The sequence below is a fragment of the [Actinomadura] parvosata subsp. kistnae genome (assembly GCF_900323885.1).
GTDB lineage: Bacteria > Actinomycetota > Actinomycetes > Streptosporangiales > Streptosporangiaceae > Nonomuraea > Nonomuraea composti.
In genome coordinates, this window is the sequence record NZ_OOHJ01000015.1 from 794,805 (window position 1) to 1,022,834 (window position 228,030).

General features: G+C 71.8%; 222 protein-coding genes and 1 riboswitch (1 of these 223 cut by a window edge). Of the genes, 114 read left to right on the forward strand and 108 right to left on the reverse strand.

The features are described 5' to 3' along the window. The 7 genes in view from KIS93_RS18310 to KIS93_RS18340 are tightly spaced (at most 46 nt apart) and all read left to right on the forward strand, a layout consistent with a single transcriptional unit that may run on beyond the window. A protein-coding gene (locus KIS93_RS18310; protein WP_155126372.1) for an alpha/beta fold hydrolase crosses the window boundary here: on the forward strand, positions 1-659 show its end. 1,051 nt of this gene lie to the left of the window's left edge; the window shows 659 of its 1,710 coding nt (coding positions 1,052-1,710); its start codon lies off the left edge, out of view; its stop codon occupies positions 657-659. Then, on the forward strand, positions 635-1,606 hold the full coding sequence (locus KIS93_RS18315; RefSeq protein ID WP_080036450.1) for a DUF418 domain-containing protein: 972 nt from the start codon (positions 635-637) through the stop codon (positions 1,604-1,606). The genes KIS93_RS18310 and KIS93_RS18315 overlap by 25 nt, the downstream gene beginning before the upstream one ends. Then, entirely contained in the window at positions 1,566-2,342 is a 777-nt protein-coding gene (locus tag KIS93_RS18320) for a carbon-nitrogen hydrolase family protein (protein WP_080036449.1), read from the forward strand. Before KIS93_RS18315 ends, KIS93_RS18320 begins: the two co-directional genes overlap by 41 nt. Before the next feature lie 46 nt (positions 2,343-2,388). Then, positions 2,389-2,835: a hypothetical protein gene (locus tag KIS93_RS18325; RefSeq protein WP_230465947.1), complete on the forward strand. Its 447-nt coding sequence runs from the start codon at positions 2,389-2,391 to the stop codon at positions 2,833-2,835. Next, positions 2,832-3,227, forward strand: coding sequence for a hypothetical protein (locus tag KIS93_RS18330; RefSeq protein ID WP_080036447.1), 396 nt, complete (start codon positions 2,832-2,834; stop codon positions 3,225-3,227). The genes KIS93_RS18325 and KIS93_RS18330 overlap by 4 nt, the downstream gene beginning before the upstream one ends. Before the next feature lie 35 nt (positions 3,228-3,262). Further along, positions 3,263-3,760 (forward strand): sigma-70 family RNA polymerase sigma factor, encoded by a 498-nt coding sequence (locus KIS93_RS18335; RefSeq protein WP_230465946.1) that lies wholly within the window; start codon positions 3,263-3,265, stop codon positions 3,758-3,760. After that, positions 3,757-5,691: a hypothetical protein gene (locus KIS93_RS18340; RefSeq protein ID WP_080036445.1), complete on the forward strand. Its 1,935-nt coding sequence runs from the start codon at positions 3,757-3,759 to the stop codon at positions 5,689-5,691. The genes KIS93_RS18335 and KIS93_RS18340 overlap by 4 nt, the downstream gene beginning before the upstream one ends. Here the strand turns inward: KIS93_RS18340 and KIS93_RS18345 are convergent. Then, on the reverse strand, positions 5,688-7,172 hold the full coding sequence (locus tag KIS93_RS18345) for a carboxyl transferase domain-containing protein (protein WP_080036444.1): 1,485 nt from the start codon (positions 7,170-7,172) through the stop codon (positions 5,688-5,690). The two genes, KIS93_RS18340 and KIS93_RS18345, sit on opposite strands and share 4 nt — an antisense overlap. A 209-nt stretch (positions 7,173-7,381) precedes the next feature. Between KIS93_RS18345 and KIS93_RS18350 the strand changes: the two genes are divergently transcribed. Next, complete coding sequence (locus KIS93_RS18350; protein WP_080036443.1) at positions 7,382-7,912, forward strand: uridine kinase family protein; 531 nt, start codon at positions 7,382-7,384, stop codon at positions 7,910-7,912. Positions 7,913-7,982: 70 nt separating this feature from the next. Here KIS93_RS18350 and KIS93_RS18355 read toward each other — a convergent pair whose 3' ends face one another. Further along, on the reverse strand, positions 7,983-8,651 hold the full coding sequence (locus KIS93_RS18355; protein WP_080036442.1) for a histidine phosphatase family protein: 669 nt from the start codon (positions 8,649-8,651) through the stop codon (positions 7,983-7,985). A 39-nt stretch (positions 8,652-8,690) separates the two neighbouring features. On the opposite strand from KIS93_RS18355, the gene KIS93_RS18360 reads away from it, so the two are divergent. Next, positions 8,691-9,551: an NAD(P)-dependent oxidoreductase gene (locus KIS93_RS18360; protein WP_080036441.1), complete on the forward strand. Its 861-nt coding sequence runs from the start codon at positions 8,691-8,693 to the stop codon at positions 9,549-9,551. Positions 9,552-9,761: 210 nt separating this feature from the next. On the opposite strand, the gene KIS93_RS18365 is transcribed toward KIS93_RS18360, so the two are convergent. From KIS93_RS18365 to KIS93_RS18380, 4 genes are read right to left on the reverse strand one after another with little or no spacing between them, the layout of a single operon-like run. After that, positions 9,762-10,331, reverse strand: coding sequence for a hypothetical protein (locus KIS93_RS18365; RefSeq protein WP_080036440.1), 570 nt, complete (start codon positions 10,329-10,331; stop codon positions 9,762-9,764). 45 nt (positions 10,332-10,376) lie between these two features. Then, positions 10,377-12,185, reverse strand: a complete 1,809-nt coding sequence (locus KIS93_RS18370) for a hydantoinase B/oxoprolinase family protein (protein WP_080036439.1) — start codon at positions 12,183-12,185, stop codon at positions 10,377-10,379. Further along, positions 12,178-14,178, reverse strand: coding sequence for a hydantoinase/oxoprolinase family protein (locus KIS93_RS18375; protein WP_080036438.1), 2,001 nt, complete (start codon positions 14,176-14,178; stop codon positions 12,178-12,180). The genes KIS93_RS18370 and KIS93_RS18375 overlap by 8 nt, the downstream gene beginning before the upstream one ends. Before the next feature lie 6 nt (positions 14,179-14,184). Further along, on the reverse strand, positions 14,185-14,568 hold the full coding sequence (locus KIS93_RS18380) for a hypothetical protein (RefSeq protein WP_080036437.1): 384 nt from the start codon (positions 14,566-14,568) through the stop codon (positions 14,185-14,187). 78 nt (positions 14,569-14,646) lie between these two features. Between KIS93_RS18380 and KIS93_RS18385 the strand changes: the two genes are divergently transcribed. Next, on the forward strand, positions 14,647-15,312 hold the full coding sequence (locus KIS93_RS18385; protein ID WP_222107513.1) for a thymidine kinase: 666 nt from the start codon (positions 14,647-14,649) through the stop codon (positions 15,310-15,312). 63 nt (positions 15,313-15,375) lie between these two features. On the opposite strand, the gene KIS93_RS18390 is transcribed toward KIS93_RS18385, so the two are convergent. Genes KIS93_RS18390 through KIS93_RS18405 form a run of 4 tightly spaced genes read right to left on the reverse strand, consistent with a single transcriptional unit; the run spans position 15,376 to position 18,161 of the window. Further along, entirely contained in the window at positions 15,376-15,798 is a 423-nt protein-coding gene (locus KIS93_RS18390; protein ID WP_222107514.1) for a MarR family winged helix-turn-helix transcriptional regulator, read from the reverse strand. Positions 15,799-15,825: 27 nt separating this feature from the next. Further along, a complete protein-coding gene (locus KIS93_RS18395; protein WP_080036436.1) occupies positions 15,826-16,494 on the reverse strand; it encodes a DsbA family oxidoreductase in 669 nt (222 codons plus the stop codon). Positions 16,495-16,536: 42 nt separating this feature from the next. Then, entirely contained in the window at positions 16,537-17,433 is an 897-nt protein-coding gene (locus KIS93_RS18400; protein ID WP_080036435.1) for a hypothetical protein, read from the reverse strand. 56 nt (positions 17,434-17,489) lie between these two features. Continuing rightward, the gene (locus tag KIS93_RS18405; RefSeq protein WP_080036434.1) at positions 17,490-18,161 is read right to left on the reverse strand and encodes an SRPBCC family protein; all 672 of its coding nucleotides are present in this window, start codon (positions 18,159-18,161) and stop codon (positions 17,490-17,492) included. Positions 18,162-18,233: 72 nt separating this feature from the next. Between KIS93_RS18405 and KIS93_RS18410 the strand changes: the two genes are divergently transcribed. The 3 genes from KIS93_RS18410 to cydB all read left to right on the forward strand — a co-directional run bounded on the left by KIS93_RS18410 (position 18,234) and on the right by cydB (position 21,549). After that, complete coding sequence (locus tag KIS93_RS18410) at positions 18,234-19,076, forward strand: polysaccharide deacetylase family protein (protein WP_080036433.1); 843 nt, start codon at positions 18,234-18,236, stop codon at positions 19,074-19,076. 231 nt (positions 19,077-19,307) lie between these two features. Continuing rightward, complete coding sequence (locus KIS93_RS18415) at positions 19,308-20,654, forward strand: cytochrome ubiquinol oxidase subunit I (protein ID WP_080036432.1); 1,347 nt, start codon at positions 19,308-19,310, stop codon at positions 20,652-20,654. A 10-nt stretch (positions 20,655-20,664) separates the two neighbouring features. Continuing rightward, positions 20,665-21,549, forward strand: coding sequence for a cytochrome d ubiquinol oxidase subunit II (gene cydB, locus KIS93_RS18420; protein WP_080036431.1), 885 nt, complete (start codon positions 20,665-20,667; stop codon positions 21,547-21,549). On the opposite strand, the gene KIS93_RS18425 is transcribed toward cydB, so the two are convergent. Genes KIS93_RS18425 through KIS93_RS18445 form a run of 5 tightly spaced genes read right to left on the reverse strand, consistent with a single transcriptional unit; the run spans position 21,542 to position 26,068 of the window. Beyond that, positions 21,542-22,273 (reverse strand): ABC transporter ATP-binding protein, encoded by a 732-nt coding sequence (locus tag KIS93_RS18425; protein ID WP_222107515.1) that lies wholly within the window; start codon positions 22,271-22,273, stop codon positions 21,542-21,544. The two genes, cydB and KIS93_RS18425, sit on opposite strands and share 8 nt — an antisense overlap. Continuing rightward, positions 22,266-22,994, reverse strand: coding sequence for an ABC transporter ATP-binding protein (locus KIS93_RS18430; protein WP_080036430.1), 729 nt, complete (start codon positions 22,992-22,994; stop codon positions 22,266-22,268). The genes KIS93_RS18425 and KIS93_RS18430 overlap by 8 nt, the downstream gene beginning before the upstream one ends. Next, positions 22,991-23,980 (reverse strand): branched-chain amino acid ABC transporter permease, encoded by a 990-nt coding sequence (locus KIS93_RS18435; protein WP_186404301.1) that lies wholly within the window; start codon positions 23,978-23,980, stop codon positions 22,991-22,993. The genes KIS93_RS18430 and KIS93_RS18435 overlap by 4 nt, the downstream gene beginning before the upstream one ends. Beyond that, a complete protein-coding gene (locus tag KIS93_RS18440; protein WP_222107516.1) occupies positions 23,964-24,842 on the reverse strand; it encodes a branched-chain amino acid ABC transporter permease in 879 nt (292 codons plus the stop codon). The genes KIS93_RS18435 and KIS93_RS18440 overlap by 17 nt, the downstream gene beginning before the upstream one ends. Then, positions 24,839-26,068, reverse strand: a complete 1,230-nt coding sequence (locus KIS93_RS18445) for an amino acid ABC transporter substrate-binding protein (RefSeq protein WP_080036429.1) — start codon at positions 26,066-26,068, stop codon at positions 24,839-24,841. The genes KIS93_RS18440 and KIS93_RS18445 overlap by 4 nt, the downstream gene beginning before the upstream one ends. Before the next feature lie 102 nt (positions 26,069-26,170). On the opposite strand from KIS93_RS18445, the gene KIS93_RS18450 reads away from it, so the two are divergent. Together KIS93_RS18450 and KIS93_RS65375 are read left to right on the forward strand one after the other, a co-directional pair. Continuing rightward, on the forward strand, positions 26,171-27,211 hold the full coding sequence (locus tag KIS93_RS18450) for a LacI family DNA-binding transcriptional regulator (RefSeq protein ID WP_080036428.1): 1,041 nt from the start codon (positions 26,171-26,173) through the stop codon (positions 27,209-27,211). A gap of 450 nt (positions 27,212-27,661) precedes the next feature. Further along, positions 27,662-29,911, forward strand: coding sequence for a PQQ-dependent sugar dehydrogenase (locus KIS93_RS65375; protein ID WP_186404302.1), 2,250 nt, complete (start codon positions 27,662-27,664; stop codon positions 29,909-29,911). 94 nt (positions 29,912-30,005) lie between these two features. Here the strand turns inward: KIS93_RS65375 and KIS93_RS18460 are convergent, their stop codons facing one another. The 10 genes from KIS93_RS18460 to KIS93_RS18500 form a co-directional block, all read right to left on the reverse strand. Then, the gene (locus KIS93_RS18460; RefSeq protein WP_080036426.1) at positions 30,006-30,425 is read right to left on the reverse strand and encodes a hypothetical protein; all 420 of its coding nucleotides are present in this window, start codon (positions 30,423-30,425) and stop codon (positions 30,006-30,008) included. Between the two features lie 43 nt (positions 30,426-30,468). Continuing rightward, complete coding sequence (locus tag KIS93_RS18465) at positions 30,469-30,858, reverse strand: hypothetical protein (RefSeq protein ID WP_230465944.1); 390 nt, start codon at positions 30,856-30,858, stop codon at positions 30,469-30,471. Between the two features lie 132 nt (positions 30,859-30,990). Then, a complete protein-coding gene (locus KIS93_RS18470) occupies positions 30,991-32,010 on the reverse strand; it encodes a leucine-rich repeat domain-containing protein (RefSeq protein WP_080036424.1) in 1,020 nt (339 codons plus the stop codon). An 8-nt stretch (positions 32,011-32,018) separates the two neighbouring features. Beyond that, positions 32,019-34,370 carry an aerobic carbon-monoxide dehydrogenase large subunit gene (gene cutA / locus KIS93_RS18475; RefSeq protein WP_080036423.1) on the reverse strand — a complete coding sequence of 784 codons (2,352 nt, stop codon included), beginning with the start codon at positions 34,368-34,370 and terminating at the stop codon, positions 32,019-32,021. After that, entirely contained in the window at positions 34,367-34,846 is a 480-nt protein-coding gene (locus tag KIS93_RS18480) for a (2Fe-2S)-binding protein (protein ID WP_222107517.1), read from the reverse strand. The genes cutA and KIS93_RS18480 overlap by 4 nt, the downstream gene beginning before the upstream one ends. Next, a complete protein-coding gene (locus KIS93_RS63420; protein ID WP_080036421.1) occupies positions 34,836-35,660 on the reverse strand; it encodes an FAD binding domain-containing protein in 825 nt (274 codons plus the stop codon). Before KIS93_RS63420 ends, KIS93_RS18480 begins: the two co-directional genes overlap by 11 nt. After that, complete coding sequence (locus KIS93_RS18485; protein ID WP_080036420.1) at positions 35,657-37,072, reverse strand: uracil-xanthine permease family protein; 1,416 nt, start codon at positions 37,070-37,072, stop codon at positions 35,657-35,659. Before KIS93_RS18485 ends, KIS93_RS63420 begins: the two co-directional genes overlap by 4 nt. A gap of 150 nt (positions 37,073-37,222) precedes the next feature. After that, on the reverse strand, positions 37,223-38,530 hold the full coding sequence (locus KIS93_RS18490) for a uracil-xanthine permease family protein (protein WP_222107518.1): 1,308 nt from the start codon (positions 38,528-38,530) through the stop codon (positions 37,223-37,225). A gap of 95 nt (positions 38,531-38,625) precedes the next feature. Further along, positions 38,626-38,838 carry an RNA-binding S4 domain-containing protein gene (locus KIS93_RS18495; protein WP_080036419.1) on the reverse strand — a complete coding sequence of 71 codons (213 nt, stop codon included), beginning with the start codon at positions 38,836-38,838 and terminating at the stop codon, positions 38,626-38,628. A gap of 11 nt (positions 38,839-38,849) precedes the next feature. Then, positions 38,850-40,460: a PucR family transcriptional regulator gene (locus tag KIS93_RS18500; protein WP_080036418.1), complete on the reverse strand. Its 1,611-nt coding sequence runs from the start codon at positions 40,458-40,460 to the stop codon at positions 38,850-38,852. A 130-nt stretch (positions 40,461-40,590) separates the two neighbouring features. On the opposite strand from KIS93_RS18500, the gene KIS93_RS65380 reads away from it, so the two are divergent. From KIS93_RS65380 to KIS93_RS18540, 10 genes are all read left to right on the forward strand, one after another. Then, entirely contained in the window at positions 40,591-41,052 is a 462-nt protein-coding gene (locus KIS93_RS65380) for a hypothetical protein (RefSeq protein WP_246005312.1), read from the forward strand. Continuing rightward, a complete protein-coding gene (locus KIS93_RS65385) occupies positions 41,007-41,516 on the forward strand; it encodes an oxamate carbamoyltransferase subunit AllH family protein (protein ID WP_246005313.1) in 510 nt (169 codons plus the stop codon). The genes KIS93_RS65380 and KIS93_RS65385 overlap by 46 nt, the downstream gene beginning before the upstream one ends. Then, a complete protein-coding gene (locus KIS93_RS18510) occupies positions 41,513-42,493 on the forward strand; it encodes an FdrA family protein (protein ID WP_246005314.1) in 981 nt (326 codons plus the stop codon). Before KIS93_RS65385 ends, KIS93_RS18510 begins: the two co-directional genes overlap by 4 nt. Positions 42,494-42,531: 38 nt before the next feature. Further along, positions 42,532-42,855 (forward strand): hypothetical protein, encoded by a 324-nt coding sequence (locus tag KIS93_RS65390; protein ID WP_246005315.1) that lies wholly within the window; start codon positions 42,532-42,534, stop codon positions 42,853-42,855. Positions 42,856-42,924: 69 nt separating this feature from the next. Further along, positions 42,925-44,304, forward strand: a complete 1,380-nt coding sequence (locus KIS93_RS18515; RefSeq protein WP_186404303.1) for a YlbE family protein — start codon at positions 42,925-42,927, stop codon at positions 44,302-44,304. 285 nt (positions 44,305-44,589) lie between these two features. Beyond that, positions 44,590-46,623 (forward strand): serine/threonine-protein kinase, encoded by a 2,034-nt coding sequence (locus tag KIS93_RS63425; RefSeq protein WP_246005316.1) that lies wholly within the window; start codon positions 44,590-44,592, stop codon positions 46,621-46,623. Positions 46,624-46,666: 43 nt separating this feature from the next. Further along, entirely contained in the window at positions 46,667-47,239 is a 573-nt protein-coding gene (locus tag KIS93_RS18525; RefSeq protein ID WP_080046420.1) for a TetR/AcrR family transcriptional regulator, read from the forward strand. 55 nt (positions 47,240-47,294) lie between these two features. Then, entirely contained in the window at positions 47,295-48,494 is a 1,200-nt protein-coding gene (locus tag KIS93_RS18530) for a Cmx/CmrA family chloramphenicol efflux MFS transporter (RefSeq protein ID WP_080036415.1), read from the forward strand. Beyond that, the gene (locus KIS93_RS18535) at positions 48,491-49,315 is read left to right on the forward strand and encodes an MOSC domain-containing protein (RefSeq protein ID WP_080036414.1); all 825 of its coding nucleotides are present in this window, start codon (positions 48,491-48,493) and stop codon (positions 49,313-49,315) included. The genes KIS93_RS18530 and KIS93_RS18535 overlap by 4 nt, the downstream gene beginning before the upstream one ends. Before the next feature lie 87 nt (positions 49,316-49,402). Continuing rightward, positions 49,403-50,662, forward strand: a complete 1,260-nt coding sequence (locus KIS93_RS18540) for an MFS transporter (RefSeq protein WP_080036413.1) — start codon at positions 49,403-49,405, stop codon at positions 50,660-50,662. A 21-nt stretch (positions 50,663-50,683) separates the two neighbouring features. Here KIS93_RS18540 and KIS93_RS18545 read toward each other — a convergent pair whose 3' ends face one another. Together KIS93_RS18545 and KIS93_RS18550 are read right to left on the reverse strand one after the other, a co-directional pair. Further along, positions 50,684-52,252: a bifunctional 3'-5' exonuclease/DNA polymerase gene (locus tag KIS93_RS18545; RefSeq protein ID WP_080036412.1), complete on the reverse strand. Its 1,569-nt coding sequence runs from the start codon at positions 52,250-52,252 to the stop codon at positions 50,684-50,686. A gap of 58 nt (positions 52,253-52,310) precedes the next feature. Further along, positions 52,311-53,684 (reverse strand): metallophosphoesterase family protein, encoded by a 1,374-nt coding sequence (locus KIS93_RS18550; protein ID WP_246005317.1) that lies wholly within the window; start codon positions 53,682-53,684, stop codon positions 52,311-52,313. 257 nt (positions 53,685-53,941) lie between these two features. On the opposite strand from KIS93_RS18550, the gene KIS93_RS18555 reads away from it, so the two are divergent. Further along, entirely contained in the window at positions 53,942-54,358 is a 417-nt protein-coding gene (locus KIS93_RS18555) for a hypothetical protein (RefSeq protein ID WP_080036411.1), read from the forward strand. Between the two features lie 137 nt (positions 54,359-54,495). Here the strand turns inward: KIS93_RS18555 and KIS93_RS18560 are convergent, their stop codons facing one another. Beyond that, complete coding sequence (locus KIS93_RS18560; RefSeq protein WP_080036410.1) at positions 54,496-56,184, reverse strand: FAD-binding oxidoreductase; 1,689 nt, start codon at positions 56,182-56,184, stop codon at positions 54,496-54,498. 31 nt (positions 56,185-56,215) lie between these two features. Here KIS93_RS18560 and KIS93_RS18565 point away from each other — a divergent pair, with 31 nt between their 5' ends. The 6 genes from KIS93_RS18565 to KIS93_RS18590 all read left to right on the forward strand — a co-directional run bounded on the left by KIS93_RS18565 (position 56,216) and on the right by KIS93_RS18590 (position 62,233). Further along, positions 56,216-56,755, forward strand: coding sequence for a TetR/AcrR family transcriptional regulator (locus KIS93_RS18565; RefSeq protein ID WP_080036409.1), 540 nt, complete (start codon positions 56,216-56,218; stop codon positions 56,753-56,755). Then, positions 56,718-58,214, forward strand: a complete 1,497-nt coding sequence (locus KIS93_RS18570) for a glycerol-3-phosphate dehydrogenase/oxidase (RefSeq protein ID WP_080036408.1) — start codon at positions 56,718-56,720, stop codon at positions 58,212-58,214. The genes KIS93_RS18565 and KIS93_RS18570 overlap by 38 nt, the downstream gene beginning before the upstream one ends. Positions 58,215-58,246: 32 nt before the next feature. Continuing rightward, on the forward strand, positions 58,247-59,200 hold the full coding sequence (locus tag KIS93_RS18575) for a sucrase ferredoxin (RefSeq protein ID WP_230465940.1): 954 nt from the start codon (positions 58,247-58,249) through the stop codon (positions 59,198-59,200). A gap of 100 nt (positions 59,201-59,300) precedes the next feature. Further along, positions 59,301-59,612: a WhiB family transcriptional regulator gene (locus KIS93_RS18580; RefSeq protein ID WP_080036407.1), complete on the forward strand. Its 312-nt coding sequence runs from the start codon at positions 59,301-59,303 to the stop codon at positions 59,610-59,612. A gap of 371 nt (positions 59,613-59,983) precedes the next feature. Then, positions 59,984-61,195, forward strand: coding sequence for an esterase-like activity of phytase family protein (locus KIS93_RS18585; RefSeq protein ID WP_080036406.1), 1,212 nt, complete (start codon positions 59,984-59,986; stop codon positions 61,193-61,195). A 339-nt stretch (positions 61,196-61,534) separates the two neighbouring features. Then, positions 61,535-62,233: a hypothetical protein gene (locus KIS93_RS18590; RefSeq protein ID WP_222107520.1), complete on the forward strand. Its 699-nt coding sequence runs from the start codon at positions 61,535-61,537 to the stop codon at positions 62,231-62,233. 117 nt (positions 62,234-62,350) lie between these two features. Here the strand turns inward: KIS93_RS18590 and KIS93_RS18595 are convergent, their stop codons facing one another. Beyond that, the gene (locus tag KIS93_RS18595) at positions 62,351-62,584 is read right to left on the reverse strand and encodes a DUF397 domain-containing protein (protein WP_080036405.1); all 234 of its coding nucleotides are present in this window, start codon (positions 62,582-62,584) and stop codon (positions 62,351-62,353) included. Between the two features lie 135 nt (positions 62,585-62,719). After that, entirely contained in the window at positions 62,720-63,544 is an 825-nt protein-coding gene (locus tag KIS93_RS18600) for a helix-turn-helix domain-containing protein (RefSeq protein ID WP_186404341.1), read from the reverse strand. Positions 63,545-63,832: 288 nt separating this feature from the next. Here KIS93_RS18600 and KIS93_RS18605 point away from each other — a divergent pair, with 288 nt between their 5' ends. Further along, a complete protein-coding gene (locus KIS93_RS18605; RefSeq protein WP_222107521.1) occupies positions 63,833-64,204 on the forward strand; it encodes an ATP-binding protein in 372 nt (123 codons plus the stop codon). Positions 64,205-64,290: 86 nt separating this feature from the next. Here the strand turns inward: KIS93_RS18605 and KIS93_RS18610 are convergent, their stop codons facing one another. After that, a complete protein-coding gene (locus KIS93_RS18610; protein WP_080036402.1) occupies positions 64,291-64,920 on the reverse strand; it encodes a phosphoribosyltransferase in 630 nt (209 codons plus the stop codon). A 322-nt stretch (positions 64,921-65,242) separates the two neighbouring features. Then, positions 65,243-66,340: a ribosome small subunit-dependent GTPase A gene (gene rsgA / locus KIS93_RS18615; protein WP_080036401.1), complete on the reverse strand. Its 1,098-nt coding sequence runs from the start codon at positions 66,338-66,340 to the stop codon at positions 65,243-65,245. A gap of 301 nt (positions 66,341-66,641) precedes the next feature. Here rsgA and KIS93_RS18620 point away from each other — a divergent pair, with 301 nt between their 5' ends. The 3 genes from KIS93_RS18620 (at position 66,642) to KIS93_RS18630 (ending at position 69,419) form a co-directional block, all read left to right on the forward strand. After that, the gene (locus tag KIS93_RS18620) at positions 66,642-67,190 is read left to right on the forward strand and encodes a sigma-70 family RNA polymerase sigma factor (RefSeq protein WP_186404304.1); all 549 of its coding nucleotides are present in this window, start codon (positions 66,642-66,644) and stop codon (positions 67,188-67,190) included. Continuing rightward, positions 67,187-67,918 (forward strand): anti-sigma factor family protein, encoded by a 732-nt coding sequence (locus tag KIS93_RS18625; RefSeq protein WP_080036400.1) that lies wholly within the window; start codon positions 67,187-67,189, stop codon positions 67,916-67,918. The genes KIS93_RS18620 and KIS93_RS18625 overlap by 4 nt, the downstream gene beginning before the upstream one ends. A gap of 250 nt (positions 67,919-68,168) precedes the next feature. Then, positions 68,169-69,419 (forward strand): CHRD domain-containing protein, encoded by a 1,251-nt coding sequence (locus KIS93_RS18630; protein ID WP_186404305.1) that lies wholly within the window; start codon positions 68,169-68,171, stop codon positions 69,417-69,419. An 828-nt stretch (positions 69,420-70,247) separates the two neighbouring features. On the opposite strand, the gene glyA is transcribed toward KIS93_RS18630, so the two are convergent. The 5 genes from glyA to KIS93_RS18655 all read right to left on the reverse strand — a co-directional run bounded on the left by glyA (position 70,248) and on the right by KIS93_RS18655 (position 75,285). Beyond that, on the reverse strand, positions 70,248-71,498 hold the full coding sequence (glyA, locus tag KIS93_RS18635; protein ID WP_080036398.1) for a serine hydroxymethyltransferase: 1,251 nt from the start codon (positions 71,496-71,498) through the stop codon (positions 70,248-70,250). 26 nt (positions 71,499-71,524) lie between these two features. Next, a riboswitch (ZMP/ZTP riboswitch) is annotated at positions 71,525-71,607 on the reverse strand. Positions 71,608-71,687: 80 nt separating this feature from the next. Further along, complete coding sequence (locus KIS93_RS18640; RefSeq protein ID WP_186404306.1) at positions 71,688-73,061, reverse strand: serine/threonine-protein kinase; 1,374 nt, start codon at positions 73,059-73,061, stop codon at positions 71,688-71,690. Positions 73,062-73,100: 39 nt separating this feature from the next. Next, entirely contained in the window at positions 73,101-74,033 is a 933-nt protein-coding gene (locus tag KIS93_RS18645) for a YihY/virulence factor BrkB family protein (RefSeq protein ID WP_230465939.1), read from the reverse strand. Positions 74,034-74,091: 58 nt separating this feature from the next. Further along, positions 74,092-74,466: a YccF domain-containing protein gene (locus KIS93_RS18650; RefSeq protein WP_080046414.1), complete on the reverse strand. Its 375-nt coding sequence runs from the start codon at positions 74,464-74,466 to the stop codon at positions 74,092-74,094. Between the two features lie 33 nt (positions 74,467-74,499). After that, positions 74,500-75,285 carry a TIGR03084 family metal-binding protein gene (locus KIS93_RS18655; RefSeq protein ID WP_080036396.1) on the reverse strand — a complete coding sequence of 262 codons (786 nt, stop codon included), beginning with the start codon at positions 75,283-75,285 and terminating at the stop codon, positions 74,500-74,502. A 47-nt stretch (positions 75,286-75,332) separates the two neighbouring features. Between KIS93_RS18655 and KIS93_RS67535 the strand changes: the two genes are divergently transcribed. From KIS93_RS67535 to KIS93_RS18670, 5 genes are all read left to right on the forward strand, one after another. Next, entirely contained in the window at positions 75,333-75,467 is a 135-nt protein-coding gene (locus KIS93_RS67535) for a hypothetical protein (RefSeq protein WP_262379453.1), read from the forward strand. Positions 75,468-75,546: 79 nt separating this feature from the next. Next, on the forward strand, positions 75,547-75,630 hold the full coding sequence (locus KIS93_RS68980; protein WP_311132608.1) for a putative leader peptide: 84 nt from the start codon (positions 75,547-75,549) through the stop codon (positions 75,628-75,630). Between the two features lie 112 nt (positions 75,631-75,742). Continuing rightward, positions 75,743-77,431: a nitrite/sulfite reductase gene (locus KIS93_RS18660; protein ID WP_080036395.1), complete on the forward strand. Its 1,689-nt coding sequence runs from the start codon at positions 75,743-75,745 to the stop codon at positions 77,429-77,431. 136 nt (positions 77,432-77,567) lie between these two features. Then, entirely contained in the window at positions 77,568-78,296 is a 729-nt protein-coding gene (locus KIS93_RS18665) for a phosphoadenylyl-sulfate reductase (RefSeq protein ID WP_080036393.1), read from the forward strand. A gap of 59 nt (positions 78,297-78,355) precedes the next feature. Next, positions 78,356-79,057, forward strand: a complete 702-nt coding sequence (locus tag KIS93_RS18670) for a sirohydrochlorin chelatase (protein WP_230466434.1) — start codon at positions 78,356-78,358, stop codon at positions 79,055-79,057. Positions 79,058-79,088: 31 nt separating this feature from the next. Here the strand turns inward: KIS93_RS18670 and KIS93_RS18675 are convergent, their stop codons facing one another. Continuing rightward, positions 79,089-79,814 (reverse strand): DUF1707 SHOCT-like domain-containing protein, encoded by a 726-nt coding sequence (locus KIS93_RS18675; protein WP_080036391.1) that lies wholly within the window; start codon positions 79,812-79,814, stop codon positions 79,089-79,091. Between the two features lie 184 nt (positions 79,815-79,998). On the opposite strand from KIS93_RS18675, the gene KIS93_RS18680 reads away from it, so the two are divergent. Further along, a complete protein-coding gene (locus tag KIS93_RS18680) occupies positions 79,999-81,339 on the forward strand; it encodes an ankyrin repeat domain-containing protein (protein ID WP_230465938.1) in 1,341 nt (446 codons plus the stop codon). 12 nt (positions 81,340-81,351) lie between these two features. On the opposite strand, the gene KIS93_RS18685 is transcribed toward KIS93_RS18680, so the two are convergent. The 3 genes from KIS93_RS18685 to KIS93_RS18695 all read right to left on the reverse strand — a co-directional run bounded on the left by KIS93_RS18685 (position 81,352) and on the right by KIS93_RS18695 (position 83,619). After that, positions 81,352-81,927, reverse strand: a complete 576-nt coding sequence (locus KIS93_RS18685; protein ID WP_080036390.1) for an HD domain-containing protein — start codon at positions 81,925-81,927, stop codon at positions 81,352-81,354. Positions 81,928-82,070: 143 nt separating this feature from the next. Beyond that, positions 82,071-82,961 carry a maleylpyruvate isomerase family mycothiol-dependent enzyme gene (locus KIS93_RS18690; RefSeq protein WP_080036389.1) on the reverse strand — a complete coding sequence of 297 codons (891 nt, stop codon included), beginning with the start codon at positions 82,959-82,961 and terminating at the stop codon, positions 82,071-82,073. Positions 82,962-83,061: 100 nt separating this feature from the next. Beyond that, positions 83,062-83,619, reverse strand: coding sequence for a sigma-70 family RNA polymerase sigma factor (locus tag KIS93_RS18695; RefSeq protein WP_080046412.1), 558 nt, complete (start codon positions 83,617-83,619; stop codon positions 83,062-83,064). A gap of 151 nt (positions 83,620-83,770) precedes the next feature. Between KIS93_RS18695 and KIS93_RS18700 the strand changes: the two genes are divergently transcribed. Then, positions 83,771-84,196, forward strand: a complete 426-nt coding sequence (locus tag KIS93_RS18700) for an OsmC family protein (RefSeq protein ID WP_080036388.1) — start codon at positions 83,771-83,773, stop codon at positions 84,194-84,196. A 138-nt stretch (positions 84,197-84,334) separates the two neighbouring features. Then, a complete protein-coding gene (gene glgX / locus KIS93_RS18705; protein ID WP_080036387.1) occupies positions 84,335-86,461 on the forward strand; it encodes a glycogen debranching protein GlgX in 2,127 nt (708 codons plus the stop codon). A gap of 13 nt (positions 86,462-86,474) precedes the next feature. On the opposite strand, the gene KIS93_RS18710 is transcribed toward glgX, so the two are convergent. Then, positions 86,475-86,870: a hypothetical protein gene (locus KIS93_RS18710; RefSeq protein WP_080036386.1), complete on the reverse strand. Its 396-nt coding sequence runs from the start codon at positions 86,868-86,870 to the stop codon at positions 86,475-86,477. 178 nt (positions 86,871-87,048) lie between these two features. Between KIS93_RS18710 and KIS93_RS18715 the strand changes: the two genes are divergently transcribed. Genes KIS93_RS18715 through KIS93_RS18725 form a run of 3 tightly spaced genes read left to right on the forward strand, consistent with a single transcriptional unit; the run spans position 87,049 to position 89,356 of the window. Then, positions 87,049-87,792 (forward strand): pyrimidine reductase family protein, encoded by a 744-nt coding sequence (locus KIS93_RS18715; RefSeq protein ID WP_186404307.1) that lies wholly within the window; start codon positions 87,049-87,051, stop codon positions 87,790-87,792. Then, complete coding sequence (locus tag KIS93_RS18720; RefSeq protein ID WP_080036384.1) at positions 87,789-88,982, forward strand: ATP-dependent DNA ligase; 1,194 nt, start codon at positions 87,789-87,791, stop codon at positions 88,980-88,982. Before KIS93_RS18715 ends, KIS93_RS18720 begins: the two co-directional genes overlap by 4 nt. A gap of 56 nt (positions 88,983-89,038) precedes the next feature. After that, positions 89,039-89,356, forward strand: a complete 318-nt coding sequence (locus tag KIS93_RS18725) for a hypothetical protein (protein WP_230465937.1) — start codon at positions 89,039-89,041, stop codon at positions 89,354-89,356. Here KIS93_RS18725 and pgeF read toward each other — a convergent pair. Further along, the gene (gene pgeF, locus KIS93_RS18730) at positions 89,353-90,060 is read right to left on the reverse strand and encodes a peptidoglycan editing factor PgeF (RefSeq protein ID WP_080036382.1); all 708 of its coding nucleotides are present in this window, start codon (positions 90,058-90,060) and stop codon (positions 89,353-89,355) included. The two genes, KIS93_RS18725 and pgeF, sit on opposite strands and share 4 nt — an antisense overlap. 146 nt (positions 90,061-90,206) lie before the next feature. Between pgeF and KIS93_RS18735 the strand changes: the two genes are divergently transcribed. The 3 genes from KIS93_RS18735 (at position 90,207) to KIS93_RS18745 (ending at position 93,607) form a co-directional block, all read left to right on the forward strand. Beyond that, positions 90,207-91,130 carry a U32 family peptidase gene (locus tag KIS93_RS18735; RefSeq protein WP_080036381.1) on the forward strand — a complete coding sequence of 308 codons (924 nt, stop codon included), beginning with the start codon at positions 90,207-90,209 and terminating at the stop codon, positions 91,128-91,130. A 149-nt stretch (positions 91,131-91,279) separates the two neighbouring features. Continuing rightward, positions 91,280-92,713 carry an aldehyde dehydrogenase family protein gene (locus KIS93_RS18740; RefSeq protein ID WP_186404308.1) on the forward strand — a complete coding sequence of 478 codons (1,434 nt, stop codon included), beginning with the start codon at positions 91,280-91,282 and terminating at the stop codon, positions 92,711-92,713. Between the two features lie 18 nt (positions 92,714-92,731). Continuing rightward, positions 92,732-93,607 (forward strand): tetratricopeptide repeat protein, encoded by an 876-nt coding sequence (locus tag KIS93_RS18745; protein WP_080036379.1) that lies wholly within the window; start codon positions 92,732-92,734, stop codon positions 93,605-93,607. An 89-nt stretch (positions 93,608-93,696) separates the two neighbouring features. On the opposite strand, the gene KIS93_RS18750 is transcribed toward KIS93_RS18745, so the two are convergent. Beyond that, on the reverse strand, positions 93,697-94,509 hold the full coding sequence (locus KIS93_RS18750; protein WP_080036378.1) for an MBL fold metallo-hydrolase: 813 nt from the start codon (positions 94,507-94,509) through the stop codon (positions 93,697-93,699). A gap of 365 nt (positions 94,510-94,874) precedes the next feature. On the opposite strand from KIS93_RS18750, the gene KIS93_RS18755 reads away from it, so the two are divergent. Beyond that, on the forward strand, positions 94,875-95,426 hold the full coding sequence (locus KIS93_RS18755; RefSeq protein WP_155126363.1) for a hypothetical protein: 552 nt from the start codon (positions 94,875-94,877) through the stop codon (positions 95,424-95,426). Positions 95,427-95,825: 399 nt separating this feature from the next. Continuing rightward, entirely contained in the window at positions 95,826-96,113 is a 288-nt protein-coding gene (locus tag KIS93_RS65395) for a sortase domain-containing protein (RefSeq protein WP_420895873.1), read from the forward strand. Here the strand turns inward: KIS93_RS65395 and KIS93_RS18765 are convergent, their stop codons facing one another. Continuing rightward, positions 96,114-97,007 (reverse strand): acyl-CoA dehydrogenase family protein, encoded by an 894-nt coding sequence (locus KIS93_RS18765; protein WP_329607689.1) that lies wholly within the window; start codon positions 97,005-97,007, stop codon positions 96,114-96,116. Between the two features lie 288 nt (positions 97,008-97,295). On the opposite strand from KIS93_RS18765, the gene KIS93_RS18770 reads away from it, so the two are divergent. Both KIS93_RS18770 and KIS93_RS18775 read left to right on the forward strand, forming a co-directional pair. After that, positions 97,296-97,643: an RNHCP domain-containing protein gene (locus KIS93_RS18770; protein ID WP_080036374.1), complete on the forward strand. Its 348-nt coding sequence runs from the start codon at positions 97,296-97,298 to the stop codon at positions 97,641-97,643. A 1-nt stretch (position 97,644) separates the two neighbouring features. Further along, entirely contained in the window at positions 97,645-98,046 is a 402-nt protein-coding gene (locus KIS93_RS18775) for an RNHCP domain-containing protein (protein ID WP_080036373.1), read from the forward strand. Positions 98,047-98,119: 73 nt separating this feature from the next. Here KIS93_RS18775 and KIS93_RS18780 read toward each other — a convergent pair whose 3' ends face one another. Continuing rightward, positions 98,120-98,791 carry a response regulator transcription factor gene (locus KIS93_RS18780; RefSeq protein WP_080036372.1) on the reverse strand — a complete coding sequence of 224 codons (672 nt, stop codon included), beginning with the start codon at positions 98,789-98,791 and terminating at the stop codon, positions 98,120-98,122. After that, complete coding sequence (locus tag KIS93_RS18785) at positions 98,788-99,963, reverse strand: sensor histidine kinase (protein WP_080036371.1); 1,176 nt, start codon at positions 99,961-99,963, stop codon at positions 98,788-98,790. The genes KIS93_RS18780 and KIS93_RS18785 overlap by 4 nt, the downstream gene beginning before the upstream one ends. Before the next feature lie 351 nt (positions 99,964-100,314). Here KIS93_RS18785 and KIS93_RS18790 point away from each other — a divergent pair, with 351 nt between their 5' ends. After that, entirely contained in the window at positions 100,315-101,667 is a 1,353-nt protein-coding gene (locus KIS93_RS18790) for an alpha/beta hydrolase (protein WP_222107522.1), read from the forward strand. On the opposite strand, the gene ligD is transcribed toward KIS93_RS18790, so the two are convergent. Further along, positions 101,664-102,665, reverse strand: coding sequence for a non-homologous end-joining DNA ligase (gene ligD / locus KIS93_RS18795; RefSeq protein WP_080036369.1), 1,002 nt, complete (start codon positions 102,663-102,665; stop codon positions 101,664-101,666). The two genes, KIS93_RS18790 and ligD, sit on opposite strands and share 4 nt — an antisense overlap. 311 nt (positions 102,666-102,976) lie before the next feature. Between ligD and msrB the strand changes: the two genes are divergently transcribed. Next, positions 102,977-103,378, forward strand: a complete 402-nt coding sequence (msrB, locus tag KIS93_RS18800; protein ID WP_080036368.1) for a peptide-methionine (R)-S-oxide reductase MsrB — start codon at positions 102,977-102,979, stop codon at positions 103,376-103,378. A 188-nt stretch (positions 103,379-103,566) separates the two neighbouring features. Here msrB and KIS93_RS18805 read toward each other — a convergent pair whose 3' ends face one another. Then, the gene (locus tag KIS93_RS18805) at positions 103,567-104,328 is read right to left on the reverse strand and encodes a hypothetical protein (RefSeq protein WP_155126357.1); all 762 of its coding nucleotides are present in this window, start codon (positions 104,326-104,328) and stop codon (positions 103,567-103,569) included. A gap of 480 nt (positions 104,329-104,808) precedes the next feature. On the opposite strand from KIS93_RS18805, the gene KIS93_RS18810 reads away from it, so the two are divergent. From KIS93_RS18810 to KIS93_RS18820, 3 genes are read left to right on the forward strand one after another with little or no spacing between them, the layout of a single operon-like run. Beyond that, the gene (locus KIS93_RS18810; protein ID WP_230465936.1) at positions 104,809-105,750 is read left to right on the forward strand and encodes an ABC transporter ATP-binding protein; all 942 of its coding nucleotides are present in this window, start codon (positions 104,809-104,811) and stop codon (positions 105,748-105,750) included. A 1-nt stretch (position 105,751) separates the two neighbouring features. After that, on the forward strand, positions 105,752-106,897 hold the full coding sequence (locus KIS93_RS18815; RefSeq protein WP_080036365.1) for an ABC transporter permease: 1,146 nt from the start codon (positions 105,752-105,754) through the stop codon (positions 106,895-106,897). Between the two features lie 31 nt (positions 106,898-106,928). Continuing rightward, entirely contained in the window at positions 106,929-108,065 is a 1,137-nt protein-coding gene (locus KIS93_RS18820) for an ABC transporter permease (protein WP_080036364.1), read from the forward strand. Positions 108,066-108,072: 7 nt separating this feature from the next. Here the strand turns inward: KIS93_RS18820 and hemQ are convergent, their stop codons facing one another. Both hemQ and hemG read right to left on the reverse strand, forming a co-directional pair. After that, the gene (gene hemQ / locus KIS93_RS18825; protein WP_080036363.1) at positions 108,073-108,774 is read right to left on the reverse strand and encodes a hydrogen peroxide-dependent heme synthase; all 702 of its coding nucleotides are present in this window, start codon (positions 108,772-108,774) and stop codon (positions 108,073-108,075) included. A gap of 5 nt (positions 108,775-108,779) precedes the next feature. Beyond that, the gene (gene hemG / locus KIS93_RS18830; RefSeq protein ID WP_230465935.1) at positions 108,780-110,183 is read right to left on the reverse strand and encodes a protoporphyrinogen oxidase; all 1,404 of its coding nucleotides are present in this window, start codon (positions 110,181-110,183) and stop codon (positions 108,780-108,782) included. 107 nt (positions 110,184-110,290) lie between these two features. Between hemG and KIS93_RS18835 the strand changes: the two genes are divergently transcribed. Further along, a complete protein-coding gene (locus tag KIS93_RS18835; RefSeq protein WP_080036362.1) occupies positions 110,291-111,241 on the forward strand; it encodes a DUF4349 domain-containing protein in 951 nt (316 codons plus the stop codon). A 205-nt stretch (positions 111,242-111,446) separates the two neighbouring features. On the opposite strand, the gene hemE is transcribed toward KIS93_RS18835, so the two are convergent. Further along, entirely contained in the window at positions 111,447-112,439 is a 993-nt protein-coding gene (gene hemE, locus KIS93_RS18840) for a uroporphyrinogen decarboxylase (RefSeq protein ID WP_268967003.1), read from the reverse strand. 687 nt (positions 112,440-113,126) lie between these two features. Between hemE and KIS93_RS18845 the strand changes: the two genes are divergently transcribed. From KIS93_RS18845 to KIS93_RS18865, 5 genes are all read left to right on the forward strand, one after another. Further along, positions 113,127-113,723, forward strand: coding sequence for a DUF3000 domain-containing protein (locus KIS93_RS18845; protein WP_080036359.1), 597 nt, complete (start codon positions 113,127-113,129; stop codon positions 113,721-113,723). A gap of 45 nt (positions 113,724-113,768) precedes the next feature. Then, positions 113,769-114,995 carry a ribonuclease D gene (locus tag KIS93_RS18850; RefSeq protein WP_080036358.1) on the forward strand — a complete coding sequence of 409 codons (1,227 nt, stop codon included), beginning with the start codon at positions 113,769-113,771 and terminating at the stop codon, positions 114,993-114,995. 127 nt (positions 114,996-115,122) lie between these two features. Then, positions 115,123-116,268: a Gfo/Idh/MocA family protein gene (locus KIS93_RS18855; RefSeq protein ID WP_080036357.1), complete on the forward strand. Its 1,146-nt coding sequence runs from the start codon at positions 115,123-115,125 to the stop codon at positions 116,266-116,268. Further along, on the forward strand, positions 116,265-117,416 hold the full coding sequence (locus tag KIS93_RS18860) for a dihydrodipicolinate synthase family protein (protein ID WP_080036356.1): 1,152 nt from the start codon (positions 116,265-116,267) through the stop codon (positions 117,414-117,416). Before KIS93_RS18855 ends, KIS93_RS18860 begins: the two co-directional genes overlap by 4 nt. Next, on the forward strand, positions 117,413-118,279 hold the full coding sequence (locus tag KIS93_RS18865) for a sugar phosphate isomerase/epimerase family protein (protein WP_080036355.1): 867 nt from the start codon (positions 117,413-117,415) through the stop codon (positions 118,277-118,279). Before KIS93_RS18860 ends, KIS93_RS18865 begins: the two co-directional genes overlap by 4 nt. A 47-nt stretch (positions 118,280-118,326) precedes the next feature. On the opposite strand, the gene KIS93_RS18870 is transcribed toward KIS93_RS18865, so the two are convergent. From KIS93_RS18870 to KIS93_RS18905, 8 genes are all read right to left on the reverse strand, one after another. Beyond that, positions 118,327-118,956, reverse strand: a complete 630-nt coding sequence (locus KIS93_RS18870) for a response regulator (protein ID WP_230465934.1) — start codon at positions 118,954-118,956, stop codon at positions 118,327-118,329. Then, positions 118,932-120,023 (reverse strand): sensor histidine kinase, encoded by a 1,092-nt coding sequence (locus KIS93_RS18875; protein WP_080036354.1) that lies wholly within the window; start codon positions 120,021-120,023, stop codon positions 118,932-118,934. The genes KIS93_RS18870 and KIS93_RS18875 overlap by 25 nt, the downstream gene beginning before the upstream one ends. A gap of 7 nt (positions 120,024-120,030) precedes the next feature. After that, positions 120,031-120,729, reverse strand: a complete 699-nt coding sequence (locus KIS93_RS18880; protein WP_080036353.1) for an ABC transporter permease — start codon at positions 120,727-120,729, stop codon at positions 120,031-120,033. A 37-nt stretch (positions 120,730-120,766) separates the two neighbouring features. After that, positions 120,767-121,480 carry an ABC transporter ATP-binding protein gene (locus KIS93_RS18885; RefSeq protein ID WP_080036352.1) on the reverse strand — a complete coding sequence of 238 codons (714 nt, stop codon included), beginning with the start codon at positions 121,478-121,480 and terminating at the stop codon, positions 120,767-120,769. 99 nt (positions 121,481-121,579) lie between these two features. After that, positions 121,580-122,194 carry a class I SAM-dependent methyltransferase gene (locus KIS93_RS18890; protein WP_186404309.1) on the reverse strand — a complete coding sequence of 205 codons (615 nt, stop codon included), beginning with the start codon at positions 122,192-122,194 and terminating at the stop codon, positions 121,580-121,582. Positions 122,195-122,246: 52 nt separating this feature from the next. Next, positions 122,247-124,823 (reverse strand): PEP/pyruvate-binding domain-containing protein, encoded by a 2,577-nt coding sequence (locus KIS93_RS67540; RefSeq protein WP_080036351.1) that lies wholly within the window; start codon positions 124,821-124,823, stop codon positions 122,247-122,249. Between the two features lie 76 nt (positions 124,824-124,899). Continuing rightward, positions 124,900-125,820 carry an alkaline phosphatase family protein gene (locus KIS93_RS18900; RefSeq protein ID WP_080036350.1) on the reverse strand — a complete coding sequence of 307 codons (921 nt, stop codon included), beginning with the start codon at positions 125,818-125,820 and terminating at the stop codon, positions 124,900-124,902. A 27-nt stretch (positions 125,821-125,847) separates the two neighbouring features. Beyond that, the gene (locus tag KIS93_RS18905) at positions 125,848-126,726 is read right to left on the reverse strand and encodes a helix-turn-helix transcriptional regulator (RefSeq protein WP_222107523.1); all 879 of its coding nucleotides are present in this window, start codon (positions 126,724-126,726) and stop codon (positions 125,848-125,850) included. An 85-nt stretch (positions 126,727-126,811) separates the two neighbouring features. On the opposite strand from KIS93_RS18905, the gene KIS93_RS18910 reads away from it, so the two are divergent. After that, the gene (locus KIS93_RS18910) at positions 126,812-127,651 is read left to right on the forward strand and encodes an alpha/beta fold hydrolase (RefSeq protein WP_080036348.1); all 840 of its coding nucleotides are present in this window, start codon (positions 126,812-126,814) and stop codon (positions 127,649-127,651) included. Here KIS93_RS18910 and KIS93_RS18915 read toward each other — a convergent pair. The 4 genes from KIS93_RS18915 to KIS93_RS18930 form a co-directional block, all read right to left on the reverse strand. Beyond that, positions 127,641-128,414, reverse strand: coding sequence for a sugar phosphate isomerase/epimerase family protein (locus tag KIS93_RS18915; RefSeq protein WP_155126354.1), 774 nt, complete (start codon positions 128,412-128,414; stop codon positions 127,641-127,643). The genes KIS93_RS18910 and KIS93_RS18915 overlap by 11 nt on opposite strands. A 47-nt stretch (positions 128,415-128,461) precedes the next feature. Further along, complete coding sequence (locus KIS93_RS18920) at positions 128,462-129,454, reverse strand: LacI family DNA-binding transcriptional regulator (RefSeq protein ID WP_080036347.1); 993 nt, start codon at positions 129,452-129,454, stop codon at positions 128,462-128,464. Between the two features lie 188 nt (positions 129,455-129,642). Next, positions 129,643-130,899, reverse strand: a complete 1,257-nt coding sequence (locus tag KIS93_RS18925) for a hypothetical protein (RefSeq protein ID WP_155126351.1) — start codon at positions 130,897-130,899, stop codon at positions 129,643-129,645. A 196-nt stretch (positions 130,900-131,095) separates the two neighbouring features. Further along, positions 131,096-132,619, reverse strand: coding sequence for an LCP family protein (locus KIS93_RS18930; RefSeq protein ID WP_230465933.1), 1,524 nt, complete (start codon positions 132,617-132,619; stop codon positions 131,096-131,098). 206 nt (positions 132,620-132,825) lie between these two features. Between KIS93_RS18930 and KIS93_RS18935 the strand changes: the two genes are divergently transcribed. The 4 genes from KIS93_RS18935 to KIS93_RS18950 all read left to right on the forward strand — a co-directional run bounded on the left by KIS93_RS18935 (position 132,826) and on the right by KIS93_RS18950 (position 137,413). Continuing rightward, entirely contained in the window at positions 132,826-133,554 is a 729-nt protein-coding gene (locus tag KIS93_RS18935) for a hypothetical protein (protein WP_186404310.1), read from the forward strand. A gap of 61 nt (positions 133,555-133,615) precedes the next feature. Further along, complete coding sequence (locus tag KIS93_RS18940; RefSeq protein WP_222107546.1) at positions 133,616-134,779, forward strand: thiolase family protein; 1,164 nt, start codon at positions 133,616-133,618, stop codon at positions 134,777-134,779. 74 nt (positions 134,780-134,853) lie between these two features. Further along, a complete protein-coding gene (locus KIS93_RS18945; RefSeq protein ID WP_080036343.1) occupies positions 134,854-136,932 on the forward strand; it encodes a 3-hydroxyacyl-CoA dehydrogenase NAD-binding domain-containing protein in 2,079 nt (692 codons plus the stop codon). A 97-nt stretch (positions 136,933-137,029) separates the two neighbouring features. Beyond that, the gene (locus KIS93_RS18950) at positions 137,030-137,413 is read left to right on the forward strand and encodes an SSI family serine proteinase inhibitor (RefSeq protein WP_080036342.1); all 384 of its coding nucleotides are present in this window, start codon (positions 137,030-137,032) and stop codon (positions 137,411-137,413) included. 14 nt (positions 137,414-137,427) lie between these two features. Here KIS93_RS18950 and KIS93_RS18955 read toward each other — a convergent pair whose 3' ends face one another. Next, entirely contained in the window at positions 137,428-138,903 is a 1,476-nt protein-coding gene (locus tag KIS93_RS18955) for an amino acid permease (protein WP_080036341.1), read from the reverse strand. A 102-nt stretch (positions 138,904-139,005) separates the two neighbouring features. Between KIS93_RS18955 and KIS93_RS18960 the strand changes: the two genes are divergently transcribed. Beyond that, on the forward strand, positions 139,006-139,596 hold the full coding sequence (locus KIS93_RS18960) for a DedA family protein (protein WP_080036340.1): 591 nt from the start codon (positions 139,006-139,008) through the stop codon (positions 139,594-139,596). An 88-nt stretch (positions 139,597-139,684) separates the two neighbouring features. Here KIS93_RS18960 and dxs read toward each other — a convergent pair whose 3' ends face one another. Further along, entirely contained in the window at positions 139,685-141,565 is a 1,881-nt protein-coding gene (gene dxs / locus KIS93_RS18965) for a 1-deoxy-D-xylulose-5-phosphate synthase (RefSeq protein WP_080036339.1), read from the reverse strand. Positions 141,566-141,698: 133 nt separating this feature from the next. On the opposite strand from dxs, the gene KIS93_RS18970 reads away from it, so the two are divergent. The 3 genes from KIS93_RS18970 (at position 141,699) to KIS93_RS18980 (ending at position 144,236) form a co-directional block, all read left to right on the forward strand. Further along, entirely contained in the window at positions 141,699-142,586 is an 888-nt protein-coding gene (locus tag KIS93_RS18970; RefSeq protein WP_230465932.1) for a neutral zinc metallopeptidase, read from the forward strand. Between the two features lie 78 nt (positions 142,587-142,664). Then, a complete protein-coding gene (locus KIS93_RS18975; RefSeq protein WP_186404311.1) occupies positions 142,665-143,450 on the forward strand; it encodes a neutral zinc metallopeptidase in 786 nt (261 codons plus the stop codon). A 36-nt stretch (positions 143,451-143,486) separates the two neighbouring features. After that, positions 143,487-144,236, forward strand: coding sequence for a neutral zinc metallopeptidase (locus KIS93_RS18980; protein ID WP_155126342.1), 750 nt, complete (start codon positions 143,487-143,489; stop codon positions 144,234-144,236). Positions 144,237-144,258: 22 nt separating this feature from the next. Here KIS93_RS18980 and KIS93_RS18985 read toward each other — a convergent pair whose 3' ends face one another. Genes KIS93_RS18985 through KIS93_RS19000 form a run of 4 tightly spaced genes read right to left on the reverse strand, consistent with a single transcriptional unit; the run spans position 144,259 to position 148,703 of the window. Then, positions 144,259-145,464 carry an ROK family transcriptional regulator gene (locus KIS93_RS18985; RefSeq protein ID WP_080036336.1) on the reverse strand — a complete coding sequence of 402 codons (1,206 nt, stop codon included), beginning with the start codon at positions 145,462-145,464 and terminating at the stop codon, positions 144,259-144,261. 35 nt (positions 145,465-145,499) lie between these two features. Then, on the reverse strand, positions 145,500-146,762 hold the full coding sequence (locus KIS93_RS18990) for a sugar ABC transporter permease (protein WP_080036335.1): 1,263 nt from the start codon (positions 146,760-146,762) through the stop codon (positions 145,500-145,502). After that, positions 146,759-147,523, reverse strand: a complete 765-nt coding sequence (locus KIS93_RS18995; RefSeq protein WP_080036334.1) for an ATP-binding cassette domain-containing protein — start codon at positions 147,521-147,523, stop codon at positions 146,759-146,761. Before KIS93_RS18995 ends, KIS93_RS18990 begins: the two co-directional genes overlap by 4 nt. Positions 147,524-147,581: 58 nt before the next feature. Then, a complete protein-coding gene (locus KIS93_RS19000; RefSeq protein WP_080036333.1) occupies positions 147,582-148,703 on the reverse strand; it encodes a sugar ABC transporter substrate-binding protein in 1,122 nt (373 codons plus the stop codon). 321 nt (positions 148,704-149,024) lie between these two features. Here KIS93_RS19000 and KIS93_RS19005 point away from each other — a divergent pair, with 321 nt between their 5' ends. Next, positions 149,025-149,810, forward strand: coding sequence for a hypothetical protein (locus tag KIS93_RS19005; protein WP_186404312.1), 786 nt, complete (start codon positions 149,025-149,027; stop codon positions 149,808-149,810). A 46-nt stretch (positions 149,811-149,856) separates the two neighbouring features. Here KIS93_RS19005 and KIS93_RS19010 read toward each other — a convergent pair whose 3' ends face one another. The 3 genes from KIS93_RS19010 to KIS93_RS19020 form a co-directional block, all read right to left on the reverse strand. Then, the gene (locus KIS93_RS19010) at positions 149,857-150,213 is read right to left on the reverse strand and encodes a YybH family protein (RefSeq protein ID WP_080036332.1); all 357 of its coding nucleotides are present in this window, start codon (positions 150,211-150,213) and stop codon (positions 149,857-149,859) included. A gap of 64 nt (positions 150,214-150,277) precedes the next feature. After that, entirely contained in the window at positions 150,278-151,051 is a 774-nt protein-coding gene (locus KIS93_RS19015; RefSeq protein ID WP_080036331.1) for a methyltransferase domain-containing protein, read from the reverse strand. Positions 151,052-151,153: 102 nt separating this feature from the next. Beyond that, the gene (locus tag KIS93_RS19020; RefSeq protein WP_230465931.1) at positions 151,154-152,380 is read right to left on the reverse strand and encodes a beta-ketoacyl-[acyl-carrier-protein] synthase family protein; all 1,227 of its coding nucleotides are present in this window, start codon (positions 152,378-152,380) and stop codon (positions 151,154-151,156) included. A gap of 299 nt (positions 152,381-152,679) precedes the next feature. Between KIS93_RS19020 and KIS93_RS19025 the strand changes: the two genes are divergently transcribed. The 3 genes from KIS93_RS19025 to KIS93_RS19035 all read left to right on the forward strand — a co-directional run bounded on the left by KIS93_RS19025 (position 152,680) and on the right by KIS93_RS19035 (position 158,027). Beyond that, the gene (locus KIS93_RS19025; protein ID WP_268967002.1) at positions 152,680-153,267 is read left to right on the forward strand and encodes a TetR/AcrR family transcriptional regulator; all 588 of its coding nucleotides are present in this window, start codon (positions 152,680-152,682) and stop codon (positions 153,265-153,267) included. A gap of 89 nt (positions 153,268-153,356) precedes the next feature. Then, positions 153,357-155,072, forward strand: a complete 1,716-nt coding sequence (locus KIS93_RS19030; RefSeq protein ID WP_222107524.1) for an MFS transporter — start codon at positions 153,357-153,359, stop codon at positions 155,070-155,072. A gap of 81 nt (positions 155,073-155,153) precedes the next feature. Beyond that, positions 155,154-158,027 carry a LamG-like jellyroll fold domain-containing protein gene (locus KIS93_RS19035; protein WP_222107525.1) on the forward strand — a complete coding sequence of 958 codons (2,874 nt, stop codon included), beginning with the start codon at positions 155,154-155,156 and terminating at the stop codon, positions 158,025-158,027. A gap of 35 nt (positions 158,028-158,062) precedes the next feature. Here the strand turns inward: KIS93_RS19035 and KIS93_RS19040 are convergent, their stop codons facing one another. Then, a complete protein-coding gene (locus KIS93_RS19040; RefSeq protein WP_080036328.1) occupies positions 158,063-158,779 on the reverse strand; it encodes a sulfite exporter TauE/SafE family protein in 717 nt (238 codons plus the stop codon). 115 nt (positions 158,780-158,894) lie between these two features. Between KIS93_RS19040 and KIS93_RS19045 the strand changes: the two genes are divergently transcribed. The 3 genes from KIS93_RS19045 (at position 158,895) to KIS93_RS19055 (ending at position 160,399) form a co-directional block, all read left to right on the forward strand. Next, positions 158,895-159,203, forward strand: a complete 309-nt coding sequence (locus KIS93_RS19045) for an alkaline phosphatase family protein (protein WP_186404313.1) — start codon at positions 158,895-158,897, stop codon at positions 159,201-159,203. After that, positions 159,200-159,532 (forward strand): type II toxin-antitoxin system PemK/MazF family toxin, encoded by a 333-nt coding sequence (locus tag KIS93_RS19050; RefSeq protein ID WP_186404314.1) that lies wholly within the window; start codon positions 159,200-159,202, stop codon positions 159,530-159,532. Before KIS93_RS19045 ends, KIS93_RS19050 begins: the two co-directional genes overlap by 4 nt. A gap of 99 nt (positions 159,533-159,631) precedes the next feature. After that, the gene (locus KIS93_RS19055; RefSeq protein ID WP_246005318.1) at positions 159,632-160,399 is read left to right on the forward strand and encodes a neutral zinc metallopeptidase; all 768 of its coding nucleotides are present in this window, start codon (positions 159,632-159,634) and stop codon (positions 160,397-160,399) included. A 107-nt stretch (positions 160,400-160,506) separates the two neighbouring features. Here KIS93_RS19055 and KIS93_RS19060 read toward each other — a convergent pair whose 3' ends face one another. After that, on the reverse strand, positions 160,507-161,997 hold the full coding sequence (locus KIS93_RS19060) for an FAD/NAD(P)-binding protein (protein ID WP_080046404.1): 1,491 nt from the start codon (positions 161,995-161,997) through the stop codon (positions 160,507-160,509). Positions 161,998-162,298: 301 nt separating this feature from the next. On the opposite strand from KIS93_RS19060, the gene KIS93_RS19065 reads away from it, so the two are divergent. Continuing rightward, on the forward strand, positions 162,299-163,396 hold the full coding sequence (locus KIS93_RS19065; protein WP_222107526.1) for a helix-turn-helix transcriptional regulator: 1,098 nt from the start codon (positions 162,299-162,301) through the stop codon (positions 163,394-163,396). Between the two features lie 67 nt (positions 163,397-163,463). Here the strand turns inward: KIS93_RS19065 and KIS93_RS19070 are convergent, their stop codons facing one another. Further along, positions 163,464-164,096, reverse strand: coding sequence for a TetR/AcrR family transcriptional regulator C-terminal domain-containing protein (locus KIS93_RS19070; protein WP_230465928.1), 633 nt, complete (start codon positions 164,094-164,096; stop codon positions 163,464-163,466). A gap of 71 nt (positions 164,097-164,167) precedes the next feature. Between KIS93_RS19070 and KIS93_RS19075 the strand changes: the two genes are divergently transcribed. Together KIS93_RS19075 and KIS93_RS19080 are read left to right on the forward strand one after the other, a co-directional pair. Then, complete coding sequence (locus KIS93_RS19075; protein WP_080036324.1) at positions 164,168-165,094, forward strand: ATP-binding cassette domain-containing protein; 927 nt, start codon at positions 164,168-164,170, stop codon at positions 165,092-165,094. 131 nt (positions 165,095-165,225) lie between these two features. Then, entirely contained in the window at positions 165,226-166,026 is an 801-nt protein-coding gene (locus KIS93_RS19080; protein WP_080036323.1) for an ABC transporter permease, read from the forward strand. A gap of 146 nt (positions 166,027-166,172) precedes the next feature. On the opposite strand, the gene acnA is transcribed toward KIS93_RS19080, so the two are convergent. Together acnA and KIS93_RS19090 are read right to left on the reverse strand one after the other, a co-directional pair. Continuing rightward, positions 166,173-168,911, reverse strand: coding sequence for an aconitate hydratase AcnA (gene acnA, locus KIS93_RS19085; protein WP_222107547.1), 2,739 nt, complete (start codon positions 168,909-168,911; stop codon positions 166,173-166,175). 139 nt (positions 168,912-169,050) lie between these two features. Further along, a complete protein-coding gene (locus tag KIS93_RS19090) occupies positions 169,051-169,779 on the reverse strand; it encodes a metal-dependent hydrolase (protein WP_080036321.1) in 729 nt (242 codons plus the stop codon). Between the two features lie 301 nt (positions 169,780-170,080). Here KIS93_RS19090 and KIS93_RS19095 point away from each other — a divergent pair, with 301 nt between their 5' ends. From KIS93_RS19095 to KIS93_RS19105, 3 genes are all read left to right on the forward strand, one after another. Further along, positions 170,081-170,839, forward strand: a complete 759-nt coding sequence (locus KIS93_RS19095; protein WP_155126339.1) for a PadR family transcriptional regulator — start codon at positions 170,081-170,083, stop codon at positions 170,837-170,839. A gap of 57 nt (positions 170,840-170,896) precedes the next feature. Then, positions 170,897-171,412, forward strand: coding sequence for a DUF1707 SHOCT-like domain-containing protein (locus tag KIS93_RS19100; protein WP_186404316.1), 516 nt, complete (start codon positions 170,897-170,899; stop codon positions 171,410-171,412). A 91-nt stretch (positions 171,413-171,503) separates the two neighbouring features. Beyond that, positions 171,504-172,184 carry a DUF6879 family protein gene (locus KIS93_RS19105; RefSeq protein WP_080036318.1) on the forward strand — a complete coding sequence of 227 codons (681 nt, stop codon included), beginning with the start codon at positions 171,504-171,506 and terminating at the stop codon, positions 172,182-172,184. On the opposite strand, the gene KIS93_RS19110 is transcribed toward KIS93_RS19105, so the two are convergent. From KIS93_RS19110 to KIS93_RS19135, 6 genes are all read right to left on the reverse strand, one after another. Continuing rightward, positions 172,174-174,510 (reverse strand): glycoside hydrolase family 2 protein, encoded by a 2,337-nt coding sequence (locus KIS93_RS19110; protein ID WP_080036317.1) that lies wholly within the window; start codon positions 174,508-174,510, stop codon positions 172,174-172,176. The two genes, KIS93_RS19105 and KIS93_RS19110, sit on opposite strands and share 11 nt — an antisense overlap. A gap of 10 nt (positions 174,511-174,520) precedes the next feature. Beyond that, a complete protein-coding gene (locus KIS93_RS19115) occupies positions 174,521-175,396 on the reverse strand; it encodes an ABC transporter ATP-binding protein (RefSeq protein WP_080036316.1) in 876 nt (291 codons plus the stop codon). After that, positions 175,396-176,337, reverse strand: coding sequence for an ABC transporter ATP-binding protein (locus KIS93_RS19120; RefSeq protein ID WP_080036315.1), 942 nt, complete (start codon positions 176,335-176,337; stop codon positions 175,396-175,398). Before KIS93_RS19120 ends, KIS93_RS19115 begins: the two co-directional genes overlap by 1 nt. Then, entirely contained in the window at positions 176,334-177,218 is an 885-nt protein-coding gene (locus KIS93_RS19125) for an ABC transporter permease (protein ID WP_080036314.1), read from the reverse strand. Before KIS93_RS19125 ends, KIS93_RS19120 begins: the two co-directional genes overlap by 4 nt. After that, the gene (locus KIS93_RS19130) at positions 177,215-178,210 is read right to left on the reverse strand and encodes an ABC transporter permease (RefSeq protein WP_080036313.1); all 996 of its coding nucleotides are present in this window, start codon (positions 178,208-178,210) and stop codon (positions 177,215-177,217) included. Before KIS93_RS19130 ends, KIS93_RS19125 begins: the two co-directional genes overlap by 4 nt. Positions 178,211-178,289: 79 nt before the next feature. Continuing rightward, complete coding sequence (locus KIS93_RS19135) at positions 178,290-180,047, reverse strand: ABC transporter substrate-binding protein (protein ID WP_080036312.1); 1,758 nt, start codon at positions 180,045-180,047, stop codon at positions 178,290-178,292. Between the two features lie 366 nt (positions 180,048-180,413). On the opposite strand from KIS93_RS19135, the gene KIS93_RS19140 reads away from it, so the two are divergent. Next, complete coding sequence (locus KIS93_RS19140; RefSeq protein ID WP_080036311.1) at positions 180,414-180,866, forward strand: lamin tail domain-containing protein; 453 nt, start codon at positions 180,414-180,416, stop codon at positions 180,864-180,866. A 44-nt stretch (positions 180,867-180,910) separates the two neighbouring features. Here KIS93_RS19140 and KIS93_RS19145 read toward each other — a convergent pair whose 3' ends face one another. From KIS93_RS19145 to KIS93_RS19165, 5 genes are all read right to left on the reverse strand, one after another. After that, entirely contained in the window at positions 180,911-181,474 is a 564-nt protein-coding gene (locus KIS93_RS19145) for a calcium-binding protein (RefSeq protein ID WP_155126336.1), read from the reverse strand. A 122-nt stretch (positions 181,475-181,596) separates the two neighbouring features. Next, a complete protein-coding gene (locus KIS93_RS19150; protein WP_080036309.1) occupies positions 181,597-182,196 on the reverse strand; it encodes a response regulator transcription factor in 600 nt (199 codons plus the stop codon). Further along, entirely contained in the window at positions 182,193-183,302 is a 1,110-nt protein-coding gene (locus tag KIS93_RS19155; RefSeq protein ID WP_155126333.1) for a sensor histidine kinase, read from the reverse strand. Before KIS93_RS19155 ends, KIS93_RS19150 begins: the two co-directional genes overlap by 4 nt. Then, positions 183,299-184,414, reverse strand: a complete 1,116-nt coding sequence (locus KIS93_RS19160; RefSeq protein ID WP_080036307.1) for a sensor histidine kinase — start codon at positions 184,412-184,414, stop codon at positions 183,299-183,301. The genes KIS93_RS19155 and KIS93_RS19160 overlap by 4 nt, the downstream gene beginning before the upstream one ends. 51 nt (positions 184,415-184,465) lie before the next feature. Continuing rightward, positions 184,466-185,656 (reverse strand): glycoside hydrolase family 18 protein, encoded by a 1,191-nt coding sequence (locus KIS93_RS19165; protein WP_155126330.1) that lies wholly within the window; start codon positions 185,654-185,656, stop codon positions 184,466-184,468. A gap of 120 nt (positions 185,657-185,776) precedes the next feature. Between KIS93_RS19165 and KIS93_RS19170 the strand changes: the two genes are divergently transcribed. From KIS93_RS19170 to KIS93_RS19195, 6 genes are all read left to right on the forward strand, one after another. Then, entirely contained in the window at positions 185,777-186,691 is a 915-nt protein-coding gene (locus KIS93_RS19170; RefSeq protein WP_080036305.1) for an LLM class F420-dependent oxidoreductase, read from the forward strand. Between the two features lie 165 nt (positions 186,692-186,856). Beyond that, the gene (locus KIS93_RS19175; RefSeq protein ID WP_080036304.1) at positions 186,857-188,494 is read left to right on the forward strand and encodes a 3' terminal RNA ribose 2'-O-methyltransferase Hen1; all 1,638 of its coding nucleotides are present in this window, start codon (positions 186,857-186,859) and stop codon (positions 188,492-188,494) included. After that, complete coding sequence (locus KIS93_RS19180) at positions 188,478-190,940, forward strand: polynucleotide kinase-phosphatase (protein WP_080036303.1); 2,463 nt, start codon at positions 188,478-188,480, stop codon at positions 190,938-190,940. The genes KIS93_RS19175 and KIS93_RS19180 overlap by 17 nt, the downstream gene beginning before the upstream one ends. 90 nt (positions 190,941-191,030) lie before the next feature. Then, positions 191,031-192,431 (forward strand): sugar porter family MFS transporter, encoded by a 1,401-nt coding sequence (locus KIS93_RS19185; RefSeq protein WP_155126327.1) that lies wholly within the window; start codon positions 191,031-191,033, stop codon positions 192,429-192,431. A 78-nt stretch (positions 192,432-192,509) separates the two neighbouring features. Next, positions 192,510-193,004: a G/U mismatch-specific DNA glycosylase gene (gene mug, locus KIS93_RS19190; protein WP_155126324.1), complete on the forward strand. Its 495-nt coding sequence runs from the start codon at positions 192,510-192,512 to the stop codon at positions 193,002-193,004. 38 nt (positions 193,005-193,042) lie between these two features. Next, positions 193,043-193,870, forward strand: coding sequence for an endonuclease/exonuclease/phosphatase family protein (locus tag KIS93_RS19195; protein WP_155126321.1), 828 nt, complete (start codon positions 193,043-193,045; stop codon positions 193,868-193,870). A gap of 21 nt (positions 193,871-193,891) precedes the next feature. On the opposite strand, the gene KIS93_RS19200 is transcribed toward KIS93_RS19195, so the two are convergent. Continuing rightward, a complete protein-coding gene (locus KIS93_RS19200) occupies positions 193,892-194,857 on the reverse strand; it encodes a GlxA family transcriptional regulator (RefSeq protein WP_080036301.1) in 966 nt (321 codons plus the stop codon). 84 nt (positions 194,858-194,941) lie between these two features. Here KIS93_RS19200 and KIS93_RS19205 point away from each other — a divergent pair, with 84 nt between their 5' ends. Then, positions 194,942-195,880 carry an NADP-dependent oxidoreductase gene (locus tag KIS93_RS19205; protein WP_080046402.1) on the forward strand — a complete coding sequence of 313 codons (939 nt, stop codon included), beginning with the start codon at positions 194,942-194,944 and terminating at the stop codon, positions 195,878-195,880. A 20-nt stretch (positions 195,881-195,900) separates the two neighbouring features. Here the strand turns inward: KIS93_RS19205 and KIS93_RS19210 are convergent, their stop codons facing one another. Continuing rightward, positions 195,901-196,668 carry a CAP domain-containing protein gene (locus KIS93_RS19210; RefSeq protein WP_186404317.1) on the reverse strand — a complete coding sequence of 256 codons (768 nt, stop codon included), beginning with the start codon at positions 196,666-196,668 and terminating at the stop codon, positions 195,901-195,903. A gap of 632 nt (positions 196,669-197,300) precedes the next feature. On the opposite strand from KIS93_RS19210, the gene KIS93_RS19215 reads away from it, so the two are divergent. The 5 genes from KIS93_RS19215 to KIS93_RS19235 all read left to right on the forward strand — a co-directional run bounded on the left by KIS93_RS19215 (position 197,301) and on the right by KIS93_RS19235 (position 201,783). Next, entirely contained in the window at positions 197,301-197,846 is a 546-nt protein-coding gene (locus KIS93_RS19215; protein ID WP_080036299.1) for an AAA family ATPase, read from the forward strand. Positions 197,847-197,950: 104 nt separating this feature from the next. Next, the gene (locus tag KIS93_RS19220; protein ID WP_080036298.1) at positions 197,951-199,774 is read left to right on the forward strand and encodes a PA14 domain-containing protein; all 1,824 of its coding nucleotides are present in this window, start codon (positions 197,951-197,953) and stop codon (positions 199,772-199,774) included. A gap of 96 nt (positions 199,775-199,870) precedes the next feature. After that, positions 199,871-201,004: a Fic family protein gene (locus tag KIS93_RS19225; protein ID WP_080036297.1), complete on the forward strand. Its 1,134-nt coding sequence runs from the start codon at positions 199,871-199,873 to the stop codon at positions 201,002-201,004. Between the two features lie 108 nt (positions 201,005-201,112). After that, on the forward strand, positions 201,113-201,424 hold the full coding sequence (locus tag KIS93_RS19230; protein WP_080036296.1) for a hypothetical protein: 312 nt from the start codon (positions 201,113-201,115) through the stop codon (positions 201,422-201,424). Between the two features lie 125 nt (positions 201,425-201,549). Next, positions 201,550-201,783, forward strand: a complete 234-nt coding sequence (locus KIS93_RS19235; protein WP_155126315.1) for a hypothetical protein — start codon at positions 201,550-201,552, stop codon at positions 201,781-201,783. Between the two features lie 327 nt (positions 201,784-202,110). Here KIS93_RS19235 and KIS93_RS19240 read toward each other — a convergent pair whose 3' ends face one another. Together KIS93_RS19240 and KIS93_RS19245 are read right to left on the reverse strand one after the other, a co-directional pair. Continuing rightward, positions 202,111-202,770 carry a potassium channel family protein gene (locus KIS93_RS19240; RefSeq protein ID WP_080036295.1) on the reverse strand — a complete coding sequence of 220 codons (660 nt, stop codon included), beginning with the start codon at positions 202,768-202,770 and terminating at the stop codon, positions 202,111-202,113. A gap of 1 nt (position 202,771) precedes the next feature. Next, positions 202,772-203,437, reverse strand: a complete 666-nt coding sequence (locus KIS93_RS19245; protein WP_080036294.1) for a potassium channel family protein — start codon at positions 203,435-203,437, stop codon at positions 202,772-202,774. A 103-nt stretch (positions 203,438-203,540) separates the two neighbouring features. Here KIS93_RS19245 and KIS93_RS19250 point away from each other — a divergent pair, with 103 nt between their 5' ends. Beyond that, entirely contained in the window at positions 203,541-205,592 is a 2,052-nt protein-coding gene (locus KIS93_RS19250; RefSeq protein ID WP_080036293.1) for an APC family permease, read from the forward strand. A 2-nt stretch (positions 205,593-205,594) separates the two neighbouring features. Here KIS93_RS19250 and KIS93_RS19255 read toward each other — a convergent pair whose 3' ends face one another. Further along, a complete protein-coding gene (locus tag KIS93_RS19255; protein WP_080036292.1) occupies positions 205,595-207,214 on the reverse strand; it encodes an alpha/beta hydrolase in 1,620 nt (539 codons plus the stop codon). A gap of 88 nt (positions 207,215-207,302) precedes the next feature. Between KIS93_RS19255 and KIS93_RS19260 the strand changes: the two genes are divergently transcribed. After that, a complete protein-coding gene (locus tag KIS93_RS19260; protein WP_230466429.1) occupies positions 207,303-208,532 on the forward strand; it encodes a class I SAM-dependent RNA methyltransferase in 1,230 nt (409 codons plus the stop codon). Between the two features lie 115 nt (positions 208,533-208,647). Here KIS93_RS19260 and KIS93_RS19265 read toward each other — a convergent pair whose 3' ends face one another. The 3 genes from KIS93_RS19265 to KIS93_RS19275 all read right to left on the reverse strand — a co-directional run bounded on the left by KIS93_RS19265 (position 208,648) and on the right by KIS93_RS19275 (position 210,495). Beyond that, on the reverse strand, positions 208,648-209,337 hold the full coding sequence (locus KIS93_RS19265) for a neutral zinc metallopeptidase (RefSeq protein WP_186404318.1): 690 nt from the start codon (positions 209,335-209,337) through the stop codon (positions 208,648-208,650). A 209-nt stretch (positions 209,338-209,546) separates the two neighbouring features. After that, on the reverse strand, positions 209,547-210,173 hold the full coding sequence (locus KIS93_RS19270; RefSeq protein ID WP_186404319.1) for a proteasome activator: 627 nt from the start codon (positions 210,171-210,173) through the stop codon (positions 209,547-209,549). Between the two features lie 61 nt (positions 210,174-210,234). Beyond that, the gene (locus KIS93_RS19275; RefSeq protein ID WP_080036288.1) at positions 210,235-210,495 is read right to left on the reverse strand and encodes a DoxX family protein; all 261 of its coding nucleotides are present in this window, start codon (positions 210,493-210,495) and stop codon (positions 210,235-210,237) included. A gap of 198 nt (positions 210,496-210,693) precedes the next feature. Here KIS93_RS19275 and KIS93_RS68390 point away from each other — a divergent pair, with 198 nt between their 5' ends. From KIS93_RS68390 to mltG, 9 genes are all read left to right on the forward strand, one after another. Further along, positions 210,694-210,888, forward strand: a complete 195-nt coding sequence (locus KIS93_RS68390) for a M48 family metallopeptidase (RefSeq protein WP_335673897.1) — start codon at positions 210,694-210,696, stop codon at positions 210,886-210,888. A gap of 29 nt (positions 210,889-210,917) precedes the next feature. After that, complete coding sequence (locus KIS93_RS19280; protein WP_335673901.1) at positions 210,918-211,589, forward strand: M48 family metalloprotease; 672 nt, start codon at positions 210,918-210,920, stop codon at positions 211,587-211,589. A 76-nt stretch (positions 211,590-211,665) separates the two neighbouring features. Beyond that, complete coding sequence (locus KIS93_RS19285) at positions 211,666-212,100, forward strand: Hsp20/alpha crystallin family protein (protein ID WP_246005319.1); 435 nt, start codon at positions 211,666-211,668, stop codon at positions 212,098-212,100. 130 nt (positions 212,101-212,230) lie between these two features. Further along, the gene (locus KIS93_RS19290; protein WP_155126306.1) at positions 212,231-212,473 is read left to right on the forward strand and encodes a hypothetical protein; all 243 of its coding nucleotides are present in this window, start codon (positions 212,231-212,233) and stop codon (positions 212,471-212,473) included. 71 nt (positions 212,474-212,544) lie between these two features. After that, a complete protein-coding gene (locus tag KIS93_RS19295) occupies positions 212,545-213,411 on the forward strand; it encodes an alpha/beta fold hydrolase (RefSeq protein WP_080036286.1) in 867 nt (288 codons plus the stop codon). A gap of 278 nt (positions 213,412-213,689) precedes the next feature. Then, entirely contained in the window at positions 213,690-214,412 is a 723-nt protein-coding gene (locus KIS93_RS19300) for a hypothetical protein (RefSeq protein WP_186404320.1), read from the forward strand. Between the two features lie 14 nt (positions 214,413-214,426). Beyond that, a complete protein-coding gene (locus KIS93_RS19305) occupies positions 214,427-215,299 on the forward strand; it encodes a DUF3037 domain-containing protein (RefSeq protein WP_080036284.1) in 873 nt (290 codons plus the stop codon). 355 nt (positions 215,300-215,654) lie between these two features. Next, positions 215,655-216,167, forward strand: a complete 513-nt coding sequence (locus KIS93_RS19310) for a SigE family RNA polymerase sigma factor (protein WP_080036283.1) — start codon at positions 215,655-215,657, stop codon at positions 216,165-216,167. Continuing rightward, positions 216,164-217,087, forward strand: a complete 924-nt coding sequence (gene mltG / locus KIS93_RS19315; protein ID WP_080036282.1) for an endolytic transglycosylase MltG — start codon at positions 216,164-216,166, stop codon at positions 217,085-217,087. Before KIS93_RS19310 ends, mltG begins: the two co-directional genes overlap by 4 nt. 46 nt (positions 217,088-217,133) lie before the next feature. On the opposite strand, the gene KIS93_RS19320 is transcribed toward mltG, so the two are convergent. From KIS93_RS19320 to KIS93_RS19330, 3 genes are all read right to left on the reverse strand, one after another. Next, entirely contained in the window at positions 217,134-217,388 is a 255-nt protein-coding gene (locus KIS93_RS19320; RefSeq protein ID WP_080036281.1) for a hypothetical protein, read from the reverse strand. Positions 217,389-217,492: 104 nt separating this feature from the next. Continuing rightward, the gene (locus KIS93_RS19325) at positions 217,493-218,065 is read right to left on the reverse strand and encodes a hypothetical protein (protein ID WP_155126300.1); all 573 of its coding nucleotides are present in this window, start codon (positions 218,063-218,065) and stop codon (positions 217,493-217,495) included. Positions 218,066-218,106: 41 nt separating this feature from the next. Beyond that, positions 218,107-218,694, reverse strand: coding sequence for a hypothetical protein (locus KIS93_RS19330; protein ID WP_080036279.1), 588 nt, complete (start codon positions 218,692-218,694; stop codon positions 218,107-218,109). 85 nt (positions 218,695-218,779) lie between these two features. Here KIS93_RS19330 and KIS93_RS19335 point away from each other — a divergent pair, with 85 nt between their 5' ends. Together KIS93_RS19335 and KIS93_RS19340 are read left to right on the forward strand one after the other, a co-directional pair. Continuing rightward, positions 218,780-219,301 (forward strand): P-loop nucleotide/nucleoside kinase family protein, encoded by a 522-nt coding sequence (locus tag KIS93_RS19335; RefSeq protein WP_080036278.1) that lies wholly within the window; start codon positions 218,780-218,782, stop codon positions 219,299-219,301. Between the two features lie 194 nt (positions 219,302-219,495). Then, positions 219,496-220,377 (forward strand): nucleoside hydrolase, encoded by an 882-nt coding sequence (locus tag KIS93_RS19340; RefSeq protein ID WP_222107528.1) that lies wholly within the window; start codon positions 219,496-219,498, stop codon positions 220,375-220,377. A 77-nt stretch (positions 220,378-220,454) separates the two neighbouring features. Here KIS93_RS19340 and aroA read toward each other — a convergent pair whose 3' ends face one another. The 3 genes from aroA to KIS93_RS19355 form a co-directional block, all read right to left on the reverse strand. Continuing rightward, complete coding sequence (gene aroA / locus KIS93_RS19345) at positions 220,455-221,696, reverse strand: 3-phosphoshikimate 1-carboxyvinyltransferase (protein ID WP_080036276.1); 1,242 nt, start codon at positions 221,694-221,696, stop codon at positions 220,455-220,457. Positions 221,697-221,903: 207 nt separating this feature from the next. Then, positions 221,904-222,842, reverse strand: coding sequence for a hypothetical protein (locus KIS93_RS19350; RefSeq protein WP_155126297.1), 939 nt, complete (start codon positions 222,840-222,842; stop codon positions 221,904-221,906). Between the two features lie 34 nt (positions 222,843-222,876). Further along, the gene (locus KIS93_RS19355) at positions 222,877-223,227 is read right to left on the reverse strand and encodes a PadR family transcriptional regulator (RefSeq protein ID WP_186404321.1); all 351 of its coding nucleotides are present in this window, start codon (positions 223,225-223,227) and stop codon (positions 222,877-222,879) included. A gap of 125 nt (positions 223,228-223,352) precedes the next feature. Here KIS93_RS19355 and KIS93_RS19360 point away from each other — a divergent pair, with 125 nt between their 5' ends. Then, positions 223,353-225,086, forward strand: a complete 1,734-nt coding sequence (locus KIS93_RS19360; RefSeq protein WP_080036273.1) for an HAD family hydrolase — start codon at positions 223,353-223,355, stop codon at positions 225,084-225,086. 71 nt (positions 225,087-225,157) lie between these two features. Here KIS93_RS19360 and KIS93_RS19365 read toward each other — a convergent pair whose 3' ends face one another. The 5 genes from KIS93_RS19365 to KIS93_RS19385 form a co-directional block, all read right to left on the reverse strand. Then, entirely contained in the window at positions 225,158-225,829 is a 672-nt protein-coding gene (locus tag KIS93_RS19365; protein WP_230465927.1) for a DUF3159 domain-containing protein, read from the reverse strand. 4 nt (positions 225,830-225,833) lie between these two features. Then, positions 225,834-226,220 carry an OB-fold nucleic acid binding domain-containing protein gene (locus KIS93_RS19370; RefSeq protein WP_043614113.1) on the reverse strand — a complete coding sequence of 129 codons (387 nt, stop codon included), beginning with the start codon at positions 226,218-226,220 and terminating at the stop codon, positions 225,834-225,836. Positions 226,221-226,248: 28 nt separating this feature from the next. Next, entirely contained in the window at positions 226,249-226,887 is a 639-nt protein-coding gene (locus KIS93_RS19375) for a DUF3710 domain-containing protein (protein ID WP_080046398.1), read from the reverse strand. Positions 226,888-226,959: 72 nt separating this feature from the next. Next, on the reverse strand, positions 226,960-227,400 hold the full coding sequence (gene dut, locus KIS93_RS19380; protein ID WP_080036272.1) for a dUTP diphosphatase: 441 nt from the start codon (positions 227,398-227,400) through the stop codon (positions 226,960-226,962). After that, the gene (locus tag KIS93_RS19385) at positions 227,397-227,777 is read right to left on the reverse strand and encodes a PaaI family thioesterase (protein ID WP_329607688.1); all 381 of its coding nucleotides are present in this window, start codon (positions 227,775-227,777) and stop codon (positions 227,397-227,399) included. Before KIS93_RS19385 ends, dut begins: the two co-directional genes overlap by 4 nt. Positions 227,778-228,030 lie beyond the last annotated feature (253 nt).

The following is a 228,030-nucleotide window of genomic DNA, read 5'->3' on the forward strand; positions in this document are numbered from 1 at the left end:
ACGCCTGGAAACTGCCCAAGGCCGCACCGGCGAACCCGCCCGCCGTGCAGGCGCCCGTCTACGTCGCCGGCGGTCAGTACGACCCCACGACACCCCCGAGAACCGCGAAGCCCGCCGCCGAGGCGCTGCCGAACGCCCGCTTCCAGGAGTTCCCCCGCCAGTCCCACGCCCTCTTCCTGTCGAGCCCCTGCGCCCGCCGGCAGATGGCCGCGTTCGTCGCCGACCCCGCCCGCCCGTCCGGCTCCCCCTGCCAGGACCCGGACCACTCCATCAAGGCGGACGACCTGCACCCGACCGGCGCCCCGTACCAGATCTCCGGCACGCCGTGGCTGGCCGCGCCGCTCGCCCTGTTCGCGCTCGCCAGCCTGGTCCAGCTCGTCGCGGGCGCGCTCAAGGGCAGGGGCCTGGCCGCGTTCGGCGGGCTGGCCGGCGTGGCGTTCACCGGCCTCGTCGTCCAGTCCGTCCTGTCGATGATGAACGAGAACGAGACGGCGCTGGCCGTCGGCCTGCCCGCCCTGGCCGTGCCCTACTCGGCGCTGGCCGTGGCATCGGCCGTGCTCACCGGCGCCGTGCTGATCCGCCGCCGGCGGTGGCCGCAGCTCGCGGCGGCCGTCGTCAGCGCCGCTTTCCTCGTATGGTGGTTCTTCTGGGCACTGTAAGGACGGGCACCGTAAGAACACGCATCCACGAACTCGACGCCCTGCGCGGCTTCGCGGTGGGCGGCATCATGCTGGTCAACACCTGGCAGCACGTCGAGATCAAGAAGACGCACCCGGTGGGGCTCGACTGGCTCATCGAGGGCCTGTTCCAGAGCCGGTTCTATCCGATCTTCTCGTTGCTGTTCGGCATCAGCTTCCTGCTGTTCCTGCGCGGCAACAGCCGCTGGGCGCTGCTGAGCAGGCTCTTCTGGCTGTTCTGCTTCGGGATGATCCAGCACCAGTTCTACGAGGGCGAGGTGCTGACCGACTACGCCTTCTACGGCGCGCTGGTGCTGCTGCCCGCCTCGTTCCTGCCGCCCGGCCTGCCCGTGCTGCTGCTGGGCCTGGTGGGGGTCGGGTGGGCGGTACATCCCGCCGTGGGCGGCGGGCCGTTGCTGATCCCGGGCCTGTTCCTGGTCGGCATGGGCCTGTGGCAGCTGCGTCCGCCCCGGTCGCTGCTGCTGCCCGGGTTCGCGGCCGCCGCGCTGGCCACGCTCCTGCTGACGGCGGCCTGGACGAGCACGCACGACTGGACGGTCTACAGCGTGGCCGCCCTGGCGGGCGCGGCGGCGTACGCGCTGGGCCTGCTGCTGATCCTGCGGCCGAAGCTGTCGGCGGTGCTGGAGCCGCTGGGCAGGATGGCGCTGACGAACTACGTGTCGGGAACGGCGATCATCGCCCTGGCCCTGCCGCTGCTGGAGGCCGACCGCACCCGCTGGTCGGTCGTGGGGCTGACGGTCGTCACGCTGGTCGCGCAGGCCCTGTTCAGCAGGTGGTGGCTGTCGGCCTTCAGGTACGGGCCGCTCGAATGGATATGGCGCTGCCTGACCTGGTTTCGAGTGGTGCCCAACCGGTTAAAGTCGGGCCGTGACGAGAATCGCCCTCTGCCAGATCCCGGTCTCCCCTGACCCCGCCGCCAATCTGAAGAGGGTCAGGGAGGCGCTCGCGTCCGCCGAGGGCGCCGACCTGGCGATCTTCCCCGAGGCCACGCTCACCCGCTACGGCCGGCGCATCACCACGCTGGCCGAGCCGCTCGACGGGCCGTTCGTGTCCGGGCTGGCCGACGCGGCCCGCGAGCACGGGCTGGCGGTGATCGCGGGCGTGTTCGAGCCCGGCGACGACCGGGTGCACAACACCGCCGTCGCGATCGACGCCCGGGGCGAGCTGAAGGCGGCCTACCGGAAGATCCACCTGTTCGACTCGTTCGGCGCGAAGGAGTCCGACCTCGTCGCGCCGGGCGCCGAGCCCGCCGTGGTGGAGCTGGCCGGCCTCAGGGTGGGCCTGATCACCTGCTACGACGTGCGCTTCCCCGAGCTGGCCAGGGCGCTGGTCGACAAGGGCGCCGAGCTGTTCGCGGTGATCGCCGCGTGGGGGTCGGGCCCCCTCAAGGAGGACCACTGGGTCACCCTGGTCAGGGCGCGGGCGCTGGAGAACACCATGTGGACCGCCGCCGTCGGCCAGGCGCCCAACCCGGCGGAGTCGTCCGACGGGTTCGGGGTGGGCCGCAGCATGCTGGTCGACCCGCTCGGCGTCGTCCGCTCCGACCTGGGCACCGGCCCCGGCGTGCGGGTCGTCGAGGTCGACCGGGAGTGGACGGCCACCGCCAGGGCGATGCTGCCCTGCCTCGAACACCGCGTGCTGTGACCCCCGCGCGGTCCACGCCGGGGTCAAGCGATCGTAAAGTAGGACTGTGAGCGGAACGCAGATGCAGAAGGTGGTCCCGCCGCGTCTGCTCGTGCCATACCTGTCGGGCAAGCGCACGGTCATCTCGGGCTACGTCTACCGAGTGCAGGATTGCGTCAGGCTGACCACCCCTGAGGCCCTCTACTACGGGCTCGACCTGTCCTTCGACGGCTCCGAGCTGTTCGCCGAGGTGCCCGAGCTCTATGTCATGCGCTGGTTCGCCCGCGACGTCGACACCTACGCGGTGCCGTACGGGCCGCACATGGGCGGCGACTGGAGCGACGCGCCGCCGTTCGCCGGAAACGGGTTCACCACCTCCTCCGAGCACGTGGTGCCGCAGTTCCACACCGTCCCGATGCCGATCCCGGCGGGGGCGGAGATCGTGCACCTCACGGGCGAGGGCGAGCGGCCCTTCGCCGCGTACGACGGGCTGACCTGGCGGCCCGCCGCATGAGCGACGACATCGCACCGGTCGCCTCCGGCTTCGTGGCCCGCTACGGCGAGCGCACGCTCCCCGCCGCGCTCGGCCCCGACAACGACCAGGTGGTGCTGTTCAGCGAGACGGAGCTGGAGGGCTTCGAGGCCGTCTCCGGCTACTGGCGGCGCGTGGTGCCCAGGTCGCAGGTCGAGTGGCTGGTGCTCATCCGCACCGTGGGCGCGTTCGGCGGCGAGCCGTGCATCGTCCTCGACGAGGACGACGACGGCCTGCACATCGCCTACACCGGGCACAGCGGCATGAAGGCCGAGGCGCTGGGCTACTGGATGGTCGACCACGGCGCCTACGAGGTCGTGGTGCCGCGCGAGGAGGTCTTCTCCATCCGCGTCGAAAGGATCCCGGTCCCCTAAGTCAACGATCGGCGCGTCCGCGTGTCTTTAGGGATGTGACCGAAACAGCGACCATGGCGCAGCCGTCGTTCGCCGAGCTGTTCGCGGCCCAGTACCACTCCCTGGTACGCCTGGCCGGGCTGCTCGGCGCGGACGATCCTGAGGACATCGCCCAGGAGGCGTTCGCCCGGCTGCACTCGCGGCGGTTGCGCGACGACGGGGCCGCGATGGCCTACCTCCGCGCGACCGTCTGCAACCTGACCCGTAACCGCCTGCGGCATTTGCGCCTCGTCCGGCTGCGCCGCCCCGACCCTCCCGAGCCCGTCCGCAGCAGCGAGCACACCGTGCTCGTCTCCGAGGAGCACCGCGAGCTGCTCGCGGCCGTGGACCGGCTGCCGCGCCGCCAGCGCGAGGCGCTCGTCCTGCGGTACTGGCTGGACCTGTCGGAGCGCGAGATCGCCGACGCCATGGGCGTCTCGCCCGGATCGGTGAAGACCCACGCCAGCAGGGGCCTGGCGGCCCTGGGCCGGGCGCTGAAGGAGGAGGAGCGGTGAACCACCTGGAAGAGCGCCTGCGGGCGGCGTTCGACGCCCGTGCCCAGACCTACGACACCAGCCCCGACGCGTGGCTGCGGGTGCGCGAGCGCCGGCCGCGCCGCCACCGCGCGCTGCGGCTGGCGGCGGCCGCGCTGCCGGTGGCGCTGCTGGCCGTGTTCGTTCCCGTCCTGCTCAACGGGGGCCTGGGCAGGAACACCGCGGCCGACGCCGACGCCCTCTACCAGCGGCTGATGCAGGACAGGACCCCGGCCGGGGAGCAGCTCACCGTGGACAACCCGTCGGAGGGCAAGCCGCTGCGGCTCTGGTTCGCCAGGGCGAAGCAGGGGCATCCGGAGCTGTGCTACGTGCTGGAGCGGGCCGCCGCGGAGCCGTACGGGAGCTGCTCCGCCGTCACGGAGGAGGCCGACGCGGAGGCGTGGTTCGCCGGCAGCACGCTGCGCGACGGGGCGCGGGACGCGCTGGACTGGGGCGTGGCGCTCCAGGACGTCGGCGGGATCACCGGGGTGGCCGAGGACGGGCGGCGGGTGCCCGGCACGGTGCTGCGGCCGGCGGGGGCGCCGTACGCGATCTGGACCGTGACCTACCCCGCCCGGCAGGCCATGTCGGGGATCGAGGTCTCGGACGGCGCCGGCCGCGCGATCGGGACGACCTCCCGCGCGCTGATGGAGGGCCAGGAGCCGGGCGAGCTCCTGGGCGCGCCCCTCGACCTGCCCGCCGGGGTCACCGTGGACGCGTGGCGGACGCCGCAGGAGACCACGATCAGGTGGACGCGGCACGGCACCCACCTGTTCTCCTCGACCCCCAGGCTCGACCAGCCGGTGTTCGCGACGCAGAGCGAGAACCTGATCACGGGCCTGGCCCGCGGGAACGTCGCCAGGGTCGCGTTCGTCTTCGCCGGCGGGACGACGGCCGAGGCCGAGACCCGGCCGGACCCGTGGGGCCTGGGCGTCACGCTGTTCGCCGTGGACGACCCGACGCGGGATCCGGCCGACCGCTTCGCCACCGTCGCCTACGACGCGTCGGGCGCGCAGCTCTGGCGCGGGGAGCCCGAGAGCACCGACCCGCTGAACAACTTCCCGCCGGTCGGCGAGGTGATGACCATCCCGGGCGCCGGGGACGCGGACAACCCGGTGCACGCCTGGTTCGCCAACATCCCCATGAAGGGCGGCCGCAAGGACATGGTCACGCTGTGCAAGTCGGGCGGACTGTCCGCCTGGGGCGGGACGGGTCCGAGCTGCTCAGGCGGCGCCCTGACGAACCCGTTCACCGCCCACAAGCTGACCACCTACCTGCCGGAGCCGGGCACGGTCACCTACCTCGGGGTGGCGAACGAGAAGTGGGAGTCGGTGACGGCGGTGCTCTCCGACGGGCGCCGCGTCCCCGCCGCGTTCCTGCGCGGCGCCGGCACCCCGGCGGCGATCTGGCACGTCACGATCCCGAACGGCGACGTGGTCGTCTCCGGCTTCACCATGAAGCCGAAGGACGGGCCGCTGGAGCGGCACCCGGAGCCGGACCGGACCTGCGGGCGCCGGGCCGTGAGCGCCGACGCGGGCCCCCAGCCGCTCGCGGCGGGCCTGAGCGCCGTCGTGGCCGAGCCGGCCTGCGTGGCCTTCTTCGAGGGCGGCCAGGTGGACACCTCGCTGCCCGGCCCCCTGCCCGGCGAGAAGCTGAGCGACCTGCTCGACGCCCGTCAGCCGGTGCAGTGGCGGCGCGGCACGGCCACCTGGTACGGCTACGCCCTGCCCGGCACGGCCCGCGTCGAGCTCGTCACCTCCAACGGCCGCACCAGCACCGTCGAGGCCGTGCCCGACCGGTTCGGCCAGGGCGTGACGCTGTTCGGCGGGCCGGTCCCCGAGGGCGGCGAGTTCAACGCCGGCACGGTGATCAGGGGGTTCGACGCCGACGGCAAGCAGCTGTGGCGTAACTAGCCGAGGTTGCGGTACCGGGCCTGGCGGGCCGCGAAGCGGTCGGCCGGGCCCACCCGCAGCAGCTGCGCGATCTCGTGCTCCAGCGCCCGCCCCACCCGCTCGCAGAACTGCCGGGGCTCGTAGGCGGCGTCGGGCAGCTCGGGGATCACCCGGTCGACGATGCCGTCGCGGCGCAGGTCGGTGGCGCGGATGTGCTGCGCCTGGGCGATCTCGGGGGCGAAGTCGACCGAGCGGTAGAGGATGGCGGAGGCGCCCTCGGGCGGCAGCGGCGCCAGCCAGGCGTGCTGCGCGCACAGCACCCGGTCGGCGGGCAGCAGCGCCAGCGCCGCGCCGCCCGCGCCCTCGCCGAGCAGCAGGCAGACGGTCGGCGCTTCGAGCATGACCAGCTCGGCCAGGCAGCGGGAGATCTCGGCGGCCAGCCCGCCCTCCTCGGCCGCCTTCGACAGCTCGGAGCCCGCCGAGTCGATCACGGTGACCAGGGGCAGGCCCAGCTCGGCGGCCAGCCGCATGCCGCGCCTGGCCACCCGCAGCCCGGCCGGGCCGAGCGGCGAGCCGGCGCGCTGCAGCCGCCGGTCCTGGCCGAGCACCACGGCCGGCGCGGTGCCGAACCTGGCCAGCGCCAGCAGCAGCCCCGGCTCGTTCTTGCCCTCCCCGGTGCCGCTGAGCCGCGTCACGTCGGTGGCGGCGAGCTTGAGCAGCGTACGCAGGCCGGGCCGGTCGTCGCGGCGGGACCGGGTGATCGCCTCCCACGCCTCCACCGGCCGCAGGTCCTCCTCCGGCGGCTGCCCGGCCTCGATCGCGTCGCGGTCGGCGGCGAGCACGGCCAGCGCCCTGACGGCCGCCTCCCGCGCCTCCTCGGCCGAGACGACCGCATCGAGCAGCCCCTTGGCGTGCAGGTTCTCCGACACCTGCACGCCCTCCGGGAACGGGTAACCGTGCAGCGACTCGAACACGCGCGGCCCGAGGAACCCGATCAGCGCCCCCGGCTCCGCCACCGTGACGTGCCCGAGCGACCCCCACGACGCGAACACCCCGCCCGTCGTCGGATGCCGCAGGTAGACGAGATACGGCAGGCCCACCGCCCGGTACGCCTGGATCGCCGCGGTGATCTTCACCATCTGGACGAACCCGAGCGCGCCTTCCTGCATGCGCGTGCCGCCCGAGGCGGGCAGGGCCAGCAGCGGCAGCCGCTCGCGGGCCGCCCGCTCGGCCGCGCTCACGAACCGCTCGGCCGCCACCACCCCGATCGAGCCCGCCATGAACGAGAACTCGCACGCCACGACGGCCACCCTGCGCCCGTCGAGCAACCCCTCACCGGTGATCACGGCCTCGTCGTAGCCGGACTTGACGCGGGCCGCGGCCAGCTCGTCGGCGTAGGAGGAGCCGGGCTCCGCCGGATCGGCGGGCGGCGCGTCCCACGACTTCCACGACCCCCGGTCGAGGATCGTTTCGATCAGTGTGCGCGCGTCCGGACGGCTCACTATCGCTCCCTAGATGTCAGCCAACGATGCAATGTTGACGCATGAGCGCCCCGGCTGGTGCCATCCGCCGGCGATCATCGTTCGCGCTCTTCCGGCCGGGCGAGCACGGCGTCGTCACCGAGGGGTCCGGGCAAGATCCGACCTCCTCGCGTTCGTGGTGAAAGAACATTCTCTCAGGAGCCCGCCCCCCGTCACCTACCCTGGGTCCAGTGAAAGACCTGGCCTCCCGCATTTCCCGCCTGCGCCCCTCGTGCGGCCCCGTCCGGCTGGTCGCCGTCGACGGGCCCGCCGGGTCCGGCAAGACGACGCTCGCCGGGCGGCTCGCGGCCGAGCTCGGCTGCCAGGTCATCCACAGCGACGACTTCCCCGTCCCCTGGGAGGAGGGGCCCGGCGGCTGGTTCCACGCCCTCGAGGCGCAGGTGCTGCGGCCGCTCCAGCAGGGCCTCCCCGGCGGTTTCCGCAGGTACGACTGGGTGCGCGGGCACTACGCCGAGCAGGTGGAGGTGCCCGTCGCGCCCGTCCTCGTCATCGAGGGCGTCGGGACGGCCCGCGCCTCGGCCGCGGGCCTGCTGGCGTACACGATCTGGGTGGAGGCCGCCGAGCCGGTGCGGCTGCGGCGGGTGCTGGCGCGCGACGGCGCCGCGCTGGAGCCGCGGTGGCGCGAGTGGTTCGCGGCGGAACGGACGTGGTTCGCCGCGGACCGCACCCGCGAGCGAGCCGACCTGGTGATCACGACATGAGGTGCGCGGCGCCGCTCAAGGTCTTTGGGATCAGGACGTGAGGCGGGCGGCGCCGTTCAAGGTCTTGTGATCACGACGTGAGATGGGCGACGTCGTTGAACACGACCAGCTCGCCGCCCGCCCGCCAGACCGACACCGAGGCGTTCAGCACCGGCGCGAACTCCAGCACCGCCGCCAGCTCCGCGTCCGGCCGCCCGTCGAGGACGTGGCGCAGCGCCAGCACCACCGAGTCGTGGGCGACGATCAGCACGCGCCGCCCCGCCGCCCGCCGGTCGAGATCGCCCACGAAGCCGCGCAGCCGCACCACCACGTCGCCCAGCGACTCGCCGCCCGGCGGCCGGTAGGCGTAGGCGCCCTCGGCCTCGCGCCGGGCCAGCTCCTCCGGGTGCCGCTCCCTGATCGCCGCCAGGTTCAGCGGCGCGAACGCGCCCGCCTCCTGGTCCCGCAGCCGCTCGTCCACCGTGACGGGCAGCGGCCCGGCCCCCCACACCTCCTGCGCGATCTTCCAGGTGTCGAGGGCGCGCAGGTACGGCGAGCACCACACCAGCTCCGGCGCCTCTCTCGCCGGCAGCGCCGCCAGCAGCCGGCCCAGCGCCGCCGCCTGCGCCCGGCCCAGCTCCGTCACCGTCACCTCGTCGTCGCCGCGCTCGTAGACCAGCGGCGTCTCCCCGGCCCGCCGGTGCGCCAGGTTCGCCTCGCTCTCGCCGTGACGCACCGCCATGATCCGTTCAGGGCCCATGTCCCCATCCTCACACGGCGGTGATCGTACGGTGGAGGCATGACTTCTGTCGCACTTCTCGGAACAGGGCTCATGGGGCTGCCCATGGGCCGCAACCTCGCCAGGGCCGGCCTGCGCGTGAGCGTGTGGAACCGTACCAGGGACAAGGCCCTGCCCCTTGAGGCCGACGGCGCGGTGGTCGCGCACTCCCCCGCCGAGGCCGTCGAGGGCGCCGACGTGATCCTCACGATGCTCAGCGACGGCGACGCCGTGCACGACGCCGTCACCGCCGCCGCCCCCGTCCTCCGGGCCGGGCAGGTGTGGGCCCAGATGAGCACCGTCGGCCTGGCCGCCACGGACCGGCTCGCCGCCCTCGCGGACCGGCACGGGCTGACGTACGTGGACGCGCCCGTGCAGGGCACCCGGCAGCCTGCCGAGCAGGGCAAGCTCGTCATACTCGCCTCCGGCCCCGACACGGCCCAGGAGGCGCTGGAGCCCGTCTTCGGGGCGCTCGGGCAGCGCACGCTCTGGCTCGGCCCGGCCGGGGCCGGCACGCGGCTCAAGATGGCCACCGTCAGCTACGGCATCTCCCTCACCGCCGTCGTCGCCGAATCGCTCTCGCTCGCCCAGGGCCTCGGGCTCGACCCCGACCTCGTCCGCCAGGTCGTCACGGGCGGCCCCATGGATTCCGCCTACTTCCAGGCCAAGGCGAAGGCCATCCTGGAGGGCGACTTCACCCCCAGCTTCACCGTCCGCAACGCCGAGAAGGACACCCGGCTCATCCACGAGGCCGGCGCGGCCGTGGGGGTCCGGCTCGACGTGGTGGCCGCCGCCGGCGAACGGTTCCGGCGAGCGGAGGCGCAGGGGCACGGGGAGGAGGACATGGCGGCCACGTATTTCGCCAGCTTCGACAAGCCGTAACCGCTAGGGTTTCAGCAGGCCGCCTTCCTACGGGGAGGATGGAAGTGGGCCCGGGTGTACTGCCGGAATTGACAGGAGCCCGGGCTTCGCGCTTTCCAGGTGACTATTCGTGTGCGACCGGGTACAGTGAGAGCAGGCCGCCCTCCTACGGGGGGGATGGAAGTGGGCCCGGGTGACCCGCCGGACGACGGGAGCCCGGGCTTCGCGCTTTCACTGGATCTCTTGTTCCCGCACCAGCATGCCGGCTTCCAACTGGCTCCAGAATCTTGGATCACCACGCTCCGCGAGGACCTTCGCTCCGGCGATAATGTCCGGCAACCACAGCAAGGGCTCCAACACCGGATCGCTCCACGACAGACGCAACCGTGGCGGCATCGCGTGGCGACCTTGCAACGCGACGATCAACTTGCGATCCCGACCGTCGAGCAGACTGTCACGACGCTCGAAGAGCACGTCAACCACATGATGGTCGCCCAACTCCCACAGCAGGCATTCCATACACTTCCGACGCGCTCGTTCCTGGCGCTTCGGATCGAGACCGGTGCCGAGAATGATGATGCCAGTCGGCTGGAGCCCCGCCACCGCCTCGATGAGCTGCGTTCGGCGCTTGTCGTTCTCATCGTGCCAGTGCAGGCGCAGCTGTCGGTGCAGCAACAGCCCGCGCAACTCGGCGCGGTAGTGGTCGGCCTGGTGCGGAGCAACGAGCACGGCCGCCATCAGGTACACGCTTCGCGCGAGCACCATGGACTCATCGACATACGCCGAGAACGGGAGGATCACGAGGGATCATGCTAGCCCTCGCAAACACGAAGCGTGATTAAGTCCTCACAATTCGTCCACCTCCGCATAAGCCCTCCCTCCCGAGAGCTTCGCGTAGCCGGGCCCCCGGTCGAAGAAGCGGTCGGCGGGGGGTCGGAGGCGGGCGCGGAGTTCGGCGGTGCCCTGCTCGTCGATGCGGTCCCCGTCCAAAACCACGCCGTAGTCGCCCAGCGCGCCAGCGATCGACACCTTGCCGTCGCGGACGTCGGCGGCCACGGCGCGCGGGTCTCGGTCGTACGGGGAGCCCCAGCCGCCGCCTCCGGTGGTGCGGATCCTGATGAGGTCGCCGGCCTGCACGGGGTGGTCGTCGACCAGGCCTTCCATTTCCTTGCCGGCGATCTCGACGCGGAAGGGCCGGCCGGCGAGGCCGCCGTTGACGCCCCAGCAGGACAGGATGGAGCGGTCGGCGATCGACATGTACGAGGCGTCGCGCAGCATGCGGATGTGCTTGTCGTAGCCGAGCCCGCCCCTGAACATGCCGGGCCCGCCGGAGTCGCAGGCCAGGGCGAGGCGTTCGACGCGGAAGGGCCAGCGGGCCTCGGCGAACTCGACGGGGATGTTGCGGGAGTCGGGGACGATGTGGATGGTGTCCTCGCCGTCGGCGTACCAGCGGCCGCCGGAGCCGCCGCCGAGGACTTCGCGCATGAGGTACGGCTGCCCGTCGGCGTCGATGCCGTGGACGCCGGTGTAGCGGATGGTCTCCTGGTCGGCGGGCATGCGGCCGCCGGTGGCCTTGGCCAGGACGCCGGCGAGGACGCCGAGCAGGCGCAGGATGACGAACGTTCGGGCGTTGGTGGGAGCGGGGAAGACGGGGGTGAGGAGGGTGCCCTTCTCGGGGAAGATCATTTTGATGAGGGGCACCACTCCCTCGTTCACGTCCAGCTCGGCCATGCGTTCGGGGGTGTCGGCGAGGTTGCGCAGCACCGGGGCGAGCCACTTCTTGAGGAAGACGCCGCCCGCGTAGTCGCCGGCGTGGTTGATGGGGCCCTTGGCCTGGGGTGAGGTGCCGGTGAAGTCGATGGTGAGCGGGGCGTCGGCGGCGTGGTCGACGGTGAGGGTGATGCGCTGGGCGTGCAGGCGGGGCTCGTCCACGCCGTCGTGCTCGGCGTAGTCCTCCCACACGTACGTGCCTTCGGGGATCTTGGCGAGCAGTTCCCTGCGGAAGGTCTCGGTGGTCTTGGCGATGATCGCGTCGAAGCACTCCTCGACGGCCTGCTTGCCGTAGCGGTCGAACAGCTCGCCGAGCCGCCGGGCGCCCATGAGGCAGGCGGAGCATTCGGCGTCGAGGTCGCCGGCGAGGGAGTCGGGCATGCGGGAGTTGCGGGTCATGATCCGCAGCGCGGCCTCGTTGGGCACGCCCTGGTCCCACAGCTTGATCGGCGGGACCATCAGGCCCTCTTCGTAGACGGAGCGGGCGTGCGAGGGCATGGAGCCGGGCACGGAGCCGCCGATGTCGTCGTGGTGGCCGAACGCCTGCACGAAGGCGACGACCTCGCCCTCGTGGAAGACGGGGACGGTGACGCACAGGTCGGGCAGGTGGCCGATGCCGCCTTCTGAGAGGTAGACGTCGTTGTGGAAGTAGACGTCGCCGGGCTTCATGGTCTCGATGGGGAAGTCGCGCACGATCGGCTGGACGAGCGCGCTGTAGGAGCGGCCGGTGAGCTTGCGCAGCCGGGCGTCGTGGATGCCGGCGCGGAAGTCGTGGGCGTCGCGGATCATCGGCGAGCGGGCGGTGCGGGCGATGGCGGTCTCGACCTCCTTCTCGACGGAGGCGAGTGTCCCTTCGACGATCTCCACCAGGATGGGATCAGTCACGACTTATCTCCACATTTCCGTATTCGTCGAGCTTGGCGGTGAAGCCGGGGTGGATCGGGATCGTCGAGCCGTACTCCTCGATCACGGCGGGCCCGTGCACGGTCGCGCCGGGGCCGAGGGCGGCGCGCTGGTGGATCGGGGTGTCGCGGGTCTCGTCGAAGTGCACGGGACGCACCGACGTGGCGCCCTCGCCGGCCTTCTCCAGGCGGCGGATGACCGGGCGGGTGATGGGGCCGATGCCGGAGACGCGCAGGTTCACCCATTCGACGCCGTGGCGCGGGTCGTCGCGGTAGGCGTAGCCGTACAGCTTCTCGTGGGCGTCGTGGAAGCGGGAGAGCACCTCGGCGTGCCAGTCCTCGTCGATCTCGCCCGCCGGGGCGGGCACCCGCACCTCGTACGCCTGGCCGTAGTACCGCAGGTCGGCGCTGCGCTGGTAGACGGGGTCGTCGAAGCCCTCGCGGTCGAGTGCCTCGCCCGCCTGATGCTCCAGGTCGTGGAAGATCTCGACGGCCTTGCCGAGCGAGAGGTCGCGGGTGACGTACGTCCGGACGTAGTCGTTCTTGACGTCCACCGTGAGCAGCCCGAACGCCGAGACGTTGCCGGGGTCGCGCGGGATGAGCACCGACGGCAGGCCGAGGATGTCGATCAGCCGGCACGCCAGCAGCGGCCCCGACCCGCCGAACGTCACCAGCGGGAAGTCGCGCACGTCGAGCCCGCGCTTGACGGTGAGCTGCCGGATCGCGTTGCTCTGGTTGAACGCGCTGATCTCCAGGATGCCGGTCGCCGTGCGCTCGGGGGTGAGGCCGAGCTTGTCGGCCAGGGCCTGGATGCCGGTACGGGCGGCGTCGACGTCGAGCGGGATCTCCCCGCCGAGCAGGTGCGGCGGGATGCGGCCGAGGAACACGTGCGCGTCCGTCACCGTCACCTCGGTCCCGCCCTTGCCGTAGCAGAGGGGGCCGGGGTCGGCGCCCGCCGAGCGCGGCCCCACCTTGAGCGTGCCTTCGGGCGAGATCCACGCGACCGAGCCGCCGCCCGCGCCGACCGTGATGATGTCGATCATCGGGATCTTGCACGGGTAGCGGCCGACGGAGCCCTCGGTGGTGATGGAGGGCTCGCCGTCGATCACCACGGCCACGTCGGTGGAGGTGCCGCCGCCGTCCAGCGTGATCACCTGCTTGTGGCCGGCGGTGGCGGCGATCAGCGCCGCCCCCAGCGCGCCGGCCGCCGGGCCGGACAGGACGGTGGTGATGGGCTGGTTGACGACCTCGCGGGCCGACAGGACGCCGCCGTTCGACTTCATCACGGAGAACGGCATGCCGAGCCGGTTCGACAGGGTCGCGATGTAACTGCGCATCGCCGGCTTGACGGCGGCGTCGACGAGGGTGGTGACCGAGCGCTCGTACTCGCGGTACTCGCGCAGCACGTCGCTGGACAGCGAGATCACCGCCTCCGGGTGCTCGCGCCACAGCACCTCGCGCATGCGGCGCTCGTGCTCGGGGTTGGCGTAGGAGTGCAGGAAGCAGACCCCGATCGCGGTGATGCCCTTCGCCCGGAACCAGCGGGCCACCTCGACGGCCTGCTCCTCGGAGAACGGGCGCACCTCGTTGCCCAGGTGGTCGAGCCGCCCGCCGACGGTCTTGACGAGGTGCACGGGCACGATCCTGGGCGGTTTGACCCAGAAGTAGGAGTTGCCGTAGCCGTCGGGCACGCTCTGCCTGGCGATCTCCAGGACGAACTCGAACCCCTCGGTCGTGATGAACCCGAGGTTCTCGATCCGGTCCTCCAGCAGCCGGTTCGTGGCCACGGTGGTGCCGTGCACGATGGCGGCGACATCGAGGCGGCCGAGCTTCTCGATGCCCGCGAGGAACCCGTCGGCCGGGTTCGCCGGGGTCGAGGGGGTCTTGGTCGTGAGGATCTCACCGGTCTGCTCGTCCACCGCGACCACGTCGGTGAAGGTTCCTCCGGTGTCCACTCCGATACGCACGCTACGCATGGCTCCTCAGCTCCGGCGACGGCCGAGCACTTCGTCGATGACTCGTGGCGCGTTCGTGGGGCCCACGTAGGCCGCCAGGCGTACCACCATCTCCTGCGTCCTGGCGAGCTCGGCCTCGACCCGGGCCTTGCCGGACTGGCCGGCCTGGACCCCGAAGTAAGCCCCGATAATGGTACCGATCACCCCCGCCACACCGGCGAACAGCGCGGCGAACTCCCCCGAGGCGAACACGGCGGCGCCGAACGCCACGAGGAGCGCGAGGATGCCCGCCACGACGACGAGGAAGCCGTAACGCCAGCGGGTGGCGTCCGCCTGGGCCGCCGTGAGGTCGTCCTGCCTCATCAGCGCCTCCAGCGGCGACGGCTCGGACGGCGGTTTGTCGGTGACCACAGATTCCTCCTGAACAACTACAGGGGAGAAATGTCCCACGAGGTCATGGAACAAGCCAAGCCACTAAGCTGGCGGGCCGTGACCGAACTGTCTGCCTTGTCTGCCGTGCCGCCGGGCGCCCGAGACGCCGTACTGAAGTTCTACTTCGGCCCCATGGACTGCGGGAAGTCCACGCTGGCGCTCCAGATGAACTACAACCATCGGCGGCAGGGCAGGCGGGGCCTGGTGCTGACCAAGCACGACCGCTCCGGAGGGCCGAAGGTGACCAGCCGGATCGGGCTCGGGCTGGAGGCGATCGAGGTGGAGGACTCACTCGACCTGGTCGGGCTGGTGGCCGGGCACGACCGCATCGACTACCTGATCTGCGACGAGGCGTGCTTCTACACCGTGGAGCAGATCGAGCAGCTCGCCGACCTGGTGGACTCCTACGGCGTGGACGTCTACGCGTTCGGGCTGGCCTCCGACTTCAGGTCGGTGATGTTCCCGGCGGCGCAGCGGCTGTTCGAGCTGGCCGACGAGGTGTGCCGGCTGCAGGTCGAGGTGCTGTGCTGGTGCGGACGGCCGGGCCGGCTCAACGCCAGGGTCGTGGGCGGGGCGATGGCGCGTACGGGCGAGCAGGTCGTGATCGGCGACACCGATGACGCGCCCGTGCGTTACCAGGTGCTCTGCCGTCGCCACCACCGCGCCGGCCAGCTCGGCGAGGGCGCCGGCACGGAAACGTCCGGCATGAGGTCAGCCGTCTGAACGCGGCGGAGCCCGATGTCGCGGGTCAGCCGTCTGAACGCGACGGAGCCCCGATGTCGCGGGTCAGCCGTCTGAACGCGGCGGGATCAGGCGTTCGAGCGCGTCTCTGAGCTGCCGGGCGTCGGCGTCCGGCAGCGGCGCCAGGAACTCCTCCTCCGCCGCCGCCACCAGCCGCCCGGCCTCGGCCAGCACCTCACGGCCGCGTTCGGTCGGCTCCACGATGTTCTTGCGCCGGTCGGCGGGGTGCGGGCGGCGCCCGACGAGCCCCTTGCGCTCCAGCCCGTCGACCATGGCGACCATCGTCGTGCGGTCGATGCCCATGCGCTGGGCCGCCTCGAGCTGCGACATCGGCTCGGACCTGCCCAGCACCGACAGCACGCCGTACTCGCGGCTGTCGATGCCGCACGGCTCCAGCGCGGGGCCCATCAGGTCCGACAACCGCGCGTTGGCGTGCTTGAGCAGGTAGGCAAGGCTGCGACTGGACACCTTGTGATTGTCCCATCACCGGCGCGATCAGACGGCACAGTACCCGTCGTCGCAGCCGTCGCCCTGCCCCCCGAGCCGGGTGATCGGCGTCTGGCCGGTGCGTTCGGCCACCTCGTCGATGGCGGCGGTGAAGGCGTCCTCCGGCTGCGCGCCCGACACGGCGTACTTGCCCTCGAACAAGAACAGCGGCACCCCGGAGATGCCGAGCGAGCGCGCCCGCGCCAGCTGCTCGCGCACCTCCTCGGCGCCCTCGCCCGAGTCGCGCACGCCCACCTCGGCGGCCAGCTCGCCCAGGACGCCCGCGTCGGCGACGTTGCGGCCCTCGGCGAAGTACGCGCGGAACAGCCGCTCGGCCATCTCCTGGCCGAGCCCCTGGCGACCGGCCACCTCGATCAGCCGGTGCGCCTCGAACGTGGAGGCGTTGACGGCCTTGTCGTAGTGCATCTCCAGGCCCTCGGCGGCAGCGGCGCCGACGACCCGCTCGACCATCTGCCCGGCGTTCGGCCCGAACTTGCGCTGCAGCGCCGGGATCAGCGGCTCGCCCTCGCTCGGGGCGTCGGGGTTGAGCTGGAACGGCCGCATCGTCACCTCGATCGTGCCGCCCTTGGCCCGGAACTTCTCGGCCGCCCGGCCGAACCGCGCGTGCCCGATGTAACACCAGGGGCACACGACATCAGAGAAAATCTCGACCTTCATGTACGAGGACAACCCGGGCACGCCACCCCGGATTCCTCGAAGTCAGCCGGCGGCCAGCTCCTCCAGCCGGTACGGCAGGTACGCCGAGTCGTCCACCAGCGCCGACGCCCCCCGCCACCAGCCGAACCACTCGCCGCTGCGCCACATCCAGTCGACCCGCTCGATGGCCGCCACCACGTCGCCGACCGTCTCCCACCGCTCGCCGAGCTGCTCGAGGGTGGCGCCGTGCCGCATCGCCCAGGCGCGCAGGATGCCGGCCGCCTCGGCGGGCACCCCGCGGGCGTACGGGTCGGGGCTCTCGCCGGGCAGCCGGTGCGGGCCGAGCCCGGCGGCGACGCCCCAGCTCCACTGCGCCTCGGCGGGCCGCGAGTAACGCAGGGAGTGGAAGTCGAGGTTGGAGCCCAGCTCCTCGTCGGCGCGCCGGGCGACGACCGCGTCGAGCCGTCCGCCGGCGTCGAAGTGCACGACGAGGCGCTGCCCCGGCTTGGCGCCGGGCGGCAGGTCGAAGCGGTCTTCGGCCTGCCAGGAGTTGAGATCCACCTGGGCGACGGGCGCGCCCCACATCTGGTCGGCGGCGTCGTCGGCGACCCATGCCGCCAGCATCTCCAGCGCGGTCAGGTCGGTCCACGGCTCGATGGCGATCGCCGTGCGCACCACCTCGTCGGGCGCGGGCAGCTTGCCGCCCCTGGGCGTGGACCACCAGCTCTCGCCCAGCTCGCGGGTGCCGACCAGCAGCGCGGCGATGGCGGCCAGCTCGGCCGAGCGCCTGGTGAGCTGGGCGCCGAGTGCCAGCTCCAGCGTGCGGTCCGTACGCTCGTCGCCGAGCACGGGACGCACGTCACCGATCAGGATCTCGGCCGTCGGGCGCTCCTCGCCCAGCAGGTTGCGTACGACTCGTCTGGCCTCGGTCCGTGCGTCTTCAGCGTGTGCCTGCCGCATACCGCCACGCTACGCCGGGAGATCCTTTTCCGCGAGAGTCCCGGAGGCCACCAACGTCATGCGCCGCGGCGGCGTGACCCGCGCCCGAGCAGCCAGCCGAGCGTGACGCCGCCGAGCGCGACGCCGGCCCCCATGCCGAACGCCGCCAGCATCACCCACGGGCGGGTCTCGGTGTGCTTCCTGGCCGGCCGCTCGAAGACCGCACCCTGCGCTGCGGGGAGGCCGGCGGCCTCGGAAGCGCCCGCGGCCGCCGGGGCGGCGGCCACCTCGGCGGCGGGTTCAGCGGTGGTCGGGGCCGTCAGGTGCTGCTCGACCGCGGAGAAGAACTCGCCCGCCGTCCGCTTGGCCACGGAGCCGAGCATGCGCTGCCCCACCCCGCCGATCATGCCGCCGACCACGGCCTCGGCCTCGTAGTCGACGCGGGTGCCGGCGCCGGCCTCGCTCAGCCGGACGAGGACGGTGGCGTCCACCGTGCCGGGCGCGCCCTGCCCGCGGGCCTTGAGCGTGAAGCTCTCGGGCTCCAGCGGGTCGGACAGCGCCACCTCGCCCTGGTAGACGCCCTTGATCGAGCCCACGCCCGCGTTGATCGTCATCCGGTACGTGTCCGGCCCGGTCTCCTCCAGCCGCTCGCACCCGGGAAGGGTGCGCACCAGCACCGCCGGGTCCCTGAGCGCCGCCCACACCCGCTGCCTGTCCGCGCCGATCTCGGCACTGCCCGCCAGTTTCATGCGGCCACTCTAAGCAGCGCGGACCGCGTGGATAAGGGCAACGACTCACGAAGGCTGGCAAGATGGTGCTCCATGTTCAGGGGACGCGGGGTGATCGGTGTGGCGTGCGTGCTGGCGCTGGCGGCCTGCGCTCCCGCCGAGACCGCCTCCCGCCCCGGCCCCGAGGCGCCCGCCACCACCGCGAAAGCCCCTGAACGGACTCCCGTGCCGTCGGGCCCGCCGGGCGTCAAGCCGCGCAAGGGGGAGGTGCGCCCGATCCCCCGCACCGGCGGCCTCCCGCCGGTGATCAGCTCGATCCCCACCGAGCGGAAGGTGGTCTTCCTGACCATCGACGACGGCTGGGAGCAGGATCCCGGCTTCGTCCGGCAGGTACGCGACCAGCGCATCCCGATCACCGCGTTCGCCATGCGCGACGCCGTCGAGGCCAAGGGCACACCGGACGAGTCGGGCGGCCCGGCCCGCTTCATCGGCGCCGGTAAATGGGGATATTTCCGGCAACTTCGTGATGCCGGGGTGCCCGTCGAGAACCACACCCTCACCCATCCGAACCTGCGCCTGCTCGGCTACCCGGCCCAGCGCCGCGAGATCTGCGCCGCGGCCAAGCTGATCGGCAAGGAGATCGGCACGCGGCCCACCCTGTTCAGGCCGCCGTTCGGCAACTACAACGCCGACACGCTCAGAGCGGCCAAGAGCTGCGGCATGTCGGCGGTGCTGCTGTGGACCGCCACCGTGCAGCCCGGCGGCAAGATCGCCTACCAGGTGCCCGACAAGAAGCTGCGCCCCGGCGACATCCTGCTCCTGCACTTCCGCCCCAACCTGGCCAGGGACTTCCGGATCCTGGTGAACAAGATCAAGCGCCGGGGCTACGAGCTGGGCGACCTCCAGGCGTACCTGGCCGCGGCTCAGCCGCGCTGACTCCCCCGCACTGACTCCACCGGGCCGACCTCTCCGGGCCGACTCCTCCGGGCGGCGTACCTGACGATCAGCCGGGCGGGTGACGCGCCGGCGGACCCCCGCGCGGGATCCTCGTAAGAACGACCAGCACAGGCGATGTGACCAAGCTCGCATCGCGTTGCTCTACAGGCTGTAGTACTACTGGAAGTAGATGTACTACGGCTTGTAGAGCTCAGGGAGACGACGGGGAGCATGGACGCACTTGATCTCGCGCGGTGGCAGTTCGGGGTGACCACCGTGTACCACTTTCTGTTCGTGCCCTTGACCATCGGGCTCGGGATCTTCGTGGCCGGCCTGCAGACCGCGTGGCACCGCACCGGCAACGAGCAGTACCTGAAGCTGACGAAGTTCTTCGGCAAGCTGTTCCTGATCAACTTCGCCATGGGCGTGGTCACCGGCATCGTGCAGGAGTTCCAGTTCGGGATGAACTGGAGCGAGTACTCCACGTTCGTCGGCGACGTCTTCGGGGCGCCGCTGGCCATGGAGGCGCTGCTGGCCTTCTTCATGGAGTCCACGTTCCTCGGGCTGTGGATCTTCGGCTGGGACCGGCTGCCGAAGAAGGTGCACCTGGCGACCATCTGGGCGGCGGCCATCGGCTCCAACCTGTCGGCCTACTTCATCCTCGCGGCCAACGCCTGGATGAAGCACCCCGTCGGCTACGAGGTCGTGGACGGCCGGGCCAGGATGACCGACCTGTGGGCGGTGCTCACCAACTCCACCGCGCTCGCCCAGGTCCCGCACGTCATCGCGGGCTCGTTCGTGGTGGCGGGCGGCTTCGTGCTCGCCGTGTGCGGCTACTGGCTGCTGCGCACGCGCGCCGAGATGTGGCGCCGCGCCGCCCGCGCCGCGCTGCTCATGACGGCGATCGCGGGGGCGGTCGTCGCGGGCACCGGCGACCACTCCGCCAAGCTCATGTACGAGCAGCAGCCCATGAAGCTGGCCGCCGCCGAGGGCCTGGAGCACGACACGCAGGGCGCCGGGTTCAGCGTCGTCCCCGGCATCGAGATCCCGAAGCTGCTCAGCTTCCTGTCCACCTACGACTTCGAGGCCCCCGTCCAGGGCACCGAGGACCTCCAGCGGCGCTTCGAGCAGCAGTTCGGCCCCGGCGACTACCGCCCCGACGGCACCGTCGTCTTCTGGTCGTTCCGCGTGATGATCGTGTTCGGCCTGGCCACGGTCGGCCTGTCGGTGCTGGGCCTGTGGCTGACCCGCCGCAGGCGGCCGTTCCCCGCGTGGCTGTCGCGGGCGATGCTGCTCGCGCTGCCGCTCCCGCTGGCCGCGGTGATCGCCGGCTGGCTGCTCAGCGAGATCGGCCGCCAGCCCTGGACGGTCGCGGGCGAGCTGCTGACCGCCTCCAGCGTGTCACCGGGCGTCTCGGTGGCCGAGGTGGCCACGTCCCTGACGATCTTCACGCTTCTGTACGGCGCGCTCGCCGTCGCCGAGACCGTGCTGCTGGCCCGGCACGTCCGCAAGGGCGTCGAGGAGCGGGCGCCGGTCCAGGCGGCCGAGGCGCCGCGCGAGCCGTCCCTGATGTACTGAGGAGCCCCCCATGATCGAGTTGTGGTTCGTCATCATCGCCTTCCTCTGGACCGGCTACTTCGTCCTCGAAGGCTTCGACTTCGGCGTCGGCATGCTGGCGCCGCTGGTCAGCAGGAACGCCGCCGAGCAGCGCGCCGCCCTGCAGACCATCGGCCCCGTCTGGGACGGCAACGAGGTGTGGCTGATCACCGCGGTCGGCGCCATGTTCGCCGCCTTCCCCGCCTGGTACGCGGGCCTGTTCAGCGCGTTCTACCTGCCCGTGGTGCTGGTCCTCGTGGGGCTCATCGTGCGCGGCGTCGGCCTGGAGTGGCGCGGCAAGGTGGACGACCCGCTCTGGTGCGACCTCGGCATCGTGGTGGGCAGCGCGCTGCCGGCGTTCCTGTGGGGCTCGGTCTTCGCCGGCCTGCTGTTCGACGGCCCGCTCGCGGCCCTGGTGGGCGGCGCGTTCACGCTGGCCGTGTGCGTCCTGCACGGCGCGGTGTTCCTCGCGCTGAAGACCACCGGCCCGGTACGCCGCCGCGCCCGCACCGCCGCCATGATCGCCGGCGGCGTGACGATCCCGGTCGCCGTCGCCGCCCTGTCGAGCCTCGGCACCGTCCCGGCCCTCGTCTCCATGGCCGCCCTCGCCGCGGCCACCGCCCTGATCTGGCGCCGCCGGGAGGGCTGGGCGTTCGCGGCCACGGCGGGCGCGATCGTGCTGGCCACGCTCGCGGTCTTCATGGAGCTGCGGGTCCGGCCGCTGCCGGGGCTGACCCTGGCCGAGGCGGCGTCGGCGCCGTACACGCTGAGCATGCTGACCTGGATCGGGCTGATCGCGCTGCCGTTCGTGCTGGCCTACCAGGGGTGGACGTACTGGGTGTTCAGGAAGCGCGTACGCGTGCCGGCGGCTAGCTAGCGGGGGCGCCGCCCAGGTACAGGCGGCCCAGGCGGGGGTCGGCGGCCAGCTCGCGGGCCGGGCCCGAGATGTGCACCCGGCCCAGGTCCAGGACACATCCCAGATCCGCCATCTCCAGGGCCCGGCGGGCGTTCTGCTCCACCAGGAGCACCGCGACGCCCGTCCGGCGCATGAGGTCGATCCGGTCGAAGACGACCTGCGTGTTGCGCGGGTCGAGGCCCATGGACGGCTCGTCCAGCAGCACCACCGACGGCTCCAGCATCAGGGCCCGCGCGAACTCGACCTGCTTCTGCTGCCCGCCCGACAGCAGCCCCGCCATGCTGCCCCACCGCTCCCCCACGACGGGGAACAGCTCCTTGACCGCCTCGATGCGGGCGTTCAGGCGGGCCTGGTCGCGGACGGTGTAGCCGCCGAGCCGGACGTTCTCGGCCACGGTCATCTCGCGGAAGACGCTGTGGCCCTGCAGCACGTGCGCCAGCCCGAGGGCGAGCAGGCGCTGCGGCGGCAGGCCGGTCACGTCGCGGCCGTCCAGGAGCACGCGGCCGGAGCGGGGGGCGAGCAGGCCGCTGGCGACCTTGAGCGCGGTGGACTTGCCGGCGCCGTTCGGGCCGACGAGGCAGACGACCTCGCCGGCGCGGACGGGCACGGTCAGCCCGCGCAGCACGGGGGCGGCCCGGCCGTAGCCGGCCACGACGTCCTCCAGGGACAGCACCACTTCAGACACCGAGGTACGCCTCCAGCACGCGCGGGTCCTGCCTGATCAGCGCCGGCGGGCCGGCCGCGATGGGCGCGCCGCGGTCGAAGACGATCACGTGGTCGCACATGCCCATCACCATGTCCATGTTGTGCTCGACGACGAGGAACGTGCGGCCCTCCGCGTTGAGCTCGCGGACGAGGGCCGCGATCCGGTCGATCAGCGCCGGGTTGACGCCGCCGGCCGGCTCGTCGAGCAGCACCAGGTCCGGCTCGGCCATGAGGACGGCGGCCAGTTCGAGCAGCTTCTGCTGCCCGTACGACAGGTCGCGCGCCTCGGCGTCCTCCAGGTGCTCGATGCCCATGCGGCGCAGCCAGTGGCGGGCCCGCTCGACCTCTCCCTTGTCGCGCAGCCCGGCCAGCAGCTCGCGCAGCCGGGTGCGGCGGACGGCGACCAGCATGTTCTCCAGCACGGTCAGGCGGGGGAAGATCCGGCAGAGCTGGAAGGTGCGGCCGATGCCGGCGTGCGCGATACGGTGCGGCGCGTGCCGGGTGATGTCGCGGTCGCGGTAGAGCACCCGCCCCGAGTCGGGCCTGACCAGGCCGGTGACGATGTTGAAGAACGTGGTCTTGCCGGAGCCGTTCGGCCCGATCAGGCCGTTGACGGCGCCGTCGCGCAGCTCGACGGTGGCGCCGTTCACGGCCAGCACGCCGCCGAACGCCTTCGTCAGCCCTTCGGTGCGCAGGCTCACCGCGTCACCCCCTGGAGTCTCTGGCCGGCGCTCTCGTCCGGGATGGAGGGCCCGGCCCGGCGGCGGGTGAAGCGGGCCAGGATGCCGTCCGGCATGAACAACACGACCAGCACCAGCACCAGGCCGGTCGCGGTCAGGTGGATCTGCGTCTCGCCCAGCGCGATCAGGAAGTACTCCCCCGCCGGGGCCACGATGAGCGCGCCCAGCAGCGGCCCGTACAGGTGCCGGACGCCGCCGAGCAGGCTCATGAGCACCATGAAGGAGGCGATCAGGATCGAGAAGACGAAGATCGGGTCGAGGCTGCCGAACCAGAGCGCGTAGAGCCCGCCGGCCAGCGCCACGAACAGGGCGGACAGGGCGAAGGCCGCCACCTTGTACGCCGCGGTGGGCACGCCCAGCGACTCGGCCTTGTCCTCGTCCTCCCTGATGGCCCGCAGGCCCGCGCCGAAGCGGGAGCGGGAGACGTACCACCAGGACAGCAGCGCGAGCGCGAGCAGCGCCAGGAACAGGTAGAAGAACACGATGTGCGTCTGGCCGCGGTGCAGGCCGGGGAACGGCGAGGGCACCTGGAGGCCGGTGGAGCCGCCGGTCAGGGAGCGCCAGCCCTGCACGACGAGGTTCATCATGGACACCAGCGCCAGCGACACGATCACGAACGAGGCGCCGCGCACGCGTACCGCCGCGATGCCGACGCCCACGGCGAACACCGTGACCAGCAGCGCCGAGACGAGCAGGGCCACCGCCCACGGCACGCCGAGACGGACGACGAGCAGGCCGGTGCCGTACGCGCCGAGGCCGAAGAACGCCGAGTGGCCGAGCGAGACGTAGCCGGTGAAGCCGCCCAGCAGGTTCCAGGAGGTGGACATGGCGGCGTACATGACGGTCAGGGCGCCCGCGTACACCAGGTAGTAGTTGGGCACCGCCCACGGGTAGGCGATCGCCAGCGCGGCAAGCAGCAGCGGCAGGACCCTAGAAACGGTGTGCAAGCCGGCCTCCGAAGAATCCCTGGGGGCGCACGAGCAGGGTCAGGAAGAGGAAGACGTAGAACATCATCGTGGCCCAGGTGGCGTCCACGGTGACCAGCACGACGCCCTCGACCATCCCGAGCACGACGGCGGCCAGCGCGGCGCCGGCCACGCTGCCCAGGCCGCCGACCACGATGACGGCCATGAGCTTGCCGATCCACACCCAGTGCGAGGCGGGGAAGAACGGGGTGATCAGCGCGAGCACGGTGCCGCCCACGGCGGCGGTGGCCAGGCCCACGCCGAAGCCGTACCCGGCGACGCGCTCGGTCGGCACGCCGACCAGCCTGGCCGCCTCGCGGTGCTGGATGGTGGCCCGCAGCGCCTGCCCGAACCGGCTCTTGACGAGCACGGCGAACAGCACGGCGAGGGTCAGCGCCGCCACCCCAAAGGCGATGATCTTGTCGTACGGGAGGTGCACGCCGCCGATCGTGAGCGACCGGGTGGCGTACTCCATGCTGACCGACTTGTAGGAGCCCGTGTAGAACGTCCCGAGCAGCCCCTCGATCGTCAGCGCGATCCCGAACGTCAGCAATACCGACATCATCGCCAGGTTGTCCGGCGCGAGCCGGGCGATGAGCAGCCGCTGCACCGCCACGCCCAGCCCGAAGAAGAGCGGCACGATGACCGGCAGCGCCAGGAACGGGTCCACGCCGAGCGTGGTGTGCACGGTGTAGGTGAGGTAGGCGGCCAGGAACAGGAACGCGGGGTGCGCCACCATGACCACCCGCATCACGCCGAAGTACAGCGACAGGCCCGAGGCGAGCAGGGCGTAGAGCCCGCCGGTCAGCACGCCCAGGGCCAGCCCCTGGAGGACGAGGCTCACCAGGGCCGCTTCGGGTAGACGAGGTCGGCGGTCTTGGCCTGCTCCGGCAGGACGATCTCGATCTTGCCGTCGACGTACTGCTGGATCATGTGCGCCTGCTCGGGCCGGCCCTTGTCGTCGAAGGACAGCGGCCCCACGACCGTGTCGAACGTGGCCTGCCCGATGTGCTGGGCCAGCTTGTCCTGGCACTCCTTGGTGGGATCGACGCACTTGACGGCGGTCACGGCGGCCTCGACGATCTGGCCGACGGTGTAGCCGTTGGCCGCGTCCTCGTTGGCGTCGCCGCCGAACAGCTCTTTGTAGCGCTTGACCAGCTCCTGGTTGCCGGTGAACGTCGCGGTGGCCGACCAGCCGACCGGCGAGAGGATGTGCTCGGCCGCCCCCTTCACCGCGGCGGGGAACTCCGCCAGCGTCGGCCCCGTCGAGAACGCCGCCAGCTTCGGCTGCACCTTCAGCTCCTGCAGCGCCCGCACCAGCCCCACCGAGTCCTCGAACTGGGTGCCGCCCACCACCACGTCCGGCTTCGCGGCGGCGATCTTGGCGGCGATGGGGGCGAAGTCGGTGGTCTCCGGCGGGTACACCTCGTCCACGACGGTCTTGACGCCGGCCGCGGCCAGCTTGTCGCGCAGCCCGTACGCGGTGCCCTGCGCGAACGGGTCGTCGAGGCTCGCGTACGCCGCCGTCTTCGGCCTCTTGCCGGGCGGCAGCTTCGTCAGGTAGTCGGCCAGGTAGTTGTAGTGGTCGCTCGCGATGGCGGGCGCCGCGTAGAACAGCCGCTTGAAGCCCTGCTCGAACACCTCGGCCGCGGCCCCGGCCGGCTCCACGAACAGCATGCCGTACGACTCGGCGACCTTCGCCGCGGGGATCACCAGGCGCGAGGAGAACGGCCCGAAGACCAGGTCGACCTTGTCCTGCGTGATGAGGGACTCGTAGTCGGAGCTGACCCGGTTGGGGTCGGAGGCGTCGTCACGGAAGATCAGCTCGACCTTCCTGCCGAGCAGGCCGCCCTTGGCGTTCACCCGGTCCGCCCAGACCTGGTAGCCCTCCTGGATGCCCTTGCCCGGCTCGGAGAAGTCGCCCGTGAGCGGGAGCGAGATGCCGATCCTGACCGGCCCCCGCTGCTGTCCCGGCGGCTGGGCCGCGCCGGGTTCGTCGGTCTTCGCGCACGCGGTGAGCGCCAGTGCGCAGATGGAGATGATCGTCAGGCCCTTGCGAACTCTTGCCATCGAGGAGACCCCCGTCAGAAGAGGCTGAGCGAAAGCGCTTTCGCAAGCGCTTTCGGTTACAGTTGCACGGGAATCCGCCCCGGACAAGGGGGTCCGCACGAGATGGTGAAGCGACCTTCCCCGCCCGCTCCGCCCCGATTGGCGGACGTCGCCGCGGCCGCCGGGGTGTCCCTCGCCACGGCCTCGCGGGCCATGAACGGCAGCGCGGGCGTGAGCGCCGAGGTCGCCGCGCACGTCCAGGCGATCGCCGCCCAGGTCGGCTACGTGCCCAACAGCCACGCGCGGGCGCTGGCCGGCGGGCAGGCGTCCATGGTCGGGCTCGTCGTCCACGACGTGGGCGACCCGTACTTCGGCGAGATCGCCCGGGGCGTGCTGCGCGAGACCGACAGCCGCGGCTACCTGGCGCTGATCAGCCAGACCGAGCGGGACCCGCGCGCGGAGCTGGCCCGCATCCGCGCCCTGCGCGCCCACCGGGTCACCTCGATCGTGCTGGCCGGGTCCGGCTACGTCGAGGCGGCCACGGAGGCCGACATCGCGGCCGAGCTGCGCTCGTTCACCGCGGCGGGCGGCCGGGCCGCCGTGATCGGCCGCCACCACCTGCCGGTCGACGCGGTGCTGCCCGACAACGCCGCCGGCGCCGCCACCCTCATGCGCCACCTGCTCGACCTGGGCCACCGCCGCCTCGGCGTGCTCGGCGGGCCCCCCAACCTCACCACGGTCGAGGACCGGCTGGCCGGGCTGCGGCAGGCGTTCGGCGCGGCCGGGCTCGACTGGGACGCGGTGCCCGTCGCCCACGGGGACTTCACCCGGGAGGGCGGAGCGGCGGCCACCGCCCGGCTGATGCGGGAGCGTCCCGACCTGACGGCGGTGGTCGCCCTGAACGATCCGATGGCGGTGGGGGCGCTGTCGTGGCTGCTCACCCACGGGCGGCGGGTGCCGGACGAGATCTCGGTCGCCGGGTTCGACGACGTGCCCGTGGCGCAGGACGTGTTCCCGGCGCTGACCACGGTGCGGCTGCCGATGGTCGGGATGGGCAGGCAGGCGCTGGAGCTGGTGCTCAAGCCGCCGGCCTCCCGCCCGCGCCGGCGCCGCACCGGGCACGAGCTGGTGGTCAGAGCCTCCACGGCCCCGCCCCCGTCCTGACATTCACCGTCACGCCCAGCACCGTCACGCCCAGCACCGTCACGCCTCACCGTCACGCCTCACCGTCACGCCTCACCGTCACGCCTCACCGTCACGCCTCACCGTCACGCCTCACCGTCACGCCTCACCGTCACGCCTCACCGTCACGCCTCACCGTCACGCCTCACCGTCACGCCTCACCGTCACGCCTCACCGTCACGCCTCACCGTCACGCCTCACCGTCACGCCTCACCGTCACGCCTCACCGTAACGCCTCACCGTCACGCCGAGCACCGTCACGATCGGCAAGCTCCGTCATGACAGGAGCTCTTGACAGCCTTCAAAGCGGGGTTACGATCCGAAAGATCCCGAAAGCGCTTTCGCCCTCCGGGGCCCTGCGTGAGGACCCCCGATGCCCGCCTTTCGCACCCGCATCCACGCCCTCGCCGCCGTCCTCCTGACCGCCGCCCTGTGCGCGCCCGCCGCCCCGCGCTGGCGGCGGCGCCCGTGCCGGTCGAGGACCCGATCCCCGAGAAGCCGATCCCGTCGCCGCTCACCCTCACCCTGGAGGAGTTCGCCTCGTTCCCGAAGAGCGAGCCGATCCCGCCGCCGAGCAACGACCCGCGCCTGCTGCGCCAGGCCAGGATCAACTACCTGGGCGAGTTGCCCGACGGCTCCCGCCGCCTGTACGTCAACGACCTCAACGGCAAGCTCTACCTGCTCGGACGCGACCGGCAGCCGAAGGAGTACCTGGACGTGGCCGCCGCGTTCGCCCCCGACTTCGTCTCCGGGCGCGGCCTCGGCAGCGGGTTCGGCTTCGCCGCCTTCCACCCCGAGTTCGGGCGCAACGGCAGGTTCTACACCGTCCACACCGAATGGGGCGCCGCGCTCACCACGAAGACGCCCGACCTGCCGGCCCAGCCCGGCACCCGCTTCCACGGCGTGATCACCGAGTGGACGGCCGCCGACCCGCGCGCCGGCGTGTTCTCCGGCACCCGCAGGGAGGTGCTGCGGCTCGGCTTCTCCGGCCAGATCCACGGCATCCAGCAGATCGGCTTCAAGCCCTCGGCCCGCCCGGGCGACGCCGACTACGGCCTGCTCTACATCGCGGCCGGCGACGGCGGCCGGGGCGCCTCCAGCGACGACCCGCAGAACCTGGCCATCCCCCAGGGCAAGATCCTCAGGATCGACCCGGCCGCCGCCGGCGACCGCAAGTACACGGTGCCGCCGTCGAACCCCTTCGCCGGCCAGGAGGGCAGGCTCGGCGAGATCTACGCGTACGGCATGCGCGACCCCCACCGCTTCTCCTGGGACGGCGACCGCCTGCTCCTCGGCCACATCGGCGAGCACGCCATCGAGGCCGTCTACGACGTCGGCCCCGGCGACAACCTGGGCTGGAGCGAGCGCGAAGGCGCGTTCGTGTTCGACAAGGCCGACCGCTGCCACCTCTACACGCTGCCCGACGACGACGCCCAATACGGTTACACGTACCCGGTGGCCGCCTATGACCACGACCCGCCGCCCGGCCACTCCTGCACCGCCGACAGCGGCCACGCCATCGTCGGCGGCTTCGTCTACCGGGGCGCGCGGCTGCCGCTGCTGTCCGGGACGTACCTGTTCGGCGACATCGTGGACGGCCAGGTCTTCACCGCCGTCGCCGACCACCTGCGCGAAGGGCTCGGCCGCGCCGCCATCTACCGGCCTCGCCTGGTGGACGCGGCGGGGAACCCGGTGACCATGCCGCAGCTGGCCGGCGACACCCGCGTGGACCTGCGCTTCGGCCAGGACGGCGCGGGCGAGCTGTACCTGCTGTCCAAGGCCAACGGCAGGATCTGGAAGGTCACGCGGGCCGCCTACGCGCCGGCGGGCGTGCTGCCGTCGCTGCGCCGCGACCTGGTGGCCGCCTACGACTTCGAGCACCCGCTGCCCGGCGACCCGGCCCGCGAGCAGGACCAGGGCCTGTCCGGCACCCCCATCACGCTGGTGAACGGCGGCGCCGCGATGCGCCTCGAGGACGCCGCGTACCGGGGCAGCACGCACGCGCTCGAGACCCGCCAGATCGAGCCCGCGACGGCCGGCAACGACGACTGGAAGGCCGGTGTCTACGCCGAGGCGGGCGTGCCGACCCTGCGCTCGTTCAACGCGGTCGCGGGCACCACCGTCATGGGCTGGTTCAAGCTCCTGACCGACGGCCCCGCCCTCAACTCGAACACGCCCGACCCCGCCGACCGCTACAACGCGATCGGCCTGGCCGGCGTCCTCAGCGGCACCTCGCAGGGCCACGACGTGCGGGCGCTGCTCGAACTCATCACGGTGAACGGCGAGCTGCGGGTGGTGGCGCTGGCCAGGAGGGTGGACGGATCCGCCTCCCAGACCTTCGCCGCCGACCTGCCCTGGCAGCGGATCCTGCCGCGCGGCCAGTGGGTCTTCCTCGCCGCCACGTTCGACTTCGACACGGGGGCGATGCGCCTGTACCGCGACGGCCGCCCGCTCCCCGGCTCCTACACGGTCACCGGCGACCCCTGGGGCCTGGAAGGCGCCCCGGAGCCCGACCTCACCTCCCCCAGCGACCCTAGGGGCATCAAGATCGGCGGCAGCTACCCGCAGAACACCCGGGAGCAGAACCCCTGCGACTGCCGCATGGACGGCCTGCTCTTCCTGGACCGCGTCGCCACCCCGGGCGAGATCAGAGCCCAGTACGAACTCCTCCGCCCCCGCTGACCCACCACGGGAACGACACCTCCACCCACCTCCGGACACCCCGCCAAGGGTGCCCGCCCTCCCCAAAGGACCCCCGCCGGAGTACGGCGGGAGGTCAGCCTACGACCTGCATCTTCTTCGTCCGGTGATCCGTCAGGTGCAGATCCCCGCCGAGCCGTTCCCTGAGCAGGTCCAGCACCTTCCTGCTGGACAACACGGTCCAGAGCGGTCCCACCAGGTGCGGGTTGTACTCAGGGGCGGCATCCATCCAGGCGTCCTTGCCGGCCTGGCTCTTGAACGTCGTGACGAAGAACTCGCCGTCCGGGGTCTTGCAGTACCCCGTACGAAGCTCAGCGGCGTTGACCTGCATGCGTGGCGTGCACCCCACCTTGGCGGCGAGCTGCTCGACGGTGAGGGGGGCGGCGCCGGGCCCTTGCGCGCCCGCTGCGAGATGGCCGCCGCCGCCCCCCGAGGAGCAGCCCGCGACCAGCCCGGCCAGCAGCGCGAGGGCGGCCAGACGTGGAATCGTCGTCATGTGCGGAGGTACGCAGTTCCCCCGCCGGGAGTTCAGACACCGACTACTTCGGTTGGGGTGCCATCGAGGTGCGGTGGTCGGTGAGGTGCAGGTCGCCGTTGAGGGGCCCGCGCAGCGCCTCCAGCACCTTGAGCGGCCCGAGGACGGTCCACTTGGGGCCGACCAGGTGCGGGTTGTACTCGGGCGCCCGGTCCATCCACTCGTCCTTGAGCTTCTCGGTCTTGAACGTGTTGACGAAGAACTCGCCGTCCTGGGTCTTGCAGTACGCCGTCCGCACCTCGTCGGCGTCGACCTGCATCTTCGGCTTGCACCCGACCTTCTTGGAGATCTGCTCGATGGTCATGGGGGCGGCGGTGGCGGGCTGGGCATTGCCGGCTGCGGCGTAGTCGCTCCAGCCGCCTCCTGAGGAGCAGCCGGCGACCAGTCCGGCCAACAGCGCAAATGCGGCCAGACGTGGAAATGTCGTCATGTGCGAGGGTACGCAGCCGCACGAACCTCGGTTCACTACAAAGCGCCTCAACCCTCGCCGCGCCCCATCCACCCCGCCCGCGTCAGTCCGCCTGCGTCAGCGCAGGATGACGCATCCTCGGGCGGCCAGGCGGCGCAGGACCTCGGGCTCGCCGTCGAGCTTGTTCCAGCGCAGGTCGAGCTTGTCGAGGTCGGGCAGCTCGGCGGGCAGCTCCCGCAACCGGTTGTTACGCAGGTCGAGCTGCTTGAGCCCGGCGGGCAACGTCTCGGGCAGCCTGCGCAGCAGGTTGTCGCGCAGGTCGAGCTGCCGCAGCCCGGCGGGCAGCTCGGGCGGCAGCTCGCGCAGCCGGTTGCCCTGGAGGTGCAGCTCGCGCAGCCGTGACAGGCGGGCGATCGTCGCGGGCAGCCGTTCGAGGCGGTTGTTGTAGAGGCGCAGCTCGACCAGCGCGGCCATCGAGCCGATCGTGTCGGGCAGGCTCTCCAGCCGGTTGTCGGTCAGGTTGAGGTAGGCCAGCCGATCGAGCCGCCCGATCCATTCGGGCACGTCGGTGAGGAGGTTGTCGCTGAGGTAGAGGTAGTCGGTGAGCGGCAGGTCGCCGAGCTCGGGCGGCAGCGCGGCGAGCCGGTTGTGGCCGAGGTCGAGCATGCGCAGCCGGGTGAGCCCGCCGATGGCGGCGGGGATCTCGGTGAGGGCGTTCTCGGCCAGGTTGAGCGACTCCAGGCCGGTCAGCTTCCAGAGCGAGTCCGGTACGGAGCTGAGCGCGTTCCCGCCGGCGGCCAGGTGGCGCAGGGACGCGGGCAGCGGGTCGGGCAGGGCGGCGACGCGGTTGCCGTACAGGAAGAGGGTCGTCAGGCCGGGTGGGAGGGCGGGCAGCGCGGTCAGCTCGTTGCCGTCGAGGTGCAGCGCGCGCAGCGCGGTGAGGCCGGACAGGCCGGGCAGCTCGCGCAGGCGGTTGCCGTCGAGCCGCAGCTCCTCCAGCGCCCCGAGCCCGGCCACGCACGACGGCACCTCGGTGATCGCGTTCCAGGCCAGGTCGATGATCCGGGCGCCGCCGGGCACGTCGGGAAAGGCGGTCAGCCCGGAGTCGGGCGCGATGATCAGGTCGGGGGCGCGCATGCGGCCGATCATCCCATACGCAGCTCGAACAGCTCCGACGGCGAGATCGGCATGCGGTTGATCTCGATGCCTTCGGCGTCCTCGACGGCCGAGGCGATGACGGCGGAGACGGGGATCACGCCGGCCTCGCCCGCCCCCTTGATGCCGAGGGGGTTGAGCGGCGACGGCGTCTCCAGGTGCCCGGTCTCGACGCGGGGGATCTCGGTGGCGTACGGCATGAGGAAGTCCATGAAGGAGGCGTTGACGAGCTGCCCGTGCTGGTCGTAGACCATGCGCTCGTACAGGGCGCCGCCGATGCCCTGGGCGACCCCGCCGTGGATCTGCCCTTCCACGATCATGGGATTGATGAGCCGCCCGCAGTCGTGCACGACGGCGTAGCGCAGGACCTTGATCTCGGCGGTGTCGGGGTCGGTCTCGACGATGGCGGCGTGCATGCCGGCCGCGAACGTGGACCTGATCGGCGAGTAGTAGTCGCGTCCCTCCAGGCCGGGCTCCTCGCCCTCGGCGACGGGCGGCCGGTCGGGCGCGGCGGCCGTGGCGAACTGGGTGGCCTTGGCGGTCTCCTCGTCGAAGGCGTAACGCAGCGGGTTGGCCAGGACGGCCACCGTGGATAGCGGGACGGCGGCGGACGGGGCACCCACCACGTGCACGATGCCGTCGGCGATGTCGAGGTCGCCGGGGTCGGCCTCCAGCGCGTCGGCGGCGATGCGCAGCGCCTTCTCGCGCACCTTCCTGCACGCCAGCGCGATGGCGTTGCCGCTGACGACGGCGGCTCTGGAGGCGAAGGTGCCGACGGCGTAGCCGAACCTGCGGGTGTCGCCGGTGACGACGCTGACCCGTTCGATGGGCACGCCCAGCTCGGTGGCGGCGATCTGGGCGAACGCCGTCTCGTGGCCCTGCCCCTGCGAGGTGAGGCCGGTGGAGACGTGCACGCGCCCGTCGGAGGTGATCTGCACGTGCCCGCCCTCGTACGGCCCCACGCCGGTGCCCTCGACGTAGCACCCGATGCCGATGCCGAGGCCAGGGCGGCGCTCGAAGGTGTCCCAGCCGATCAGCTCTTTGATCATCCGCAGCATCTCGGGGTAGTTCCCGCTGTCGTAGATGAGCGGCCGGCCGTCCTGGAAGGTCATGCCCTGGTCGTACGGGAACTCGTCGGGCCGGATGAAGTTGGCCGCCCGCACCTCCGTGCGGTCTTTGCCCAGGTATCGGGCGATCTTGTCCATGGTGCGTTCCATGCAGAACACGCCCTGCGGCCTCCCGGCCCCCCGGTAGGGCGTGACCTGCACGGTGTTGGTGTAGACGGCGGTGAACTCGACGCGGTACGCGCCCGGCTTGTACGGCCCGAGCAGCTGCGTCGAGGTGACGATCGGCACGATGATCCCGTACGGGGTGTAGGCGCCGTGGTCGTGCAGGATCGTCACGTCGAGCCCCAGCACGCGCCCGTCGTCGTCGAACCCGACCCGCACGTACTGCACCTGCCCCCGTTCGTGCGCGGAGGAGACGAAGTGCTCCCGGCGGTCCTCGGTCCACTTGACCTCCCGGCCGAGCGTCATGGCGGCCCACGGGACCAGCACCTCCTCCGGCCACGGGTGCACGATCTTCACGCCGAAGCCGCCGCCCACGTCGGGGGCGATCACCTCGACCTGCGGCAGCGGCAGCCCGAGCGCGGCGGCCACGGCCATGCGCACGCTGGTGGAGGTCTGGGTGCTGGAGTAGACGCGCAGGTCGCGGCCGTCCCAGCGGGCGTACACGCCGCGGCCCTCCAGCGGCATGCTGGCGCTGCGCTCGATGTCGAGCCGGAAGGCGAGCGTGTGCGGCGAGGTCTCGATGGCCTCCCTGGCGCCGCGCCCGTCGGCCGCCGCGACCTCCTGGACGAGGTGCGCGCCGACGTTCCCCGGCACGTCCTCGTGCACGAGCTGCGCCCCCTGGACGGCCTCCTCGATGCCGACGACCGGTTTGAGCGGCTCGTAGTCGACCTCGATGAGCGCGCAGGCGTCCTCGGCGGCGTACCGGTCGGCGGCCACCACCATCACCACCGGCTCGCCGACGTGCCTGACGACGTCTCTGGCCAGCGGGTACGCGGTGCGCCCGTGCGTGAGCGCGGGGTGCGGGATCAGCAGCGGCAGCGCCCGGCCGACCCGCTCGGGCAGGTCCTCCCACGTGTAGATGGCGACGAGCCCTTCGACGTCGAGGGCGCCGCTCACGTCGATGTCGCGGACGCGGGCGTGGGCGTGCGGCGAGCGGACGAACGCCGCCGCCAGCGCGTCGCGGCCGAGGTCGTCGAGGTAGCGGCCCTGCCCGGTGAGCAGCCTCGGGTCCTCGCGGCGCTGGACGGGCGCGCCGAACAGCTTCGTCGTCATGCTTCCTCCGCCAGCAGCTCGGCGGCCCGGTGGACGGCCTTGACGATGTTCTGGTAGCCGGTGCAGCGGCACAGGTTGCCCGCGATGCCCTCGACCACCTCGTCGTCGGTGGGGGCCGGGTTCTCCTTGAGCAGGGCGGTCACCGTGCACAGGAAGCCCGGCGTGCAGAACCCGCACTGCAGCCCGTGGCACTCGGCGAAGGCCCGCTGCACCGCCGACATGCGGCCGTCCCGGTCCGCGAGCCCTTCGACGGTGGTGATCTCGGCGCCGTCCACGGTCACGGCGAACGTCAGGCACGAGCGTACGGGCCGCCCGTCGAGCAGCACCGTGCAGCAGCCGCAGACGCCGTGCTCGCAGCCCACGTGCGTGCCGGTCAGGCCGAGGTCGTGGCGCAGGCAGTCGGACAGCAGCCGCCGCGCCGGCACCCGGGCCCGCCGGGCGGTGCCGTTCACGACGAGGGTGATCTCATGCTCCACGGGCCGCCGCCCCTTCCCGCGCCGCGTCGCGCAGCGCCCGCTCGGCCAGCACGCCCACCAGGTGCCGGCGGTAGGCGGCGGAGGCGTGGATGTCGTCGTCCGGGTCGACGGCGTCCCGTACGCGAGCCGCCGCCGAGGACAGGTCACCGCCCACATCGATGACGACGGGCCCGCCGCCGACCCCGATGCAGGCCACCCGCGCGCCCGCCACGCCGACGACCGCGCAGGCTCCTGCCAGCGCGTAGTCGCCGTGCCTGCGGGACACCTCATGGAAGGCGGCCCCGCTCCCCTCCTCCAGCGCCGGGAAGAACGCCGACACGGCCAGCTCGCCCGGCCCGACCGCCGACTCCATGGGCCCGACGAAGAACTCCGCCGCCGGGATCTCACGGAAGGTGACGCGGCCGCAGTCCCAGCGGGCCACGCGCACGTGCCCGCCCAGCACCGCCAGCACGGCCGGCAGCTCGGCGGCCGGGTCGGCGTGCACGAGGCTGCCCACCACGGTGCCCCGGTTGCGGATCGCCGGGTGGGCCACCAGCTTCAGCGCCCAGGTGAGCAGCGGGTGCGCCCCGGCCCGCTCGACGTCGGCGTGCCTGGCCAGCGCCCCCACCGTGACGCCCGCCCGGCTCACCTCGATCCCGTCGAGCCCGGCCACCCGGTTGATGTCGACGACGTGCCCGGGCGCGGCCAGCCGCATGTTGAGCATGGGGATGAGGCTCTGCCCGCCGGCCAGCACCTTGCCGCCCACCTCCGCGAGCGTGCGCAGCGCCGCGGGCAGGTCGCGGGGCGCGTGGTAGGTGAACGGCGGCGGCTTCACCCGGCCTCGCCCCTGACGGCCGGCTCGGGGCTGCGGCCCGCGATGGCCCGCAGCAGGTGGTAGCCGCCCAGCACCACGATCGTGCCGAGCGCGATGCCCTCGAGGGTGAAATCGCCGCCGATGACGTGCTTCACAGGTCCGATGGCGAGGATCATTCCCGCTCCGATCGGAACCATGTTCACGGGGTCGGCGAAGTTCACCCGGTTCTCGATCCAGATCTTCGCGCCGAGCAGGCCGATCATGCCGTACAGGATGACGGTCACGCCGCCGAGCACGCCGCCGGGCGTGGCCGCGACGAGCGCCCCGAACTTCGGGCACAGCCCGAACAGGATCGCGATGATCCCCGCGATGTAGTAGGCGGCCGTCGAGTACACCTTGGTGGCCGCCATGACGCCGATGTTCTCCGCGTACGTCGTCGTGGGCGAGCCGCCGACCGCGCTGGTGACCATGGTGCCGACGCCGTCGGCCAGCACGGCGCGGCCCACGTACGGGTCCACGTCGGTGCCGGTCATCTCGCCGACGGCCTTGACGTGCCCGATGTTCTCCGCGATCAGCGCGATCACGGCCGGCAGCACCAGCAGCACGGCCGACGTCCTGAAGTCGGGCGCGTGGAAGCTCGGCAGCCCGAACCACGGCGCGTCCGCCACCGACTGGAAGCCGACCCGGTCGTGCGGGAAGGCCGTCGCCACGCAGTACGTCCCCTCGGCCGGACAGGCGTTGCCCGCCGCGTCCCGCAGGTTGGCGCCCGGCAGCACGGACGTGACCGGCCCCGCGACCCGGTCCAGCACCCACGACAACACGAACCCGGACACCAGCCCGATCAGCACCCCGATCCGCCCGGTGAACCCCTTGAACAGCACGATCACCAGGAACGTGATCAGCATCGTGGCCAGCGCCACCCAGTGGTCCTGCGGCCAGTACACGTCCGCCACCACGAACGCCAGCCCGAACCCGATCAGCATCACCACCGCGCCCGTGACCACGGGCGGGAAGATCCGGTGGATGATCCCCACGCCGAGGACGTGGATGGCCACCCCGGCCAGCGCCAGCACGAACCCGGCCACCAGGATCGACCCGGTCACGAGCGCGTCCGCGTTCGCGACGTCGCCGCCCGCCGCCGCCCTGATCGCGAACACGCCGCCCACGAAGGACGCGCTGGTGCCCAGATAGCTGGGCACCTTGCCCTTCACGATCAGCAGGAACAGGATCGTCGCGACGCCCGACATCATCACGGCCACGTTCGGATCCAGCCCCATGACCAGCGGGAAGACGAACGTCGCGCCGAACATCGCGATCACGTGCTGCGCCCCGAACCCCACCATCCGGGGCCAGCTCAGCCTCTCGTCGGGCCTGACCACCTCGCCGGGGGCCAGATGCTTGCCATCACCGTGCTTGGTCCATCCCACAACCATGCGAGCCCCTCGTGTGCCGGGCGCCTGGACGTGCCGTTGGCGGGCACATTAGGCCCGGTGGCACGCTCCTACACGGGCATGATCTGCCAAATCTGACCCGGCGACCAGAGAGATCCTCGCGCACACGGCGGGGCCGCGGAAGTGAGGGGGCTACTGGCGTACGGCGCGCAGCAGGTGGTAACCCGCGAGCAGCACGATCGTGCCGAGCGCGATGCCGCTGAGCGCGAACGTGTCGGTGATCGGGAACGCCACCGGGCCGATCGCGCAGATGATCCCGGCGCCGGTCGGCACCAGGTTGCGCGGGTGCGACAGGTCCACCTTGTTCTCGATCCAGATCTTCGCGCCGAGCAGGCCGATCATGCCGTACAGGATGGTCGTCACCCCGCCCAGCACGCCGCCCGGCGTCGCCGCGACGAGCGCCCCGAACTTCGGGCAGAGCCCGAACAGGATCGCGATGACCGCCGCGATGTAGTACGCCGCCGTCGAGTACACCTTCGTGGCCGCCATGACGCCGATGTTCTCCGCGTACGTGGTGGTCGCCGAGCCGCCCACGGACGTGGCGACGACCGTCCCGATGCCGTCGGCCATCACCGCCCGCCCCATGTAGGCGTCCACGTCCGCGCCCGTCATCTCGCCCACGGCCTTGACGTGCCCGACGTTCTCCGCGATCAGCGCGATCACCACCGGCAGCACCAGCACGACGGCCGACGCCTCGAACACCGGCCCGTGCAGCGACGGCATCCCGATCCAGTCGGCCTGCGCCACCGCGTCCAGGTTCACCCGGAAATGCTCCGTCACCTTGCCGCTGTCGTCCGGCGCCAGGATCTTCCCGCCGACGAGGTCCCACACCCACGACAGCACGAACCCGAACACGAGCCCGAGCAGCACCCCGATCCGGCCGAGGAACCCCTTGAACACGCCGATGAACACGAACGTGGCCGCCATCGTCAGCAGCGCCACCCACGGGTCCTTCGGCCAGTAGACGTCCGCCGCCACGTACGCCATCCCGAACCCGATCAGCATCACCACCCCGCCGGTCACGATCGGCGGGAAGACCCGGTGGATGACGCCGACGCCCAGCTTGTGGATCGCGAACCCGCACACCGCCAGCACCGCGCCCACGACGAGCAGCGCCCCCGTCACGGTCGCGTCACCGCCCCCGGCCGCCCTGATCGCCACCACGGCCCCCACGAACGACGCGCTCGACCCGACGTAGCTGGGCACCTTGCCGTTCACGATCAGCAGGAACAGGATCGTCGCGACGCCGGACATCATCACGGCGAGGTTCGCGTCCAGCCCCATGACCAGCGGGAAGACGAACGTCGCGCCGAACATCGCGATGACGTGCTGCGCCCCGATGCCCACCATCCTGGGCCAGCTCAGCCGCTCGTCCGGCTTGACCACCTCACCCGGCGTCAGGCGCTTCCCATCGCCGTGCACCTTCCACCCGAACGCCACGCCCGCTCCCCGATCTCCCGCCTGACCAGCGGGTTCATCTCTTGCTTGATGTTGGAGAGCACAATAGAGGGTGGCGTCGGGCGCTCGCGCACCGGCTACGCGACGTGGATCGCGAACCCGTCGCCGGTGACCACCTGGCCCGCTCTGATCTTGGCGCGTTTGCGCAGCTCCACCTCGCCGTCCACGCGCACCATGCCCTCGTCGATGAGCTGCTTGGCCATGCCGCCGGTCTCGGTGATGCCGCAGTACTTCAGCAGGTCGCACAGCGGGATGTAGTCGTCGCGCAGCTCGAATTCCAGATCGTCCACAAGGCAGCAGCCTAGATGCCGCGCATGCGCAGCACGTGCAGGGCCAGGGTGAGGTTGAGGCGCAGGTGGGGGTCGTCGGTGAAGTTGCCGAGCAGGCGCTCCAGCTTGCCGATGCGGTAGCGCAGCGTGTTGTAGTGGAAGTGCAGCCGCCGGGCGGTCTCGGCCACGTTGAGGTTGGTCTCCAGGAGCGACTGCAGGGTGCGCCGCAGGTCGGCGTTCTCGGCGTCGTCGTCGGAGGCCAGCGGGCCGAGCGTCTCGCGGACGAACGCGTGCAGTTCGTCGGTGTCGTTGACCAGCGACAGCAGCCGGTAGACGCCGAGCTGGTCGAAGTGCGCGACCGCGCCGGGGCCGTGCAGCTGGCGGCCGACGCGGGCGGCCTTGAGCGCCTGCGAGTACGCCTCGGGCAGCGTCTCCGCCCCGGGGCTGGGCCGGGAGGTGCCGGTGGAGAACGTGGCGGGCGGCACGTCGGCGAAGGCGGAGGCGGCGTCCTTGGCGACGCGGGAGGCGTCGATGGCGGCGTCCACCACGGCCACCACCTCGTGGGAGAACCCGGCGACGGCGCCGCGCGGGTCGTGCCGCCTGATGGCGGCGGTCCAGCAGGAGACGAGGCGGTCCTGGGCGCTGCGCTCGTCGCCTTCGGGGTCGAGCTCGGCGACCAGCACGGTGACCGGCCGCGACAGGTCCCAGCCGAAGGCCCGCGCGCGGGCGGTGACCCGTTCCGGCGTGCCGGCCCGGCCGGTGAGGACGTCGCGCAGGAAGTCGGCGCGGTACTTGCTCTCGACGGCGTTGACGGCCTCCTGCCGGGTGACGACGAGGGCGGCGACGGTGGCGGCGCGTTCGAGGATGCCGACGTCGCTGTCCCTGATCGCGGCGGCCGGGCTGTAGGCGACGATCCGGCCGTGGTGGTGGCCGCCGGCGAGCACGGGCACGGAGGCGAACGCGCGGGCGCGCGCGGCGGGCGTGCGGGCGCGGGAGGTGAGCAGGCCCTCGCGGGTGATCGACTCGCGCAGGGCCCGGACGTGGTCGTCGGGCCCGGCGGTGGCCAGGACGCGGCCGGAGCCGTCGACGGCCGCCACGGCGACGTCGAGGAGCTTCGCCACCTCCGCGGTGACCTCGTCGAGGCCGCCGCCGGCCAGCACGACCTGTACCAGCGCCCGGTGGGCCTCCTCGGCGCGGGCGAGCACGGCGGCCTGGCGGTTGAGGATGTCGGTGAGGACCTGGTTGAGGATGTCGTCGAAGCCGACGTCGTTCGGCAGCAGGATGAGGGGGAAGCCGAGCCGGTCGGCCTGCTCCACCATCTCGCCGGGCAGTTCGTCGACGTAGCGGCCGAGCTTGATGGCCAGCGCGGCGAGCCCGCGCTCGTCGAGGTCGGCGACCAGCCGGCCGAGCGACTGCGGCGTGTTGCGCAGCGGGTAGCCGGTGGTCAGCAGCAGCTCGTGCGGCTTGACCCAGGCCAGGATGTCGGGCACTTCCATGACGTTGAGCCGTTGCACGATGCGGCCGAGCCCGCTCTCGCCCGCGATCAGCCTGGCGTCCGCGAGGGTGGACACGCCGAGCACCTCTCCTACGGACACGCCGTGGATGATCGTGCCGGTGCTGGCGAGACGGACGGGGGGCTCCATGGGGAAATTGTGACCCCAGAAGCCGTCTGTCAGGAAGAGCCAACCATCGCGCTGACTGTTGGCAAATTTACCCGTACGGAGGGTTCGGCGGCCGTTCTACGGTCAGGTCCAGGGTCGGTTGGGAGGTCCGGTGACCGTCAGTACTTCCGCGCGGCGTGCCCGCGTCCGCGTCACGGGCGCGGCCAGCACCGCGGTCCGTCCCGTCCTGGAGGCGCAGCGGCGTCCCGCCCGGGTGCTGGCGGCGTTCCCGGCGGGCGTGTACCTGGAGGTCAGGACGGAGGCGGAGCCGTCGGTGATCGCCGTCATCACGGGCGAGGCCACCCGGCTGCCGAACTCGGTGCTGCTGGCGGGCCCGCTGCCGGCCGTCACGGTGGGTGACGACGCCTCGGTGGGCGACCGGGTGATCGATCTGGGGCCGCTGAGCCTGAGCGTGCGCCGCTGGTGGGATCCGGCCCCGCCGCTCGGACGCCTGGATCCCGCCCTGCTCGACGACGGCCTGCCGAAGGATCCTCCGGGGCGGGGCTGGCGGGCAACGGCGCGGTGGACATGCTGGCGAGCAGTTGCGCGAAGGGCTGGCTGCTCGGAGCGGTGACGGCGGCGGAGCAGCTCGTGGGGCTGGGCCCGGGGCTGACGCCGAGCGGGGACGACGTGCTGGCCGGGCTGCTGGTGACGCTGCGGCACCTGGGGGTGGCCGCGGGCTGCGGGCGGGCGGTGTGGCTGGCCGACTGGCTGGCGGCGACCGTGACGTTCGACGCGCGTACGCGTACGACGCCGATCTCCGCCACGCTCCTGCACTGCGCGGCGAGAGGCGAGGCCAGCCCCGAGGTGATCGCCGTGCTGCGCGGGGTCGCGGGCCGCCAGCCGCTCGAACCGGCACTGCGCCGCCAGGCGCTCGAACCGGCGCTGCGCCGCCCGGCGCTCGAACCGGCACGCCGCCAGGCGCTCGAATCAGCGCTGCGCCGCCTGCACCGCCTCGGCCACACCTCGGGGGCGGACCTGGCGCAGGGCATCGCCATCGGCGTGGCCGCCGTCCGCTCGCTGAGCGGGGTGCGATGACCGGCCTGCCGCAGGCGGTGCTGCTCCGGCGCGGCGCCTACCACGACTCGGTCACCCTCATGCGGGTCAGCCGGGCGCTGTCGGAGCTGCCCGGCGTGGAGGCGGCCATGGTCGCCATGGCGACCGATCTGAACGTGTCGATCCTGCGGGAGATGGGCTTCGACATCCCCGAGTCCGACCCGGGCGACCTGCTGATCGCGGTGCGCGCGCACGACCCGGACGCGGCGGCGGCGGAGGCGGGCCGGCTGCTCACCGCCGTGGACCGGCCGCGCGCCGCCCCGGAGGAGCAGCCGCCGCTGACGACCCGCTCGGCCGCCGCGCGCGGGCCCGCCGACCTGGTGCTGGTGTCCACCCCCGGCGAGTACGCCTTCTTCGAGGCCCTGGACGCCATCGAGGCCGGCCTGCCCGTCATGATCTTCAGCGACGGCGTCGGCCTGGCCCAGGAGCGCCGGCTGAAGGAGCTGGCCGAGGCCAGGAACGTGCTGGTGATGGGCCCCGACTGCGGCACGGCCGCGATCGGCGGCGCCGGGCTCGGCTTCGCGAACGTCCTGACGCCCGGCCCCGTCGGCGTGGTCGCCGCGTCCGGCACCGGCGCCCAGCAGGTGACGTGCCTGCTCGACTGGGCGGGCACCGGCGTCAGCCACGTGCTCGGGGTGGGCGGCAGGGACCTGTCGGCCGAGGTGGGCGGCCTGTCGGCGCGGCGCGCCCTGCGCCTGCTGGACGAGGATCCGGCGACGGAGCTGATCGTGCTCGTCTCCAAGCCGCCGTCGCCCGAGGTGGCGCGGGCCGTGCTGGGGCAGCGCCTGGGCACGCCGGTCGTCCCTGCTCTGCTGGGCAACGGCGATCTGACGCAGGCGGCCGAGGAGGCGTTGCGCGCGCTCGGCAGGGCCGTCCCCGAGTGGCCGTCCTGGCCCGCCCCGCCGGGCGCCCGCCCCGCGCCCAAGCGGATCAAGGGCCTGTACTCGGGGGCACGCTGAGCGCGGAGGCCGCGCTGGTCGCCGGCCAGGGCGACTTCGTGGACTACGGCGACGACGCCTTCACCAGGGGCCGGGCGCATCCGATGATCGATCCGACGTTGCGGGTGGAGGCGCTGGCCCGCACCGGCGAGCGGGACGTCGTGCTCATGGACGTGGTCCTGGGCCACGGCGCCGACCCCGACCCGGCCGCCTCGCTCGCGCCCGCCGTCGCCGCCGCGCCGGGCACGGTCGTGATCGCCCTGATCGGCACCGAGGGTGACCCCCAGGGCCTGCACCGCCAGGCCGCGGCCTTCCAGGAGGCGGGCGCGGCGGTCTTCACCTCCAACGCCCAGGCCGCCCGCCACGCCAGGAGCCTGGTGTGAGCCCTCAGGCCGTCCGTCCCGCCAGGAGCCTGGTGTGAACGCCCAGGCCCGCCACGCCAGGAGCCTGGTATGAACCCGTTGCTCGCTTCCTCCCCGCACGTGATCACCGTCGGCGCGGGCCTGCTCGACGAGGCGCTGCGCGCGCAGGCCGTGCCGACGACGCCGGTCGCCTGGCGCCCGCCCCTGCCCGGCACCGCCGCCGCCCTGGCCGCGGCGCTGGCCGACCCGCGCCGCCACGAGGCCAACGCGCTGGCCGTGGGCCGGCTGACGGCGGCCCGCCCGCACCTGGTGGGCGTGCGGCGGGCCTCGGAGCTGCTGGAGGCGGGCACGTTCCTGCACGCGGGCCCGCCCATCACGTGGGAGCGCGCCTCGGGCCCGATGCGCGGCGCGCTGATCGGCGCGATGCTGCTGGAGGGCGGGGCGGCGGACGAGCACGAGGCCGCGGACCGGCTGGCGGCGGGCGCGGTCACGTTGCGCCCCTGTCACGAGCACGGGGCGGTGGGCCCGATGGCGGGCGTGGTGAGCCCGTCCATGTGGCTGTTCGAGGTACGCGACGACGAGCACGGCGGCACGGCGTACTGCTCGCTGAACGAGGGTCTGGGCAAGGTGCTGCGGTACGGCGCGTACGGGCCGGAGGTGCTGGAGCGGCTGCGCTGGATGGACCGGGTGCTCGGCCCGGCGCTGGCGGCGACGCTGGAGCGGACCGGCCCGATCGACCTGCGCTCGCTGATCGCGCAGGCCCTGCAGATGGGCGACGAGCTGCACAACCGCAACCGGGCCGCGACCTCGCTGCTGCTGCGCGAGCTGGCCCCGGCCGTGGTGGAGGCGGCGCCGGGCGCGGCGGCGGAGGTGCTGCGCTTCGTCAACGGCAACGACCACTTCTTCCTGAACGTCGGGATGGCCGCGGCCAAGGCCGCCACGGACGCGGCGCGTGACGTGCCGGGCTCGTCCCTGGTGGTGGCCATGGCGCGCAACGGCACCGACTTCGGCGTGCAGGTGTCGGGGCTGGGCGGGCGCTGGTTCACGGGGCCGGCCGGGGTGCCGGACGGGCTCTATCTCGGCTCGTACGGCCCCGAGGACGCCAACCCGGACATCGGCGACTCGACGATCACGGAGACGTCGGGGCTGGGCGGGTTCGCGATGGCGGCGTCGCCGGCGATCGTGCGGTTCGTGGGCGGCGAGGTGGCCGACGCGGTGCGGGCCACGCGGTCCATGTACGAGATCACGCTGGCCGAGCATCCCGTCTACCAGATCCCGGGGCTCGGCTTCCGTGGCACGCCGGTGGGCATCGACGTGACGCTGGTGGCGCGGACGGGCCTGTTGCCCGTGGTCAACACGGGGATCGCGGGCCGGGTGGCGGGCACGGGCCAGGTGGGCGCGGGCCTGGTGGCGCCGCCCGCGGAGGCGTTCACGCGGGCGTTGCTGGCCCTGGCCGAGGCGAATAAGTGATCAATTTTAAAACGGACATATCCCCACGTCAGTGGCAATGTAAGGATTTTTCACCTTCCCTTGCGGATTCGCCGCCGTTATCGTAACGATCCTCATAATCTGCAAGTAGCGTGAACAACGCACGTGACGGATGAGGGAGATGGGGGCGGGAACATGGCAGCCGACCGCTTGCTCAGCGGGCCCGGCTCAGAGGAAGGTGCCACGGGGGGCGCTTCGCAGAGCCAGGGTCGCCTGATCGGCAGGCGCTACCGACTGATGTCGCCCGTCGGCAGAGGCGGCATGGGCATGGTGTGGCACGCCCACGACGTGCTGCTCGACCGGGACGTGGCCGTCAAGGAGCTCATCCTGCCCTACGGCCTCGACCACGCGGGCAAGCAGGTGGCCCACCGGCGCATGCTGCGCGAGGCCCGCTCGGCCGCGCGGCTGACGCACCCGGGCATCGTGACCGTGCACGACGTCGTCGAGGAGGACGGCCGGCCCTGGATCGTGATGGAGCTGGTCCGCGCCTGGTCGCTGGAGCAGGCCGTCCGCCAGAGCGGCCCCCTCCCCGTGATCCAGGCGGCCGAGATCGGCATCCGCGTGCTCGACGCGGTCATGCACGCGCACGCCGCCGGGATCCTGCACCGCGACATCAAGCCGGGCAACGTCCTGCTGACCCAGGACCGGGTGGTGCTGACCGACTTCGGCATCGCGGCCATCGAGGGCGACGTCACGATCACCCAGACGGGGCTGCTCATGGGGTCGCCGGCGTACATCCCGCCGGAGCGGCTGTCCGGGCAGCCGATCACGCAGGCGGCCGACCTGTGGTCGTTCGGCGCGACGTTGTACGCGGCCGTCGAGGGCCGCCCGCCGTACGAGGGGCCCGACCCCGTCGCGGTGCTCGGCGCCGTCCTGACGCAGGACCCGATCAGGCCCCAGCGGGCCGGCTCGCTCATGCCCGTGATCGAGGGCCTGCTGCGCAAGAACCCGGCCGAGCGGCTCACCGCCGCCCAGGTCATCGAGATGCTGGAGACGGTGCTGCGCGCGCACGGCTCCCCCAGGCCGCGCGCCCCCGAGATGCTGCCCAGCCAGGCCGACCCGACCCCGGCCGGGCTGCTGCCCCCGCTGGACACCCCCTCGGGGCCGATGCCCTCCCGCATCGTGGAGACCCCCTCCGGTCCGGTACGGGTGCCGTACGACCCGCTGACCAGCCCGTCGGGCGGCCATTCGATGCCCTACGACGGGATGACGAGCCCGTCGGGCAGCCACCGCACCGACCAGCTCCCGCCGCTGCCGCCCGCCCCCAGCCCTCAGCACGCCTCATACGACTCGCTGCGCAGCTCCTCCGGCCCGTACGACTCGCTGGGCAGCACCTCGGGCCCGTACGACTCGCTGGGCGGTTCGTCCGGTCCCTACGACTCGCTGGGCGCACCGTCGGGCCCGCAGCCGCCGTTCGGCGCGCCGCCCGTCCTCCCCCGGGTGGGCCCGGGCCTGGACGACGACCTCGACGACCCGACCGGCCCGCGCCCCCAGCCGATCCTGCCGCTGACGACGGACAGCCGGACGTCGTCGGCCGCCACCCCGTGGCCGCTGGCCTCGCCCGACGACCTGCGCGAGCAGTCGCGCGACCTGTCGCACGACGTCTCCCGCAGCCGCCTGGCCGCGCTGCCGGGCGGCGGCCCGCGCAAGGGGAAGAGCCGGCGCCGGGTGGAGGAGGACGAGGGCGCCTGGATCAGGAACGGCCGCCCCACCCCGCTGACGATCATCAGCTCGCTGCTGGCCGTGGCCGTCGTGGCGGGCGCCGTGTGGATCATCCTGACGGGCGGCTCGTCGCCGGCTCCGGTCACCACCCCGGCGGCCACCGGCGAGAGCACGACGACGGAGGACGCGGCGGCCCCGTCGATCATCCCCGAGGGGTACGTGGAGCACACGGGCCCCGGCTTCTCGGCGGCCGTGCCGAAGGACTGGAAGCTGGCGACGTCCGGCGGGGTGGCCACGTTCAGCGGGCCGAAGGACTCGGGGATGCGGATCCTGGTCGAGCGGGCCGCCCCGCAGAGCGACGGCGGCCTGTCGGAGCTGGGCCGGCTGGAGGCCGACGGCGGCATGGAGAGCTACATCCAGGTGCAGCTCCAGCGGGTCGCCTACCGCACCTGGCAGGCGGCCGACTGGGAGTACACCTACCAGACGGCCAACGGCGTCCCCATGCACGCCCTGACCAGGTACGTCTCCATCGACGACACCGCCGCGTTCAAGATCACGATGGATCTGCCCGAGCTGAAGTGGGACGACCAGGCCGACACCCGCAAGGTGTTCCTCAACACGTTCCGGCAGGCGACCTGACCCGTATTGCACTGAGCGTTCCAAAACGTGTAGCGTGGCCGTCATGGCGCGACCGAGGAAGTTCGAGGAGGACCGTGCGGTCGAGGCGGCCATGCGCGCGTTCTGGAGCGCGGGCTACGAGGCCACCTCGACGCAGGATCTCTGCGCCGCCACCGGGCTCGGGCGCAGCAGCATCTACAACACGTTCGCCAGCAAGCGCGAGCTGTTCGAGCGCGCGCTGCGGCACTACACGGACGAGCGCAACGCGAACCTGGCCGAGCTCATGGAGGGCGAGCTGCCCGTCAAGGAGAAGGTCAGGACCGTGTTGTGGTGGGCCGTCGAGCCCGATCCTGACGACCCCGCCGGCTGCCTGGTGGTGAACTCGCTGGTCGAGCTGGGCCCGCGCGACCCGGAGATCGCGGAGCTGCTGCGCCGCGACCAGGACAAGCGGCTCCAGATCATGACGGCCGCGCTGGAGGCCGCGCGCGCCCGCGGCGAGCTCGACGCGGGCAAGGATCCGCTGGCCCTGGCCCGCTTCGTCGCCGCGACGGTCAGCGGGCTGCGGGTCGCGGCCCGCGGCGGGGCCGACCGCGCCATGCTCGAGTCGATCGCGAACACCGCGCTGGGCGTCTTCTGACTTTTCCATGCCCGCGTTTTGAACTGATCAATCTAAAATTTCTGGAGGTATCGCCGTGCCGTTGGCGGTCTACATACTGGGGCTCTCGATCTTCGCTCAGGGCACCTCCGAGCTGATGCTGGCCGGGCTGCTGCCCGAGATGGCCCGCGACCTCGGCGTGTCGGTGCCGGACGCGGGGCTGCTGATCTCGGCGTTCGCCATCGGGATGCTGGTCGGCGCGCCGGTGCTGGCCGTGCTCACGCTGCGGTGGCCGCGCCGTACGGTGCTGCTGGCCTTCCTCGCGCTCTTCGCCCTGTCGCACGTGGCGGGCGCGCTGACGTCGAGCTACGGCGTGCTGTTCGCCACCCGCGTGGTCGGCGCGTTCGTCTACGCCGGGTTCTGGGCGGTGGCGGCCTCCACCGCGATCGGCCTGGTGCCCGTGAACGCCCGCGCCAAGGCGATGAGCGTGCTGGCGGGCGGCCTCACCGTGGCCACCGTGATCGGCCTGTCCGCCGGCACGGTGATCGGGCAGCACCTCGGGTGGCGGGCGGCGTTCTGGTCGGTGGCGGCGCTGACGGCGCTGGCCGGCCTGGGCGTGTTCGCCACCATCCCGGGCGGCCGGCCCGACCGCAGCGGCACGCCGCGCGTCTCCGACGAGCTGCGCGCGCTGGCCAGGCCCGCGCTCTGGCTCGCCTACGGCACCACCGCGCTGACCACCGGCGCGCTGCTGTCCACCTTCAGCTACCTGAGCCCGCTGCTCACCGACGTCACGGGGCTCGACCCGGCCTGGGTGCCGGCCGTCCTCGGTCTGTACGGGGTGGGCGCCCTCATCGGCATCACCGTCGGCGGCCGGATCGCCGACGCGCGGCCGTACCCGCTGCTGTACGCCGGCGTGACCGGCCTCGTCCTGACCTCGGCGGCCCTGGCGGCGTCGGCGTCCGTGGCCCTGCTCGCGATCCCGCTGATCTTCCTGCTGGGCGCGTTCGGCTTCGGCACCAACCCGGCGCTGAACGCCCGCCCCTTCGCCCTGGCCAAGAACGCCCCGACGCTGGCCGCCGGCATGAACGTGGCCTCGTTCAACGTCGGCATCACGGTGGGGCCCTGGGTCGGCGGCCTGGCCATCGGCGCGGGCCTCGGCTACGCGTCCGTCGCCTGGATCGGCGCTGCCATCGGCGTGGCCGGCCTGGCCGCGGTGGCGCTCGGCGCGAGCCTGCACCGCAGGAGCGAGATCGCCGGGGAGACGCGCGAGACGGGTGAGGTACGGTCTGCCGTATGAAGCTGGCCGGCATCTCCTTCTATCCCGTCAAGTCCACGGCCGGGCACGAGGTCACCGAGGCCGAGGTGCAACCGTGGGGGCTGGCGGGCGACCGCCGCTACCTCATCACCGACGAGCGCGGCGCGGTGCTCACCGCCCGCCAGGAGCCGCGCCTGCTGGCCTGCGTGCCCGTGCTCGACGGCGGCGTGCTCACGCTGACGGGCCCGCACGCCGAGCCGCTGACGGTGGTCCCCACGGCCGCGATGTCCACCGTGCACATGGGGGGCGTCGCGGTGGAGGTCACCGACTGCGGCGACGCCGCCGCCGCGTGGCTGAGCGGGCTCGCGGGCCGGCCGGTGCGGCTCAAGTGGCTCGACGACCCGACCCGCCGCCCGGTCAACCCCCTGTACGGCCGCCCTGACGACCGCGTGAGCCTGGCCGACGCGTTCCCGCTGCTGCTCACCACGACCGCCTCGCTCGCCCGCCTCAACGACTGGATCGCCGAGACCGCGCTGGAGCTCGGCGAGGAGCCGCGCGCGCTGCCGATGCGCAGGTTCCGGCCGAACGTGGTGATCGACGGGGTGGCGGAGCCGTTCGCCGAGGACGAGTGGAAGCGCCTGCGCATCGGGGAGGTGGAGTTCCGCGTGACCAAGGGGTGCGACCGGTGCGTGCTGACCACGGTCGACACCGAGACCTACCGCAAGGGCAAGGAGCCGCTGCGGACGCTGGCCCGGCATCGCAAGCGTGAGGGCAAGGTGTGGTTCGGCATCAACCTGATCCCCGACCTCGTTCCCGGCACTTTCGGTCGGATCGCGCAAGGGGATCCCGTCGTCCTGCTCTGAAAATTCGCGGCGAAAATCCTTATTTCCCGATATTTCAGTTCACTGTCCCCTTTGGGGTGCTGTTAGCGGTTATGCGAGACTTCACCCGTGACCAGTACCCCCACGAAGCCCGCGGTCTCGTCCCCCGACCGGATCCAGCGCGTCCAACGCCGGACCCTGGCGGTCCTCTCGGCGGCGCAGATCGTGGGCGGCGTGGGCGTGGCCGTCGGGCTGGCGCTCAGCTCGGTCGTCGTGGACGAGTTGTCGCGCTCCACCGTGATCAGCGGCTTCGCCGGCACGGCCACCGTGCTCGGCGCGGCCCTGCTGGCGCTGCCGGCCGCCAAGGCGTCCGGGCGGGGCGGGCGGCGGGCGGGGCTGTCGCTGGCGTACACGGCGGCGCTGACCGGCTGCGTGATCTCGGTGCTGGCCATCAGCCTGCGCAACTGGCCGCTGCTGCTCGCCGGCCTCGTCCTGGTCGGCGGCGGCAGCGCGGGCAGCCTCGCGGCCCGCTACTCGGCCACGGACCTGTCGCCCAAGGACCGCTCGGCCCGCCATCTGTCGCTGGTCGTCTGGGCCTCGACCATCGGCTCCGTCGCCGGCCCGAACCTGGCCGAGCCCGCCGACCGCATCGGCCGGAGCCTCGGGATGGCGGAGAAGGCGGGGCCGTTCGCGTTCGCGGCCCTGGCCTTCGCGCTGGCGGTGGTCATCGTCCTCGTCCTGCTCCGCCCCGATCCGCTCATCCTGGCCCGCGCCGGTACGCGCACGGAGGATCCCGGACGCAACCGCACGATCCGCACCGCCTGGCACACCCTGCGCACCACCCCGACGGCCCGCCACGCCCTGGTCATGATCGCCGTCAGCCACACGGCGATGGTCTCGGTCATGTCGATGACCCCCGTCAAGCTGCACCACGACGGCTCGAACCTCGACGTCATCGGCCTCGTGATCAGCCTGCACATCGCCGGCATGTACGTGCTGTCGCCCCTCGTCGGCTGGCTGGCCGACAAGGCGGGCAAGGTGCCGGTGCTGGTGCTCGGCTCGGCCCTGCTGCTCAGCGCCGCCGCCCTGGCCGGCACCGCCGGTCACCGCGTGTGGCAGGTGACCGCCGCGCTCGTGCTGCTCGGCCTGGGCTGGTCGTGCGGCCTGGTGGCCGGCTCGGCGCTGGTCACGGAGTCGGTGCCGATCGAGCGCCGCCCCGCCGTCCAGGGCCTGTCGGACCTGCTGATGAACGTGTGCGGCGCCACGGGCACGATCGTCGCCGGCGCCATCGTGGGCCTGCTCGGCTACGGCATGCTCGGCCTGATGGTCGGCATCATGGTCGCCCTGTCGGGCCTCTGGCTCACCGCCGTCTGGCGCCGCACGTCCTGACATACCTGCCCTTCGGCGGGCTCACTTGGCGTCGGCGTAGGACTTGACCGCCACCGCCTCCATCGGAAAGCGCACCGGAGTGCGGCCGAACAACAACCGGCTGGCCTCGGCCGCCGCGCCCGTCACCGCCGCGATCACCTCGTCGGCCAGCTCGGCCGGGCAGTGCACCATCACCTCGTCGTGCTGGAAGAACACCAGCCGCGCCGGCTCCGGCAGCCGCCCCCGCAGCACCGCCAGCAGCGCCAGCGCCCACTCGGCCGCCGTGCCCTGCACCACGAAGTTGCGGGTGAACCGCCCGCGGTCTCTGGCCGCCCGGCCGCCCTCGGGCCCGGACACCAGCTCCTTCCACCGCTCGGACGGCGGCGGGCTGGTGCGCCCGAGCCAGGACCGCACGATGCGCCCCTCCTCGCCCGCCTTGGCCGCGTCTTCGACGAACTGGTACGCCTTGGGGAAGCGCTGCCGCATCACGGCCAGCAGCTTCGAGGCGTCGCCGCTGGTGCCGCCGTACATGGCGGACAGCATCGCGATCTTGGCGTTGGCCCGCTCGCCGCCGAACGACTGCGCCAGCGCGGAGTAGAGGTCGATCTCGCCCGCGGCCCTGGCCAGCCCGCCGTCGCCGGCCATCGCCGCCAGCACCCGAGGCTCCAGCTGTGCCGCGTCGGCGACGACCAGCAGCCACCCGTCGTCGGCCACCACGACCTTCCGCATGACCTTGGGGATCTGCAGCGCGCCGCCGCCGTTGGTGGCCCACCGCCCGGACACGACGCCGCCGACGACGTATTCGGGCCTGAACCGCCCGCCGCGCACCCACTGGTCGGCCCACGCCCACCCGTGCGCGCTGAACAGCCGGGCCAGCTCCTTGTAGGCCAGCAGCGGCGCCACGGCGGGATGCTCGATCTGCTTGAGCTCCCACTGCCGGGTGGTCTTCAGCGCCACCCCCGCGCCCTTGAACGCCTTGACGAGCTGCTGCACGGAGTCGGGGTTGACCGGGTGCCCGAACGCGGCCGCCACCTCGTCGGCCAGCGCCTGCAGCCGGGCCGGGCGCATGCCGTGCACGGGGCGCGGCCCCAGCAGCTCGGTGAGCAGCGCGTCGTGCACGTCGCGCCGCCACGGCATGCCCTCGTGCGACATCTCGGCCGCGACCAGCGCACCGGCCGACTCGGCGGCCACCAGCAGGCGGAAGCGGCCGGGCTCGGGCAGCGCGGCGATGCGCCGGAGCTGGTCGGCCAGCACCTCGGCGACCGCCTCCGCGCCGAGCGGCTCGGGCGCGAACAGCGTGCCGGGCGCGCTCGGCTGCTCGTCGGGCACCGGCAGGCCGTGCAGCCTGGCGTGCGCGGCCCTGGCGGAGCGGGGCTCGCCGTAGCGGCCCTCGTAGGCCAGCAGCAGCCCCTCGGTCAGCGCCAGGTCGTGGCAGCGAGCGACCCGCACGCCGCGCTCCAGCAGCGGCGGGTATGTCTCCCGCGCGTCGGCCCACACCCAGCGCGGCCCCTCGGCGGCCTCCAGCTCCCGCACCGCCTCGGCGAGGTCGGCGGGCCGGCGCGGCGTGCCACCGACGGGCAGCACCGTCTCCCCTGCGACCACGACGTACACGTGGTCAAGCCTGCCAAACGCCTCCGACAAAACCGCACGCGGTCACATGTTCAGGGAGTCACACGTCGAGGCTGATGCGCACCTCGTCCTCCATGGGCGGGTCCAGCTCCTGCGCCAGGCACCCGGTGGCGGCGAAGCAGCGCAGGGTCAGCTCCTCGGGCGTGACCGTGGCGTGCAGGAACTGCTTGAAGAACGGCGGCGTGTCCCAGTCGGACAGCTCGGACAGGAAGCGGTGGAAGACCTTGTCCACCGGTAACCGCAGCGGCCACGGCCAGGCGCCGAGCAGCCGTGCCGCCCACCGCATCCGCATGGTGATCTTCACCGGCCCCGTGGGGGTCCTGACCGGCTCGTTCTTGATGTGCTGCGACATGATGCACAGCGCCTCGGTCGGCGTCAGGCAGAGCCACTTCATCCGCAGCCGCTTGGCGTAGAGCTGGCTGTAGAAGGACAGCGAGTCGCCGCGCAGCGGGTAGCACCTGAAGTCATCCTCGTGCACGCCGCCGACGTCCACGCGCTCGATGGTGTGGGTGGCGTGCATGAACGCCCCGCCGCCGCCCGACACGATGTACTGGATGACCCGGTCGCCCACCTTGACCGGATAGCGCTGGTAGTTGTGCACGTCGCCGCCGATGGCCGCGACGTACCGGTGTGCCGGGTCGCGCACGATGTCGTCGATCGTCCCGCCGCCCTCCAGCGGCGACGGCTTGTACGCGTTGCCGGTGTAGATCGGCTTGCCCGTCACCAGGATCTTCGGCCGGGGGTCGAGCGAGACCCGGCGCAGCCAGGCCGTCTGCCCCTTGTCGATGACGTTCCTGATGCCGGTGTCGACGCCGACGACGAGCAGGCTGTCGCTCTCGATCACCCAGTACGACCCCGGCTGCGCCGCCTGCCCGGTCGCCTGCTGGGACGGCCTGCCGCGCAGCTTGCGCGCCTCGGCCAGCTTCGCCTCGTCGATGGTCTCCGGCTTGCGCCACAGCAGGCCGCGCAGCCCGCGGTCCGGCTTCGGCTTGAGCGGCGGCGCGTCGCAGAAGACCCGCATGAAGCCGCCGAGCCCGTCGTACCAGTCGTGGTTGCCGGGGATGGCGTAGATCGGTGCGTCGTAGTCCTGGTACGGGCGGAAGAACTTGTCGCCGTACTCGTTGCCCGATCCCGTCGGATAGATCACGTCGCTGGCGATGATGGCGAAAGACGTTCCTTCGCCGAGTTTCAGCATGCCCGGAACAACGGCGTACTGGGAGGCGTCGCCTTCTCCCGTATCGCCGAGAAGGAGGAAACTGAAATTACCGCCGACAGCCGGTTTGATGCGAAATTCCGGATCAATCCCGCGGGCCTCTTGGGACTCCACCCAGCGCGCCCGCACCTCCCCTGACGGATCCCCGAACAACCCGGCCAGGATCTCGTTGCGGGACAGCCAGAGCGTACGTACATTCAACCAGGTAAAGCCTTGCTTGTTGGGTCTGAGCTGCGCAAATGTACCTGGTTGCACACAGGCCCAACCTGCACCCTCCTCCGAGACCCGGGAGGAAACCTGCTTTCCACGCTCAGCCGCGACTTCCACCATGACCACATCTTTACCGTGATCTACCATTTGCGCATCCCGAACGCTCCGTACCGTTCGGAACACACAAGGTGTGCAATGGTGTAGCCTCACCCCCCAAGCAAGCGGTTGGGACCGCCTAGGAGGCTCCCATGACCCGTAACAGCCCGGACGACGCGACCCGCAAAGGCACCTCCGCCGTGGATGCCATCGAGGGTCTGCTCGCCTTCGCCGCGTCCCGGCCGCGCTGGGCCGCGAGCGCGGCGATCAACAGCGCGAGCGAGGCGATCGCGCGGAGCCGGGCGCTGGCGGCGCAGTCCCCCGGCGAGCACCTGCCGCTGCTCGCGCGCTGCCTGAACACGACCGCGCGGCTGATGCTGGCGCGCGGGCGCGCCACGGAGGCGCTGCCGCTGGCCCAGGAGGCGGTGGCGCTCAGCCGGTCGATCGGCGGGGCGTCGCTGGCGGTCTCGCTGCGCCGCCTGGCCGCGGCCCAGGAGGCCCTGCAACGCTTCGGCGACGCCGCCGCCACCCTCGCCGAGGCCGACCGCCTCCCGCCCCCACCCGGCTGACCGCCGCCCGGTCCGCTCCTGGCTCGCGCGGGCCGAGGGCTCGGAGCTCGCCGGGCACCCCGGCCCTGCACCCGGCCCTGCACCCGGCCCTGCACCCGGCCCTGCACCCGGCCCTGCACCCGGCCCTGGATGCCGGCTCAGGCTCGCGGGACGAGCACGCCCGGGTTGAGGATGCCGGCGGGGTCGAGCTCGGCCTTGACCGCGCGCAGGACGCCCGTGCCGACCGGCCCGATCTCGCGCGCGTAGGCGTCGAGATGGTCGCGGCCGACGCCGTGGTGGTGCGTGATCGTGCCGCCCGCCTCGACGACGGCCGCGTTCACCGCCGCCTTGGCCCGCTCCCACTGGGCGACGGGGTCGGCGTCCTGCGGGGTCACGACGGTGAAGTAGAGCGAGGCGCCGGTCTCGTACACGTGCGAGATGTGGCACATGACGAGCGGCGAGCCGAGCGCGCCGAGCAAGGCGAGCCGGACCGCGTCGTAGAGGCGCGGCAGGCTCGCCCAGAAGCCGGCCGTCTCCAGCGTCTCGACGGTGGCGCCGGCGGCGAGCAGCGAGTCGCGCAGGTACGGGGCGGAGAAGCGGCCGCGCTCCCACGCCTCCCCCGGCTCCGGCCCGAGCGGCTCGCCGCCCATCCGCGCCAGCAGGGCGGAGGCGGCCGCGTGCCGGCTCCCGACCCGCACGCCCTCGTACCCGGCGACCAGCAGGCATCCGGAGCCCACGGCTCCGCCTGAGCCCGCGCCGCCGGAGCCCGCGCCGCCGGAACCCTCGGCACCGGAGCCACCGGCTCCGTCTGAGCCGGCCGCCGCACCGGAGCCGCCGGCTCCGTCCGGACCGCGCGCCCCGTCCGAGCCGATCTCGTCCGGCTTGGCCAGGCCGATCATCGTCTCGGTCTCGTCCGAGAGCCGCAGGACGGTCGGCAGCGGCCCTTCCTGGGCGAGCGCCCGCACGGCGGCGGATCCCTGCGCGAACGTGGCGAACCGCCACCCTTCGTAGCGCCGCTCGGCGGGCGCCCGCCGCACCCGCAGCCGCAGCGCGGTGATGACGCCGAACGCGCCTTCCGAGCCGAGCACGAGCTGGCGCAGGTCGGGCCCGGCGGCCGACTTGGGCGCCCGCCCGAGCTCCAGGGTGCCCGCGGGCGTGGCGAGGGTGAGGCCGACGACCATGTCGTCGAAGCGCCCGTACCCGGCGGAGGCCTGGCCGCTGGAGCGGGCGGCGGCGAAGCCCCCGAGCGTGGCGTACTCGAAGGACTGGGGGAAGTGCCCGAGCGTGAGGCCGCGCGCGGCGAGCAGCCGCTCGGCGTCGGGGGCCCGCACGCCCGGCTCGAACGCGGCCACCATCGACTCCTCGTCCACGGAGATCAGCCGGTCGAGCCGCCCGAGGTCGAGCGCGACCACGCCCGCGAAGCCGGTGCGGTCGGGGGCCAGGCCGCCCACCACGGAGGTGCCGCCGCCGAAGGGCACGACGGCGACGCGCTCGCGCGAGCACACCCGCAGCAGCTCGGCCACCTCCTCGTGCGAGCCGGGCAGCACCACGGCGTCGGGCGCGGCCGAGCCGTCGCCGGCCCGCATGCGCAGCAGGTCTGGGGTGGATTTGCCGCGCGTGTGCCGGACGCGGTCCTCGTGCCCGGTCCGCACGTTCTGCTCCCCGACCACCTTGGCCAGCGCGTTCAGCACCGGCTCAGGCAGCACGACCGGCGGCAGCGCGACCTCCTCCAGCGCGGCGGCGGGCGTGCCGGGCGCGCGCACGCCGAGCAGGTCGCGCAGCAGCGCCAGGACCGGCTCGGGCAGCTCGCGCGCCTTGGCGGGGTCGCCCCACCCCGACCACGACATCGGTTCTCCAGTCACGCTTACACTGTGACACATGACGTCGATTCGTCACAATGACGGTGTTCTGGACGCGGCGCGCGACTGCGTGCTCGCCTACGGCGTGCGCCGGACCACGCTCACGGACGTGGCGCGGCGCGCGGGCGTGTCCCGGATGACGATCTACCGGCGCTGGCCCGACGTGCGCACGCTGGTGGCCGACCTGATGACCAGGGAGTGGGTGCGGGTGGTGGCCGGGCTCGACCTGTCCGATCCCGTACGTGCGGTCGTGGCGGGCGTTCGGGGGCTGCGCGAGCACCCGTTGTGGCGCAAGATCGTGGAGGCGGACCCGGAGCTGCTCGTGCCGTACCTGCTGGATCGGCGGGGCGCCAGCCACGACGCCATCCTGGAGGTGCTGGAGCCGGCCGTCGGCGACCCGGCCAGGGCCAGGGCGGTGCTGCTGGTGGCCCAGTCGTTCCTGCTGTCGGCGCCGACCATGCTCGACCCCGTCACGATGGACGAGCTCGACGCCGAGCTCACCGCCCTGCTGGAGGCCTATCTTGGACAGCTCGCTGAACGCCGCCAGACGCTCCCGTGAGCTGCGCCGGGTCGCGGAGGAACGGGCGGACGTGCTGGTGGTGGGGCTCGGCGCGACCGGCGCGGGAGCCGCGCTCGACGCCGTGTCCCGAGGGTTGAGCGTAGCGGCGATCGACGCGCACGACCTGGCTTTCGGCACCTCCAGGTGGAGCTCCAAGATGGTGCACGGCGGCCTGCGTTACCTGGCGAAGGGGCAGGTGGGCGTGGCTTACGAGAGCGCCGTCGAGCGCGGGATCCTGCTCCGCAGGACCGCTCCGCACCTGGTGAAGGCGCATCCGTACCTGCTGCCGCTGACCCCGGCCGTCTCGCGGCGGCAGGCGGCGCTGGTGATGAGCGGCTACCGGCTCGGCGACGGGCTGCGGGCCGCCGCGCGCACCCCGCGCCGCCTGCTGCCCGGCCCGACGCGGCTGAACGCGGCCCGCGCCCACACGCTGGCGCCGATCCTGCGTACCGACGGATTGCGCGGCGCGCTGCTGTCGTGGGACGGGCGGCTGCTCGACGACGCCCGCCTGGTGGTGGCGCTCGCGCGCACCGCCGCCGCGCGCGGGGCCCGCGTGCTGACCCGCTGCCGCGCGCTGCGCCTGACCGGCCAGGGCGCGCAGGCACGCGACGAGCTGACGGGCGAGGAGTTCACGATCAGGGCGAAGGTGGTGATCAACGCGACCGGGGTGTGGGCGGGCACGCTGGATCCGCAGGTGAAGCTGCGCCCGTCGCGCGGCAGCCACCTCGTCCTGGAGCCCGGCACGCTGCCGGGGCTGATCGCGGGCATGCACGTGCCCATCCCGGGCGAAAGCAACCGGTTCGCGCTCGTCCTGCCCCAGCCGGACGGCCGCGTCTACGTCGGCCTGACGGACGAGCCGGTGGACGGGCCGGTGCCGGACGTTCCCGAAGTGCCGCCGGAGGACGTCAGAACGCTCCTGGAGGTACTGAACGGGGTTCTTGAGGTCCCAGTGACCGAAGAGGCGGTCGCGGGCGCGTACGCGGGCCTCAGGCCCCTTCTGGCGGCCGATGGCAGGACGGCGGACCTGTCCCGGGAGCACGCGGTGCTCTCGGAGGGCGGCGTCGTGACCGTGGTGGGCGGCAAGCTGACGACATATCGGCGGATGGCCGAGGACGCGGTGGATCGTGCGGTCTCGTCCGCGAAACTGCGGGCCGGCCGGTGCCGCACGCGGCGCATCGCGCTCGTGGGGGCGGGCCCGCGCCCGTCCGGGGTGCCGCTCCGCCTGGCCGAGCGGTACGGCTCCGAGGCCGCGGCCGTGCACGAGCTGGTCCTGGGGCACCCGGAGGAGGTCGGGCTCGGCTTCACCCAGGGCGAGCTGCTCTGGTCGGTCCTGCACGAGGGCGCGCTCGACGAGGGCGACCTGCTCGACCGCCGGACCAGGATCGGGCTGGTCAAAAGGGATAGAGACCGTGCGCTGCCCGCGACACGGGACGTACTGGACCGGTTCTCCCGCGCGTAAACCCGCCGATCCGTTAGGTTAGTCTCACCTAAGTGATCGAGGAGGGGGCGGAAGCGTTGGCCAGGGGCTGCGAGCAGAAGGGCTGCGAACATCCGGCGGGGTGCCACACCGGCGGGCTGCCCACACTCGCCAGCGCCACCGTGGGAGCCCGGCTGTGGCTACTCGTCGAATACACCGGAGCATGGCCCTCGCGCCTCGAAAACTGCGAACTTCCTGAAGAAATCTCGAAACTCGTCCGGCGCGCGCTCGAACGCGGTATCAGGCCCCAGCTGATCCGCCGCCCGGGCAGGCGGACCCGCCCACGGGAGCAGGGGATCCGTGTGCTATTGGCCTACGCGGCAGGCGAGCACCCCTGGGTGGCGCAGGGCGTCATCGCAGGTCCTGACGATCTTGACCTGGACGCGCTCGTGGCCGGAGTGGTCCCGGAGTCCTGCATACTTGAAGACGAGCCGGTATTTCTGGTCTGCACGCACGCCAAGCGCAATGTGTGCTGCGCCCGCATTGGACTACCCCTCGCTCGGTCCCTGGCCGAAATCTTGCCGGACAGAGTGTGGGAAACGTCACACGTTGGCGGCGATCGCTACGCCGCCAACCTCGTGTGCTTGCCACACGGAATTTTCTACGGCAGCATGTCTCAGGCTGCTGCATCGGCAGCGGCTAACGCGTACCGGTCGGGCGAGATCATTCTCGACCGCTACCGGGGACGCGCAGGCATCCCTGAGCCATTGCAGGCCGTCGAGCACTTCGCCCGAGCCCATACGGGAGAGTGCTCCGTCGGCGCGGTGGCCGTGGAATCCTCCAGGACGGACGGCGACGTCACCGAAGCCATTGTGCGCTGCGGCGACGTCCGGCTCCAGGTTGTGGTTGAGCCATCGGCGTTCACAGCGCCGTGTGGTACGGCTTGCGCCGAGACGATCACCACCTACCGGCTGGTTTCGCTGGACAGGCTCACGCCTGTGCGGTACGCCACGCCCGCTCTCGCCTGAACAGGGAACATCACGGCCCGACGTTGCGTTGGAACAGTGACGCCAAAAGCGTCCAATGCGGCTCAATTACCGAAATACCTCTCACGAAGGTGGTTTTCTCATGTCTCAGGTACGTCGGCAGCTCGCCCGCCCGCGCCCCAGCTGGGGTTGGCAGGATGATGCCGCGTGCCGGGGTGAGGACCTCGTGCTCTTCTTCGGCCCCGATGGGGAGCGGCAGCCCGAGCGTGACGTACGAGAGCGGAAGGCCAAGGCGATCTGCGCCCAGTGCCCCGTCCGCAACGAGTGCCTTGACTACGCGCTGTCCCGGCCGGAGAAGTACGGCACGTGGGGCGGTCTCAACGAGGACGAGCGGGCCAGCGAGCGTCGCCGTCGCATGCGCCGCGCGGCCAGCGCCGGCATCTCCGCCGCCTGACACACCCGGCAGCAATCACCATCATCGCGTGATCACGCAGTTGTCCCGATGAGCCGGAGCCTGGACATCCATGCCAGGCTCTGGTGAACCCGGTCGGGGCAACTGCCTGATCAGGCCCTGAATGGTCACACCAGCACACGACTTCGCCGACCGCGGGAGCCAACCGCGGTGGCGAAGTCTTCCTGTTTCACCCGTAGCCACCCGGCTTCTCCGTAGGCGCCCCTGCTTATCCGTAGAAACCGGCTTCTCTCCATAGGCGCCGGGCTTCTCCGTAGGCACCGGGTTTCTCCGTAGGCATCCGACATCTGGTGGTCACCGCCGGTTGCCGTACGTTCGGGGCCGCGTCATGTGGCCGCCCTAGTGTGCCCGGCATGAAACGCATCGCCATCCTGATGAGCGCGGGCGCGCTGGCCCTCGGCCTGGCAGCCGTCCCCGCCGTCGCGGACCCCGCCCGGCCCGGAGACTCCCCCGCCTCCTACGGGCAGGCCACGCTGACGGGCTTCGCCTCCCTCCCGGCGCTGACCTTCGTGCCCGGCAGCGAGCCGTCGGGCTCCTCGCTCGGCACCGCGCCGGTCAACGGCGTCACCCCGCCGTTCGCGGGCCAGCCGGTGCAGGGCTTCAGCGGCATCGCGCGCCGCCACGACGGCACCTTCGACGTGCTGTCCGACAACGGCTACGGCAACAAGGCCAACAGCTCCGACTTCCTCCTGCGCGTCCACCGGATCAAGCCGGACTTCAGGGCCAGGACCGTCCAGGTGCTCGGCGGCTTCAACCTGACCGACCCGCGCGGGCTCGTCCCCTTCGCCCTCACCCGCCAGGATCGCACCCTGACCGGCGCCGACTTCGACGTCGAGTCCATCGTGCGCGCCACGGACGGCACGTACTGGATCGGCGACGAGTTCGGCCCGTTCCTGCTGCACTTCGACCACAAGGGCCGCCTCATGGAGGCGCCCGTCGCCCTGCCCGGCGTCCAGGCCCCCGAGAACCCCGCCCTGAACGGCGGCCAGCCCAACCTGGCCAGCAGCAAGGGCTTCGAGGGCATGGCCAGGGGCGTCGACGGCCGCCGCCTCTACCCGCTGCTGGAGGGCACGGTCAGCGGCGACCCGGCAGGCACGCTGCGCATGTACGAGTTCGACCTGCGCAAACGGGCCTACACCGACCGGCGGTGGACGTACCGCCTGGAGGACCCCTCCCACGCCATCGGCGACGCCATCGCCGTCGACGAGAACCGCTTCCTGATCATCGAGCGGGACAACGGCCAGGGCGACGCCGCCAAGGTCAAGCGCATCTACCTGGCCGACAAGCGCGACCGCGACCGGGACGGCGCCCTCGACAAGACCCTCGTCGCCGACCTCCTGAACCTCGCCGACCCGCGCGGGCTGGGCGGCACGCCCGGCACGTTCCGCTTCCCGTTCCAGACGATCGAGGACGTGATCATCCTCGACGACCGCACGCTCGGCGTCCTGGACGACAACAACTTCCCCTTCTCCAACGGCCGCACGCCCGGCAAGCCGGACGACAACGAGTTCATCACCGTCCGGCTGACCCACAGCCTCAAGGCCGACCCCCGCGTGTACCACTGACCCCCACCCGGCCGCCGGCCCATCGAACCCGGCGGCCTCCCAGCGCACGGCCTCTCGTGGCGCGGCTGTTCGGGCGGCGGGCCTTTCGGTGCAGCGAGTTTTCAGGGCAGCGCCCCTCTCCACGCAAGGCGGCTCTTCCCGGAGCAGCAGCCTCCCAGCGCGATCTCTCAGAGCGCGGGCCTCTCGGCGCGAGGCTTCTCGGGCGGGACCTTCCGGCGCGGCGGTCTCTCGACGGGCGGCCTCTTCCGGCGCAGCGGTCTCTCGACGGGCGGCTTCGTGAGGGCGGCGGGCGGCGGGCCGGTCGGGAGCGGTGGCCGCTCGTCGATAGGGTTGCCTGCCATGTCCTCACCGCAGCCCTCGCCCACGCCCAGGACGGAAGCCGTATCGGCGGCGCGGCTCTCGCCGGAGACCGCCGCGGCCGACCTGGAAGAGATCGTCCGCCTCGCCGTCGAGACCCTTCAGCAGGCCAAGGAGCCCGCCGCCTGGGACGCCAGGGCGGGCTCGCTGGAGTGGACGTGCTGGGAAACGACCGAGCACCTGGCCGACGACCTGTTCGCCTACGCCGCGCAACTCGGCCTCACGACGCCACCCCTGGACGTCAACGTGCCGTTCATCCTGGAGAGCCGCAGGCCGGGCGGCCCCGCGAACAGCATTCACGCCGACCGCGCCGCGGGCGTCACGGGTTTGCTGCAGGTGCTCCAGGCGAGCGGCGCGCTGCTGGTCGCGATGGTACGCACCGCGCCGCCGCACGTCCGAGCCCACCACGGCTTCGGCCCGGCGGACGCGACGGCCTCCGCGTGCATGGGTCTCACCGAGGCCCTCGTCCACGTGCACGACCTGGCCGAGGGCCTCGGTCTCGCCTGGGATCCGCCCGCCGGCGTGTGCGCCCGTGTCCTGGCCCGCCTCTTCCCCGACGCCCCGCGGGACACCGACCCCTGGACGACGCTGTTGTGGGCCACGGGCCGCGCCGATCTTCCCGACCGCGCCCGCCTGACGCGCTGGCGCTGGCACAACGCGCTGCCGTCCGAGCAGCCGTGACCGAAACCCGGTGCGGACGTGACCGTAATCCGGGACTCGGACGGCCTCGGACACCCTCGGACGCCTGCGGCCAGGCTCGGACAGCTTCAGAGCAGGCTCAAGCAGCGTGCGACGGCGTCAGACGATGAGGTCGTCGAACTCGCCGTCCTTGGCCCCGAGGACGAACGCGGTGATCTCCGCACGGGTGTAGACCAGCGCGGGTCCTTCGGGAAAGCGTGAGTTACGCATGGCGATCTCCCCCGTGGGCAGGTTCGCGACTTCGACGCAGTTGCCGTTGGGGTTGCTCCGCTTGCTCTTGCGCCAGACGACGGGAAGGCGGCCGGCGGGCGTTCCGTTCCGGAACTCGTGCATGGGGGCAGCTCCTCGCGATCTTACGGATGCACGTGCATCCGCGTTTGCGAGGTGACAATACGGCAACATGATGTGCTCCATATACCGGACGACCAAAAATCACGGTATGGAGTGGATCACAGGGAAATCAGCAGCTCATCCGGAAATCAGGCGTTCCAGGAAGCGTCTGGTCGCTTTGGGCTCCTCCGCCTGGATGCTCAGCCGGTCCATGACCTCCATGTAGTGGTCGGAGTCGGCGGGTTTGTCCAGGTAGAGGGCGCTGGTGAGCTGCTCCATGTAGACGACGTCGGGCAGCTCGCGCTCCGGGAAGCGCAGGATGCTGAACGGGCCGCCGGCCGCCGCGTGGCCGCCCCGTTCGAACGGCATGATCTGCACGGTGATGTTGCGCTCGGCCGTGACGTCCAGCAGGTGCTTGATCTGCTCGCGCATGATCTCGGGGCCGCCCAGCATGCGGCGCACCACGGCCTCGTCGATCACCGCCCACACCGTCAGGCCGCTCTCCAGCCGCTTCTGCCGCGTCATGCGCAGCGCCACCCGGCGCTCCAGCTCGGACTCCGACGCCTTCTCGTGCGCCAGCTCGATCACCGCCCTGGCGTACGCGGGCGTCTGGAGCAGGCCGGGGACGAACTGGTTCTCATAGGTACGGATGCCGGCCGCGGCGCCCTCCAGGCCGATGTAGACCTCGAACCACGGCGGCAGCAGATCACCGTACTTGTGCCACCAGCCGGGGGCGTTGGCCTGCTTGGCCAGGGCCAGCAGCGGCTCGCGTTCCTTGGGGTCGGTGACGCCGTAGAGGGTGAGCAGATCGGCCACGTCACGCTGCTTGAAGCTGACCTGACCGAGCTCCAACCGACTGATCTTGGCATGAGATGCCCGAATCGAGTACCCCGCGTCCTCGCGCGAGATACCCTTCTCCGTGCGAAGCCTGCGCAGTTGCGTTCCCAGCAGGATCCGCAGCACCGTCGGGCTTCCCGGCGAATAGCTGAGAAGCTTCCCTTCCGCGCTTTCTGCGCTCACTCCACCGCTCCTAGGGCGTCTGCACGTGCAGATGCGATTCGCATCCGTAAACTACGAAAAGTCTTGCATCGGTAAGCACTCCCCGTAAAGATGGGTATTGGATCACCAGACCGCGCTTCGGGGGCCAGAATGACGACTTTCGACGCTCGGCCGCAAGCCGCCATCGGTGCCCGGCCACCAGGATGGCTTTCCTCCGTCCTGGTAGACGGGCATGCCGGTGAATGCGACGCCGTGTTCCCGTTCCACCGCGGCACGGCGCTGGAGCCGTCCTGCGTGGCGACGGCCCGCAAGTTCGTCGATCAGACGCTCGCCTCGTGGGGCACGACCGAGCACGCCTTCGACGCCCAGCTGGTGGTCTCCGAGCTGGTCACCAACGCGATGCGGCACGGCGGCGGCGCCGCGCAGCTCCGGCTGCTCGCGCATCGGGCCGAGCTCGCGTGCGTGGTCACCGACTACAGCCAGACCGTGCCGGTGGCGGCCGCCCCCGACGTCTTCTCGGAGTACGGGCGCGGGCTCCGGCTGGTCGACGCCCTGTGCACGGCATGGGGCTGGCTCTCCCCCGACGGCACCCGCAAGATCGTCTGGGCCCTCATCGCGGGCTGACCCGACCCCGCCGCGCGTCCCAACAGGCGCAGCACGTCTCACGTCCGGCGGCCCAGCGCCTCTCACGCCCGGCAGCCCAGCGCCTCTCACGTCTGGCGGCCGAGCAGGCGGAGCACGTCCGTGTCGCTGAGCTGGTCGAAGCGCTCGTACCACTGGCCCACCGCTCTGAAGTCGAGCGGCGTCAGCAGCACCACCACTTCGTCGGCCTCCTCGTGCATCGACCGGACGGTGTCGCGGGCGCCGACCGGCACGGCGAGGGTCACCTTGGCGGGCTTGAGCGTGGCGACCGCCCTGAGCGCGGCCCGGGCCGTGCCGCCCGTGGCCAGGCCGTCGTCGACCACGATCACCTCCCGGCCCTCCACCGGGGGCAAGGGGTGGTCGCCGCGGTAGGCGCGCACCCGCCGGGCCAGCTCCTGCCGCTCCTGCGCCACCACGTCCGCGACGTCCTCCGTGGTCATGCCCAGGCGGTGCAGCAGCGGCAGGTCGAACACCGGCTCGCCGCCTTCCGCGATCGCCCCGACCCCCAGCTCAGGCGTGGGCGGGTAGCCGATCTTCCTGGTGACGAGCACGTCAAGCACCGCGCCCAAATTGCGCGCGATGGGCACGGCCACGGCGACGCCGCCGCGCGGGAGGGCGAGGATCACGGGGTCGTGCGCGTCCCGCAGCCGTTCTGCGAGCTGCGCGCCCGCGTCGGCCCGGTCTGCGAAGAGCTCCATGACCTGTGCCTACCCGCTCACGCCCGCCGCTCCCACCGGCCATCACTCCCCGCCCGCCACCCATCCCCCGCCCCGGGCTGCGTACCCACCCGAATCTCGCCAGGCGGGCGCGCAAGGGAGGCCACCGGGGAGCGCTCGCTCCACGCTCACCAGCACCTGGTGCTGGAGGAGGAGGTCGACGCCCTCCTGCCCAGCCTGGGCGGGACACGAGCACGCGGGGCGAGGGCGGGCGCGCCCGACCGGGGCACGGCCGGGCGCGCAGGGGGTGGGCAACAAGCGGGCGCGCAGGGGGTGGATCACGGGCGGGCGCGCCGGGGCACGCTCAGGGGCGGGCGCGGCCGGAGCGGCGCATCTCCTTGTGGATGATCTTCCACTTGTTCTGCTGTTCCTTGCGCAGCCGCGCGTCCGTCCTGGAGGCTATCCACACCGCCTCCCGCTGCAGCTTGCGCCAGCTCTGCAGCCGGCGCTCCGGCAGCTCGCCCCGCTCCAGGGCGGCGAGTACGGCGCACCCCGGCTCGCCGGTGTGGCCGCAGTCGCCGAAGCGGCACTGCTCGGCGAGGGACTCGATGTCGGAGAAGACGAGGTCGACGCCCTCGCCCATGTCGTAGAGGCCGATGCGGCGGATGCCCGGCGTGTCGATGAGCAGGCCGCCTCCGGGCAATGGGATCAGCTCCCGGTGCACGGTGGTGTGCCGGCCGCGGCCGTCGGCGGCGCGTACCTGCTGGGTCTCCATGACCTCGCCGCCGGCCAGCGCGTTGACCAGGGTGGACTTGCCGGCGCCGGACGGGCCGAGGATGACGGCCGTGCGGGAGCCCTCCAGGTGCTCGCGCACGACGCTCACCCCCTCGCCGCGCTGGGAGGAGACGGCGTGCACGGCCACGCCGGGCGCGGCGAGGCGTACGTCGGCGAGCAGGTCCGCGAGGCCGCTCTCGAACAGGTCGGACTTGGTGATGAGGACGACGGGCGTGCCGCCGGACTCCCAGGCGAGCGCGACGAGGCGTTCGATGCGGCCGAGGTCGGCGAAGTCGGTGGAGTGCATGGACGGCTCGGCCACGAAGACGACGTCCACGTTGGCGGCGAGCACCTGGCCCTGGCCGTCGCCGGACAGGCCGCCGACCGAGTCGCGGCTGACGCCGCCACGGACGAAGGCGGTCGTACGGGGCAGAACCTCGTCGAGCTCGTAGCGGCCCTCGGGCAGCCAGCTGAGCGCGACCCAGTCGCCGACGCAGGGCAGCGCCACGGGGTCGGCGGCGGAGGCGCGGCGTACGTGGGCCGCGTATCGGACGTGGTGCCGGCCGTCGGCGGCGAGCACTTCTGCGGCGCCGCGGTCGACGCGCGAGACGCGGCCGGGGACGGTGCCGTCGGGCAGTTCGGCGGCGCGAAGGGCGGTCCAGCCGAGCAGAGCGAGATCGTAAGACAACGCAGTGAAACCTTTGATCGAGAAGGAAGTGGGGTGAGAAGAGAGCCCGGGCAGGTCAGAGGGACGCCCGGAGGCAAGCTGAGGGCACGCTGAACAGGAAGACCCGCATAACCCTCACCTCCTCGATCAGTTGTCTGGAGCGACTCTACGCACAGTGTCCCCGGCGATGCAATCGCATTAACTTCCGCGATCTGTTGAACCGTGCCAGGGCGACCGGCCGTACCACCTGCCGACGGACTGAGAAAGGGGAATGATGCGCGTCAGCACGTATCCCCCGCCCTCGGCCGAGGGAGCCGCCCCGATGGGCAAGCCGCGCTTACGACACTGGATCCGGCGCGTACGCCCGGACGACGAGGTGGTCGTGTCCGCGCTCTACCGGGAATACCACAGGCCGCTCCTGGCCTTCGTGATCCGGCTGACCGCGGGCGATCGGCAGTGGGCGGAAGACGTGGTGCAGGAGACCATGATCCGGGCCTGGCGGAGTGCCGAGCAGCTCGACCCCGACTCGGTGTCGCTGATGCCCTGGCTCGCCACGGTCGCCAGACGTATCGTGATCGATGACCGGCGGCGCAGGGACGCCCGGCCGCAAGAGTCGGGCGACGGACCGCTGGAGAGTGTGCCCGTGCCGGACGAGATGGAGGGACTGCTGCACCAGGTGGTCGTGTCCGAGGCGCTGAAGGCGTTGTCACCGGCGCACCGCGAGATCCTCAACGAGACGATCCTGCGGGACCGCTCGGTCAACGACGCCGCGGAAGCGCTCGGCATTCCGGTGGGCACGGTGAAGTCCCGTGTGTACTACGCGGTGCGCGCGCTGCGCATCGCCCTGGAGGAGAGGGGGGTGAAGGCATGACGTCGAGAGTCGAGCACACGGACGTAGGGGCGTACGCGCTGGGGCTGCTGGACGAGGACGACCGGCTCGCCTTCGAGGCCCATCTCCTCGGCTGCTCCTCCTGCCGGTACGAGCTGTCGGACCTGGCGGGCGTGGCGAGCGTGCTGCACGGGATCGGCCCCGTGGAGGACCTCGGCCCCCCTTCGCCTGACCGCGAGGGCGACGTGGTCGACCTGCTGCGGCGCAAGAAGGCGGCCGACCGGCGGACGCGCAGGGGCACGTTCGTGATCGGGATGGCGGCGGCGGTCACGCTGGTGGCCGGCGGGCTGACGATCGGCACGCAGCTCTCGGCCGGCGACCCGCCGCAGGCCGCCCAGGGTCACGGCGGGCACATGGGGACGAACATGGGCCCCGCCGAGCAGTTCTACGCCGACGGCAAGCCCATCGAGGGCAAGGGCGTGGAAGGCGTGACGGGCGGGCTGGTCGTCGAGTCGAAGGGCTGGGGCACGCACGCGGCGCTCAAGCTCTCGGGGGTGAAGGGGCCGCTGGAGTGCGAGCTGGTCTCGGTCGGCAAGTCGGGCGACAGACGGGTGATGACGGGGTGGTCCGTGCCTCCAGCCGGGTACGGAGTGCCGGGGTCGCCCGATCCGCTCTACATGCACGGCGGCAGCGCCACGCCCTTGCGGGACATCGATCATTTCGAGGTGGTCACGTCGGCAGGTAAGAAGTTGCTCACCATTCAGGCCTGACCTCAGGCGTCTTTGAGGACCGCCCTCTCACCGGCTTCGCCGCTGGTGGGAGGGCGTTTTCGCATGTGGGGCCACTTGTGGCGACGAATGTGGAAATTTACGGGTTGGTGGATTGAACCTCTCCGGGGTGCGGCGCGTACTGCCTGCCGTACTGACCGGAAAATCAAGCCTTTTAAGAGGTTTCACTATGTCCATCCGTAAGATCGCTATTTGTGGAGTTTTAGGGGCGTGTGCACTTTCCGTCCCCGCTGTGCCCGCGTCCGCGACGCAGCTCTCCCCCTCCTCCGCGGCGTCCGGTGACGACGTCTACCTCGCGGCGGGCCTGCGCGGCGCGAACGAGGTCGGCACGCCCGGCGACAAGGACGGGCGCTCCACCGTCGTCCTCAAGATCAGCGGGAACGAGGTGACGTACGCCATCCGCTGGAACAGGATCGGCACGCCCACCGCCGGACACGTCCACGCCGGCGCCCGGGGCGCCAACGGCGACGTGCGGCTCGACCTGCTCGCCTCGTCCCTGCCGGCCTCCGTGCGCGGCGTCACCGGCACCGTCCGGGCCGGCAACGACCTCGTCCAGGCCCTCCTCGCCGACCCCGGCGCCTTCTACGCCAACCTGCACGACGCCACCCACCCCAAGGGCGCCGTACGCGGCCAGTTCCACCGGCTGAGCAAGCCCGTCGACCTCGGCGGCGTCCTGCACGGCAGCGACCAGGCCACCCTCTCCGCCCAGGCCGACGGCCGCCAGGAAGTGCCCGAGAACGACGGCAAGAAGCGCGGCGACACCGACGGCAAGGCCGTGTGGTGGCTGCGCCCCAGCGGCTCCTCGATCGCCTACACCGCCTCCTGGAGCGGGCTCGGCCGCGTCACCGCCGGACACCTGCACAAGGGGGCGCCCGGCAGGAACGGCGCAGTGGCGGCGGAGCTGTTCGCGGCCCCCGAAGGGCTGCCCGAGAACGTGACCGGCGTCGCAGGGGTGACGCCGGTCACCACCCAGGTCGCCAAACGCATCGCTGCCCACCCCGGGGCGTACTACGCGAACCTGCACACGCTCGACTTCGACGGCGGCGCGGTCCGCGGGCAGCTCTCCGGCGACCCGTTCACCCACCCGCGCGCCCTCACCGCCGACGTGCTGCGCGGCGCCCAGATCTACGCCTGCACCCAGCTGCCGGCTGGCGGCTACGGGTTCACCCAGCTCGGCGTGACGGCCAAGCTCCGGCGCGGCATCGACCACTCCTTCGTCACCCCCGCCTCCGGGCCGCCGCAATGGGTCGCCCCCGACGGCAGCGCCGTGCGCGGCTCCGTCGTGACCAAGACCCCGAACGGCGCCAACATCCCGGAGCTGGTCCTCGACGCCACCCAGGCGGGCGCGCCCACCGGCCTGCTCGCCCACGCCACCCAGATCCTGCGCCTCAACACAACAGGCGGCACCGCCCCCGCGGGGACGTGCCAGCCGGGCACGGAAGCCAGGGTCCCGTACGGGGCCGACTACGTCTTCCTCGGCTGAGGCCTCGCCGGGGGACGATTCGGTCCCGTCCCCCGGCGGGCCCTCCCCGGCCGATCCACGGTCCCAGTCCTCCGGACCGCGCATCGGCCACCGCGACGGGGTACTCCGGCCCACCCCGCTCGCAAGGCGCCCCACCGCGCACCGGGAGCCCGCGCGGTGGGGCGCCCCCTGCCCGCCCCCTTCCCACCCACCCCAACCCGGGGCCCCGCCACACGACGGCTTGGACACGACCGGGCATAGGCGGGGACGCACGACAAGGCGGCCGGACGAGCGCGCGAGTGTGCGGCGCTGCGCGGGGGTGGAAGCGACCCAGGCACCGGCGGAGCGGGCACCGGCGACGAGCGAGAGTGCGGCAGGCGAACCCGCGCCCGGACGCGCAGGCGCGCGAGCGGGCGTGTGGGACGGCCGGACTCGCGCGGGTGTGCGGACGCGCGAGTGCGCGGCGGCGGCACGGGGGGTGGGGACGCCCCAGGCGCCGCGTCGGCGAGACGGGGTGCGGCGGAGCCCGGCGCAACGCGAACGGAGCCCAGCCAAGCCAGGTGGGCGGGTGCGGGCGGCACAGGCACAAGCACGGGGGCGGGGCGGGGCGGGGTCGGGGCGGGGGCCCTGGTGTGGGAGCCCCGCCCCCGCGCCACACAAGTGAGGCGGTGCGGGGCGAGGAGGCGGGAAGCGAGCACCGGCGCGGGGTTGGCCACGGAACACGGTCAAGGGTGCGCCGTTGCGGTGGTCAACCCCGTGCGGGTCTAGAAGCGTCCTCCTGGAGGCCCTGAGCCATGGTCGGCGGGTGGGGCCGGCCAGGCTGTGCCGTAATAAAAAAATGAAAGTGATTTACAGGCCGGGGGCGGGGAACTGGGCGGTGAGGTCGCTGACCTCGTGGTGGACGCGGTTGATGACGTCTTCGGCGTCGCCCTTGGCGAGGGCGGTGACGACCTCGTCGATCCAGGCGCCGATCTGCCGCATCTCGGCCTCGCCCATGCCGCGCGACGTCACCGACGGGGTGCCGATGCGGATGCCCGACGGGTCGAACGGCTTGCGGGTGTCGAAAGGCACCGTGTTGTAGTTGGTCTCCAGGCCGGCGCGGTCGAGTGCCTGGGCGGCCGGCTTGCCGCCGATGCCCTTGGGCGTGAGGTCGAGCAGGATGAGGTGGTTGTCGGTGCCGCCGGAGACCAGGTCGAAGCCGCGCGCGGACAGCTCTTCCGCGAGGGCCTTGGCGTTGCGCACCACCTGGTGGGCGTAGTCGCGGAAGGCCGGCTGGGCGGCCTCGTGGAGGGCGACGGCGATGGCGGCGGTGGTGTGGTTGTGGGGGCCGCCCTGGAGGCCGGGGAAGACGGCCTTGTTGAGTGCGGTGGCGTGCTCGTCGGTCATCGACATGAGCATGGCGCCGCGCGGGCCGCGCAGCGTCTTGTGGGTGGTCGTGGAGATCACGTCGGCGTGGCCGACCGGGGACGGGTGGGCGCCGCCGGCCACCAGGCCCGCGATGTGGGCGATGTCGGCGGCCAGGACGGCGCCGACCTCGCGGGCGATCGAGGCGAAGCCCTCGAAGTCGATCGTGCGCGGGATCGCGGTGCCGCCGCAGAAGATGAGCTTCGGCCGGTGCTCCAGGGCGAGCTGGCGGACCTCATCGAGGTCGATGCGGCCGGTGTCCTTGCGGACGCCGTAGCGGACGGGGTTGAACCACTTGCCCGTGGCCGAGACGGACCAGCCGTGGGTGAGGTGGCCGCCGAACGGCAGGCCCATGCCCATCACGGTGTCGCCGGGCTGCGCGAAGGCCATGTAGACGGCGAGGTTGGCGGGCGAGCCGGAGTAGGGCTGCACGTTGGCGTGGTTGACGCCGAACACGGCCTTGGCCCGCTCGATGGCGAGGGTCTCGATCTGGTCGATGACCTGCTGGCCCTCGTAGTAGCGCTTGCCGGCGTAGCCCTCGGAGTACTTGTTGGTCAGGACGGTGCCGGTGGCCTCCAGCACGGCCTTCGACACGTAGTTCTCGGAGGCGATCAGCTTGACCGTGTCGGACTGGCGGCGCTCCTCGGCCTTGATGAGCTCGGCGATCTGCGGGTCGACGCTAGCGAGAGAACTCATGACTCTCCTCATCATCGTTGACGATGTGCGAAGACCCAGGCGCACGGCCTCCGCTCCTTTCGCTCCCTGGTGGTCGATCCCACCCAATGCGCCAGTCGCGTCTCGTGCATAGACCTTATCGGATGCGACAGGGGCTTATTTCGTGGTGATCAGCGGGTTCGAGTGGCGTCCGAGCTTGTTCCAAGGGGGTCACGCCTCGGTGACGGCCACGTTCTTGAACGCGCCGAGCGGGCCGAGGTTGACGTCCACGTGCTCGGCGGTCTCCGGCAGCCCTTCGAAGACGGCCCAGAGCTGGAGCTGCGCGCCCCCGTCGAAGGGGGCGTTGGGGACGGGGGCGCACTGGCAGGCGTCGCCCTTGAACGCCGGGTAGAGCGGTTTGCCGACGCCGGGCGGGACGATGTTCACCCGCGAGACGGTGCCGTCGAAGATGCTGGCGCCGAGCTTGCCGGACAGGGGCGCGTTCTCGGTGCCGACGTTCTTGACCGTCCACTGGAGGCGGGCGGTGGTGCCCTGCCGGACGAGCGAGTCGATCTGCACGTGCAGCCGGCTGCCGAGGGCGTCGATCGTGGCGGCGACCGCCGGCGTGCCGGGCTCGGCGCCGGGGCGCTCCCAGGGGCGTACGGCGGCGAGCGTGACCCCGGCGCCGACGAGGGCGGCGAGGACGGCCGCGAGGATCGGCAGCCAGGGCCGCCGCCGTCCCGGAGAAGGTGAGGGCGGTTCCACGACAGGGGTCCAGGTTTCCGAGACCGCCTGCGTCGCGGCCGCCACCGGCACGCCGGTGCGGCCGAGGAGCTGGTCCACGAGCTGCTGGGCGGTGGGGCGGCGCGCCGGGTCCTTGTCGAGGGCCCGCTCGACGAGCGGCCTGATGCGCTCGTCGAGCCCGCCGAGCACGGGCGCGTGGTTGATGACGCGGTAGACGACCTCGGGGACGCCGCCGGTGCCGAAGGGCGGCCTGCCGGTGCCGGCGTAGGTGACCAGCGCGCCCCAGGAGAAGATGTCGCCGGCGGGCGTCACGTGCTCGCCTCTCGCCTGCTCCGGCGACATGTACGCGGGCGTTCCCATGCTGGTGGCGATCGTCGCCATGGCTCCGGGGGCGTCGGCGAGCTGGGCGACGCCGAAGTCGATGACGCGCGGCCCGACGGGGCTGAGCAGCACGTTCGACGGTTTGAGGTCGCGGTGGACGACGCCGGCCTCGTGGATGGCGGCCAGGGCGGTGGCGACGCCGACGGCCAGGGCCTCCAGGTTGGAGCCGGTCAGCGGCGCCCGCGCGACCACGGCGGCCAGATCGGGGCCTTCGACGAACTCGGTGACGAGGTAGGCGACGCCGTTGTCGAACCCGGCGTCGAGCACGGGCGCGGTGCAGAACCGCGCGACCCTCCTGGCGGCCTCGGTCTCCTTGCCGAACCGGCGCCGGAACTCCTCGCGCCCGGCCAGGTCGGGGCGCATCGTCTTCAGCGCCACGCGCCGCCCCGCCGGGTCCTCGGCGAGGTGCACGACGCCCATGCCGCCCTCTCCGAGCTTCCTGATGAGGGTGTACGGCCCGACTCGCTGCTGCACGTTCACCGGTGGGATTATTCCGGACATGATCGGGTGGCGGAATGCTTATTTGGTCCGGCTGACGCCCGGCCAGAGCCGGTCCACCTCGGCGTTCAGGATGGCCCCGATGAGCACGGCGAGCGCGGTGATGTAGAGCCACAGCAGCAGCGCGATGGGCGCGGCCAGCGAGCCGTACACGGAGACGGGCGAGAACCAGGCGGCCAGCACCGCGCGCAGGACGGCCGCGCAGACGATCCACAGGAACAGCGCCAGGATGGCGCCGGGCAGCTCGCGGTACCACTTGGTGCGCACGGGCACGCTCACGTGGTAGAGCACGGTGAGGAACAGCACCGAGCCGATGATCACGACGGGCCAGTAGAGCAGGTCGATGAGGATGCCGTAGTCGGCGGGCAGCGCGTCCTTGATCAGGGTGGGGCCGACGACGAGGATCGGCATGACGATGATGCCGATGATCAGGCCGATGATGTAGAGGCCGAACGACATGAGCCGGGTGCGGATGATGCCGCGCTCCTCGCCCAGCCCGTAGGCGACCGAGATGAGGTCGACGTACACGTAGAGGGCCCGGGAGCCGGACCACAGCGACAGCAGGAAGCCCAGCGAGATGATGGACACCTTGCCGGCGTCGTCGCTGAGCACGTCGGTGATGAGCGGGTTGATCACCTTTTTGACCGCGTCGTCGGTGAACAGCAGCCCGGCCTGCTCGATCACCCACGCCTTGACCTGGGCCACGACGTCGGGGCCGAGCCAGGTGCCGAGCTTGCCGAGCACGCCGATCAGGCCCAGCACGAACGGCGGCAGCGACAGCAGCGCGAAGAACGCGGCCTCGCCGGCCAGGCCGGTGACGCGGTAGGTGACGCCGGCGTTGGTGGCGGCGCGCACGATCGCCCACGACTTGGTGTCGAGCACCCAGTTCAGGCGGGCCCGGGCATGGGAGACGAGCCCGCGCTTGGGCCTGGGAGGCGCATCGGTGGACGTCATGGCACCCAACGGTATTTCGCAGTGACTCTTCCGGACAGCTTACGTCCGGAGCACTGCCCTAGTCGTTGTCCACGATGCGCGCGCCCAGAGGAAGGAGGGAGACGGGGATGAGCTTGATGTTGGCCACGCCCATCGGGATGCCGATGATCGACAGGAACAGCGGGATGGAGGTGACGACGTGGCCGATGGCGAGCCAGACGCCGGCGACCACGAACCAGATGATGTTGCCTATGAGGGACAGGACGCCGGCGTCGGGGTCGCGGACCACGGTGCGGCCGAACGGCCACAGGGCGTAGGCGGCGATTCTGAACGAGGCGATGCCGAACGGGATCGTGACGATGAGGACGCAGCAGATGATCCCCGCCAGCGCGTAGCCCATGGCGAGCCAGATTCCCGCGAACACCAGCCAGATGACGTTCAGGATTGTGCGCATGCTCACAGCATGTCACGGATCATGAAGGCAGCGTCATCCGGAATGTCCCTGATCGGCCCCTGACTTGGGGCTGCGGCCCTTTCCGGGTGGCCCCGCGAAGCACTGGGCGATCTCCATCCAGGCGCGCGCGGACTCGCCGACCGGCTCCAGGCCGGTGTCGGACAGGTGGATGCGCTGGGTGACGACGAGGCAGAAGTCCAGCATGGTGCCGCGGACGAGCGAGGCGGCGTGGGCGGGGCCGGCCGTCCAGGTGCCGCCGTCCGGCGTGACGAGCTCCACGCGGACGGGCTCAGCCGGGGCGGGCAGGCCGCGCACGGCGAAGCTGTAGGGGCGGGCCCGGACGCCCATCGTGGCCACGTGCCGCAGCCGCGCCGTCGGCGCCCTGGTGACGCCGAGCGCGTCGGCGACGTCCTGGCCGTGCGCCCACGTCTCCATGAGCCGCGCGGTGACGAACGAGGCCGCCGACATGTCGGGCCCGAACCACGGCAGCCGGTCGCGGGCGCCGAGCGTGGCGAAGACCTCAAGGCTGCGGGCCCTGGACGCGCGGAACCACGCGAGCAGCTCGTCCGGCGCGAGGCCGCGCTTCGACGCCGCGATGTCGTCCACGGAGGTGAAGCCCTCCAGCGCGGCCCGGTAGGCGGCGGGGTCGGTGGCGGCCAGCACGGCGGCGTCGTCGAACCATGCCAGATGGCTCACCTGGTCGCGCACCGCCCACCCCTCGGCGGGCGTGGGCCGCTCCCAGTCGCTCTCGCCGAGGGGCTGGAGCAGCGCTTCGAGGGACGCGGTCTCGGCCCGCAGGTCGGTGAGCAACTCGGCCATGAGGTCCACGCGCGCCAGCCTAACCCGAGCGGCGTTCTGGGAGAATAATGCGTTACGTGATCTGCGAGAGCTGCAAGGACAAACGTCACGAGGACTGCCGCGGCGGATCGTGGTGCGACTGCCAGCACAAGGAGCAGGCACTGCCGGAGGAGTCGGAGCTCGACTGGCCCCGCCAGGGCTGAGGGCCAGGCAGAGGGGGCCACTATCCCACACTCTGGACCCGGTATTGGACATCTCGGACAGCCAGAGTACTCTCGAACCATGCCAGCGGACCCCATGCTCGTCGGTCGACGCCACGTCGACCTTCAGCGTGTCCGCAGTGCCATCTGTTGCGACGCCCGCTAACCACCTCGATTTTCACCGCCTGAGCGCGTCGCACACCATCCTCTCCAGCCCTGCCCCTCGATGACGAGGGCAGGAGGAACGTTGCGCGCGCCCATGATCAGAAGGACGCGCAATGACCACCCCTGCCAGCCGCACTCCTGCCAGCCGGCACCACAAGCGCCCGCGCGGCGAAGGCCAGTGGGCCCTCGGTTACCGTGAGCCGCTCAACAAGAACGAAGAGAACAAGAAGAACGACGACGGTCTCAACGTCCGCCAGCGGATCATCGACATCTACTCCAAGCGGGGCTTCGACTCGATCGACCCGGCCGACCTGCGTGGCCGCATGCGGTGGTACGGCCTCTACACCCAGCGCAAGCCCGGGATCGACGGTGGCAAGACGGCGGTGCTCGACCCCGAGGAGCTCGACGACCGCTACTTCATGCTGCGCGTGCGCATCGACGGCGGCCAGCTCGACCTGGCCCAGCTCCGTACGATCGCCGACATCTCCAACGAGTACGCGCGCGGCACCGCCGACATCACCGACCGCCAGAACATCCAGCTCCACTGGGTCGAGATCGAGTCGGTCCCCGACATCTGGGAGCGGCTGGAGGCCGTCGGGCTGTCCACCACGGAGGCGTGCGGCGACACCCCGCGCGTGATCATGGGCTGTCCGCTGGCCGGCATCGACACCGAGGAGGTGCTCGACGCCTCCCCGCAGATCGCCGAGATCTACGAGCGGGTCGTCGGTAACCCGGCGTACTCGAACCTGCCGCGCAAGTTCAAGACGGCGCTGAGCGGCTGCCCGGCGCACTGCACGGTGCACGAGATCAACGACGTGGCGTTCGTCGGCGTCGTCAACGAGCACGGCGAGGCCGGCTACGACCTGTGGGTGGGCGGCGGCCTGTCCACCAACCCGATGCTGGGCAAGCGGCTCGGCGTGTTCGTCAGCCCCGAGAAGGCGGCCGACGTGCACGAGGGTGTCGTCGGCATCTTCCGCGACTACGGCTACCGGCGGCTGCGGCACCGGGCCCGCATCAAGTTCCTGGTCAACGACTGGGGGCCGGAGAAGTTCAGGGAGATCCTGGAGACCGAGTACCTCAAGGAGAAGCTGCCCGACGGGCCCGCCCCCGAGCAGCCGCGCAGCAACCGCCGCGACCACGTGGGCGTCTTCCCGCAGAAGGACGGCAACTTCTACGTCGGCTTCGCCCCCAAGGTGGGCCGGGTCGACGGCGACAAGCTGCACCTGATCGCCGACATCGCCGAGCGGCACGGCTCGAACCGGGTGCGCACCACGGTCGAGCAGAAGATGGTCATCCTGGACGTCGCGCCCGACCGGGTCGAGTCGATCGTGGCCGAGCTGGAGGCCAACGACCTCCAGGTCAAGCCGTCCACGTTCCGCCGCCAGACGATGGCCTGCACCGGCATCGAGTACTGCAAGCTCGCCATCGTCGAGACCAAGGCCACGGCCATGGACCTGATCGACGAGCTGGAGCGGCGGCTGCCCGACTTCGACGAGCCGCTGACCATCAACCTCAACGGCTGCCCCAACTCCTGCGCCCGCATCCAGGTCGCCGACATCGGCCTCAAGGGCCAACTCGTGGTGGACGAGAACGGCGACCAGGTCGAGGGCTTCCAGATCCACCTCGGCGGCTCGCTCGGCGTCAACGCCGGGTTCGGCAGGAAGGTGCGCGGCCTCAAAACCACCGCCAAGGCGCTGCCCGACTACGTGGCGCGCGTCGTGTCCAACTACGACAGCCAGAAGAAGGAAGGCGAATCGTTCGCGGACTGGGTGCAGCGAGCAGACGAGGCCGACCTGAAATGACCACACGAGCCGTTCCCTTCCACTGCCCGTACTGCGGTGAGGAGGACTTGGAGCCCTACGAAGGCGATGGCGGCTGGTACTGCCGCGCCTGCGCTCGTGCCTTCAAGCTGAAATTCCTGGGAATCGGAGTGAAGATATGACGCTGGTCGACATCGAGGTCGGTTTGCGAGATCAGCGCGGCACGCTCGACCTTCAGGACATCGTCGAGTCCGCCGCCAAGTTCCTGGAGGGCGCCCCCGCCCGCGAGATCATCCGCTGGGCGGCGGCCACGTTCGGCGACCGGTTGTGCCTGACCTCCTCGATGAGCGACGCCCTGCTCATCGACCTGGTCAGCCGGGTCAAACCCGGCGTGGACGTGTTGTTCATCGACACCGGCTACCACTTCGCCGAGACCATCGGCACGCGGGACGCCGTGCGGCAGGTCTATGACGTCAACGTGATCGACATCAAGCCGTCGCGGACGGTCGCGGAGCAGGACCGCGACCTCGGGCCGCGCCTGTTCGGCCGCAATCCCGACCTGTGCTGCTACCTGCGCAAGGTGGAGCCGCTCAACCGGGCGCTGGAGCCGTACCTGGCGTGGATCTCCGGCATCCGCCGCGACGAGTCCCCCAGCCGCACCGGCACCAAGGTCGTGGAGTGGGACGCCAAGCGGCAGATGGTGAAGGTCAACCCGATCGCCGCCTGGACGCAGGAGGACGTGGACAACTACATCGCCGACAACGGGGTGCTGATCAACCCGTTGCACTACGACAACTACCCCTCGATCGGCTGCGCCCCGTGCACGCGGCAGGTCGCGGAGGGAGAGGATCCGCGCAGCGGACGCTGGGCGGGCCTGGGGAAGGTCGAATGCGGCATTCACCTGTGATCCCCGGCGGGGGACACGTCCCGTTGGCAGGCGGGACGGCCTCCGGCCGCGTGCCACTGGTGGCGGTGGCGCACGGGTCTCGCGACCCGCGGGCCGCCGCCACCGTGGCCGCGTTGCTCGACCGGGTGCCGCTCGACGACGTGCGGGTGGCGTACCTGGACCACTGCGCCCCGGCCCTCGGGCAGGCGCTCGCCGGGCTGCGGGAGGCCGTGGTGCTGCCGCTGCTGCTCACCGAGGCGTACCACAGCCGGGTGGACCTGCCGGCGGCGCTGAACGAGGTGCGGGCGCGCGAGCCGCGGCTGCGCGTCCGTTACGGGCACACGCTGGGCCCGCATCCGCTGCTGCTGACCGCGCTGGAGCGGCGGCTGGGCGAGGCGGGCGTGCCGGCGGGCGACCCGGACACGGCGGTGGTGCTGGTCTCGGCCGGGTCCAGTGACGCGCGGGCCAACGCGGTGGTCGCGGAGACGGCGCGGGTGTGGCGGCGGTCCGGCTGGTGGACCGTGACGCCCGCGTACGCCTCGGCCGCCTCCCCCACCCCCGCGGAGGCCGTCGCCTCGCTCGTGCGGGCGGGGGCGCCGCGCGTGGTCGTGGCGCCGTACCTGCTGGCGCCGGGGTACTTCGCCGACAAGGTGCGGCGGGACACGCTGGCGGCGGGCGCGTCGGTGGTGGCCGACGTGCTCGGTGCGGCGCCCGAGCTGGTGGACGTGGTCGTGGAACGTTACGAGGCCGCCCACCGCCAGCCGGTGCCCCTGGCGGTCTGATCCGGCCGGCCGGCCGCCGCGATCGGGAGGGTCAGTAGCCGCGGTCGAGGCGGCGGTCGTCGCGGAGCTGGCGGCGCAGCTCGCGCCCCTCGGCGCGGAGCTGGCGCCCCATCTCGCGCCAGTCGTCGCCGTGCAGCCGCCGCCAGTGCTCGCGCCAGGCCGCGAAGCCGCGCTGGAGCGGCTGCGCCTGCGAGTCGCCGATCACCTTGACGTCGCCCATCACGGCGTACGCCTGCACCCGCACCACGGGCACGTTCATGCCGGGGGGCGCCTGGACGACGTTCACCTTCTTGTCGCCCATGATCGCCATGCCGTCGAGGTCCACGTAGACCCCGTCGGGCACGATGATCTTGACGTCGCCCATCACGGAGACGGCCAGGATGTCCACCCTGTCCGTGCGCACCTCCGCCTCGCGCAGGTCGAGCAGCACGTCGCCCATGACGGCGACGGCGCCGAGCTCCTGGTCGATGCGCCAGGTGCCGCGGCGCTTGGAGTCGCCCATCACGCCGACGAACCACCGCCGCTTCCTGCCCTGCGGCGCCGCGGCGGGAGCGGGGGCGTGGGCGACCCCGCCGGCCGCCGGCAGATCCTGGGTGAGCAGGGCCAGCTCGGCGTGGGTGGTCGCGGTGTAGGCGGCCTCCGTGCGGTCGGTCAGCTCGGCGAGGGTCAGGCGGCCCTCGACCGAGGCGACACGGAGCTGTTCGACGACGGCCTCGCGCTCGGCGTCCGAGGCGCGAACCTCACCGGGATCAGTCATACTCGCAACATATCGCGTTTGCGGCCGGATGCAGCTCCTCCTTACGGAGGAATCGGCGATCCGTCGAAACATGCACGTTCTGGAGGAAATCTGAACCGGCCGGCGGGCGTGGCGCGTACCACGCCATGACACGGGGCCCCGGCCTTGGTCCGGGGCGCGGCCGGACCAGGCTAGGGTCCCTGTCATGCATGAGGAACAGCTCTACCGCGCGGCGTTGATCGGCGACATCGAGACCGTGGGCAAGCTGCTCGCCGGCGGCCTCGACCCCAACACGCCCAGCGAGGGTCAGGAGGACAGCGGGCTGGCCCTGTGCGCGGCGGCCTCCCGCGACCGCACCGAGGTGGTCACCGCGCTGCTGGCCGCCGGCGCCGAGGTCGACGCCAGGGAGGACGGCGGCTGGACGGCCCTGCTGTGGGCCGCCGCCAACGGCCACGCCGACGCCGCCCGGCTGCTGATCGAGGCGGGCGCCGACGTGAACGCCACCAACGACGTCGGCGACACCCCGCTCACCCTGGCCGCCAGCCGCGGCGCGCCCGGCGTGGTGCAGGTGCTGCTGGAGGCGGGCGCCGACCACGAGAAGTACGACGGCGACGGCGACACGGCGCTCGACGTCGCGCTCGGCTGGGCGGGCGTGCACCTGGAGAGCGCGCTGCTCGACCAGATCGAGCAGGAGGGCTGGGAGTACGTCGTGGCCCGCCAGTACGCCAAGGACGGCACCGAGCTGATCACGGTCGCCGGCCGCTCCCCCGACGGCGAGCAGAGCGAGCAGGTGCAGGCCCAGCGCGGCCACGCCGCCGTCGCGACCCTGCTGGAGGACGCCGCGGGCATCCACACGCCGGTGGAGCAGCTCGTCGCCCGCGCGCTGGCGCACCGCGACGTGGACGAGGACGCCGAGACCTGGTGGATCGTGGCCGACTCGCTGGGCAAGCGGGCCGACGACGAGACCTACGAGGCGCTGACCCGGCTGTGCCTGAGCGAGGACGCCCGGGAGCGGGAGTTCGGGGTCGACGCGATCGCGCAGTTCGGCTTCGCCGACGGCGAGAAGCCGTACCTGGAGCGCACCCTGCCGCTGCTGCAGAAAATGGTCACCACCGAGGGCAACCCGCAGGTGCTGCGCTCGGTGCTGGCCGCGCTGGGCCACCAGGGCGACCCGCGGGCGCTGCCGTACGTGCTGGACATCCTCGGGCGTCCCGGGCACAAGCGCACGATCACCGACCCGATCGCGCTGGCCGACGTGCTGCCGCCGGACCACGAGGAGGGCCTGTCGCTGCTGATCTCCATGAGCGAGGACGACGACTCGGAGATCCGCGACTGGGCCACCGCCGGGCTCGCCGGGCTGGCCGCCGACACGCCCCGGATCAGGGAGGCGCTGGCCGCCCGGCTGTCCGACCCCGACCTGCGTACGGTGGCCGAGGCCACGCGCGGGCTGGCCGACCGCGGCGACGAGCGGGCCGCGCAGGGGGCCGGGCGGGTGCTGGCGGAGAGCGACGACGAGTACGCCAGGGAGCTGGTCACCCGGCCGTGAACCGCCGGGGGCTCAGTCGCCGTTGAGCACGCGGGTCACCCAGTCGAGGGTCCCCGTGCTCAGCGCCTCCTCGGCCAGCCGCTTGCCCGTCTCGGTGGTGATCGCCGCCAGCGAGCTGTCGATCCACCCCTGGACGTTCTGGTGGCCCTGCTCACGATACTCGACGGCCTGGATCAGGCACTCCAGCTTGTCGGCGTCGCGGGCGCAGACGGCTTCGAGCGTGGCCTTCTCCTCGTACTCCCCGACGGCGTCGCCGACCATCGCGGCCACCTCCGCCGGCAGGCCGCGGACCTGGTCGGCGGTGACGTCCACGTTGGGGGTGGGTTTGAGGTAGCGCTTGCCGATGTACGGGATGTCGGTGACGCGGGTCTCCTGCGTGTCGTGGAAGAGGCTCATGAACGCGGCCCGCTCCGGGTTGCCGCCCTCCATGCCGGCGATGACCGCCGCGATCACCGCGGCGCGGAAGGAGTGCTCGGCGATGCTCTCCGGATCGCGGACGCCCGCGACCAGCCAGCCGGTGCGCTTGTAGCGCTTGAGCAGCCCGAACTCGTACAGAAACCCCGCCAGTCCCGTCACGTCAGCCGCCACGAGGCCCCCCTCTCGTCATGCGCAGAGTCTGATTCCTTCCCAGGAACGGCGGAACGAATGCCGTGACCCGGCCGGACGGTCACGGCATTTGCGGAAGCCGGCTCTGCGCGGTCACGGCCTTTGCGGAAGGCGGCTCTGCGCGGTCACGGGCCGGAAAGGGCGGGGGCGGCGGTCAGGACGTCCCTGGCCAGGGAGAGGTCGCCCTCCAGGTCGGCGGGGAAGTCGGCGGGGTCGCCCCGTCCGCCGAGCAGGAAGCAGAACCGCTTCACGTCCGCCGTGATGTGCGCGTCCGGCTCGCCCGGCGCGGAGTCCTCCACGCCCAGCGGGACCCGCCACTCTCCCCCGCCCTCGCCGGTCAGCGTGAGGTGCAGGGTGCGGCCGGAGCCGTCCATGCCGCTGAAGAGCATCGTCCAGGGCAGCAGGCGGGCGCACAGGTCGGCGGTGGGGTGGATGTGCCGCGCGATCGGGTCGGGCAGGCGGATCTCGGCCGTCTGCGCCGCGTCGGCGGTGTGGATCCACGTCTCCAGGCAGCGGGCCAGGATGTGGTCGCCGACCGGCGCCTCCAGGCCGTCGAGCGTGGCCGGCGTCGTGGCGGGCAGCCCGGCCAGGTGGCGGCACAGGGCGTCGGCCTGCGCCCGCCAGTCCCTGCGGGTCTGCTCGGGGCTGCGGGCCCGCTCGTACGCCTGCACGTCGTTCGTCCGGGACAACGAGTCCACCGCGTCGATCGGCGGGCCCAGCACGGGAGCGCCGACCGCGGCGGCCAGCAGCCCGTCCTTGGCGGCCAGGTGGGCGACGAGCTCCTGGAGCGTCCAGCCCTCGACGATGATCCGCGACCAGTCGTCGTCCACGGCCGACGCCAGCAGCGCGTCCATGGCGGCCACCCGTCCCGCGTACGGCTCCGCCCAGGCGGCGGTGGGTGCCGCCGGCCGGCGCCGGGCTCTGGCCCCGGCGAGGAGCTGGGGCCGCAGCGAGCGGGCCGGCACCTCGGGGTCCTCCATCAGCGCGTCGAGGTAGAGACGCTCGACGGGGTCCATCACACCTCTTCCTGATCCTGCGGGTCGGCCTGGGCCGTGTGCGGCGGCCAGGCTTCCATCACACTTCCTGCCTCGCGTGGACGCGCCGATCGGGCGTCCATCAGACTTCTTCCTCTGCCAGTGCGTCCGCCAGGCGCCGCAGCGCCAGCCGGATGCGGGACTTGGCCGTTCCCTCCGGCACGCCGAGCTCCTCGCCCACCTGCCGATAGGTCCTGCCGCCGAAATAGGCCAGCTCCACCGCCTCTCGTAAGCCGTCGGGCAGGGACGTCACCGCCTGCCGTACCCGCTGGGCCTCGTCGGCGGCGAGCACCGTGTCCTCGAGCCGCACGGGCTCGCGCTCGAACAGGCGAGGCCCCAGCGCCGACACCCGGCGGCGCTCCTCGGCCCGCACGTGGTCGACCGCGCGCCGGTGCGCGATCGTGGCGAGCCAGGCGCGCAGGGTGCCGCGCTCCGGGTCGTAGGCCAGCGGCCGCTCCCAGAAGACCAGGAACACCTCTTGCGTGATGTCCTCAGCGATCACCCGGTCCCTGGTGACCCGCAGGGCGAGACCGAAGATCAGCGAGGAGAGCCGATCGTAGACCTCACCCAGCGCGGACTCATCGCCGCCGACCACCCGCTGGTGCAGCAGGCGGTCGTCGTACGGTGCCTCCACTGGCACCACACTCCCGTTTATTCCGGACCAAGGCGGCGGGTGCGCCGCGACCCGAGCATGTCACTATTCGCACCAAATGTAGAGCCGGATGACCGGGCGGCAGGACTGTTTGGCGCCACGATAAGGTCGTGGGGTAACCACGGAGGGAGCAACAGCCATGGCCACCACCCGCACCGCCACCACCCAGTGGAAAGGCGCCCTGCTCGACGGTTCGGGCACCGTCTCGCTCGACACCTCGGGCGTCGGCACGTTCGAGGTCTCCTGGCCGTCCAGGGCCGAGGCGGCCAACGGCAAGACCTCCCCTGAGGAGCTGATCGCCGCCGCCCACTCCTCCTGCTTCTCGATGGCGCTGTCCCACGGCCTGGCCGGGGCGGGCACGCCGCCCGAGTCGCTGCAGACCAGCGCCGACGTGACGTTCCAGCCGGGCGAGGGCATCACGGGCATCGCGCTCACGGTGAAGGGCCACGTGCCCGGCATCACGGCCGAGCAGTTCCAGGAGGCGGCCGAGACGGCCAAGGCCAACTGCCCGGTGAGCAAGGCCCTGGCCGGCACCACGATCACGCTCAAGGCCGAGCTGCTCTAGCTCCGCGTCGCCGCACGTCTGGCGCTCTCCCTCCCCCCGCGTCCGGGCCACGGCCCTCAGGCGAGGCGGGGCGGGGTGCTGCACCCGATCGGGTTATCGGGAGACCAAGAGCGCTTTCGCGTGCGACAATCAAGTCACATGCGCGAGGTCTGGCCGGGCGAGCCCTATCCACTCGGCGGCACCTGGGATGGCGTTGGCACCAGCTTTTCGGTGTTCTCCGAGGTCGCCGAGCGGGTCGAGCTGTGCCTTTTTCACGATGACGGCTCCGAAGAACGCGTCGACCTGCCTGAGGTCGACGGGTTCGTCTGGCATGGCTACCTGCCGGGCATCCAGCCGGGGCAGCGGTACGGCTACCGGGTGCACGGCCCCTACGAGCCGTCGCAGGGGCACCGCTGCAACCCCGCCAAGCTGCTGCTCGACCCCTACGCCAAGGCCATCGACGGCGACCTGACGTGGAACCAGGCGCTGTTCCCCTACTACTTCACCGACCCCACCCGGCGCAACACCGAGGACAGCGCCCCCTACATGCCGAAGAACGTCGTGATCAACCCGTTCTTCGAGTGGGGCAACGACCGGCCGCCGCGCATCCCGTACCACCAGACGGTGATCTACGAGGCGCACGTGCGCGGGCTCACGATGCGTCACCCCGACGTGCCGCCCGACCTGCGCGGCACCTACGCGGGGGTGGGGCACCCGGCGATCATCGACCACCTGCTGTCGCTCGGGGTGACGGCGGTCGAGCTGATGCCGGTGCACCACTACGTGCCCGAGCACTTCCTGGTGGCGCGCGGCCTGACGAACTACTGGGGCTACAACACCATGGCCTACCTGGCCCCCCACGGGCGCTACTCCAGCGCCGGCACCAGGGGGCAGCAGGTGCTGGAGTTCAAGGCCATGGTGCGGGCGCTGCACGAGGCGGGCATCGAGGTCATCCTCGACGTCGTCTACAACCACACGGCCGAGGGCGACCACATGGGGCCCACGCTCGGCTTCAGGGGCATCGACAACGTCGCCTACTACCGCCTGCACGACGGCGACCGGCGCTACTACCTCGACTACACCGGCTGCGGCAACTCCCTCAACGTGCGCTCGCCGCACGCCCTGCAGCTCATCATGGACTCCCTGCGCTACTGGGTGCTGGAGATGCACGTCGACGGCTTCCGCTTCGACCTCGCCTCGGCGCTGGCCAGGGAGCTGCACGACGTCGACCGGCTGAGCGCGTTCTTCGACCTGATCCAGCAGGACCCGGTGATCTCCCAGGTCAAGCTGATCGCCGAGCCGTGGGACGTCGGCCCCGGCGGCTACCAGGTGGGCAACTTCCCGCCCCTGTGGACGGAGTGGAACGGCAAATACCGCGACATCGTGCGCGACTTCTGGCGGGGCACCTCCTCGGCGCTGCCCGAGTTCGCCTCCCGGCTGACCGGCTCCGCCGACCTGTACGAATCCTCCGGCCGCCGCCCCGTCGCCTCGATCAACTTCGTGACCTGCCACGACGGGTTCACGCTGACCGACCTCGTCTCGTACGACCACAAGCACAACGAGGCCAACGGCGAGGACAACCGCGACGGCACCAACGACAACCGCTCGTGGAACTGCGGCGCCGAGGGCCCCGTGGAGGACCCGCAGATCGTCCGGCTCCGCCGCCGGCAGCGGCGCAACTTCCTGGCCACGCTGTTCCTGTCGCAGGGGGTGCCCATGCTCTCCCACGGCGACGAGATCGGGCGCACGCAGCGCGGCAACAACAACGCCTACTGCCAGGACAACGAGCTGGCCTGGGTCGACTGGTCGCTGGTGAACGCCGAGTCGGAGCTGCTGGAGTTCGTGCGGGCGCTGTCGAAGCTGCGCCGCGAGCACCCGGTCTTCCAGCGGCGGCGCTTCTTCCACGGGCGCCACCCCGACAACGGCGCCCGCGACCTGGTCTGGCTGACGCCCGGCGGGCGGGAGATGACGGCCGGCGACTGGCACATCAGCTACGCCAAGTCGCTGATGGTCTATCTGAACGGCGACGCGATCACCGAGATGGGGCCGCGTGGCGAGCGCATCACCGACGACTCGTTCCTGCTGCTGATCAACGCCCACCACGAGAGCCTGCCGTTCACACTGCCCGGCGAGGAGCTCGGCAAGCGGTGGCTGCCCGTGCTCGACACCACCCACGACGTGATGGAGGAGGGGTTCACCGACGACGGGTGGCAGGCGGGCGACGTGGTGACGGTCACGGCGCGCTCGCTGCAGGTGCTGCGCCGTCCTCGGAAGTCCAAGTCCTGACGGGCGGGCCGCCTCAGAAGACGAGGGCCGCGCTGGCGGTGAGGAAGACCAGCGTGAACGCCGTCACCCCGGCCAGGCCGTGCAGCGTGACGGCGAGGGCGGGGAAGCCACGGCCGGCGACCTGGTGGCGGCCGTCGCCGAGCCAGCGGGTGAACATCGCGAACCCCAGCAGCGCGGCCACGGCCAGGCCCGCGAAGGCCGCCCAGGCCAGCGCGCGGCTGCCGGTGGCGAGCGCGGCGGCGTAGCAGACCAGGGCCGACACGGCCAGGGCCGGGTGGGCGAAGACGATCGCGGCGGGGAAGCGGGTGACCTTGGCGCGGCGCAGGCCGCCGCCCGCCAGCCACAAGGAGAGCAGGTACACCCCGGCGAGCGCGGCGACCGTCCATGCCACGGCGGTGAGCAGCCCCACAGCGTGCCTCCCGATCCATCCCCATCCCTGTCGTCACGTTAAGCGGAGAATTGCCGGTACGTCCGGCATACCGGAAAAGCGGTATTGGCGCGGGGATGGCCGCACATCGACCAAGCCCCTGTTCCTGCACGAAACCCCCTGCCGGTCGATTGTCGGTGGCATGTGCCAAGGTAGAGGAGTGCGGCGCATCTATCCCGACATACAGGACAACCCGGACATCGCGCAGGCGTACGCCTACCCCGAGAGCCGGCCGTGGCTGCGGCTCAACATGGTGGCCAGCGCCGACGGCGCGGCCTGGCTCAAGGGGCGGTCAGGGCCGCTGTCGAGCACCGGTGACAAGCGCATCTTCCAGACCCTGCGCGGGCTGGCCGACGTGGTCGTCGCGGGGGCCTCGACCGTGCGCAAGGAGGGCTACGGCCCCGTCCCGCCGCGCGACTGGTGGGCCGGGCTGCGCGAGGGGCGGCCCGAGGTGCCGCCGATCGCCGTGATCACCCGCAGCCTCGCCCTCGACCTCGACGGCGAGCTGTTCTGCGACGCCCCCAGCAGGACGATCGTGATCACCTGCGAGGCGGCGCCGCACGAGCGGCGCCAGGAGGCGGCCAAGCGGGCCGACCTGATCGTGGCCGGCGAGGAGCGGGTCGACATGGGGCGGGCCGTGGCCGAGCTGCACCAGCGCGGCCTGACCAGGGTGCTGTGCGAGGGCGGGCCCCGCATCAACGCCCAGCTCTCGGCCGCCGGCCTGGTCGACGAGCTGTGCCTGTCGATCAGCCCGCTGCTCGTCGGGGGCGGTGCGGCGCGCATCCAGAACGGCGAGCCCGCGCAGGTCACACTGGATCTGAGCCAGGTGCTGGAGGAGGATGGCGTCCTCTTCTGCAAGTACACGAGGGCCGCACACGGGGACGACGAGGGGGCACGACCATGACCGAGCCGACGACAGGGGCGGCGCCGACGACAGCGGCGGCGGAAGAGCCGGCGAACGGGCCGGTGGAGGAGCTCGAGCCGGAGCCGGTGCCCAATCTGGTGGTGCGGCCGCCGGTGGCGCCGATGCTGGCCAAACCGGTCAAGGCCATGCCGAAGCAGGACGGCACGCTGCTCTACGAGCCGAAGTGGGACGGGTTCCGCTGCATCATCTTCCGCGACGGCGACGAGGTCTACCTGGGCAGCCGCAACGAGCGGCCGTTCACCCGCTACTTCCCCGAGCTGGTCGAGGCGGTCAAGGCCGAGCTGCCCGACAAGGTGGTGATCGACGGCGAGATCGTGCTGCCGGTGGGCTCGCAGCTCGACTTCGACGCGTTGCAGCAGCGCATCCATCCGGCCAAGTCGCGGGTGACGATGCTCTCGGAGCGCACGCCGGCCCAGTTCATCGCCTTCGACCTGCTGGCGCTGGGCGACGAGTCGCTGATGGAGACGCCGTTCTCGGAGCGGCGGGCGCGGCTCGAGGCACTGTTCGGCGAGAAGGCCGGGTCCATCCGGCTGACCCCCGTCACGACCAGCTACGAGCAGGCCGGTGAGTGGTTCGAGACGTTCGAGGGGGCCGGGCTCGACGGCATCATCGTCAAGCCGGGCGACCAGCCGTACATGCCGGACAAACGCACGATGTTCAAGGTCAAGCACGAGCGCACCGCCGACGTCGTGATCTGCGGCTACCGCGAGCACAAGACGGGGCCGATCGTGGGGTCGCTGCTGCTCGGCCTGTACGGCGACGACGGGCGGCTGCACCACGTGGGGGTGGCGGCCTCGTTCCCGATGAAGCGCAGGGCCGAGCTGGTCGAGGAGATCAAGCCGTACCTCGCGGAGCTGAGCGAGCACCCGTGGGGGCACTGGGCGGAGCAGGCGCAGGCCAACCTCGGCCAGCCGGCCGCCGGGCCCGCGACGGGCGGGCAGCGGGTGCCGGGGGCGGTGTCGCGGTGGAATGCCAAGAAGGACCTGTCGTTCATCCCGCTGCGGCCGGAGCTGGTGATCGAGGTGGCCTACGACCAGATGGAAGGCGACCGGTTCCGGCACACGGCGCACTTCCGGCGGTGGCGGCCCGACCGCACGCCCGAATCGTGCACTTATGAGCAGTTGGAGCGTCCGGTTAGTTACAACCTTGACGACATCCTTGCCCGCTAGCGCCAAATCCCGTTACATCTCGACATATGGCAACAGGGGATGAGTTAAAGGCCGCAGTGTCCGCGCGTCGCGACCTCGGCCCGGAGTTCGAGGACGCCGTCGTGGAGTCGTTCCTCGACAAGATGGGGCAGGAGATCGACCGGCGGGTGGACGAGCGGCTGGCCCGGTCGGCGCCCAAGGCGGCGTTGCCGGTCATCAACCCGAACGTGGCCGACGGGCAGCGCCTCGCCCTGGCCATCGTCTCGCTGGTGCTGGGCACGGGGGCCACACTCGCGTTCGTGCTCACCGGCAACGGGGCCGCCTACGTGGTCCCGATCTGGATCGGGATCATCATCGTGAACGTGATCTTCAACGCCAACCGGCACAAGGGCTAGGCCAGCCAGATCAGCCCGGCGAACCGGCCGCCGGGCTGCTCCCTGCGGTGGGAGTAGAGCTCCTGCGACTCGATCGTGCACCGCGCGTCGTGCCGCACGTCCGCCAGCCCCGCCGCCCTGAGCTGTGCCTCGATGCCGGCGCGCAGGTCGAGCGCGGGCGTCTGCCACGACGTCGTGGACCACGTCGCCGGCACCTTGGCCGCCACCCGCTCGCGCAGGTCGGCCGGCACCTCGTAGCAGCGGCCGCACGCGCCCGGGCCGATCAGCGCGACCATCCGGCCCGGCTCGGCCCCCTTCGCCGCCATGGCCTCCACCAGCGCCGTCGCGATGCCCGCCTCCGTGCCCGGCCGGCCGGAATGGGCCGCGCCCACCATGCGGGCCACCGGATCGGCCACCAGCACCGCCGGGCAGTCGGCCCCGAGCGAGGCCAGCGCCAGGCGCGGCTCGGTGGTGAACACGCCGTCGAGCATCGGCGGGTCGTCGCCGAACGGCTCGCTCACGTACGCGACGTCGGCGCTGTGGACCTGGCGCATGAACACCACGGCCCGCACCCCCAGCTCGGCCCTGAGCCCGTCGCGGTTGGCGCGCACGTTCGCCGGGTCGTCGCCGACCATGCCGCCGAGGTTGCGCGAGCCGTAGGGCGGGGCGCTGACGCCGCCGTGGCGGTCGGTGATGGCGACGTGGACGCCGGGGGCGAGCTGCATGCCCCGATCTTAAGACGCGAGCGGCCCCGCCTGCCGCCCAGCACCCCGTGGCTGGTTACCGTGGCAGGGACTCCGGGGCCGGCCGTGCGTGTGCCGGCGCTCGGGCGCGTCCGGATGACCTGCGACTGCTTGGAGGAGACCCCCTGATGACGAGCCTCGCCGACCTTCACGCCCTGATGGCCCGGATCGGCCACCCCGTCGTGCAGACCGCCCCCGCCTCCGGGGCGCGGTTCGCGGACGGGGCGCCGTACCGGTTCGAGATCCCCAGCGTCGAGGGGCCCGACGTGCTGGAGGCCGTGGTCGCCGAGGCCGACCGGCTCGGCGTGCCGGTCGCCAGGACCTCGCAGGGCAGCGGCGTGATGATGCTGACCGACGACGAGATCACTCGCATGGCCCGCATCGGGGCGGAGCGGGGCATCGAGGTGAACCTGTTCCTCGGGCCGCGGGCCGCCTGGGACATCGGCGGCCAGGCCAAGCTCACCCAGGCCGTCGGCGCCGCCGCGCGCGGCAACGCGATGGTGGCGGCGTGCATCGCGGACGCGCTGCGGGCCTGCTCGCTGGGCATCCGCAGCCTGCTCGTCGGCGACCTCGGCACGCTGGACGTGCTGCGTGCGCTCAAGGCGGACGGGACGCTGCCCGCGAACCTCGTGCTCAAGACGTCGGTGCTGATGCCGCTCACCAACGGCCCGACCGCCGCCCTGTACGAGCGGCTCGGCGCCACCACCGTCAACGTGGGCACCGACCTGACCGTGCCGCACCTGGCCGAGATCCGGGCCGCCACCGGGCTGCCGATCGACCTCTACCTGGAGGTGCCGGATGATCAGGGCGGGTTCGTCCGCTTCTACGAGGCCGTGGAGATCGTCCGGGCCGCCGCGCCCGTCTACCTGAAGATGGGGCTGCGCAACGCGCCCAACATCTACCCGTCCGGCGGGCACCTCGGGGTGGTGCCCAGGGAGCTGGGGCGGGAGCGGGTGCGGCGGGCGGCGCTGGTGCAGCGGCTGATCGAGCAGCTCGACCCGCAGCTCGCCAAGCCGTCCCAGACCTCCGACCTGGGCGTCCCGGAGCTCTGAGCGGAAGATCCCGAAGCTCCGGGCCTGGGCGTCCCGGAGCTCTGACCGGAAGATCCCAAAGCTCCGGCCTGGGCGTCTCGAAGCTTTGATCCACGCCGGCACACTCCCCGGGCTGGTGGGCGGATTTGAGCAAGCATATGCTTGGTCGCATGCCTGAATTCCGCAACCTCATCGGCGGCGAGCTGGTCCCCTCCCCTCGCACGATGGACACCGTCAACCCGGCCACGGGCGAGGCGTGGGCCACGATCCCGGCCGGCGGCGCCGCGGAGGCCGAGGCGGCCGTCGAGGCGGCCGGGCGCGCCTTCCCCGCCTGGTCGGCGCTGCCCGCCCTGGCCAGGGCGCACTACCTGCGCAAGGTCTCCGAGCTGTTCGTCCGGCACGCCGAGGAGCTGGCCAGGCTGGAGACCCGCGACAACGGGCGGATCCTGCGCGACACCCTCAAACGGGACCTGCCGGGCATGGCGCACCTGTGGCAGCTCGCGGCCGGGCAGTGCCTCGACGCGGTCAAGGGCGACACGGTGCTGCTCGGGTCGGACACGCTGGGGCTGACGCGGCGCGAGCCGTACGGGGTGGCCGTCTGCATCATCCCGTGGAACTCCCCCATCTCCACCTTCTCCGCCAAGGCCGCGTACGCGCTGGCCGCCGGCAACACGGTGATCGTCAAGCCGGCCGAGCAGGCCAGCGCGTCGGTGCTGCGGCTGGGCGAGCTGCTGGCGGAGGTGTTCCCGCCCGGGGTGCTGAACATCGTCAGCGGCCTCGGCGAGGAGGTCGGCGACGCCCTCGTCCGGCACCGCGGCGTCGCCAAGATCAGCCTCACCGGCTCGACCGCCACCGGCCAGGCCATCACGCGGGCCTCGGCGGAGGCGTTGAAGCCGATGACGTTCGAGCTGGGCGGCAAGTCCCCCAACATCGTCTTCCCCGACGCCGACCTCGACGCCGCCACCCAGGGCGTCACCGTGAACTCCGTCTACACGGGCAACGCCGGGCAGGTGTGCGTGGCCGGCTCGCGCATCCTCATCCACCGCTCGATCTGGGAGGAAATGCTCGGCCGCATCGAGCGCGCCTGCGCCGGGCTCGTCCTCGGGGACCCGCTCGACCTGGGGACGACGATGGGGCCGATCGTGTCCGCCGGCCAGTACGAGCGGGTCACGTCGTACCTGGAGCTGGCCGAGAAGGAGGGCGCGCGGCTGGTCTTCGGCGCGCGGACCGGCGCGGACGTGGTGCCCGCCCTGCCGGGCGGCTACTGGGTGGCGCCCACGCTGTACGCGACGGAGGACAACTCGCTGCGCGTGTGCCAGGAGGAGATCTTCGGGCCCGTGGCGGTGGCCATCCCGTTCTCCACCGAGGAGGAGGCGGTGGCGATCGCGAACGACTCGCCCTACGGGCTGGCGGCCGGCGTGTGGACCCGTGACCTGGGGCGGGCGCACCGGCTCGTCCGGGATCTGCGCAGCGGCACGGTGTGGGTGAACACGTTCCGGCAGATGCCTCCGGGGCTGCCGTTCGGCGGGGTCAAGGACAGCGGATACGGCCACGATTCGGTCCTTGAGTACACCCGCGAAAAGGCGGCCATTATCCAGATCTAGTGGATAGATTTACCCCTCATGAGCGAGGGGATCAAGGACCACTCCGGGTTGTCCGAGGCTGCCGCCCAGTCGCGGGCCTCGGTGCTGCGCAGCCGGGCCGAGTCGTACATCGCGCTGTCGCGGCACGACGCCGCGATCGCGGACCTGACCGAGGCGATCGCGCTGGCCCCGGACAACGCCCGCGCGTGGCGGCTGCGCGGCGAGAGCCACCGGGTGACCGAGCGGTACGAGGCGGCGCTGGAGGACTTCGGCGAGGCGCTGCGCCTCGAACCCGACAGCGCGTACGCCCTCGGCTCGCGCGGCCAGACCTACGCCGCGATGGGCCGCCTCGACGAGGCCATGGACGACTTCGAGCACGCGCTCACCCTCTCCCCCGACTCGTTGTGGATCCTCGAGGCGAAGGCGGACGTCCTGGTGGACCTGGACCGGCTCGACGAAGCCCTCGCCGAACACTCCAAGATCATCTCCCTGAACGAGGAACTCCCCTACTCGTGGGTCGCCCGCGGCGACCTCTACCAGCGGATGGAGCTCTACCCGGAGGCCATCGCCGACTACGGCAAGGCCCTGGAGGCCGACCCCGACTACGTGCGCGCCCTCAGCCGCCGCGGCGAGGCCCTGCGCATGCTGGACCGCTACGAGGAGGCGCTGGCCGACCTGAACCGGGCCCTGGAGCTGGACCCCGGCAACGACCGCGCCCTCGGCAGCCGGGGCGCGGTGCTGAGCGAGCTGGGGGACAACGAGGCGGCGCTGAAGGACCTGGACGCGGCGATCGAGCTCGACCCCGAGTACGTGTGGGCGTTCCGGGTGCGGGGGGAGATCTTGCAGGAGCTGGACCGGCACGAGGAGGCCATCTCCGACTTCACCCGGGCCCTCCACCTGGACTTCGGCGACTGACCACGAAGGCGACTGACCACGAAGGCGGCTGACCACGTCCCGAAGGCGACTGACCACGGCCCGAAAGGCTGCCCCAAAGGGCGGTCGGGTCAGCGGCGGACCAGGCGGTGCGGCGCCAGCTCGCGGGTCTCGCCCCGGTCCAGGTAGACGACGCGGTCGGCGAGGCCGGCCTGCTCGACGTGGTGGCGGAAGTCGTCCAGGGGCGAGCTGAACACCGTGTAGTCGTCGTAGTGGATCGGCACGACCGTGTGCGGGTTGATCAGGTCCACCCACGCGGCGCCCTGCTCGCCGTCCATGGTGACGAGCAGTGTTCCGAGCAGCTTGGTGCCGCCCAGGTGCACGAGGGCCAGGTCGATGTCGGGGAAGCGGCGCGGGATGGCGTCCAGGCGGCGGTCGAGCAGCGTGTCGCCGCTGATGTGCAGGCGCAGCTCGACCCGTTCGTCCTGGTTGCAGAACTCGAGCATCGTGCCGATCACCGGCGGCAGCAGCGCCTCCGCCGGGCCGGGCGCGTGCTTGGCGGGCAGGGCGGTGATCCGTACGGTGCCGCCGGGGCCGCGCAGCTCGTGCTGCTGCCAGACCTCCAGGCCCACGCTCCTGCCGAAGCCACGGCGGCGCAGCCGGCGGGCCGCCGCCGTGGTCGTGACGACCGGAGTGCCCTTGTCCAGGCCCTTCTGCGCCACCCGGTCCCAGTGGTCGCCGTGCAGGTGGGACAGCAGCACCGCGTCCAGCGGCGGCAGGTCCTCGATCTCCACGGCGGGGTCGGCGCGGCGGCGCGAGGTCAGGCCGTAACCCAGGTACGCCCGCTGCCCCCGGTGCAGGAAGTTCGGGTCCGTCAGCAGGGTGAAGCCGTTGTAGCGGATCAGGGTGGTGGCGTTCCCGATGAACTGCAGGCTTCCGCTCACGTGGCTCACCCCGGGTGGTCCGGTCGCTGGCTCGGCGGCACGCCGCCGCCCTTCCCGCCGCCCTTGCGGCCCTTGTCCGTGCCGTGCGGACGGCCGGAGCGCCGGGCTCCGCTCTTCGTCTCGGGCACGGCACTGGCGGACTTGGCTTCCGTGGCGGACTTGCCTGACCTGCGAAGCTCTGGCTGTTGCGGATTGCTCATGGCTTTTGTCCCCCTTTGTAGGGATATCTCCTGCCACGCCGAGCTCCCGCCAAACCCTCCGTGTCTGGACGGTTTCACTTCGGTCACATTACTTGACTGCCGGTCTAATAGTTCGCAAGGCTCTCTTGTGCATCGGGGGGCGACAACCGAGTCTGGAGCCTTCTCATGGCAAGAGCGCGACGTCTCGCAGCGGCTGGAGCGGCGACCGCCTTCGCGGTGGCGGGCCTGACCCTGGCCGCTCCCGCCTGGGCTGATCGTACCGATCCCCAGGTTCCCGGCGCGGAGCCCGCCTGCACGGTGCACCTGCCGCTGCTCTGCGACAACTCACCGGACGATTCCTGGTCGGGCAACGCCGAGCCCACCGATTCCTGGTCCAACGCCCCCGAGCCCACCGACTCCTGGTCGAGTGCGCCCGAGCCCACCGGATCCTGGACGGACACGCACGGCCGCGACGATTCCTGGTCGGACGCCCCCGCCCCCACCGACTCCTGGTCGAACGCGCCCATCCCCACCGATTCGTGGCCTTCCATGCCGCAGACCCCGTGGCGGCCGGCAGGGGAGGACGAGCACCGGGTGCCCGTGGGGCATCCGGAGACGGGCGGCGGCGGGCTCGCGGCGGGCGGGCCGGTGTGGCCGTTCGCGGCGGGCGGGGCGGCGCTGCTGACCGGCGCGGGGCTGGCCGGGTTCGCGGTACGGCGCCGTACGCATGCGGGCTGATCCATCCCCGCCTCGCCGGACGCCCGGGAACCGGCTCGTGCTGGTCGGTGCGGCGGCCGTGTCGATCGCCGGGGTGCTGCTGATCGGGCTCGGCGTCAGCGGAGCGCTCGGCGGCGCCGAGGCTCCGGCCCCGATGGCCGCCCGGCAGTCCCAGGCCCCCGCCGCCTCGCCCAAGGACCTGCCCGGCGTGCGCGCGTCCAAGGTGGCCGCGCCGATGCGCGCCGCCCGCCCCACCGCCGTCTACATCCCGTCCATCGGCGTCGCCGCCCCCCTCATGGAGCTGGGCCTGGACGCGGACGGAGCCATCCAGAACCCGCCCTTCACCCCCCCGAACCTGGCCGGCTGGTACCGCTACGGCCCGTCCCCGGCCAGCGCGGCGCCGCCGTCATCACCGGCCACCTGGACACCCGTACCGGGCCGGCCGTCTTCGCCCGGCTCAAGGAGGTCAAGCGCGGCGCCCAGGTGCAGGTGCTGCGCGCCGACCGCTCGGTGGCCGTCTTCGTCGTCGACAAGGTCGAGCACGCGCCGAAGCGCGGCTTCCCCGCCAAGAAGGTGTACGCCAAGCTCCGCTATCCCGGGCTGCGGCTGGTGACCTGCGGCGGGGCGTTCGACCGGCAGGCGCACAGCTACGAGGAGAACACGATCGTGTACGCCCACCTCGCGGCCCCGTACTACCCGGGCCGTTGATCACGGATCGCGGGGCAGGTGGAGCGCGCGCTCGGCGATGATGTTGAGCTGCACCTCCGTCGTGCCGCCGCCGATGGTGAACGCCCGGGTGGTGAGGATCATGCGGCTCCAGTAGCGGTCGGACGGGTCGAGCGACCAGCAGAACTCCGCGATCTCCTGCGCGTGCCACATGCCGAGCAGCTTGCGCACGCTCGACGCCGGGCCCGGGTCGGCGCCGGCCAGCTGCGACAGCGTCACCCGCAGGCCGAGTGCCGAGATGGCCTGACCCTCGGCCCACAGGCGGCCCGCCCGCTCACGCTGAGCCTCCCGGAGCGAAGGCAGCCGGGCGAGGTGCCGCGCCATGTCGGTGTGCCGCGCACCGGGGCCCCAGGAGTCGCCGAGCGCGACCCGTTCGTGGGACAGCGTGTCGCGAGCCACCCGCCAGCCCTCGTCCACCGCGCCGACCACCAGGTCGTCCGGCACGAACACGTCGTCGAGGAACACCTCGTTGAACAGCTCGTCCCCGTTGATGTCCTTGAGCGGCCTGACCGTGACGCCCGGCGACGCCATGTCCACGAGGAAGTACGTGATGCCGTCGTGCTTGGGCCGGTCCGGCGACGTGCGGGCCAGGCAGATGCCCCAGTGGGCGTACTGGGCCAGGGACGTCCAGATCTTCTGGCCGGTCAGCGACCAGCCGCCCTCCACCCGCACGGCCCTCGTCGTCAGCCCGGCCAGGTCGGAGCCCGCGCCGGGCTCGCTGAAGAGCTGGCACCACACGATCTCGCCGGCGAACGTCCCCGGCAGGAACCGCTCCTGCTGCTCGCGCGTGCCGTACCGGACGAGGGACGGGACCGCCCAGGCGGCGATGCCCAGGTTCGGCCGGCCGAGGTCGCGGAACTCCTGATGGATGATCACCTGCTCCAGCGGCGAGGCGTTCGGCCGCCGGAAAAGGGTTGGCGATCGACCGTCGTGCCCCGCTACGCTCGCTCACGTCCGTTCGATGGAGCATCCGGGCTGTCACGCCCGTCAAGGAGGGGGATTTATGCCTGGCACCGCGCCCTGCGCGCCTCGCTGTGTCATTGGCGGATCCCGCTCTTAACCAACCTGCCGGCGACCGCCCGCCGCACCTTCAGCATGCCCGCGAGGCACGCCAGGGCTTCCTTGCTGTCCTGAGATCGACCATTCCGGCAAGGAGTACCCACGTTGTCTGCCAACGGCAAATCCCGTTCCATCGCGAGCACCGAGACTTTCGAGTGCGTACGCTGCGGCCTGACCGTCACCGCGCTCGCGCCCGACGGTGCCCGCCGCAACCACTGTCCGAGCTGCCTGCACTCGCTGCACCTGCTCGACGAATGCAGGTCGCGGATGATCCCCATCTCGATCGCCGTCCTGCGTACCGGCGAATGGATGGTCATCCATCGCTGCACCCGGTGCGGTGAGCTGACCTCGAACCCCATCTGCGGGGACGACAACCAGCTCATCCTCATGCGCATGGCCGTAAGGCCGCTGGCGCAGCCGCCGTTCCCGCTAGAGGCGTTCGGTGATCTGTGACATGCCCAGGAGGAACCCGGGCCGGGAACGGCCCCAACGGCGCAAAAGGACCCACCACGGCGAGCCCGCCGACGCGTTCCGCTGCGTCGGCTGCCGGATGGACGTCCCGATGATCGCGCCGGGCACCGCGCACCGCAACCACTGCCCGCACTGCCTGACCAGCCTGCACGTCGACCACCGCGTCCCGGGCGACCGCCGGGCGGGCTGCCGCGGCCGGATGGCGGCGCTGAGCGTCACCGTCCGGCAGGACGGGGAGTGGCTGATCATCCACTCCTGCCAGTCGTGCGGCGGGCTCAGCGCCAACCGCATCGCGGGCGACGACAACGCGCTGGCGCTGCTCCGCATCGCCATCCGCCCCCTGTCGGACTCCAGCCTGCCGGTCAGCGCCCTGCTGACCCTGTGAGTCCACCCGCCGGGGCCGTCCGTACGCGGCCCCGGCAGGCCGGCACACCCCGCGCGTGGGTGTTCAGCCGGTGTCAGCGGTCGTCGTCGGCGAAGCCCGTGCGGTAGGCGAGGACCACGGCTTGGACGCGGTCGCGCAGGTCCAGCTTGGTGAGGATCCGGGAGACGTAGGTGCGGACGGTCTCGAAGCTGATGACCAGCTCCGCGGCTATCTCGGCGTTGGAGAGGCCACGGGCGATCAGCCGCAGCACCTCGCGTTCGCGGGGAGCCAGGACGGCCAGCGGATCCTCGCCGGGGGTGAGGGCGGCCGGGCGGAGGCGGTCGGCGAAGCGGCCGATCACGGTACGGGTCACGGCGGGCGACAGCAGGGACTCTCCGCGGGCGACGGTGCGCACCCCGTTCACCAGCTCCAGCAGCGGGGCGTCCTTCAGCAGGAAGCCGCTCGCTCCGGCGCGCAGGGCCTCGTAGACGTACCTGTCCACGTTGAACGTGGTCACCACCAGCACCTTCGGCGGCGCCACGACACCGGGGCCGGCGATGCGCCTCGTCACCTCGATGCCGTCCATCAGCGGCATGTGGATGTCCATGACGACCACGTCGGGCTTCAGGCTGGTGACCGCCTCGACCGCGGCCGGGCCGTCGGCGGCCACGCCGGCCACCTCCATGTCCGGCTGCGCGTCGAACGCCGTCACGTAGCCGGTGCGGACGACCTCCTGGTCCTCGCAGATCACGACACGGATGGTCATCCGGCACCGCCTGCGGGGATCGACGCGGAGACCCGGAAACCGCCGTCCGGCTGCTCGCCCGCGGCCAGCTCACCGCCCAGCGCGGCGATCCGCTCGCGCAGCCCGGCCAGGCCGCGCCCGCCGGACAGGTCGCTTCTCGCGCCGACGGGGACCGCGGCGGCGGCGTTCGTCACCTCGACCTCCACGCGGCCGTCCCGGTAGCCGATGCGAACGGTGGTGGGGCGGCCCTCGGCGTACTTGACGGCGTTCGTCAGGCCCTCCTGCACCACCCGGTACACGGCCAGCCCCACGCCGACCGGGAGCGCGGGCTGGTCGCCGTCCTCCACCAGCTCGATCGGCTGGCCGCCGCTCCGGGTCTGCTCGACCAGGTCTCGTACGCTGCCCACGACGGGCGTGGCCGACTCGCCGGTCGCCTCCAGCACGTCCAGCAGATACCGCAGCTCGGCCAGGGCCCGGCGGCCGGCGCCGCCGATCGTGGACAGTGCCGCGACCACGCGCTCCGGCGAGGTGGCCACGAACTGCGTGGCGTCGGCCTGCACGACGATGGCGGTGACGTGGTGGGTCACCACGTCGTGCAGCTCCCGCGCGATGCGCGCCCGCTCCGCGGCGGCCGCGGCCTCGGTGGCGAGCCGCCGCCGCTCGGCCTCCTGGAGCCGCTGCCCGCGGACGAAGGCGCCGATCAGCCAGCACGCGGCGAACAGCAGGTAGAACACCACGAAGTCGCTCTGCAGGGCCGGTGAGCCACGCAGGATCACGGCCGCGCACAGCACGACGTACGCGGCCGACGCCACGACGGCGGTGACCCGCCGGAACCGCTCCTGGTGCGCGCCCACCGAGTACAGCGCGATGTAGACCGTCACGGTGCCGAACTGCATCGGGTAGCCGAGCGTCTCGTGGATCACGAAAGCCGTGCCGTTGATCGCCAGACACGCGGCCGGCCACCGGGTCCGCACGGCCAGGGGCACCGTCTGGGCCAGGATCAGCACGATCTGGAACGCGTCGGCCGGGCGTCCTGACAGGTTGCCGAACTCGACGCCCATGGTCGACAGCGGCGGCACGAACGCCAGGCCGGTGAACGCGACAGCCAGCCACCGGTCCCACACCGTGGCGTCGTAGACGCGCCACGCCTCCCGTAACCTCCGCGAGCGGTCGCTGGCCCAGGTCCCCGACATGGCTCAGAGCCTAGCGATCTCCGATCCCCCTGTCGCCGCGTGTGTCCCTCATGTGAGCTACACGGAATGTCCGCACCGCAGTGATTCGGGACGGGGCCCCGCGCTCTTACCTTTCTCGAAGTCGGATCGCGGCAATTCGGAGGACAACACCATGGGAAACACCATCCGCGCACGCGTCGCCGTCGCCCTGACCGCGGTCGCGGCAGCGGGGGCGGTGATCGGGGGGCAGCCGGCCGACGCCAAGGCCGTGGCGACCCCGGTCACGTCCAGACGTCGATCAAGTGGGGTGCGTGCCCTGAGCCCGCGCCCGGCGCCAAGCGGGACCCGAGGCAAACCTGCGGCACGGTCAAGGTGCCGCTGGACTACCGCCGCCCCGGCGGGGAGACCATCACCGTCGCGGTCTCCAGGATCGCCACCGCCAAGCCCGGCAAGAAGCGCGGCGACCTGCTGTTCAACCCGGGTGGGCCGGGACTGCCGGGCCTGGACATGCCCGGCCAGATGGCGGCCACGCTCCCGAAGGAGGTGCTCGACTCCTACGACCTGATCGGGTTCGACGCGCGCGGCATCGGCCACAGCACGCCGATGAGCTGCGGCCTGACCGGCCCCGCCCTGCTGACCATCTTCCCCTACCCCGGCGCCGGCGGCTCGATCGAGGGCAACGTCGCCACCGCGCGCACCGCCGCCCGGGAGTGCGCCACGATCGGCGCCAGGCTCCGCTTCTTCACCAGCGCGAACACGGCACGCGACATGGACCGCATCCGCCAGGCGCTCGGGGCGCGGAAGATCTCCTACTGGGGCCAGTCGTTCGGCACCTACCTCGGCGCGGTCTACGCCTCGCTGTTCCCCCGCAACACCGGCCGGATGGTGCTGGAGGGCAACGTCGACCCGGACAAGGTGTGGGCGAAGATGCTGAACACCTGGAACCAGGGCATGAACGACCGGTTCCCCGACGCCGCCCGCGTCGCCGCGGCGGACGACGCCGGCCTCGGGCTGGGCGGCACCGTCGAGAAGGTCACCGACACCTTCCTCGCGCTGGCCGACCGCCTCGACCGGAAGCCGGCCACGGTGCCGGGCACCCAGGTGGCCATCAGCGGCGCGCTGCTGCGCGGCGTCACGTACCAGATGTTGCTGCACAACGAGACGCTCGCCCCGCTCACCCGATTCTGGAAGGCGGCCTCCGACCTGTCCGCCGGCCGGACCCCGGCGGACGCGGACGCCGCCGTGCTCCGGCAGGTCCTCGCCGACACCCCGGCCGCCAAGGGCGTGCCGGCGGACAACCAGGCCACCATGGCCCTGGCCATGATCTGCGGGGACACCACCTGGTCGCGAGACGTGGACTCCTACGCCAAGGCCACCGCGGCCGCCCGCGCGAGGTACCCGCTGAGCGCGGGCATGCCCGACAACATCACGGCGTGCGCGTTCTGGTCGCAGAAGCCGATCGAGCCGGTGGTCGAGATCACCTCGCACGGGCCGCGTGACATCCTGATCCTGCAGAACCGCCGCGACAACGCCACACCGTGGGCCGCGGGCCGGGGCATGCGCGAGGCCCTGGGCGAGCGCGCGGGCTTCCTCGGCGTCGACAACGGCGGCCACTACGTCTACAACACCGGCTCGGCCTGCGCCGATCAGGCCACCGTCGCGTTCCTGAGCAAGGCGACCCCGCCGGCCAAGGAAGCCTCCTGCGACGGCCCCCGGCCCTCCTAGGTGTCGGACCTGGCCTTGCTCGGCTGGACGCGCTTGGGCTCGCCGGGCATCTTCGGATAGTTCGGCGGGTACGGCAGGTCGCCGCGCTCGTCCCGCGCGTACAGCTCCAGAAGGGGCTCGATCGAGTACGCGCGGTCGTCGATGGCCGCGTGCACGTCGCCCAGCTTGGCGAAGCGGGCCGGCACCGTGCGGATGTCGAAGTCGCGCGGATCGGCGTCGGCCAGCTCGTCCCAGGTCAGCGGCGTGGAGACGGGGGCGTGCGGCTTGGCGCGCACCGAGTAGGCGCTGGCCACGGTGCGGTCTCTGGCGTTCTGGTTGTAGTCGATGAAGACCCGCTCGCCCCGCTCCTCCTTCCACCAGGCGGTGGTCACGAGGCTCGGGTCGCGGGCCTCGACGGCCCTGGCCAGGGCGATGCCGGCGTGGCGGACCTGGATGAAGTCCCAGAGCGGCTCGATGCGGACGGCGATGTGCGCGCCCCGGTTGCCCGAGGTCTTCACGAAGCCCTCCATGCCCAGCTCGCCGAGCACGTCTCTCGTCAGGAACGCGGCCCTGCGCGCGGCGTCGAACTCCAGCCCCGGCTGCGGGTCGAGGTCGATGCGCAGCTCGTCGGGGTGCTCGACGTCGGCGGCCCGCACCTGCCACGGGTGGAAGTCGATGGTGCCGAGGTTGGCGCAGTAGGCGATGGCCGCGACCTCGGTGACCCGCAGCGAATGCGCCGTGCGGCCGCTGGGGAAGGTCACGGTGACCGACTCCAGCCAGTCGGGGTGCTTGGGCGGCATGCGCTTCTGGTAGATCGCCTCGGTCTGGACGCCGTCGGGGTGGCGCTTGATGTTCGTGGGCCGGTCCTTCAGCGCCCGCAGGGCACCCTCGCCGACGCTCACGTAGTATTCGACCAGCTCCCGCTTAGTGGCTCCGATCTCCGGAAAATACACCTTGTCGGGATTGGTGACCTTGACGGTCCGCTCCCCCACCTCGAGCTCTATGTACGGCGATGCCATGACCCCGAACCTACTCCACCCGAGGTCGGCCCGTCCCGGAGCCGCCTCGGTGGCGGGACCGAGGGCTCGACGGGACGGGCCGCTGGACCATCCGCCGCCGTTCCGGGCGCTGGCGCGCCACCCGGCCGGCCGTGGTGATCCCCAGCGGCGCCAGCACGGGCGTGGGCTGTGCCGCTCGACGGGATCTGCGGATGATCACCCCTGGCAAGGAGGCGATGACACCCCCTTACCGACAAAGACGCAATTTCGCCCCAGAACAGATGCTTCACCCTGCGGAGATCTCTTTTTGCACGATCTCGTACGCTGGAAGCATGGACAAGGTGGTCAAGAGCGAGGCGGAGTGGCGGGCCCAGTTGTCGCCCGAGGAGTTCCATGTCCTCAGGGAGGCCGGGACCGAACGCCCGTTCACGGGGGAGTACGTCGACACCAAGACCGAAGGCGTGTACTCGTGCCGCGCCTGCGGGGCGGAGCTGTTCCGGTCCGACACGAAGTTCGAGTCCCACTGCGGGTGGCCGAGCTTCTTCGAGCCGTCCGACACCGACGCGGTGCGGCTCATCGAGGACCGCAGCCACGGCATGGTCCGCACCGAGGTGCGCTGCGCCCGCTGCGACTCGCACCTGGGGCACGTCTTCCACGGCGAGGGATACCCGACGCCGACGGACGACCGTTACTGCATCAACTCGATCTCCCTGCGACTCGAACCCAAGGGGTGATCAAACCGCGACGCCGCGTATCGATCGTCTCCGAGGGGTACGAGAGCCGCGTGCGCTATGTCCATCTTCGGCACCGGTGGGTGACCATCGAGACCATCGGGCGCGTCGTCACCCAACGGTGCGAGGTGTGCGCGAAGACGCGGGTCCGGGTCCGTTGACCCGGTTCCGCCGGCCGGTGCCGGAGCCGGTCAGTCCGGTGCCGGAGAGGTGACCCGGCAGCTCTTGTCGGCGGGGCCGAGGATGTTGGCCAGCACCGGGTTGCCGTTCTCGCCGAATTCGGCCTGGACGAACACCACCGGCTCCTCGACGCCCCGGCTGCGGAGGTAGGCGTAGCCGCGCTCGCAGAGGATGATCGCGGTGAGCGAGTTGTCCGCCGTTTCCGGCAGGTCGGTGTAGATCCGCAGATATCCGCCCACTGAGCGGACGTCCTTCAGGTGCTTCAGGGCCTTGTCGTCCAGACCCCAGTTCGTCCGGAAGTACTCCGCCGCCTGCTGATCCGTGTGCCGGGACGGGCCGTCGGCCCGGTAGTCGTCACCGTCGCCCGGATCCGGGCCGCCCGCGAGCACGTCCTCCGGGGCCGTGGTGCCGGCCACCATGCCCGGCTGAGTTTGGCCAGGGGTCCCCGCCGGGTCCGGCGCCCCGGAGCGTTGCGCCTCCCGCCTCCTCGCCTCCGCGCTCGCCTGCGGCTCACTCCCTGGAGTCCCCCCGCCGGACACCGCCGTCCCACCCGGCCCGGTCCCGTCGCTGACCCCGGTCACGCCCGTCCCACCGTTGACGCCGGTCCCGACGCCGGATCCTGGCGAACCCCCCTCGCGCCCCTGCCCGGCCGCCGCGCCGGACCCGGCCTGCGCTCCCCCGAACACGCCGAGCAGTGCGAAGGGCCCGCCGCCGCCGTTCACCCCGGCCAGCACGACCGCCCCACCGGCCAGCACCAGCCCCACCGCCGCCAACCGCCCCCTCCGCCCGGCCCAGCGGCGACCGCTCCGCGCGGCCGACCGGCTCGCACGTGCGAAGATCCCGCTCCTCCGCGCGGGCAACCGCCGCGATCCCGCCGCTCCGGGGCCGCTCCCGATCACGAGCGGCCCCCTCCCCGGCGGGCCGCTCGCCGACGCCGGCTCGGCGTCGTCCGGAGTGGGGGTGCGGTTGCGCAGTGCCGCCGTCCAGGCGCTGCCCTTGCGGCGACGCCCGCGCCGAGAGCCGCCGCCCGCGACGTGGCGGCCGGCCGCGTGACGGCGGCGGCCTCGTCCTCCGGTCTGCTCCACCCCGACCGACCTCCCCGCAATAGGCCCGTTCCCTAGACGCCCACCCGCCTTGGAACGTTCACCCACCGCGAGGTCTCCCCGATTACGGCCGGGCCGATAGCTGGATTCATGGGGACCGCCGGGCTGGGGCCCTTGCCGTGCGTTCCTCCGCCCGATCAGACTGCGAGGGTGCCCAGGGCCGAGATCCTGAAATGTCAGAACTTACGGAAGACGTTCGGCGACCTCGTCGCGGTCGACGACGTCAGCTTCACCATCGAGGCCGGTGAGACGTACGGCCTCCTCGGCCCGAACGGCGCCGGCAAGACCACCACGATCTCGATGATCGCCGGCATCCTGGAGCGCGACGGCGGCCAGGTCCTCATCTCCGGCCGCCCCCACGGCACGACCAGCAGGTGGGGCAAGAAGCAGATCGGCTACGTCCCGCAGGACCTGGCCCTCTACCCCGACCTCAGCGCCCGCGAGAACCTGCGCTTCTTCGCCCGCCTCCATGGCCTGGGCCGCGCCGAGGCCCGCGCCAGGATCGACGAGGTCCTGCGGATGATCGGCCTGACGGAGCGGGCGAAGGACCCGGTCAAGGAGTACTCGGGCGGCATGAAACGCCGCCTCAACATCGGCGTGGGCCTGCTGCACCGCCCGCCCCTGCTGATCCTCGACGAGCCCACCGCCGGGGTCGACCCGCAGAGCCGCAACGCGATCCTGGAGAGCGTCGCCGCGCTGGCCGGCGAGGGCGTGGCCGTCCTCTACACCACGCACTACATGGAGGAGGCCGAGCGGCTCTGCGACCGGATCGGCATCATCGACCTGGGCCGGATCAGGGCCGAGGGCACGCGCAGGGAACTGGTGGGCCTGGTGGGCGAGCTGGACCGGATCTCGCTGACGACCGGCGGCGCGCAGGCCGTGCCGAAGGAGCTGGAGACGCTGCCGGAGGTGCGCAAGGCCGGCAGCCACGAGGGCCGCCTGGAGGTGATGGTGGAGGACGCCCGCAAGTCGCTGCCCAGGGTCCTGGCGGCAGCTACGGACGCCGGCGTCGTCGTCCGCGCGGTCGAGGTGCACGAGCCGAACCTGGAGTCGGTCTTCCTGCACCTGACCGGCAAGGCCCTTCGCGACTGACATGGGCGCGCTGCTGCTCATCACCGCCAAGGACCTGCGGCTGCGGGTCCGGGACAGGTCGGTGTTCCTGCTGGCGATCGTGGTGCCGTTCGGGTTGGCGGCCATCTTCAGCCTCGTCTTCAACGGGGTGGACGACCAGGCGCGGCCCACGTTCGCGGTGGCCGACGAGGACCGGGGGCAGATCGCGGCCACGTTCACCGGGCAGGTGCTGGGGCCGCTGGAGCGGCAGGGCGTCATCGCGCTCAGGACGGCCGGCGGCGAGCGGGAGGCGGCGGCGATGGTCGGGCGCGGCGACGCCGACGCCGCCTACGTCGTCCCCGCCGGCTTCACGCGGGCGGTGCTGGGCGGGCACGCGGCCGAGCTGCGCGTGATCGGGAACGTGGACGCGCCGATCGGCTCCTTCGTGGCCCGTTCGGTCGCCGAGGCGTTCGTCGCGGACGTCCGATACGTCCGGGTGGCGCTGGCCACCAAAGGCGGCGGCACGCCCGAGGAGGCGCTGCGGGTGCCCGCGCCGGTCGGCATCGAGGACTTCGCGGCCGAGCGGCGGCAACTGTCGCTGGCGGAGGGGTTCGCGGCCGGGATGGCGGTGTTCTTCCTGTTCTTCACCGTGCAGTTCGGGTTCAGCTCGATCCTGGACGAGCGCCGCGACGGCACCCTGGCCCGGCTGCTGGCCGCGCCCGTGCCGCGCGCCACGATCGTCTTCGGCAAGCTGCTCGGCGGGGTCGTGGTGGGCGTCGTCAGCATGACCGTGCTCATGGTGGCCGCGGACCTGCTGCTTGGCGCGGAGTGGGGCAACCCTCTCGGCGTCGGGGTGCTGCTGGTGGCGGGCGTGCTGGCGGCGACCGGCGTCATGGCGCTGGTGGCGACCGTGGCCACCACGGCCGAGCAGGCGGGGAACGTGCAGGCGGTGGTCGCGGTGCTCCTGGGCGTGCTGGGCGGGGTCTTCATCCCGATCCAGCAGATCGGCGGGGTGTTCGCGGTGCTCAGCCTGGTCACCCCGCACCGCTGGTTCATGCAGGGGCTGGCGGACCTGCACGGCGACGCCGCGCCGGTGCTGGCCGTGGTGCCGACGCTGGCGCTGCTCGGCTTCGCCGCCGTGACGACGGGGGTCGCGCTGCTGAGAGCGGGAAGGATGCTCCGGCCATGATCACAGCGGGCACGGGACGGAGGTCGCTGGCATGATCGCCATCGCCTGGGTCAACCTGGTCCGGCTGTTCCGCGACCGCACGAACATCTTCTTCGTGCTCATCTTCCCCATCGTGCTGATCATGGTGTTCGGCCTGTCGTTCGGCTCCGGCTTCGCGCCGCGCCTCGGCGTCACCGGCGGCACGACGCCGCTGGCCGCCGAGCTGGTGGCGGCGCTGGAGACGTCCGGACGCATGCAGGTGGTGCGGGTCGGCGACGCCGAGGAGGCCCGCGACGGCGTGGAGCGCGGCCGGCTGGCCGCCGCGCTGATCATCCCCGAGAACTACGACCGCGCCCTGTCCCGCTACACCCCCGTCACGCTGTCGTTCATCAGCCGCCAGGAGCCGGACGCGCTGCAGCTCGGCGCGGCGATCAGGGCCGTGACCGACCAGGTCACGATGCCCGCCCGCGCCGCCGCCTACGTCCGCGACGGCTCCTTCGACGAGCTGGTCCGCCGGGCCGGGCAGGTCAGCGTGCCCGGCATCACCGTGCGGTTCAGCGCGACGGGCACCGCGGCCATCCCGCGGAGCATCACCAGCTTCGACATCGCCGCCACCTCGCAGCTCCTGCTGTTCACCTTCCTCACCTCGCTGACCGGCGCGGCCACGCTGATCGAGACGCGCCGGCTCGGCCTGTCACGCAGGATGTACGCGGCGCCGGTGTCCAGCCGGACGATCCTGCTCGGTGAGGCGGCCGGGCGGGTCTGCGTGGCGCTCACCCAGGCCCTGATCATCATGGTGGGGTCGGGGCTGCTGTTCGGCGTGCGCTGGGGCGACCCGCTCGGGGCGGGCGCGCTCGTGCTGGCGTTCTCGCTGGTGGGCGGCGGGGCGGCGATGCTGGTGGGCGCGGCGCTGCGCACCGAGCAGCAGGCCGTCGGGGTGGGGCTGCTGCTCGGGCTGGGGCTGGCCGCGATCGGCGGCACGATGGCGCCGATCGACTTCTTCTCCGAGACGATGCGGCGGGTGGCGCACCTCACCCCGCACGCCTGGGCGCTGGACGGGTTCGCCGAGCTGCTGCGCAGGAACGGCACGATCGCCGACATCCTGCCGCAGCTCGGCGTGCTGGCCGCCTTCGCGGCCGCCCTTTTCGGGCTCGGCGCCTGGCGCCTGCGCGCCGCACTCACCCGCTGACCGCCTCTTACGGGAGGGCGGCGACCAGCTCCGGCAGCGGCTTGCGCGCCCCCGTGTAGAACGGGATCTCGACGCGCGTGTGCCGGCGGGCCTGGGCGCCCCGCAGCGTCCGCATGAGGTCGACGATCCGGTGCAGCTCGTCGGCCTCGAACGCCAGCATCCACTCATAGTCGTTGAGCGAGAAGCACGCCACCGTGTTGGCCCGCACGTCGGGGTAGTCGCGTGCCATCCTGCCGTGCTCGGCCAGCATCGCCCGGCGCTCGGAGTCTTCGAGCAGGTACCACTCGTAGGAGCGCACGAACGGATACACGCTCACATAAGCCCGCGGCTCCTCCTCGGCCAGGAACGCCGGGATGTGCGACTTGTTGAACTCGGCCGGCCGGTGCAGCGCCATCGCCGACCACACCGGCTTGGAGTGCCGGCCCAGCCGGGTGCGGCGGAACCGGGAGTAGACGTCCTGGAGGTCTTCGGGCGTGGGCGCGTGCCACCAGAACATGAAGTCGGCGTCGGCCCGCAGCCCGGCCACGTCGTAGACCCCCCTGGTCACGACGTCCTTGCCGGCGGCCTGGTCGAGCAGCTCCTGCACCTCCGCCGCGAGCTCGTCGCGGTCGCCCGGGCAGGGCTCGGTCACCTGGAAGACCGACCACATGGTGTAACGGATCACCTGGTTGAGATCGCGGGCCTTCGGCCGCGCAGCGCCCTCTGTCATGGCACCTATTCTCCTCGCGTCGTGAGGTGGTCCAGAATCCGGGCGGCGGCCGTGCGCGCCGTCCCGACGCAGGCGGGGATGCCGATGCCGTCGTACGCGGCCCCGCACACGGCCAGCCCCGGCTGGACCGACACCGCGGCCCGCACCCGGGCCACCCGGTCGAGGTGCCCCACGTTGTACTGCGGCAGCCCGCCGCCCCACCGCGTCACCCGCGTGTCGACCGGCAGCCCCCGCACACCCATGACGTCGCCCATCTCGGCCGTGGCCAGCGACACGAGCTCGTCGTCGTCGCGCTGGAGCAGGTGCTCCTCGCCGATGCGGCCGATGGAGCAGCGCAGGATCACCAGGTCCTTGCTCAGGTGCGGCCACTTCACGGAGCTGAACGTGACCGCCTTGACCGGCCGCCGCTCCACCGGCGGCACCAGGTAGCCGCTGGTGGCGGGCTGCTCGGGGAAGGCGTCGACCGGGTAGGCCAGCGTGACCACGGCCATGCTCGCGTACTGGATCCTGGCCAGCTCGGCGGCGGCCTTCGGCACCTCCTCCTTCAGCAGCCGGCTCGTCGCGGGCCCCGGCGTGGCCAGGATCACCGCGTCCGCCTCGATCACCTCGGGCCGCGGCACCGGGCCGGTGACCAGGCGCCAGCCGGTCTCGGTGCGGTGCAGCTCCCGCACGGTGACGCCCGTGCGGACGTCGGCCTCCGACGCCTTGGCCACCGCCTCGGGCAACGTGCCGATGCCGCCGCGCAGCGAGGTGAACACCGGCCCGGCGTCCTTCGGCGTCTCCGCGACGAGATGCCGGGCCGCGCTCAGCAGCGACCGCTCCGACCGCGCCACCGCCGCCACCCGCGGCATCGTCGCCTCCAGCGACAACATGTCGGCCCGGCCCGCGTAGACGCCGCCGAGCAGCGGCTCCACCAGCCGGTCGACGACCTCGCCGCCCATGCGGGCGCGGATGTAGGCGGCCACGGACACGTCGGTGCGCACGAGGGTGGGCGGCAGGATCTGGTCGAGCGGCACGCGCAGCAGCCCGCCCGGCGAGACGATGCCGGACTTCGCCAGCTCCGTCAGGTCGGACGGCACGCCCATCACCTGGCCCTTGGGCAGGTGGCGCAGCTCGCCCCTGCTGTAGACGGCCGAGCTGAGGCTGCCGGGCAGGACCAGCTCGTCACCCAGCCCCACGGCCCTGGCCAGCTCTTTCCCCTCGGGCCGCCGGGCCAGCATGGACTCGGCGCCCGCGTCGACGCTCACCCCGGCGACCTCCGAGGCGAACAGCTTCCCGCCGATCCGGGGCGAGCCCTCCAGGACCGTCACCCTGACCTGATCGCCCGCGCCCTGACGGAGATACCACGCGGCGGCGAGACCGGAGATCCCCGCGCCGACGATGACCACGTGCGCCCGATTCCCTTCCACGCCTCCTGACGCTACCGCCTCAACGGCTCGGCCAGCCGCCCGGGGCACGTGACCGTACCGTGATTCCCCCGGTCAAACCGGGCCGGTCCGGCACCCGTCTTAGGGGCATGACGAGAATCCGGTACGGCATCGCGCTCACGGCGGCCTGCTCGGCCGTGTTACTGACCGCCTGCGGTGGCGGCGCGTCCCTCAGCTCCACCGGCGGGGCGGCGCCCGCCGTCGCGCAGTCGTCGGCCGCCGAGGCCGCCCCGCCGAGCGCCGCCCGGGACGAGAGCGCCGCCAAGGAGCCTCAGGCCCAGCGGACCCGCCAGTCCGCCGGCGGTCTCGCCGCCGGCGTCGACGTCACCCAGCAGCAGCGGCAGGTCATCTACACCGGCAGCATGACCGTGCGGGCCGAGAAGGTCACCTCCGCCGCCCAGCAGGCCAAGCAGGTCGTCACCGAGGCCGGGGGCTACCTGTCGCAGGAGGAGAGCAACTCCGCCGGCGACACCGAGGCGTCCGCCCTGCTGGAGTTCAAGATCCCGACCGCGAAGTATCCCGAGGTGCTGCGGCGGCTCGGCGCCGAGCTGGGCAAGCAGCTCTCGCTCAACCAGAACGCCCAGGACGTCACGCTGAAGGTGGCCGACGTGGAGAGCCGGCTGAAGTCGGCCCAGCAGTCCCTGGAGTCGCTGCGCACGCTGCTCAAGCGGGCCGACACGATCGGGCAGGTGCTGGACGTCGAACGGGAGATCTCCACCCGGGAGGCCGACCTCGAATCGTTGCAGGCCCAGCAGAAGGAGCTGGCCACCCAGACCGCCATGGCGACCCTGACACTGCGGCTCGTGGGGCCGGTCACGGTCGTGGAGGACCCGTCCGACGAGCCGGCCGGGTTCCTGGGCGGGTTGAAGGCGGGCTGGAAGGCGCTGGTGTCGTTCACGAAGACGGCGCTGACGGTGGTGGGGGCGCTGCTGCCGTGGGTGGCGGTGTCGCTGCCGCCGATCGCGCTCGTGGTCTGGCTCCTCCGCCGCAACCGCCCCCGCCCCACCCCGCCGGCCACCCCCGACCCCGAAACCCCCTGACCCCCGCACTACGCCTGAGGCCCTTCACCCGCAAGGCACGCACGAGCGCGCGGGCGCGCAGGCGACGCACGTACGAGCGGGCGCGCACCGGCAACGGCTACGACCGCGCGGCGGGCAGCGATGCGTGGACTACGGCGAGCGCAGCGGGTCTCCGACACGCATATCGGCGGCGGCCCGTGGGGGTTCCCAAAAAGAGCTTGTGAAGTCAGAGCTGATGAACGAACTCAGTGAGGCGCTTGAGCTGGTCGGGGTTGGTGGAGGGCAGCACGCCGTGACCGAGGTTGAAGACGTGCCCCTCGGCCGACTCCCCCCGGCGCAGGACTTCGCGCGCCTTGCGCTCCACGACCTCCCAGGGCGCGAGGAGGATGGCCGGGTCGAGGTTCCCCTGCAGCGCCTTGCCCGGCCCGACGCGCCGGGCGGCCTCGTCGAGGGGGACGCGCCAGTCGACGCCGACCACGTCGGCGCCCGCCTCGCCGAGCACGCCGAGCAGCTCGCCGGTGCCGACGCCGAAGTGGATGCGGGGCACGTCGGCGACGCTGTCGAAGATGCGGCGCGTGTGCGGCAGGATGAACTCGCGGTAGTCGTCGGGCGCCACGGCCCCCACCCACGAGTCGAAGAGCTGCACGGCCGAGGCGCCGGCGGCGATCTGGATGCGCAGGTGCTCGATCACGATGCCCGACAGCCGCTCCATGAGCCGGTGCCACAGCTCGGGCTCGCCGTACATCATGGCCTTGGTGCGGTCGTGGTTCTTGGAGGGGCCGCCTTCGATGAGGTAGGAGCCGAGCGTGAAGGGGGCGCCGGCGAAGCCGATGAGCGGGGTGCCGCCGAGCTCGCCGGTCAGCGCCTTGATCGCTTCGGTGACGTAGGGGACGTCGCCGGGCTCCAGGGGGCGCAGCGCGTCGATGCCCTTGGCGTCGCGGATCGGGTCGGCGACGACGGGGCCGACGCCGGGCTTGATGTCGAGGTCGACGCCGATGGCCTTGAGGGGGACGACGATGTCGCTGAAGAAGATGGCCGCGTCGACGCCGTAGCGGCGGACGGGCTGCATGGTGATCTCGACGATCAGCTCGGGGGTGGCGCAGGCGGTGAGCATCGGCACGCCCTCGCGGACCTTGTGGTATTCCGGCAGCGCCCGGCCGGCCTGGCGCATGTACCAGACGGGGGTGTGCGGGACGGGCTGGCGGCGGCAGGCGCGCAGGAAGGCGGAGTCGGCGAGGTTCACCTCACCAGGGTAGTGGCTGCCCATGCGGGTCCGGTGTGCGCGGGAGGGCCGGCCACGCGTGCTCAGGGCGGCGGGCGGCGAGCTGTCAGAGAGCGAGGGGCGGGGGCGGGCGGTGTCGGAAAAAGATGCATTGGACACCCCAAATCATGATCAGATAGCCAGATGAAGGTTTACCGGTCTGCTCGGCATCGGCACCGCACACGGGTCGAACACACCCCATGTCCGGCCAGAGAGCCGGTCTCGACTGGGCCAAATGTTCCCCAAGCCACCGCGCGGCATCGATTCAGCGACCACTTTCGGGACACGCCGAGCGCGTTGCGGGGAATTGTCAGCGGCTCGTGCCAACGTCGGAGCCACGACCCGAAGAAAGGCCCCGGTTCGATGACTCGTGCGATGACCGCGTTGTGGAGTTCCCCAGAGCGCCGCAGTGAGCGCTGCCCCTCCTGCGCCGAGGAGCGGCCGTTCGAGCAGCCGCCGTGCCTCGACGGGCACGAGCCGGGTCAGTGCCCCGAGTGGGCCTGCGTCGACTGTGGCCACGCGGTCGTGTTCGCGACCGCCGAGACCGTCCGCCCGGCACGCCAGCTTGTTACGGCATCGGCTTGATCACGAAGGATGAGCACCCCCGTGGTCCCCTTCCGCCCGTCCTCGACCTACGCTTCCGCTATGACACTCGGTGACCGGCCGCCGCCTCCCGCCGCGTTCACGCGGGCCGCGAAGAGCCTGCGGCCGGCCGAGGTCAGGCCGGAGATCGAGCTCGAGGACCTGCCCGCGCCGCAGCGGCTGGCCCCCTACTCGGCCGCCATCGGCGCGTCGGTCTACCGCGACGACGACGAGCTCGCGGTGGGCCGGCTGATCCTGCTCTACGACCCCGACGGCCAGCGCGGCTGGGAGGGCCCGTTCCGGCTGGTGGCCTACGTCAGGGCCGACATGGAGCCGGAGATCACCTCCGATCCGCTGCTGGGGCCGGTGGCGTGGAGCTGGCTGACCGAGGCTCTCGACGCGCATCAGGCCGACTACTCCGCCGCTGGCGGTACCGTGACAAGAGCCGTGTCCGAGGGGTTCGGCAACAAGGCCGACGACCCGGTCACGACCGAGTTGGAGCTGCGGGCTTCGTGGTCACCCGCGCAGGAGGATCTGTCCGGCCATGTCGCCGCCTGGTGCGACCTCATGTGCCTGGCTGCGGGCATCCCGCCCCTTCCCCCCGACGTGGCGGCCCTGCCCCGCCGACGTGATGATCCGGAGAGTGACCGAACGAAGTGAGGGCACCAGTCAAGACAGCACCAGCGTCATGAGGCCGGTGAGCTCATGACAGAAGAACGCACAGTGGAGCCGCTGCTGGAGCCGCGCGAAGGCATCCCTCCTGTCATCGCCGACGCCGACGGGCTGGCGGAGGTGGTGGCGAGGTTCGCCGCGGGCAGCGGTCCCGTCGCCGTGGACGCCGAGCGGGCCTCCGGCTACCGCTACGGCAACCGCGCCTATCTCGTGCAGCTGCGCCGGGCCGGGGCGGGCACCGCGCTGATCGATCCGATCGGCTGCCCCGACCTGTCGGAGCTCGACCGGGCCGTGGCCGACGCGGAGATCGTGCTGCACGCCGCCTCCCAGGATCTGCCGTGCCTGATGGAGGTGGGGTTCCGGCCGCGCGTGATGTTCGACACCGAGCTGGCCGGGCGGTTGCTCGGCTACGAGCGGGTCGGGCTGGGCACGATGGTCGAGACCGTGCTCGGCCTGCGGCTGGAGAAGGGTCATTCGGCGGCCGACTGGTCCACCAGGCCCCTGCCGGAAGACTGGCTGCGTTACGCCGCGCTCGACGTGGAGGTGCTGGTCGAGCTGCGCGACGTGCTCCACAGGGAGCTGGCCGAGGCGGGCAAGCTGGAGTGGGCGCGCGAGGAGTTCGCGGCCGTGCTCGACACGCCGCCGCCGGCGCCGCGCTCCGACCCGTGGCGGCGCACGTCGGGCATCCACAAGGTGCGGAACGTGCGGGCGCTGGCGATCGTGCGGGAGCTGTGGACCATGCGTGACCGCATCGCCCGCGAGGCGGATCTGGCGCCCGGCCGGGTGCTGCCGGATGCGGCGATCGTGACGGCGGCGCTGGAAGGCCCCCGCACGAAGAAGGCATTGACCGAAATTTCGGCATTCACCGGGAGAAGTGCGCGCAGGCACATGAGCGACTGGCTCGCGGCCGTGGCCAGGGCGAGGAGCCTGCCCGACAGCCAGCTCCCCCAGCCCAGCACGCCCGGCGACGGCCCGCCGCCGCCCAACCGCTGGGCCGACCGCGATCCGGCCGCCGCCAAGCGCCTGGCCGCGGCGCGGGCCGTGGTCGCGGCGCTGGCCGAGGAGCACCACATGCCCACGGAGAACCTGTTGCAGCCCGACGCGGTGCGCAGGCTCACCTGGGAGCCCCCGTCCGAGATCACCGAGGAGAGCGTCACGGCCCGGCTGCGCGAGCTCGGCGCCCGCAACTGGCAGCTCTCGCTCACGGCGGCCCCCATCGCCAAGGCCCTGGCCAGGCTCGGCACGCGCGGCGAGCTCTAAGCTCGTCAGCGGGCGCCCCGGCCGGGGCCGGCAGGCCCACCTGAGGTTCGCGCTACTTGACGCCTTCGGTGGCCCGGCCGTACGGTTCGGGAAAGCGCTTTCCATAGTTGTGCCTGAAGGGATCCTCATGAGCGTGCGCACCATCGGCGTCGTGATGAACGGCGTCACCGGACGGATGGGCTACCGCCAGCACCTGGTCCGGTCCGTCCTGGCCATCAACGAGCAGGGCGGCGTGACGCTCTCGGACGGCTCCAAGGTCAAGCTCAAGCCCGTACTGGTCGGCCGCAACGCCGACAAACTTGCAGATATCGCAGCGAAGCATGACATTTCGGATTTCACCACCGACCTCGACGCGGCACTCGCCGCCGACGACAACCTGATCTACTTCGACGCCCAGGTCACCAGCGCCCGGGTGAAGGCCGTGCTCAAGGCCATCGAGGCCGGCAAGCACATCTACGCCGAGAAGCCCACCGCCGAGTCGACGCAGGAGGCCGTCGCGCTGGCCGAGGCCGCCACGGCGAAGGGCGTCAAGAACGGCGTCGTCCAGGACAAGCTGTTCCTGCCCGGCCTGCTCAAGCTGAAGCGGCTGATCGACGGCGGCTTCTTCGGCCGCATCCTGTCGGTGCGCGGCGAGTTCGGCTACTGGGTGTTCGAGGGCGACTGGCAGGAGGCGCAGCGCCCGTCGTGGAACTACCGCTCCGAGGACGGCGGCGGCATCGTGCTCGACATGTTCCCGCACTGGCACTACGTGATGGAGAACCTGTTCGGCCGCGTCACCTCCGTCTACGCCCAGGCCGTGACGCACATCCCGGCCCGCGTGGACGAGCAGGGCAACCGGTACGCGGCCACCGCCGACGACGCCGCGTACGGGATCTTCGAGCTTGAGGGCGGCATCGTCGCGCAGATCAACTCCTCCTGGACGGTCCGGGTGAACCGGGACGAGCTGGTCGAGTTCCAGGTGGACGGCACGCACGGCAGCGCCGTCGCGGGCCTGCGCAACTGCCGCGTCCAGCACCGCTCGGCGACGCCGAAGCCGGTCTGGAACCCCGACCTGCCCGCCACGGCGCGCTTCCGCGACGGCTGGCAGGAGGTGCCGGACAACGGCGAGTTCGACAACGGCTTCAAGGTGCAGTGGGAGGCGTTCATCCGGCACGTGGTGGAGGACGCGCCGTTCCCGAACGACTTCGCCTCGGGCGCGCGCGGCGTGCAGCTCGCCGAGCTGGGGCTGCGCTCCTCCGCCGAGGGCCGCAGGATCGAGGTGCCGGGCCTGTGAGGATCGACCTGCCCGGGTTCGGCCCGTATGAGCTGAGGGAGCCGGTCAGCTGGCCGGCCGTGGACCGGCCCGCTTCCAGCCGCATCGTGTACGCCGCCGCGCACGTGGTCGCCGACCCGCTGGGCGACAACACGCCCGGCTCCCCCGCCGCCGTCGACTGGGACGCCACGCTGCGCTTCCGCCGCCACCTGTGGTCGCTGGGCCTGCGCGTCGCCGACGCCATGGACACCGCGCAGCGCAACATGGGCCTGGACTGGGCCGCGACCAGGGAGCTGATCCGGCGCAGCGCCGCCGAGGCCCGCTCGTTCGGCGACCCGGCCACGCTGGTGTCGTGCGGCGCGGGCACCGACCACGCGCCGGACGCCGCCGACCTGAACACGATCACCGCCGCGTACGCCGAGCAGATCGAGGCCGTGCAGTCCGCCGGCGCGGGCGTGATCGTGATGGCCTCCCGCCAGCTCGCCCGGGTCGCCGCGGGCCCGAAGGACTACCACCAGGTGTACGGGAAGCTGTTCGGGCTGGCCGAGCGGCCGGTGATCCTGCACTGGCTGGGCGAGATGTTCGACCCGAACCTGGCCGGCTACTGGGGCTCGCCCGACGTGGCGGCGGCCACGGAGTCGTTCCTGGAGCTGATCCACGCCAACGCCGCGATGGTGGACGGCGTGAAGGTGTCGCTGCTGGACGAGGAGCACGAGATCGGCCTGCGGGCGGCGCTGCCCGAGGGCGTCAAGCTCTACACCGGCGACGACTTCAACTACCCGTCGCTGATCAGATCGGGCTCGCACGCGCTGCTGGGCATCTTCGACGCGATCGCCCCGGCCGCCGCGGCGGCGCTCCAGGCGCTGGACGCCGCCGAGGCCGGCGACGAGCAGGCGCTGGCCCGCTACGACGAGATCCTCGCCCCGACGGTGCCGCTGTCACGCAAGATCTTCGAGCGGCCGACGTACAACTACAAGACCGGCATCGTCTTCCTGGCCTGGCTGAACGGCCACCAGGACGCGTTCGCCATGGTGAACGGCGCCCAGTCGGCCCGCTCGCTGGTGCACCTGGCGGAGGTGTTCCGCCTGGCCGACCAGGCCGGGCTGCTCGCCGACCAGGAGCTCGCGGTGCGCCGCATGAAGGCCCTGCTGGCGGTGAACGGCCTGTGAGCCTCTCACTCAACCAGTGGACGACCCGGCAGTGGTCGCTGCCCGAGGCCGTGGACGGGTGCGTCCGGCACGGCCTGGAGGCGATCGGGCTGTGGCGGGAGAAGGTCGCCGAGACCGGGCTCGCGCGCAGCGTCAGGCTGGTGCGGGACGCCGGGCTGCGGGTGTCGTCGCTGTGCCGGGGCGGCTTCCTGACCGCGGGCGGGCTGCCGGGCGAGGAGGGCCGCACGGCCTTCGCGCAGGCGCTGGAGGAGAACAGGCGGGCCATCGACGAGGCGGCCGAGCTGTCGGCCGACTGCCTGGTGCTGGTCGTCGGCGGCCTGCCCGGCGTCAGGCCCGGCGAGGCGCTGCCCGCCGCCGGCTTCACCCGCGACCTGGCCGGGGCCCGCGAGCGGGTGGCCGAGGCGCTGGCCGAGCTGGCGCCGTACGCCGGTGAGCGCGGCGTCAAGCTGGCGCTGGAGCCGCTGCACCCGATCTACTGCCCGGACCGGGCGGTGATCTCCACGCTCGGGCAGGCGCTCGACCTCAGCCTGCCGTTCCCCGAGGAGCAGGTCGGCGTCGTCGTGGACACCTTCCACGTGTGGTGGGACCCGCGCCTGTTCGAGGACGTCGCGCGGGCCGGCCTCCGGATCGCCTCCTACCAGGTGTGCGACTACCTGCACCCGCTGCCCGAGGACGTGCTGCTCGGGCGGGGCATGATGGGGGACGGCGTGATCGACTTCCGGCCGATCACGGCGGCGGTGCGGGCCGCCGGCTACACCGGGGACGTCGAGGTGGAGATCTTCAACGCCGACGTCTGGGCCGCCGACCCCGACGAGGTCGTGGCCACGATGAAGGCCCGCTACGAGCAGGTCGTCCTGGCCTGACGAGGGGGAGCGGCGTCAGATGAGGCGCCGCTCCATCGCGGCGCGGGTCAGATGAGACGCCGCTCCATCGCGGCGACCACGGCCGCCGCCCTGTTGTCCACGCCGAGCTTGGCGAAGACGTGCTTGAGGTGCGTCTTCACGGTGGTCTCGCTGATCAGCAGGGCGCGGGCGACCTCCTTGTTGGCGGCCCCGCGCGCGATCAGCCGCAGCACCTCCAGCTCCCGCCTGGTCGGCGCCGCCGCGGGCTTGCGGCCGAGGCCGTCGATGAGCTGCGCGGTGATGCGCTGCGCCAGGACCCGCCCGCCGGCCGCCGCCGTGCGCACGGCCGCCTGGAGCTCCTCGCGCGGCGCGTCCTTGAGCAGGTAGCCGGCCACCCCGGCGGCCAGCGCCCGCGACACGTCGGCGTCGGTGTCGTACGTGGTCAGCACCACGACCCGGATCCCGGGATGGTCGGCGGCCAGCCGCTCGATCGCGCCGACGCCGTCGAGCCCCGGCATGCGCAGGTCCATCAGCACCACGTCGGGCGCGGCGGACCTGGCCCGTGCCAGGGCCTCGTGCCCGTCGCCCGCCTCGGCCACCACCTCGATGTCGGGGACGCCCTCGAAGATGCCGCGCAGCCCGTCGCGCACCACGGGGTGGTCATCGACGATCATCAGGCGCACGGGATGCTCACGCACAGAGCGGTCCCTTCTCCCAGCGCCGACTCCACGGTGACGGTGCCGCCCGAGCGCGCGGCCCGCTCCCGCATCGCGATCAGCCCGTAGCCGCCCGCCGGGGCGCTGTCGGGGTCGAAGCCGGCGCCGTCGTCGAGCACGTCGAGGGTGACCTCCTCCTCCATGTACGACAGGGTCAGGACGGCGCGGCGGGCCCTGGCGTGCTTGGCCACGTTCGCCAGCCCTTCCTGGGCGGCGCGCAGCAGCGTGGCCTCCACGTCCTCCGGCAGCCGTCGCGGCTCCCCGTCGACGGAGACGGCGGCGGGCACGCCGGTCGCGGCGGACCAGCGCTCGGCCACGCCGCTCAGCGCCTCGTGCAGCGGGGCCCGCTCCAGCGGCTCGGGGCGCAGCGCGTCGACCGAGCGCCTGGCCTCCTTGAGGCTGTCGCGGGCCAGCCGCTTGGCCAGCGCGATGCGCTTGCGCACCGCCTCGGGGTCGTCGCCGCCCTGCTCGGCCGCTTCGAGCTGGGCGATGATGCCGCTGAACCCCTGGGCGAGCGTGTCGTGGATCTCCCTGGCCAGCCGGGCCCGCTCCTCCAGGGCGCCGACGACGCGGCTCTGCTCGCTGTGCTTGACGAGCTCGCGCGTGAACAGCCCCATGATGAGCGTGAGCGCCGTGCTGCCCAGCACGTAGGCCAGCACGGACGGGTCGCCGGGGATGGCCTCGATCGCCCCGGCCGCGGCGGCGCTCGACAGCACGAACACCGCCGCGCCGGCGTAGCCCCATCGGCCGGGCAGCAGCAGGTACGGCATCGCGATCAGCCCGTACGACATGGCCTGGTAGGAGGGGTTCGTCCGGACGAGCGCGTAGTTCAGCACCACCAGCACCAGGAAGTGCCAGGCCATGGGGTTGAGCCGTTCGAGCAGCGCGGGCCGGCGGGCGATGAAGACCGTGTACCAGACCCCGAGGAGCGCTGACAGGCCGAGCCCGACGGGGTCGGGGCCGTCCTCCAGGGTCGCGATCGTCGCGGCCATCGCGAGGCAGGTGTAGAAGAGCAGGTGGAAGACCCGGTGCCAGCCTGCTTCGTCCAACGTCCGATCACTCCCAGCGGAACAGCGCGACCGCGATGGCGGTGCCGAGCACGATTATCGCCGAAACCAGGAGGAAGGGCATCGGTGTGGGCTGGCCGAGCCAGCTCTCCCGCAGCGCCGTGACGCCCTGGGTGAGCGGCAGGTACGCGCCGATCTCGCGCAGCTCCCCCGGCACCCCTTCGCGCGGGATGGCCGCACCCGCCAGGAAGATCATCGGGAACATGACCAGCAGGCCCATCATGTCCGCCGTCCTGGCGCGCGGGGCGAGGGCGGCCAGCACGAAGCCGATCGCGTAGCACATGAGCGCGCACAGCAGGAAGGCCAGCGCGAGCGCGGCCGGATGCGCGGGCGGCGCCACCCCGAACCCGATCACCGCGACCCCCACCAGGACGGCGGCCCCCGCGAGCGCCATCGCGAGCTGGGCCGCGATCTGGGCCGTGAGCAGCACGAACGGGGAGACCGGGGTGGTCGCCAGGCGGCGCAGCACCTTGCGCTCCCGGTAGCCCGCCATGACGCCGGGCAGCGTGGAGATCCCGCCGATGGCCAGGACCATCGCCAGGTAGCCGGGGACGAAGACCTCCAGGTGGTCGTTGCTCCCGTTCAGGAGCAGCAGCATGGCGGGGAAGGCCACCATGAAGAACAGCGTGGCCGGGTCCCTCGACAGCAGCCGCAACTCCGACGCCGACAGGTGCGCGAACGCCCTCATCGCCCCTCCTCCGACGCCTGCTGCTGTGTGAACGCCCTCATCGCCCCTCCTCCGCCAGCGCCAGGTACGCCTCCTCCAGCGAGGCCGTGCCGGTGCGGCCGGCCAGCTCGCGCGGGCTGCCGTGCGCCACGATCCGCCCCTTGCGCAGCACGGCCACCCGGTCGCACAGCTCCTCGGCCTCGTCCAGGTAGTGGCTCACCAGCACCACCGTCGTGCCGGCCGCCTTGAGGTCGCCGATGAGCGTCCACGTCTCGCGGCGGGCGACGGGGTCGAGCCCGGTGGTCAGCTCGTCGAGCACGACCAGCTCGGGCCCGCCGACCAGGGCCAGGGCCAGCTTGAGCCGCTGTTTCTGGCCGCCGGACAGGTCGCCGTACGCCTTGGCCGCGATGGGGCCGAGGTCCCAGCGGCGCAGCACCGCGCGCCAGTCGTCCGGCCGCTCGTACAGGGCGGCGAACAGCCGCATCGCCTCGGCCACCTTGAGCCGGTCGGGCAGCTCGCCCTCCTGCAACTGGACGCCCACGCGCTGGGCCAGGGCGCGGCGGCGGCGCGCGGGGTCCTGGCCGAGCACGCGGACCGTCCCCGAGTCGGGCCTGCGCAGCCCGGACAGGCATTCCACCGTGGTCGTCTTGCCGGCGCCGTTGGGGCCGAGCAGCCCGAACGTCTCGCCCTTCCCGACCGCGAACGACACCCCGTCCACGGCGTGGTTGTGGCCGTACGCCTTGTGGAGGTCCTTCACCTCGATCACCGTCATGCTCCGAGCCTCGCGGAGCCCGGCTGCCGGCGGCATCGCCCGTTCGTGCGCCCGGCATCCTCCTTTCGCAGGATGGCGTCAGGCGGGCCGGCGGGTGTGTCAGGCGGGCTTGTCCCAGACCAGCAGGTAGCGGCGCAGGAGCAGGCGGCGGAAGCGGGCGCCGGGCAGCAGCCGGCGGGCCAGGCGGGCGGTCTCGCCCCAGGACAGGACGGGGTCCTTGGCGGGCACGGCCTTGCCGGGGCCGGTCTTCGGGCCGAAGCGGAGGCGGAGGGCGCGGGAGGCGACCTGGCCGGCGCCGCTGATGATCCAGTCGAGAGGGGAGCGGTTCTTCGCCAGGCCGATCACCACCAGGCGCCCGCCCGGTGTCAGCAGGCGGGTCAGCGCCTCGGTGGCCTGCGCGAAGTCGGCGTGGTGGAGGACGGCGACGGCGCTGATGAAGTCGTACTTGCCCTCGGGGAGCAGGCCGCGCGGGTCGTCGAGGTAGTCGGCGGTGACGAACTCGACGTTGTCGAGGCCGCCGTGGCGCTCGCAGGCCAGGGCGATGGCCTCCGGGGAGCGGTCGGCGGCGGTCACGTGGGCGGCGCGGGCGGCCAGCTTGCTCGCCAACAGCCCGTCGCCGCAGCCTATGTCCAGGGCCCGCCGGCAGCCCGCGGGCATGAGCGTCATGACCAGGCCCTGGTAGTGCACGTTGTGGTTCCAGTAGGGCGGTGACACATGATCACGGTAGCGGGCCTGGCCGCGCGGGCGCTGGACTTAGGGTGATTTGTCAGGATATTTCGGGGATTGTCACCGTTCCGGCGGCGCCGTTCACCGTGATCTGCTGGCCCGAGACGATGCGGTGGGTCGCGTCCGGCACGCCCACGACGGCCGGGATGCCGTATTCCCTGGCCACCACCGCGCCGTGCGACATCGAGCCGCCCATCTCCATCACCAGCCCGCCCGCCGTCAGGAACAGCGGGGTCCATCCGGGGTCCGTCGAGGGGCAGACCAGGATCTCGCCCGGCTCCAGGTGGGCGCCGATCGGGTCGAGCACCACCCTGGCGACGCCCGTCACCGTGCCGGGCGAGGCGGGGGTGCCGGTGATGCCGCCGTCGCCGCCGGGCTGCGACAGGGCCTCCGGCTCGGTGCCGTCGGAGAGCAGCATCCGGGGCACGTGCCTGCGGCGGCGCTCCCGCTCGTACGTGTCCCGCCGCTCGGCCACCAGCTCGCGGAGGTCGCCGCCCTCTGCCAGCGCCGCCCTGGTCTCGCGCAGGTCAAGGAAGAAGACGTCCTGCGGCGCGTCCAGGACGCCCTGGCCGGCCAGGTGCTCCCCCACCACGAGGAGGCTGCTCCGGACCGCCGCGAGCGTCTTGACCAGGTAGAACTTGGGCAGCTCGCGCAGCCCCGCGTACCTGCGGGTGCGCCTGAGCGCGAAGCGGACGACGGAGGCCCGCCACCGGCCCCGGCTGCCCGCCCGCGCGGCCACGTGCGCGATGGTCGCGCGCGCCTGCCTGACCCCGTCGGCGAACTGCTCCGAGGGGGGCGAGCCCTTGTCCATGCGCAGGTAGTTGGCCAGCACGCCGAGGATGTGGCCGGGCTCCTCCGACCATCTCGGCACGCCCAGGTCGATCTCGGCGATGCCGCGATGACCGTACTTGTGCAGGAACGCGGTGATCTCGCGCTGCGCGACCGGCGGGAGGGACCCCGCACGGTAGCGGGCGACCAGCTCGGGCACGGACAGCTCCCTGAACGGTTCCGGCTCGATGCGGGTGGCCAGCTCCCACAGCTCCAGGTCCATCTCGGTGGTCGGGTTGTGCGGCAGGCTGCGCAGGACGTCGCTCATCTCGGCCACGGGCACGCCGGAGAGCCGGGCGGACAGCGCGAACAGGCCGTAGCCGGTGATCACGGTCGGCATGATCGAGATGATCAGGGGGAAGGTGCCCGCGAGGACGCGTTCGGCGTGGTCGAGACGCTGCTCGGGGGTCGCGGAGGCGGGCACCCGAAGCCGGTGGTCGAGCACCTGGCCGAGCCGCACGGTGCCGGCCACGGCCTTGCGCGGGCTGGTGAGCGCCGTCAGGACGCGCCCCGGCAGGCGCAGGTTGCGGGCGAACCGCGCGAAGCCCCGCAGGAAGGGCCGCAGGGACGTGTGCGCCGGGCTCAGGCGCGGATCCTCGAAGAGCTGCTCCACGAGGCCCACGGCGCGGGCCTCCCCGAGCGTCAGCACGCGCGGCAGGATCGCGCGTCCCGGGCGGCTGCGCACGGCCGTGGTGATGTCGAGCCAGAGCCGCTCCCCCGACACCGCCAGGAAGCCGGCGCCGTCGAGGGGGTCGGCGGGCCGGTGTCCGGCCAGGCCCGCGCCACCTGCGCTGATCACCCGGAACGCCGACTGCCCCATCGGCGTCAGCGGCCCCATGACGCCCTGGACGACGTTGACCGAGAAGTACACCCGCAGACCCGGCCGGGCGGGCTCGGGCAGCGGGTAGAGCGTGGTGATCGGCCTGGCCTGGGTGAGCCAGAGCCGGCCGTCGTGGTCGATGGCCCATTCGGTGTCCTGCGGGGCGCCGTAGTGGGCCTCGACGCGGGCGCCGAGGGCGGCCAGTTCGAGCACCTCGCCGTCGGTCAGGCACAGGCCGGCCTCGGCGGTCTCGACGCGCTCGGTGCCGCCGCCGGGCAGGGAGCGGATGGCCAGCCGCTTGTCACCGGCGTGGCGTTCGAGGATGCGGCCCTCGTGGACGCGGAACCGGTCGGGGTTCACCGCGCCGGAGACGACGGCCTCGCCGAGGCCGGGGCTGGCGTCGATGACGCTCTCGTGCCGCCGGCCCGTCACCGGGTTGGCGGTGAACAGCACGCCCGCCACCCGCGCGTCCACCATCACCTGGACGACCACGGCGAGCCGCACGGCCGCGTGGTCGATGCCGTTGGACTCGCGGTAGGCCACGGCGCGGTCCGTCCAGAGCGAGGCCCAGCAGCGGCGCACCGCCTGCACCACCGCCTCGGCCCCGACGACGTTGAGGAAGGTGTCCTGCTGGCCGGCGAAGCTGGCGAACGGCAGGTCCTCGGCGGTGGCGGAGGAGCGCACGGCCACGGGCACGTTGTCGCCGAGCGCCTCGTACGACTTGACGATGGCCGCGTGCACCTCGTCCGGCACGGGGGCCTCCAGCAGGTGCCGCCTGGCGCGCTCGGCCAGGTCGTCGCCGCTCGTGCGCAGGCCGCGCGCGACCTGCCGGTAGGCCTCGGTGGTGAGCACCCAGCCGGGCGGCACGGGCAGGCCCGCCCTGGTCAGCTCGCCGAGGTTGGCCGCCTTGCCACCTGCTTCCGCGAGCATGCCCGCGTCGATCTCGGAGAAGTCCAGAGCCGTCTTCATCGCACGATCTCCCGCCGTTCAGCGTCCGGTCATCTCAGTGTTCCGCGTCCGGGCGAAGAATTCAACGTCTGATGAATCACACCTCCAGCGGCGCGCCGTCCAGGTCCCATGCCGGATCTATAGGTACGCCGAGGGCGGCCAGCGCCGTCGGGGCCACGTCCACGAGCCGGGGCCCGGCGAGCCGGCCGCCGCCGAGGTCGTCCCCCAGGCGGGCGGCGATCACGAACACCGTGCGCTCCTCGTCCGACGTGCCGCCGTGCCCGCCCTCGTCCACGTGGCCGTGGTCGGTCGTGACCAGCACCGTCCAGCGCTCCCGCTCGTACGAGGGGCGCGCGCGGACCGCGTCGAGGAGGCGGCCCAGGTAGGCGTCCTGGGTCCGGAGGGCGTCGGCGTACTCGGGGCAGTGGGGGCCGAGGGCGTGGGCCACCTCGTCGGTGTCGCCGAGGTAGACGAAGACCGCGTCCGGGTCCTCCTCGGCCAGGTGAAGCTCGGCGGCCTGCGCTACCTGCTTGTCGGCGGTGGCCCAGCCGACGGCGTAGCCGTCGAGCACGAAGCGGTGGTCGATGGCGGGGCCGAACGCGCCGTACTCGGCGAGGCTGGCCCACGAGAAGAACGCGGAGGTGGTCAGGTCAGGGCGGTGCTGCTTGGCGCGCGTGAGAAAGTCCGGAAATTTCTGGAACTGCGGGCTTGCGAAGCCGTTGTCCACGACGCCGTGCTTGTCCGGCCAGACGCCGGTGGCGATCGACGACCAGCCAGGGCCCGAGTCGGTACGCGACCTGATCACCCGGCCGCCGTCCCCGGGCTCGGGGGCCTTGGGGACGACCTCTCCAGGGGATTCCGTGCGTGGCGTCCCGGCCTCGCCGTAGGGGAGCTTGCTGGTGCCGTACGCGCCGGTGGACCTCAGCCCGGCCAGGACGGGGGCGTCCAGGGCGAGCAGCCGGTCGAACCGCAGCCCGTCCATGCCGACGACGAGCACCTTGCTTGTGAATGCGGACATCCCCCCATCTAAGCGGTGAGACCACCCTCAATCCCGCACCGCCACCCCCGCCGCGCCGTACGCGGCCCGCCAGGCGGCGGGCGGCACGCCCGTCTGGCGGCGGAAGAACGTGGTGAAGTTGCCCGCGTCCCCGAAACCGAGGCGGCGGGCGCAGGCGCCGACCGGCAGGGCGGTGTGGGCCAGCAGCCGCTTGGCCTCCAGCAGGATGCGCTGGTCCAGGAACGACTTGGCGCCCGTGCCGGTGGCGGCGCGGGTGGCCCGGGTGAGCGTGCGGGCGTCGTAGCCGAGGTGGCGCGCGTAGTCGGCCACGTGGTGCCAGCCGGTGAAGCGCTCCTCGACAGCGGCCTGATAGGCGCGGAACACCTCCAGCCGCCGATCATCCCGCCCTCCCGGCCCGCCTGCCGGGGCCCGCCGGTCGGGCAGCGCGCGCAGGATCAGCGCCGCCAGCAGGTGGGCGAGCAGCGGGGGCGAGGCCAGGCGGGGCGTGCGCACCGCCGCTTCGTGCTCGCGGCCGAGATGTTCGGCCGCCAGCAGGGCCAGGGACAGCTGCCGCCCCTCCAAGCCCCAGCACACGGGCGCGGCGGCCTCGGCAGGGGCGAAGCCGGGCTGGAAGAGGATCATCGGGCCGTCGCAGGCGTCGATGTCGCTCCAGCGGTGCACCATGCCGGGGCGGATCCACACGGCGCTGCCCGCCTCCAGCCCGTAGTCCTGGAAGTCCGCCTCGTGGGCGCCGGTGCCCGAGGCGACCAGGGCGAACACGTGGAAGTCAGGGCGTTGCGGGCGGGTGCGCCGGCCGTCGGCGTCCATGGCGCGCAGCGCGGCGAAGCTGAGCACCTCCACCCCGTACGCCGCCCCGACGGCAGGCAGGTACGGCAGCTGCCGCACCGCGTTGTGTCCGCTTTTCACAAGGAACGCGCCCCTTTCGCCGAAGCGTCGCCGGCCAGCTCCCATACTGTCGTGACCGCACCCCCATGACGGCCAGAAAGGCACGATGATGACGGAAACGACAAGGGCGGTCCCCGTGGCGGGCGGCTCTCTCGACGTGCGCACCGGCGGGCACGACGGGCCGGCGCTGGTGTTCGTCCACTACTGGGGCGGGTCCGCCGGCACCTGGAGCGAGGTGATCCGCCGGCTGCCGGCCGGGCAGGCGACGGTCCGCTTCGACCAGCGCGGCTGGGGCTCCTCACGGGCGCTGCCGGGGCCTTACGACCTGGACCGGCTCGCCGACGATCTCCTCCAGGTCGTCGCGACGGCGGTGCGGGGGCCGTACGTGCTCGTCGGCCACTCGATGGGCGGCAAGGTGAGCCAGCTCGCCGCGGCACGGCGTCCGGCGGGGCTGGCTGGTCTGGTGCTGGTCGCGCCCGCCCCGCCGCGGCCGCCCGCGTCCGTGACAAAGGAGTACCGGCAGGGGCTGTCCCACGCCTACGACTCGCCGGAGACGGTGCGGCACGCCCTCGACCACGTCCTGACCGCCGGCTCACTGCCCGAGGCCGTGCGGGAGGCCGCCGTCCGCGACAGCCTCGCCGCCGACGCGCAGGCCCGGCACGAGTGGCCGCTGCGGGGCATCGCCCGCGACATCAGCCCCGCCGTGCGGGACGTCGAGGTCCCGGTGCTGGTGCTGGCCGGGGAGAAGGACGTGGTGGAGCCGCCTCAGGTGCTGCGTGACCACCTGCTTCCCTACCTTCCGCAGGCGGCGATGACGGTCGTGCCCGGCGCGGGCCACCTGCTTCCCCTGGAGGCGCCGGGCGCGGTCGCGACCGCTCTCGCGGGCTTCCTCGCCACCGCTCCCCTGCCTGACCCGCGAAGCGCGGGGGACGCCGTTACGAGGTGAAGCGCCGTACCCACGCGGCGGCGCCGGGCAGGATGTCCTCGACCGGGGCCACCTGCGGGTACCAGGTGCGTTCCCACTCCAGCGACACCCACCCTGAGAACCCGGCCGCACGCAGCAGGTCGCCCGACTCCTCCAGCGGCACGGAGCCCGTGCCCATGGGCACCGGCGTGGTGTCCTGTGCCGAGACGGCGTCCTTGACCTGCACGTAGTCCAGGTACGGGCGAAGCGCGGCCAGCGTGCGGGCCGGCGGCTCGCCGTGGCGCCAGGGGTGCAGCAGGTCCCAGATCGCGCCGGTGGTCTCCGGGCAGCCGGCCTCGGCGAGCAGGGCGGCCACGGCCTCGCCGGTCGCCATGCTGTCGTGCGTCTCGACGAGGACGCGGCGGCCGAGGTCGCCGGCCGTACCGGAGACGGCTTTGAGCCGGCGGGCGCCGACGGCGGGGTCGCCGCCACGCGGGAAGACCCGCACGCCCGGCGCGCCGAGGTCGGCGGCGAGGCGCAGGTCGGCGAGGAGTGCCTCGATGATCGGCTCGTCCGGGCCCGGCTCGCAGATGCCGACATATCCGGCGAGAGCGGAGATCTCCAGCCCTGCCCGCTCGATCCGCTCCCGCACCGACCGCCGGCCGGCCGCGTCGAGGCTCGCGTGCACGCCGGTGTCGGGGTGCAGCCGCAGCTCCAGCCCCTGGCAGCCGTGCCCGGCCGCGATCTCGACCGCCCTGTCCAGCCCTTCGCCGGGCATCCCCAGCGTGCTGACCGCCAGCTTCACGCCATTCTCCTCATTACGGTGCCAGGCATCCCCCGTGCCGCGCACGGTCAGGGCATTCTCCGGACGCTCTCCCGCAGGACGACCTCGCCCGCGACCTTTTCCACCACGACCGGCTCGTCCTCGTTCAGCGCCAGCTCCAGCGCCCGTGCCCCCATGTCCTTGAGCGGCAGGCGGACGGTCGTCAGGGCGGGGACGTGATCACGGAGGGTGACGATGTCGTCGAAGCCGGCCACCGACACGTCGTCGGGCACCCTCACCCCGCGCTCCCGGTAGGCCGCCAGCGCGCCCACCGCCATGACGTCGTTGACCGCGAACACGCAGGTCGCGCCCTTCACCTGCTGCGCGGCGGCGTACCCGCCGTCGCGGTCGAACGGGCCGTGGATGACCTGGGGGGCGGGGAGGCCGAGCTCGTCGAGGGCCTGGGAGAAGCCGGCGCAGCGGTCGGCCGCCGTCACCAGGTGCGGCGGGCCCGCCAGGACGGCGAACTTCGTGTGCCCGAGCTCCGCCAGCGCCCTGGCCAGCTCGGCGGCGCCCTCGCGGTTGGCGGGCGCGACGGTGTCGACGCCGAGGAGGTCCTGGCCCACGCAGGCCGCCCGGCCGCCGCCCGCCTGGTAGCGGGCCAGCTCGTCACGCAGGCGGCCGGTGACCCTCTGGTCGGCCACGCGCGAGCCGACCAGCAGGACGGCGCGGACGCGCTGCGCGTGCAGCGTCGCCACGTACGCGATCTCCTGCTCGGGGTCGCGGTGCGTCGTGCCGACCATCACCAGCAGGCCCTCGGTGGCGGCGGCACGCATCGCCCCGTCGGCGAGGGCCGCGAAGTAGGGGTCGGTGAGGTCGTGCACGACGATGCCGATGACGTTGCTCGCCCCTCTGGCCAGCGTCTGGGCGGCGATGTTGGCCCGGTAGCCGAGCTCGTCCGCCGCGCGCTCGACGCGGGCCCGCAGGGACGCGCCCACCTGGCGGGTGCTGCCGTTCAGCACCCGCGAGGCGGTCGCGAGCGAGACGCCCGCCTGCTTGGCGACGTCCTCAAGCGTGACCACGAGACCTCCCGGAAAGCGGTTTCCAAGTCTGCCAGACCGGCATCTGGATCCGCATCCTGCCACGCCCGGGGCCCGCGCACGAGCGCCCACCCAGCGAAGTGCGGCGCCGGACACCGTGACAGGCGGGCCAGGCCCGCACGCCTCACGCGCGGCGGGGCCGGGCGCCCGGTGATCACACCCGTCCGGGGTCAGGCCCAGGGGAACAGGATGTCGAGCAGGCCCTTGCGCTCCTCCTGCGTCGGCGTGGGGGCCGGCGCCTGGGTGGTGGCCGGGGGCTGGGTGGACGTCGAGCCGGAGCCGCCCGAGCCGCCCGTACCGCTGGAGTCGCCCTTGTTGTCCTGCTTGTTCGAGCTGGACGACGACGAGCCGCCGCCACCGTCACCGTCGTCGCTGCCCTGCGTGCCCGCCGTGTCGTTCATCGTGCCCTGCGGCTCGCGGGTGGGCTTGCGCGTCGGCTCGGCGGTGGTCCGGTCCCGGGTGGGGGTGGCGCTCGGCTCGGCCTCGCGCGTGGGGCGGGCGCGGGTCTGCGTCGCGGGCGGGTTTGTGGACTGAGGCTCGGACGGCTCGGCGGTGGCCGAATCGGCCGGGTCAGGGGTTTCCTCCGTGGCCTCCTCGACCGGCGTGTCCTCCGGGGCGGCGGACTCGGACGGCGAGGTCACCTCCCCGGCGCTGGCGCACTGGACGCCCGCGCAGGGGTCGTCGGAGGACGTGCCGGTGAGCATCCAGCCGGCGCCCACGCCGACCAGCACCACCGCGACGGCCGCGACCAGCAGCACGCGGGTCCGGCGCCGCACCTCTCCCTCGCCACCGGACGAGCGCCCGTCATAAGAGCCGGACGAACCCGAGTCGTCGGTCCAGCCGGAGCCGAGGAAGCCGCGCTTGGGCCGGTCCTCCTCCAGGTCGTCGTCGGGCCCGGAGCTGTGGCTGCGGTCCAGCGGCAGGTAGGGGTTGTCGTCGTCGTCCTCCGCCACGCGGTGCGGCCCGCTGTGCCCGGCCAGCTCGTCGTACGGGGAGCCGGCGCGCGCGTCGTCCGGGTCGCGCAACTCGTCGTACGGGGAAGCGGCGCGCACGTCGTCAGGGTCGCGCAGCTCGTCGTACAGGGAGCTGGTCCGCGTCTCCTGCGGCCCGCCGAGGTCGTCGTAGGACGCGCCGGACGGGACGTCGTGCGGGCCGTTCTCGCCGGTCAGGCCGTAGGAGGCGCTGACCGCCTCGCGGGCCCCGGTGAGCAGGTCGCTCTGACCGCTCACGTCGAAGGCGCTGCCGCCGGACAGCACGTCGCGCGGCGGGGCGGGGTCGTCGAGCACGTCGCGCGGGGTCTCGCCGATCAGTTGCGGCTCACCGGTCAGCGCGCCCCGGCCGGGCGGCAGGATGTAGGTCTCGTTGCCGACGACCTGGATGGCGGGCTGCTCGTCAGTGTCGTCGGTGCTCCACCGCGGAGAGAGCACGTCACCCGTCATTTCAGGGTTTAACGACTTACCCTGCCCGTCCTCGTACGGCCTGTCGTTCTCGTCGCGTGGCACGGTGGAACCTCTCTAGTACGAATAGTAACCGCGCCCCTTCCTACCACTACTTGTCCGGAAATTTCACATGTTTCCCTAAAATCACTCTGAGTAACAAACGCACCAGAGCGTCACGGGCCCACTACTTGCACGGATTCGTGGTGCTGTCCACGACCTTGTCCTTGAGTGCGTCCGGAATGGCCGACTGCACCCGCACGCCCGGCCAGTCCTTTCCGATGACGAGCTGGATCACCGGCCCGGACGGCGGCTGCGCGGGCGGGGTCTTCAGCGTGTACGGCTGCGAGGTGACGGCCTTGACCTTCCCCTGCACGGGCGTGCGCTTGTCCTTCGACAGCCGCGCGGCCACCGCGTCGCCGTAGGCGGGGCCGTCCTTGGCGTCCTTCTTGGCGTACCGGATGGTGGTCGTGGCGGCGGTCGCGGCGTTGCCGACGTGCGTGACCACGAACCCCTGGGCGGCCAGCGCGTCCGCCACCTGCAGCGCCTTGCCCTGCTCGCCGGTGGCGTTGAGCACCTGGAGGCGCACCTGGTCGTGCTCGATCTCGGGCGCGCTCGACTTGCCGGGGCCGGGCGTGGCCCTGATGTCGGTGTCGTTGCGCACGGCCTCGAAGAAGTCGCGGGCGGCCGGCTGGGCGAACTGCACCCTGGCCTTGTTCTCCGGGTACGGCTCGACGGGCACCGTGATGCCCTTGAGCTCCTTGGCGGTCAGCCCCTTGACGCTGTTGGCGATCTCCAGCATGCGGTCGAGGCCGAGCTCGTCGTCCACGGTGACGGCCTGGGTGGCGGCCTGGAGGAAGGCGTTGAGCTTGCCCGGGTCGGTGAGCAGGCCGCCGTCGGTGACCTTCTTCATGACCTGCGTGAGGAAGATCTGCTGGCGCTCGATCCGGCCGAGGTCGCTGCCGTCGCCGAGGGAGTACCTGGTCCGTACGTAACCCAGCGCCTGCTCGCCGTTGACGACGTGCCGGCCGGGGCCGAGCACGAACTTGGCCTCCTTGTCGTTGACGGCCTTCGGCAGGCAGATCTCGATGCCTTCGAGCGCGTCGATGATGCCCTTGAAGCCGGTGAAGTCGACCTTCACGAAATGGTTGATCTTGATGTTGGTGAGGGACTCGAGGGTCTTGATCGTGCAGTTGATGCCGCCGTCGTTGAAGGCGGAGTTGATCTGGCGCAGGCCGCCGGGCAGCACGGCCCCGTTCCTGCCCTCGCACGGGGGGATCATCACCATCGAGTCGCGCGGGAAGCTGATCATGGTGGCGCCGTCGCGGTTGGGGGCGATGTGCAGGAGCATGATCGTGTCGGTGCGCTCCCCCGCGCCCACGGTCGTGGCGCCGTACTTCTTGTTGTCGCCGTCGCGGGAGTCGGAGCCGACGAGCAGCACGTTGAGCGCGCCGGTGTCGGGCGGGCGGCTCGCTCCCGCCTTGATCGGCTCCCGGTCGATGCCGCTGTCGAGGTAGCGGTAGTAGCCGTACGCGCCGAGTGCGACGGCCACCAGCACCAGTGTCAGCGCGATGCTCACCCAGCCGAGCGGGGTCAGCGGGTTGCGCCGCCGCGTGGAGCGGCGCCCGCGCGGGCCGGGCACCAGGGTCTTGGGATGCGGTGACGAGGCGCCCCGCCGCCCCGGACCGCGGTCACTCCGCCGTTCTCTCACGCGGTCCACCCCTTGAGCCATGATCGCGAAGCATAGCCACAATCTGGTATACGCAGGATAAGTACGTTTATCTCGGCTTGTTCGCCTGTTCATCATCGGCGAGACGCTGGCCGGGCGGATAGTCCCTTCTCACCCCGAGCGAGGGCTCCATCCAAAGCACCGGAATGCGGGGCGTCGCCACGTACGGTGACGCCATCATGACGGTCATGTTGTTGACCGAGATGGCCCCTCCCCCGGGCGCCCAGGAGATGGCCGGGCTGCGCGCCAGGGCCAGGGCCGCCCGGCGCGGCGCGCTCGTGGCGCTCACGGCCTCGATCGCGCTGCTGACCACCGTGCAGTTACTCGCCGACCGGGCCGCGACGAGGGAGCAGACGCTGCCGCTCGCCGTGCTGTCCCTGGCGCTCTTCGTGGCCGCCCTGCCCGCGATGGCGCTCACCCAGTACGCCTGGGGCGCCCGCGCCCGCCGGGTGCGCCGCCGCGAGCGGGAGCTGTACGCGAGCACCCGCTCGGGCCGGGCCCGCCCGCTGACCCGGCTGGCCGTGGCCGCCTGCTGGGCGGTGACGCTGCTGCTCGGCTGGACCGTGCCACGCCTGTTCCGCGCGGCCGCCCGCTACTCCTTCGCCGACGCCCTGAGCTGGGCCGGCGAGGCGATGTCGGTCATCAGCGTGTCGGCGGGGGTGTTGTTCCTCCTTTGGTGGGCACGGGACGTGGTGGGGATGCTGGCGCGCGCCCTGCGCTCGGGGGGATCACCTGGCGATCCGTGGGACCCGGGCGCCGGCCCGCGCCGCAAGGAGGGCGCGGCGCTCTGGACGGGCGCGGCCGTCGCGGTCGCGGCCCTGCTCGGAGCCCGCGCCCATCTGTGGGAGCCGGCGACGGGAGTCATATACGCGTTGCTCACCGCCGCCCTCGTCTGCGGGGTAGTTACTGACGAGTAGCATGGGCACGGAACCCCTTTCAGCAACGAGGAGCGAATCCGTGCCTTCCTCTCGTGACGTCGTGTTCGTCGACGGCGTACGCACGCCTTTCGGCAGGTCAGGGCCGAAAGGACTGTACGCGGAGACCCGCGCGGACGACCTGGTCGTCCGCGTCATCCGCGAGCTCATCCGGCGTAACCCCAACCTGCCGCCGGAGCGCGTGGACGAGGTCGCCATCGCCGCGACCACGCAGATCGGCGACCAGGGCCTGACCATCGGCCGCTCGGCCGCCGTGCTGGCCGGGCTGCCCAAGAGCGTGCCCGGCTACGCCATCGACCGCATGTGCGCGGGCGCGATGACGGCGGTCACCACGGTCGCGGGCGGCATCGCGTTCGGCGCGTACGACGTCGCCATCGCCGGCGGCGTCGAGCACATGGGCCGCCACCCGATGGGCGAGGGCGTCGACCCCAACCCGCGTTTCCTGTCGGAGAAGCTGGTCGACCCGAGCGCGCTGGTCATGGGCATGACGGCCGAGAACCTGCACGACCGCTACCCGTCGATCACCAAGGAGCGCGCCGACGCGTACGCGGTGCTCTCACAGGAGAAGGCCGCCAAGGCGTACGCGGACGGCAAGATCCAGCCGGACCTGGTGCCGACCGCGATCAGGACCGCGGAGAAGGGCTGGGGCCTGGCCGTCGAGGACGAGGCGCCCAGGCCGGGCACCACGATGGAGGGCCTGAGCGGGCTCAAGACGCCGTTCCGCCCGCACGGCCACGTCACGGCGGGCAACTCCTCCGGCATCAACGACGGCGCCACCGGCTGCGTCGTGGCCGCCAAGGAGGTCGCCGAGGAGCTGGGGCTGGCGCCGAAGATGCGCCTGGTCTCCTACGCCTTCGCGGGCGTGGACCCCGAGGTCATGGGTGTCGGGCCGATCCCGTCCACCGAGCGGGCGCTGCGCCTGGCGGGCCTCGACATCTCCGACATCGGGCTGTTCGAGATCAACGAGGCGTTCGCCGTCCAGGTGCTGGCGTTCCTGGAGCACTTCGGCATCGCCGACGACGACCCCCGCGTCAACGCCTACGGCGGCGCGATCGCCTACGGGCACCCGCTCGCCTCCTCGGGCGTGCGGCTGATGACGCAGCTCGCCCGGCAGTTCGGCGAGCGTCCCGACGTGCGTTACGGCATCACCACGATGTGCGTCGGCATGGGCATGGGCGGCACCGTGATCTGGGAGAACCTGACGTGAGCGAGCGAAGCGAGGGAACCAATGAGACACAGCAGCCTGCTCACAGGAACGCCGAAGGCGGTCCTGTGAGCAACATGGACACGTGGCGGGCGCTGCTGAGTGAGCGCAACGCGGACGAGGTCGTCACCAAGGCCCTCGTCCGTGACGTCCAGCTTCCTGACGGCGCCGGCACGATGGCGCTGATCACCCTCGACAACGGCTTCGACCACACCAAGCCGAACACGTTCGGCCCGCACGGCCTGTTCGCCCTCAACGGGGCGCTGTCGGAGATCGCCCAGCGCACCGACCTGGCCGCGGTCGGCGTGACCGGCAAGCCGTTCATCTTCGCCGTCGGCGCCGACCTCAAGGGCGCCGCCACCGTGGCCTCCCGCGAGGAGGCGCTGGCGATCGGCGCGCTCGGCCACCACGTCTTCCGCCGGCTGGGCGAGCTGGGCATCCCGTCGTTCGCGTTCGTCAACGGCGCGGCCATGGGCGGCGGGCTGGAGATCGCGCTGCACTGCACGTACCGGACGATCTCGGCGGGCGTGCCCGCCGTGGCGCTGCCGGAGTGCTTCCTCGGCCTGGTGCCGGGCTGGGGCGGCACGCAGCTGCTGCCGCGCCTGATCGGGCCGGCGAACGCGGTCAAGCTCATCATCGAGAACCCGCTGTCCAACAACCGCATGATCAAGGGCGCGGACGCGTACGAGCTGGGTGTCGCCGACGCCATGTTCGAGCCGGCCGACTTCCTGGAGGAGTCGCTGCGCTGGGCCGCCCGCGTGATCAAGGGCGACGTCACCGTGGAGCGCAAGCAGCACGACGGCTGGGAGAAGGCCGTCGCCGACGCCCGCTTCCTGGTGGACATGAAGCTGCGCGGCGCCGCGCCGGCCCCGTACCGGGCGCTGGACCTCATCGCGCTGGCCGAGAGCGCCACCCGTGACGAGGGCTTCGCAGCCGAGGACGAGGCGCTGGCCGACCTGCTCATGAGCGACGAGCTGCGGGCCGGGCTCTACTCCTTCGACCTGGTGCAGCGCCGCGCCAAGCGGCCCGCCGGCGCGCCGGACAAGTCGCTGGCCCGCAAGGTCACCAAGGTCGGCGTGGTCGGCGCGGGCCTGATGGCCTCGCAGATGGCGCTGCTGTTCGCCCGCCGCCTGGAGGTGCCGGTGGTGCTCACCGACCTCGACCAGGCCCGGCTGGACAAGGGCGTCGGGTACGTGCACGCTGAGGTGGACAAGCTGCTGGGCAAGGGCCGCGTGTCGCAGGACCAGGCCAACCGGCTCAAGGCGCTGGTGACCGGCTCGCTGACCAAGGACGCCTTCGCCGACGCCGACTTCGTGATCGAGGCCGTGTTCGAGGACATGGCGGTCAAGAAGCAGGTGTTCGCCGAGGTCGAGGCCGTGGTGTCGGAGGAGTGCGTGCTGGCCACGAACACCTCCTCGCTGTCGCTGACCGAGATGGGGTCGGGCCTGGCCCACCCCGAGCGGCTGGTCGGCTTCCACTTCTTCAACCCGGTCGCGGTCATGCCGCTCCTGGAGATCATCAGGGGCGCCTCGACCGACGACGCCACGCTGGCCACCGCGTTCGCCGTCGGCAAGACGCTGAAGAAGTCGTCGGTGCTGGTCAAGGACGCGCCCGCATTCGTGGTCAACCGGCTGCTGACCTGCTTCATGGGCGAGGTCGTCGCGGCCGTGGACGAGGGCACGCCGCTGGAGACGGCCGAGCACGCGCTCGACGGGCTCGGGCTGCCGATGACGCCGTTCGCGCTGCTGCAGCTCGTCGGCCCGGCGGTGGGCCTGCACGTGGCCGAGACGCTGCACGAGGCGTTCCCCGACCGCTTCGGCGTCTCGGAGAACATGGCCAAGCTCGTCGAGTCGGGCAAGCCGGGCGTCTACCGGCCGGACTTCACGCTCGACCCGGAGGCCGTGGCCCTGTTCGCGGGCGGCACCTCCCCGTCCACCGCCGAGCAGGTGCGCGAGCGCGTGCTGGCGGCGCTGGCCAGGGAGATCCGCATCATGCTGGACGAGGGCGTGGTGGCCGCGCCGCAGGACATCGACCTGTGCATGATCCTCGGCGCCGGCTGGCCGTTCCACCTGGGCGGCATCACGCCGTACCTGGACAGGACCGGCATCGCCCAGCCGCGCTTCCTCCCGCCTGGCGTGGCCTCGGTTCCCGCCTGACTTTGCCGAGTCTTTGAGGAGGTCCTCACCGGACCTCCTCACCTCCGCGCGCACTCCGTCGTAGCCTTTGGTGCCGTCCTACGAACGGAGAGTAACCATGATGAAGGCAGCGGGCGCCCTCGCGCTCTGCGGAGCCCTCCTGGCCGGCGCGTCCCTACCCGCGCAGGCCGCCCCGGCCCCCAAGGCGAAGCTCAAGATCGTTGACGGGATGAAGGGCGGGCCGGTGAAGTCGGTCTGGCTCCACTGCGGGCCCGCCGGCGGCACCCACCCGAACGCGCGCGCCGCCTGCAACCTGCTGCGGCAGGTGAAGGGCGACCCGGCACAGCTCAAGGTCAGCCCGAAGGCGAACTGCTCGCAGGAGATCAAGCCGCACGCGGTCGCCATCGCGGGCACGTGGCACGGCAGGAAGGTGCACTGGGCGAAGTTCTTCGCCAACGCCTGCCAGATGAGGGCCATGACCGGCCCGATCCTGGCCCTCTGAGCAGCGTCTCGGAGTCAGCGGCGGGCCTTCTGCTCCCTGGAGAAGGCCTGCCTGCTGTTCCAGTAGCCGAAGCCGAAGTACACCACCAGGCCGATGATCATCCAGATGACGAAGCGCAGCCACGTCTCCGCCGGCAGGTTCAGCATCAGGTAGACGCAGGCCAGCACGGACAGGATCGGCAGCAGCGGCACCAGCGGCGCCTTGAACACCCTCGGGAGGTCGGGCCGCGTGCGACGCAGGATGATCACGCCGACCGACACCACCACGAACGCGAACAGCGTGCCGATGTTGACCAGCTCGGCCAGCTCCCCGAACGAGACGAACCCGGCCAGCACCATCGTGACGAGCCCGATGAGCACCGTGAGCCGGGCCGGGGTGCCGTAGTGCGGATCGACCTTCGCCAGCCAGCGCGGCAGCAGCCCGTCGCGGCTCATCGCGAACAGCACCCGGGTCTGCCCGAGCAGCAGCACAAGCACCACGGTCGTCAGGCCCGCGATCGCGCCCACGCTGATGATCGTGGCCAGCCAGGAGTGCCCCACCGAGATGAACGCGTCGGACAGCGGCGCGGCCGTGCTCAGCTCGCTGTAGCGCTGCATGCCGACGACGACCAGGGAGACGGCCACGTACAGGACCGTGCAGACGGCCAGCGAGCCGATGATGCCGCGCGGCACGTCACGCTGCGGGTTGATCGTCTCCTCCGCGGCGGTGGCGACGATGTCGAAGCCGATGAAGGCGAAGAACACGATCGCCGCCGCCGAGAAGATGCCGATCACGCCGAACGCCACCGGCGTGACGCCGAAGATGAGCTGGATGAGCGGCGCCTTCAGGCCCTCCACCCGGTCCGTGGGCACCGCCTCCGGGATGAACGGCGTGTAGTTGGCGCCCTTGATGAAGAACAGCCCCGCCACGATGACGAGCAGCACCACCGCGATCTTCGTGGCGACCAGCACCAGGTTGACCCGCGAGGACAGCTTGATCCCCGCCACCAGGATCGAGGTGAGGATCAGCACGATGAGCACGGCGGGCACGTTCACCACCGGGTCGTCGCCGGCGATCGAGGCGGGCAGCTCCATGCCGAGGGAGGCCAGCAGGGACGCGAAGTAGCCCGACCAGCCGACCGCGACCACGGCGGCGGCCAGCGCCAGCTCCAGGAACAGGTCCCAGCCGATCACCCAGGCGGGGAACTCGCCGAGCGTGGCGAAGGAGAAGGTGTAGGCGGAGCCCGCGACCGGGATCGTGGAGGCGAACTCGGCGTAGCACAGCGCCGCGAGCCCGCACACGATGCCCGCGACGACGAACGAGACGGCCACCGCCGGGCCCGCCATCTCCTTGGCCACCTGACCGGTGAGCACGAAGATCCCGGTGCCGACGATGACGCCGATGCCGAAGACCGTCAGGTCCATGGCCGTCAGGCGTTTGCGGAGCTGGTGCTCGGGCGCCTCGGTGTCGCGAATCGACTGCTCGACGCTCTTCGTGCGAAAGATGTCCACGCTCAGTGATCCTTCCCACGCCGCCAGTGATCATGCCCTTCTCAGGGTCGGATCGGGGACGATCCGGATGGTGCTCCTGCCCCTGGGGAGCAGGCTGAAGCCATGCTCAACGATCTGCTCGACGGTCTGGCCCGGCAAGACCCCGGCGTGGTGCTAGCCCTGTTGCTGGTCTTCCTGACACTGGACGCCTCCGTCGGCGTCGGCCTCATCACCCCCGGCGACGGGCTGCTGCTCGTGGCGGGCGCCACGGCGGGCAGCGCGGGCGAGGCGCTGGCCCTGATCGGGGTGGGCGTGCTGGCGTGCTTCGCGGGCGCGTCAGGAGGTCACTGGCTGGGCCGCCGCTACGGCCCGCGGCTGCGGCGCGGGCGGCTCGGGCGACGCGTCGGGGAGCGTCGGTGGGCGCGCGCGGAGCGGTTGTTCGAGCGCAGCGGGTGGGCGCTGGCGCTGGCGTACTTCCTGCCGGTGCTGCACGCGCTCACGCCGGCCGTGGCGGGCGCGGTGGGCATGCCGTACCGCAGGTTCATGGCGTGGGCGATGCTGGGCAGCACGGCCTGGGTGAGCACGTACGTGACGCTCGGCGCGCTGGCCGGGGAGGTGGTGCGGCGGCACGCGGGCTGGCTGCTGCCGGTCGCGGCGGCGGCGGTGATCGCCGTGGTCGGGATCACCGCCGCGGTCCGCAGAGCGCTCAGATGACCGCCATGGGAGCGGCCGTGCGGGCGGCTCAGTGGCGAGCGGCTCAGTAGCGAGCGGCTCAGTGGCGGGCGGGTCGGTGGCGGGCGGGTCAGTGGCGGGCGGGCTCCACGGAGGAGGTGCGCTTGGCGACCGCCTCGGTGACCTGGCGGGCGAGGTCCTGGCCGGTCAGGCCGATCCTGCCGAGGATCGCCGCCCGCTTGGCGTGGTCGAGGAACTCCTGCGGGATGCCGAAGGTGCGCACCGGCACGTCGACGTCGGCGTCGCGCAGGAGCCTGGCCACCGCGTCGCCGACGCCGCCGACCCGGCCGTTGTCCTCGACGACCGCGACCAGCTTGTGCGCGCCGGCGGCCAGCACCAGCGCCTCGTCGAGCGGCTTGACCCAGCGCGGGTCGACCACGGTGGCCGAGATGCCCTGCGCGTCGAGCAGGACGGCGGCGTCCATGCAGACCTGCGCCATCGGGCCGACGCCCACCAGCAGCACGCCGGGGTCGCCTTCGGCGGCCCGCAGCAGGTCCATCTCGCCGAGCTTGCCGACCGGCTCGATCGGCTCGGCGACCGGGCCCTTGGGGAAGCGCAGCACGGTGGGCCCGTCGGTGACCTCGACGGCCTCGCGCAGCAGCTCGGCCAGGCGGTCGCCGTCGCGCGGCACCGCGATGCGCAGGCCGGGGACGACCTGGAGGATCGACAGGTCCCACATGCCGTTGTGGCTGGCGCCGTCGTCGCCCGTGACGCCCGCCCGGTCGAGCACCACCGTGACCGGCAGGCGGTGCAGGGCGACGTCCATGAGGAGCTGGTCGAAGGCGCGGTTGAGGAAGGTGGCGTAGACGGCCACGACCGGGTGCATGCCGCCGAGCGCGAGCCCGGCCGCGCTGGTCAGCGCGTGCTGCTCGGCGATGCCGACGTCGTAGATGCGCTCGGGGAAGGCGTCGGCGAAGGCGTTGAGGCCGGTGGGGTGCAGCATCGCGGCGGTGATCGCGACGAGGTCGTCGCGCTCCTTGCCGAGCCGGACGAGCTCCTCGCTGAAGACGTTGGTCCAGATGCGGCCCTTGGGCTTCTCCGCGCCGGTGGCCCGGTCGAAGGCGCCCGGCGAGTGGAACTGGTCCTCGTCGTGGTTCTCCGCCGGGGTGTAGCCGCGGCCCTTCTGGGTGAGCGCGTGCACGATGACCGGGCCGCGGAAGTCGCGGGCCTGGCGCAGCGCCGCCTCCATGGCCTGCTCGTCGTGGCCGTCGATGGGGCCGACGTACTTGAGGCCGAGGTCCTCGAACATCACCTGCGGCGACAGGACGTCTTTCACGCCCTTCTTGAAGCCGTGCAGCGCGTCGTACAGGACAGGAACGTTCCCGATCTTGTCCTTGACGAAGTCGAGCAGGTCCTCGTAGCGGCGGTTGACCCGCAGCGAGGACAGGTGGGAGGCCAGGCCGCCGATCGTCGGCGAGTAGGAGCGCCCGTTGTCGTTGACCACGATCACGACCGGCAGGTCCTTGGCGGCGGCGATGTTGTTGAGCGCCTCCCAGGCCATGCCGCCGGTCAGCGCGCCGTCGCCGATGATCGCCACGACCGTGCGGTCGCGCTCGCGGCGCAGCTTGAACGCCTTGGCCAGGCCGTCGGCGTAGGACAGCGCCGTGGAGGCGTGGGAGTTCTCGACGAAGTCGTGCTCGGACTCGGCCTGGCTCGGGTAACCCGACAGGCCGCCCTCCTGCTTGAGCGCCTCGAAGCCGGCCGCCCGGCCGGTGAGGATCTTGTGCACGTACGCCTGGTGCCCGGTGTCCCAGACGACGGGGTCGTGGGGTGAGTCGAAGACGCGGTGCACCGCGATCGTGAGCTCGACCACGCCGAGGTTGGGGCCGAGGTGACCGCCGAACCTGGCGCACGAGTCGACGAGCACGTCGCGGATCTCTCCCGCGAGCTGCGGCAACTCCTCGACACTGAGCCGTTTGACGTCCTGCGGTCCCTTGATCGAGCCCAGCAACCCGCTCACGGATGCGTCTCCCCTCTGCTCTTTTGCGCCGATCCCCCCGAGTCTAGTTCGCGTAGACCTCACTGACTCCATCGAGTCAAATGCACCCACATATGTCCGATCTTGACCTAGTCTTTCGGTACCTATGAACTCCGTCCCCAAAAGCAGGCTCCTGACCCTCGCAGCGGCCGTGCTGGCACTCGCCGTCGCCGCGACCGCGCTGGTCATGGTGCTGGCGGACGTGGCCACGACCTCGACGGGCATCGCCAACGAGGCCCAGCAGCTCCCGTCGCCGCCCGCGAAGCGCGCGCGCGAGAAGGCCGGGACGCTCCTGGCCTCCAAGGCGCTGGCCGTGGCCAACCCCCTGTACAAGACGGGCCGGCTGGCCGACGTGAACTGCGCGCCCGGGGACCTGCCGGCCGGGAGCATGGTGGCCTACCGGCGCTTCCTGACCCGCGTGACCGCCTGCCTGAACCGGGCGTGGGCGGCGCAGTTCCGCAAGGCGGGCATGCCGTTCACCAAGCCGCGGCTGCGCATCATCACCAGCAAGGTCCGCACCCCGTGCGGGGCCTGGAACACCGGCGCGGACGGAGTCTACTGCTCGACCGACCGCACCATGTACCTGATGATCAGCAAGGCGCAGCTGCGCAACCCGTTCCCGCTGGGGATCACCCGGCTGGTCGCGCACGAGTACGGCCATCACGTCCAGCAGGTCTCCGGCATCTGGAGCTACTACTGGGCGGCGCGCACCACGGCGGGCCGGTCGAAGCGGCTGCAGTTGTCGCGCAATTCGGAGTTGCAGGCCGAGTGCTTCTCCTCGGTCTTCATGAGCACCATGAAGGGCACGTCGCTGGTCACCCTCGCGGACTGGGCGTACACGGTGAGCTGGTTCAGGAAGAACGGCGCCAAGGGGTGGCCGCAGAACGACCACGGCAGGGGGCCGACGCAGGCCGCCTGGATGACGCGCGGTTTCACCCGCGGCACGCCCGGCTCGTGCAACACTTGGGCGGCAAATCCACGAAATGTCACCTAATGGCTCTTTAGTCGCGCTTTACCTGGAACTCCCTCTTTAATAGGGTGCCTTCTCATGCGTATCCCTCGATTGGCGCTCATGGCGGGCGCTCTGGCTGGCGTGCTCTTCGCCGGAACGGCCCACGCGGCCACCTCCGCGGCCCCGTCGTACAAGCCGGTCCTGACCAAGAACCCGCTGTACAAGACGGGCAAGCTGGGCATCTCGGCGTGCGAGGAGCCGCAGGTCCAGAACGGCACGGTCGAAGAGGCCGAGCTCTACTTCGAGGCCGTGATGGAGTGCCTCGACAAGGCGTGGAGCCCTGTCGTGAAGAAGGCGGGCTACCGCTTCAACAAGGCAAAGGTCACCGTGATCACCAAACTCGGTGCAAAAACCCCTTGCGGAGCCTTCAATGACCCACGTGCGCAGGCCATGTACTGCCCGCCCAACAAGAGGATGTACATCCTGCTGAGCCCGCAGGTCATCGCGGAGCCGAACGACCTCGCCTTGATGCAGGTGCTGGCCCATGAGTACGGCCACCATGTCCAGCAGCTCACCGGCATCATGGGGCTGGCCTACAAGAGCTACTACCAGAGGCCCGTAAACGAGCACGCGTTCGAGAGCATTCGCCGAGCCGAGCTGCAGGCCGAGTGCCTGAGCGGGGCATTCGTCGGCCGCGTATGGAACTCTCTCGGTCGCCCCGACTCCGACTGGAGCATCTTCCTCAAGGGCGGCCACAACTTGGGGTCCTCCCTTGGCCTCCGTAGCGGGTCGGATGAGACCCACGGATCCGACGCCAACGTCAGATGGTGGCTGCAGAAGGGCTTCAAGGCCCAGTCGGCGAGCGCCTGCAACACCTGGACCGCGCCCAGCCGCAAGGTCTACTAAGGCGAAACCGCTCAAGACCCTCTAAGATCCGCGATCGTGCGCATACCCCTCACGGCGTTGGCCGCGTGCATGGTCGCGGGTCTCTGCTTGCCCGCGCCGGCCGCCGCCGCGGGGCGGGTCGGCCAGGGCGGGCTGATGGGTGCGATGGGCGGCGAGGTCGTGCCGCAGAAGTGCGCGATCCCGCCGATCAGGGTGGGGAGCGTGGCCTCGCTGAGGTCGTTCCACGAGGCGATGGCGGCGTGCGCCGACGCGTTCTGGGCGGCCAGGTTCGCCGCGGCCGGGCTGCCGTACAGCCCGCCGGCGGTGACGATCACCACAGGCGGCGACTCGGTGTGCGGGGCGATCACCAGCAGCGGCGCGCAGTACTGCCCTGACCAGCGCACCATCGTCGTCCGGATCACGAAGCAGGACCTGCGCGACCCGTTCAGGATGAACGTGGCGCACTCGGTGGCCCACGAGTGGGGCCATCACGTGCAGCAGCTCATCGGCGTGCTGACCGCCCAGGCCGCCCTGTACGAGCCGGCCTCCGAGGGGGCGCGCAAGCTGCTGAGCCACCGGCTGGAGATGCAGGCCGAGTGCTTCGCCGGGGTCTTCTACAGCGCCACGCTGAAGTCGATCAGGCCGGGGATCTCGTGGAAGGACTGGCTGTCGGCGGTACGCAACGCGGACGAGAGCGACATCCACGGCAAGCCGCGCAACCTGGCGCTCTGGCAGGACCGGGGGTACCGGGGCGGGGCCCCGGGGTTCTGCAACACGTGGACCGCCGCCAAGGGCAAGGTCGCCTGAAGCGGGCAAGCGGGCGGGCGGTTCAGGCGTTGAGGCGGGCCAGCACTTCCAGGGGATCCGACAGGACGTGGGCGAAGGCCAGCTCGGCGGCCCCCACCAGGGTGGCGGCGTCCCCGAGTGCCGAGGTGCGCAGCCGTACCCGCTCCCGCTGGGGCGCCATGGCGTGCAGGGTGAGCTGCGTGCGGACCTGGGCGGCGGAGCCGAGGTAGATCTCCCGCAGCATGCCCCCGAAGATCACCATTTCGGGGTTGAAGATGTTGATCAGGTTCGCGACGCCGAGGCCGAGCCAGTCGCCGACCCGGCTGAGCGCCTCCTGGGCGACGATGTCGCCGCGGTCGGCGGCGTCCACCACGGCGCGCACCGCGTCGCGGCCCTGGTGACCGGCCGAGACGCGGCCCGCCGACTCCAGCAGGGCCCGCTCCCCCACCTCCGCCTCCAGGCAGCCGTTCGAGCCGCAGCCGCAGGCGCGCCCGCCCGGGTTGACGACCATGTGGCCGACCTCGCCGCCGTAGCCGTCGTGGCCGCCGAGCAGGTGGCCCCCCGCGATGATGCCGCCGCCGATGCCGACGTCCCCGTGCAGGTAGATGAGGTCGCGGACGGCGACGCCGACGCCGCGGCTGTGCTCGGCCAGCGCGCCCAGGTTGGCGTCGTTGCCCACGCTGACGGGCAGGCCGAGGCCGAGCCGGCGGCCCAGCTCCTCGCCGAACGGCACCTCCTCGGCCTTCAGGTTCGGGCCGAACGAGACCACGCCGTCGGCCTTGCGCACGCCGCCGGACACGGCCGCCGCCGCGCCGACGCAGACCGTGTCGTCCCTGGTCTTGCGCCGCATCTGGCGGGCGAACCCGGCCAGCGTGCCGGTCAGCTCGTCCAGCTCGAACCGGCCGCGGTCGCGTACGGTCTCGCGGCGGTCGAGGATGACCCCGCCCAGCCCGACGCGGGCCACCGCCAGCCGGTCGGGGCCCACGTCGAAGGCGAAGACGTAGACCCGCGCCGACTCCGGACGCACGACCAGCGAGGGCCGGCCCGCGCGGCCCGTCTCGCGCGGCAGCTCCTCGCGGACCAGCCCCGCCGCGGTCAGATCCGACGTCAGGGCCATGATCGTGCTGCGGTTGAGCCCCATCTTCGAGGTCAGCTCGGCGCGGGAGATCGGCCCGCCCAAGTGCACATGGCGGAGCAGCGCGCCGAGATTGTGGCGCCTGATGTCCTCTTGGGAGGGGCCGGCACGCATCGTCTGGGGTTCCTTCAGGGGCTGTGAGTCGCTGATCACCTTAGACCAGCGGCAGCCGCCCGCTTGCGCGCCAGGGCGTCCACACCCGCGGCGAGCAGCAGGACAGACCCGGTGACCAGGTACTTCACGCTGGCCCCGTACCCCATCAGACCCATGCCGTTCTCGATCACGGCCACCACGGCGCCGCCGAGCACGGCGTCCAGCACCCTGCCCTTGCCGCCGAAGAGGCTGGTGCCGCCGATGACCGCCGCGCCGACCGCGTACAGCAGGACGGAGCTGCCGCCCGTGTTCGGGTCGACCGAGCTGGCCCGCGACGCGGCCACGATGCCGCCGACGGCGGCCATCGCGGAGCAGATCACGAACGCGCTGATCTTGATCCGGTCCACCGGGATGCCGGCGCGCCTGGCCGCCTCGGTGTTGCCGCCGACCGCGTACAGGTGACGCCCGAACGCGGTGCGGCGCAGCACCAGCGTCCACGCGACCAGCAGCACCAGGATGACCGGCACCACGATCGGCACGCCGGTCAGCGAGACCAGCGCCGGGTTGCGGCTGCGCTCCAGGTTGAGCGCGGCCACCGCGAGCCCCGCGAACAGCGCCAGCATGCCGACGCGGAAGGCGATCAGCGACAGCGGATCGGCCGTCAGACCCCGCCTGGTACGGCTCCTGGCCCGCCTGAGCTGCACCGCGGCGAAGATCGCCACGCACACCAGGTAGAGCGCCCAGCCGAGCCACGGCGGCAGGTTCTTGTTCGCGATGGCGACGACCACGCTGTCGCGGATGGAGATGTTCGTGCCCTCGTGCACCAGCACCAGCACCAGGCCCTGGAAGGCGAGGAAGGCGGCCAGCGTGACCACGAACGACGGGATCCCGACCTTGGCCACCAACGTGCCCAGCACGGTGCCGATCACCACGCCGGTGAGGATGGCCGCCGCCATGCACACGTACCAGGGCAGGCCCGCGCTGGTCAGCGTCACGGCGAGGACCGCCGCGCAGACGCCGCTCGCGAAGCCCGCCGACAGGTCGATCTCGCCGAGCAGCAGCACGAACACCAGGCCCATCGCGATCAGCGTGACCGCGGCGCCCTGCGTGAACAGGTTGGCGAAGTTGATCGCCGTCAGGAAGGACGGCCGCGCCGCCGCGAACACCACGCAGAGCACGACCAGGCCGAGCACGGCCGGCAGCGCGCCCATGTCGCCGCCGCGCACCCGCTGGACGTAGGCGAGGAAGCTGTTCTTGATCGAGGGTGCCTGTGTCGCCGCGACGATGGCCTCGCCGGGGAGTTCCTTGACCTTGTTCATGGGGTGACCCCGTTCTTGAGGCCCAGTTCGCCGCTGCGGCCGGAAGTGATCAGTTCGACGACCTGCGCGTGCGTCACGTCGGCGGTCTTGACCTGGGCGGCCATCCTGCCGAGGTAGAGCGCCGCGATCCGGTCGGAGACGGCGAACACGTCGTTCATGTTGTGCGAGATGAGCACCACGGCCAGGCCGGTGTCGGCGAGCCGGCGCACCAGCTCCAGCACCTGCGCCGTCTGGGCCACGCCCAGCGCCGCCGTGGGCTCGTCGAGGATGACGACCTTGCTGTTCCACAGCACGGCCTTCGCGATGGCCACGGTCTGCCGCTGCCCGCCGGACAGGCTGGAGACCTGCTGCCTGATGGACTTCACCGTACGGACGGACAGGCCGCTGAGGGTCTTCTCCGCCAGCTCCTCCATGCTGTCCTCGTCGAGCAGGATGCCGTTCTTGCGCTCCCTGCCGAGGAACATGTTCTGGACGATGTCGAGGTTGTCGCACAGGGCGAGATCCTGGTAGACGATCTCGATGCCCAGCTCGCCCGCGTCGCGGGGGCTGTGCACGTGTACCTCCGCGCCGTCGAACAACAGCTGGCCCGCGTCGATCGGATAGATGCCGCCGATGCACTTGACCAGGGTGGACTTGCCGGCGCCGTTGTCGCCGACGAGCGCGGTGACCTCGCCGGCGTACGCGGAGAACTCGACGTTGTGCAGGACCTTCACCGGGCCGAAGCTCTTGTCGATCCCGCGCACTTCAAGGAGGGGGGTCATGGGGCTCCCTAAACGAGGGCACGGCCCCCGCTCGTGGCGCGGGCCGTACCCCTCTGTGTTATTGAATTCCAGCCTCGGTGCACTTGGCGGCGAAGTCGCCGGTGCACAGTTCCTCCTTGGTGACGTAACCGTCGGCCACCACGTCCTTGACGTTGTCGAGGTAGATGGCCTGCGGCTCCATCAGCTCGGCGGGCACGTCCTGACCCGACTCCGGGTCCTTGACGCTGCTGCTCGCCGTGGGCTTCTCACCCTTGGCCAGCGCGACGGCGAGCTTGGCCGCCGCGTCGGCCTCCTTCTTGACCGCCTTGTAGACGGTCATGCACTGGTCGCCCGCCAAGATGTTCTGCAGGCCCTGGACGGTGGCGTCCTGGCCCGTCACCGGCACCTTGCCGTTGAGCTTGTTCTTCTTCAGCACGGTGATGGCGGCGTTGCCGAGGCCGTCGTTGGCGGCCAGCACCCCGGCGATCTTCGGCTGCTCGGTCAGCATCTGCTCGAAGAGCGTTCCGGCCTGGGTGTTGTCCCAGTCGGGCACCGACTGCTCGGGGCCCTTGACGTACTCGCCCGCGTCGAACTTGGGCTTGAGCACACCGTCGTAACCGGCCTTGAACAGGGTCGCGTTGTTGTCGGTCGGCGAGCCGTTCAGGTAGGCGACGATCGGCTTCTCGGCCTTCTTGTCAGTGAGGCACTTGACCAGGCCCTCGCCCTGGAGCGTGCCCACCTTGGTGTTGTCGAAGCTGACGTAGTAGGCGGCGCCGCCGCCGAGCGTCAGCCGGTCGTAGTCGATCGTGGCCACGCCCTGCGACTTGGCCTTTTCGATGACCGTCTTGCCGGTGCCGCTGTCCAGGTTCACGATCATCAGGACGGTGGCGCCGTTAGTGATCATCTGGTCGGCGATGGTCTGGAACGCCGTCTTGTCGTTCTGGGCGTTCTGGATGTCGTACTGGACGCCGGCGGCCTTGAACGCCTCTTCCAGGTACTTGCGGTCAGCCGTCTCCCACCGGGCGGAGGACTTGCTGTCCGGGAGGATGACGCCGATCTTGCCGGCCTTGGCCGCTTCTGTGGCCGCTCCTGTGGCCGAGGCGGACGAGGTCGTGGTCTGACCGCTGTCGCCCCCGCAGGCGGTAAGACCGAGCGCGAGCGCGGCTGCCGCGGCGGTCAGGCTGAGGATCCCCTTGCGCATGGTGCAGGGTCCTTTCTTCCGGAGGGGCCCGGATGAATGTTGTTTGCGGCAACGTATTCCGGGATGGACCGCATGGGAAGGGGGTGACGGCGGCGGATTTGTTGTTTCGGGTAACAATCCAGAAACGTCAGGTCAACCTGCTGGACTCCGTACCGTCGCCGCCGGGGTCGTCCGGCGGGGCGTGGCGCGGAGCCGGGCGGGGTCGCACGGCTGCCCTCGAACGGGCGCGAGGCGGCGTGACGGCGGCGCCCATGGGCGCGGCCGGGGGCCTTTCCGGGGAGAATGCCAGGATGGATCTTGTGTCCGGCGGGCCGGGTGGCGATGGCTGAGCTGATCGATCTCGTGTACACCACGGCCGGCGGGGTCGTGGGGGCCGTGGTGACCACGTACCTGTCGCGTCACCAGGAACGCCGCCAGCTGCGCGCCGACGTGCAGCAGCGGCTCCAGCGCGTCGCCGCCGTCCGGGACGGCCAGCTCGACCTCGCCCCGAGGAAGGCCGGGGACGGGCGGCGGGGCCGGTCGTCTGTCGCAGCGCACTTCGGGCTGTCGGTACGCCTCGAGGACGGCACGGACGCCGAACGCGCGTTACGCGAAGCGCTCGACGCCCTGGTCGTGAGCGCCTTGTCCGCCGGCGTGCCGCGCAGGGTCCTCGACTTCGCGGGCGGCGGCGAGAAGCAGGCGTTCCAGTGCGAGGTGCTGCGCCTCGTCGACCTCCGCCTCGGGGGCGTCCTCGACGAGGCGGACCTCGACGTGCTCACCGCCGCCTGCGACGACTACCGGGAGGCGACCACCCAGCTCCTCCTCCAGGCGCTCTGGCACCCGTGGTGGAGCCGGCTGCGCATGCGCGCCCGGCTGCGCGCACTCCGCGCGGAGGCGGGCGCCCTGCATCGACGCCAGCAGGCGGCCCTGTCCACCCTATCCGGGCCCGGGCAGGCCGCCCTGTCCTCCCCGTCCGCCGTGTCCGCCCCGCCCGCCGTGTCCGCCCCGCCCGCCGTGTCCGCCCCGCCCGCCGTGTCCGTCCCGCCCGCCGTGTCCGCCCCGCCCGCCGTGTCCGAGCCCGGGTCCACGCTCCCGCCCCCGCTCGACCCCGACCCCGACCCCGGGTAGGCGTGCGGCCCTTTTCAGCACGCCGCGGCGACGGGCGATCAGGTCATCACTGCTGCGGGCTCTCGTAGAACGCTTGGACGCGGGCGGCGTGCCCGTCCTGGTCCAGCTCGACGACGTCGAGGACGCAGTTGCCGTTCTCGCGCCGGTACAGCAGCGCGTACCCGCCCGGGCTGGTCAGCAGCGCCTCCTCCGTGAACGTCAGGTCCGGGGCCAGCTCCAGACCCAGCTCGAAGTGCCTGCGCAGCTCCGCCTTGCCGCGCAACCGGCCGTCGGCGCGTCCCCAGCGGCGGGCCACGGTGGAGGCGGTGAAGTCGACGTCGTCGGCGTAGCAGGCCATGATCGCATCGAGGTCGCGGCGCTGCCACGCCGCCAGCCAGGCGTCGGCATGGGCTCGAACATCCATAATCGAAGTATCCACCCACGCTCGCGAGCAGGGCGGGGCAGGGCGGGTGGTCGGGTGCGGGTGGTCAGGCTCGTGTGGCCGCCGTCACGAACATCGGCAGGGCCAGGAACAGCCGGCCGCGCCGCCCCCGTTCGCGCTGCTCGGCGACCCAGCTCTCGGCCTGCTCGGCGGTGATCGCCCCGGCCGTGCGGGACATGTCCGCCAGGTTCGCCAGGACGGGCACCATCGCCTCGTCGGTGAAGACCTGGGTGTGGACCTCGCAGGTGACGTCGGTGAAGCCCGCGTCGAGGAGGAGGTTGCGGGTCCGGCGGACGACGCGGGGCGAGGGCACCAGGTCGGCGCGGGCGTGCACGATGGTACGGGTGAGCGTAGCGTCGTCGGCGTCGATGACGATGGTGTCCCAGTCCTGGCCGATGAGCACGATGCGGCCGCCGGGGGCGAGCACACGGCGCGCCTCGGCGAGGGCGCGGGCCGGGTCGTCCAGGACGTGGTACACCTTGTCGGCCCGGTAGCCGTGCAGGGAGCCGTCGGCGAAGGGCAGGTCGTAGGCGCCGGCCAGGCGGAAGTCCGCGTCGGGCCAGCGCCCGGCGGCCACGGTGATCATCCGCTCGTCGGGGTCCACCCCGACGGCCTGCGCGCCCCGCCCGGCCAGCTCCGCGACCGCGCGGCCGGCGCCGCAGCCGACGTCGGCCACGACCGTGCCCGGCCCGGCGCCGAGCAGCTCGTACGAACGGGTGCGTAGTTTCTCCGCTCCGGGCAGACTGTCCGCGCGGTCGAGCAGGCCGATGAGCGCGGCGGTGTCCGTGGCGATACGACTGGTCGTCTGGTTCTCGTTCACGTTCAGGATCTTGGGCCTTCAAGCCGACTTGAAGTCAAGCCGGCGTCAGAGGGCGGCGGTGCGGACAAGCGGGTGTCGTGGTCGCCCGAAGTCAAGCCGGCATCAGGACGCGGCGGTGAGGACGAGCGCGGTGTTGTGGCCGCCGAATCCGAAGGAGTTCAGCAGCGCCACCGACGGGCGGGCCCGGCGCGGCCGTCCCGTCACGATGTCGAGCGCGATCTCGGGGTCCGGGTCGTCCAGGTTGCGGGTGGCGGGGATGATGCCGTCGCGCAGGGTGAGGGCGGTGGCGACGGCGCCCAGCGCCCCCGAGGCTCCGCACAGGTGGCCGGTCATCGACTTGATGGCGGTGACGGCGGCGTGCGTGCCGACCGCCCGGCTGATCGAGGCGGCCTCCGTGACGTCCCCGGGCGGGGTGGACGTGGCGTGCGCGCTGACGTGCTGCACGTCGCGGCCGCTCAGCCCGGCCGAGTCGAGGGCCAGCCGAATCGCCCGCGCCTGCCCCTCCGAGGAACCGGCGGTGATGTGGTACGCGTCGGAGGTGGTGCCGGCCCCGGCCAGGGTGGCGTACGCGCCCGCGCCGCGCGCCGCCGCGAACTCCGCCCGCTCCAGGATCACCATGGCGGCCCCCTCGGACAGGACGAACCCGTCCCGCCCCCGGTCGAACGGCCGCGACGCCTCCTCGGGCGCGCCGTCGCTCCTGGACAGCGCCCTGGCCTGGGCGAACCCGGCGAGCGTCAGCGGATGCAGGCACGCCTCCGCGCCGCCCGCGATCACCACGTCGGCCCGGCCGAACCGGATCAGGTCCAGGCCCATCGCGATCGCCTCCGCGCCCGAGGCGCAGGCGCTGACCGGCGTGTACGCCCCGCCGCGCGCCCCGAACTCGATGCTGATCTCGGCCGCGGGCCCGTTGGGCATGAGCATGGGCACCGTGTACGGCGACACCTTCCGCGCCCCCGCCGATTCGAGCAGATCGTCCTGCTCCAGGGTGGTCAGCACGCCCCCGACACCCGTACCGACGACCACGGCCAGCCGCTCCGGCTCCACCTCCGGGGCGCCGGCGTCCGCCCACGCCTCCCGGGCCGCCACCAGGGCGGCCTGCGCGCAGCGGTCAAGGCGGCGGGCCCGGACCCGGCCCAGCACCTCGACCGGGTCCGTACGCATCCGGCCGCCCATCCGTACCGGCAGGTCGAACGCCCAGTCCTCCTCCAGCGCCACGATGCCGGACCGGCCCTCCAGCAGGCCGGCCCAGGTCGACGGCACGTCCCCGCCCAGGGGTGTGGTGGCGCCGAGCCCGGTGACCGACGCGCCCGCCCTCATCCCGTCATTCATCCACGGTCTCCCTTGATCAGTGGTACGTGCCGCCACGATGCCAGGGCCGAACGTTCGGGACTGATGGCGCCAACCACCCAAAATGCGTCGCGAGATTTGTGCGAGTAGACAATGTCTACGCCAACCGGTAGACACTGTCTATGCACACGGCAGGTTCGTCCAGGGACCCGGCAGATTCGTCCACGGGCCCGGCAGGCTCGTCCACAGACACGGCAGACTCGTCCTCGGACACGGCAGGCTCATCTACGCACCCGGCAGATCCGGCCACACCCACGGCAGGTTCCCTCCGGGAACGGCTCATCGACCTCGGCGTGGAGCTGGTGACCAGCCGCGGGGCCTCCCAGGTCGGGCTGCGGGAGATCGCCCGGGCGGCGGGCGTCTCGCACGGCGCCCCGCGCCGCTACTTCCCCACCCACCACGCCCTGCTGTCCGCCATCGCCCACCGCGGCTTCGCCGACCTGCGCTCCCGCTTCGCCGCCGCCACGCGGGAGGCGGACTCTCCGCGCGGCCAGTTGCACGCCCTGGCGCGGGCCTACGTCCGGTACGCGCAGGAGTGTCGCGGCATGTTCGAGCTGATGTTCCGGCACGACCTCCTCGACAGCACCGGCCAGGCCGCCGGGGACGCGCCGCGGTTGCGGGAGTCGACCCTGCCGCTGTTCGAGCACATCGTCGGGCTGGTCGGGCAGGTGCGGGCCGAGGATCCGGCGGTGACCGCGGCTGCCCTGTGGGCGAACGTGCACGGCATCGCACAGCTCTGGACGTGGGGCAGCCTGCCCCTCGCCCTGACCACCGCACCGCCCGACGACGATGACGGCCGCGGGGGCGGTCGGCTCGACCGGCTTCTCAGTGCGGCGCTGAACGCGCACCTGGGGCCGGTGCCCTCATGAGCCCCGCCAGGTCCGCGAGACGACGGCGTGCCTCATTCTCCGGGACGGCGGAAGGCCGGGCTCCGCGCGGAGGGCGCCCTGCCGGATCCGTGAGACGTCGGCCGGTGCCGGCGCTGGCCGCCAGCGTCACCGGCGCCATGATCGTCGCCCTGGACGGCACCGTCCTCATCGTGGCCCAGCCCGACCTGCAACGCGACCTCGGCGCGAGCGTCGCCCAGGTCCAGTGGACCAGCACCGGATACCTGCTCGCGGTGGCCGCCCTGCTCGTCATCGCCGGCCGCCTGGGCGACCGGCACGGCCATTCACGGCTGCTCCTCATCGGCGCCCTCGGCTTCGGCGCCACCTCGGCCGGCATCGCGCTGGCCTCGGGTGTCGGCTGGGTGATCGGGCTGAGGGTGCTGCAGGGCCTGTTCGGTGCGCTCCTGCAGCCCGCGACGCTGGCGCTGCTGCGGCTGGCTTACCCGGCCGACCGGGTCAACTCGGCGATCGCGATCCGTACCAGCGCGATCGGGGTGGCCGCTGCGGCCGGGCCAGTGCTCGGCGGCGTCCTCGTCGCGCAGTTCGGCTGGCGGGCCGTGTTCCTGATCAACATCCCGGTCGCGGCGGTGATCGCCGTACTCACCGCCACCGTACGGGAGGTCGCCGCCACCCAGCCCCGTACCGACGCCATCAGTGCCACGCCCGCGCACGGCCGTACCGACACCATCAGCGCCGCACCCACGCACGAACCGACCGACACCACCTCCGCCTCCGCAGGCGCCGACGCCGGGCCGCCACCCCGTCCGACCGATGCCAGCCCGACGTCCCGTCGGGCCGATGTCGGCACGCCACCCCGTCGGGCCGATGGCGGTGAACGGCCGCTCGGGTTCGTCGGCCCGGTGCTGCTCGCCGCGTCACTCGCGCTCGCCGTCTACGCGCTGGTCGGCGTGCCGGCGCACAGCTGGGTGGCCGCGCCGACGTTGCTCGGGCTCCTGGCCGCAGCAGGGGTGGCGTTGCTGTTCGGCGTGCATCAGCGCCGGACCGAGCAGCCGCTCGTGCCGTCCGCCGTGGCCCGCTCGACGCCGGTGATCGCGTCGATGGCGCTCCTGCTCGTGGTCATGGGCGGCATCTTCGGTGCGTTGTTCACGGGCACGTTCCTGCTGCAGGACGTCCTCGGGCTGGACCCGTTCGACGCCGGTCTGCGGGTGTTGCCGATGACGGCGGTCATGGTCGTCGGCGCGCCTCTGGTGAGCGTGGCGCTGCGCCGGTTCGGGGCGCGGCGCACCGCCGTCGCCGGGACGCTCCTCGTCGTGCTCGGCATCGCGGGCCTGTCCCGGCTCGGACCGGCCAGTACGTGGCCGGCCATGAGCATCGTGTTCGCCGTGCTCGGCGCGGGTTTCGCCACCGTCATGGTCACGGCCACGGGGACCGTCGTGCGGGACGCCCCGCCCGCGTACGCCGGGGTCGTCGGGGGCCTCAAGCAGACCGCCATGAACGTCGGCCCGACCGTCGGCATCGCCGTCGCGGCCGGCGTCATGGCCGGATCCGCGCCCACCGTGGCGAGCGTCGCAGCCGGGTCCGCGCCCGCCGTGGCGAGCGTCGCAGCCGGGTCCGCGCCCGCCGCGGCGAGCGCCGTTGCCGGCTCCGCATCCGCACTGGCCGGCGGGTCCGCGACGTCGCCCACGCTCCTGGTCCTGGCCGGGCTCGCCGCCCTCGGCCTGGTCCCGGCCGCCCTGCTGCCCGGACGTTCCGCGGCCGCGCGCATGCCCGCCGCCGCATCCGCGACGTCCACATCCGTGACGTCCACATCCGGCCACAACTCGTGACAAACCCCCCTGCCATCTGCCATACATCGATCAAGGCCATTCGGCGTGCGGGGACGCTGTTCTCACCCATCTGGGGGTTCCGTGAAGCGGCTCTGCAGCGCCCTGGGATCGATCCTGCTCCTGTCCGCCGCCCTGATCGCCGGGAACGTTCCACCGGCGGCGGCGGCCTTACCCGCGTCGTTCCAGAAACAGACGGTCTTCAGCGGGCTCAACCATCCGTCCAACATCGAGTTCTCGCCCGACGGCCGGGTGTTCGTGGCCGAGAAGAGCGGGCTGATCAAGGTGTTCGACTCGCTCGCCGACACCACGCCCACCACGTACGCCGACCTGCGCACCCAGGTGCACAACTTCTGGGACCGCGGCCTGCTCGGCCTGGCGTTGCACCCGGACTTCCCGTCCGATCCGCGGATGTTCGTCCTGTACGCCTACGACGCCGTCCCCGGCGGCACCGCGCCCCGCTGGGGCACCCCCGGAGGCACGGACGACCCCTGCCCCACCCCGCCCGGCGCCACGGCCGACGGCTGCCTGGTCACCGGGCGCCTGTCGGTGATCTCCCCGTCGGGGGCGGAGACGCCGCTGATCACGGACTGGTGCCAGCAGCATCCGAGCCATTCGGTGGGTGACCTGCAGTTCGGCCCGGACGGCGCCCTGTACGCCTCCGGCGGCGACGGCGCGAGCTTCAACTTCGCCGACTACGGGCAGGACAACCTGCCGGCCTCCGACGTCACCCCGGACAACCCGTGCGGCGACCCGCCGTCCCCGGTCGGCACCGCGCTGAGCCCGCCGGCCGCCGAGGGTGGCGCGCTGCGCTCGCAGGACGTCCTCACCAGCACGGACCCGGCCGGACTGTCCGGCACCGTTATCCGGATAAATCCGGACACGGGGGCTGCTGCCTCCGGCAACCCCAACGCGGGCAGCGCCGACCCCAACGTCGCCAGGATCGTCGCCCACGGCCTGCGCAACCCGTTCCGCATCACGAACCGCCCAGGAACGTCGGAGATCTGGTCGGGCGAGGTCGGCTGGAGCACGTACGAGGAGATCAACCGGATCGCCACCCCCACCGCGAGCGTCCCCAACTTCGGCTGGCCCTGCTACGAGGGCGCGGCCCGCCAGGCCGGCTACGACAACCTCAACCTGACCCTCTGCGAGAACCTCTACACGGCCGGCGCCTCCGCGCACGCCGCCCCGTACTTCGCCTGGAACCACAACTCCAGGCCCGCCCCGAACGACCCCTGCCCGACCGGCGGCTCCTCCTCCAGCGGCGTCGCCTTCTACGAGGGCGGCGACTACCCCGACGCCTACGACGGCGCGCTGTTCTTCTCCGACTACAGCCGCTCGTGCGTCTGGGTGATGACCAGGGGCGCGAACGGCCTGCCCGACCCCGCCACCGTCGCGAACTTCGACTCCGGCATCCCCGCCGTCGAGCTGGAGATCGGCCCGGGCGGCGACCTGTTCGCGGTCGACTACACCAACGGCACGATCGTCCGCTACATCTACGACAACACCCCGCCGACCGCCGTCATCGACGCCACCCCGGCCTCCGGCAACGCCCCGCTCACGGTGAACTTCTCCGCCGCCCGCTCCTCCGACGCCGACGGCGACCCCCTCACCTACGCCTGGGACCTCGACGGCGACGGCGAGCTGGACGACTCCACATCGGCCACCCCGTCCTTCACCTACACGCAACCCGGCTCCCCGGTGGTGCGGCTGCGGGTGAGCGACGACCGCGGCGGCCAGGGCGACGCCACCGTGACGATCAACGTGGCCAACACCGCCCCCACGGCCACCATCACGACCCCCACCGCGGACACCACCTGGGCGGTCGGCCAGTCGATCGCGTTCTCCGGCAGCGGCAGCGACGCGCAGGACGGCACCATCCCGGGCTCGCGCATGAGGTGGGCGCTCATCATGCACCACTGCCCCAGCACCTGCCACGAGCATGAGATCACCACGTTCACCGGGGCGAGCGGCACCTTCCAGGCGCCCGACCACGAGTACCCCTCGCACCTGGAGCTGCGCCTGACCGTCACCGACGCGCACGGGCTGACCGACACCGAGAGTGTGCTGCTGCAGCCCAGAACCGTGCAGCTGACCTTCACCTCCTCCCCTCCGGGGCTGCGGCTCGGCTTCAACAGCGAGCAGGCGGCCACGCCGTTCACCCGTACGGTGATCGTCGGGTCCGGCAACTCGGTCACGGCGCCGTCGCCGCAGACCTCCGGCGGCCAGAGCTACGCGTTCGCGTCGTGGTCCGACGGCGGGGCCGAGACGCACCAGGTCGTGGCGCCCGCGACGGCGGCCACGTACACGGCCGTGTACACGCCGGTGCCGGCGGCGGCCGGGCTGGTGGCCGCGTACGGGATGAACGAGAGCTCCGGCAGCACCGTCACCGACGCCTCAGGCAACGGCAACACCGGCACCGCCACCGGCACGAGCCGCACCTCCAGCGGCAGGTACGGCCGGGCGCTGTCCTTCAACGGCCTGCTCAGCCACGTCGACGTGCCCGACTCGGCCGGGCTGCGGCTGACCACCGGCATGACGATCGAGGCGTGGGTGCGCCCGTCGAGCGTCAGCGGCTGGCGTACCGTGGTCATGAAGCGGCACTCGGGCGGGCTGGCGTACGCGCTGTCGGCCGGGGCGACGGACCAGCGGCCGCACGCCCGCCTGCACACCACCGCCGCCGCCGACCTGCCCGGCCCGGCCGCGCTCCCGCTCAACACGTGGTCGCACCTGGCGGCCACGTACGACGGCTCGGCCCTGCGGCTCTACGTCAACGGCACGCAGGTGGCGCAGCAGAGCGTCACGGGCCCGATCCGCACGGACGGCGGCTCGCTCAGGATCGGCGGCAACGGCCTGCTGAACCAGGTGTTCAGCGGGCAGATCGACGAGGTGCGCATCTACAGCGGCGCCCTCACGGCGGCGCAGATCCAGACCGACATGAACACGCCGGTGTCCTGACCCTGCCGAGGCCCGGTCCCCGTCCGGGCCGGGCCTCACAGGGCGGTGATCACGTTCTGGACGATCAGTCCCACGGCCGACAACGCCGCCACCGTCAGCACCGCCACCCGCACCTTCCCCCCGTCGAGGTAGCGCCGCAGCGGCCCCGACACCAGGAACCCCAGCACCATGGGCACGATCAGCACGCTCCCGGTCAGCAGCGCCTGCCCGGGCAGCTCCCCCACCAGGTGCAGGATGACCAGCGACTGGGCCGCGCTCAGGCAGAAGAACATCGCGAGCGTGGCCCTGATCTGCGGCCCCTTGGCGTTCTGGTACACCAGCGCGATGGGCGGCCCGCCGATGCCCGTGGCGGTGCCCGTGATGCCCGAGACGAACCCCGCCGACGTGATCGTGTACCCGTTGCGCGGCACGCTCAGCGCCCGCGCCGTCAACGCCACCGCGACCAGCACCATGACGGCCACGAAGATGCCTCTGGTGTAGACAGAAAAGTAGACCACGATGACTGCGGCAATGGCACTACCGGGCAGCCTGCCGAGCAACGCGAACCCCAGCCCCCGCCAGTCCACCCGCCGCCACTCGACGGCCAGCGTGAACAGCGGGAGCGTCATGTTGACCACCTGGATGGCGCCGGGCATGAGGTCGGGGGCCATCATGGTGAGCACGGGGGCCGCGACCAGGCCGAGCCCGAACCCGACGCCACCTTGCACGATGGCCCCGAGGAAGACCGCCAGGCTGCCAACAATCAGGACCAATGCCGCATTTGTCATGCGGACGAGTCAACCATCTTTACTCTCTGTTGCCGTAAGTGCCGTGCGAGTAATGGCGTTGCGATAGTGTTCCTGCCGACGCGGACGTAGCCTGTGGAATATGAGCGCGAAGCATAACGCGGCGACCACGATCCGTGTCAGCGTCAAGACGAGAGACCGTCTGGCCAAGATCGCCCGACAGGAGGGCCGCAACATGACCGAAGTGCTCAACGACGCCATCACCGACTACGAGCAGAAGCTGTTCTGGCAGACCGTCAACGAGCAGATCGAGCGCACCCAGCGCGAAGACCCGGAAGGCTGGGCCGACTATCTCGCGGAGCGAGAGCTCGTGCTGGGCCCGAAGCCGCGCTCCCGCCAGATCGCTCCCGAGTGGGAGGGCCTCATCACATTCCCCGAGGAGAACGAGTGAAGCTGGCGAAAGGCGACATCTGGTTCGCCCGATTCGGTCGGCCGACCGGTCGCGAGCAGGGCTTCGACCGCCCCGCGTTGATCATCAGCAACGACCACCTCAACCAGTCGCGGCTGGACATCGTCTTCGCGGTGCCCCTGACCACGCGCGAGCGCGGCTACATGACCCACGTCCGCATCGACCGCGACGGCACCGGGCTGGCCAGGACGAGCTGGGCGATGATGGAGCAACTGCGCGCCATCTCGCCCGACCGCTTCGACTTCTACGTCGGCAGCGCGCCCGGCGAGGTGGTCGACGAGGCCGTCACCGTGCTGAAGCGCATGCTGTGAGACCGCGCACGCGATGAGATGTTGCCGCCCGGCGAAATAGCAGTTCGCCGGGTGGCACCTCTCATCCTGTCACAGTCCTCGCGCTCTAAGCTTCCGACCGTGCGATCCTCACCCCTCATCCTCGCCGCACTCGTCCTCGCCGCGAGCCTGCCCCCTCAGACCGCACACGCCGCCATGCCGGCGTTCCCCGGCAAGGCCGGCAAGCTGGGGGTCAGCGCCTGTCCCGAGACGCCGCTCACCGCCGGCGGGATCCCGCGCACCCGCGAGTACCTGGGCGCGGTCGTGAAATGTCTCGACAAGTCGTGGTCGGCGTACTTCGCGCGGACCCGGGCGCGGTTCGAACGGCCCTCCGTGCGGTACGCCGAGGAGGGCACCGTGTGCGGGGTCGCGCTCGCGGACGTGGACGCGTTCTACTGCCACCCCAGCAGGACCCTGGTGTTCCCGCTGACCGGCCGCTGGATCGACGGCCGCACGGACCTGTATCCGTTCAAGGTCGCCGCCCACGAGTACGCCCACCACCTGCAGACCCTCACCGGCGTCCGGCGCGCCTACGAGGCGCGCCACCGCGCCGAACCCGCCGCCCGCACGGAGTTGCGGCGGCGGTTCGAGCTGCAGGCCGACTGCCTGGCCGGGGTGTTCATGGGCAGCGTACGCGGCTCGCTCGCCCGGACCGGCGACGACTGGCAGGCCCTGGACGAGGCGATCCGCGCCACCGGCGACACGGGCGAGCGGCGCAGCCACGGCGGGGGCGCCAGTCGGGTCCGCTGGTTCGGACGCGGCCTGGCCACGACGTCACCCGCCGCCTGCGACACCTGGTCCGCCCCGCCGCCAAAGTCTCCTGACGCCCCCGCCGCCAAAGTCTCTTGACGGCCCCCGCCGCCAAGGTCTTTGACCGCGCCGGCAACGGCCGCCCCGGCGCCGGCTCGCCGCTTGGTCCTCGTCCCGCCGCGCGGCCCCTCCCTGCCCTTTCCCGCTCATGCCCGTCGGGTCAGGGCGGCGGCGATGCGGGTGGCCTGGGCGGCGAGGCCCGGGATGCTGGAGGTGATGAACGAACCGCCGCCCGCCAGATCCCCCAGCACGTGCAGGCGACCGTCGCGGGGCACCAGCCCGCCCGACGGGTGCAGCTCGGCCAGGCCGCCTTCGAGGAGCGTGGTGACCAGCGGCTCGGCCGCGCCGGGCACCGCCTGGGGCGGCGGGTTGACGGCGTTGATCGCCACGTCCACGTCCACGTCGCCGCCGTCGCCCCGTACCCGGAAGCCGCCCTCCACCGCCTCGATCTTGCGGACGCCGGCGACGACCCCGAGCTGCCCCGCGTCGAACAGGCGCAGCAGGGTGACGGCGTTCACCGGCACCATGGGCGAGGCCACGCTGATGGCCAGGCGGGCGTGGCGGCGCAGCCGTTCGCGATCGGGCTCGGGCAGCAGCCGCCACGCGAGCGGGCCGACCTGGTGCGCGGCCTCCTGCAGCACCCGGCGCGCGATCGCGGGGTCGCCGACGGCGGCCAGCTGGCGGCGCAGCCGCTCGGCGGGCGGTTCGGAGACCGACGACAGGAGCTCGCCGGTGAAGCGGGCGTATTCCTCGCCCGCGTCGTCCAGCTCGGCGCGGAGGAGCGCGGCGAGGTCGTCGAGCGTGACCGCGCCCCGCTCGCGGCGCAGCGCCTCCACCCGTTCGGCGGTGAGGTGCCGCCGCTGGTGGCCGAGCGGGCGCTGCCAGACGGCCGGGAGCATGCCGGTGCGCGAGACGAGCACGATACGTCCGGTGTGTCCGCGTGCGGCGAGCGACACGACGACGTCCACGGCGGTCAGCCCGCTGCCGATCACCGCGACGTCGGCCCCGCCCGGCACCCCGTCCAGCGTGGCCGCCAGCGGGTACGGATCACCGGCGAACCCCGGCGCGCCGGCCAGCCCGTAGTGGTCCTGCGGCGTCCCGGCCCCCACGCACACCACCACCTGGCCGGCCGGGTACTCGTGCCCGTCGGCGGTACGCACACTCAGACGAGACCCGCCATCGGCCGAGGCCACACCGCCGGGCCTGGCCTCCGGCATGGCGCCGGGCACGCTGCCGGGCGCAGCGCTGGTGACCCCGACGACCTGGGAGGCGACGACCCGGGTCCGCCAGCCGCGCTCCCGCAGTCGCGCCAGGGCGGCCTCGGCGGTGTCGGACAGGTACTCGCCGTACAGCGCGCGCGGCACCAGCGGATGGCCCAGCAGGTCGTCCAGGTGGGCGGCGGCACGCTCCTCGCCCAGCCAGCCGGCGTAGTGCCGCGTGTCCGAGGCTCTGATCGACATGATGGCGGGCGGCGCGTTGACCAGCACGCTGTCCAGGTCCGGCCCGTACGGGCGGCCGCGCCACAGGCTCGGCCCCGGCTCGAACACGGTGATCTCCTCCCCTTCCGCCTCCCCGACGGCCAGGGCGTCCAGCAGCCCGGCTGCGGCGGCCCCGGCTCCGATGATCGCGATGTGCACGGCGTTCTCCTTCATCTCACGCACTCGTCCCAAGCGGTCGGTCCGAGCCTCGCGGTCGCCGCGACCGCGAGCCATCCCCCGCCGGCGGCCGAACGTCCGGGGAATGACCCCCTCAAACGGGGGGTTGGCGAAGAAGGGGCGACCGGGCAGGCTGGCCCCAGAGCAGCGCAGAGCCCGAGCAACGCACAACCTGAGCCAGCGCAGAGCCTGAGCAACGCACAACCTGAGCCGGCACAGAACCCGAACCGCGCACAACCTGAGCCGGCACAGAACCCGAGCCGCGCACAACCGAGGAGGCCCCGTGACCCGCCCGCATCGCCACGCCGGGATCCTCGCCGCCGCCGACCGCGCGACCGGGCCGCTCGACTGCTTCAGCCGCGTCTCGGCCGGGCTGCGGCGGCTGATGCCGTTCGACGCCGCCGTGTGGTCGGCGACCGACCCGGAGACGGGCCTGGTCACCGCGCCCATGCTGGTGGAGAACCTGGGGTCGGGCGAGGGCTGCGGCGCCTACTGGGAGAGCGAGCTGCTGGAGGAGAACGTCCTGCCGTTCCGCGACCTGGCCCGCGCCCCCGTGCCCGTGGCCGGTCTGCGGGCGGCCACCGGCGACCTGCCCGCGCGCAGTGCCCGCTTCCGTCGCCTGCTCGGCGGGCAGGGCATCGACGACGAGTTGCGGGCCGTGCTGCGGGTCGGCGGCCGGCCGTGGGGGTCGGTGAGCCTGTTCCGGCTGCGTGGCGCGCCCGCGTTCGGTGCGGACGACGTCGCGTTGCTCGCCGAGCTGTCGGAGCCGCTCGCCGACCGCCTCCGGCGCTTCGCCGCCCCGTACGAGCCGGCCGGCGGGAGCGGGAAGTCGGCGCCCGGGCTGCTGCTGTTCGACGAGAACGGCGCGGCCACGTCGATCAACGAGGAGGCGCGGGCGCATCTCGCGTCGTTGCCCGACGGGCCGTCCACGCCGTCGGCGCTCGGGCTGCCGTTGCCCATCTGGCTGGTCGGGACGGCGCTCCAGGCGCGGGCCATCGCGCAGGGCCGCGATCGCGGGAACGCGCGTATCCGCCTGCGGACCCGGGACGGGCGGTGGCTGAGCTGCCGTGCCTCCAGCCTGAGCGGGTCGGGTGGGCGCCCGGGGCCTGTCGTGCTCGTCATCGAGCCGGCCACCCCCGCCGACCTGGCGCTCATCGTCGCCCAGTCGTACGGGCTGACGCCGCGCGAGTTCGAGATCGCCCAGCTCGTGGCGCAGGGGCTGGCCACCTCGGAGATCGCCGAGGCGCTGTTCATCTCCCCGCACACCGTCAGGGGGCACCTCAAGGCGGTCTTCGGCAAGGCGGAGGTCTCCAGCCGGGGCGAGCTCGTCGCCCGCCTGTTCGCCGGCGGCCCGGCACCGCGACCAGCCAAGGTGTCCTGAGGCTCGGTGCCGCGATCAGTCAGGAAGGCCGGGCGCCGCGATCAGTCAGGAAGGCCGGGCGCGGCGATCAGCCGGGGGCTTCTGAGGGGCGCAGCCTCCGTTCGAGCCCGTCGAGGATGAGCTGCAGCCCGCCCTCGAACGCCGCATCCCCCTGCGGATCGCCGATCTCCATCAGCCCGGCGGCCAGCCGGGGATGCTCGGCGCGGAAGGCGTCGAGGTCGGGCCCCTCGCCCTCTGCTCCCCGGTCGCGGTCGGCCTGCTCCTCCAGCACGAACCCGGCCACGTAGCCGCTCACCGCGAACAGCCCGCGCAGCGCGTCGCCGACCCCGAACCCGGCCCGTTCGAGAGCCGCCACCGACCGTTCCACCAGCGCGAACAGCTCGGGGGACGGGCGGGTGCCGGCGGCGAGCCGGGCGCCGTCGCGGCGGGAGTTGAGCATGGCGCGGTCGCTGTGGGCGTAGGCGGTCAGCCATTCGCGCCACTTGGCGGGATCCTCCAGGTCGGGCCTGGTCAGGTGCTCGGCCATCATCGCCGCCGCCATCGCGTCGAGCAGCAGTTGCTTGCTCTTGAAGTGCCAGTAGAGGGCGGGTGCCTGGACGCCGAGCTCGGCCGCCAGCCGCCGCAGGGTCAGCCCTTCGAGGCCGGACTCGTCGAGCAGGCGGAGCGCGGTCGCGACGATGATGCCTTTCTCCAAAGCCACGCTTGACAGCTTAACAACGTTAGAGAGACCCTTAACGCCGTTAGATTTAACAGAGTTAAGGAGGTGCCGCGGTGATCCGCGTCGAAGGACTCCGCAAGCGGTACGCGAGCACGGAAGCGCTCAGAGGCATCGACCTGGACGTCCCGGCGGGCACCGTCTGCGGCCTGCTGGGGCCGAACGGGGCGGGCAAGACCACCGCCGTCCGGATCCTCGCCACGCTGCTGCGCCCCGACGCCGGCCGGGCAGAGGTGGCCGGCCTGGACGTGGTACGGGACGCCGCCGCCCTGCGCTTCCGCATCGGGCTCGCCGGGCAGCACGCGGCCGTGGACGAGCTGCTGACCGGGCAGCGGAACCTGGAGCTGTTCGGCCGCCTCTACCACCTGCCCAGGGCGGCGGCCAGGGCGCGGGCCGAGGAGCTGCTGGAGCGGTTCGGGCTGGCGCGGGCCGCGCGGCGGCCGGTCAAGGAGTACTCCGGGGGCATGCGGCGGCGCCTCGACCTGGCCGCGAGCCTGATCGTGGCGCCGCGCGTGCTGTTCATGGACGAGCCCACGACCGGGCTCGACCCGCGCAGCCGGATGGAGCTGTGGGAGCGGCTGCGCGCGCTGGTCAACGAGGGCACGACGCTGCTGCTGACCACCCAGTACCTGGACGAGGCCGATCACCTGACCGACCAGGTGGTGGTGCTGAAGGAGGGGCGGGTGGCGGCGTCCGGGTCGCCGGCCGCGCTCAAGCGGCAGGTGGGCGGGGACCGCGTGCGGATCCTGGTCAGGGAGCCGGCGGACGTGCCGGCGGCCCTGCGAGCGCTCCACGAGGCCGGCTCCCACCCTGCGGCCGGCTCCGCCACGGAGGCTGATCGGCTGGTGACGGTGCCCGCTCCCGAGGGCGCGCAGTCGCTGATCCGCGTCGCCGGCGCGCTCGCCACCGCCGGGATCCCCGTGGAGGACCTCGCACTCCGCCGCCCCACGCTCGACGAGGTCTTCCTCCGCCTGACCGCCTGAGGGAACGCCCGAACCAGCCAGACCGCCCGACGAACCGCCCGAACCAGCCAGACCGCCCGACGAACCGCCCGAACCCGCCTGACCGCCTGAGGAAACGCGACCGCCCGCACACCACCCCACCGGAGCCCACCATGTACGAGACCCTGCGCTGGACGGTGCTCGACTCGCTCACCATCGCCGGCCGCACCTACTCCCGCCTCAAGGCCCAGCCCGCCGAGATCGCCGCCTTCCTGATCTTCCCGGTGATCATGACGGTCCTGTTCGGCTACGTGTTCGGCAGCGCGATCACCCTGCCCGGCGGCGGCGACTACCGCGACTTCCTGATGCCGGGCATCTTCATGCAGGTCATGGCCCTGACGGCGACGGCCGCCGCGACGGCGGTGGGCGAGGACATGGAGCGCGGCATCATCGACAGGTTCCGCGCCCAGCCGATCGCCCGCAGCGCCGTGCTGGTGGGCAGGAGCGTGGCCGACCTGTCGATGCACCTGCTGTCGCTGGCCGGCATGGTGACGGCAGGAGTGCTGCTGGCCGGCTGGCGGGCGCACGGTTCGGTGGCGGAGACGGTGGCGGCCTTCGGGCTGCTGGCGTTGTTCGGGTTCGCGATGATCTGGGTGGGGACGTACATCGGCCTGTTCGTGAAGAGCGGCGCGCAGGCGGACGCGGCCACGTTCGGCTGGTTGTTCCCGATGACGTTCCTGGCCAACACGTTCGTCCCGACGCAGGGCCTGCCGGCGTGGCTGAAGCCGGTCGCGGACTGGAATCCGATGAGCGCGGTGGTGGCCGCCGTCCGGGCGCTGTTCGGCAACCCGACGGAGAGCGGCGACGTCTGGCCGTTGCGGCATCCGGTGGCGGCGAGCGTGCTCTGGTCGGTGGCGCTGCTGGTGGTGTTCGTGCCGCTGGCGACCCGCCGGTACCGCAACACGTCCCGATGAGGAGAGCCGCCTCGCGGAGGGTGTCCCGCGAGGCGGCTCTCAGGGTGTCGGGTGGTTCCCCCGATGCGGGGGCGCGTGAGGATCACGCCCCCAACCCCCGGCTCCCGTCCGGCTCATGACCGGGCGGAAGCACGGGAAGTCTCAGCTCACTTGGCCAGGAGCGAGCGCAGCACGTACTGCATGATGCCGCCGTGCCGGTAGTAGTCGGCCTCGCCGGGCGTGTCGATGCGGACGACCGCGTCGAACTCGACATCGCCGGCCTTGACGTGCACGGTCCGCGGGATGCCGGTGCCCTTGTTGAGCTCTTCGACGCCCGTGATGTCGAACGTCTCCTCGCCCGTCAGGCCCAGCGCCTCGGCCGAGGCGCCCTCGGGGAACTGCAGCGGCAGCACGCCCATGCCGATGAGGTTGGAGCGGTGGATGCGCTCGTAGGACTCGGCGATGACGGCGCGCACGCCGAGCAGCGCGGTGCCCTTGGCGGCCCAGTCGCGCGAGGAGCCGGAGCCGTACTCCTTGCCGGCCAGCACGACCAGCGGGGTGCCGGCCGCGGCGTAGTTGACGGAGGCGTCGTAGATGAACGTCACGGGCGCGTCGGGCTGGGTGAAGTCGCGGGTGTAGCCGCCTTCGGTGCCGGGCGCGATCTGGTTGCGCAGGCGGATGTTGGCGAACGTGCCGCGGATCATCACCTCGTGGTTGCCGCGCCGCGAGCCGTAGGAGTTGAAGTCCTTGACCTCGACGCCGTTGGCCTGGAGGTACTGGGCGGCGGGGGTGCCGGGCTTGATGGAGCCGGCGGGCGAGATGTGGTCGGTGGTGACGGAGTCGCCGACCTTGACCAGGACGCGGGCGCCGTGGATGTCGGTGACAGGCTCGGGCTTCTCCGGCATGCCGTCGAAGTAGGGCGCCTTGCGCACGTAGGTGCTGTCGGGGTCCCATTCGAAGGTGTCGCCGGTGGGGATCGGCAGCGAGCGCCAGTGGTCGTCGCCCTTGAACACGTCGGCGTAGTCGCGCTCGAACATGTCGCGGCCGATCGAGGAGTTGACCACCGCAGCGATCTCCTCCGGCGAGGGCCAGATGTCGCGCAGGTAGACGGGCTTGCCGTCGTTGCCGAGGCCGAGCGGCTCGGTGTCGAGGTCGAGGTCCATGGTGCCGGCCAGGGCGTAGGCGACCACGAGCGGCGGCGAGGCCAGGTAGTTCATCTTGACGTCGGGGTTGATCCGGCCCTCGAAGTTGCGGTTGCCGGACAGGACCGCGGTGACGGCGAGGTCGTTGGCCTGGATGGCCTCGGAGATCTCCGGGAGGAGCGGGCCCGAGTTGCCGATGCAGGTGGTGCAGCCGTAGCCGACGAGGTTGAAGCCGATCTTGTCGAGGTACGGCTGGAGGCCGGAGCGCTCGAAGTAGCCGGTGACGACCTGCGAGCCGGGGGCCAGCGAGGTCTTCACCCACGGCTTGCGGGTCAGGCCCTTCTCGACGGCGTTGCGGGCGAGCAGGGCCGCGCCGAGCATGACGTACGGGTTGGAGGTGTTGGTGCACGAGGTGATCGCGGCGATGGAGACGATGCCGTGGTCGATCTCGAAGGTGGTGCCGTCGGCCAGCGTGACGGGCACCGGCTTGTGCGGCCGGCCGCCGTTGGCGCCGGCGTTGGAGGCGGGCGCGTCGGAGGCCGGGAAGGTCTCCTCGACGGCCTCGTCGACGCCGTCGCTCACGTAGTTCTGGACGTCGTGCCGCCAGGTGGCCTTGGCCTGCGACAGGACGATGCGGTCTTGGGGCCGCTTGGGGCCGGCGATCGACGGGACGACGGTGCCGAGGTCGAGCTCGATGTACTCGGAGAACTCGGGCTCGGGCGCCGACGGGTCGAGCCAGAGGCCCTGGGCCTTGGCGTACGCCTCGACGAGGGCGATCTGCTCCTCGGAGCGGCCGGTCAGGCGCAGGTAGTCGACGGTCTGGCCGTCGATGGGGAAGATCGCGCAGGTGGAGCCGAACTCGGGGCTCATGTTGCCGATCGTGGCCCGGTCGGCGAGCGGCACGGAGGAGACGCCCTCGCCGTAGAACTCGACGAACTTGCCGACGACGCCGTGCTTGCGCAGGATCTCGGTGATGGTGAGCACCAGGTCGGTGGCGGTGGCGCCGGCGGGCAGCTTGCCGCTGAGCTTGAAGCCGACCACGCGCGGGATGAGCATGGAGATCGGCTGGCCGAGCATCGCGGCCTCGGCCTCGATGCCGCCGACGCCCCAGCCGAGGACGCCGATGCCGTTCTCCATGGTGGTGTGGGAGTCGGTGCCGACGCAGGTGTCGGGGTAGGCCTTGCCGTCGCGGGTCATGACGACGCGGGCCAGGTGCTCGATGTTGACCTGGTGCACGATGCCGGTGCCGGGCGGCACGACCTTGAACTCGTCGAAGGCGGTCTGGCCCCAGCGCAGGAACTGGTAGCGCTCGCGGTTGCGCTCGTACTCGCGCTCGACGTTGCGCTGGAAGGCGTCGGGGTGGCCGAAGTAGTCGACGATGACCGAGTGGTCGATGACCATCTCGGCGGGCGCGAGCGGGTTGATCCGCGCGGGGTCGCCGCCGAGGTCGCGGACGGCCTCGCGCATGGTGGCCAGGTCGACCACGCAGGGCACGCCGGTGAAGTCCTGCATGATGACGCGGGCGGGCGTGAACTGGATCTCCACGCTCGGGGCCGCGTTCGGGTCCCACTCGCCCAGCGCACGGATGTGGTCGGCGGTGATGTTGGCGCCGTCCTCGGTGCGGAGGAGGTTCTCCAGCAGGATCTTCAGGCTGTACGGGAGGCGCGCGGAGCCCTCGACGGCGTCCAGCCGGAAGATCTCATATGACGCGTCGCCGACGCGGAGCGTGTCACGGCTGCCGAAGCTGTTCGCGGACACGGTGATTCGCCTCCTCCATAGACAGGTGTTCAGACAGAATCCTGCCGCACTGCGGGACCAGCCAGCACGTTAGGTAACCCTAACCACCTGGCCCGGCAGCAGGTGTCTCGACGTCAAGATATATCCAGAATATCTCGACATCAAGTTAAACCGGCGCCAGCCGCCAGAACAGCAACCCGATGATCGCCACCGACAGGATCGGCGCCAGGATCTTCTGCTCGAACTTCTTGCCCGTCTTGATGCCGATCTTCCACGGCAGCACGAACTTGGCCCCCAAAGGCCACAGCACCGGGCAGCCCCGCTCGGTCATGCAGTCGCCGACCACGTGGATGAAGCAGCCGACCGCCACGGCGAGCCCCAGCCAGGCGTATCCCACGTCGAGCGACATGAAGACGGCGTACAGCCCGGCGGTCATGCCGATGTTGACCATCATGGAGCCGATCTTGTTGCCCGGGATGCCGACGCCGATGGCGCGCAGGGCGAGCCCGATGAGCAGCACGACCATGATGTCGCGGCCGATCGGATAGGTCGTGGCCAGCCAGTGCGCCCCGAACCCGAGCGCCACCGCGAACGCCAGCGAGTGCGTGGCCCCGCGGTGGCCGCCGCTGATCCAGGAGACGAGCTTGCTCAGCGCCCACGTGATCGGCCCGAAGGTCTGGGCGATCGTGGCGCTGGGATGGTCGAGGTCGGGCAGCATCGCGGCGCCCGCGCAGATGATGGCCCCGGCGATCAGCTCGGCGGGGCTGAGCGCGGTGGCCATGATCCCCGTCTCGATGAAGCGGGAGGACTCGTTCAGCAGCGGCAGTGCCGCCAAGGGCGGAGCCAGCCCCAGCCAGGCGATGGCCCCGGTCATCGCGTGCGTGTGCCCCATCATGATCGGGACCCTACGGCAAAGAAGTCCTTTACGCGCCGAGGCATGCCGCGCGGCCACCGGGACAGGCCGGGAAAGTGCCCGCAAACGCAGACGAGGTCGTCTCCGCGGCGACAGCACCCCCCAGCCCTGCCGACGCGGAACGACCTCGTCTGCTGTGAATAACGACGCCCCTCCCGATCCTGTTCCCGGATTCCGCAACTTTTTCGTGATCTGGCTCACTCCCGCCCCACGCTTGCGAACGACACACTATCGATATATCTTTGACGCATCGAGAACAGATCGCGATATAGGAGGAAATCTCATGACGCACCACTTCGCAGCCAGCGGGCCAGGACCGTGGCCCGGCATGCACGAGTACAAGCGCGCGCTGCGCGAGACGCTCCACTCCATGACCGACGCCTTCGAGCACATGGGCGAGCAGTTCGGCGGGCGCGGGCGGGAGCGCGGCGGCGACCGGGGCGGCCCGCACGACCGGCGACATCGGGGCCGGAGGGGCGGGCCGGGCCCGTTCCCGTTCGACTTCGGGCGCGGCGGCCCGTTCGGCGGCCCCGGAGGGCCGTGGGGCGGCGGCCACCGCGGCTGGGGCGGGCGCGGCCGCAAGGCCAAGCGGGGCGACGTCCGCGCCGCGATCCTGGCCCTGCTCGCCGAGGAGCCGCGCAACGGCTACCAGATCATCCAGGAGATCGCCGAGCGCAGCGAGGGCGGCTGGAAGCCCAGCCCCGGCGCCGTCTACCCGGCGCTGCAGCAGCTCACCGACGAGGGCCTGGTCATCTCCGAGGAGAACGAGGGCCGCAAGACCTTCCGCCTCACCGAGGAGGGCCGCAACTACATCGAGGCGCACGCCGACGAGGTCCGCGCCCCGTGGGACGAGATGCGGCCCGACATCGACGACAACACCGCCGATCTCTGGCACATCGCCCGCCAGTCGGCCTTCGCGATGATGCAGGTTCTCCAGACCGGAAACGACGCACAAATCCGCGAAGCGCGTAAGACTCTGGTTGAGACCCGGCGCAAGCTGTACCAGATCCTGGCCGACGGCGACGAACCGGGCGAGGAGTGATCCATGGCCGGCGTCGCACCCGACGGTCGCCGGTTCGGGGAGAGTGAGGAGCCTGGCATGGACCGCAACGATCTCCGCATCGGCGACGCCGAGCGCGAGCACACGATGGCCGCCCTGCGCGAGCACTTCGCGCAGGGCCGCCTCACCCACGAGGAGCTCGACGAGCGCCTCGACCGCACCCTGCACGCCAAGACGGCCCGCGACCTCGCCCAGGTGACGGCCGACCTGCCGGGGGCGGGGCCGGCCTTCGAGGAGCCCGCCTCGCCGTACGGGATGGGCGACTGGCACGCCGCCATGCACGCGCAGCGGGCGCAGATGCAGGCGATGCGGCACGGGCAGCGGGCCCAGATGCACGCCATGCGCCACGCGCAGCGCGAGATGCACCGGGCCGCCTGGATGGCCAGGAGGCACGGGCACCGCCGCGGGCCGCACCCGATCCTGCCCTTCCTGGGCCTGCTGATGGTGATCGGCCTGATCGCGGGCGGCTTCGGGATCTTCAAGGTGCTGTTCGTGATCTGGCTGGGCGCGATGGTGTTCAGCCTGGTGCACCGGCGCTTCCACTACCGCGGCTGAGGGCCCCGCCCTGATCGTTTTTGGGCCTTGACCCCGTCAGGGGCTCATTTGATGATCTGGGGCGGGTCCTCGACGCGAAAGGGAAATCCGCATGGCCGAGCAGGGCACTCCGGTCCGTCTGTCGAATCCGTTCGCCGCCGTCGCGGGAGCCGGCGGCGTCGTCATGGACGTGCCGGAGTACCAAGCCGGGTTCGACCGCGACCACGCGGCCTGCACCGAGCCGATGTGGAAGCTGGAGCGCGCCCAGACCTTCTACGAGCCCGACGTGGCGAGCTGGCGGGCCATGATGGACGGCGACTGGGAGCGGTCGCTGGCCCTGATCGACGACCTGGCCGCGCCACTGGCCGACTACTTCCGCCGCTGCCAGCCCGTCAGACGCTTACGCGTGGTCGAGCTGCCGGTGACCCCGTACCTGCAGTGGGAGATGCACATCCTGGCGCTGCGCGCCGAGGCGGGCTCCCCCTGCCGGGTGGTGCCCGCCGCGCGCGTGGCCGACCTCGACCCGCTGCCCGAGCTGGTGATCTTCTCCCCGTCCCTGATGTACGAGGTCCTGTACGACGAGTACGGCGGCGGGCGCGGCGGCCGCCGGATCACCGATCGCGCGGTGGTCGAGCCCTGCCTGGACGCCGTCCGCGACCTGTTCGGCGAGGGCGAGGACGTCCGCGACTTCCACCGGCGCGAGATCGTGCCGCTGCCGCCGCCGGTGATCACCGACGAGATGCGGGCCGCGCTGCCCGCCTACGCGCACCGTACCGAGGAGTTCAGGTTCTGACCTCCTCGTTGAGGCATCTCAGGACCGGGAAGCGGGTCAGCGCGGCCGGGTCCAGCTCGCGCGCGGTGCGTACCTCGAAGACGGCGCTCTCGCCGGGCAGCAGCGTGACGAGCTGGTCGTCCACACTCGCGTCGGGGTCGAGCCGGTCGGGGAAGAGCGCCAGCTCGCGCAGCACGCTCGCCGCGGTGACCGTCACCCGGTAGCCGCCGGGCACGCGCTCCGCGTGGGCGTCGCAGGCGGCCGGCGGGTAGGCGACGGCGGTGTCCTCGGCGTAGCCACGCACCGTGGCCGCCCCGTCCAGCCGGGCGGTCAGCAGCTCGCGGGCGGGGTCGTCGGGGGTGGCCACCGAAGGCGGGAGCGCCACCCTGAGCACCGAGCGGGGCGCGGCGTGCACGGCGACGACCTCCTTGGCCAGCGGCCGGCCGTCGAGGCCGCGGCGTTCCAGGCGCAGCTCGCCCGTCCACGGCTCGCCGGTGTCGTTGACCAGGGCCGCCTCGCCGTCCTGGATCGTGATGAGCCGGTCGGCGTAGGCGCGGCGCAGCGCGTACCAGAGGGGTTTGCGCCGCCCGTCGCCGTCGACCGCCGACCACGACGTGACCGGCCAGCAGTCGTTGAGCTGCCAGACGATCGTGCCCATGCAGTGCGGCATGAGCGCCCTGAACCGCTCGATCCCGAACGCCATCGCGCGGGCCTGGTTGAGCTGCGTCAGGTAGTGCCAGTCGTCGAACGTCTCCGGCCGGGGCAGGTGGTCGCCGAGGCCGCGCAGCAGCTTGTCCTGCCCGTCCACGGCCTTCTGGTGGGAGGAGCCGGGGGTGAGCGGGTCGTCGGAGGAGGCGCGGCGCAGCGTGGCGTAGGCGGGCGGCCCCTGGAAGCCGAACTCGGCCACGAACCGGGGCCGGTAGGCGGCGTAGCGGAGGTAGTCCTCGCGGTTCCAGACGTCCCAGATGTGGATCGTGCCGCGGGCCGGGTCGTTCGGGGGCAGGTCGGGCGCGCCGGAGTAGGGGCTGCCCGGCCAGTACGGGCGGGTCGGGTCCAGCTCGGCCACGATCGACGGCAGCAGGTCGTGGTAGTAGCCCGCGCCCCAGCTACGGCCCGCGAGCTTGTCCTGCCAGCCCCAGTCGGCGTGGCCCTCCAGGTTCTCGTTGTTGCCGCACCACAGGACGAGGCTGGGGTGGGCGGCCAGCCGGGCGACGTGCTGCCTGGCCTCGGCCTCGACCTCGGAGCGCAGCGGCTCCTCCTCGGGGTAGGCGGCGCAGGCGAACGGGAAGTCCTGCCACACCAGCAGGCCGAGCTCGTCGGCCAGGGAGTAGAAGTCCTCCGACTCGTACAGGCCGCCGCCCCACACCCGCAGCAGGTTCACCCCGGCGGCGGTGGCCTGCGCGAACCGCTCGGCCAGGCGCTCCCGGGTGACGCGGGAGGGGAAGCAGTCGTCGGGGATCCAGTTGACGCCCCTGACGAACACGGGCACGCCGTTGATGATGATCCTGAACGCGTCGCGGTCCAGCTCGACGTCCCTGAAGCCGATCCGGCCGCGCCACTCCTGCTCCCCCAGCCGCACGGCCAGGTCGTAGAGCGGCTGCTCGCCGTGGCCGCGCGGCCACCACAGCTCGGGATCGGGGACGCGCAGCTCCACCACGCCCGCCTGCCCGTCCAGGCGCCGCTCGGCGGTGACGCCCCCGACGGTGACCACGATGGGCTCCTCGCTGGGGCGATCCAGCCGTACGTGCACCCGCACGTGCCCGTCGGCGCGGGCGAGCGGGCGCACCTCGGCCAGCCGGGCGCCCGACCAGCTCTCCAGCCCGATCGGCCGCCAGATGCCCGCCGTCACCAGGGTCGGGCCCCAGTCCCAGCCGAAGTTGCAGGCCATCTTGCGGATGAACGGGTACGGCTCGTCGTAGGCGCCGGGCCGCTCCCCCAGCTCCGCCCGCCGCGCCTCGGCGTAGGCGTAGGCCGAGGCGAAGCGCACGACGAGCTCGTTGGCGCCCTCGCGCAGCAGGTGGCGGACCGGGAAGCGGTAGGAGCGGTGCTGGTTGGCGGTCTCGCCGATCAGGACGCCGTTCAGCGTCACCGCCGCGACCGTGTCCAGGCCCTCGCACACCAGGTCGGTGTGCTCGTGCCCGTCCGGCTCCCAGGTGAACGAGGTGCGGTAGGTCCAGTCCGTACGGCCGATCCAGGCCAGCCGGTGCTCGTTGTCGTCCAGGTACGGATCCCCGATCGCCCCGGCCGCCAGCAGGTCGGTGTGCACGCAGCCCGGCACGCTCGCGGGGATCTCCCCCGTGCGCTCCGACGACAGGATCCAGCCGCTGTGCAGCGGACGGTGGTTCAAGAAGCTCTCCTCAACAGGTCTCGAGCCGGGCGCACGCGACGAAGTGCCCCGGCGTGGCCTCGTACAGGCCGCCGGAGCCGCCCTTGCGGTGGTACAGGCAGGTCTCGACGGGCACGGCGTCGTCCCAGGGCTCGTGCAGGCGCGGCACGGCCGACAGCAGCTCGCGCGTGTACGGATGCAGCGGATCGCCGAACACCGACCCGGTCGGCCCCATCTCCACGACGCCGCCCTTGCGCAGCACCACCGTGCGCTCGGCGAGGTAGTTGCCCAGCGACAGGTCGTGCGTGATGTAGAGCACGCTCAGGCCCCTGGCCTTCAGCTCAGCCAGCAGGTTGAGCACGTCGATGCGGGTGGAGGCGTCGAGCATGCTGGTGATCTCGTCGGCGACCAGCAGCTTGATGTCGAGCAGCAGCGCGCGGGCGATGAGCAGGCGCTGGAGCTGGCCGCCGCTGAGCTGGTGCGGGTACTTGCCGAGCACCTGCCCGGGGTTGAGCCGCACGTCGCGCAGGGCCGCCTCGACCCGCTCGGCCCACTGCGGCGCCGGCACCGACGCGTGGTACGTCTCCTTGATCATGGCGAAGACCCGGTCGGCCTTGAACACGGGGTTGAAGGAGCTGAACGGGTCCTGGAAGATGCCCTGGACGCGGCGGTAGTACTCCTTGCCCGGCTTGACCGGCAGGCCGTCGAAGGTGATCGAGCCGCTGGTGACCGGGTTCAGGCCGAGGATCATCCGGCCGATGGTGCTCTTGCCGCTGCCGCTCTCGCCGATCAGCGAGACGACCTCGCCCGGCACGACCTCGAAGGTCACGCCCTTGACGGCCGCGACGCGCCTGCCGCCGAAGGCGCCGACCCGGAATTCCTTGGTGACGTCGTGGAGCTTCAGCATCAGGCCTTCCAGCAGGCTACGTGGTGGTCGGGGGCGAGCTCGGCCACCGGCGGCTCCTCGGCGCACTGCTCGCCCGCGATCGGGCAGCGGTCGCGGAAGCGGCAGCCGGTGGGCGGGTTCAGCAGCGACGGCGGGCTGCCGGCGATGCCTTCCAGCCGGCGGTCGGCGTAGCGGACGCCGACCTCGGGCAGGGAGTCGAGCAGCAGCTTCGTGTACGGGTGCCGGGGCGCCTTGACGATCACGTCGGCGGGGGCCTTCTCGGCCAGCTTGCCCGCGTACATGACCATGATCGTGTCGGCGATGTGGTGGGTGAGCGCCAGGTCGTGGGTGACGAAGATCATGCTCTTGACGTAGCCGCTCTCGCGGAAGCCGAGCAGCGCGCGGGCCACCGCCTTCTGCGTGGAGACGTCGAGCGCGGAGGTGACCTCGTCGGCGATCAGCAGCGACGGGTCCAGCAGCGTGGAGATGACCATCACCATGCGCTGCTTCATCCCGCCCGACAGCTCGATCGGGTAGCGGTCGAGCACCTCGCGCGGCAGGCCGACCTGGGACATGCGGCGTTCGAGCTCTTCGAGGTCCGGGGTCGCGCCGCGCGAGCGCAGCAGCTCGGTGATCATCCGGCGGAGCTTGCGGGTGGGGTTGAGCGCGCTCATGGCGTACTGCGGGATGAGGGACACCTCGCGGAAGCGGACCTCGTTCATCGCGCGGTCGTCGCCGATGGGCAGCTCGCGGCCGTCGAGCACGACCGTGCCGCCCACGTGGCGCATGCGGCCGTCCATGCGGATGAGCGACTTGCCCAGCGTGCTCTTGCCGCAGCCCGACTCGCCGACCAGGCCCAGGATCTCGCCGTCGCGCAGCCCGAACGTCATGCCGTCGAGCGCGCGCACGTCCCCCTTGAGCGTCCTGTAGTACACCTTCAGCTCGCTGACCTGCAGACTCATGTCTCCCTCAGTTTCGGGTTGAAGACCTCGTCGAGCCCGACGTTGGCCACGTACAGGGCGCCCACGATGGCCGTGATGGCCGCGCCGGGCGGCACGAACCACCACCACAGGCCGAGCTGGAGCGCGCTCCACTGGTTGGCGTTCTGCAACATCAGGCCCAGCGAGACGCCCTCGGTGGGGCCGAGCCCGATGAAGTCGAGCGAAGAGGCGATCAGCACCGCGCCGCCGAACAGCAGGATGAACGTCATGAACAGGTAGGAGCTCATGTTCGGCGCGATCTCCTTGGCGATGATCCGCCCGGTGCCCGCGCCGCTCATCCTGGCCAGGTCCACGAACTCCCTCGTCCGCAGCGAGAACGTCTGCGCCCTGATCGCCCGCGCCGCCCACGGCCACTGCGTCAGCCCGATGAACAGGCCCTGCACGGCCACGCTGCGGATGCCCAGGTAGGCGTTGATGATCAGCAGCACGGCGAGCGTGGGGATGACCAGGATGACGTTGGTCAGCATGTTGAGGATCTCGTCCACGATCCCGCCCCGGTAGCCGGCGACGAACCCGACGACCATGCCGATGACCGCCGCGATGCCGCCGCCGATCACGCCGACCGCGAACGTGCTGCGCAGCCCGTGCACGAACTGCAGGAACACGTCCTGGCCGAACGTGGTGGTGCCGAACCAGTGCTCGGCCGACGGCGGGGTCATGGGCTTGGGGCCGTACTCGTTGGGCGCGCCCCCGAACAGCACGGGGCCGAGCAACCCCAGCAGGAGCAGCACGAGCACGATGCCGAAGCCGGCCATCAGCTTGCCGTTGCGCACCGCGAAGTAGAGCGCCTCGCGCCGGACGCCGGCCGGCTCCCGCGGCGCGACTTCCTGGAGTGTCGTCATGCCTGCGCACCCGCCATTCCCGCCCTGGTCCGCGGATCGACCACGACGTAGACGATGTCGATGATGAAGTTGGCGATCAGCACGCCGAGCACGATGAACAGGAACGTGCCCTGCAGCAGGAAGAAGTCCTTGTTCTGGATGGCCTTGAGGATGAGGCTGCCCAGGCCCGGATAGGCGAAGACGATCTCGGTGACCAGCGCGCCCGCCACCAGCACGCCCAGTTGCAGGGCCAGGCCGGTGATCTGGGGCAGCACGGCGTTGCGGAAGGCGTAGCGGCGGATCAGCCGGCTCGGCGCGCCCAGCGCCGACAGGTAGTTGGAGTAGTCCGACTCCAGCTCATAGATGATCATGTTGCGCATGCCGATCGCCCAGCCGCCCAGCGCCACCAGGAACAACGACAGGAACGGCAGCGTCCAGTGGTGCAGCAGGTCGAGCAGGAACGCCCCCGACCAGTTCGGGCGCATCGAGAAGCTGTAGCCGCCGGCCACCGGGAACCAGCCGAGTATCACGCCGAACGCCCAGGCCAGCAGCACGGCCAGCCACATGTACGGCATCGCGGTCAGCACGTAGCCCACCGGCAGCACGGTGTTGTCGAGCAGCTTGCGCCGGGCCGCGTACGCGCCGAACTGGTTGCCCACCACCCAGCTCAGCAGCACCGACGGGACGATCAGCGCCAGCGTGTACGGCACCGCCGTGGTGATCACGTCGCTGACCGGCGTCGGGAACAGCCAGATGCTGACCCCGAAGTCCCCCCGCAGCAGCGCGCCCCAGAAGTTGAGGTACTGCTGCCACAGCGGCTGGTCGAGCCCGAACAGGCTGGTGTAGTAGGCCCGCATGGCCTCCACGGCCTCGGGCTTGGTGACGTTGGCCCGCGCGACCATGCTGGCGACCGGGTCGCCCGGCATGAAGCGCGGGATCATCCAGTTGACCGTGACGGCGACGAAGAAGGTCAGTCCGTAGATGAGCAGTTTCCTACCGAAATAACGACGCACGTGTGTTGTCTCCGTGGAGGTCCCCCCGCCCCGGGGATACGCGGGGCGGAGGGATCGGGGGGTTGGTCCGGCCGGCTCGTCAGGAGGCCGCGGGCTGGAGCTGGGTGAGCGTCTCGAAGCCGCCGAGCTCGAGCCAGTTGCGCCACATCACGGCGCCGGTCTTCGGCGCGCTGCCGGCCGCGGCCGGCCAGTTCTTCCACACGGCGGTGCTCGACTGCGCCCAGAGGCCGTTGTACCAGAGCGGGATCACCGGCAGGTCGTCGAGATGGATCTGCTGGAGCTGGGAGATGATCTTCTGCATGCCCGCCGTGTCGTCGGTCTTGACCTGGTCGAGCTGCTGGACGAGCTCCCACGCCTTCTTGTTCTCGTAGCGGGCGAAGTTGACCGTGTTCTGCTGTTTCTGCACGGGGAGCTGGAACATGTACTCGTAGTAGGTGTACGGCGAGTTCGACAGCTGCCGCTCGTTGTTGATGAGCAGGTCGAAGTCGCCCTTGGCACGCCGCTCGACCAGCGCGTTGAAGTCGGGGAAGTCGGGCGTGATCTGGATGCCGGCGCTCTTCGCGCTGGCGGAGATCGACCGGGCCGACTCCATCCAGTCGGTCCAGCCCGACGGCACGATCAGCGACAGGCTGATCTTGGAGCCGTCCTTGTTCTCCACGAACCCGTCGCCGTCGGTGTCCTTGTACCCGGCGTCGGCCAGCAGCTTCTTGGCCTTGGCGGGGTCGAAGGCGAAGCCCTTGGCGGAGACCACGCCCTGGTCCACGTACTTGTCCCACTGCGGCAGCAGGCCGGTGGGGCTGGCGGCCTTGACGAGGTTGCCGTACACGCCCTCGACGATCTTCTTGACGTCCACGGAGGAGGCCAGCGCCTTGCGGAAGGCCGGGTCGTCCATCGGCTTCTTGGTGGTGTTGGGCACCAGCCACGCCGTGTTGGCCGACAGCATGTACGGGGGCTCGTTGTAGTACGTCGTCAGCCCGAAGTTGCCCTTGACCAGGTTGGCCACGCCGGGCAGGAAGTTGTTGCTGAGGTCCAGCCCCTTCTGCAGCAGCATGCCCATCGCGACCTCGTTGCTCGGGGTGGCGATGTCGACGATGTAGCGCGGCTTGGGCTCCATGTTCAGCGCCGTCTTGCCCCACCAGTCGTCGCGCCGCTGCAGGACCACGCGGTCCTGGTCCTTGCTCAGGAACTTGTACGCGCCCGTGCCCACCGGGTTCTCGTTGGTCCCGTCGAGCACCTCCTTCTCCGAGCGGCCCTTCCAGATGTGCTCGGGCACGATGGAGCGGCTGTAGAGGTTGAAGTCCCACTGCTGGTAGTTGGCCTTGGAGAAGGTGAACTTCACGGTCTGGTCGTCGACCGCCTCGACGCTCTTCAGCCAGTCCCACAGGTGGTGGTACGGGATGGTCTCCATCTTGCCGAGCTCGAAGGAGAAGACGACGTCCTTGGCGGTGAAGGGCTGGCCGTCGGCCCACTTGATCCCCTGGCGCAGCTTGACCTGGTACGTGGTGTCGTCGGTCCAGGAGCCGCTCTCGGCCAGCCAGCCGTTGAGCTTGGCCGCGTTGGGGTCGTAGTGGAACAGGGTCTCGTACACCAGGCCCTTGGTGCCGACCGCGGAGTCCCACTCCCTGATCGGGTTGAAGTTCGGCGGCGGGCCCCACTGGGTGCCGGTGGTGTAGAGCGTCTCGTTGCGCGGAAGCTGGTCGGGGTTGGCGCTGGCCGCCGCACCCTGGCTCTGCGGCTGGGAGGCCGGCGGGGTCGGCGTGGCTCCGCCGCCGGAGCAGGCCGCGGCGAGCAGGCCCGCCGCCACGAGCGGAATCATGATCCGAGCCCGGTTACGCATCGCTTCTCTCCTTCCTCCGCGCCCGGCGCGGAGGCTACGTACGCCTGTCAGACCCCCGATGGACCGGCCTTCCTGGGAGCGCTCCCAGAGCTGAGCGGAAACGTTCACCCCGTGCAGGCCGATGAAGGGATGCACTCTTGAGTAGACGGCAGACCGCGAAGAATCTGCTGAACCGGATAAGTACCGCGAACGTAAATTCCGCGTGTCCGCACAGTCAAGAGCCGTGACGCTTTCGATACGTCGCCCTGCGAGCGCTCTCAGCAGCTCCGGGGCTATCCGGTTCAGCCCCTGGCACGTGCCAACCTGGAGCCCTTGTCCCCCGTCCTCTTTCCGTCACATTCGCCACATACGTGAAGGAACTCGACGGTGAGACTCGCCTCCACGCTCGCGGCCCTGCTCGCCACCGCCGCGACGCTCGGCACGGCCCTGCCCGCCCAGGCCGCCGCCCCCGCCCTCCAGATCGTGAAGATCTCCTACGACTCGCCGGGGGCGGACCGGCGCTCCAACAGCTCGCTGAACGCCGAGTACATCATCCTGCTCAACACCACCGGCAAGGCCGTCGCCCTCGAAGGGTGGAGCGTGCGGGACAAGACCGGCTACACCTACGAGTTCGGCGCCGACGTGCTGCTGGGCGCCAAGAAGCGGATCACGCTGCGCACCGGGCAGGGCTCCGACGGGAGCGGCAGCGTGTACTGGAACCGCAAGCAGTACGTCTGGAACAACGACCAGGACACCGCTTACGTGCTCAACCGCAGTGGCAAGCTCGTCGACTCCTGCTCCTACAAGGCCCGCAGCACCTCGGCCTCCGTCACCTGCTGAATGCGAACGGCGCTCCCGGCGATCCCGGGAGCGCCGCCTCGGGATCACTCGCAGAGCGTGACGGTCTCCGCGTCGCACTTGTCGGTGCCGTCGCCGCCGTTCGCGCTGTCGAGGCCGTCGCCGCCGATCAGCACGTCGTCGCCCGCCAGGCCCGCGAGCCGGTCGTCGCCCGCCTCACCGGCCGCCAGGTCCGTGGCCGTCCCGCCGACGAACTGGTCCGCGCCCGCGCCGAGGACGACCCTCGACCGCAGTGTGGTCCGGTTGACCAGCGTGTCGTCGCCGGCGCCCGTGTCGGCCACGATGGTGGTGACGCCGTCGGCGTCGCAGACCGACACGTTCTTGGCGCTCGCCACGCAACCGGCGCCGGGGAACAGCAGGCCGCCGTCGTTCCTGACCACCAGCCTGCCGCCCACCTGGGTCACCGTGATGCCGTCGTCGGCGCCGTCCGCCGTGATCCGCAGCAGCGGCGCCGACACGCTCACGTCGGCGGCGGCGTGGGCCGGCCCCGCGACGACGAACAGCGAGGCCGCCACGGCGGCGCCCGCCGTCAGCGCGCGCACCCCGTGCCGGCGCAGCACGGTGGCTCTCGACCGTCGTTCCGTACTCATCTTTCCCCCTCGGATGTCAGGCCGCCGCGATCGGCGGCCGAAGATGAGTACAGCTCGGGGCGGGCGGGAGCTCAGTGCCGGAACGGACAGGCGTTCTGTGCGGTAGTGCCTGGTCGGTCAGATCAGAGCCAGCCCATCCGCTGCGCCGTGCGGATGGCCTCCAGCCGGTTTTGAGCGTTGAGCTTGGTCATGGCGCTGGACAGGTAGTTGCGTACGGTGCCCTCGGTCAGGTGCAGCTCACCGGCGATCCTGGAGATCGTGGCACCCTCCGCCGCCAGGCGCAGCGCGTCACGCTCGCGCTCGGTCAGTGGGCTGTCGCCGGCCGCCATCGCCGCCGCCGCCAGCTCCGCGTCGAGGTAACGCCCGCCGGCCTGGACCTTGCGGATGGCCATCGCCAGCTCCTCAGCCGAGGCGTCCTTGCCGAGGAAGCCGCTGACGCCCGCCGCCATCGCCCTGCGCAGGTAGCCGGGGCGGCCGAGGCTGGTCAGGATGACGATCTTGCACTGGGAGCTGATCTGCTCGGCCGCGCTCAGCCCGTCGATGCCGGGCATCTCGATGTCGAGCACGGCCACGTCCGGCCGGTGCTCGGCCACCGCGGCCACCACCTCGTCGCCCCTGCCCACCTGGGCGACGACCTCGATGCCGTCCTCCAGGTCGAGCAGCGCCGCGATGGCGCCGCGGATCAGGTGCTCGTCGTCGGCCAGCAGCACGCGGGTCGTCATGCGGGCACCGCCGCCCGCAGCAGGTACCGGCCGCCGGGCACGGGCTCGGCCTGAAGGGTGCCGCCCGCGGCGCGGACCCGCTGGGCGAGCCCCGCCAGACCGATCGGCGCGTGCTCGCCGACCGGCCCGCTGACCCCGTCGTTGGACATCTCCAGCACCCCGTTCTCGATCGTGATCGTGCAGCGTTCGGCCTTGCTGTGCTTGAGCACGTTGGTCGCGCCCTCGCGGACGACGGTGGCCAGCAGCGTCCTGGTCTCCGGCGGCAGCGAGCCCGTGTCGGCCCGCACCGTGCACCGCACGTCGGCCGCCTCCAGCACCGCCCGGACGCTGGCCAGCACCTCGTCGAGGTCGGTCGCGCGATAGTTCTGGACCACGGTGCGCACCTCGCGCAGCGAGCGCCTGGCCAGGTCGCGCACCTCGAACATCTCGGCCGCCGCCGCCTGCGCGTCGCGGCCCAGCGTGTGCTCGGCGTGCTCGGTCCGCGCCGCGACGTCGGCCAGGCTCTGCCCCAGCAGGTCGTTGAGGTCGCGGGCGAAGCGCAGCCGCTCCTCCGACACCGCCAGCCTGGCCAGCGCCTCCTCCCCGTCGTACGCCTCCTTGGCCAGCCGCCACAGCACCAGGTTCGCCCAGACCCCGCCGACGCTGATCGCCGTGAGCACGAACAGCACCGGGATCAGCGCGAAGACCACGTAGCCGGCCAGCCAGCCGGTCCACAGGCTCGCCGCCACGATCGAGGCGACGGACACGAGGGCGGCGGTGCGCTTGCGGACGAAGGCGGCCAGCAGCCCGAGCCACGTCGGCAGCAGCCACACCAGCGCGAACGCCGACCCCAGGAGCGTGATCGCGCCCGTGATCACCAGGATGGCGGTGGGCCGCCCGCCCCCTCGCACCGCGATGCCGAACGGCCGCAGGGCCAGCACGATGAAGACCGCGACGAGCACGGCCCCGGTCGCGACGAACGGCCACGGCACGCCCGCCTGCCAGCGCGCGTACAGGTCGATGAAGCCGAAAAGGGCGAACAGCACGATGATGTCGGTGCAGTAGATGATCAGCCAGCCGACCTTGGTCAGCTTCGACGCGTTACGCACCCGGTCGAACACCTTCACGCCGGCACCACCGCCCGCAGCAGGAACTCCCCGCCCGCCGTGGCCCCGGCGGAGAACGAGCCGCCCGCCGTCACCAGCCGCTCCGACAGGCCCCGCAGGCCGCTGCCGGGCGTCTCCTGCCGCCCCGTCACGCCGTCGTTGACCATCTCCAGCACGCCCCCGTCGATCCTGATCGCGCACCTCGTGGCCGTGCTGTGCTTGAGGATGTTCGTGCCGCCCTCGCGCACCGCCCACGCCAGCAGCGTCCTGGCCGCGTGGGACAGCTCGTCGGTCCTGGCCTCGATCGAGCAGCTCACCCCCGTCGCCGCCAGCGCGGCCCGCACCCGCTCCAGCTCCTCGTCCAGGTCGAGCAGCTGGTAGCCGTGCACCGCCTGCTGCACCTCGAACAGCGACTCGCCGGCCAGCTCGCGCACCGCGGCCATCTCGGCGGCGGCCCGCCCCGCGTCCTTCGTCGCCAGCTTGGCGGCCAGCTCGCTCTTCAGCGAGATGACCGACAGGCTGCGGCCCAGCAGGTCGTGCAGGTCACGGGCGAACCGCACGCGCTCTTCCGCCACGGCCAGCCGCGCCCTGGCCTCGCGGCTCTTGTGCGCGTCCCTGATCACCCACCAGAGCCAGCGCCACACCAGCATGGTCGCGATCAGCGCCAGCGACGTGAACGTCTCGGCCAGCAGGAAGCCCGGCAACGACGTGCCCGTCGTCGGCACGACGTACGCGGTGGTCAGCCCGACCACGAGCACGCCCAGCAGGGCCGTGCCCCACAACGGCAGATAGAGGGCGGCCAGCGACAGCCAGACCGCCGCGACGTCGATGTAATGGAAGCGCGGCTCGCCGCTCTCCGGCACGAGCACGACCAGCGCCACCGCGAGCACCCCCATGACCAGCAGCTTCGGGGTGGGCTTCGCACGGTGCTCGTACGCGTCGCGCATCACGAACGGGGCCAGCGCGAAGCAGGCCGTCAGCAGCGCCATGACGGCCACCGTGCGGGCGACCGGGATCGCGCGCTCCACCGCGTCGGTGACGAAGAAGATGCCGAACATGACGAACATGAGCCCGATGGAGGCGTCCATCCAGTGCACGAGGATCCTGCGCGCGGTTTCCGGCCGCGTCGCCATACGTCCTCCCCCTGCTGACGGAAACCTTCCCCGGTCAGCGGAATCCTATATTCAGGGAGAGCCGCGCCAAAGAATGCGCGATACGTGCGGATCTGGGATGACTCCGCGCAGTGACAGCCAGGCCAGGCCGTGGCGGGCGGCGTACCCGGCCAGGGTGCGGGCGTCGTGCGCGCTCAGGTCGCCCGCGCCCGCCAGCACCGGCGTCAGCGCGAGACGCCGCCACGCCGCGCCGGGCTCCGCCAGGCGCTGGGCGCGCGCCACCTGCCCGGCCGCGGCCCGCATCGACGCCGCCACCAGGCCCAGGCGGGCGCCTCGCGTGCCGCGCGGTTCGAGCGGCGCCAGCAGGTTGACGGTGCCCACCTCGGCGCCCGCCTCCTGGGTGGCCCGCAACATGGCGACGTCGCCGGGCGCCAGCCCGTCGCGCCGCAGCCGCAGCGTGAAGCTCACCTTCAGCCGCCGTACGCGCTGCAGCGCGTGGATGGCCCGCGCGCGGCGCAGCACCGCCGCCCGGTCGGCGCTGTCGCGCACCTCGAAGTCGACGGCGGCGGCGTCGAACGCGCCCACCACCCGGCGGTAGGCGGCGGCCAGGCCGCCGGGCTTCGTGCAGGTCGCGGCCAGCTCCTGCCCGCCCGGCCCGCCGAACACGGGCGCGACCTCGCCGCCCAGCGCCCGAAGCTCGCCGATCCGGCCCGCCACCGGGTTCCTGGCCGGGTCGAGCAGCCCGCCACGGCCACGGTCACCCGGCTCGGCGGGCCCTTCCGGCACGCGAGCGCCGGTGCGGTCGTCTCCGGGCTCGGAGTGAGTCGTTCGGTCGTCTTCCGGGTCGCCCAGGTGACCGTCTTCCGGGTCGGGCGGGTGGTCGGCTTCCGGGTCGGGTGTGTGGTCGGCGGTGAGGGTCCAGTCCGCGTGCTGGGGGCCGCTCCACCTGGGCGAGCAGCCGTCGCCGCCCGCGACCAGGTGGCCGAGCGCGTACCGGCGCACCCCCGTGCGGCGGGCCTGCGCGGGCAGGTCGAACGCGGGCTCGCGAGCGGTGTCCACGAACCGCACGAACCCGGCGGCCCGCTCCGGTAAGGGCGTCGGCACGGGCGTGGCGGACGGGCGCGCGGCCGGCGGGCGCGGCGGCGGCGCGGCGTCCGCCGGCAGCAGGCGCACCGCCGCGGCGGTGCCGGCGGCGAGCGCGAGCGCCCCGAGAACGGCTAGCGGGCGCGGGAGCAGACCCGGCTCCCTGTTGTGCCGAGGCATGGGCCACCCCGAGTGTCCGGTCGGCTACGTACGGCTCTGGCGGACGAACGTTAGCAAGCCCGCCCGGCGCGGCGCGGGCCTTTTCCGGTACGCGTCCGTTGTGTGCGGATAATGTGGACCATGAAGCTGAGGATCTTCACCGAGCCCCAGCAGGGCGCGACCTACGACGACCTGCTCGCCGTCGCCCAGGCCACCGAACGGCTGGGTTTCGACGCTTTCTTCCGGTCCGACCACTACCGGCGCATCGGCCCCGGTGACCAGGGCCCAGGCTCGACCGACGCGTGGATCACGCTTGCCGGGCTGGCCAGGGAGACCTCGCGGATCAGGCTGGGCACGCTGGTCTCGCCGGCCACGTTCCGGCTGCCGGGGCCGCTGGCGATCAGCGTGGCTCAGGTCGACCAGATGAGCGGCGGACGGGTGGAGCTGGGCTTCGGCACCGGCTGGTTCGACGCCGAGCACTCGGCGTACGGCATCCCGTTCCCGCCGGTGAACGAGCGCTTCGGCCGGTTCGAGGAGCAGCTGGAGATCCTGACCGGGTTGTGGACGGCGAAGGACACCTACTCCTTCGAGGGCAGCTACTACCGGCTGGCCGACTCCCCCGCGTTGCCCAAGCCCGCCCAGCAGCCGCGGCCGCCGGTGATCATCGGTGGCGTCGGGGCCAAGCGCACGCCTCGCCTGGCGGCCACGTACGCCGACGAGTACAACGTGCCGTTCCACCAGCCGGCCGACACCGGTGCGGCGTTCGACCGGGTGCGGGCGGCGTGCGAGGCGACCGGCCGTACCGTGCGGCTGTCGGCGGCCCAGACCACCGTGGTGGGCAAGGACCGCGCGGAGGTCGAGCGGCGCGCCACCGCCATCGGCGAGGACCCCGACCGGCTGCGCGAGACGGGGCTGGCGGGCACGCCGGCCGAGGTGCTGGAGAAGATCGGGACGTTCGCCGAGCTGGGCGCCGAGCGGCTCTACCTGCAGATCCTCGACCTCGGCGACCTGGAGCACCTGGAGCTGATCGCGGCCGAGGTCCTGCCGCACGTCTGACGACCGCGGCGGGCCGTCGCGCCCGGGTGATCGGCGGGCGTGATCGGCCCGGTGTCCGTCCCGGGTGATCGGCGCCGGTGATCGGCGCAGGTGATCGGCGCGGTTGGCGCGGGTCGGCGCGTAATCGGTTGGCGGCGCTTTGGCGGGTTACGGCAGACTTGGGGCGTGCTGCTGACGATCACGACCACCGCCAGGCCCGCCACCGACCTCGGCTTCCTCCTGCACAAGCATCCCGAGCGCGTGCAGGAGTTCAGCCAGTCGTTCGGCACGGCCACGGTGTTCTATCCGGAGGCGGGCGAGGAGCGCTGCACGGCGGCGCTCATGCTCGAGGTCGATCCGATCGCGCTGGTCAGGTCGCGCGGCAAGGGCTCTCCCGACTTCAGCCTGTCGCAGTACGTCAACGACCGCCCGTACGCGGCGTCGTCGCTGCTGGCCGTGGCGCTGGCCGACGTGTTCCGCACCGCGCGGGCGGGGCGGTGCAAGGCGCGGCCCGAGCTGCCCGGCACGCCGCTGCCGCTGGAGCTGCGGCTGCCCGCGCTGCCCTGCCGGGGCGGGCCCGAGCTGGCGCGGCGGCTGTTCGAGCCGCTCGGCTGGGAGGTGGACGCGCGGCCGGTGCCGCTGGACGAGGGCTTCCCCGAGTGGGGCGAGTCCCGCTATGTCGGGCTGACCCTGCGCGGCGACGTCCGTCTCTCCGACGCGCTCAACCACCTGTACGTGCTGCTGCCGGTCCTCGACGACGGCAAGCACTACTGGGTCGCGCCCGACGAGGTGGACAAGCTCATCAGGGCCGGCGAGGGCTGGCTGGGCGGCCACCCGGAGCGGGGCCTGATCACCCGGCGCTACCTGGGGCGGCGCTGGGCGCTGGCCCGTACGGCGCTGGCGCGGCTGGCCGAGCTGGGCGATGAGACCGAGGAGGAGCTGGAGCCGGCGGTGGAGGAGGACGCGCCCGCCGACGTGACGGCCGCCGACGAGGCCGCCGCCGCGGAGGCCGAGGCCGCCGCCGAGACAGCCACCGATGCCGCTGCCGAAGCCACCGCGGAAGCCACCGCGGAAGCCACCGCGGAAGCCGCCGAGGCCGCCGCTCAGGAGCAGGCGACCGGCTCCAGGTCCGAGCCGGAATCCGACCCCGAGCCCGAATCCGACCCCGAGCCCGAATCCGACCCGGAGTCGGAGCGGTCCCAGGTCAAGGCCAAGTCCAAGTCGCTGAGCGCCCTCCGCCGCGAGGCCATTCTCGCCAAGCTGGAGGAGCTGGGCGCGGTCAGCGTGATCGACCTCGGCTGCGGCCAGGGCGAGCTGGTCGGCGCGCTGCTGTCCAGGCCCAGGTTCGCGAAGGTCGGCGGCATGGACGTCTCGCCGATGGCGCTCACGATCGCCGCCCGCAAGCTGCGCCTGGAGCGCATGCCCGACGCCAAGCGCGCCCGGCTCACGCTGTTCCAGGGCGCGCTCACGTACACCGACAAGCGTCTGTCCGGCTACGACGCCGCGGTGCTCATGGAGGTGATCGAGCACGTGGACCCGCCGCGCCTGGACGCGCTGGAGCGGGTCGTGTTCGGCCGCGCCAAGCCGCGGCACGTGCTGGTCACCACCCCCAACATCGAGTACAACGTCCGCTACGAGTTCCTGACCGGGCTGCGGCACCCCGACCACCGCTTCGAGTGGACCAGGGCCGAGTTCGCCGGCTGGGCCACGCGGGTGGCCGCCCGGTACGGCTACCAGGTCGCCTTCGCCCCGGTCGGCGACGACGACCCCGAGGTCGGCCCGCCGACCCAGATGGGAGTGTTCACCCGTGATCAGCGTTCCTGAGCTCTCCCTCGTGGTGCTCGTCGGCGTGTCGGGCAGCGGCAAGTCCACGTTCGCGCGCCGGCACTTCAAGCCCACGCAGGTCATCTCCTCCGACTTCTGCCGGGGTCTGGTCGCCGACGACGAGAACGACCAGGCGGCCACGCCGGCGGCGTTCGACCTGCTGCATCACATCGTCGGCGTGCGGCTGGCCAGGGGCCTGTTCACGGTGGTCGACGCCACGAACGTGCAGTACGCGGCCCGCAAGAGCCTGATCGACCTGGCCAGGCGGCACGACGTGCTGGCCGACGCGATCGTCCTCGACGTGCCGGAGGAGGTGGCGATCGAGCGCAACGCCGCCCGCCCCGACCGCGACTTCGGCCCCGGCGTGGTGATCAGGCAGCGCAAGGACCTGCGGCGCTCGCTCGCCAAGATCGCGAATGACGGCTTCCGCCGGGTGCACGTGCTGCGCGGCCTGGAGGAGATCGAGGCCGCCACGATCACGTACGAGAAGGCGTGGTCCGACAAGACGGAGCTGACGGGCCCGTTCGACATCATCGGCGACGTGCACGGCTGCCGCTCGGAGCTGGAGACGCTGCTGCGCGAGCTGGGCTGGGAGGGGCTGCGGCACCCCGAGGGGCGGACGGCGGTGTTCGTCGGCGACCTGGTGGACCGCGGCCCCGACACGCCGGGCGTGCTGCGCCTGGTCATGGACATGGTGGAGGCGGGCACCGCGATCTGCGTGTCCGGCAACCACGAGCAGAAGCTGGTGCGGGCGCTGAACGGCCGCAAGGTGAAGGTCGCGCACGGGCTGCAGGAGTCGCTCGACCAGCTTGCCGCGCAGCCGCCCGAGTTCGTGGAGCGGGCCAGGGCGTTCATGGACGGCCTGCTCAGCCACTACCGGCTGGACGGCGGCCGGCTCGTGGTCGCGCACGCGGGGCTCAAGGAGGAGTACCACGGCCGCGCCTCCGGCCGGGTGCGCTCGTTCGCGCTGTACGGTGACACGACGGGCGAGACCGACGAGTACGGCCTGCCGGTCCGCTACCCGTGGGCCGACGAGTACCGCGGCCGGGCCATGGTCGTCTACGGTCACACTCCGACGACCCGTCCCGAATGGGTGAACAACACGATCTGCCTCGACACCGGCGTGGTGTTCGGCGGGCACCTGACCGCGTTGCGCTACCCGGAGCGGCAGCTCGTCCAGGTTCCGGCGGAGAAGGTGTGGTACGAGCCGGTCAAGCCGCTGGCGGAGGCCGGCGGCCGCGACCCGGGCATGCTGGACATCAACGACGTGATCGGCACCCGGCACGTGGAGACGAGGTTCGGCTCGCGGGTCAAGATCATGGAGCAGAACGCCGCCGCCGCGCTGGAGGTCATGAGCCGCTTCGCGGTGGACCCGCGCTGGCTGGTGTACCTGCCGCCGACCATGGCCCCGCCGGAGACCTCCCGGCTCGACGGTTACCTGGAGCATCCGCACGAGGCGTTCGAGGAGTTCGCCGCGGCGGGGGTGCGCGAGGTGGTGTGCGAGGAGAAGCACATGGGCTCGCGGGCCGTGGCCGTGCTGTGCCGTACGCCGGAGGTGGCCGCGGCCAGGTTCGGGGTGGACGACGGCAGCACCGGCGCGCTCTACACCCGTACCGGGCGGCCGTTCTTCGCCGACACGGCGCCGCTCGTGGAGCGGCTGCGGGAGGCGTGCGCGCCGCTGTGGGCGGAGCTGGGCTCCGACTGGGTGGTGCTCGACTGCGAGCTGCTGCCCTGGTCGGCGAAGGCCGGGGAGCTGATCAGGTCGCAGTACGCCTCCGTGGGGGCGGCCGCCCGGGCGTCGTTGCCCGAGGCGGTCGCGGCCCTGGAGGCGGCGGCCGGGCGCGGCCTGGGTGTGAGCGAGCTGATCGACCGCACCCGACGCCGCTCGCAGAACGCTGCCCTGTTCCGCGACGCTTATGCCCGCTACTGCTGGCCCGTCGACGGGCTGGAGGGCATCCGGGTGGCGCCGTTCCAGATCCTCGCCTGCGAGGGGCGGGCCACGGCGCTGGAGCCGCACGCCTGGCACCTGTCCACGCTGGCCCTGCTCGACTCGCCGCTCATCACCCAGACGCGGCACGTCTTCGTCACGCTGGACTCGCCGGAGTCCAGGGCCGCGGCGACCGCGTGGTGGGAGTCGATGACGGCCGACGGCGGCGAGGGCATGGTGGTCAAGCCGGCCTCGCACGTGCCCGGCCGGGTGCAGCCCGGGGTCAAGGTGCGCGGGCGCGAGTACCTGCGCATCATCTACGGCCCCGACTACACCGAGTCGCTGGACGTGCTGCGGCGCCGCTTCCTCGGCAAGAAGCGGTCGCTGGCGCTGCGCGAGTACGTCCTCGGCCTGGAGGCGCTGTCGCGGCTGGCCGACGGCGAGGCGGGCTGGCGGGTGCACGAGCCGGTCTTCGCCGTGCTCGCCCTGGAGTCGGAGCCGGTGGACCCGAGACTCTGACCTCCCTTCCCCCGGTGGCCCCCGGGTGGGCACCGGGGGAATAGGTGGGTGGCCGGCGGGTAGTTGGCCGACCATTCGGGAGGTAACCGCATGGCTACGCAGTACACCCACCATGAGCACCTCGGGCATGTCGTCTTCATCACGGCGGCCGCCGCCATCGGCGGTTTCCTGTTCGGCTACGACAGCTCCGTCATCAACGGCGCGGTGGTCGGCATCCAGAAACACTTCCAGGTGGGCTCGTTCGAGACCGGTTTCGTCGTGGCCATCGCGCTGCTCGGCTCCGCCGTGGGCGCCTGGGCGGGGGGCGGGCTGGCCGACCGGTGGGGGCGTACGCGGTCGATGCAGGTCGCGGCGGTGCTGTTCGCGATCAGCTCGATCGGGCAGATGCTGCCGTTCGCGGTCTGGGACCTGGCGCTGTGGCGGGTCGTCGCGGGCTTCGCGATCGGCATGGCGTCGGTGCTCGGCCCCGCCTACATCGCCGAGGTCGCCCCGCCCGCCTACCGGGGGCGGCTGGGATCGTTCCAGCAGCTCGCGATCGTGCTCGGGATCGCGGTGTCGCAGCTCGTCAACTACGTGATCGCGCGCCTGGCCGGCGGGAACGTCAACAACGAGCTGTGGGGGCTGCAGGCGTGGCAGTGGATGCTGGGCGCCTGCGTCGTGCCGGCCCTGCTGTTCCTGCTGTTCGCCTCCACGATCCCCGAGTCGCCGCGCTACCTCGTCATGTCGGGCAAGACGCGGCGGGCGCGCGAGGTGCTGGCCGAGATCGAGGGCGACGACGTGGACCTCGACAACCGGATCACGGAGATCCAGCACGTCCTGCGCACCGAACGGGTGCCCGGGCTGAAGGACCTGCGCGGCTCCGCGATGGGGCTGCTGCCGATCGTGTGGATCGGCATCGTGCTGTCGGTGTTCCAGCAGTTCGTCGGCATCAACGTGATCTTCTACTACTCGTCCGTGTTGTGGCAGTCCGTCGGCATCAACCAGAGCGACTCCCTGCTGATCAGCTTCTCCAGCTCGATCATCAACATCGTGGGCACGTTCATCGCGATCTCCCTGGTCGACCGGATCGGCCGCAAGCCGCTGCTCCTCATCGGCTCGGCCGGCATGGCGGTCGCGCTGGCCACGGCCGCGTGGGCGTTCAGCTTCGCCGGCGGCGCCGGCGAGTCGGTCTCGCTGCCCGGCCCGCAGGGCGCGATCGCGCTGATCGCGGCCAACGTGTTCGTGCTGTTCTTCGCGCTGTCGTGGGGCGTGGTCGTCTGGGTGCTGCTCGGCGAGATCTTCCCCAACCGCATCCGCGCCGCCGCCCTCGGCGTCGCCGCCGCCGCGCAGTGGATCGCCAACTGGCTGATCACCGTGTCGTTCCCGGCCCTCGCGGAGTGGAACCTGCCGATCACGTACGCCATGTACGCGCTGTTCGCGCTGCTGTCCTTCATCTTCGTCACCAAGTGGGTCAAGGAGACCAAGGGCCGCAAACTCGAAGAGATGGGCTGATGACCGGCTCGATCGGCTGCTGATCCCCGGGGTTGATCGGGTGCTGGTCACCCCCGGCCATCGGTTACCCTCCGGGGCGTGATCGACGACGTCCTCGGCCCCTCGCTCGACGTGCTGTTCTGCGGCATCAACCCCGGCCTCATGTCCGAGGCCACCGGCCACCACTTCGCCCGCCCCGGCAACCGCTTCTGGCCGGCGCTGCACCTGTCCGGCTTCACGCCGCGCCTCCTGTCGCCGGCCGAGCAGCACCTGCTCCCCTCGTACGGGCTGGGCATCACCAACATCGTGCCCCGCGCCAGCGCCAAGGCGTCGGAGCTGACCAGGGAGGAGCTGGAGGCGGGCGGGGCGGCCCTGGCCGCCAAGGTCGCCTCCCTTGCGCCGAAGGTGCTGGCCGTGCTCGGCATCTCCGCCTACCGCACCGCCTTCGCCCGCCCCAAGGCGGTCATCGGGCCGCAGCCGGAGAGGGTGGGCGGGGTGCGCGTGTGGGTGCTGCCGAACCCGAGCGGCCTGAACGCCCACTGGACGGTGGCCACGATCGCCGAGGAGATGGGGCGCCTGCGCTCGTCCCTTTGAGGCCACCGGCGGCCCCGCGCGTGGTGGAATGGCCGGTGATGATCGGACATCTCGTGCTCGCGGGGCTGCTGTCCCTCAGCTGCCTGCCCGCCCATGCGGGCCCGCCGCACGAGGCGCGAACTGCCCCTCTGCAGGCGGCGCGGCCTGCCTCGCTGCACGTGATGACGTGGAACGTCTGCGCGGGCACCTACAGCAGCTGCCCGCTCTTCCGCCGCACCACCGCCGAGCTGGCCTGGCACGTCGCCGTGCTGGCCACGCAGGCGGACGTGATCTTCCTCCAGGAGTTCTGCTCGGGCGCGGACGCCGACCTGGAGCGGGAGCTGGAGGCGCGCACCGGCCGGGCCTGGAGCGTGGGGTCGGCCGGGTTCGCCCACCCGGACGGCTCGCCGTACCAGTGCGCGCCCGACCGGAACGGCCGGGCGCGCGGGGTGCAGAGCGTCACCCTCGCCGTCGCCGGCCAGGACGTCCGCTTCGAGACGCACGCTCTGACCACTCCCCCATGGGGTCTGCGCAGGAACGCGATCTGCACGGCCGGCCGCACGTTCTGCACCGCGCACCTCTCGTCCGGCTCCCCGTACGACGACCGCCAGAAGGGCGCCCCCTACCGGCACAAGCAGCTCGGCGAGCTGCTGAAGCTCGCCCGGGGTGTCGTCGGGGGCGACCTCAACCTCGTGCCGCGCGCCGCCTCCGCCGCCTACCGGGGGCGCGACGAGTGCGACCCGCGCGACCGCTGGACCTACGTCACCAAGAAGCGGAAGATCGACTACGTGTTCGCGGGCCCGGGCCGCGTGCGGCACTGCTTCGTCGACCACGCCAGGAAACGCTGGTCGGACCACGTGCCGGTGCACGCGTGGGTGGCGCGGTAGTTCTCGCTGGTCCCGTGCCGCTCAGCCCCGGCTCCCGGCCTGCGCCGGAGCGCGGGCGGTCTGGAACGTGTTGCGGTAGGACTGCGGCGAGACCCCGATGACCGCGTGCATGTGCTGCCGCAGCGACGCCGCCGTCCCGAACCCGACCCGTCCGGCGATCACCTCCACCGGCAGATCGCTCGACTCCAGCAGCTCCCGCGCCCGCGCCACCCGCTGCTGGATCAGCCACCGCCCGGGGCTCATGCCGACTTCGTCCCGGAACCGCCGGGCGAACGTGCGCAGGCTCATCCGGGCGTGCCGGGCCAGATCGGTCAGCGTCAGCGGCTCGTCGAGCCGGGCGAGCGCCCACTCGCGGGTGGCCGCCGTGCCGGCCGACGACGGCTCCGGCACCGGCTGCTCGATGTACTGCGCCTGCCCGCCGTCCCGCCACGGCGGCACCACGCACTTGCGGGCGACGTGGTTGGCCACCTGGCTGCCGTGGTCCTTGCGGACGAGGTGCAGGCACACGTCCACGCCGGACGCGGCCCCGGCCGAGGTGAGCACGTCGCCGTTGTCCACGAACAGCACGTTCGGGTCGAGGGCCACGCGCGGGAACAGCTCGCGGAACCGGGGCGCCAGCGTCCAGTGCGTGGTGGCGGGGCGCCCGTCGAGCAGCCCGGCGGCGGCGAGGGTGAAGGCGCCGGTGCAGATGGAGACGATGCGCGCGCCGGCCGGGATCAGCGCGAGCGCGTCCGCCACCGGCGCGGGCAGCTCGGCCGTGTCAGGGGCCGACGAGTACGGCGGGATCACCACCGTGTCCGCCTCGGCCAGCGCCTCCGGCCCCCGATCCACCATGATCGTGAAGTCGGCGCTGGTGCGCACGGGCCGCCCGTCGACGGTGCAGGTCACCACTTCGTACAGGTCGTGCGCGATGCCGAACACCCGCTGCGGGATGCCGAGCTCGAACGGGTAGACCCCGTCCAGCGCGAGGACGACGACTCGATGCATGGCCGGATTCTATCGATGGATGGCATTCATGCCACTCCCGCCGATGAGCCGCACCCGGCAGGCTGAAGAGCCATGACCGACACCATGCGCGCGATCAGCCAGGACGTTCTCGGCGGCCCCGAAGTGCTCAAGGAGATCCGGCTGCCCAAGCCGGAGGCCGGGCTGAGCGAACTTCTCGTCCGCGTCCACGCCGCCGGCCTCAACCCGACAGACTGGAAACACCGCGGCGTCCCGGGGCTCTTCCTCGGGGAGCCGCCGTTCGTCCTCGGCTGGGACGTCTCCGGCGTCGTCGAGGCGACGGGTCCGGGCGTCACCCTGTTCAAGCCGGGCGACGAGGTGTTCGGCATGCTGCCGTACCCGCACGGAGCCGGCTCCCACGCCGAGTACGTCACCGGCCCCGCCCGCGCCTTCGCCCGCAAGCCCGCCACCCTCGACCACGTCCAGGCCGGCGCCCTGCCGCTGGCCGCCCTCACCGCCTGGCAGGCCCTGGTGGACACCGCCCGCATCGAGCCCGGCCAGCGGGTGCTGATCCACGCCGCGGCCGGCGGCGTCGGCCACCTCGCCGTACAGATCGCCAAGACGCGCGGCGCGTACGTCATCGGCACCGCCAGCGCCCCGAAGCACGACTTCGTCCGCTCCGTGGGCGCCGACGAGGTCATCGACTACCGCGCCACCGACGTCACGGAAGCCGTCCGTGACGCGGACGTCGTCCTGGACGCCCAGGGCAGCGAGCACGCCCGCCGCTCCCTGCGCAGCCTGCGCCCCGGCGGCCTGCTCGTCTCCCTCCGCCTCGATCCCGGCATGACGGCACTCACCGAGGAGGCGGCCCGCCTCGGTGTCAGAGCGGAGGTCATGCTGGTGGAGGCCGATCATGCCGGGATGCGGGCCATCGCCGAGCTCGCCGCCGACGGCCGGCTGCGGGCCGAGATCGCGGGGACGTTCGAGCTGGCGGACGCGGCCAAGGCCCATGCGATGGGCGACACGGGGAGGACGGCGGGCAAGCTGGTGCTCACCGTGGAGTGAGCGTCATCCGCCGCCGGGGATCACCTGGCGGCGAAGTCCTGCGTCCAGTAGAGCGTGCCCGAGGAGTCCTTGGCCACGCCGACGCCGATGAGGTTGTACTTGCAGTTCATGATGTTGGCCCGGTGCCCGGAGCTGTTCATCCACGACTGCATGACCTGCGCCGGGGTGCGCTGGCCCTTGGCGATGTTCTCCGCCCAGCCGGAGCCTCCGGTGAAGCCGGCGGCCCTGATGCGGTCCATGAAGGAGCGGCCGTCCTGCGAGGTGTGGCTGAAGTAGCCCTTCGCCGCCATGTCCGCCGAGTGACCGAAGGCCGCCGTGCGCAGTTGCGGGTCGTGCGCGAGGGCAGAGCAGCCACCCTTGGCTCGCTCCTCGTTGACCAGCCGCACGACCTCGTTCTCCTCGGCCGTGCCCACGCTGCCGCCGCCGGACGGTGCCGACGTGGTGGGGCTCGGCGCGGGCGAGGAGGGGCTGGGCGCGGGCGACGTCGGGGTCGGCGACGGCGTCGGCGACGTGGCGGTCGGGCTGGGGGTGGGCGTGCCGCTGCCCGGCGTGCAGGTCAGCCTGACCGCCCTGGACTTGACGGGCCGGCCCCGGTAGTCGGTGGCGGTCGCGTAGTAGGTGCCGGGCTCACACGCGAGCGTGAGCGTGAGGCGCCCCTTCCTGCTGGCGCCACTCTTGACGACCGGATCCTTGCCGGGCACGGCCCGCAGGATGCGGATGCGCAGCAGCGCGGAGTTCGAGCAGCCACGGCGGGCGGCCCACGTCTCGATCTTCAGCGTGTCGCTCACCTGTGGCTTCGCCACACTCACGCGACACCGCGCCGCCTCCGACGCCGCGGCGGCCTGCGTCGCGCTTAACGGCGCGGCGATCGCGGCCAGGCTGGCGGCTGCGGCGAGTACCCCAAGGGGTCTACGCATAGGGGGTTTCCTCCAGTTGCGGTAGACGCTGGATGGCTCCGCATTCTGTCGGGACCGATACCGATTTGTCATCTAAAACGGGAGATTTCCCTAAGGCGGAAGTAAACCAAAGTGATCGCTGAGGCGTCTGCGCAGGCCAACCGCCCTTCCTCCGGCCTGAATCGGGGACGCCCGAAACCTCCATAGGACCGCGCGAACCGCCCCAGCTCCCCCGGAGATCGCCGGCGCGCACCGTCGCGCCTCTCACTGGTAAGCTCCGACTGGAACGGCCGGTAGCCGTCGTCGCTCGCACCGTGGAACGATCCGGGCGAGCGACCAAAGCCTCCGCAGGCACATCCCGCTCGCGTTCGAGGCTCCGTCAGAGACGCCGGGTCAGAGGCGTTCGCATTCCAGCCCCCTCCGCGCATCACGCCGGCGAGGTCAGGCAGCACCTCCATGCCTTCATTCGGGCCTCACGGCGCCGTCACCACACCCACATCTCCTCCCACCGAAGGAGCGGTCCCATGAAGCGCTACGTCCTGACCGGCACCCCGGGAGCCGGCAAGACGGCGATCCTGCGCCGGCTGGAGCTCGACGGCCACACCGTCGTCGAGGAGGCGGCCACCGACGTCATCGCGCTGCGCCACGCCGAGGGCGACGAGGAGCCGTGGGCGAGCCCGTCCTTCGTGACGGACGTCGTCACCCTGCAGCGCCGCCGCCAGGAACGCGCCGCCGCCCTCCCCGGCGACGTGCAGTTCTACGACCGCTCGCCCCTCTGCACTTACGCCCTGGCCACCTACCTCGGCCACCCCGTCCCGGACGCCCTGACCCACGAGCTGGAACGCATCAAGGAGCAACGCGTCTATGAGCGGACGGTCCTGTTCGTGTGCAGCCCCGGCTTCGTCACCCCGACCGCCGCGCGCCGGATCACGTACGAGGAGGCGCTCCGCTTCGAACGCATCCACCGTGACACCTACACCGCGTTCGGCTACGACTGCGTCCCGATCCCCACGGGACCACTGACCGACAGGGTGGCGACGGTGGCGGCGCGACTCGGGACCGCTCCATGACCACCGCCGCCCCACGACGGAGGCCCCGTTCGACTGATCGTTCACGCCACCGTCATCCGCTTCTGTCATGATCCACTGGATCTCGTCACAGCAACAGGAGCAGAATGACCGCGTTAGCGCGCCGTGCGGCCCGTACCGTCCTCACGATCGGACTGGCCACCGCGACGATCTGGACGGCGGGCGCCCCGTCGCAGGCCGCCACCTCAGCCACCATCGCAGCCGCCACCCCTGCCGCGACCTCAGCCATCACCCCCGCCGCCGTCTCGGTGGACTTCACCAAGCCGATCCGCGCCCTCTCCCCCACCGACTACGGCATCGGCATCACCGGTTACGGCAGCGGCTCGTACATCACGAACGACCCCCGGCACCGCGAGCTCCTCACCGATCTCGCGCCGGGCCGGATGCGCATCGAGCTGCACTACGAACGCCCCGGCGACCACACCAGCCCCATCGTCTGCGGCGGCTACAAGTGCGACACGACGGTCACCGGTGACGCCTGGATCGCGGCGATCCGGGACCTCGGCGCGGAGCCGGTGGTCATCCTCCAGGTGGACGGCCGCCAGAGCGCCGAGGTGAACCGCGCCGACGCCGTCGCCCTCTATCGCCACTTCGCCGCCTCCGGCACGCCGGTGCGGCGCTTCATCCTGGGCAACGAGCTGAACTGCGCCTGCACCCCGGAGAAGCCCGAGATGCCGGCCACCGAGTACAGCGCCCGCTTCAACCTGATCGCCGACGCCCTGAACGCGGAGGACCCGCAGGTGACCGTCGGCGGCCCCGCCACGGCCTGGAACGATCACTCCTACATCAGGACGTTCCTGGAGGGCTCCGGCGACCGGGTCGACTTCCTCGACTACCACGACTACGGCAACGGCAGCGAGACCGTCTCCGACGCGGACCTGCTGACCACCGTCGTCCGCGCGTACGAGACGGATCTGAAGGCGGTGAGCGCGCTGGCGGAGTCGGTGCTCGGGCGCAGGATCGACATCCAGATCGGCGAGTTCAACTCCGACTACGACGACCCGGGCGGCGCGCGCACGCTCACCCACTTCAACACGCTGTGGGGCGCCGCCGCGCTGGGCCGGATCCTGCACGCGGGCGCCGCCGCCTACCAGTACGGCGACAAGAACGGCCAGCTCGGCCTGACCAGCACGAACGGCGAGGGCGGCATCCCGCGCAGCGAGCCGCTGCCGATCTACCACGGCATCGGCATGTTCACCGGCGAGGGCCGGTTCCGCCCGTTCGGCACGACCATGGTCGAGGCCACGGCGGACACCCCGCTCCTGCACACGTTCGCCTCGGACGGGGCCAAGAACGTCGTCCTCGTCAACACCGCCACCGAGCCCCTGGAGACCACGCTCACCTTCACCGGCCTGACGGCGGGCACGGCAGCGGCATGGCAGAGCACCGCCACCGAGTGGACCCCGCACCACACCGCCACGACCCCCATCACGGCCGGCAAGACCACCCTCACCCTCCCCGCCCGCTCGGTCACGACGCTGGTCATCCAGGAGCAGGGCCTGTCCGCCACCTACTTCGACAACGCCGACCTGACTGCCCCGAAGCTCACCCGCGTCGACCCCGGCGTGAACTTCGACTGGGGCTCCGGCACCCCGGATCCCGCCATCGCCCCCGACACCTTCAGCGTCCGCTGGACCGGCAAGGTGATCGCCGACCGCGCGGAGACGTACACGTTCATCACGACCAGCGACGACGGCGTGCGCCTGTGGGTGGACGGCACCCTCGTGGTGGACGCCTGGACCGACCACTCGAAACGCGATGACAGCGGCCAGATCGCGCTGACGGCCGGCCCGCACGCCATCAGGATGGAGTTCTACGACAGCGGCTACGACGCGATCGCCCAGCTCCACTGGTCGAGCCCGTCGATCCAGCGCCAGCTCGTCCCGGCGGCGAAGCTGCTGACGGGGTGAGGTGAACGGTGTCCGCGCGGGCATCTTCTGCCCGCGGCCCTTTGAAACAACTCGCCGGAGTTTGACTGCATGACACTATGATGGTGTCATATAGTCATGCTCTATAGCACGCCGCGCCTGGACAAGGCGGATCTGCAGGCCCTTGAGGACATCGAGCGCATGCGGCATGACCTACGCTTGCATCTGCGCCCTCAGGCGCGGTGGACGAAACAACTCCGCAGGAGCCTCACCGCAAGGGCGATCGTCGGCTCCAACACGATCGAGGGATATGCGGCTTCCGTCGACGACGTCGAAGCGCTCATGGCCGGCGAAGAACCACTGGAGTCCAGCGAGAGCACCCGCAGAGAGCTGGAAGGTTACCAGCGAGCCATGACCTACATCCAAGGCTTGGCCGATGCCGGCGAACAATTCCGCTATGACCTCGGCCTGCTGAACGGGCTCCACTTCATGATCCAGGAACCCCACACGAACAAACGCCCAGGACGCCTCCGCCAAGGGCCCGTCTACGTCACCAGCCCCGACGATCCCGCCTTCCCCGCCTACACCGGACCGGACCCCGAATCGGTGCCGGGCCTGATGAATGAGCTGGTCGAATGGCTGAACGAGGGAGACCTGGACGCGCCGGTGCACGTCCGAGCCTCCATGGCGCACCTCAACCTGGTGAAGATCCACCCGTGGGCGGACGGCAACGGCCGCATGTCCCGGGCTCTGTCCACGTTGGTGTTCGCGCGCGAGGCCGTGCTGCCCGCCGAGTTCTCCTCGATCGAGGAATGGCTCGGCCGAGGCCAGAACACGTACGCCTACTACCAGATTCTGCAAGAGGTGGGCGGCCCGGTTTGGAGCCCCGAACGAGACACCCACCCGTGGATCACGTTCTGCTTGCGAGCGCACCATTTCCAGGCGCAGCAGGCCAAGCGTCGTGTCGATCTGCTCAGCCGGGCCTGGCGGGAGCTGTCCACCGCCATGGCCGACGCCGGCCTCGATGACCGCACCGTCTTCGCGCTCCTGCCGGCCTTCTGGTCCTCCCGTGTCCGGCGCACGGTCTACCAGCAGGACGCGGATCTGAGCCCGCAGCAGGCCGTACGCGACATCCGCGAGTTGTGCCGGCGGGGATGGCTGACCCCTCAGGGCCAGGCCAGAGGCCGCTACTACGTGGCGGGGCCTTCCATGCAGCCGGTCCTTGAGTCCGTTCAGCAATCCACGAAGCCTTACGTGGACCCTTACCGATGATTCTTCGGTGATCGTTGAAACAGGGTTTTCCGACGAAGGAAACGGCTACCGTCGCAGGACGCTGATGCGAATCTCGTACATGGGGGCACGGTGGCACATCGAAGAATCGTGTTGGTCGCGGTCGCACTCGCCGGCGGGCTGTTCACAGCGACAAGCGGGTGCGCGGCCGAGCCGCCGTCGCTGCGGGAGCGGCTCATTCAGGATCTGAAGAGGAACCCCCAGTACAAGGATTACTCGGACAAGCAACTGGAGTGCGTGGCCGACGTCTCCATCAAGTACACCAAGCCCGAGGCGATCGAGCAGGTCATGAAGGGGGAGACGCCTGCCGACAGCGGCTGGAAGGACGGGGTGGACGGCCGCGCGGTCACCAGGGATTTCATGGCGTGCACCGGGCCGATCGTGCCTTCGCCGACCAACTGAGCCTCGGCCGGCTTCTCCAATCTGGACCTGCGGAATGCGTTCTGGCCTAGGGTCGCGAGAGTGAGCACCAGCCGTCCTGACGCCGTCACCTTCCGGCGCCCTGGGAAGAGGAGCGCGATCTGACGTTGACCACCGCATCCGGGTGGGTTCGCCACCTTTCATGGAACGAACGGCGGGCCTTCGCGCTCGAACTCGTCGAAGCACTGTCCGGCCCGGCCGCAGTGGATGTCGGCGTGGCCGCTCGGGAGGTCGTCGCGGGCTGGCGGGCCACTGCCAGGATCAAGGCCGATCCTTTGGAGTACGCCAAGGCCCGGGAAGCCACCAGCGGTGACTTCGGGGAAGTGCAGGTCTCGGCGTAGGCCGGATGCGGGCGATCGGGCTGCGGTCTTACCGTTCTCACCGAGGACGCACCGGTGGGTCCATGCCGGGTCAAGGCCCGGGGGTGCAGGGGGCCGGGAGGCCCCTTGCCTGCGGGGGCGCGGCGAATGCCGCGACCCCGCGATGAACACAGCCCGAGCCGAAGGCGAGGCCCTTCGGTTCGGGGTGGGCTCCCAACGGCCCACCCGGTAAATGGGATTGGGGCGGGCGCGCTTGTGAAGGACAGCCCGAGCCGAAGGCGAGGCCCTCCGGTTCGGGGCGGGCTCCCAACGGCCGGCCCCGCGATCGGGATTCGGGTGGGTGCCGGGTCAGTGCTGGGACAGGAGGTGGGCGAGCTCCTGTTCCACCTCCTGGTTGGCCACGAACAGCAGTTCGTCCCCCGCCTCCAGCGGGTCGTCGGCCGTGGGGACGAGGACGCGGCCTTCGCGCAGGATCGCCACCAGGGCGGCGTCCACGGGCCAGGGGACGGAGCCGGCGCGCTGGCCCACCACGGGTGCGTCCTCGGCGAGGGTGAGCTCGACGAGGTTGGCCTGGCCTTGGCGGAAGGTCATGAGGCGGACGAGGTCGCCGACGCTGACGGCTTCTTCGACGAGGGCGCTGAGCAGGCGTGGGGTGGAGACGGCGACGTCGACGCCCCAGGACTCGTTGAACAGCCATTCGTTGTTGGGGTGGTTGATGCGGGCGACGACGCGCGGCACGCCGTACTCGGTCTTGGCGAGCAGGGAGACGACGAGGTTGACCTTGTCGTCGCCGGAGGAGGCGACGACGACGTGGCAGTTGTTGAGGCCGGCTTCGTCGAGTGAGGCGATCTCGCAGGCGTCGGCGAGGAGCCATTCGGCACGCGGCACGCTGTCGATCTTGATGGCTCGGGGGTCGTTGTCGATGAGCAGGACTTCGTGGCCGTTCTCCAGGAGTTCGGCCGCGATGGAGCGGCCCACGGCGCCCGCTCCGGCGATGGCGACGCGCATCTCACTCGTCCTCTTCCGGTGCCGCGGCGAGCACCTTGTTGATCCGGTCCATGTCGTTCTCCGCGGCGATGACGTGCAGCACGTCGCCTTCTTGGACGACGGTGTCGTCGCTGATGGTGACGGCTTCGCCCATGCGGTTGATGAAGGCGGCGCGGGCGCGGGCGCGGGTTTCGAGGTCGGTGACGCGGGTGCCGATCCATGAGCCGTGGACGGTGACCTCGGCGAGGACGACGGTGCCGGTGGGGTCGCGCCAGAGTGGTTCGGCGCCTTCGGGGAGGATGCGGCGCATGATCTGGTCGGCGGTCCAGCGGACGGTGGCGACGGTGGGGATGCCGAGCCGCTGGTAGACCTCGGCGCGGCGGGGGTCGTAGATGCGGGCGACGACGTTGTCGACGCCGAACGTCTCGCGCGCCACGCGGGCGGAGATGATGTTGGAGTTGTCGCCGCTGGAGACGGCGACGAAGGCGGCGGCGGATTCGACGCCGGCTTCGGTGAGCACGTCGCGATCGAAGCCCACGCCGGTCACCCGCCGCCCGCGGAACCCGGCGCGCAGCCGGCGGAACGCCTGCGGGTCCCGGTCGATGATGGCGACGGAATGTCCGCTGTCTTCGAGGATGTGGGCGAGGGTCGATCCGACCCGGCCACATCCCATGATCACTATATGCATTTCCCCCCGCATCGTCAGCGGTCGGCCGGTTGCTGGACACCAGTATGGCCCCAGGGGGGAGCGCCGCGTTTAGGGCCTCGGCATGCGGCTAGCATCTCGTTACGTGGCGAAGGTAACGGATCTTGTCAAACGCTTGCTCGTGGGGCGCGCCCTGCGAAGCGGGCAGCTCCACGAGCAACTACTCCCCAAACGGATCGCTCTGCCGGTCTTCGCGAGCGACGCGCTGTCGTCCGTCGCGTACGCGCCTCAGGAGATTCTGGTCATTCTTTCTCTGGCCGGGGTCTCCTTCTACTCCTTCAGCCCTTGGGTGGCCATCGCCGTCGTGGTCGTGATGCTCACGGTCGTGGCCTCGTACCGGCAGAATGTGCACGCTTATCCCAGCGGCGGCGGCGACTACGAGGTCGCCACCACGAACCTCGGCAAGAACGCGGGCCTGACCGTGGCCAGCGCGCTCATGGTCGACTACGTGCTGACGGTCGCGGTGTCCGTCGCGAACGGCGTCGACTATGTCGGCGCGACGATCCCGTTCGTGGGTCAGCACAAGCCCGCCGTGGCCATCGTCATCGTGATCCTGCTCACCGTGGTCAACCTGCGCGGCATCCGCGAGTCCGGCGCCGCCTTCGCCATTCCCACGTACGCGTTCATGATCGCCGTTCTTGGCCTGATCGCCTGGGGCGGGTTCCGGCTGCTGGTGCTGCACGAGGACCTGGAGGCGCCGAGCGCGCATTTCACGATCGAGCCCGAGCAGCACAACCTGACCGCCTTCGCCGCGGCGTTCCTGGTGCTGCGCGCGTTCTCGTCGGGGTGTGCGGCGCTGACGGGTGTGGAGGCGATCAGCAACGGCGTGCCGGCGTTCAGGAAGCCGAAGAGCAAGAACGCGGCCACGACGCTGCTGATGATGGGCCTGGTCGCGATCACGATGTTCAGCGGCATCATCGCGCTCGGCCTGGCGTCGGGGGTGAAGGTGGCCGAGCCGTCGGTGGTCGCCGAGGACCTGCTCATGCCCGGCGGCACGCCGGTGGGCCCGGGCTACTACCAGCAGCCGATCATCGCGCAGGTGGCCGACGCCGTGTTCGGGGGCGGGTCGCTGCCGTTCATCGTGATCTCGGCGGTGACGGCGCTGATCCTGTTCCTGGCGGCGAACACGGCCTTCAACGGCTTCCCGGTGCTCGGCTCGATCCTGGCGCAGGACCGTTACCTGCCGCGCCAGCTGCACACGCGGGGTGACCGGCTGGCCTTCTCCAACGGCATCATCATCCTGGCGCTGGGCGCGTGCCTGCTGCTGTGGGGGTTCCAGGCGGACGTGAGCCGGCTGCTGAACCTGTACATCGTCGGCGTGTTCGTCTCGTTCACGCTGAGCCAGACCGGCATGGTCATCCACTGGACCCGCCACCTGAAGACCGAGACCGACCCGAAGGTCCGCCACCAGATGCACCGCTCCCGCGTGATCAACTTCTTCGGCGGGGTCATGACGGGGCTGGTGCTGATCGTCGTACTGCTGACGAAGTTCCTGGTCGGGGCGTGGATCGTGGTGATCGCGATGCCGATCCTGTTCTTGATGATGAAGGGGATCCGGCGCCACTACGACAAGGTGGCCGCCGAGCTGGAGCTCACCGAGGACTACGAGCCGGCCATGCTGCCCGCGCGCAACCACACGATCGTGCTCGTCTCGAAGATCCACAAGCCGACCATGCGGGCCCTCGCCTACGCGCGCGCCACCCGTCCGTCCACGCTGGAGGCCGTCACGGTCGGCGTGGAGGGCGACGAGGCGCGCAAGCTGCAGGAGGAGTGGGAGCGGCGCGGCATCCCGGTGCCGCTGAAGATGCTCGACTCGCCGTACCGGGAGATCACGCAGCCGATCCTCGACTACGTCAAGGCCATCCGCCGGCGCTCGCCGCGCGACGTGGTGACGGTCTTCATCCCCGAGTACGTGGTCGGCCACTGGTGGGAGCACCTGCTGCACAACCAGAGCGCGCTGCGGCTGAAGGCGCGGCTGCTGTTCAAGCCCGGGGTGATGGTGACGAGCGTGCCGTGGCAGCTGCACTCGTCCGACCGGCTGCTGGGCAGGCCGGAGCCGTTCGCGCCGGGCGCGGTGCGGCGCCCGCCGTCGCAGCAGGCCGCCAAGCCGGAGCAGTTGGCCGACAAGCGCCCGTAACGTCACCTCAGGAGCGTCCGCAGCCGCCACGTGTCGTTGGGGCTCCACCCTGGGGGCGCCGCCACGGCCGCCCAGCCGTCCACGATGTTGGCGCCGTACCGGTGGCCGTGGCCGGGCGGCACGTCGAGGGCGCTGGTCATGTCCACCAGCACCTGCCAGAACGTCACCAGCGGGAACCAGTTCATCTGCGGGTTCACGCCCGGCCCGCGCGCCCCCTCCAGCCACGACGGCCGGTGGTAGATCAGCCGGGGCGACCACCACACGACGGGGTCGGAGGCGTTCTGCAGGTAGACCACGCGCGGGCGCGGCCACGGGCCGCCGGGCCGGTGCAGGTCGGCGGGATGCTGGGCGAACCTGGCCGTCCTGCCGTCCTGGAAGACGGGCCGCCACACGGGGCTGCCGCGGTCGCGGCCGCTGGTGAGGCGGTGCCAGATGGGGTTGGCGTTCGGCGGGCCGACGAACACCGCGCCGTCGGCCCGCGCCACCAGGTCCGCCAGGCCGCGGAAGGCCTGCTCCAGTTCGTACGAGCCGAGGCTCTCGCCCGACAGCAGCAGCTTCGGCCGCGCCCCGGCGGGCAGCCGCGCCCACCGCGCGCGCACCGCCTCGAACAGCGCCCGCCCCGCCGCCGCCGCCTTCTCCCTGTCGACCAGGAACGACACCCAGCTCGGCAGGTACGAGTACTGCATGGCGACCATCGCGGAGCGGCCGTTGTACATGTACTCCAGGGTGTCGGCGATGTGCGGGTCCACCCAGCCGGTGCCCGTGGTGCCGAGCACGGCCAGCACCGGCCGGCCGAACGCGCCGGTGCGTTCCAGCTCCCGCACGGCCAGCGCCGCCTGGGCCGCCGGCGATGCCGCGCTGTCAAGACCGATGTAAACCCTGATCGGCTCGACGGCGGGCCGCCCCGAGAAGGCCCGCAGCCGCGCCGGCGTCGCCGCCGTGCCGGTGAAGCGGCGCCCCTCCCGCCCCAGCGACTCCCAGCTCACCAGCGACCGCGGCCCGCCCGACACGAACGCCGACACCGGCCGGCGCACGCCCGGATGCGTGCCCTCGTTCGCGACGGACGAGATGTCGCTCATCCGCGCCACGAACCCGTTGAACAGCACGTCGTTCGCGAACACCCCCACCAGCAGGGCGACGACCACCACCCCGAGGGCGTGGCCGAGGTAGGCGGGCACGTACCGGTCGAGCCAGGTGATCAGCTTGCGGCCCCCGAGGCGTACGAGACGGGCGGCCAGCAGCGCCGCGGCGAACAGGACGGCCGCCACGGCCAGGATCACCGGCGGGAACCACTCGATCCGCGTGTCCATCCCCATGAGCGCCCGCAGGTCGCGCTGCCAGTCGAGGCTGTACCACAGCGCCACCACCGCCAGCGCGGCACACCCGCCCAGCATGACCTGCCACGCGGCCCGCCGCCCCCGCTCGGGCAGCCTGATCACCGTACGGCACAGCGCCCCCGCCGCCGCGCCCACCGCGTACCCGAGAATGCCGGTGACCGCGCCCATCACCCCCTGGTACAGCCAGGTGCGCGGCAGCAGCGACGGCGTCAGCGAGGCGCAGGCGAACAGCGTGGCCAGCAGCGTCCCCCCGAACCCGAGCCGCCGCCGCACCACCCTTTCCATGAACACCCAGCGTAATGGATCAAGTCCGATAAGTGGTCATCCGGGTAGGGGCACTAAGGTGTCGGATGTGGAACAGGCATCGCTCGAGCTGACGGTAGGTCCGGTCGCCCATGGCGGCTGGTGTGTGGCGCGCCATGAAGGGCGCGTGGTGTTCGTACGGCACGCCCTGCCGGGGGAGCGGGTCATCGCCGACGTCACCGAGGAGACCTCCCGTTTCCTCCGGGCCGACGCCGTCGAGATCCTTGAGGCATCCCCCGACCGGGTCGTCCCGCCGTGCCCGTACGCGGGCCCAGGCCGCTGCGGCGGCTGCGACTGGCAGCACGCCACGCTGGAGGCGCAGCGCCGCCTCAAGGGGCAGGTCGTGGCCGAGCAGCTGCGCCGCCTGGCGGGCATCGAACGCGAGGTCGTCGTCGAGGAGGTGCCCGGGGCCAAGGACGGGCTCGGCTGGCGCACCCGCGTGCAGTTCGCCGCCACGCCCGCCGGGGAGCTCGGCTTCCGCCGGCACCGCTCCCACGACATCGAGGTCGTCGACGCCTGCCTCATCGCCCACCCCGAGGTGGAGGCGGCCGGCGTCGAGGAGCACACGTGGCAGGGCGCCGCCGGCGTCGAGGTCATCGCCTCCTCAGGCGGCGATCGCGCCGTCGTCGTGCGGCCCCGCCCCCGGCGCAGCGTCACCGTCCCCGACCTCGAAGCGCCCGCCTCCATCCTCCTCGACCAGGGCAAGGGCCGCACCGTGCCGCGCCGCGGCTCCGGCGTCCTGCACGAGCAGGTCGGCGACCGCGAGTTCCGCGTCGCCGGCAGCGGCTTCTGGCAGGTGCACCCCGGCGCCGCCGAGACGCTCCTCGACGCGGTGCTCGCCTACGCCGCCCCCGAGCCCGGCGAATGGGCCCTCGACCTCTACTGCGGCGTCGGCCTCTTCGCCGCCGGCCTCGCCGAGATCGTCGGCCCCGAAGGCGCCGTGTTCGGCCTCGAATCGGAGGCCGCCGCCGTCCGCGACGCCCGCGCCAACCTCCGCGACCTCCCCCAGGCCCGCATCGAACGCGGCCGCGTGGAGGAAGCCCTGGATCGCTTCCAGATCGAACGCGCGGACATCGTCGTCGTCGACCCACCCCGGGCGGGCCTCGGCCGTGACGTCGTGGAGCGTATCGCCTCCCTGGACGCCCTCCGCATCGTCTACGTCTCCTGCGACCCGGCCACCCTGGCCCGCGACCTGGCCTGGTTCAGAGACCACGGCTACGCGATGTCCGACCTGAGAGCCTTCGACGCCTTCCCGATGACCCACCATGTGGAGTGCGTGGCCCTCCTGGCGAGGCCGTAACCCACCCGAATCCCGTTCCCGGGGTGGGCCGCCGGCAGCCCACCCCTCCACGGGGCCGGGATGGCGTGCGCCGGCGCCGCACGGACGGCGACCGCCAGGACCACCGCCGACCGGTTCAGGAGACCTTGGAGGAGGGAGCCACCCAGGTGTTGCAGGAGGCGGGGTCGGCGGTGCGGAACCCGGCCTTGACCCACTGCTTGATGCTGGCGGCCTTGCCGTACTCGGCGGTGTCGCCGTGGTAGGACGACTCGACCCTCTTCCAGTCCCGCGCGGTCTTGCCCGGCAGCGGCCAGACGCTCTTCATGAAGGCCGCGCCCAGGCACTCGACCTGCTGGTACATGCGCCGTCTCTGCTCAAGGTGCTCGGCCTTGCTGCCGGCCCTGAGGTCCTCGCTCGCGTCGTAGAGGCCGGCGAGCTTCTGTACGTGGTAGCCGTACATGACGGCGGTCGTGTTGAACAGGTCGAGGTCGGGCGGCCCGAGGAGCCAGGACTTGCCGATCTTGAAGGAGAGCGTGCGGTCCCAGTCGCAGTACCACACCTCGGACGACTCGATCGTCTCGCCGTCCTCGGATCCGCAGTAGTTCTTGGGCAGGCTGGTCACGTACCGTACCTTGACCGGCTCATAGGGCAGGCCGGCCTTCTTCAGGTGCCGGCCCCACGTGCTCTCCAGGCAGCGCAGGGCCTCGTTGATGTACGTGCGGGCCTCGGTGGGCGTCACGGGCTCGGCCGGCAGGTCGTCGCAGGTCGTCGTGGGCAGCGGACCGGCCTGGTATAACGCGTTCTTGACCAGCACCGGGTTCTTCACGGGATAAGCCGAGGCGTGCGGGGCCGCCGCGACGGTCAGGGGGCGGCGAGGGCGCAGGCGAGTGCCGCGATCTTCAGGGGTTTCATGAGGGGTGACAATAGGGCTTGCGGGGTTGGAGCGCTACATGTCGCCCGTGCGGCGCGGGAGCCGCGGCCGGCCTGAAAGAGGTGCGCCGGCCCTGCTCGTGAGACTCGGCCTCGGCGCCCTCGTCAGAGGTAGGCGTTGCTGTGCAGGCCCGGAGGTGAAGAGCCGGCCTGAGGCGTGGCGGCCGGGCCGCGCGCGCCGCTCGTACCACCGCCGGACGTACCCGAGCGCAACGCCTGGTACTGCTGCACGAGGTTGGCCCGGTGCAGGCTCAGCGCCACCTGCACGCCGTGCGACAGCCCCTCCAGCCAGCCCAGCAGCTGGGCGTGGACGACGCGCAGCTCGGCGCGGGTCGGCCGGGCGTCCAGGGACGGGCGCAGGCGGTGCAGTTCCTGGCGCAGCTCCGGAGGCAGGATGCCGGCGATCTCCTCGGCGATCCGGTCGTACAGGACGGCGAGGCGCGCCTGCGCGTTCTCGTCCAGCGTCATCTCGCGCAGCTCGGCGCACAGCTGCCGGATCATCACCCCGAGGCGGACCAGCTTGTCCTGCCGGGCCATCGCGGCCAGCTCCGCCGAGGGCCAGGCGTTCTTCCGCGCTGACGGCTCCGGAGGAGAAGGCTGGGACGGCTCCGAAGGAGGGAGCTGGGACGCCCCGGACGCTCCCCCTCCAGCGGCCTGCTCGCCGTGCTCGACGACGAGCAGGCCCGACGGTGACCGCCTGATCCGCGGCTCCCCTTGGTGCGCGCTGTTCATCGGCATGCTCCTCCTTTCGCGACGTCGAGCGCTCGGCCCGGCCCCCGGCGGTGCAGCGGCGTCACCGGGTGGCGGCGTGGGTCAGGTCCGTGCCGGACCGCTGCGGGGCGGTCCCGGTCTCGTGCTGCCGTACGTGCTGCCGCCATCCCCATGCGGCGGTCGCGGCGGCGAGCCTGCGCCCGGGCCGGTAGCCCACGGAGTCGAAGAACCCGGCGGTGCCGGCGAGGCCGTGGCCGCCGAACCAGCCGAACAGCTTCTGTGCGCCGTGCGCGGCCGGCAGCGCACCCAGCGCGACGCGCAGGATCAGCAGACCGATGTCCATGCAGGTCCTCCTCGGCGCGGAAGAACGAGCGGGAGACAGAGCACAGGTTGCACTTGACACGTTAACAAACCTGTAAATCCATGCAAGTTTACTATGAAAGAAGTAACAAGAACGTCCGGAATGACCAGATCTGGCGGTTTGTCACGCCAGACGGCCCCGCTTCAAGGCGCACCTGAAGAGCGAACGGAGGTGACCAGCGTGCGCCGCCTCGCCAACACCCTCAAGACCGCCGCCCTGCTCGGTCTGCTGACCGCCATCGTCCTGACGCTGGGCTACTGGATCGGCGGGCAAGCCGGGCTCCTCGCGGCTCTCGCCCTGTCACTGGGCCTCAACGTCGCGACCTGGCTCTTCTCCGACCGGCTGGCGCTGCGCGCGATGCGGGCCCGGCCCTGAGCCGCTCCGAGGCTCCCGGCGTGCACGCCATGGTGGCCGGCCTCGCCGCCGCGGCCGGTCAACCCATGCCCAGGCTGTACGTGAGCCCCGTGCGCCAGCCGAACGCGTTCGCCACCGGCCGCGGCCCGCAGCACGCCGCCGTGTGCGTCACCGAGGGACTGCTCGACCTGCTGAGCCCCCGCGAGCTGCGGGCCGTGCTCGGCCACGAGCTGGCCCACGTCCACAACCGCGACATTCTCCTCTCCAGCGTCGCGGCGACCCTGGCGGGCGGCCTGACCATGCTCGCCGACCTCGCCTGGCTCCTCCCCCTCGGCCCGGACGGCGACGACGGCGACGAGTCGTCCCCCGGGCCGCTGGGATGGCTGGCCATGCTCGTCCTCGGATCGCTGGCGGCCACGCTGATCCAGCTCGCGGTGAGCCGGACGAGGGAGTTCGCCGCCGACGACGAGGGCGCCGCCCTCACCGGCGACCCGCTCTCCCTCGCCGACGCCCTGGAGAAGATCCACGCCTGGACGCGCCGGCTGCCCCTGCCTGCCACCGGGGACGTGCCCGCCGCCGCCCACCTGATGATCGCCAATCCGCTGAGCGGCCACGGGCTCGCCGCCCTGTTCTCCACTCATCCGCCGCTCTACCAGCGGGTGGCCCGGCTGCACATGCTCTCGGCCGCCGCCTCTCCGAACGTACGAAAAGTCTACAACTGAAGTTTGAGGTTTCCTGCGCACGGAGGTATAAAGAAGGTGACGGCGTCATGTCAGCACAGAGCCTGACCAGGAGGTGATGACGATGCTGCTGACGTCGATCGATCCGCTCCTTCAGGAAGCCGAGCGGCAGTTCGGACAGCTCGCCGCGATCGCCGGCCGCGACCAGGCCATGCCCATGGACGGGCTGCGCCGCCACGACGACCTGCTGCTGCGCTTCGACATCCCGGGCGTCGACCCCGACTCGATCGAGGTGAGCGTCGACCGCGGCGTGCTGTCGGTCAGCGCCACCCGCGAGGAGGAGCACGGCGAGGACGAGCGGCTGTTCGTCCAGGAGCGCCCCATGGGCAGCTTCACCCGGCGCGTCTATCTGCCCGAGCACCTCGACACCGAGCACGTCGAGGCCGCCTACGACAACGGCGTGCTCACCCTCCGGATCCCGACCGTGGAGACCGCCAAGCCCCGCACCGTCGAGATCAGGACCGGCGAGCAGGCCAAGGCCATCAACGGCTGACGCCGGCGGCGAGCACGGCTCCCCTCGCGGGGGCCGTGCTCGCCGCCCCCGACCGTGACCCTCGGAGCCGCGAGGAGGTGCCCCCACGATGTACGCCCCCGCCCCCGTCCCCTCACGAGAGAGGAACGTGGTGGCACGACTGTCCCCTGCCCCGGTCCTCGGCACGCCACCGGGCTCGTTCCTGCCCGGCGTCCAGGCGACCCGCGCGACCAGCCACGACGGCCGCATCACGAAGATCACCGCCCTGGCGCACGCCGCGCCGGGCAAGCCCGACGGCGAAGTGGACTGCCGCCCGCTACGTCCGTTCTGGCAGCAACCGGAGCCGGCGTGGCGCGAACCCTGGAACGACTCCCCACCCGCCCGCCACCACTGAGGAGGCCTGTACCCGCACCCACCCCACCCCGCTCCCCGCCTGCCTTACACTCACGCCCATGACCCCCGGCCATGATCAAGCTGAACGATGGCACCCGGCTACGCACCTGGACCACCGGCTCAGCCCTGTCACCCCGCACCCCCGTGGTCATGCTGCACGGCGGCCCAGGCGTCCCCGACTACCTGGCCCCGGTCGCGGCCCTCATCGACGACCTGTGCCTGGTCCACCGCTACGACCAGCGCGGAACCGGCGGATCCCGCTGGGAGGGCGAGCACACGGTCGCCCGCCACGTCGAGGATCTGGCCTCGCTGCTCGACACATGGGGCCACGACCGGGCCGTCCTGATAGGCCACTCGTTCGGCACCACCCTGGCCGCCTATTTCCTGCTGGCCCACCCCGAGCGCGTGGCCGGCCTGATCCAGATCGCCGGACCTTTCCTGGGCCCCTGGCGGGACGCCGACCGAGCCACCCAACGAGCCCGCCGTACGGACGAGCAGCAGGCCAGGCTCGCCGAACTCGAAGCCCTCGGCTCGCGCACGGACGCCGAGGAGATCGAGTACCTGACACTGTCGTGGTCCACCGACCACGCGGACCGGAACCAGGCATGGGCGTGGGCCCTGGAATCAGCCCGCACGCTACGCCCCATCAACTACACGATGAACAGCCGCCTCAACGCGGCGGCCAAGGCCGACCCCCTCGAATCCCATATGGACGAGCTCCGCGAGCGCCTCCCGCCGGGCGCGGTGATCATCGGCGGCGCCGGCGACAGCCGCCCCGCCGACGCCCTGCGACGTGCCGCACGCGACCTGGCCTGCGAGGTGGTCATCATCCCGAACGCGGGACACAACCCCTGGCTGGAGGCCCCGGACCAGTTCGGCACCGCACTCCGCACCGCAGTGCAGAACCAGCCGCCCGCCACGTCACCCTTCCCCGGCTAGAGCGGCGAAACACCGATAGACCTGCCCCTCGATGCTCACACCTCGGGGCCCTCCTCCGTAAGCAACTGCCGCCGCCGCCTGACCTCGGCGATCAGCCGCGGGACGTCCCGGCGAGCGCACCCGCACAAACAGCAGAAAGGCGCCCGCGTCCCACCCCTCGCACGCTCTAAGGTGCTAGCGACCTAGCAGCATGCCGAGAGAGAGAGGCGCTCGTGGTCCATCCACAGGACTGGGCTGGGCTGGTCCACAGTCGGCATGACCGATTCGACGCATTGAGCGTGCGTGCTCTGAGCGGCTCGGCGAGCCAGTCGTGGGCGCACCCGATCCGGGTGCTGGCCGACGATGACCGAAGCTACTTCATGAAGACCTTGGGCGGGTGCCCCGAGTTCGCTCAGGGCTCCGTCGCCGTGGAGTACGTGATCGCACAGGTCGGAAGGTTGATCGGTGCGCCGGTCTGCGGCAGCAGTCTCATCCGCATCCCGGAGGCGCTCGCTGACTGGCCGCTCCCCTCCGGCGGCAAGCTGTCGGCGGGTCTGGCCCACGCGAGCGCCGCGTTGGAGCACGCCGTTGAGAGCCGCCCGGTGCTGACAGGACGGGCTCGGAACGACAACCGGCGCCGTCACGTAGGCCTTTACGCCCTATACGACTGGTGCTATGGCGACGATCCTCAGTGGCTGCACGACCTCGACAGCGATCATTCCATCTACAGCCACGATCACGGCCTCTATCTCCCGCCCCACGACGGGACGATCAGGCGCCAGTACCTCACCGACTGCGCAGACGAGCCGAACCCGCTCGCCGACCCACCCGCCGGGCTCGACCGTCAGGCGATCGCCGATGTGTCACACGCACTTGAGACAATAAGCCGTGATGCTCTCGTCAATGTCATGTGTGGCGTGCCAGCATCGTGGCCAGTGGGCGACGACGATCTGGAAGCACTTGGCTGGTTCCTCGAACATCGCGCGCCGGCCGTGGCCAGCAGGATCCGGGCACTGATCTGAAGGGAGGTTCGTCGATGAGCCGCTACATCTACTCGATTGTTCGCTGCCTCCCCGATCCCAGAACGGGCGAGTTCGTCAACATCGGCGCCATAGCGGGCGACCCCACCACGGGCGACTGGTCGCTACGGCAGCTGAGCAACCTGCAGCGCGTCCGCCGCTTCGTCGACCGTCCCATTCTGGAGACGGCCACGGGATGTCTGCTCAAGCTGTACGACGAGATCGAGCGTCATCAAGCGGCGCTGCTGGAGGACACCGGTGAGCCTCTGGGCGAGGACTGGCTGGAGAGGCTCCATCGCGACCACCGCAACATCGTGCAGTTCAGCGCACCGGCGCCAGTGATCGCGAACGATGCGCAGGAGGCGTTGGCGTTCGTCTTCGAGCATCTGATCGTCGATCCTGTCGAGTCGCCCAAGCACCGCTCGGTGACGCGCCATGCGCTCCAGAGCCAGATGCGAAAGGCCTACCAGGAGGCCCACCTCGACGAGCGCCTCGTGCGTGCCAAGGTACAGCTGCACGTCGGGGCGAAGCTGCAATCCGCCATGGATTTCGCCATCGCGAACGGCAGAGTCGTCCAGCTCACGCAGACCTGGTCGTTCCGCCTGGCGCAGGTCGACGAGGTCCCCGACAGGGTGAAGTCCTGGGGGTACGCGCTCGGGCGCTTCCGTGATGGGGAGGACGCTCGGGTCGTGGACGCGCTCGGAAACGTCAGCCGTATCGCCCGGGACGTGGACCTCGAGGTGGTGATCGCTCCGCCGGAGACTCCTGAAGAGACGAAGGCGTATGAGGAGGCTGAGCAGGTGTTCAAGAACCTCGGGGCGGAGATCCACTCCTCCGAGGACGTGGCAGCCATCAGCACGAAGGCGGCCGAACTGGCACAGTCTCTGTAGACCGGTAGATCACTTTCGACGCTCACCGGACTTTTCACCTCCATCCACCTTGCCCCACCCCGTGAGGGTGGCCTTTGAAGGGCCGCCCTCATTGTTTCTGCGCAGGACGACGGACCTCCGCCCTGGTGAGCGAAAGCCCCTGGGTCGGGAACGCGGAAGGAAGTGCGGGCCGATGCGGGGCGGGCGCGACACACTACTTGCCCCGCCCCCTTCATCCCACCGGCGAAAAATCAGGCGAGGTCGCAGGCGGGTGAACCCATGTCTGGGGAACGCGGACTCCTGACATTCTTCGGGAACCCGGCATAGTTCCGCGGTGCCCGGTCGTCCTTGGTGGGTGACATCAGGAGGAGGACGGGTGGATCCAGGCTTTGAGGCGGCTCTGCGGCAGTTCGTCATCGACCGGTCGGGCGCGTTGTTCCGGACGGCGTATCTGCTGACCGGTGACCGGCACGCCGCCGAGGATCTCGTCCAGTCGGCCCTGACGAAGACGGCCGCGCGGTGGCGCGGGGTGCGGGATCCCGAGGCCATCGAGGGGTACGTGCGGCGCACCATGTACCACGAGCAGGTGAGCTGGTGGCGGCGGCGGTCGCGGGTGGTGGAGGTGAGCACGGACGAGCGGCTCGAACGGGCCGGCGACGGGCATGCCGAGGCGGCGGACCTGCGGTTGACGATGCGGGCGGCGTTGTCGCGGCTGACGCCCCGGCAGCGGACGATGCTCGTTCTGCGCTATTTCGAGGACAAGTCGGAGACCGAGATCGCGGAGCTGCTGGGCGTGCGGGTGGGCACGGTCCGCAGCCAGATCTACCGATCGCTGGAGCGGCTGAAGAAGTCCGCGCCGGAGCTGAGCGCTGTGAGGGAGTTCCGTTGAACGTCGAGAACCTGCTGCGTGAGACCCTTGCCGACATGGCCGGTGAGCAGGAGCCGCCGCCTCCGGCCCGGTTCCTCCAGTTCCGTCCCGCCCGGCGCAGGGGTGTCGCGCTGGCGGCTGCCGTCACGGTCGTCGTCCTGGCCGTGGGCGGGACGATCAGCGTACGAGCGCTCCATCCGGAGCCCGAGCCCGGGCCCGGGTGGCCGCAGGCGCCGGCGGTGTCGGCCACGCGTCCGCAGCCGGAGCGTACGTATGAGATGACCGTCGGTCCGGGACGGCGGGTCACCCGTTTGTTCGACGACCTCGCCCGCATGACCGGGAAGCCGGCGGAGTCGTTCGCGCGGGCCGCCGAGGACGGTCAGGCGCTGGGCCTGCCGCCGTACGCGAAGGGCAGGCTGGAGGGTTTCGCCCATCCGGGTACGTACCGGGTGGCCGGCTCCGCCACCGCCGCCGAGATCCTGGCCGGGATGGTGGCGCGGTTCCGTGAGACGGCGGACGGGCTCGGCCTGGCCGCCGAACCCAACCCGTTGGACGTCGTCATCATCGCCAGCCTCATCCAGGCCGAGTCGCCCACCGAGGCCGACATGCCGAAGGTGTCCCGGGTCATCCACAATCGCCTGGCGCGGGGCATGATGCTGCAGCTCGACAGCACGGTGCTCTACGGCCTGGGCAAGTACTCCGTCGCGGCCACGGCCGAGGACCTCAGGTCGCGTTCGCCGTACAACACCTATCGTCGTCGCGGCCTGCCGCCGGGCCCCATCTCGAACCCGGGCGCGGCCGCGCTGAAGGCCGCGCTCCATCCGGCCGCGGGCCGCTGGCTCTATTTCGTGGTCACGGACCCGAAGCGGGGCACCTTGGCGTTCGCCTCGAACGAGAAGGAGTACAACGAGCTCGTCGAGCGAGCGCGGCGGTCCGAGTAGCGCACCGGCGGGAGGCCCCAGGGGCCTCCCGCCGACGCGTACGGCCTCAGTTCATGCCGTGAACGTAGCTCGCGTCGTCGTCGTCCGTGTCCGCGCACCCGGCCTTCGTGGTCCACAGGCTCAGCGGCGCGTTCATCTTGACGACGGTCGTCATCCCGTGGTCGCACATGACGAAGGTCGGGCCGTGGAAGTCGAGGTCGTCGCCGGCGATCGCGGGTGTGGCGGCGAGGAGGAGGGCGGTGGCGGTCATGGTGATGGCGGCGAAGGCGGCTTTGTACATGGTGGTCCCCCGATAGGGCATGAGATGGTCGTTCGCCAGCGTTCGTACCCGCGCATGTGGATCAAGAGGTTCAGGGTTCGATGCGAAGATCTTTACCGAACCGGCCGCCTGCCCCCTGAGCGCTGTCACCAGCCGTCCCATCCACGGCAGCCCCACCATGGGCCGGTCACATGCCTGAGGTCGTAGTCGTAGTCGTCAAGCGGCGGCGGACCATAGGGAGCCCAGATGAAGCCTCGCGAGCCTGTGATCGGCCAATCACTGATGTGCAGCCGGACCACGGTGGATGATTCCGTTTCCGCGGAAAGGTGGCCGCACACCGGATAGAGCCCGGTCCACGCGCAGACGGAATCCTCCCGCGCGCCGCTGGTGAGAATGCTCCGGGCGAAGTCCTCCATGCTGCTCCGGGACAGAGCGAAACGCGCCTTGAAAGGCAGGTCGGCGTCCACGGCGGCCCACAGCCCGGCCACGATCAAGGGGAGGAGGATCCAGCCGGGTAATCGGCGCCATACCGCCCGCGCGTCGCGTATCAACGCCACGAGGAAGCGAACGACCCAATACAACACCAGCGGCACCAGAACGAAGATCACCAGCACGCCGGATTCGCTGTAGCTGACGGGAATGCTGACCCACCAGAAAAGGACCAGCGTGGTCAGCACTACGGCAGCGTGATAACACCATCCGGGCGGCTTGTCGATCACGGCGTCACCCTAATGCCGGGGCGACCACGAACTCCAGGGAATCACGCTCGCACATCGAAAGCCGGCCGCGTCCAGAGAATCAGGTCGCTGCTGGTGGCGACGGCGAGGGTGCGGCCCGACGGCGAGAATCCGGCGGCACGGAAAGTGCTGGAGACGACGTGGAAGATGTGCCACCAGCCTTTCCCCGGCGGGTCCCGGTAAATGTCGCCGTACCGGGAGAGCAGGACGCGCTCATGGGGCCATTCGGGGACGATGACGTCGAGCCCCCAGCCGTCCTGGGTGGTGTGGTGGAGGCCGCCGCCGTAAAGGCCGGCGATGTGCACCCGCATGCCCGCGATCGGCCCGAGACCAGGGCACGTGAGGTCGGGAGAGGCGTCGGGCGTGCTGAGGCCGGGATCGCGGTCACGGGCGATCTTCTCCCCGGTGACCGCGTCGAACAGGCCGTAACCGTCGCTGGAGACGACCATGACCAGATCGCGCCCGCTCTCCGGATGCACGGCGAACCCGATGCCCAGCAGCCCGCCGACGGCCGTTCCGCCGGCCGGCACCTGCTGCCAGGGGTCGGGGGCCGGGACGACGGGAGCAGCCAGGAAGTGCCGCCGCAGCCGTTGCTGATACTCCGTGATCAACCCATTCCTCCGATCCGGCCGACACTACCGCCGGCGTCCCCGAAGCTCTACCTCGCATCGCATGGGCGCGCTAGCGTGAACGTTCATGATCGTATGGATCAACGGGACCCACGGCGCGGGCAAGACGACCACCAGCGCGCTCGTCCAGCCACTGATCCCGGATTCGCGGGTGTTCGACGCCGAGAAGGTCGGCGAGACGCTCATGGACATCAAGCCGTCGCTGCCGTCCATGGGCAACTTCCAGCACTGGCCGCCGTGGCGGCCGCTCGTCGTCGAGACCGCCCGCCACGTCCTCGACTACGTGGGCGGCACGCTGGTGGTCCCCATGACGGTGCTGGTGGAGCAGTACTGGCGGGAGATCAGCGCGGGGCTGGCCCGCCATGCCATCCCGGTACGCCACTTCGTCCTGCACGCCGACCAGGACACCCTGCGCCGGCGCATCAAGGGCGACACCGTGCTCGGCCCCTCCGCGTTCCGCCTGCACTACCTCGAACCGTATGCGGAGGCGGCCCGCACGTGGCTGCACGCCGAGGCCGAGGTGATCGACACCACCCACCTCACCCCCGTCCAGACGGCCGAGCAGATCGCGCAGGCCGTCAAGAGCTGATCCGGAAGGTCCCCAATGCCCCGGTCTGCGCGCCGTGGCGCGCGTGAGGCAGACCCCTGCAGGACCCGCCTGGTATGAGCAATTTTCACGATCGGAGGTTGCTCACAGTTATTGACAGACCTGGACGAATCGGCCAATCTACCGGCACGGAAAATTATGCAGTATCGCATAATCATGCACTCCCGGGAGCCCTGTTGCGTCGACGAAGAGTGATCATCAACACGGACGCCAAGAACGAGGCCGACGACCAGTTCGCCATCGTCCACGGGCTGCTGTCGCCCACGTTCGACATGCGGGGGCTGATCCCGGCCCACTTCGGCACCCGGCGCACGCAGCGCAGCATGGAGGAGTCCCGCGAGGAGATCGGCCTCCTGCTCGATCTGCTCGGCATGACCGGCTCCGTCACGGTGGCGAACGGCGCGGCGACGGCCCTGCCCGACGAGCGGACCCCGGTGGACTCCCCTGGAGCCCGGCTGATCATCGAGGAGTCGAAGCTCGCGAGCCAGGACGACCGGCTCTACGTGGCGTTCCTCGGCCCCCTGACGGACATGGCCTCGGCCCTCCTGCTGGACCCCGAGCTGGCCGGGCGGCCGGTGACCGTGATCTGGATCGGCGGCTCCGGCTACCGCGGTTACGATGAGGGCTCCGACGTCGAGTTCAACCTCTCCAACGACGTGCACGCCGCCAACGTGGTCTTCGACTCCGGGATCACCGTGTGGCAGGTGCCCAGGGACGTCTACACCAAGGTCTCGGTGAGCTACGCCGAGCTGGAGGAGAAGATCGGTGACGCCGGCCCGCTGGGCCGCTACCTCATCGAGCAGCTGCGCGAGTGGAACGCCACCTACCACCCCGCGCCGATCGAGTCCCGCTCCCTGGGCGACTCCCCGGCCATCGCGCTGATGCTCTGGCCCCCGAGCGGCAACCTGCGCCTGACACCCGCCCCCCGCTTCAGCGCCGACGGCGCCTACCTGCCCGGCTCCGGTCACCCCATCCGGGTCTGCGAGGAGGTTGACGTGCGGTTCCTGCTGGAGGACATGTTCGCCAAGATCAGGGCCTTCGGTCGTGAGCACCGCTGAGACTCGGACATCCGGCACAGGTGGGGCGGGCAGATCAGCACGCCGTTCGCGAAGGGATAGGAGCGGGCGCCCGGCCCTCAGCGTGCGATGCCCCACGCCTCCCGCAGCCCCGCCAGCGCCTCGTGGAACCCGGGGAACGTCTTCTTCACGCATCCCGGATCGTCCAGCGTGATCCCCGGCGTGCGCAGCCCCGTGATGCTGAACGACATGGCGATCCGGTGGTCGCCGTGGCAGGCGATCTCCGCGGCTCGGGGCGGGGCGGGGGTGATCTCGATCCAGTCGCGGCCGACGGCGACCGGCACGCCGAGCCGCCGCAGGTTCCCGGCGCACGCCTCCAGGCGGTCGCACTCCTTGATGCGGGTGTTGTAGACGTCCTCGATCCGTACGGGGCCGTCGGCGAACGGGGCGATGGCGGCGAGGGTCGGGACGGTGTCGGAAATGTCGCGCATGTTGACGGTCAGGCCGTGCAGGCGGCCGGTACCGGTGACGGTCACGGAATCGGGCGACATGTCGACGGATGCGCCCATGCGGGCGAGCACGTCGGCGAAGCGGACGTCCCCCTGCAACGCTTCCGAGCCCAGGCCGGGGATCGTGACGGTGTTCCCGGTCAGGGCGGCGGCGGCCAGCGGGTAACTGGCGGTGGAGGCGTCGGGCTCGATCGCGTAGTCCGCCGCCCGGTAGCCGCCAGGCGGCACGTGGAAGGTCTTCCCTTCTCGCCGCACCTCCACCCCGAAGGCGCGCATCATCGCGAGGGTGATCTCCACGTACGGCGCCGACACGAGGTCGGTGACCGTGATCTCCAGACCTTCGGCGGTCAGCGGCCCGACGAGCAGCAACGCGGTGAGGAACTGCGACGACAGGCCCGCGTCGAGCGTGATCCGGCCGCCCTTGATGCCGTTCGCCCGGACCGTCACCGGATGATGCCCCTCCTCCCGCTCATGCGTCAGGTCCACGCCGAGGTCCCGCAACGCCCTGGTGAGGGGGCCGAGGGGGCGGCGGCGCATCTGGGCGGAGGCGTCGAAGCGGAACACCCCGTGCCCGGCCGCCGCCAGCGCGGGCAGGAAGCGCGCGGTCGTGGCGCCGTCGCGGCAGAACACCTCGGCCTCCCCGTACGCGGGCCCCTCCGGGCGTCCGGTGATCGTCCACGCCTCCGGCCCCCGCTCCACCCGGTAACCCAGCGCGAGCAGCCCCTCCGCGAACCCCTCCGTGTCGTCGGAGACCAGCGGGCGCCGCAGCACAGTGGTGCCGTGCGCGGCGGCGGCCAGGAACAGGGCACGGGCGGTGACGGATTTCGAGCCGGGAACGTGGAAGATCGTCATACCGCAGAGCCTAAGCCTGCGGGCGACCAGCGGCCGAGCGCCCAGCCGGGTCCTGGGCGCGCGGCCTTCGGGACTGGGCGTGCCGCCTTCGGGACTGGGCGTGCCGCCTTTGGGACTGGGCGGGCGGCCTTCGGGACTGGGCGGGCTGGTCCACCTGGCGTGCGGCCTTTAGGACCGGGCGGGCCGGTCCGCCTTGGCGGGCGGCTTTCAGGATCGGGTGGGTCGGCCGGACGGCACCGAGCCGGCCCTGGCCAGCACCCCCACCACGCCCAGCACCGCCGCCGACAGCGTGACGAGCAGGGCCAGGCTCAGCGGGTGGTTCCCCCACAACGTTCTGGCGACGATCATCGCCGCCATCGGCACCAGCACGACCGCCGCCCGCCGTCCGACCGGCGAGCGCAGCGCCAAGATCCCCGCGACCAGCACGATCGCGACCGCGACCGGCAGGCCCGCCCACCTGAAGCTCATGGCCGCCAGAACGGACGCCCCGGCCAGCACGCCCGTCCACTTGAGCAGCCGCGCGGTGCCGGCCGAGCCGGGGCCTGGAGCGGGGGCGACGGCCAGCATCACAGCGCACAGGACGGCCGGCAGCATGCCCATGCCGATGTCGCTCGCATCGATCGGGTCCGCGCGGACGAGCACCCCGTCGGCGTTCCACTGCGCGAATTCATATTCGACGCGATAGATCGACCACCCCGACAGCAGCGCGTACCCGGCGGCGCACGCCGCCGCCGCCCAGGGCCGGTTCAGCCAGGTGAGTAACGCCACGAGCGCGTACGGCAGCGCCTGCATGCCCGCCTCCCCCATCAGCCGCAGCCCGTCCGGGTTGAACCGCCCGCGCAGCACCCACTCGCCGTAGCTCGCGGCGGCCTCCAGCTTGAGCACGAAGAGCGCGACGGGGGCGAGGAGCGCGGCGATGCCGAGCGCGTCCCGCCAGTGCAGGTTCGACCGGCCGCTGACGGCGTGCCGCAGCCGGATCGCCAGGCCGCCGCGCACCACGTCGTACGCGTCCCGCACCGACGGCCGCCGCCGGCCCGGCTCCGCGCTCGCGAGCAGCACCGCGACCATCTCCTCCGCGTGCCGCGCCCGATGCTCCTTCGGGTACGCCACCAGCAACCGCCGGTAACCCCGCTCCAACTCGCTCACGCGCCACTCCCCGTCCGCCGCGAACCCCGCCCGCTCACGCGCCGCTCCCCATCGGCCCGAGGTGGCGCCGGGACCGCAGCCGCGCGGCGGCGGTCTCCACGTTCCGCCGCAGTTGCTCGGTCTCGGCCGCCAGCCGTTCCTCGCCCGCCGGCGTCAGCCGGTAGTACCGCCGGGCCCGCCCGTCCACGATCTCCTCGCGTTCGGCCTCGACCAGCCCCTCGCCCTGCAGCCGGTCCAGCGCCGCGTACAACGTGCCGGCCCGCAGCCGCACGCGCTCGGCGGAGATCCGCAGCACGTCGGTGATGATCCCGTAGCCGTGCTGGGGCCCGGCCGCGAGCGCGGTCAGGATGAGGAACGTCGGCTCCTGCATCGCTCGATCCTTCATGACACCGATATATACCGATGATCTGACTATCGAGGCAAGCGGAACAGCTCATCCCACAGGTCAAAGTTCACCTCGCATTCACCCGCCCGCCCGGATGTGCGGGCCCTCACGGGTAGACACCGCTCATGCGCTACAACGTGCTGGCCTGCGACTACGACGAGACCCTGGCCACGAACGGCCAGGTGGCCGAGGAGACGATCGAGGCACTGGAGCGGCTGTCGCGGGCCGGGTTCAAGCTGCTGATGGTCACCGGGCGCGAACTGGACGACCTGCTCTCGGTCTTCCCGCACCCCGTGCTGTTCGACCTGATCGTGGCCGAGAACGGCGGTCTCCTGTACGACCCGCGCCAGCGGACCCGCGACGCCCTGGCCGCGCCCCCGCCCGCCGAGCTGGCCGAGCGGCTGCGCGCGGAAGGGGTGCGCCCGCTGGGCGTCGGCCGGGTGCTGATCGCCACGCGCGAGCCGCACGACGTGCCCGTCCTGCGCGCGATCCGCGAGCTGGGCCTGGAGCTGCAGGTCATCTACAACAAGGGCGCCGTCATGGTGCTGCCGCCCGGCGTGAACAAGGCCAGCGGCCTGTGCGCGGCGCTCGACCGCCTGTCCCTGTCACGGCACAGCGTGGTCGCGGTCGGCGACGGCGAGAACGACCACGCGTTCCTGACCGCCGCCGAGTGCGGCGCCGCCGTCGCCAACGCCCTGCCCGCGCTCAAGGACGCCTGCGACCTGCCCCTCGACGCGGCGAACGGGCGGGGCGTGGCCGAGCTGGCGGCGCGGCTGCTGGCGGGCGACCTCGACGAGCTGGACCTGCCCCGCCACCACGTCCTGCTCGGCCACGCGGGCGAGGAGGAGGTACGGCTGCCCACGTACGGGCTCGGCCTGCTGGTGGCGGGGCCGTCCGGCAGCGGCAAGTCCACCGTCACCACCGCCCTGCTCGAACGGCTCAACGGCGACGGCTACCAGTGCGTGATCGTGGACCCGGAGGGCGACTACGCCGAGCATCCGGGCGTCACCGTGCTCGGCGACCCCGACCGGGCGCCGGCCGTGGACGAGGTCATGCACGTGCTGGAGCAGCCGTCCCAGAGCGTCGTGGTCAACCTGATCGGCCTGCAGCTGCGCGACCGCCCCGCGTACTTCGCCGAGCTGCTGCCCCGCCTGACCGGCCTGCGCGCGAAGCTGGGCCACCCACACTGGCTCATCCTGGACGAGGCCCACCACCTGATGCCCGCCGAGGTCCGCCACGTCCCCCTCCAGGGGCCCGGCGACGTCGGCGCGCTGCTGATGATCACCGTGCATCCCGACGCGCTGAGCCCGGCCGCGCTGCGCCTGGTCACCAGCACGATCGCGGTCGGCAAGGAGCCCGGCGACACGCTCGCCGCCTTCGCCACCGCACTCGGCCTGTCCGCCCCGTCGCTGCGCCCCGCCCCGAAGAGCGACATCGCGCTCTGGCAGGACGGTACGGAGCACGCGCGCGCCCTGACCCTCGCCCCCGCCCGCGCCGAGCGCACCCGGCACCGGCGCAAGTACGCGGCCGGCACCATGGCCAAGGACAAGAGCTTCTACTTCACGGGGCCGCAGGAGCGGCTGCGGCTGCGGGCCAGGAACCTGCACACGTTCGTCGAGCTGAGCGAGGGCGTGGACGACGACACCTGGCTGCACCACCTGCGGCGCGGCGACTACTCGGCGTGGATCCGCGACAAGCTCGGCGATGCGGAGCTGGCCGACGAGGTGGCCGCCGTGGAGCAGGCGCACGGCGAGCTGTCGCCCCGGGACGGCCGCCGCCGCGTCGCCGACCTCATCGGCGCCCGCTACACCCTGCCCGCCGAGCCCACCGACTTCGACCCCGACCACAAGGACCGCTGACCTCCGCCTCAGACCGAGCCGGAAGCCGGAGCAGCCCGGCCCGCCGAACGGCGCCGGGCCGCCCGCGGGGGTCAGGCCGGGGCGACGGGTGGCTTGATCGGGGTGCGCCCGCGCCCGAGCAGCCACAGCATGGCCCCCAGGGCGGCGACCTGCAACGGCCACCCCATCACGATCTTGGCGAACCCGAGCGCCGCCACCGCTTCGTCCCCGCCGCCGAACAGGTACACCGGCCCCTGCACGGCCACCCGGACCGCGCAGGGCAGCATGAGCAGCCACGTGAGCCGCGTGCACAGCCGCACGATGCCGGGATCCTTGTGCCAGGCGGTGGGGTCGCCCGTCACCGACCCGATCAGGAACCCCACGACCGGCCAGCGGGTGGCGATCGAGAGCAGCATCGCCACCGCGTAGCCGGCGTTGTAGAGGATGCCGGGCAGGAAGTAGTCTTTCGCGTCGCCCGACCGGCTGGCGAAGAACGCGCCGATCGCGATGCCGATCAAGCTGTTGATCACGAACTGCGGCGTGGACTTCTGGATCACGCGCACCACCAGCAGCACCACCGACAGGGAGATGCTGATGATGAGCGACAGCTTGAGGTCTTCGCTGGAGATCCAGGACAACGTGAACGCGATGGTCGGGACCGCCGCCTCGATGATGCCGCGCACCCCGCCGAGGGCCTTGGCGAGCTGTGCTCGCACCGCCGCCTCAACGGTGTCGTGGGCGACCTCTTCCGCCTCAGCACTCACCTGATCAACTCCCTGGGCGCAGCTCGTAACGCGGATTGAACATCACCTTGCGCCCGTCCTGCATGCTGACCAGGCCCTCGGCCTTGACCGTGCGGCCCGGCTCGATGCCCGCGATCTTGCGACGGCCGAGCCAGACCAGGTCGATCACGTCGGACCCGTCGTAGAGCTCGGCCTCCAGAGCGGGGGCGCCGCCCCTCGGACGCAGAGTCACCGTACGTAGCGTACCCGCCACACAGAAGCGGCGGCGACCGCCACACGAGACGATCGGGGTCGCGCCGACCTCGTCGGCGTCCTCCCGGAGTTCCTGGGCCTCGATCTCCGACTGGCTGGTGGCCAGGCGGCTGAAGAACCCGCGCAATCCCCCGCGTTTAGGGGGCTCTGCCGTACTCATGATGCCTCAGCCTATGTGATGTCAGCTCTTAGCGAATCTCACTGATTTCAGGACCTCGTTTGAACGGGTTGAGCCCCGGCCGCTGCTCGCCCGGCTCGTTCGGCTGCTCGTTCGGACGGCGCAGCGGAATGGGCTCCTCACGCGCCATCGGCTCGTCGCCGCGCACGACCACGACGTCCTTGATGAAGTCGATGAACGGCTCCGCGACCGCGTCGTCGGTGGCCGCCTTGCCGGAGATCACCGCCAGCAGGAACCAGCGCGGCCCGTCGATGCCGAGGTAGCGTGCCGGGCGGCTGTTGCCCTCGACCTGCATCTCGCCGGCCAGCTCCGTGCCGAACGGCCCCTCGCGCTCCTCCAGGTGCTTCGCCTGGTTGAGGATCTTGGTCTTGACCTCGTCCCACAGGCCGGAGCTGCGCGGCGCGGCCAGCGCCTGGAGCTGCAGCGAGCTCTCCTCGTACAGGACGACCACCCCGACGTGCTGGTCCCCCACGGAGGCCAGGCGCACGTCGAAGTCGGGGTTGTGCGGCAGCCGCAGGCCGCCCAGGTCGATGCGCTCGGTCTCCGGGTGGGCCTCGTCGGCGTCCCACGGGCCGGACTCTCGCGTTGGCGCGGCAGGCTCCCGCTCGACCGCCTGCTCCGGCTGCTCACGACGACGACGTCGGAACACGTTCCTCACTCTCCCTGCTCGTCGGGCCCCTGCGGGCCCGTGGTTCGCCGGGCCCTGCCGGGCCCCTTCCCATCAACGGCCGGTCGATCCGAACCCGCCGGCGCCCCGCACGGACTCCGGCAACCGCTCGGCCGCCACGAACGTCACCCGCTCGACCCGCTGGATGACGAGCTGCGCCACCCGGTCGCCGCGCCGCAGCTTGAACGGCTCCTTGAGGTCGGTGTTGATCACCGTCACCTTGATCTCGCCCCGGTAGCCGGCGTCGACCGTGCCGGGCGCGTTGACCAGCGTGACACCGTGCTTGGCCGCCAACCCCGAACGCGGATGCACGAAAGCCGCATACCCATCGGGAAGGGCGATCGCCAGCCCCGTGCCGACGACGGCCCGCTCACCGGGCAGCAGCTCCACGTCCTCGGCCGCGTAGAGGTCGGCTCCCGCGTCACCCGGATGGGCGTACGACGGGATCGGCAGCTCGGGGTCGAGCCGCTGGATGAGGACCTCAGCTCCGCTCAAGGGTTCACCTCGTAGTCCTGGTGTTCGGCGGCGATGGCGGCCAGATCGCCGTGCTTGGCGAAGTGTTCCATGTTCACCTCGATGAACAGCGCTGCCGCGCGGACGGCGACCGGCCCGTCTGGAGCGCCGATGCGCCCCTCAGCCTCAAGGTACGCCTTTCTGCCGTCGATGCCGGTGCACCAGGCACGCAGGTGGAGTGTCGTGCCCACGGGAACGGGGAGGAGGTAGTCGGTCTCCAGACGTCCCGTCACATACGGCTTGTGGAGCAGGTAGACGGACATACCGATGACTTCGTCCATGGCGGTGGCCAGCACGCCGCCGTGCGCCAGCCTCGGCGCACCCTGATGCGCCTCCCCCACCGTGAACTCCGCCTCCACAGTGGCCCCGTCCGGAGTTCGGGCCTTGAGATGCAGCCCCGTCGGATGCCCGGCACCGCACCCGAAACACTTGCTGTAGTGGGAGCCCAACGTGCTACCCGCCGAGGGCGCGTCAGGATGCGCGGGGGGCGGCTGCGCGCCCGGCGGCGGGGTGGTGAGGGAGGAACGCGTCACGGGTGACGAGGTTACTCGGTGTCCCACCCCACCGCTGCTCCAGCAGCCCCCCACACCGATCGCCCGTCCCGATCACCCT

Bases quoted from the DNA above. Each gene is read 5' to 3' on its own strand.
- KIS93_RS18515 (WP_186404303.1), top strand. From the start codon at position 42,925: ATGAACCCGTTGCTCGCTTCCTCCCCGCACGTGATCACCGTCGGCGCG.
- KIS93_RS19095 (WP_155126339.1), top strand. From the start codon at position 170,081: ATGACGCACCACTTCGCAGCCAGCGGGCCAGGACCGTGGCCCGGCATG.
- KIS93_RS65385 (WP_246005313.1), top strand. From the start codon at position 41,007: ATGCTGGCGAGCAGTTGCGCGAAGGGCTGGCTGCTCGGAGCGGTGACG.
- KIS93_RS18970 (WP_230465932.1), top strand. From the start codon at position 141,699: ATGAACTCCGTCCCCAAAAGCAGGCTCCTGACCCTCGCAGCGGCCGTG.
- KIS93_RS18845 (WP_080036359.1), top strand. From the start codon at position 113,127: ATGACACTCGGTGACCGGCCGCCGCCTCCCGCCGCGTTCACGCGGGCC.
- KIS93_RS18595 (WP_080036405.1), bottom strand. From the start codon at position 62,584: ATGCACGAGTTCCGGAACGGAACGCCCGCCGGCCGCCTTCCCGTCGTC.
- KIS93_RS19005 (WP_186404312.1), top strand. From the start codon at position 149,025: ATGGCTGAGCTGATCGATCTCGTGTACACCACGGCCGGCGGGGTCGTG.
- KIS93_RS18645 (WP_230465939.1), bottom strand. From the start codon at position 74,033: ATGACGTCCACCGATGCGCCTCCCAGGCCCAAGCGCGGGCTCGTCTCC.
- KIS93_RS19225 (WP_080036297.1), top strand. From the start codon at position 199,871: ATGCTCTATAGCACGCCGCGCCTGGACAAGGCGGATCTGCAGGCCCTT.
- KIS93_RS68980 (WP_311132608.1), top strand. From the start codon at position 75,547: ATGCCAGCGGACCCCATGCTCGTCGGTCGACGCCACGTCGACCTTCAG.
- KIS93_RS18315 (WP_080036450.1), top strand. From the start codon at position 635: ATGGTGGTTCTTCTGGGCACTGTAAGGACGGGCACCGTAAGAACACGC.
- KIS93_RS19000 (WP_080036333.1), bottom strand. From the start codon at position 148,703: ATGCGCAAGGGGATCCTCAGCCTGACCGCCGCGGCAGCCGCGCTCGCG.
- KIS93_RS18555 (WP_080036411.1), top strand. From the start codon at position 53,942: ATGACCCGTAACAGCCCGGACGACGCGACCCGCAAAGGCACCTCCGCC.
- KIS93_RS19280 (WP_335673901.1), top strand. From the start codon at position 210,918: ATGGTGGCCGGCCTCGCCGCCGCGGCCGGTCAACCCATGCCCAGGCTG.
- KIS93_RS18700 (WP_080036388.1), top strand. From the start codon at position 83,771: ATGGCCACCACCCGCACCGCCACCACCCAGTGGAAAGGCGCCCTGCTC.
- KIS93_RS19335 (WP_080036278.1), top strand. From the start codon at position 218,780: ATGATCGTATGGATCAACGGGACCCACGGCGCGGGCAAGACGACCACC.
- KIS93_RS19160 (WP_080036307.1), bottom strand. From the start codon at position 184,414: ATGGCGACGCGGCCGGAAACCGCGCGCAGGATCCTCGTGCACTGGATG.
- KIS93_RS19150 (WP_080036309.1), bottom strand. From the start codon at position 182,196: ATGACGACCCGCGTGCTGCTGGCCGACGACGAGCACCTGATCCGCGGC.
- KIS93_RS18945 (WP_080036343.1), top strand. From the start codon at position 134,854: ATGGACACGTGGCGGGCGCTGCTGAGTGAGCGCAACGCGGACGAGGTC.
- KIS93_RS18360 (WP_080036441.1), top strand. From the start codon at position 8,691: ATGACTTCTGTCGCACTTCTCGGAACAGGGCTCATGGGGCTGCCCATG.
- KIS93_RS18445 (WP_080036429.1), bottom strand. From the start codon at position 26,068: ATGGCAAGAGTTCGCAAGGGCCTGACGATCATCTCCATCTGCGCACTG.
- KIS93_RS19195 (WP_155126321.1), top strand. From the start codon at position 193,043: ATGATCGGACATCTCGTGCTCGCGGGGCTGCTGTCCCTCAGCTGCCTG.
- KIS93_RS18975 (WP_186404311.1), top strand. From the start codon at position 142,665: ATGGCGGGCGCTCTGGCTGGCGTGCTCTTCGCCGGAACGGCCCACGCG.
- KIS93_RS18585 (WP_080036406.1), top strand. From the start codon at position 59,984: ATGAAACGCATCGCCATCCTGATGAGCGCGGGCGCGCTGGCCCTCGGC.
- KIS93_RS19010 (WP_080036332.1), bottom strand. From the start codon at position 150,213: ATGGATGTTCGAGCCCATGCCGACGCCTGGCTGGCGGCGTGGCAGCGC.
- KIS93_RS18625 (WP_080036400.1), top strand. From the start codon at position 67,187: ATGACGTCGAGAGTCGAGCACACGGACGTAGGGGCGTACGCGCTGGGG.
- KIS93_RS18470 (WP_080036424.1), bottom strand. From the start codon at position 32,010: ATGCGCGCCCCCGACCTGATCATCGCGCCCGACTCCGGGCTGACCGCC.
- ligD (WP_080036369.1), bottom strand. From the start codon at position 102,665: ATGGCATCGCCGTACATAGAGCTCGAGGTGGGGGAGCGGACCGTCAAG.
- glyA (WP_080036398.1), bottom strand. From the start codon at position 71,498: ATGAGTTCTCTCGCTAGCGTCGACCCGCAGATCGCCGAGCTCATCAAG.
- KIS93_RS19355 (WP_186404321.1), bottom strand. From the start codon at position 223,227: ATGAAGGATCGAGCGATGCAGGAGCCGACGTTCCTCATCCTGACCGCG.
- KIS93_RS18510 (WP_246005314.1), top strand. From the start codon at position 41,513: ATGACCGGCCTGCCGCAGGCGGTGCTGCTCCGGCGCGGCGCCTACCAC.
- KIS93_RS18610 (WP_080036402.1), bottom strand. From the start codon at position 64,920: ATGGAGCTCTTCGCAGACCGGGCCGACGCGGGCGCGCAGCTCGCAGAA.
- KIS93_RS18835 (WP_080036362.1), top strand. From the start codon at position 110,291: ATGACGAGAATCCGGTACGGCATCGCGCTCACGGCGGCCTGCTCGGCC.
- KIS93_RS18680 (WP_230465938.1), top strand. From the start codon at position 79,999: ATGCATGAGGAACAGCTCTACCGCGCGGCGTTGATCGGCGACATCGAG.
- KIS93_RS18375 (WP_080036438.1), bottom strand. From the start codon at position 14,178: ATGCGTAGCGTGCGTATCGGAGTGGACACCGGAGGAACCTTCACCGAC.
- KIS93_RS19090 (WP_080036321.1), bottom strand. From the start codon at position 169,779: ATGATGGGGCACACGCACGCGATGACCGGGGCCATCGCCTGGCTGGGG.
- KIS93_RS18415 (WP_080036432.1), top strand. From the start codon at position 19,308: ATGGACGCACTTGATCTCGCGCGGTGGCAGTTCGGGGTGACCACCGTG.
- KIS93_RS18950 (WP_080036342.1), top strand. From the start codon at position 137,030: ATGATGAAGGCAGCGGGCGCCCTCGCGCTCTGCGGAGCCCTCCTGGCC.
- KIS93_RS18400 (WP_080036435.1), bottom strand. From the start codon at position 17,433: ATGCGGCAGGCACACGCTGAAGACGCACGGACCGAGGCCAGACGAGTC.
- KIS93_RS67540 (WP_080036351.1), bottom strand. From the start codon at position 124,823: ATGAAGACGGCTCTGGACTTCTCCGAGATCGACGCGGGCATGCTCGCG.
- cutA (WP_080036423.1), bottom strand. From the start codon at position 34,370: ATGACGACGAAGCTGTTCGGCGCGCCCGTCCAGCGCCGCGAGGACCCG.
- msrB (WP_080036368.1), top strand. From the start codon at position 102,977: ATGGACAAGGTGGTCAAGAGCGAGGCGGAGTGGCGGGCCCAGTTGTCG.
- KIS93_RS19240 (WP_080036295.1), bottom strand. From the start codon at position 202,770: ATGCGCGTCGCCATCGCCGGAGCGGGCGCCGTGGGCCGCTCCATCGCG.
- KIS93_RS19125 (WP_080036314.1), bottom strand. From the start codon at position 177,218: ATGACGACACTCCAGGAAGTCGCGCCGCGGGAGCCGGCCGGCGTCCGG.
- KIS93_RS19360 (WP_080036273.1), top strand. From the start codon at position 223,353: ATGCGCTACAACGTGCTGGCCTGCGACTACGACGAGACCCTGGCCACG.
- KIS93_RS18690 (WP_080036389.1), bottom strand. From the start codon at position 82,961: ATGGACCCCGTCGAGCGTCTCTACCTCGACGCGCTGATGGAGGACCCC.
- KIS93_RS18855 (WP_080036357.1), top strand. From the start codon at position 115,123: ATGAGCGTGCGCACCATCGGCGTCGTGATGAACGGCGTCACCGGACGG.
- KIS93_RS18660 (WP_080036395.1), top strand. From the start codon at position 75,743: ATGACCACCCCTGCCAGCCGCACTCCTGCCAGCCGGCACCACAAGCGC.
- KIS93_RS18745 (WP_080036379.1), top strand. From the start codon at position 92,732: ATGAGCGAGGGGATCAAGGACCACTCCGGGTTGTCCGAGGCTGCCGCC.
- KIS93_RS18485 (WP_080036420.1), bottom strand. From the start codon at position 37,072: ATGGTTGTGGGATGGACCAAGCACGGTGATGGCAAGCATCTGGCCCCC.
- KIS93_RS18880 (WP_080036353.1), bottom strand. From the start codon at position 120,729: ATGAGGGCGTTCGCGCACCTGTCGGCGTCGGAGTTGCGGCTGCTGTCG.
- KIS93_RS18460 (WP_080036426.1), bottom strand. From the start codon at position 30,425: ATGACGACGATTCCACGTCTGGCCGCCCTCGCGCTGCTGGCCGGGCTG.
- KIS93_RS18785 (WP_080036371.1), bottom strand. From the start codon at position 99,963: ATGTCGGGGACCTGGGCCAGCGACCGCTCGCGGAGGTTACGGGAGGCG.
- KIS93_RS19245 (WP_080036294.1), bottom strand. From the start codon at position 203,437: ATGCATATAGTGATCATGGGATGTGGCCGGGTCGGATCGACCCTCGCC.
- KIS93_RS19100 (WP_186404316.1), top strand. From the start codon at position 170,897: ATGGACCGCAACGATCTCCGCATCGGCGACGCCGAGCGCGAGCACACG.
- KIS93_RS18590 (WP_222107520.1), top strand. From the start codon at position 61,535: ATGTCCTCACCGCAGCCCTCGCCCACGCCCAGGACGGAAGCCGTATCG.
- KIS93_RS18675 (WP_080036391.1), bottom strand. From the start codon at position 79,814: ATGACTGATCCCGGTGAGGTTCGCGCCTCGGACGCCGAGCGCGAGGCC.
- KIS93_RS18990 (WP_080036335.1), bottom strand. From the start codon at position 146,762: ATGAACAAGGTCAAGGAACTCCCCGGCGAGGCCATCGTCGCGGCGACA.
- KIS93_RS19165 (WP_155126330.1), bottom strand. From the start codon at position 185,656: ATGCCTCGGCACAACAGGGAGCCGGGTCTGCTCCCGCGCCCGCTAGCC.
- KIS93_RS18405 (WP_080036434.1), bottom strand. From the start codon at position 18,161: ATGAAACTGGCGGGCAGTGCCGAGATCGGCGCGGACAGGCAGCGGGTG.
- KIS93_RS19285 (WP_246005319.1), top strand. From the start codon at position 211,666: ATGACGATGCTGCTGACGTCGATCGATCCGCTCCTTCAGGAAGCCGAG.
- aroA (WP_080036276.1), bottom strand. From the start codon at position 221,696: ATGACGATCTTCCACGTTCCCGGCTCGAAATCCGTCACCGCCCGTGCC.
- KIS93_RS18535 (WP_080036414.1), top strand. From the start codon at position 48,491: ATGAAGCTGGCCGGCATCTCCTTCTATCCCGTCAAGTCCACGGCCGGG.
- KIS93_RS18395 (WP_080036436.1), bottom strand. From the start codon at position 16,494: ATGAAGGTCGAGATTTTCTCTGATGTCGTGTGCCCCTGGTGTTACATC.
- KIS93_RS18820 (WP_080036364.1), top strand. From the start codon at position 106,929: ATGATCGCCATCGCCTGGGTCAACCTGGTCCGGCTGTTCCGCGACCGC.
- KIS93_RS19115 (WP_080036316.1), bottom strand. From the start codon at position 175,396: ATGCTGAAGCTCCACGACGTCACCAAGGAATTCCGGGTCGGCGCCTTC.
- KIS93_RS19080 (WP_080036323.1), top strand. From the start codon at position 165,226: ATGTACGAGACCCTGCGCTGGACGGTGCTCGACTCGCTCACCATCGCC.
- KIS93_RS63425 (WP_246005316.1), top strand. From the start codon at position 44,590: ATGGTGTGGCACGCCCACGACGTGCTGCTCGACCGGGACGTGGCCGTC.
- KIS93_RS18450 (WP_080036428.1), top strand. From the start codon at position 26,171: ATGGTGAAGCGACCTTCCCCGCCCGCTCCGCCCCGATTGGCGGACGTC.
- KIS93_RS18560 (WP_080036410.1), bottom strand. From the start codon at position 56,184: ATGTCGTGGTCGGGGTGGGGCGACCCCGCCAAGGCGCGCGAGCTGCCC.
- KIS93_RS19255 (WP_080036292.1), bottom strand. From the start codon at position 207,214: ATGGAAAGGGTGGTGCGGCGGCGGCTCGGGTTCGGGGGGACGCTGCTG.
- KIS93_RS19185 (WP_155126327.1), top strand. From the start codon at position 191,031: ATGGCTACGCAGTACACCCACCATGAGCACCTCGGGCATGTCGTCTTC.
- KIS93_RS18960 (WP_080036340.1), top strand. From the start codon at position 139,006: ATGCTCAACGATCTGCTCGACGGTCTGGCCCGGCAAGACCCCGGCGTG.
- KIS93_RS19145 (WP_155126336.1), bottom strand. From the start codon at position 181,474: ATGAGTACGGAACGACGGTCGAGAGCCACCGTGCTGCGCCGGCACGGG.
- KIS93_RS18815 (WP_080036365.1), top strand. From the start codon at position 105,752: ATGGGCGCGCTGCTGCTCATCACCGCCAAGGACCTGCGGCTGCGGGTC.
- KIS93_RS18355 (WP_080036442.1), bottom strand. From the start codon at position 8,651: ATGGGCCCTGAACGGATCATGGCGGTGCGTCACGGCGAGAGCGAGGCG.
- KIS93_RS19020 (WP_230465931.1), bottom strand. From the start codon at position 152,380: ATGAATGACGGGATGAGGGCGGGCGCGTCGGTCACCGGGCTCGGCGCC.
- KIS93_RS18735 (WP_080036381.1), top strand. From the start codon at position 90,207: ATGACGAGCCTCGCCGACCTTCACGCCCTGATGGCCCGGATCGGCCAC.
- KIS93_RS19305 (WP_080036284.1), top strand. From the start codon at position 214,427: ATGAGCCGCTACATCTACTCGATTGTTCGCTGCCTCCCCGATCCCAGA.
- KIS93_RS18900 (WP_080036350.1), bottom strand. From the start codon at position 125,820: ATGTCCGCATTCACAAGCAAGGTGCTCGTCGTCGGCATGGACGGGCTG.
- KIS93_RS18910 (WP_080036348.1), top strand. From the start codon at position 126,812: ATGATGACGGAAACGACAAGGGCGGTCCCCGTGGCGGGCGGCTCTCTC.
- KIS93_RS19205 (WP_080046402.1), top strand. From the start codon at position 194,942: ATGCGCGCGATCAGCCAGGACGTTCTCGGCGGCCCCGAAGTGCTCAAG.
- KIS93_RS18565 (WP_080036409.1), top strand. From the start codon at position 56,216: ATGACGTCGATTCGTCACAATGACGGTGTTCTGGACGCGGCGCGCGAC.
- KIS93_RS19220 (WP_080036298.1), top strand. From the start codon at position 197,951: ATGACCGCGTTAGCGCGCCGTGCGGCCCGTACCGTCCTCACGATCGGA.
- KIS93_RS19270 (WP_186404319.1), bottom strand. From the start codon at position 210,173: ATGAACAGCGCGCACCAAGGGGAGCCGCGGATCAGGCGGTCACCGTCG.
- KIS93_RS19135 (WP_080036312.1), bottom strand. From the start codon at position 180,047: ATGCGTAACCGGGCTCGGATCATGATTCCGCTCGTGGCGGCGGGCCTG.
- KIS93_RS18995 (WP_080036334.1), bottom strand. From the start codon at position 147,523: ATGACCCCCCTCCTTGAAGTGCGCGGGATCGACAAGAGCTTCGGCCCG.
- KIS93_RS19275 (WP_080036288.1), bottom strand. From the start codon at position 210,495: ATGGACATCGGTCTGCTGATCCTGCGCGTCGCGCTGGGTGCGCTGCCG.
- KIS93_RS19320 (WP_080036281.1), bottom strand. From the start codon at position 217,388: ATGCCCTATCGGGGGACCACCATGTACAAAGCCGCCTTCGCCGCCATC.
- KIS93_RS18740 (WP_186404308.1), top strand. From the start codon at position 91,280: ATGCCTGAATTCCGCAACCTCATCGGCGGCGAGCTGGTCCCCTCCCCT.
- pgeF (WP_080036382.1), bottom strand. From the start codon at position 90,060: ATGCAGCTCGCCCCCGGCGTCCACGTCGCCATCACCGACCGCCACGGC.
- KIS93_RS67535 (WP_262379453.1), top strand. From the start codon at position 75,333: ATGCGTTACGTGATCTGCGAGAGCTGCAAGGACAAACGTCACGAGGAC.
- KIS93_RS18620 (WP_186404304.1), top strand. From the start codon at position 66,642: ATGGGCAAGCCGCGCTTACGACACTGGATCCGGCGCGTACGCCCGGAC.
- KIS93_RS18655 (WP_080036396.1), bottom strand. From the start codon at position 75,285: ATGGCCGAGTTGCTCACCGACCTGCGGGCCGAGACCGCGTCCCTCGAA.
- KIS93_RS18410 (WP_080036433.1), top strand. From the start codon at position 18,234: ATGTTCAGGGGACGCGGGGTGATCGGTGTGGCGTGCGTGCTGGCGCTG.
- KIS93_RS19105 (WP_080036318.1), top strand. From the start codon at position 171,504: ATGGCCGAGCAGGGCACTCCGGTCCGTCTGTCGAATCCGTTCGCCGCC.
- glgX (WP_080036387.1), top strand. From the start codon at position 84,335: ATGCGCGAGGTCTGGCCGGGCGAGCCCTATCCACTCGGCGGCACCTGG.
- KIS93_RS18720 (WP_080036384.1), top strand. From the start codon at position 87,789: ATGACCGAGCCGACGACAGGGGCGGCGCCGACGACAGCGGCGGCGGAA.
- KIS93_RS18650 (WP_080046414.1), bottom strand. From the start codon at position 74,466: ATGCGCACAATCCTGAACGTCATCTGGCTGGTGTTCGCGGGAATCTGG.
- KIS93_RS18525 (WP_080046420.1), top strand. From the start codon at position 46,667: ATGGCGCGACCGAGGAAGTTCGAGGAGGACCGTGCGGTCGAGGCGGCC.
- KIS93_RS18935 (WP_186404310.1), top strand. From the start codon at position 132,826: ATGTTGTTGACCGAGATGGCCCCTCCCCCGGGCGCCCAGGAGATGGCC.
- KIS93_RS18755 (WP_155126363.1), top strand. From the start codon at position 94,875: ATGGCAAGAGCGCGACGTCTCGCAGCGGCTGGAGCGGCGACCGCCTTC.
- KIS93_RS18850 (WP_080036358.1), top strand. From the start codon at position 113,769: ATGACAGAAGAACGCACAGTGGAGCCGCTGCTGGAGCCGCGCGAAGGC.
- KIS93_RS18780 (WP_080036372.1), bottom strand. From the start codon at position 98,791: ATGACCATCCGTGTCGTGATCTGCGAGGACCAGGAGGTCGTCCGCACC.
- KIS93_RS19370 (WP_043614113.1), bottom strand. From the start codon at position 226,220: ATGAGTACGGCAGAGCCCCCTAAACGCGGGGGATTGCGCGGGTTCTTC.
- KIS93_RS19215 (WP_080036299.1), top strand. From the start codon at position 197,301: ATGAAGCGCTACGTCCTGACCGGCACCCCGGGAGCCGGCAAGACGGCG.
- KIS93_RS19120 (WP_080036315.1), bottom strand. From the start codon at position 176,337: ATGAGTCTGCAGGTCAGCGAGCTGAAGGTGTACTACAGGACGCTCAAG.
- cydB (WP_080036431.1), top strand. From the start codon at position 20,665: ATGATCGAGTTGTGGTTCGTCATCATCGCCTTCCTCTGGACCGGCTAC.
- KIS93_RS18580 (WP_080036407.1), top strand. From the start codon at position 59,301: ATGTCTCAGGTACGTCGGCAGCTCGCCCGCCCGCGCCCCAGCTGGGGT.
- KIS93_RS18985 (WP_080036336.1), bottom strand. From the start codon at position 145,464: ATGCGTGCCGGCCCCTCCCAAGAGGACATCAGGCGCCACAATCTCGGC.
- KIS93_RS18330 (WP_080036447.1), top strand. From the start codon at position 2,832: ATGAGCGACGACATCGCACCGGTCGCCTCCGGCTTCGTGGCCCGCTAC.
- hemQ (WP_080036363.1), bottom strand. From the start codon at position 108,774: ATGACAGAGGGCGCTGCGCGGCCGAAGGCCCGCGATCTCAACCAGGTG.
- KIS93_RS18665 (WP_080036393.1), top strand. From the start codon at position 77,568: ATGACGCTGGTCGACATCGAGGTCGGTTTGCGAGATCAGCGCGGCACG.
- KIS93_RS19200 (WP_080036301.1), bottom strand. From the start codon at position 194,857: ATGCATCGAGTCGTCGTCCTCGCGCTGGACGGGGTCTACCCGTTCGAG.
- KIS93_RS18500 (WP_080036418.1), bottom strand. From the start codon at position 40,460: ATGGAGCCCCCCGTCCGTCTCGCCAGCACCGGCACGATCATCCACGGC.
- KIS93_RS19295 (WP_080036286.1), top strand. From the start codon at position 212,545: ATGATCAAGCTGAACGATGGCACCCGGCTACGCACCTGGACCACCGGC.
- KIS93_RS19170 (WP_080036305.1), top strand. From the start codon at position 185,777: ATGAAGCTGAGGATCTTCACCGAGCCCCAGCAGGGCGCGACCTACGAC.
- KIS93_RS19045 (WP_186404313.1), top strand. From the start codon at position 158,895: ATGAGCGCGAAGCATAACGCGGCGACCACGATCCGTGTCAGCGTCAAG.
- KIS93_RS18775 (WP_080036373.1), top strand. From the start codon at position 97,645: ATGCCCAGGAGGAACCCGGGCCGGGAACGGCCCCAACGGCGCAAAAGG.
- KIS93_RS18885 (WP_080036352.1), bottom strand. From the start codon at position 121,480: ATGACGGTGATCGAGGTGAAGGACCTCCACAAGGCGTACGGCCACAAC.